Origin of the sequence: Caballeronia sp. GAWG2-1 (assembly GCF_023631405.1) — a bacterium.
Taxonomy (GTDB): Bacteria; Pseudomonadota; Gammaproteobacteria; order Burkholderiales; family Burkholderiaceae; genus Caballeronia.
Genome location: NZ_JALQDD010000043.1, coordinates 1 through 230,173 on the forward strand (window position 1 = coordinate 1; position 230,173 = coordinate 230,173).

The 230,173-nt window shown below is 61.8% G+C and carries 209 protein-coding genes and 1 pseudogene (1 of these 210 cut by a window edge); 122 read left to right on the top strand and 88 right to left on the bottom strand.

The annotated features are described in order from the left end of the window. Positions 1 to 132: 132 nt before the first annotated feature. Complete coding sequence (locus NCR98_RS29885) at positions 133 to 1,476, bottom strand: aminotransferase-like domain-containing protein (RefSeq protein ID WP_250528120.1); 1,344 nt, start codon at positions 1,474 to 1,476, stop codon at positions 133 to 135. Positions 1,477 to 1,550: 74 nt separating this feature from the next. Here NCR98_RS29885 and NCR98_RS29890 point away from each other — a divergent pair, with 74 nt between their 5' ends. The 9 genes from NCR98_RS29890 to NCR98_RS29930 all read left to right on the top strand — a co-directional run bounded on the left by NCR98_RS29890 (position 1,551) and on the right by NCR98_RS29930 (position 10,618). Continuing rightward, complete coding sequence (locus NCR98_RS29890; protein WP_250528121.1) at positions 1,551 to 2,039, top strand: PaaI family thioesterase; 489 nt, start codon at positions 1,551 to 1,553, stop codon at positions 2,037 to 2,039. Between the two features lie 109 nt (positions 2,040 to 2,148). Next, a complete protein-coding gene (locus NCR98_RS29895; protein ID WP_250528122.1) occupies positions 2,149 to 2,958 on the top strand; it encodes a DeoR/GlpR family DNA-binding transcription regulator in 810 nt (269 codons plus the stop codon). Between the two features lie 63 nt (positions 2,959 to 3,021). Then, a complete protein-coding gene (locus NCR98_RS29900) occupies positions 3,022 to 4,020 on the top strand; it encodes a tagatose kinase (RefSeq protein ID WP_250469685.1) in 999 nt (332 codons plus the stop codon). Continuing rightward, positions 4,013 to 5,311, top strand: coding sequence for a D-tagatose-bisphosphate aldolase, class II, non-catalytic subunit (locus NCR98_RS29905; RefSeq protein ID WP_250528123.1), 1,299 nt, complete (start codon positions 4,013 to 4,015; stop codon positions 5,309 to 5,311). The genes NCR98_RS29900 and NCR98_RS29905 overlap by 8 nt, the downstream gene beginning before the upstream one ends. Before the next feature lie 182 nt (positions 5,312 to 5,493). Then, positions 5,494 to 6,498 (top strand): ABC transporter permease, encoded by a 1,005-nt coding sequence (locus NCR98_RS29910; protein ID WP_244831758.1) that lies wholly within the window; start codon positions 5,494 to 5,496, stop codon positions 6,496 to 6,498. A gap of 31 nt (positions 6,499 to 6,529) precedes the next feature. Continuing rightward, the gene (locus NCR98_RS29915) at positions 6,530 to 7,477 is read left to right on the top strand and encodes a sugar-binding protein (protein ID WP_244831757.1); all 948 of its coding nucleotides are present in this window, start codon (positions 6,530 to 6,532) and stop codon (positions 7,475 to 7,477) included. Between the two features lie 60 nt (positions 7,478 to 7,537). Further along, on the top strand, positions 7,538 to 9,079 hold the full coding sequence (locus NCR98_RS29920) for a sugar ABC transporter ATP-binding protein (RefSeq protein ID WP_250528124.1): 1,542 nt from the start codon (positions 7,538 to 7,540) through the stop codon (positions 9,077 to 9,079). A 31-nt stretch (positions 9,080 to 9,110) separates the two neighbouring features. Then, positions 9,111 to 9,983 (top strand): D-psicose 3-epimerase, encoded by an 873-nt coding sequence (locus tag NCR98_RS29925; RefSeq protein WP_250528125.1) that lies wholly within the window; start codon positions 9,111 to 9,113, stop codon positions 9,981 to 9,983. Between the two features lie 26 nt (positions 9,984 to 10,009). Continuing rightward, positions 10,010 to 10,618 (top strand): NUDIX hydrolase, encoded by a 609-nt coding sequence (locus NCR98_RS29930; RefSeq protein WP_250528126.1) that lies wholly within the window; start codon positions 10,010 to 10,012, stop codon positions 10,616 to 10,618. A 33-nt stretch (positions 10,619 to 10,651) separates the two neighbouring features. On the opposite strand, the gene NCR98_RS29935 is transcribed toward NCR98_RS29930, so the two are convergent. Then, positions 10,652 to 11,494, bottom strand: a complete 843-nt coding sequence (locus tag NCR98_RS29935) for an EamA family transporter (protein ID WP_250528127.1) — start codon at positions 11,492 to 11,494, stop codon at positions 10,652 to 10,654. A gap of 109 nt (positions 11,495 to 11,603) precedes the next feature. Here NCR98_RS29935 and gcvA point away from each other — a divergent pair, with 109 nt between their 5' ends. Together gcvA and NCR98_RS29945 are read left to right on the top strand one after the other, a co-directional pair. Then, positions 11,604 to 12,491: a transcriptional regulator GcvA gene (gene gcvA / locus NCR98_RS29940; protein ID WP_250469679.1), complete on the top strand. Its 888-nt coding sequence runs from the start codon at positions 11,604 to 11,606 to the stop codon at positions 12,489 to 12,491. Positions 12,492 to 12,618: 127 nt separating this feature from the next. Beyond that, a complete protein-coding gene (locus NCR98_RS29945) occupies positions 12,619 to 14,001 on the top strand; it encodes an MFS transporter (protein WP_250528128.1) in 1,383 nt (460 codons plus the stop codon). A gap of 9 nt (positions 14,002 to 14,010) precedes the next feature. Here NCR98_RS29945 and NCR98_RS29950 read toward each other — a convergent pair whose 3' ends face one another. From NCR98_RS29950 to NCR98_RS29960, 3 genes are all read right to left on the bottom strand, one after another. Continuing rightward, positions 14,011 to 14,838: a phosphodiesterase gene (locus NCR98_RS29950; RefSeq protein WP_250528129.1), complete on the bottom strand. Its 828-nt coding sequence runs from the start codon at positions 14,836 to 14,838 to the stop codon at positions 14,011 to 14,013. A gap of 134 nt (positions 14,839 to 14,972) precedes the next feature. Then, positions 14,973 to 16,283, bottom strand: a complete 1,311-nt coding sequence (locus tag NCR98_RS29955) for an SGNH/GDSL hydrolase family protein (protein WP_244831749.1) — start codon at positions 16,281 to 16,283, stop codon at positions 14,973 to 14,975. A 105-nt stretch (positions 16,284 to 16,388) separates the two neighbouring features. Next, complete coding sequence (locus NCR98_RS29960) at positions 16,389 to 17,420, bottom strand: LacI family DNA-binding transcriptional regulator (RefSeq protein WP_250528130.1); 1,032 nt, start codon at positions 17,418 to 17,420, stop codon at positions 16,389 to 16,391. A 199-nt stretch (positions 17,421 to 17,619) separates the two neighbouring features. Here NCR98_RS29960 and NCR98_RS29965 point away from each other — a divergent pair, with 199 nt between their 5' ends. From NCR98_RS29965 to NCR98_RS29975, 3 genes are read left to right on the top strand one after another with little or no spacing between them, the layout of a single operon-like run. Then, positions 17,620 to 18,780, top strand: coding sequence for an L-talarate/galactarate dehydratase (locus tag NCR98_RS29965; RefSeq protein WP_250528131.1), 1,161 nt, complete (start codon positions 17,620 to 17,622; stop codon positions 18,778 to 18,780). A gap of 43 nt (positions 18,781 to 18,823) precedes the next feature. Beyond that, a complete protein-coding gene (gene tcuC, locus NCR98_RS29970) occupies positions 18,824 to 20,158 on the top strand; it encodes a tricarballylate/proton symporter TcuC (protein WP_250528132.1) in 1,335 nt (444 codons plus the stop codon). 31 nt (positions 20,159 to 20,189) lie between these two features. Further along, positions 20,190 to 21,341 (top strand): epoxide hydrolase family protein, encoded by a 1,152-nt coding sequence (locus tag NCR98_RS29975; protein ID WP_250528133.1) that lies wholly within the window; start codon positions 20,190 to 20,192, stop codon positions 21,339 to 21,341. Between the two features lie 269 nt (positions 21,342 to 21,610). On the opposite strand, the gene NCR98_RS29980 is transcribed toward NCR98_RS29975, so the two are convergent. Then, on the bottom strand, positions 21,611 to 22,720 hold the full coding sequence (locus NCR98_RS29980) for an alkene reductase (RefSeq protein ID WP_250528134.1): 1,110 nt from the start codon (positions 22,718 to 22,720) through the stop codon (positions 21,611 to 21,613). 179 nt (positions 22,721 to 22,899) lie between these two features. Here NCR98_RS29980 and NCR98_RS29985 point away from each other — a divergent pair, with 179 nt between their 5' ends. From NCR98_RS29985 to NCR98_RS30050, 14 genes are all read left to right on the top strand, one after another. Continuing rightward, a complete protein-coding gene (locus tag NCR98_RS29985; RefSeq protein WP_250528135.1) occupies positions 22,900 to 23,787 on the top strand; it encodes a LysR family transcriptional regulator in 888 nt (295 codons plus the stop codon). A gap of 116 nt (positions 23,788 to 23,903) precedes the next feature. After that, positions 23,904 to 24,794, top strand: a complete 891-nt coding sequence (locus NCR98_RS29990; RefSeq protein WP_250528136.1) for an alpha/beta fold hydrolase — start codon at positions 23,904 to 23,906, stop codon at positions 24,792 to 24,794. Positions 24,795 to 25,026: 232 nt separating this feature from the next. Then, entirely contained in the window at positions 25,027 to 25,908 is an 882-nt protein-coding gene (locus NCR98_RS29995) for a polysaccharide deacetylase family protein (protein WP_250528137.1), read from the top strand. A 23-nt stretch (positions 25,909 to 25,931) separates the two neighbouring features. Beyond that, entirely contained in the window at positions 25,932 to 27,302 is a 1,371-nt protein-coding gene (locus tag NCR98_RS30000) for an MFS transporter (RefSeq protein WP_250469671.1), read from the top strand. An 18-nt stretch (positions 27,303 to 27,320) separates the two neighbouring features. Beyond that, positions 27,321 to 28,076, top strand: a complete 756-nt coding sequence (locus tag NCR98_RS30005) for an SDR family NAD(P)-dependent oxidoreductase (protein ID WP_250469670.1) — start codon at positions 27,321 to 27,323, stop codon at positions 28,074 to 28,076. 25 nt (positions 28,077 to 28,101) lie between these two features. Then, complete coding sequence (locus NCR98_RS30010; protein ID WP_250494956.1) at positions 28,102 to 28,857, top strand: SDR family NAD(P)-dependent oxidoreductase; 756 nt, start codon at positions 28,102 to 28,104, stop codon at positions 28,855 to 28,857. Between the two features lie 12 nt (positions 28,858 to 28,869). After that, positions 28,870 to 29,169: a hypothetical protein gene (locus NCR98_RS30015; RefSeq protein WP_244831737.1), complete on the top strand. Its 300-nt coding sequence runs from the start codon at positions 28,870 to 28,872 to the stop codon at positions 29,167 to 29,169. Continuing rightward, positions 29,166 to 30,215: a CobW family GTP-binding protein gene (locus NCR98_RS30020; protein ID WP_250528138.1), complete on the top strand. Its 1,050-nt coding sequence runs from the start codon at positions 29,166 to 29,168 to the stop codon at positions 30,213 to 30,215. The genes NCR98_RS30015 and NCR98_RS30020 overlap by 4 nt, the downstream gene beginning before the upstream one ends. A 41-nt stretch (positions 30,216 to 30,256) precedes the next feature. Continuing rightward, on the top strand, positions 30,257 to 31,435 hold the full coding sequence (locus NCR98_RS30025; protein WP_404989379.1) for an ABC transporter substrate-binding protein: 1,179 nt from the start codon (positions 30,257 to 30,259) through the stop codon (positions 31,433 to 31,435). A gap of 91 nt (positions 31,436 to 31,526) precedes the next feature. Next, positions 31,527 to 32,534, top strand: a complete 1,008-nt coding sequence (locus tag NCR98_RS30030; protein ID WP_250469667.1) for a GntR family transcriptional regulator — start codon at positions 31,527 to 31,529, stop codon at positions 32,532 to 32,534. A gap of 71 nt (positions 32,535 to 32,605) precedes the next feature. Next, positions 32,606 to 33,553, top strand: coding sequence for a Solitary outer membrane autotransporter beta-barrel domain (locus NCR98_RS30035; protein ID WP_502799823.1), 948 nt, complete (start codon positions 32,606 to 32,608; stop codon positions 33,551 to 33,553). 422 nt (positions 33,554 to 33,975) lie between these two features. Next, positions 33,976 to 35,256, top strand: coding sequence for an efflux RND transporter periplasmic adaptor subunit (locus tag NCR98_RS30040; protein WP_250528139.1), 1,281 nt, complete (start codon positions 33,976 to 33,978; stop codon positions 35,254 to 35,256). A 15-nt stretch (positions 35,257 to 35,271) separates the two neighbouring features. Next, entirely contained in the window at positions 35,272 to 38,406 is a 3,135-nt protein-coding gene (locus tag NCR98_RS30045) for an efflux RND transporter permease subunit (protein WP_250528140.1), read from the top strand. Then, positions 38,403 to 39,899 carry an efflux transporter outer membrane subunit gene (locus tag NCR98_RS30050; RefSeq protein WP_250528141.1) on the top strand — a complete coding sequence of 499 codons (1,497 nt, stop codon included), beginning with the start codon at positions 38,403 to 38,405 and terminating at the stop codon, positions 39,897 to 39,899. The genes NCR98_RS30045 and NCR98_RS30050 overlap by 4 nt, the downstream gene beginning before the upstream one ends. On the opposite strand, the gene NCR98_RS30055 is transcribed toward NCR98_RS30050, so the two are convergent. Next, complete coding sequence (locus NCR98_RS30055) at positions 39,852 to 40,409, bottom strand: TetR/AcrR family transcriptional regulator (RefSeq protein WP_244831730.1); 558 nt, start codon at positions 40,407 to 40,409, stop codon at positions 39,852 to 39,854. The two genes, NCR98_RS30050 and NCR98_RS30055, sit on opposite strands and share 48 nt — an antisense overlap. Positions 40,410 to 40,477: 68 nt before the next feature. Then, entirely contained in the window at positions 40,478 to 41,389 is a 912-nt protein-coding gene (locus NCR98_RS30060; RefSeq protein WP_250528142.1) for a LysR family transcriptional regulator, read from the bottom strand. Between the two features lie 135 nt (positions 41,390 to 41,524). On the opposite strand from NCR98_RS30060, the gene NCR98_RS30065 reads away from it, so the two are divergent. Next, the gene (locus NCR98_RS30065; RefSeq protein ID WP_250528143.1) at positions 41,525 to 42,940 is read left to right on the top strand and encodes an amidase; all 1,416 of its coding nucleotides are present in this window, start codon (positions 41,525 to 41,527) and stop codon (positions 42,938 to 42,940) included. Between the two features lie 123 nt (positions 42,941 to 43,063). Continuing rightward, positions 43,064 to 44,077 carry a hypothetical protein gene (locus NCR98_RS30070; protein ID WP_250528144.1) on the top strand — a complete coding sequence of 338 codons (1,014 nt, stop codon included), beginning with the start codon at positions 43,064 to 43,066 and terminating at the stop codon, positions 44,075 to 44,077. A 12-nt stretch (positions 44,078 to 44,089) separates the two neighbouring features. Here the strand turns inward: NCR98_RS30070 and hfq are convergent, their stop codons facing one another. The 4 genes from hfq to NCR98_RS30090 form a co-directional block, all read right to left on the bottom strand. Next, a complete protein-coding gene (hfq, locus tag NCR98_RS30075) occupies positions 44,090 to 44,362 on the bottom strand; it encodes an RNA chaperone Hfq (protein WP_250469659.1) in 273 nt (90 codons plus the stop codon). Positions 44,363 to 44,576: 214 nt separating this feature from the next. Continuing rightward, positions 44,577 to 46,355 carry a hypothetical protein gene (locus tag NCR98_RS30080; protein WP_250528145.1) on the bottom strand — a complete coding sequence of 593 codons (1,779 nt, stop codon included), beginning with the start codon at positions 46,353 to 46,355 and terminating at the stop codon, positions 44,577 to 44,579. 289 nt (positions 46,356 to 46,644) lie between these two features. Then, positions 46,645 to 47,805 carry a helix-turn-helix transcriptional regulator gene (locus tag NCR98_RS30085; protein ID WP_250494966.1) on the bottom strand — a complete coding sequence of 387 codons (1,161 nt, stop codon included), beginning with the start codon at positions 47,803 to 47,805 and terminating at the stop codon, positions 46,645 to 46,647. 175 nt (positions 47,806 to 47,980) lie between these two features. Beyond that, positions 47,981 to 49,006 carry an AraC family transcriptional regulator ligand-binding domain-containing protein gene (locus tag NCR98_RS30090; protein ID WP_250528146.1) on the bottom strand — a complete coding sequence of 342 codons (1,026 nt, stop codon included), beginning with the start codon at positions 49,004 to 49,006 and terminating at the stop codon, positions 47,981 to 47,983. Between the two features lie 157 nt (positions 49,007 to 49,163). On the opposite strand from NCR98_RS30090, the gene kce reads away from it, so the two are divergent. Both kce and NCR98_RS30100 read left to right on the top strand, forming a co-directional pair. Further along, a complete protein-coding gene (gene kce / locus NCR98_RS30095) occupies positions 49,164 to 50,102 on the top strand; it encodes a 3,5-dioxohexanoate:acetyl-CoA acetone transferase (RefSeq protein WP_250528147.1) in 939 nt (312 codons plus the stop codon). A gap of 57 nt (positions 50,103 to 50,159) precedes the next feature. After that, complete coding sequence (locus NCR98_RS30100) at positions 50,160 to 51,512, top strand: MFS transporter (RefSeq protein WP_250494968.1); 1,353 nt, start codon at positions 50,160 to 50,162, stop codon at positions 51,510 to 51,512. A gap of 142 nt (positions 51,513 to 51,654) precedes the next feature. Here the strand turns inward: NCR98_RS30100 and NCR98_RS30105 are convergent, their stop codons facing one another. The 4 genes from NCR98_RS30105 to NCR98_RS30120 all read right to left on the bottom strand — a co-directional run bounded on the left by NCR98_RS30105 (position 51,655) and on the right by NCR98_RS30120 (position 56,725). Then, on the bottom strand, positions 51,655 to 52,725 hold the full coding sequence (locus NCR98_RS30105; protein ID WP_250528148.1) for an SDR family oxidoreductase: 1,071 nt from the start codon (positions 52,723 to 52,725) through the stop codon (positions 51,655 to 51,657). Between the two features lie 177 nt (positions 52,726 to 52,902). Continuing rightward, a complete protein-coding gene (locus tag NCR98_RS30110; protein WP_250528149.1) occupies positions 52,903 to 54,045 on the bottom strand; it encodes a substrate-binding domain-containing protein in 1,143 nt (380 codons plus the stop codon). Positions 54,046 to 54,143: 98 nt separating this feature from the next. After that, on the bottom strand, positions 54,144 to 55,142 hold the full coding sequence (locus NCR98_RS30115; protein ID WP_250528150.1) for an ABC transporter permease: 999 nt from the start codon (positions 55,140 to 55,142) through the stop codon (positions 54,144 to 54,146). Beyond that, positions 55,139 to 56,725: a sugar ABC transporter ATP-binding protein gene (locus NCR98_RS30120; RefSeq protein WP_250528151.1), complete on the bottom strand. Its 1,587-nt coding sequence runs from the start codon at positions 56,723 to 56,725 to the stop codon at positions 55,139 to 55,141. Before NCR98_RS30120 ends, NCR98_RS30115 begins: the two co-directional genes overlap by 4 nt. 326 nt (positions 56,726 to 57,051) lie before the next feature. On the opposite strand from NCR98_RS30120, the gene NCR98_RS30125 reads away from it, so the two are divergent. Further along, positions 57,052 to 57,456: a DUF6632 domain-containing protein gene (locus NCR98_RS30125; protein WP_310390846.1), complete on the top strand. Its 405-nt coding sequence runs from the start codon at positions 57,052 to 57,054 to the stop codon at positions 57,454 to 57,456. Between the two features lie 70 nt (positions 57,457 to 57,526). On the opposite strand, the gene NCR98_RS30130 is transcribed toward NCR98_RS30125, so the two are convergent. Continuing rightward, positions 57,527 to 57,748 carry a YjzC family protein gene (locus tag NCR98_RS30130; protein WP_244831714.1) on the bottom strand — a complete coding sequence of 74 codons (222 nt, stop codon included), beginning with the start codon at positions 57,746 to 57,748 and terminating at the stop codon, positions 57,527 to 57,529. A 428-nt stretch (positions 57,749 to 58,176) separates the two neighbouring features. Here NCR98_RS30130 and NCR98_RS30135 point away from each other — a divergent pair, with 428 nt between their 5' ends. Continuing rightward, positions 58,177 to 59,301: a sensor histidine kinase gene (locus NCR98_RS30135; RefSeq protein ID WP_250509151.1), complete on the top strand. Its 1,125-nt coding sequence runs from the start codon at positions 58,177 to 58,179 to the stop codon at positions 59,299 to 59,301. Positions 59,302 to 59,319: 18 nt separating this feature from the next. On the opposite strand, the gene NCR98_RS30140 is transcribed toward NCR98_RS30135, so the two are convergent. From NCR98_RS30140 to NCR98_RS30175, 8 genes are all read right to left on the bottom strand, one after another. Further along, entirely contained in the window at positions 59,320 to 59,913 is a 594-nt protein-coding gene (locus NCR98_RS30140) for a pyridoxamine 5'-phosphate oxidase family protein (RefSeq protein WP_250528152.1), read from the bottom strand. A gap of 43 nt (positions 59,914 to 59,956) precedes the next feature. Continuing rightward, the gene (locus NCR98_RS30145; protein WP_244831711.1) at positions 59,957 to 60,295 is read right to left on the bottom strand and encodes a hypothetical protein; all 339 of its coding nucleotides are present in this window, start codon (positions 60,293 to 60,295) and stop codon (positions 59,957 to 59,959) included. A gap of 79 nt (positions 60,296 to 60,374) precedes the next feature. Continuing rightward, complete coding sequence (locus NCR98_RS30150; RefSeq protein WP_244831710.1) at positions 60,375 to 60,746, bottom strand: response regulator; 372 nt, start codon at positions 60,744 to 60,746, stop codon at positions 60,375 to 60,377. Positions 60,747 to 61,063: 317 nt separating this feature from the next. Continuing rightward, positions 61,064 to 63,262 carry a TonB-dependent siderophore receptor gene (locus NCR98_RS30155; RefSeq protein ID WP_250469647.1) on the bottom strand — a complete coding sequence of 733 codons (2,199 nt, stop codon included), beginning with the start codon at positions 63,260 to 63,262 and terminating at the stop codon, positions 61,064 to 61,066. Between the two features lie 129 nt (positions 63,263 to 63,391). Continuing rightward, positions 63,392 to 65,422, bottom strand: a complete 2,031-nt coding sequence (gene fhuB / locus NCR98_RS30160) for a Fe(3+)-hydroxamate ABC transporter permease FhuB (RefSeq protein WP_250528153.1) — start codon at positions 65,420 to 65,422, stop codon at positions 63,392 to 63,394. Next, complete coding sequence (locus NCR98_RS30165; protein WP_250528154.1) at positions 65,415 to 66,323, bottom strand: ABC transporter substrate-binding protein; 909 nt, start codon at positions 66,321 to 66,323, stop codon at positions 65,415 to 65,417. Before NCR98_RS30165 ends, fhuB begins: the two co-directional genes overlap by 8 nt. Then, complete coding sequence (locus NCR98_RS30170; protein WP_250528155.1) at positions 66,320 to 67,135, bottom strand: ABC transporter ATP-binding protein; 816 nt, start codon at positions 67,133 to 67,135, stop codon at positions 66,320 to 66,322. Before NCR98_RS30170 ends, NCR98_RS30165 begins: the two co-directional genes overlap by 4 nt. After that, positions 67,132 to 68,748, bottom strand: coding sequence for a cyclic peptide export ABC transporter (locus NCR98_RS30175; RefSeq protein WP_250528156.1), 1,617 nt, complete (start codon positions 68,746 to 68,748; stop codon positions 67,132 to 67,134). Before NCR98_RS30175 ends, NCR98_RS30170 begins: the two co-directional genes overlap by 4 nt. A gap of 237 nt (positions 68,749 to 68,985) precedes the next feature. Here NCR98_RS30175 and NCR98_RS30180 point away from each other — a divergent pair, with 237 nt between their 5' ends. The 3 genes from NCR98_RS30180 to NCR98_RS30190 all read left to right on the top strand — a co-directional run bounded on the left by NCR98_RS30180 (position 68,986) and on the right by NCR98_RS30190 (position 72,517). Further along, complete coding sequence (locus NCR98_RS30180) at positions 68,986 to 69,783, top strand: AraC family transcriptional regulator (protein WP_244831704.1); 798 nt, start codon at positions 68,986 to 68,988, stop codon at positions 69,781 to 69,783. Positions 69,784 to 70,401: 618 nt separating this feature from the next. Continuing rightward, the gene (locus NCR98_RS30185) at positions 70,402 to 71,223 is read left to right on the top strand and encodes an inositol monophosphatase family protein (protein WP_250528157.1); all 822 of its coding nucleotides are present in this window, start codon (positions 70,402 to 70,404) and stop codon (positions 71,221 to 71,223) included. Between the two features lie 229 nt (positions 71,224 to 71,452). Further along, the gene (locus NCR98_RS30190; protein ID WP_250528158.1) at positions 71,453 to 72,517 is read left to right on the top strand and encodes a polysaccharide deacetylase family protein; all 1,065 of its coding nucleotides are present in this window, start codon (positions 71,453 to 71,455) and stop codon (positions 72,515 to 72,517) included. 14 nt (positions 72,518 to 72,531) lie between these two features. On the opposite strand, the gene NCR98_RS30195 is transcribed toward NCR98_RS30190, so the two are convergent. Then, entirely contained in the window at positions 72,532 to 72,852 is a 321-nt protein-coding gene (locus tag NCR98_RS30195; protein WP_250528159.1) for a hypothetical protein, read from the bottom strand. Positions 72,853 to 73,095: 243 nt separating this feature from the next. On the opposite strand from NCR98_RS30195, the gene NCR98_RS30200 reads away from it, so the two are divergent. The 10 genes from NCR98_RS30200 (at position 73,096) to NCR98_RS30245 (ending at position 81,294) form a co-directional block, all read left to right on the top strand. Next, a complete protein-coding gene (locus tag NCR98_RS30200; protein WP_250528160.1) occupies positions 73,096 to 74,829 on the top strand; it encodes a methyl-accepting chemotaxis protein in 1,734 nt (577 codons plus the stop codon). A gap of 250 nt (positions 74,830 to 75,079) precedes the next feature. Then, positions 75,080 to 75,601 carry a hypothetical protein gene (locus tag NCR98_RS30205; RefSeq protein WP_250528161.1) on the top strand — a complete coding sequence of 174 codons (522 nt, stop codon included), beginning with the start codon at positions 75,080 to 75,082 and terminating at the stop codon, positions 75,599 to 75,601. Between the two features lie 290 nt (positions 75,602 to 75,891). Continuing rightward, positions 75,892 to 76,860, top strand: a complete 969-nt coding sequence (locus NCR98_RS30210) for a CobW family GTP-binding protein (protein WP_250528162.1) — start codon at positions 75,892 to 75,894, stop codon at positions 76,858 to 76,860. 34 nt (positions 76,861 to 76,894) lie between these two features. Beyond that, positions 76,895 to 77,398 carry a DUF1097 domain-containing protein gene (locus NCR98_RS30215; protein ID WP_244831698.1) on the top strand — a complete coding sequence of 168 codons (504 nt, stop codon included), beginning with the start codon at positions 76,895 to 76,897 and terminating at the stop codon, positions 77,396 to 77,398. A 28-nt stretch (positions 77,399 to 77,426) separates the two neighbouring features. After that, positions 77,427 to 78,170 carry a nitrile hydratase subunit beta gene (nthB, locus tag NCR98_RS30220; RefSeq protein WP_250528163.1) on the top strand — a complete coding sequence of 248 codons (744 nt, stop codon included), beginning with the start codon at positions 77,427 to 77,429 and terminating at the stop codon, positions 78,168 to 78,170. A 17-nt stretch (positions 78,171 to 78,187) separates the two neighbouring features. Continuing rightward, positions 78,188 to 78,811, top strand: coding sequence for a nitrile hydratase subunit alpha (gene nthA / locus NCR98_RS30225; RefSeq protein ID WP_250528164.1), 624 nt, complete (start codon positions 78,188 to 78,190; stop codon positions 78,809 to 78,811). 8 nt (positions 78,812 to 78,819) lie between these two features. Further along, positions 78,820 to 79,167 carry a nitrile hydratase accessory protein gene (locus NCR98_RS30230; RefSeq protein ID WP_250528165.1) on the top strand — a complete coding sequence of 116 codons (348 nt, stop codon included), beginning with the start codon at positions 78,820 to 78,822 and terminating at the stop codon, positions 79,165 to 79,167. A gap of 49 nt (positions 79,168 to 79,216) precedes the next feature. Next, on the top strand, positions 79,217 to 79,426 hold the full coding sequence (locus tag NCR98_RS30235; RefSeq protein ID WP_244831694.1) for a CbtB domain-containing protein: 210 nt from the start codon (positions 79,217 to 79,219) through the stop codon (positions 79,424 to 79,426). Positions 79,427 to 79,439: 13 nt separating this feature from the next. Beyond that, positions 79,440 to 80,201 (top strand): CbtA family protein, encoded by a 762-nt coding sequence (locus NCR98_RS30240; protein ID WP_250528166.1) that lies wholly within the window; start codon positions 79,440 to 79,442, stop codon positions 80,199 to 80,201. 94 nt (positions 80,202 to 80,295) lie between these two features. Continuing rightward, positions 80,296 to 81,294: a GlxA family transcriptional regulator gene (locus tag NCR98_RS30245; protein ID WP_244831692.1), complete on the top strand. Its 999-nt coding sequence runs from the start codon at positions 80,296 to 80,298 to the stop codon at positions 81,292 to 81,294. 3 nt (positions 81,295 to 81,297) lie between these two features. On the opposite strand, the gene zwf is transcribed toward NCR98_RS30245, so the two are convergent. Further along, positions 81,298 to 82,761, bottom strand: coding sequence for a glucose-6-phosphate dehydrogenase (zwf, locus tag NCR98_RS30250; RefSeq protein WP_244831691.1), 1,464 nt, complete (start codon positions 82,759 to 82,761; stop codon positions 81,298 to 81,300). A gap of 234 nt (positions 82,762 to 82,995) precedes the next feature. Here zwf and NCR98_RS30255 point away from each other — a divergent pair, with 234 nt between their 5' ends. From NCR98_RS30255 to NCR98_RS30285, 7 genes are all read left to right on the top strand, one after another. Then, positions 82,996 to 83,229, top strand: coding sequence for a hypothetical protein (locus NCR98_RS30255; RefSeq protein WP_250528167.1), 234 nt, complete (start codon positions 82,996 to 82,998; stop codon positions 83,227 to 83,229). A 127-nt stretch (positions 83,230 to 83,356) separates the two neighbouring features. Next, the gene (locus NCR98_RS30260; protein ID WP_250469634.1) at positions 83,357 to 84,475 is read left to right on the top strand and encodes an ABC transporter substrate-binding protein; all 1,119 of its coding nucleotides are present in this window, start codon (positions 83,357 to 83,359) and stop codon (positions 84,473 to 84,475) included. Between the two features lie 22 nt (positions 84,476 to 84,497). After that, entirely contained in the window at positions 84,498 to 85,433 is a 936-nt protein-coding gene (locus NCR98_RS30265; protein WP_244831688.1) for an ABC transporter permease, read from the top strand. Then, on the top strand, positions 85,430 to 86,221 hold the full coding sequence (locus tag NCR98_RS30270) for an ABC transporter permease (RefSeq protein ID WP_250528168.1): 792 nt from the start codon (positions 85,430 to 85,432) through the stop codon (positions 86,219 to 86,221). Before NCR98_RS30265 ends, NCR98_RS30270 begins: the two co-directional genes overlap by 4 nt. Before the next feature lie 18 nt (positions 86,222 to 86,239). Continuing rightward, a complete protein-coding gene (locus NCR98_RS30275; RefSeq protein ID WP_250494874.1) occupies positions 86,240 to 87,310 on the top strand; it encodes an ABC transporter ATP-binding protein in 1,071 nt (356 codons plus the stop codon). Positions 87,311 to 87,588: 278 nt separating this feature from the next. Next, positions 87,589 to 88,896 (top strand): dicarboxylate/amino acid:cation symporter, encoded by a 1,308-nt coding sequence (locus NCR98_RS30280; protein ID WP_250528169.1) that lies wholly within the window; start codon positions 87,589 to 87,591, stop codon positions 88,894 to 88,896. A 13-nt stretch (positions 88,897 to 88,909) separates the two neighbouring features. After that, positions 88,910 to 89,857 (top strand): amino acid ABC transporter substrate-binding protein, encoded by a 948-nt coding sequence (locus tag NCR98_RS30285; RefSeq protein ID WP_244831684.1) that lies wholly within the window; start codon positions 88,910 to 88,912, stop codon positions 89,855 to 89,857. A gap of 9 nt (positions 89,858 to 89,866) precedes the next feature. Here NCR98_RS30285 and NCR98_RS30290 read toward each other — a convergent pair whose 3' ends face one another. Together NCR98_RS30290 and NCR98_RS30295 are read right to left on the bottom strand one after the other, a co-directional pair. After that, positions 89,867 to 91,390, bottom strand: coding sequence for a glycosyltransferase family 39 protein (locus NCR98_RS30290; RefSeq protein WP_250528170.1), 1,524 nt, complete (start codon positions 91,388 to 91,390; stop codon positions 89,867 to 89,869). Between the two features lie 113 nt (positions 91,391 to 91,503). Next, positions 91,504 to 92,460, bottom strand: coding sequence for a LysR family transcriptional regulator (locus NCR98_RS30295; RefSeq protein WP_350029535.1), 957 nt, complete (start codon positions 92,458 to 92,460; stop codon positions 91,504 to 91,506). 97 nt (positions 92,461 to 92,557) lie between these two features. Between NCR98_RS30295 and NCR98_RS30300 the strand changes: the two genes are divergently transcribed. Further along, positions 92,558 to 93,724: a mandelate racemase/muconate lactonizing enzyme family protein gene (locus NCR98_RS30300; protein WP_250528171.1), complete on the top strand. Its 1,167-nt coding sequence runs from the start codon at positions 92,558 to 92,560 to the stop codon at positions 93,722 to 93,724. Between the two features lie 4 nt (positions 93,725 to 93,728). Here the strand turns inward: NCR98_RS30300 and NCR98_RS30305 are convergent, their stop codons facing one another. Continuing rightward, a complete protein-coding gene (locus NCR98_RS30305; protein ID WP_250528172.1) occupies positions 93,729 to 94,499 on the bottom strand; it encodes an SDR family NAD(P)-dependent oxidoreductase in 771 nt (256 codons plus the stop codon). A 123-nt stretch (positions 94,500 to 94,622) separates the two neighbouring features. Between NCR98_RS30305 and NCR98_RS30310 the strand changes: the two genes are divergently transcribed. Continuing rightward, complete coding sequence (locus NCR98_RS30310; RefSeq protein ID WP_250528173.1) at positions 94,623 to 96,185, top strand: FGGY-family carbohydrate kinase; 1,563 nt, start codon at positions 94,623 to 94,625, stop codon at positions 96,183 to 96,185. A gap of 29 nt (positions 96,186 to 96,214) precedes the next feature. On the opposite strand, the gene NCR98_RS30315 is transcribed toward NCR98_RS30310, so the two are convergent. From NCR98_RS30315 to NCR98_RS30360, 10 genes are all read right to left on the bottom strand, one after another. Then, on the bottom strand, positions 96,215 to 97,039 hold the full coding sequence (locus NCR98_RS30315) for an amidohydrolase family protein (RefSeq protein ID WP_250528174.1): 825 nt from the start codon (positions 97,037 to 97,039) through the stop codon (positions 96,215 to 96,217). 29 nt (positions 97,040 to 97,068) lie between these two features. Then, positions 97,069 to 98,370 (bottom strand): aspartate aminotransferase family protein, encoded by a 1,302-nt coding sequence (locus tag NCR98_RS30320; RefSeq protein WP_250469626.1) that lies wholly within the window; start codon positions 98,368 to 98,370, stop codon positions 97,069 to 97,071. A 71-nt stretch (positions 98,371 to 98,441) separates the two neighbouring features. Continuing rightward, positions 98,442 to 99,926: an amidase gene (locus NCR98_RS30325; protein ID WP_250528175.1), complete on the bottom strand. Its 1,485-nt coding sequence runs from the start codon at positions 99,924 to 99,926 to the stop codon at positions 98,442 to 98,444. A 6-nt stretch (positions 99,927 to 99,932) separates the two neighbouring features. Continuing rightward, positions 99,933 to 100,595 (bottom strand): GntR family transcriptional regulator, encoded by a 663-nt coding sequence (locus NCR98_RS30330; RefSeq protein WP_250469624.1) that lies wholly within the window; start codon positions 100,593 to 100,595, stop codon positions 99,933 to 99,935. 23 nt (positions 100,596 to 100,618) lie between these two features. Beyond that, positions 100,619 to 101,929, bottom strand: coding sequence for an amidase (locus tag NCR98_RS30335; protein WP_250528176.1), 1,311 nt, complete (start codon positions 101,927 to 101,929; stop codon positions 100,619 to 100,621). A gap of 3 nt (positions 101,930 to 101,932) precedes the next feature. Beyond that, positions 101,933 to 102,913, bottom strand: coding sequence for an ABC transporter substrate-binding protein (locus NCR98_RS30340; RefSeq protein ID WP_244831667.1), 981 nt, complete (start codon positions 102,911 to 102,913; stop codon positions 101,933 to 101,935). Continuing rightward, a complete protein-coding gene (locus NCR98_RS30345; protein ID WP_244831665.1) occupies positions 102,910 to 103,722 on the bottom strand; it encodes an ABC transporter permease in 813 nt (270 codons plus the stop codon). The genes NCR98_RS30340 and NCR98_RS30345 overlap by 4 nt, the downstream gene beginning before the upstream one ends. Continuing rightward, positions 103,715 to 104,569: an ABC transporter ATP-binding protein gene (locus NCR98_RS30350; RefSeq protein WP_250528177.1), complete on the bottom strand. Its 855-nt coding sequence runs from the start codon at positions 104,567 to 104,569 to the stop codon at positions 103,715 to 103,717. The genes NCR98_RS30345 and NCR98_RS30350 overlap by 8 nt, the downstream gene beginning before the upstream one ends. A 133-nt stretch (positions 104,570 to 104,702) precedes the next feature. Beyond that, the gene (locus NCR98_RS30355; protein ID WP_244831662.1) at positions 104,703 to 105,233 is read right to left on the bottom strand and encodes a DUF1003 domain-containing protein; all 531 of its coding nucleotides are present in this window, start codon (positions 105,231 to 105,233) and stop codon (positions 104,703 to 104,705) included. Between the two features lie 38 nt (positions 105,234 to 105,271). Beyond that, complete coding sequence (locus NCR98_RS30360; RefSeq protein WP_250528178.1) at positions 105,272 to 105,592, bottom strand: hypothetical protein; 321 nt, start codon at positions 105,590 to 105,592, stop codon at positions 105,272 to 105,274. Between the two features lie 234 nt (positions 105,593 to 105,826). Here NCR98_RS30360 and NCR98_RS30365 point away from each other — a divergent pair, with 234 nt between their 5' ends. From NCR98_RS30365 to NCR98_RS30375, 3 genes are all read left to right on the top strand, one after another. Beyond that, positions 105,827 to 106,576: an SDR family NAD(P)-dependent oxidoreductase gene (locus NCR98_RS30365; protein ID WP_250528179.1), complete on the top strand. Its 750-nt coding sequence runs from the start codon at positions 105,827 to 105,829 to the stop codon at positions 106,574 to 106,576. A gap of 97 nt (positions 106,577 to 106,673) precedes the next feature. Further along, entirely contained in the window at positions 106,674 to 107,561 is an 888-nt protein-coding gene (locus tag NCR98_RS30370) for a LysR family transcriptional regulator (RefSeq protein WP_250528180.1), read from the top strand. A gap of 261 nt (positions 107,562 to 107,822) precedes the next feature. Further along, complete coding sequence (locus NCR98_RS30375) at positions 107,823 to 108,152, top strand: YciI family protein (protein WP_244831655.1); 330 nt, start codon at positions 107,823 to 107,825, stop codon at positions 108,150 to 108,152. 231 nt (positions 108,153 to 108,383) lie between these two features. Here the strand turns inward: NCR98_RS30375 and NCR98_RS30380 are convergent, their stop codons facing one another. From NCR98_RS30380 to NCR98_RS30390, 3 genes are all read right to left on the bottom strand, one after another. After that, positions 108,384 to 109,865, bottom strand: coding sequence for an FAD-dependent monooxygenase (locus NCR98_RS30380; protein WP_250528181.1), 1,482 nt, complete (start codon positions 109,863 to 109,865; stop codon positions 108,384 to 108,386). A gap of 317 nt (positions 109,866 to 110,182) precedes the next feature. Continuing rightward, positions 110,183 to 110,554, bottom strand: a complete 372-nt coding sequence (locus NCR98_RS30385; protein WP_250528182.1) for a YciI family protein — start codon at positions 110,552 to 110,554, stop codon at positions 110,183 to 110,185. Positions 110,555 to 110,816: 262 nt separating this feature from the next. Continuing rightward, positions 110,817 to 111,707 (bottom strand): LysR family transcriptional regulator, encoded by an 891-nt coding sequence (locus NCR98_RS30390; RefSeq protein ID WP_244831649.1) that lies wholly within the window; start codon positions 111,705 to 111,707, stop codon positions 110,817 to 110,819. A 116-nt stretch (positions 111,708 to 111,823) separates the two neighbouring features. Between NCR98_RS30390 and NCR98_RS30395 the strand changes: the two genes are divergently transcribed. The 7 genes from NCR98_RS30395 (at position 111,824) to NCR98_RS30425 (ending at position 118,485) form a co-directional block, all read left to right on the top strand. After that, entirely contained in the window at positions 111,824 to 112,702 is an 879-nt protein-coding gene (locus tag NCR98_RS30395) for an alpha/beta fold hydrolase (protein ID WP_250494857.1), read from the top strand. A 4-nt stretch (positions 112,703 to 112,706) separates the two neighbouring features. Then, positions 112,707 to 114,125 (top strand): 3-isopropylmalate dehydratase large subunit, encoded by a 1,419-nt coding sequence (gene leuC / locus NCR98_RS30400; RefSeq protein WP_250528183.1) that lies wholly within the window; start codon positions 112,707 to 112,709, stop codon positions 114,123 to 114,125. Beyond that, positions 114,122 to 114,736 carry a 3-isopropylmalate dehydratase small subunit gene (gene leuD, locus NCR98_RS30405; RefSeq protein WP_250528184.1) on the top strand — a complete coding sequence of 205 codons (615 nt, stop codon included), beginning with the start codon at positions 114,122 to 114,124 and terminating at the stop codon, positions 114,734 to 114,736. The genes leuC and leuD overlap by 4 nt, the downstream gene beginning before the upstream one ends. A 136-nt stretch (positions 114,737 to 114,872) precedes the next feature. Next, positions 114,873 to 115,892, top strand: coding sequence for an alcohol dehydrogenase (locus tag NCR98_RS30410; RefSeq protein WP_250528185.1), 1,020 nt, complete (start codon positions 114,873 to 114,875; stop codon positions 115,890 to 115,892). 153 nt (positions 115,893 to 116,045) lie between these two features. Then, positions 116,046 to 117,101 carry a Rieske 2Fe-2S domain-containing protein gene (locus NCR98_RS30415; RefSeq protein WP_250528186.1) on the top strand — a complete coding sequence of 352 codons (1,056 nt, stop codon included), beginning with the start codon at positions 116,046 to 116,048 and terminating at the stop codon, positions 117,099 to 117,101. A gap of 26 nt (positions 117,102 to 117,127) precedes the next feature. After that, on the top strand, positions 117,128 to 117,298 hold the full coding sequence (locus NCR98_RS30420; protein ID WP_244831637.1) for a rubredoxin: 171 nt from the start codon (positions 117,128 to 117,130) through the stop codon (positions 117,296 to 117,298). Next, positions 117,295 to 118,485, top strand: coding sequence for an NAD(P)/FAD-dependent oxidoreductase (locus tag NCR98_RS30425; protein WP_244831635.1), 1,191 nt, complete (start codon positions 117,295 to 117,297; stop codon positions 118,483 to 118,485). The genes NCR98_RS30420 and NCR98_RS30425 overlap by 4 nt, the downstream gene beginning before the upstream one ends. A 129-nt stretch (positions 118,486 to 118,614) precedes the next feature. Here the strand turns inward: NCR98_RS30425 and NCR98_RS30430 are convergent, their stop codons facing one another. The 3 genes from NCR98_RS30430 to NCR98_RS30440 form a co-directional block, all read right to left on the bottom strand. After that, the gene (locus NCR98_RS30430; protein WP_250528187.1) at positions 118,615 to 119,550 is read right to left on the bottom strand and encodes a LysR family transcriptional regulator; all 936 of its coding nucleotides are present in this window, start codon (positions 119,548 to 119,550) and stop codon (positions 118,615 to 118,617) included. Positions 119,551 to 119,787: 237 nt separating this feature from the next. Beyond that, the gene (cynS, locus tag NCR98_RS30435) at positions 119,788 to 120,255 is read right to left on the bottom strand and encodes a cyanase (protein WP_244831632.1); all 468 of its coding nucleotides are present in this window, start codon (positions 120,253 to 120,255) and stop codon (positions 119,788 to 119,790) included. Between the two features lie 65 nt (positions 120,256 to 120,320). Beyond that, positions 120,321 to 120,707: a MerR family transcriptional regulator gene (locus tag NCR98_RS30440; protein WP_250528188.1), complete on the bottom strand. Its 387-nt coding sequence runs from the start codon at positions 120,705 to 120,707 to the stop codon at positions 120,321 to 120,323. 87 nt (positions 120,708 to 120,794) lie between these two features. Between NCR98_RS30440 and NCR98_RS30445 the strand changes: the two genes are divergently transcribed. Both NCR98_RS30445 and NCR98_RS30450 read left to right on the top strand, forming a co-directional pair. Next, positions 120,795 to 121,703 carry an alpha/beta fold hydrolase gene (locus NCR98_RS30445; RefSeq protein ID WP_502799822.1) on the top strand — a complete coding sequence of 303 codons (909 nt, stop codon included), beginning with the start codon at positions 120,795 to 120,797 and terminating at the stop codon, positions 121,701 to 121,703. A gap of 103 nt (positions 121,704 to 121,806) precedes the next feature. Further along, a complete protein-coding gene (locus NCR98_RS30450) occupies positions 121,807 to 122,586 on the top strand; it encodes an IclR family transcriptional regulator (protein ID WP_250511321.1) in 780 nt (259 codons plus the stop codon). Between the two features lie 2 nt (positions 122,587 to 122,588). On the opposite strand, the gene NCR98_RS30455 is transcribed toward NCR98_RS30450, so the two are convergent. Genes NCR98_RS30455 through NCR98_RS30470 form a run of 4 tightly spaced genes read right to left on the bottom strand, consistent with a single transcriptional unit; the run spans position 122,589 to position 125,968 of the window. Further along, a complete protein-coding gene (locus NCR98_RS30455) occupies positions 122,589 to 123,395 on the bottom strand; it encodes a sugar phosphate isomerase/epimerase family protein (protein ID WP_250528189.1) in 807 nt (268 codons plus the stop codon). Positions 123,396 to 123,413: 18 nt separating this feature from the next. Beyond that, complete coding sequence (locus NCR98_RS30460) at positions 123,414 to 124,280, bottom strand: intradiol ring-cleavage dioxygenase (RefSeq protein ID WP_250528190.1); 867 nt, start codon at positions 124,278 to 124,280, stop codon at positions 123,414 to 123,416. Positions 124,281 to 124,289: 9 nt separating this feature from the next. Next, complete coding sequence (locus tag NCR98_RS30465; RefSeq protein ID WP_250528191.1) at positions 124,290 to 125,369, bottom strand: maleylacetate reductase; 1,080 nt, start codon at positions 125,367 to 125,369, stop codon at positions 124,290 to 124,292. Next, positions 125,369 to 125,968 (bottom strand): nuclear transport factor 2 family protein, encoded by a 600-nt coding sequence (locus tag NCR98_RS30470; RefSeq protein ID WP_250494843.1) that lies wholly within the window; start codon positions 125,966 to 125,968, stop codon positions 125,369 to 125,371. Before NCR98_RS30470 ends, NCR98_RS30465 begins: the two co-directional genes overlap by 1 nt. A 215-nt stretch (positions 125,969 to 126,183) precedes the next feature. On the opposite strand from NCR98_RS30470, the gene NCR98_RS30475 reads away from it, so the two are divergent. The 10 genes from NCR98_RS30475 to NCR98_RS30520 all read left to right on the top strand — a co-directional run bounded on the left by NCR98_RS30475 (position 126,184) and on the right by NCR98_RS30520 (position 134,992). Continuing rightward, positions 126,184 to 127,614 (top strand): MFS transporter, encoded by a 1,431-nt coding sequence (locus tag NCR98_RS30475; protein WP_250528192.1) that lies wholly within the window; start codon positions 126,184 to 126,186, stop codon positions 127,612 to 127,614. Then, the gene (locus tag NCR98_RS30480) at positions 127,611 to 128,513 is read left to right on the top strand and encodes a shikimate dehydrogenase family protein (RefSeq protein ID WP_250528193.1); all 903 of its coding nucleotides are present in this window, start codon (positions 127,611 to 127,613) and stop codon (positions 128,511 to 128,513) included. Before NCR98_RS30475 ends, NCR98_RS30480 begins: the two co-directional genes overlap by 4 nt. Before the next feature lie 3 nt (positions 128,514 to 128,516). Next, on the top strand, positions 128,517 to 129,419 hold the full coding sequence (locus NCR98_RS30485; RefSeq protein ID WP_250469599.1) for an alpha/beta fold hydrolase: 903 nt from the start codon (positions 128,517 to 128,519) through the stop codon (positions 129,417 to 129,419). A 20-nt stretch (positions 129,420 to 129,439) separates the two neighbouring features. Then, entirely contained in the window at positions 129,440 to 130,483 is a 1,044-nt protein-coding gene (locus NCR98_RS30490) for a Gfo/Idh/MocA family protein (protein ID WP_250528194.1), read from the top strand. Between the two features lie 57 nt (positions 130,484 to 130,540). Next, complete coding sequence (locus NCR98_RS30495; RefSeq protein ID WP_244831600.1) at positions 130,541 to 130,801, top strand: DUF3072 domain-containing protein; 261 nt, start codon at positions 130,541 to 130,543, stop codon at positions 130,799 to 130,801. A 134-nt stretch (positions 130,802 to 130,935) separates the two neighbouring features. Further along, positions 130,936 to 132,018, top strand: coding sequence for an ABC transporter substrate-binding protein (locus NCR98_RS30500; RefSeq protein WP_250528195.1), 1,083 nt, complete (start codon positions 130,936 to 130,938; stop codon positions 132,016 to 132,018). Further along, the gene (locus NCR98_RS30505; protein WP_250469595.1) at positions 132,015 to 132,845 is read left to right on the top strand and encodes an ABC transporter ATP-binding protein; all 831 of its coding nucleotides are present in this window, start codon (positions 132,015 to 132,017) and stop codon (positions 132,843 to 132,845) included. Before NCR98_RS30500 ends, NCR98_RS30505 begins: the two co-directional genes overlap by 4 nt. A gap of 109 nt (positions 132,846 to 132,954) precedes the next feature. Then, entirely contained in the window at positions 132,955 to 133,710 is a 756-nt protein-coding gene (locus NCR98_RS30510; RefSeq protein WP_244831955.1) for an ABC transporter permease, read from the top strand. Further along, entirely contained in the window at positions 133,703 to 134,581 is an 879-nt protein-coding gene (locus tag NCR98_RS30515) for a type 2 periplasmic-binding domain-containing protein (RefSeq protein WP_250469594.1), read from the top strand. Before NCR98_RS30510 ends, NCR98_RS30515 begins: the two co-directional genes overlap by 8 nt. 69 nt (positions 134,582 to 134,650) lie before the next feature. Beyond that, a complete protein-coding gene (locus tag NCR98_RS30520; protein ID WP_244831589.1) occupies positions 134,651 to 134,992 on the top strand; it encodes a hypothetical protein in 342 nt (113 codons plus the stop codon). A gap of 243 nt (positions 134,993 to 135,235) precedes the next feature. Here the strand turns inward: NCR98_RS30520 and NCR98_RS30525 are convergent, their stop codons facing one another. Continuing rightward, positions 135,236 to 135,514, bottom strand: a complete 279-nt coding sequence (locus NCR98_RS30525; protein ID WP_250469593.1) for a hypothetical protein — start codon at positions 135,512 to 135,514, stop codon at positions 135,236 to 135,238. A gap of 390 nt (positions 135,515 to 135,904) precedes the next feature. Between NCR98_RS30525 and NCR98_RS30530 the strand changes: the two genes are divergently transcribed. The 4 genes from NCR98_RS30530 to NCR98_RS30545 all read left to right on the top strand — a co-directional run bounded on the left by NCR98_RS30530 (position 135,905) and on the right by NCR98_RS30545 (position 141,485). Further along, positions 135,905 to 136,915, top strand: a complete 1,011-nt coding sequence (locus NCR98_RS30530) for a hypothetical protein (protein ID WP_244831576.1) — start codon at positions 135,905 to 135,907, stop codon at positions 136,913 to 136,915. 10 nt (positions 136,916 to 136,925) lie between these two features. Continuing rightward, positions 136,926 to 137,363: a type 2 periplasmic-binding domain-containing protein gene (locus NCR98_RS30535; protein ID WP_244831575.1), complete on the top strand. Its 438-nt coding sequence runs from the start codon at positions 136,926 to 136,928 to the stop codon at positions 137,361 to 137,363. Positions 137,364 to 137,376: 13 nt separating this feature from the next. Beyond that, positions 137,377 to 140,643, top strand: coding sequence for a bifunctional diguanylate cyclase/phosphodiesterase (locus NCR98_RS30540; protein WP_250469592.1), 3,267 nt, complete (start codon positions 137,377 to 137,379; stop codon positions 140,641 to 140,643). A 113-nt stretch (positions 140,644 to 140,756) separates the two neighbouring features. Beyond that, on the top strand, positions 140,757 to 141,485 hold the full coding sequence (locus NCR98_RS30545) for an SDR family oxidoreductase (protein WP_250528196.1): 729 nt from the start codon (positions 140,757 to 140,759) through the stop codon (positions 141,483 to 141,485). Between the two features lie 21 nt (positions 141,486 to 141,506). Here NCR98_RS30545 and NCR98_RS30550 read toward each other — a convergent pair whose 3' ends face one another. The 4 genes from NCR98_RS30550 to NCR98_RS30565 all read right to left on the bottom strand — a co-directional run bounded on the left by NCR98_RS30550 (position 141,507) and on the right by NCR98_RS30565 (position 145,067). Continuing rightward, positions 141,507 to 142,682 (bottom strand): tyrosine-type recombinase/integrase, encoded by a 1,176-nt coding sequence (locus NCR98_RS30550; RefSeq protein ID WP_250528245.1) that lies wholly within the window; start codon positions 142,680 to 142,682, stop codon positions 141,507 to 141,509. Positions 142,683 to 142,794: 112 nt separating this feature from the next. Next, positions 142,795 to 143,133, bottom strand: a complete 339-nt coding sequence (uraH, locus tag NCR98_RS30555; RefSeq protein WP_244831569.1) for a hydroxyisourate hydrolase — start codon at positions 143,131 to 143,133, stop codon at positions 142,795 to 142,797. 28 nt (positions 143,134 to 143,161) lie between these two features. Further along, positions 143,162 to 143,686: a hydroxyisourate hydrolase gene (locus NCR98_RS30560; protein WP_250528197.1), complete on the bottom strand. Its 525-nt coding sequence runs from the start codon at positions 143,684 to 143,686 to the stop codon at positions 143,162 to 143,164. 1 nt (position 143,687) lies between these two features. Further along, positions 143,688 to 145,067, bottom strand: a complete 1,380-nt coding sequence (locus NCR98_RS30565) for an MFS transporter (RefSeq protein WP_250528198.1) — start codon at positions 145,065 to 145,067, stop codon at positions 143,688 to 143,690. A gap of 360 nt (positions 145,068 to 145,427) precedes the next feature. On the opposite strand from NCR98_RS30565, the pseudogene NCR98_RS30570 reads away from it, so the two are divergent. Both NCR98_RS30570 and uraD read left to right on the top strand, forming a co-directional pair. Further along, positions 145,428 to 146,372 (top strand): annotated as a pseudogene (locus NCR98_RS30570) (LysR family transcriptional regulator). A gap of 142 nt (positions 146,373 to 146,514) precedes the next feature. After that, complete coding sequence (gene uraD / locus NCR98_RS30575; RefSeq protein WP_250528199.1) at positions 146,515 to 147,042, top strand: 2-oxo-4-hydroxy-4-carboxy-5-ureidoimidazoline decarboxylase; 528 nt, start codon at positions 146,515 to 146,517, stop codon at positions 147,040 to 147,042. Here the strand turns inward: uraD and NCR98_RS30580 are convergent. Next, the gene (locus NCR98_RS30580; RefSeq protein WP_244831561.1) at positions 147,022 to 147,486 is read right to left on the bottom strand and encodes a cupin domain-containing protein; all 465 of its coding nucleotides are present in this window, start codon (positions 147,484 to 147,486) and stop codon (positions 147,022 to 147,024) included. The two genes, uraD and NCR98_RS30580, sit on opposite strands and share 21 nt — an antisense overlap. 548 nt (positions 147,487 to 148,034) lie before the next feature. On the opposite strand from NCR98_RS30580, the gene NCR98_RS30585 reads away from it, so the two are divergent. After that, the gene (locus NCR98_RS30585; protein ID WP_244831559.1) at positions 148,035 to 148,862 is read left to right on the top strand and encodes a class I SAM-dependent methyltransferase; all 828 of its coding nucleotides are present in this window, start codon (positions 148,035 to 148,037) and stop codon (positions 148,860 to 148,862) included. Between the two features lie 88 nt (positions 148,863 to 148,950). Here the strand turns inward: NCR98_RS30585 and NCR98_RS30590 are convergent, their stop codons facing one another. Both NCR98_RS30590 and NCR98_RS30595 read right to left on the bottom strand, forming a co-directional pair. Next, positions 148,951 to 149,397: a response regulator gene (locus NCR98_RS30590; RefSeq protein ID WP_250528200.1), complete on the bottom strand. Its 447-nt coding sequence runs from the start codon at positions 149,395 to 149,397 to the stop codon at positions 148,951 to 148,953. Positions 149,398 to 150,088: 691 nt separating this feature from the next. Continuing rightward, positions 150,089 to 151,000, bottom strand: a complete 912-nt coding sequence (locus tag NCR98_RS30595; protein ID WP_250528201.1) for an AraC family transcriptional regulator — start codon at positions 150,998 to 151,000, stop codon at positions 150,089 to 150,091. A gap of 101 nt (positions 151,001 to 151,101) precedes the next feature. Between NCR98_RS30595 and NCR98_RS30600 the strand changes: the two genes are divergently transcribed. The 4 genes from NCR98_RS30600 (at position 151,102) to NCR98_RS30615 (ending at position 157,130) form a co-directional block, all read left to right on the top strand. Continuing rightward, entirely contained in the window at positions 151,102 to 151,857 is a 756-nt protein-coding gene (locus NCR98_RS30600) for an SDR family oxidoreductase (protein ID WP_250528202.1), read from the top strand. Between the two features lie 451 nt (positions 151,858 to 152,308). Beyond that, on the top strand, positions 152,309 to 154,702 hold the full coding sequence (locus NCR98_RS30605) for a two-partner secretion domain-containing protein (RefSeq protein ID WP_250528203.1): 2,394 nt from the start codon (positions 152,309 to 152,311) through the stop codon (positions 154,700 to 154,702). 180 nt (positions 154,703 to 154,882) lie between these two features. After that, positions 154,883 to 155,611, top strand: coding sequence for a TonB family protein (locus NCR98_RS30610; RefSeq protein WP_250528204.1), 729 nt, complete (start codon positions 154,883 to 154,885; stop codon positions 155,609 to 155,611). A gap of 319 nt (positions 155,612 to 155,930) precedes the next feature. Continuing rightward, complete coding sequence (locus NCR98_RS30615) at positions 155,931 to 157,130, top strand: mechanosensitive ion channel family protein (RefSeq protein WP_250469583.1); 1,200 nt, start codon at positions 155,931 to 155,933, stop codon at positions 157,128 to 157,130. A 35-nt stretch (positions 157,131 to 157,165) separates the two neighbouring features. On the opposite strand, the gene NCR98_RS30620 is transcribed toward NCR98_RS30615, so the two are convergent. From NCR98_RS30620 to NCR98_RS30655, 8 genes are all read right to left on the bottom strand, one after another. Next, a complete protein-coding gene (locus NCR98_RS30620; RefSeq protein ID WP_250528205.1) occupies positions 157,166 to 158,101 on the bottom strand; it encodes a vWA domain-containing protein in 936 nt (311 codons plus the stop codon). Next, positions 158,098 to 158,643: an MxaL protein gene (locus NCR98_RS30625; protein ID WP_250494824.1), complete on the bottom strand. Its 546-nt coding sequence runs from the start codon at positions 158,641 to 158,643 to the stop codon at positions 158,098 to 158,100. Before NCR98_RS30625 ends, NCR98_RS30620 begins: the two co-directional genes overlap by 4 nt. After that, positions 158,640 to 159,620 (bottom strand): vWA domain-containing protein, encoded by a 981-nt coding sequence (locus NCR98_RS30630; protein ID WP_250528206.1) that lies wholly within the window; start codon positions 159,618 to 159,620, stop codon positions 158,640 to 158,642. The genes NCR98_RS30625 and NCR98_RS30630 overlap by 4 nt, the downstream gene beginning before the upstream one ends. A gap of 4 nt (positions 159,621 to 159,624) precedes the next feature. Beyond that, positions 159,625 to 160,494 (bottom strand): hypothetical protein, encoded by an 870-nt coding sequence (locus NCR98_RS30635; protein ID WP_250528207.1) that lies wholly within the window; start codon positions 160,492 to 160,494, stop codon positions 159,625 to 159,627. After that, complete coding sequence (locus NCR98_RS30640; protein WP_250528208.1) at positions 160,491 to 161,354, bottom strand: DUF58 domain-containing protein; 864 nt, start codon at positions 161,352 to 161,354, stop codon at positions 160,491 to 160,493. Before NCR98_RS30640 ends, NCR98_RS30635 begins: the two co-directional genes overlap by 4 nt. A 4-nt stretch (positions 161,355 to 161,358) precedes the next feature. Beyond that, positions 161,359 to 162,378: an AAA family ATPase gene (locus NCR98_RS30645; RefSeq protein ID WP_250528209.1), complete on the bottom strand. Its 1,020-nt coding sequence runs from the start codon at positions 162,376 to 162,378 to the stop codon at positions 161,359 to 161,361. Between the two features lie 183 nt (positions 162,379 to 162,561). Continuing rightward, a complete protein-coding gene (locus NCR98_RS30650; RefSeq protein ID WP_244831535.1) occupies positions 162,562 to 162,822 on the bottom strand; it encodes a hypothetical protein in 261 nt (86 codons plus the stop codon). Between the two features lie 218 nt (positions 162,823 to 163,040). After that, a complete protein-coding gene (locus NCR98_RS30655; protein ID WP_244831533.1) occupies positions 163,041 to 163,364 on the bottom strand; it encodes a hypothetical protein in 324 nt (107 codons plus the stop codon). A 27-nt stretch (positions 163,365 to 163,391) separates the two neighbouring features. Here NCR98_RS30655 and NCR98_RS30660 point away from each other — a divergent pair, with 27 nt between their 5' ends. Next, entirely contained in the window at positions 163,392 to 163,613 is a 222-nt protein-coding gene (locus tag NCR98_RS30660; RefSeq protein ID WP_250528210.1) for a hypothetical protein, read from the top strand. A gap of 15 nt (positions 163,614 to 163,628) precedes the next feature. On the opposite strand, the gene NCR98_RS30665 is transcribed toward NCR98_RS30660, so the two are convergent. Genes NCR98_RS30665 through NCR98_RS30675 form a run of 3 tightly spaced genes read right to left on the bottom strand, consistent with a single transcriptional unit; the run spans position 163,629 to position 167,061 of the window. Continuing rightward, positions 163,629 to 165,227: a GMC family oxidoreductase gene (locus tag NCR98_RS30665; RefSeq protein ID WP_250528211.1), complete on the bottom strand. Its 1,599-nt coding sequence runs from the start codon at positions 165,225 to 165,227 to the stop codon at positions 163,629 to 163,631. 6 nt (positions 165,228 to 165,233) lie between these two features. Beyond that, complete coding sequence (locus NCR98_RS30670; RefSeq protein ID WP_250528212.1) at positions 165,234 to 166,091, bottom strand: sugar phosphate isomerase/epimerase family protein; 858 nt, start codon at positions 166,089 to 166,091, stop codon at positions 165,234 to 165,236. Between the two features lie 4 nt (positions 166,092 to 166,095). Further along, positions 166,096 to 167,061, bottom strand: a complete 966-nt coding sequence (locus NCR98_RS30675) for an NAD-dependent epimerase/dehydratase family protein (RefSeq protein ID WP_250528213.1) — start codon at positions 167,059 to 167,061, stop codon at positions 166,096 to 166,098. Between the two features lie 143 nt (positions 167,062 to 167,204). Here NCR98_RS30675 and NCR98_RS30680 point away from each other — a divergent pair, with 143 nt between their 5' ends. From NCR98_RS30680 to NCR98_RS30690, 3 genes are all read left to right on the top strand, one after another. Continuing rightward, positions 167,205 to 167,891 carry a TetR/AcrR family transcriptional regulator gene (locus tag NCR98_RS30680; RefSeq protein WP_250528214.1) on the top strand — a complete coding sequence of 229 codons (687 nt, stop codon included), beginning with the start codon at positions 167,205 to 167,207 and terminating at the stop codon, positions 167,889 to 167,891. Between the two features lie 127 nt (positions 167,892 to 168,018). Continuing rightward, on the top strand, positions 168,019 to 169,176 hold the full coding sequence (locus NCR98_RS30685; RefSeq protein WP_250528215.1) for a Gfo/Idh/MocA family protein: 1,158 nt from the start codon (positions 168,019 to 168,021) through the stop codon (positions 169,174 to 169,176). Beyond that, entirely contained in the window at positions 169,173 to 170,984 is a 1,812-nt protein-coding gene (locus NCR98_RS30690; RefSeq protein ID WP_250528216.1) for a glycoside hydrolase family 15 protein, read from the top strand. Before NCR98_RS30685 ends, NCR98_RS30690 begins: the two co-directional genes overlap by 4 nt. 227 nt (positions 170,985 to 171,211) lie before the next feature. Here the strand turns inward: NCR98_RS30690 and NCR98_RS30695 are convergent, their stop codons facing one another. Beyond that, the gene (locus NCR98_RS30695; RefSeq protein WP_250528217.1) at positions 171,212 to 172,633 is read right to left on the bottom strand and encodes a DHA2 family efflux MFS transporter permease subunit; all 1,422 of its coding nucleotides are present in this window, start codon (positions 172,631 to 172,633) and stop codon (positions 171,212 to 171,214) included. A gap of 284 nt (positions 172,634 to 172,917) precedes the next feature. Here NCR98_RS30695 and NCR98_RS30700 point away from each other — a divergent pair, with 284 nt between their 5' ends. Next, positions 172,918 to 173,907: a molybdopterin-dependent oxidoreductase gene (locus NCR98_RS30700; protein WP_250528218.1), complete on the top strand. Its 990-nt coding sequence runs from the start codon at positions 172,918 to 172,920 to the stop codon at positions 173,905 to 173,907. A gap of 19 nt (positions 173,908 to 173,926) precedes the next feature. Here the strand turns inward: NCR98_RS30700 and NCR98_RS30705 are convergent, their stop codons facing one another. Beyond that, positions 173,927 to 174,862: a GlxA family transcriptional regulator gene (locus tag NCR98_RS30705; RefSeq protein ID WP_250528219.1), complete on the bottom strand. Its 936-nt coding sequence runs from the start codon at positions 174,860 to 174,862 to the stop codon at positions 173,927 to 173,929. Between the two features lie 133 nt (positions 174,863 to 174,995). On the opposite strand from NCR98_RS30705, the gene NCR98_RS30710 reads away from it, so the two are divergent. Both NCR98_RS30710 and NCR98_RS30715 read left to right on the top strand, forming a co-directional pair. After that, on the top strand, positions 174,996 to 175,790 hold the full coding sequence (locus tag NCR98_RS30710) for an SDR family NAD(P)-dependent oxidoreductase (protein WP_250528220.1): 795 nt from the start codon (positions 174,996 to 174,998) through the stop codon (positions 175,788 to 175,790). A 33-nt stretch (positions 175,791 to 175,823) separates the two neighbouring features. Further along, positions 175,824 to 176,585: an SDR family oxidoreductase gene (locus NCR98_RS30715; RefSeq protein WP_244831502.1), complete on the top strand. Its 762-nt coding sequence runs from the start codon at positions 175,824 to 175,826 to the stop codon at positions 176,583 to 176,585. 48 nt (positions 176,586 to 176,633) lie between these two features. Here the strand turns inward: NCR98_RS30715 and NCR98_RS30720 are convergent, their stop codons facing one another. The 3 genes from NCR98_RS30720 to NCR98_RS30730 form a co-directional block, all read right to left on the bottom strand. After that, a complete protein-coding gene (locus NCR98_RS30720; RefSeq protein WP_244831500.1) occupies positions 176,634 to 178,808 on the bottom strand; it encodes a TonB-dependent siderophore receptor in 2,175 nt (724 codons plus the stop codon). Between the two features lie 247 nt (positions 178,809 to 179,055). Next, positions 179,056 to 179,952 (bottom strand): NAD(P)-dependent oxidoreductase, encoded by an 897-nt coding sequence (locus NCR98_RS30725; protein WP_250528221.1) that lies wholly within the window; start codon positions 179,950 to 179,952, stop codon positions 179,056 to 179,058. A 46-nt stretch (positions 179,953 to 179,998) separates the two neighbouring features. Next, a complete protein-coding gene (locus NCR98_RS30730) occupies positions 179,999 to 181,324 on the bottom strand; it encodes an MFS transporter (protein WP_370652283.1) in 1,326 nt (441 codons plus the stop codon). Between the two features lie 277 nt (positions 181,325 to 181,601). Between NCR98_RS30730 and NCR98_RS30735 the strand changes: the two genes are divergently transcribed. The 4 genes from NCR98_RS30735 to NCR98_RS30750 all read left to right on the top strand — a co-directional run bounded on the left by NCR98_RS30735 (position 181,602) and on the right by NCR98_RS30750 (position 186,162). Further along, the gene (locus NCR98_RS30735; protein ID WP_244831497.1) at positions 181,602 to 182,522 is read left to right on the top strand and encodes a LysR family transcriptional regulator; all 921 of its coding nucleotides are present in this window, start codon (positions 181,602 to 181,604) and stop codon (positions 182,520 to 182,522) included. Positions 182,523 to 182,752: 230 nt separating this feature from the next. Beyond that, positions 182,753 to 183,856 (top strand): tartrate dehydrogenase, encoded by a 1,104-nt coding sequence (locus NCR98_RS30740; RefSeq protein WP_250511285.1) that lies wholly within the window; start codon positions 182,753 to 182,755, stop codon positions 183,854 to 183,856. 3 nt (positions 183,857 to 183,859) lie between these two features. Further along, positions 183,860 to 185,308 (top strand): aldehyde dehydrogenase family protein, encoded by a 1,449-nt coding sequence (locus NCR98_RS30745; RefSeq protein WP_250528222.1) that lies wholly within the window; start codon positions 183,860 to 183,862, stop codon positions 185,306 to 185,308. A gap of 20 nt (positions 185,309 to 185,328) precedes the next feature. Further along, a complete protein-coding gene (locus tag NCR98_RS30750) occupies positions 185,329 to 186,162 on the top strand; it encodes a Rossmann-like and DUF2520 domain-containing protein (protein ID WP_250528223.1) in 834 nt (277 codons plus the stop codon). Between the two features lie 17 nt (positions 186,163 to 186,179). Here NCR98_RS30750 and NCR98_RS30755 read toward each other — a convergent pair whose 3' ends face one another. After that, entirely contained in the window at positions 186,180 to 186,572 is a 393-nt protein-coding gene (locus NCR98_RS30755; protein ID WP_244831489.1) for a RidA family protein, read from the bottom strand. A 447-nt stretch (positions 186,573 to 187,019) separates the two neighbouring features. Between NCR98_RS30755 and NCR98_RS30760 the strand changes: the two genes are divergently transcribed. After that, entirely contained in the window at positions 187,020 to 188,507 is a 1,488-nt protein-coding gene (locus tag NCR98_RS30760) for a SulP family inorganic anion transporter (protein WP_250528224.1), read from the top strand. A gap of 78 nt (positions 188,508 to 188,585) precedes the next feature. Here the strand turns inward: NCR98_RS30760 and NCR98_RS30765 are convergent, their stop codons facing one another. Then, entirely contained in the window at positions 188,586 to 189,938 is a 1,353-nt protein-coding gene (locus NCR98_RS30765) for a glycosyl hydrolase (RefSeq protein WP_250494804.1), read from the bottom strand. 913 nt (positions 189,939 to 190,851) lie between these two features. Between NCR98_RS30765 and NCR98_RS30770 the strand changes: the two genes are divergently transcribed. The 4 genes from NCR98_RS30770 to NCR98_RS30785 all read left to right on the top strand — a co-directional run bounded on the left by NCR98_RS30770 (position 190,852) and on the right by NCR98_RS30785 (position 197,457). Further along, entirely contained in the window at positions 190,852 to 192,213 is a 1,362-nt protein-coding gene (locus NCR98_RS30770; RefSeq protein ID WP_244831472.1) for a hypothetical protein, read from the top strand. After that, complete coding sequence (locus NCR98_RS30775) at positions 192,210 to 193,544, top strand: glycosyl hydrolase family 5 (RefSeq protein ID WP_250469559.1); 1,335 nt, start codon at positions 192,210 to 192,212, stop codon at positions 193,542 to 193,544. The genes NCR98_RS30770 and NCR98_RS30775 overlap by 4 nt, the downstream gene beginning before the upstream one ends. Before the next feature lie 128 nt (positions 193,545 to 193,672). Beyond that, positions 193,673 to 196,066, top strand: a complete 2,394-nt coding sequence (locus NCR98_RS30780) for a polysaccharide biosynthesis tyrosine autokinase (RefSeq protein WP_244831469.1) — start codon at positions 193,673 to 193,675, stop codon at positions 196,064 to 196,066. A 212-nt stretch (positions 196,067 to 196,278) separates the two neighbouring features. Beyond that, positions 196,279 to 197,457: a YbfB/YjiJ family MFS transporter gene (locus NCR98_RS30785; RefSeq protein ID WP_250528246.1), complete on the top strand. Its 1,179-nt coding sequence runs from the start codon at positions 196,279 to 196,281 to the stop codon at positions 197,455 to 197,457. 2 nt (positions 197,458 to 197,459) lie between these two features. Here NCR98_RS30785 and NCR98_RS30790 read toward each other — a convergent pair whose 3' ends face one another. After that, positions 197,460 to 198,404 (bottom strand): oxidoreductase, encoded by a 945-nt coding sequence (locus NCR98_RS30790; protein WP_250528225.1) that lies wholly within the window; start codon positions 198,402 to 198,404, stop codon positions 197,460 to 197,462. A 242-nt stretch (positions 198,405 to 198,646) separates the two neighbouring features. On the opposite strand from NCR98_RS30790, the gene argG reads away from it, so the two are divergent. Next, positions 198,647 to 199,996 (top strand): argininosuccinate synthase, encoded by a 1,350-nt coding sequence (gene argG / locus NCR98_RS30795; protein WP_250511280.1) that lies wholly within the window; start codon positions 198,647 to 198,649, stop codon positions 199,994 to 199,996. Positions 199,997 to 200,424: 428 nt separating this feature from the next. After that, positions 200,425 to 200,859: a response regulator gene (locus NCR98_RS30800; protein ID WP_250528226.1), complete on the top strand. Its 435-nt coding sequence runs from the start codon at positions 200,425 to 200,427 to the stop codon at positions 200,857 to 200,859. A 12-nt stretch (positions 200,860 to 200,871) separates the two neighbouring features. Here the strand turns inward: NCR98_RS30800 and NCR98_RS30805 are convergent, their stop codons facing one another. Further along, a complete protein-coding gene (locus tag NCR98_RS30805; RefSeq protein WP_250528227.1) occupies positions 200,872 to 201,405 on the bottom strand; it encodes an ureidoglycolate lyase in 534 nt (177 codons plus the stop codon). Positions 201,406 to 201,419: 14 nt separating this feature from the next. After that, on the bottom strand, positions 201,420 to 202,382 hold the full coding sequence (locus NCR98_RS30810) for a LysR family transcriptional regulator (RefSeq protein WP_244831457.1): 963 nt from the start codon (positions 202,380 to 202,382) through the stop codon (positions 201,420 to 201,422). Between the two features lie 162 nt (positions 202,383 to 202,544). Between NCR98_RS30810 and NCR98_RS30815 the strand changes: the two genes are divergently transcribed. From NCR98_RS30815 to NCR98_RS30825, 3 genes are all read left to right on the top strand, one after another. Continuing rightward, positions 202,545 to 203,228, top strand: a complete 684-nt coding sequence (locus tag NCR98_RS30815; RefSeq protein ID WP_250469554.1) for a DUF2848 domain-containing protein — start codon at positions 202,545 to 202,547, stop codon at positions 203,226 to 203,228. 5 nt (positions 203,229 to 203,233) lie between these two features. Then, positions 203,234 to 204,583: an amidase gene (locus NCR98_RS30820; protein WP_250528228.1), complete on the top strand. Its 1,350-nt coding sequence runs from the start codon at positions 203,234 to 203,236 to the stop codon at positions 204,581 to 204,583. 141 nt (positions 204,584 to 204,724) lie between these two features. Continuing rightward, positions 204,725 to 205,855, top strand: coding sequence for a branched-chain amino acid ABC transporter substrate-binding protein (locus NCR98_RS30825; protein ID WP_250528247.1), 1,131 nt, complete (start codon positions 204,725 to 204,727; stop codon positions 205,853 to 205,855). 28 nt (positions 205,856 to 205,883) lie between these two features. On the opposite strand, the gene NCR98_RS30830 is transcribed toward NCR98_RS30825, so the two are convergent. The 3 genes from NCR98_RS30830 to NCR98_RS30840 all read right to left on the bottom strand — a co-directional run bounded on the left by NCR98_RS30830 (position 205,884) and on the right by NCR98_RS30840 (position 208,611). After that, entirely contained in the window at positions 205,884 to 206,021 is a 138-nt protein-coding gene (locus tag NCR98_RS30830) for a hypothetical protein (RefSeq protein ID WP_250469552.1), read from the bottom strand. 121 nt (positions 206,022 to 206,142) lie between these two features. Continuing rightward, complete coding sequence (locus tag NCR98_RS30835; protein WP_244831453.1) at positions 206,143 to 207,600, bottom strand: amino acid permease; 1,458 nt, start codon at positions 207,598 to 207,600, stop codon at positions 206,143 to 206,145. Positions 207,601 to 207,816: 216 nt separating this feature from the next. After that, on the bottom strand, positions 207,817 to 208,611 hold the full coding sequence (locus NCR98_RS30840) for an ABC transporter substrate-binding protein (protein ID WP_244831452.1): 795 nt from the start codon (positions 208,609 to 208,611) through the stop codon (positions 207,817 to 207,819). A 324-nt stretch (positions 208,612 to 208,935) separates the two neighbouring features. Here NCR98_RS30840 and NCR98_RS30845 point away from each other — a divergent pair, with 324 nt between their 5' ends. Then, positions 208,936 to 209,559 carry an FMN-dependent NADH-azoreductase gene (locus NCR98_RS30845; protein WP_250528229.1) on the top strand — a complete coding sequence of 208 codons (624 nt, stop codon included), beginning with the start codon at positions 208,936 to 208,938 and terminating at the stop codon, positions 209,557 to 209,559. A 162-nt stretch (positions 209,560 to 209,721) separates the two neighbouring features. On the opposite strand, the gene NCR98_RS30850 is transcribed toward NCR98_RS30845, so the two are convergent. Continuing rightward, positions 209,722 to 211,227 carry an esterase-like activity of phytase family protein gene (locus NCR98_RS30850; RefSeq protein ID WP_250528230.1) on the bottom strand — a complete coding sequence of 502 codons (1,506 nt, stop codon included), beginning with the start codon at positions 211,225 to 211,227 and terminating at the stop codon, positions 209,722 to 209,724. Positions 211,228 to 211,501: 274 nt separating this feature from the next. Between NCR98_RS30850 and NCR98_RS30855 the strand changes: the two genes are divergently transcribed. After that, complete coding sequence (locus NCR98_RS30855) at positions 211,502 to 212,794, top strand: sugar efflux transporter (protein WP_244831449.1); 1,293 nt, start codon at positions 211,502 to 211,504, stop codon at positions 212,792 to 212,794. 11 nt (positions 212,795 to 212,805) lie between these two features. Here NCR98_RS30855 and NCR98_RS30860 read toward each other — a convergent pair whose 3' ends face one another. After that, positions 212,806 to 213,432: a dihydrofolate reductase family protein gene (locus NCR98_RS30860; protein ID WP_250528231.1), complete on the bottom strand. Its 627-nt coding sequence runs from the start codon at positions 213,430 to 213,432 to the stop codon at positions 212,806 to 212,808. Positions 213,433 to 213,604: 172 nt separating this feature from the next. Here NCR98_RS30860 and NCR98_RS30865 point away from each other — a divergent pair, with 172 nt between their 5' ends. Beyond that, a complete protein-coding gene (locus tag NCR98_RS30865) occupies positions 213,605 to 214,051 on the top strand; it encodes an SRPBCC family protein (protein ID WP_244831447.1) in 447 nt (148 codons plus the stop codon). A 62-nt stretch (positions 214,052 to 214,113) separates the two neighbouring features. Continuing rightward, positions 214,114 to 215,943, top strand: a complete 1,830-nt coding sequence (locus tag NCR98_RS30870; RefSeq protein ID WP_250528232.1) for an ABC transporter transmembrane domain-containing protein — start codon at positions 214,114 to 214,116, stop codon at positions 215,941 to 215,943. A 234-nt stretch (positions 215,944 to 216,177) separates the two neighbouring features. On the opposite strand, the gene dld is transcribed toward NCR98_RS30870, so the two are convergent. Next, entirely contained in the window at positions 216,178 to 217,917 is a 1,740-nt protein-coding gene (gene dld / locus NCR98_RS30875) for a D-lactate dehydrogenase (protein ID WP_250528233.1), read from the bottom strand. Positions 217,918 to 218,797: 880 nt separating this feature from the next. On the opposite strand from dld, the gene NCR98_RS30880 reads away from it, so the two are divergent. Beyond that, a complete protein-coding gene (locus NCR98_RS30880) occupies positions 218,798 to 220,474 on the top strand; it encodes an ABC-F family ATP-binding cassette domain-containing protein (protein ID WP_250494793.1) in 1,677 nt (558 codons plus the stop codon). Between the two features lie 2 nt (positions 220,475 to 220,476). On the opposite strand, the gene argC is transcribed toward NCR98_RS30880, so the two are convergent. Continuing rightward, entirely contained in the window at positions 220,477 to 221,415 is a 939-nt protein-coding gene (gene argC / locus NCR98_RS30885) for an N-acetyl-gamma-glutamyl-phosphate reductase (RefSeq protein ID WP_250528234.1), read from the bottom strand. 122 nt (positions 221,416 to 221,537) lie between these two features. Here argC and NCR98_RS30890 point away from each other — a divergent pair, with 122 nt between their 5' ends. Then, positions 221,538 to 222,422, top strand: a complete 885-nt coding sequence (locus tag NCR98_RS30890) for a LysR family transcriptional regulator (RefSeq protein ID WP_250528235.1) — start codon at positions 221,538 to 221,540, stop codon at positions 222,420 to 222,422. A gap of 50 nt (positions 222,423 to 222,472) precedes the next feature. On the opposite strand, the gene NCR98_RS30895 is transcribed toward NCR98_RS30890, so the two are convergent. Then, positions 222,473 to 222,709: a Flp family type IVb pilin gene (locus tag NCR98_RS30895; protein WP_350029536.1), complete on the bottom strand. Its 237-nt coding sequence runs from the start codon at positions 222,707 to 222,709 to the stop codon at positions 222,473 to 222,475. A 600-nt stretch (positions 222,710 to 223,309) separates the two neighbouring features. Here NCR98_RS30895 and NCR98_RS30900 point away from each other — a divergent pair. Then, positions 223,310 to 224,095: an SDR family oxidoreductase gene (locus NCR98_RS30900; RefSeq protein WP_250528236.1), complete on the top strand. Its 786-nt coding sequence runs from the start codon at positions 223,310 to 223,312 to the stop codon at positions 224,093 to 224,095. A gap of 85 nt (positions 224,096 to 224,180) precedes the next feature. After that, on the top strand, positions 224,181 to 225,515 hold the full coding sequence (locus NCR98_RS30905; RefSeq protein WP_250511269.1) for an MFS transporter: 1,335 nt from the start codon (positions 224,181 to 224,183) through the stop codon (positions 225,513 to 225,515). Positions 225,516 to 225,732: 217 nt separating this feature from the next. Here the strand turns inward: NCR98_RS30905 and NCR98_RS33550 are convergent, their stop codons facing one another. Next, complete coding sequence (locus tag NCR98_RS33550; protein ID WP_350029537.1) at positions 225,733 to 225,990, bottom strand: helix-turn-helix domain-containing protein; 258 nt, start codon at positions 225,988 to 225,990, stop codon at positions 225,733 to 225,735. A gap of 338 nt (positions 225,991 to 226,328) precedes the next feature. Between NCR98_RS33550 and NCR98_RS30915 the strand changes: the two genes are divergently transcribed. The 4 genes in view from NCR98_RS30915 to NCR98_RS30930 are tightly spaced (at most 54 nt apart) and all read left to right on the top strand, a layout consistent with a single transcriptional unit that may run on beyond the window. Beyond that, positions 226,329 to 227,090, top strand: a complete 762-nt coding sequence (locus NCR98_RS30915; RefSeq protein ID WP_250469541.1) for an enoyl-CoA hydratase/isomerase family protein — start codon at positions 226,329 to 226,331, stop codon at positions 227,088 to 227,090. A gap of 54 nt (positions 227,091 to 227,144) precedes the next feature. After that, on the top strand, positions 227,145 to 228,206 hold the full coding sequence (locus tag NCR98_RS30920) for an ABC transporter substrate-binding protein (protein ID WP_250528237.1): 1,062 nt from the start codon (positions 227,145 to 227,147) through the stop codon (positions 228,204 to 228,206). A gap of 10 nt (positions 228,207 to 228,216) precedes the next feature. Further along, entirely contained in the window at positions 228,217 to 229,278 is a 1,062-nt protein-coding gene (locus NCR98_RS30925; RefSeq protein WP_250528238.1) for an ABC transporter ATP-binding protein, read from the top strand. Positions 229,279 to 229,288: 10 nt separating this feature from the next. Then, positions 229,289 to 230,173 carry the 5' end (the start) of an ABC transporter permease subunit gene (locus NCR98_RS30930; RefSeq protein ID WP_250469538.1) on the top strand. The gene runs 897 nt beyond the window's last position, so 885 of the gene's 1,782 nt are visible here — the first part of the coding sequence; it begins with the start codon at positions 229,289 to 229,291; the stop codon falls past the right edge of the window.

The following is a 230,173-nucleotide window of genomic DNA, read 5'->3' on the forward strand; positions in this document are numbered from 1 at the left end:
TGTATCAAGGTGCTCGACCGCGCCGGTCTGGAAGAGCGTGCGTGCGAATGCTACGGCATCGTCAAGCGTGAGTTCGAACGCATGCTGCCGCGCACGCGTCAAGCCGAGGCGCTTGTCTAAAGGCCAAAGCGCTCAGATTGGAAAGCGCTCGATGGTGTCGCGTACCTGCTTCAGTACGTGTTCGAGCGTTTCCATGGACACTGAACTCAAGCCTATACGTAAGGCTCGCGGTGCATGCCGCGTCGTCGCATAAGACTCTGCTTTCGATACGGCGATGCCCTGCGAAGCCAGCGCCGTCGCTACGCGATCCGCGCGTAAGTCTTCGGGCAAGCGTAGCCAGAGGAACAGCGAGGACGGGTGCGCGAGCATCTCCATGCTCGCGAACACGTCTCGCGCGATCGCTTGTCTGCGGCGCGCTTCGCGGCGCAGCATGACTTCGTGCCGCGCGACGGTGCCGTCGGCCATCCAGCGCGTGGCTATCGCAGTGACTATGCTCGGCATGCTCCAGTAACTTGCGCGGATCGTGGCCTTGATGCGGCTCGTGCAGTCTTCTGGCGCGACAATAAAGCCAAAGCGCAGGCCGCTTGCGAGACTCTTGGCCAAACTCGATACATACACCGTTCGCTCAGGCGCCAGCGCCACGAGCGGCGGCGGTGTGTCGTTCACGAGATACGCGTAGGCGGCGTCTTCGATCAACATACAGTCGTGACGCCGTGCGCTCTCGACCAGACGATGACGCTGTTTAGCCGACAGCACCCAGCCGAGCGGATTGTGCACGGTCGGCATGGTGTAGATCGCGCGTATGCGGTGACGGCGGCATAGCTTGTCGAGCGCGTCGAGATCGGGACCGTCATCCAGGGTGGGGATCGCGTGCACATCGCGGCCTTGCGTATGCGCGAGCATCTTGAATCCCGGATAAGTCAGCGCGTCAGCCGCAACGGAATCGTGCGGCTCGAGCAGTGCGCGCGTCGTGATGTCGAGACCTTGCTGCGCGCCAAGCACTAAGAAGATTTGCTCGGCTTCCACGCGAATTCCACGCGCCTTGGCCAGAAACTTGGCGACAATGGCGCGCTCATGAAGCCGGCCACCAGGCGGTTGCTGATGCATGAGCGCGGCAAGGTCGCCTGAAGATGCGAGTACGCGCAACATCGAGCGCAATAGGTCGGCCTGACCCGGCCACGTTGGATGATTGAACGACAGATCGGCGGTGCTGCCTGAAAGCCGCGCTTCATCGCCGATATCCCACTCGCGTTTTTGCGGCCGGTCGCGCACGAAAGTGCCACGACCGGTTTCTCCGACAACTAGACCCAACGACTTCAGCTCCGCATAGACCTTGGTCGCCGACGCGATGGCAATGCCGTAACGCGTGGCAAGCTGCCGATGCGTGGGCAATAGCGCTCCCGGGTGCAGTTTGCCATTGCGTATATCGGCTTCGAGCGTGGCTGCAACTTTCCTGACCTGTGTCGTTGCGCTCATGTGTATGTAGGACAATTATTTGATTGTCCTAGTTTAAGCGATTATTGTCGGCAAAACACCGAGTTGGAGCCGACATGACCGATAGCGCACACCGCCACGTTCCCGTCCTCGAGTTCCTGAAGCGTCAACTAGACGGCAGCCTCACTGCCGATACCGTCACGCACATGCGTTATCCCACCGCGATATCGGCGCTGCTCAAGTTTCGCATCGTCGAAATAGGCGAAGCGCTGGCCGTTATCGAGCTCGATGCCGATTGCGCCATTCACGGCAATCAACAAGGCACCGTGCACGGCGGTCTTTTGTGCGAACTCGCCGATGCGGCTATCGGCACGGCGCATTCCTCTGTGATGGACATCGAGGAGAGCTTCACGAGCATCGACCTGAGGGCGACCTTTCTGCGCCCCGTGTGGAAGTCGAGGCTTTCGGCGCGCGCATGGGCCGAGCATCGCGGCAGGACCATCAGTCATTACCGATGCGACATTCAGCGCGAAGACGGCAAAATCGTGGCGAGCGTCGCGAGCACGGTAATGACATTGCACGGCGCATTAGCAAAAAACCGCTAAGTACCAAGCGGGAAAACACCTACGGATCACGAAGGGAAATGCCTTTGACCTTCTTTCGAATCGAAACTAGACTCTTACGGAACAAAAGACATTTCGACTCAACAATTCGATGCTCACCAACAAGAGTTCGCTTAAGCGGCGGCTACAGATCGTCGAGCTTGTGCGCAAGCGCGGCGAAGTGTCTGTCGAGGAACTCAGTCAGGCGTTCGACGTTTCGAGCGTCACCATTCGAAGTGATCTGACGTATCTCGAGCAGCAGCGTTATTTGCTGCGCTCGTTTGGCAAGGCGCGCTATCTCGTGCAGAAAACGGGCGACGACATTCTCGTGCCGGCGTCGGATGGCGCCACGCGCAAGGCGTCCGAGACCATGATCGCTCGCATTGCCGCTGAAGCCGTGGGCGATCACGAAGCACTCTTGCTGGGAGCGGGAGAGATCATTCACAAGATCATTCCGTTTTTGTCGGACCGCGCCAACCTGTCGCTTCTCGTGCAGGACGTCGCGGTCGCCGGCATGGCGCAGCGCTTTCTGCATTGCGAGTTACTTCTGACCGGCGGCCAACTGGAGCATGGCGCAACTGCCATGACTGGACCCGACGCCGAGGCATCGGTGGCGCGTCATTCGCTCGATCTGTGCATTCTTCAGGCGTCGGGATTCGATCGCGATGGCAATTTGCTGGCTGCCGACCCTGCGCAGGCACGCGTTGCGCAAGCGGCAAGACGTACGGCCAAGCGGACGGTCGTCGTCGCTTATCAGCCGCTGCTCGACGAGCGCAACGGCGAAGTCTTCGCAAGCGTGGCAGAGATCGACACGTTGATAATGGATGACGGTATCGATTCGCCGACGCTCGACACCGTGTCGCGCAACGGTCTGCAATTGCAGCGAAGGGATAGCGGCATTCTGGAGTTTAGGCAGAATTAAGTTGAAAGCGCGGTACGCCCTGAACGTCAATCTGCCTTGTTGGCATCCTGACCAAAGAACGCCATGGACGAAGCTCAAGCTCAAGCTCAAGCGCAAGAGGCCGGCCGCACCGGCTACATCGTGACGATGGGCGAGATCCTCGTCGAAATTTTGGCGACTCAAATCGGACAGTCGTTTCGCCGGCCAGGCACGTTGATGGGACCGTATGCGAGCGGCGCGCCTGCCATCTTCATCGATCAGGTGGCGAAGTCGGGCAGTCGTTGCGCGATCATCGGCTGCGTCGGCGACGACGACTTCGGCGTGCTCAACGTCGAACGGTTGCGTGACGACGGCGTCGATGTGTCGGGCATCTCCGTGATCAAATCCGCGACGACAGGTAGTGCCTTCGTGACGTATCGCGAAGACGGCGACCGCGACTTCATCTACAACATTGCGAATAGCGCGTCGGGGCATTTGTCAGTCGGCGAGATCCGCGAGCACTTGCTGAAAGAATGTGGTCACTTTCATGTGATGGGCTCATCGCTGTTCTCGTTTCGCATCATCGAGGCGATGAAGAAGGTGATCGAGACCGTGAAGGCAAACGGCGGTACGGTTAGCTTCGATCCAAACATTCGCAAGGAAATGCTGCGCATTCCGGAGATGCGCGAGGCGCTCGACTTCATTCTCGATTATACCGATGTGTTTCTTCCGAGCGGCCACGAAGTAATGCTGCTTGCGAATGCGCGAACGGAGCAAGGCGCAATCGACGAACTGCTTGCGCGCGGCGTGCGCGAGGTCGTCATCAAGCGCGGCAAGGACGGCTGCAGTCATTACGACGGCAATCACGCGAGCCACTTCGCGGCATTGTCGGTTACGGAGGTCGATCCTACCGGCGCGGGCGATTGCTTCGGCGGGACATACATTGCGTGCCGCGCGCAGGGCTTTTCCGTGGAGCGCGCGCTCGAGTATGCAAGCGCGGCGGGCGCGCGGGCCGTGACGTTCCGTGGACCGATGGAAGGCACGGCGACCCTTGCCGAACTCGATGCGTTCATCGCCGCGACATCGGAGGCAAAGCATGACTGACATCGTCACGCGCTTGACCGGCGACGAGCGCGCCGCCGAGCGCCTGAAAGGCATCTATTCGATTTGTTCGGCGCATCACTGGGTGATCGAAGCCGCGATGAAGCAGGCGCTCGATGACGACACGCCCTTGCTCGTGGAATCGACATCGAATCAGGTGGATCAGTATGGTGGTTACACCGGCATGAAGCCTGCGGATTTCGTTCGCTTCGTGCATGGCCTTGCCGATCGCATGGGCTTTGATCGCCATAGATTGCTTCTCGGTGGCGATCATTTAGGCCCTAACGCATGGCGTAATCTGCCTGCCGAAGATGCCATGCAACGCGCCGATGCCTTGATCGATGCTTACGCCGCTGCAGGTTTCAGAAAGCTCCATCTCGATGCAAGCATGCCCTGCGCCGATGACCCCGCGCGTCTATCCGACGAGGTCGTGGCCGAACGTGCCGCGCGTATGTGCGCCGTCGCCGAAGCGGCTGCCGCGCGCGTGGGGTTCACCGAAGGTCCGGTGTATATCATCGGCACTGAAGTGCCCGTTCCGGGCGGTGCATCGGAAGAACTCGCCACCGTGGAGGTTACGCACGCGAGCGCTGCGCTCGAAACCGTCGCCGTGCATCGCAAGGCTTGGGATGCACGCGGACTCGGCGCGGCGTGGGAGCGTGTGGTGGGACTCGTCGTTCAACCCGGCGTGGAGTTCGATCATACGAGGGTCGTCGACTACGCCCCCACGCTTGCAAGCGGACTTTCCAAGGTGCTCGAAAGGCTACCGGGTATCGTGTTCGAAGCGCATTCCACCGATTATCAAAAGCCCGAAGCGCTATCGGCGCTGGTCGATGATGGCTTCGCCATTCTCAAGGTGGGACCGGGCGTAACCTTCGCTTTGCGTGAAGCGCTTTATGCATTGGCGGACATCGAGTGCGAACTCCTCGCGCCGAATGTCCGGTCGAATCTGCGTGAGATAGTCGAACGCGTGATGCGCGCGAAACCCAACAACTGGGAGAAGTACTATCACGGCAGCGACGCGGAGAAGCGGTTGCTGCGAACCTATAGCTATAGCGACCGCGTGCGCTACTACTGGTCCGACCATGATATCGATGAGGCGACGCGCAAGCTGGTGGCGAACCTCGCGAACATCGGCATACGGGAAAACCTGATCAGCCGCTATCTGCCGGAGCAATACTGGCAGGTGAGGCGGGGGTCGATCGATGCATCGCCCAAGAGCCTTATTTACAGCAAGGTCCGCGACGTAATCCGTGTTTATGCGGAGGCCTGCCGCATGCATACGCAGGCAAGGTGATCGAATGAAAACTAAGGAATCCAATATTTGAAAGCAGGTTCATAGGTGAACCGGATCGCGCCTCAAGCCCGGCAGGGAAAACCCGCTTTGACTGGGTTTCGACCCGAAACTAAACTCTTTCAGCACAAAAACAGCTTGTCCATGACACGCGACGGGCGCACAGAGGCACTGGAGGCGACACCATGAGCAAGCCAACGCTGGCAGCCAGCGAGCGGGCGAGACCCCGTCGCGGGTTCGCCGCTCAATTGCTGCACTCGCGCGAAACCGGTATCGTCGGCGCCCTGCTGATCATGGTCGTGCTTCTGTCGATCTTCGCGCCCGACTTCGCGAGCAAGGGTAACCTCCTCAACGACGCGCGCAACCTGTCCTTCATCGGCATCGTGGTGCTGGGGCAGGCAGCGGTGATGATCACGGGCGGCATCGATCTCTCGGTCGGTAGCGTATGGGGACTGGCCGCCGTCGCGTCAGCCGCGATGATGCAGGCCGGCATGCCTGTGTTTCCCGCTTGCGTGCTGACGCTGCTCATAGCCGCGTGCGTCGGCCTCTTCAACGGCTTCTGCGTCACCAAACTGCGCATGCTGCCCTTCGTGCCTACGCTTGCCACCATGAGCATTGCGCGGGCGTTGGCGCTCGTCATTACGCGCGGCAAGGCTATCGACGGCTTTCGTCCCGACGGCGATTCGTTTTTTGCCCTCGGCGGCGGCGACTTTCTCGATCTGCCCGTACCGTTTCTGATTTTCGTGGCGCTCGCCATCGTGTCCGCCATCGTTCTGAAGCGTACCGTCTATGGCCGCCAGTTATACGCGGTAGGCGGCAACGAACGCGCGGCCATGCTCACCGGCCTCAACGTCGACCGCCTCAAGATGAGCGTCTACGTGATGTCGTCGGTGCTCGCGGGTCTCGCGGGCATCATCGAAGTGAGCTATCTCTCGTCGGCAATCTCCAATCAAGGATTGGGCAAGGAACTGAGCGTGATCGCGGCGGCTGTTATCGGCGGAACGGCGTTGTCCGGCGGCGAAGGCACCGTGATCGGCGTATTCGTCGGCACCGTCATTCTCGAAGTGCTGCGCAACGGTCTCGTTCTGCTCGGCACGGACGCTTACTGGCAAGGGGTGTTCGTCGGTTCGGTGATCGTTCTTGCCGTGTTTATCGATCAACTTAGAAAAGGCGTCTGGCGACGTCGATGAAAGCTGTATTACAACGACTCTGGAGAAGACCATGACACGCACCATGCTCAGTGCCGTAGCCGCTACGCTCCTGCTCGGGATAGGCATTGCCCAGTCGCAGGCGGCGGACAAGAAGGTGTTCGCCGTCGTACCGAAAGCGCTCGGCGTCGCGTTCTATGCCGACGCGGAAAAAGGCTGCAAGGAAGAAGCCGCGAAGATCGGCGCCGAATGTCTGTTCACCGGCCCGGCCCAGCTCGACGACGCAGAACAAGGCCGTATCGTGCGCGATCTGATCACCAAAAAGGTCGCGGGTATCGCCATTGCGCCGAACAATGCGGATTCGATCAGCGGCGTCATCAGCGCGGCATTGGCGAAGAACATCCCGGTCGTGACCTTCGACTCGGACGCACCGAAGTCCAAGCGCATCGCTTTCATCGGCACGAACAACGAAGCAGGCGGCGAAGCGGCGGGCGAAGCATTTGCTAAGGCGCTGCCCAAGGGCGGCACGTATGCGGTTCTGACAGGCGGCTTGTCGGCGGCGAATCTCAACGAGCGCATCAAGGGCTTCAAGTCGAAGCTCAATGGCGACTTCAAGGAAGTGTCGGGCTCGCCTTTCGCCTGCAACGACGATTCGAGCACGGGCGTGCAGCTCATTCAGGACATGCTCGCGAAGAACCCGAAACTCGACGGCATCTTCTTCGCTGGCGGCTGGCCCATGTTCGCGCCCGAGGCCTATATTCGCGCGGTTCGCAACAAGGCTGCCGATATCAAGGCGGGCAAGTTCGTGATCGTTTCGTTCGATACCTTGCCATCGCAGATCAAGCTGCTGAAGGAAGGTTATGCGACGACGCTGATCGGTCAGCGGCCGCTCACGATGGGCACCGAATCCGTCAAGCAGCTCGATGCGCTGACCAAGGGTGGCAAGGTGCCGCCGGTCACGGATACGGGCGTGGATATCGTCAACTCGTCGAACGTCGATAAATTCGTCGGCGGTAAATGAACCGCGCGCGGGGCCGGCCACGCGCTGTGCCCCGCGTCATTCGTGAGAAAGAGTGCTGCCATGACCGTGCTGTTGAGCGTTGAGCAGATAACGAAGACCTATCCCGGCGTGAAAGCGCTGCAGGAAGTGTCCTTCAATGTCGAGGCCGGCACCGTGCATGCGGTCATGGGCGAGAACGGCGCGGGCAAGTCGACCTTGATGCAAGTGATCGCAGGGGCACATGCGCCGACCTCGGGACGCATGATGTTCGACGGTCAGGAAGTCGAGTTTTCGAGTACGCGCGATGCCGCCGCCAAGGGCATCTCCATCGTCTTTCAGGAGTTGATGCTCGCGCCGAACATGACGATTGCCGAGAACATATTTCTCGGCGCGGAGCCGCGCATGGCGCGCGTGCTGGTGGATCGCGGCGTGCTGTTGACGAGAGCGAAGGCCGCGATGAAACGGCTTGGCATCGCACTCGATCCCGATACGCGTCTCGGCGATCTCACCATCGCGCAGCAGCAGTTGATCGAGATATGCAAGGCGTTGATTCACGAGCCGCGCCTTTTGATTCTCGATGAACCGACTTCGAGTCTTTCCGAAGCCGACTCCCTGACGCTCTTCAAAGTGGTTCACGAACTGCGCGCGAGCGGCGTGACCATTCTCTATATCTCGCATCGCATGCGCGAAGTGTTCGACAACTGCGATGCGGTGACCGTTCTTCGCGACGGCAAGCACGTGCGTACCGCGCGTCTTGTCGATACCTCGCCCGATGAAGTCGTGCGCCTGATGGTGGGCCGCGATCTCGCCGAAGTACGGCGCATCAAGCCTGATAACGCGCATCAGCCAATCGTGCTGCAAGTGGATGGTCTTGGCGACGACGAGCGTTATCGCGACGTATCGTTTTCGTTGCGACGCGGCGAGATCGTGGGACTTGCCGGACTGATCGGCGCGGGACGTTCAGAAGTGGCGATGGGTATCTTCGGTGCGCCGCCGCCGAAGCATGGCAACGTCACCATCGAAGGCAAGCCGGTCAGGATCGCGAAGCCTCGCGATGCAATGAAGCTCGGGATCGGGCTCGTGCCCGAGGACCGCAAGGATCAGGGGCTCGTGCTCGGCATGTCGGTGGGCAGCAACCTGTCGCTCGCTGCGCTGGGGCTTGGGCGTCTTTCGAAGGGCACGGTCATTCGCCCGTTGCAGGAAGCGCGCATGATCGACAGTTACGTCGGGCGATTCAACATCAAGACGCCGACCGTCGAACAACTCGTGGGTCTCTTGAGCGGCGGCAATCAGCAGAAGGTGGTGCTGGCGAAATGGCTCGCGTCGAAACCGCGTGTCCTGATCGTCGATGAACCCACGCGCGGCGTGGACGTCGGCACTAAAGCCGAGATTTACGCGCTCATGCGCGAACTTGCCCGAGAAGGTCTCGCCATTCTCGTCATCTCCAGCGACCTCCCGGAGATACTGACCATCTCCGACCGCATCCTTGTCATGCGCGGCGGTCAGCTTGCGGGTGAAGTCGGCTTCGACGACGCCTCCGAGGAACGCATCATGTCGCTGGCCGCGCTCGAACATGCTGACCCGGCACATCCCGAGGTCAAGCCAAAAGGCTTCGTGGCCTAGCAAGTCAGGCAAACATCAAAGGAGTCGTGCCTTGAATAAAGTCGGCATGTTCTACACGTATTGGTCGACCGAATGGCTGGTCGATTTTCCGGCCGTGGCGAAGCGCATATCCGGCTTGGGCTTCGACATGATGGAAATTTCGCTCGGCGAATTCAACAATCTTCCCGATGCGAAGAAGCGCGAACTGAAGACCGTCGCCGACGATCTCGGCCTCACCGTGATGTGCTGTATCGGTCTCAAGCCCGAGTACGATTTCGCCTCTCCCGAGCAAAGCGTGAGAGATGCAGGCACGGAGTACGTCAAGCGCTTGCTCGACGATTGCCATATGCTCGGTGCGCCCGTTTTTGCGGGACTCACTTTCTGCGCGTGGCCGCAATCGCCGCCACCCGGCATGACGGACAAGCGTCCCTACGTGGAGCGTGCCGTGGACAGCGTGCGTCGCGTCATCAAGGTAGCGGAAGGCTATGGGATCATCTACGCGCTGGAAGTGGTCAACCGCTTCGAGCAATGGCTTGCCAACGATGCACGCGAAGCGCTCGCGTTTTGCGATGCGGTCGACAATCCTTACTGCAAGGTACAGCTCGACACGTTCCACATGAATATTGAAGAGCACTCTTTTCGCGATGCGATCCTCGCCTGCAAGGGAAAGCTCGGACACTTCCATCTGGGCGAAGCGAACCGCTTGCCGCCAGGCGAAGGGCGTCTGCCGTGGGACGAGATTTTTGGCGCGTTGAAAGAGATCGAATATGACGGGACAATCGTCATGGAGCCTTTCATGCGCAAGGGCGGAAACGTGAGCCGCGCAGTGGGAGTCTGGCGCGACATGTCGAACGGTGCGACAGACGAACAAATGGACGAGCGCGCACGCCGCTCCTTGCAATTCGTGAGAGGCCATTTGACGTGAACTGAGGCCGCATTGGAACCGACTACATGGCATCTTTGGAACGCGCTCGCCGCCTGCTTGCACTGGCGCAAACCGGATTGCACTACGCAACGAGCGTTTTCGATACCGAACGTTACGATGAGATCGCGCAGATCGCGCACGCTGAACTCGCCGCGCTCTCATCGACTGATTCGACCAAGATAGCCGAACTTTTCGCGTTGGAAACAGGCTATGCCAATCCAAAGCTCGATGTGCGTACCGCGGTATTCAATGAAACGGGGCAGATTCTGCTCGTGCGCGAAATGGCGGACGGCATGTGGTCGCTTCCAGGCGGCTGGGCCGACATAGGCGTTTCGCCCGCCGAGAACGCGGCGAAGGAAGTGCGGGAAGAAAGTGGCTATACGGTTAAGATTCAGCGCTTGCTCGCGGTATGGGATGCAGACAGACATCCGCATCCACCATCGATCTTTCACATCTGGAAGCTGGTTTTTCTCGGCGAGATCGTGGAGGCGGGCGAGGTCATCGGTGCGGAAACGAGTGCCGTCGGATTCTTCAGCCTCGACGATCTTCCCGCGCTATCGCTTGGGCGCGTGCTGCCGCAGCAAATTTTCAGGCTGGATGAGCTGAGACGAAGCGGTCATATCGACTTCGACTGAAGCGACGAAAGAAGCGACACTGGAAGCGAGCGGTCAAAGCCCGAGACATATCGCGCCCGCCGCGACGACCATGCATGCGAGCCAGCGCTTCACGCTGACCGATTCGCGCAGAAACACTCTGCCGATCAGCACCGCGAACACCACGCTCGTCTCGCGCAATGCCGATACCGCGCCCATCGCACCCGACTGCATCGCCCAAATGACGATGCCATATGCGCCGATCGATACCAACCCGCCCGCAAGCGATGAACCGATCGACATCGGGGCGGTGCGTATCGGCGTCCATAGTGCAGAGAGCCCGCGCGTCGCCATGAAGAGCAGCGGCATCAGCCAGTAGAACATGAACATCCACGCGGTATAGGCAAGCGCGTTGCCCTCCGACAAGCGCACGCCGATACCGTCGATCACGGTATAGACCGCGATGGTCACGCCAGTCAGAAATGCCGCCAACGCACCTGCGCGCGATACGTGGCTACCTTGCAGCGCCAGCGAGATGATGCCGCCCGAGATCATCACGATGCCGAACGCATGCAGCGGCCCGATGGCCTCGTGCGCGAAGAGCGCTGCGCCGAGCGTGACGAGCAGCGGCGACGAACCACGCGCAATCGGGTAAGCCTGCGCGAGATCGCCTCGCCGATACGACCGCACGAGGCTCACGTTATAGACGATATGCACGAGCCCCGATGCAACGATGCATGGCCACGCGGCGGAAGCGGGCATCGGCAAAAAAACGATCACGATGGTCGAGACCACCGCGATGGCAATGCTCATCCACGTCATGGAGAGGAAGCGGTCGCGATTGCCATGCAACATCGCGTTCCAACTGGCGTGAAGCACGGCGGCGATAAGGACGAGACCGCCGGTATAACTGAGCATGCGGATTCCAGGCTAAGGACGCGAAAGAGGGATGTAAGCAGGTTATCTATCTTGTGAGCGTGCGGCAAACCAGTTAAATTGGCCGCTCGCGTTAGATAAACTCTTTCGAATGAAACGAGTCCTGCCTCCGCTCAATGCACTGCGCGCGTTCGAAGCCGCAGGGCGTCTTGCCAGCTTCAAGGAAGCCGCAGCCGAATTGCATGTGACGCATGGCGCAATCAGTCAGCAAGTGCGCCTGCTCGAAGAGTGGCTCGGCGAACCGCTGTTCGAGCGGCATAACCGGCGCGTGGTGTTGACTCCCAAGGCAAAGGCCTACCTGGATGAAATCGGTCCGCTCTTCGAGCAGTTGTCGCAGGCCACTGCGCGATACGGTTACCCTGGAACGGTTTCGCGCACGCTGTCCGTGAATGCGCCCGCCACTTTCACGTTGCGTTGGCTGGTTCCAAGGCTCGCGAAGTTCCACGCCGAGCATCTCGATGTAGACGTCAAGGTGGAGACATCGAACGCATCGGTCGAGAGCCTTAAAGATATTCACGACATCGTGATTCGCGGTGGTCCCGACACGTTCTATGGCTACTCTATGCGGCCGTTCCTCGTCGAGGAAAGAGTGCCTGTATGCAGCCCCGCGTTAATGCAACGCGTCGCGCTGCGCACGCCGGAAGATTTGCGGCAGCATACGTTGTTGCATACGTCGAGCCTCCCGCGTTTATGGCCGGACTGGCTCGCGCGTGCGGAGATTCCCGCGTTACGGCCTGCCGCGATCCTGACCTTCGATCACTTTTATCTCACCTTGCAGGCGGCCATCGACGGACTCGGCATTGCGATGGGACCGACCGCGCTCGTCGCCGACGATCTGGCCGCTGGCCGTCTCGTCACGCCGTTTGCCGAGCCGCGCCTGCCATCGCGGAGCTACTGTACCTACGTGCCGGATGCGAAGTCCGACGACGAACTCGTCGTCCTGTTCCGCTCATGGCTCGAAGGTGAGGGAATACGCTGATTCACGCGCGGTACACGATATCGACATCATCGGCCTGTCACAGACCTCCGTCACACTCGCGCCACACGAATTTTCGTCCGTCTCAAGTCGTCACGCTGACGAATCGCTTACGTATGGGAGTCACGCAATGAGCTTCGATCATCTGGACTCACAGCAGGTCCGGCGCTTTCAACGCAAGGTCACGCTGCTGTCCGCCGGAGGCACTTTCCTCGATGGCTTCGACTTGACGATCGTCGCCGTCGCGCTGCCTTCGGTGATCAAGCAGTGGCATCTCGGCGCGGGCGTGCAGAGTCTCGTGGTGTCGTCGGCCATCATCGGGGCCTTCATCGGCGCGGCCTGGCTGGGGCGGCTGACGGATCGCTTCGGCCGCAAGGCCATGTATGTCGTCGATCTGCTGGCGTTCGTGCTGTTCGCGCTCTTGACGGCCGTCTCACAGAGCGCGTGGCAACTCATCCTGTTTCGCTTCTTGCTGGGCGTGGGCATCGGCGCGGACTATCCTATCTCCGCCACGCTCGTCGCCGAATTCAGTTCGCGGCACAAGCGCGGACAGCACGGCACCTTTCTCGCGGCGATGTGGTTTGTCGGCGCGGTGGCCGCGTATGTCGTGGGGCTTGCGTGCCTGCCGCTCGGCGATAACGCATGGCGTTACATGCTGGGCGTGGGCGCCATCTTCGCGTTGGTCGTGTTCTTCTTTCGCATGACGCTGCCGGAATCGCCGCGCTGGCTGCAATCCAAAGGCCGTCACGAGGAAGCCGAAGCCGTCATGCTCGCGGTAACGGGCGAGCGTGTCGTGCTTGCGCGCGAGGTCGAGTCGAAGGGCAGTCTCGCCTCGCTCTTTTCCAGGCCCATGCTACGCCGTACGATATTCGTGCTTGGTTTCTGGTTTTGTTATGCAACTGCCTATTACGGCATCTCCATGTACGCGCCGACCATCATCTCGCCGTTCTCGCATGGCTCGCGCGTGCTGACGATCATCGGGTCGGGTCTCATCGCCATTCTCGGGATGATCGGCGCGATCATCGGCATGAATCTGGTGGATCGCTGGGGACGCAGGCCGCTGCTGATCACGTCGTTTGCCGGGCTTTCCGCCGCGCTTCTCGTGCTCGCGCTCAACTCGAAGCCGACCTTCGGCTTTCTGGTCGTGCTGTTCAGTTGCGCGGTTCTGTTCGCCAATTCGGGCGGCGGCATTCTCAACTTCGTCTATCCGACCGAGCTCTTTCCGACGAACGTGCGCGCGGGCGCATCGGGTCTCGCGACTTCCGTAAGCCGCATCGGCTCGATTCTCGGCGTACTCGTGTTCCCCAATTTCGTAGCGTGGTGGGGCGCGAGTGCGGCGCTGTGGTTCTTCTTCGGCATCGCGCTCGCGGGCTTGCTGATCTCCGTGTGGCTCGCGCCGGAAACGCGCAATCTGAGCCTCGAACAACTGAACGCGCTCGAAGAAGGGAACAAAGGCAAGCGCGCGGCGAGTGCGTCGGACGCAGCCGATGATCTCGGCATGGCGCGACGCTAAAAGCACCGCTTAGTCGATGAGCGCGTCGTTCTCGTCATAGAACGGATAAGCACCGCCGTAATCGCCGATGAATGCCGTATGCGTGACGAGCCCTTCGCCCGCGACATAGCGATGCAACTGGAATGCAGGCGGTTCCATCACGAAGCGGGACGGGCCGCGTTTGCGCAAGTCGAGCGCGACTTGATGCGCGGTCGACGGACACACGCTCGCGATCGTGCCGGCAAAGCGCATTTGAATGGCGCGATGCACGTGCCCGCACAGTAGACGCTCGATCTGCGGATGACGCGCGACGATAGCCGCGAGCTTCGCTGCATCGGCGGCATCGAGCTTTTGCTCGTCCATATGCTCGATACCGCAATCGAACGGCGGATGATGCATGGCAAGCAAGGTCGGCTGCGCAGCGCTTCTTGCCAGCGTCTCTGCAATCCAGTCGAGCCGTTCATCGCACAGCCGGCCGCCTCCGTGTGGCGGGTCTTGCGAGTCCGCGACGACAATGCGTACGCCGCCTAGCTCGAACTCATACTGAACAAAACGCGCTTGGTCTCGCAGATACGCGTGATCGCCGAATACTTCGCGCAGCGCTTCTCGTCCATCGTGATTACCGATGCAAAGGTAATACGGAATGGCAAGCGGATTCAGCAGCGTGCGTAGATAGGCGTATTCCTCGGCATCGCCGAAATCCACGAGATCGCCCGTGATCAGCACGGCGTCGGGTCGCGGATCGAGTGCGTTGAGGTGCTCGATGCATCGGCTGAGATAGGCGGCGGTATCGACACGTCCATAGGCGAGCTTGCCGGGCCGCTTGATATGGAGATCGCTGATTTGCGCTAATAGCATGAGAGTCGACAGGCCGTGCGGGTGCAGGGTCCATGCGAAGAATGGGCTAATCAGCAGGATAGCGCGGACAGGTGGGTAGTGCGCGGGAAGACGCGAATGCGAACGCGCGCGATGCGCGTCCGCATGTTCCTCAATCAATGATGGTCGTGATCGTGATCGCGGTCGTCGTCGGCCCTGTAGAGCAGCGAGAGATCGACAGCATTGGCCATGGCCGCATAGCCCGCATCGTTGGGATGCAGATGATCGCCGCTGTCATACACTGCGCGAATGTCGATCGGATGCGCCGGATCGCGCAGCACCGCATCGAAATCCACGACCGCATCGAACGCGCGGCTCGTACGTATCCAGGCATTGACGGTCTGACGGATCGCTTCCTTTTGCTGTGTCCAGTAGCCTTGGTTCGGCGTGCCTTGCAGCGCGTTGTGGAACGGTGTCAGTGTGCCGCCCACGATCTTGATGCCGCGCAGATGAGTCCGCGCGATGATCTGCTTGTATCCGTCGATGATGTCCTGCGCCGGAACGAGTCCCGCCGTCGGGTCGAGCACGGTCTGAGGCCAGCCGATATCGTTGATGCCTTCGAGGAAGATCACTAGCTTGACGTTCGACTGGCTGAGGACATCGCGGTCATAGCGCGCGAGCGCACTGATGCCCGAGCCATCCTTGATCACGCGATTGCCGCTGATCCCCTGATTCAGCACGGCATAGCTGCGCCGCGCCGAGCCGCCATTCAGCCGTTGCGAGAGATCGTCGGGCCAGCGGCGGTTCGCATCGACGGTGGAGGCGTAGCCATCCGTGATCGAATCGCCGAAGGTCACGACGGCGGGTGTGTCGCGGTCGGTATCGATCAGCACGCCGGACAGGAAAAAGCGGTTCGTGTATTTTTGCGGAGAAGGTTGATCGGCCGTGGCGGTGTTGTCGCCACTCGATACATACGCGTTCTGCACGGCCAGTTGATGCACGGTTTGTGCTTGCGTGGCGTCGGGCAGGAAGAAGCTCACGGCAATGTCCGCGAACGGCGGCAGCTTGATATCTACCGGATCGCTGAGAATCGGCGCACCTGCATAAAGCGTGACCGTGGTCTTTCCGCCGAAGGTAAGCGTGCGGTCGGAGTTCGGCGCGATCTTCGCGCCGCCGACGGATAACGCAATATGTACCGGTCCCACCGTTACTGGCGTCGTGCCGAACTCGTTGGTGAGACGCACGCGAACGCGGTCGCCGCCAACGCTCAAGTGCACGACCTGGCGAATCGTCGTCGACGCATTGAAGCTCTGCGGCGTGGTCAGGTTGTTATTGCGATCGGCACTTGCTGTCCATGTGGAGATCCATCCATCGTCGCGGCCGTCTCCTCGCGATGCCGAGACGTTCGGCGCGGCGAGAACGAAATACGCTGCGCATAGCAGCGCCATCGCGCGGCCAGCCGCGCGGAAGAACAGACGTTCGCTCATGGATGTCTCCGTTATTTATTTGACCATCCTGTAAGGATAGCCAAGTAAATATGGACGACGAATTGGACGATGTCACTATCGTATACCCCGCTGCTTGCGGGCGTGTCATGTGCTTTCGCGGTCGATGATCGTAAAGCCCGTGTCGATCTTCACGCGCGAGGAAACGGCGCCCGTGCGGCCCTGCAAAAAACGCGCGAGCAAGGTATCGGCCGCTTTCATGCCGATGGTCGCGCCATCCACACGTACCGTCGAGAGTGCAGGGTACACGTGCGCGGCGGTGCTCAAGTCGCCGAAGCCCATCACGGCGATATCGTCCGGTACGTTCAACTTGCGGCTGGCGGCTTCCGCGAGCACGCCCTGCGCGAGCGTGTCCGAACTGCATACGACGATGCGCGGCGGCCGGGCCTGCAACAGCTTTGCCGTGCCTTCTCGTCCTGCCTGCAACGTTGCCGGCGCGGGCATGATCTCGAACACGGTGTTCTCGATTCCCTGTGCCGCGAGTTGCGCGATCAAACTCTTGCAGCGCCGCAAACCGCGCGGATCGTCCACGGACAACACGCCGAAGTCACGATAGCCCTTCGCGACGAGATGTTGCGCGACCTCTTTACCCACCTGTTCGTGCGAGAAACCGATGACCGTATCGATAGGTTTGCTCGTGAGATCCCATATCTCGACAACGGGTATGTTGGCCTTCACCAGCCGCGCGACGGTGGCCTTGCTGTGACTGGTGCCAGCGAGCACGATGCCATCCGGGCGGCGTCCGAGAATGGCTTCGACAAGCGCTTCCTCGCGCGAGGTTGAATAAGCGGTCACGCCCAGCAACGTTTGATATCCCGATGCCGTCAGACGGTCCACCAGCGCCTGCACGGTGTCGGCGAAGATGGAGTTGGCAATGGTCGGCAACAGAATGGCCACGAGACGGCTCTTGCTGCTCGCCAATCCGCCAGCGAGCAGGTTGGGCACGTAACCCGTCGCGCGAACGGCGTCGAGCACCTTCTTCTGCGTGTCGCTGCGCACGAGTTCCGGCCGGTTCAGTGCGCGCGACACGGTCATCGGCGCGACGCCCGCCACACGCGCGACATCGATAAGCGTCACGCTTTCCGCCGTCGCCTGAATGCCTTCGTCTTTCTTCGCCATATTTCCCCGACTTCGTTTTTTTCAAAGCGCCACGCATTGGATTAGACCATGAAGGCCCACCGATCAAAGACGTTCGCACTCGTGCATTAAGCGTAAACCATGATGATTGCGCAATTAATTAAGCTTGAATGATTGCGCAATCATTGTATGATCGACTCATCGCTAAAGGCTTCGAACTCGTCATTGAAGGAATCGGCACATGAACGCAACGTCTTCGCTTCTCGCAGGAACATCGAACGATTCAATCAGGTGGATTCGCGTCGCCTCCACGTTCTTGCCGCTCGCCAATCCCATCAGCGACGCCAAGGTGCTGACCGGCCGGCAGAAGCCGATGACCGAGATCGCCATTCTTTTCGTGGAGATCGAAACGGCCGATGGTCAACGCGGACTCGGCTTCAGCTATTCAAAACGCGCGGGCGGTCCGGGCCAGTTCGCGCATGCGAAGGAGATCGCGCCCGTGCTGATCGGCGAGGATCCGAGCGACATCGCGCGGCTGTGGGACAAGCTCGCGTGGGCGGGGGCGTCGGTGGGGCGCAGCGGCATGGCGGCGCAAGCCATCGGCGCGTTCGATGTCGCGCTGTGGGACCTGAAGGCAAAGCGCGCGAACCTCTCGCTTGCCAAGCTGCTGGGCGCACAACGCGAGTCGGTGCGCTGCTACAACACGTCGGGCGGTTTCCTGCATACGCCGCTCGATCAGTTGATGACCAACACCGACATATCGCGCGAAAAAGGCATCGGTGGCATCAAGCTCAAGGTGGGCCAGCCGGACTCGGCGCTCGACATTCATCGCGTGCAAACCGTGCGCAAGCATCTGGGCGATGCCTTCCCGCTCATGGTCGACGCCAACCAGCAATGGGACCGTCCGACCGCACAACGCATGTGCCGAACGTTCGAACAGTTCAATCTCGTCTGGATCGAGGAGCCGCTCGATTGCTACGACGCCGAAGGCCATGCAGCGCTCGCCACGCAATTCGATACACCGATCGCCACAGGCGAGATGCTGACGAGCGTGTCGGAACACTGGGAGTTCATCCGGTTGCGCGGGGCGGATTATCTGATGCCGGATGCACCGCGCGTCGGCGGCATCACGCCGTTTCTTAAAGTCGCGACGCTCGCGGATCACGCGGGTCTCATGCTCGCGCCGCATTTCGCCATGGAACTGCATGTGCATCTCGCGGCAAGCTATGCACGCGAGCCGTGGGTCGAACATTTCGAATGGCTCGAACCGCTCTTCAACGAACGGCTCGAAACGCGCGATGGCCGCATGCTCGTGCCGACGCGTCCCGGTCTCGGTCTCACGCTCAGCGACCGCGTTGCGGGCTGGACTGCGCAGGAAGTGGAGATCGGCGCACGCGCCTGACGTTTCCATCGGCCAGAAAGAACGCTTTTCGACAGGAGTAGCGATGAAGGATTCCGCGGTTGCAAGCCCAGGCCTCGCGTCAGTGAGTGCGCCGGACGTCGACAGATCGAGAGTCGCGATCAAGCCGATCATTCAGGTCGTCGCCGGCAATGCGCTGGAAATCTACGACTTCATGATTTACGGCTATTACGCGAGATACATCGCGCAGACGTACTTTCCGAGCGACAACGAATACATCTCGCTGATGATGTCGCTCATGACCTTCGCGTTCGGCTTTCTCGCGCGGCCCGTGGGCGCTATCGTGCTCGGCGCTTATACGGACCGTCATGGGCGCCGCAAGGGTCTGATTCTCGCGTTGTCGTTGATGTCGCTCGGCATCATCTCCGTGGCATGCACGCCTTCCTACGCGAGTATCGGCATCGCGGCGCCGATCATCGTCTTGCTTGGACGGCTGATGCAAGGGTTCTCCGCAGGCGCCGAACTCGGCGGCGTAGTGGTCTATCTCGCGGAGATCGCGCCGGCCAGACGCCGCGCGTTTTATACGTGCTGGCAAGCCGGCAGCCAGCAAATCTCCGTGATGGTGGCGTCGCTCGTCGGACTCGTTCTGCTTTACTGGCTTACGCAAGACGAACTGCACGCATGGGGATGGCGCGTGCCGCTTCTGCTCGGCTGCATGGTCATTCCCGTCATGTTCTGGCTGCGGTCGAGTCTTCAGGAAACGTCGGTGTTCGCGGCCAGAAAGCGCGCGCCGAAGATGTCCGAGATCTGCACGAGCCTGGTCTCGGACTGGCGCACCATCGTGCTGTGCATGGGCATGGTGTCGATGGCGACTGTGACTTCGCAGACCATCACCACTTACGCGCCGACCTTCATCAAGAGCCTGAATCTGGGCGCATCCGCGGGCTTCATCATTCTCTTCTTCGGCGGTTTGTCGGTGCTCGTCTGGCTGCCGATCATGGCGCTCGTGGCCGATCGCTTCAACCGTCGCACGGTGCTGATCGTCGTCACGTTGCTGGCCGCCGTCACCGCGTATCCGCTGATGTCATGGCTCGCCGCGCATGCAACCGTGCTGAGGTTCGCGGTGGTCGAACTGTGGTTCTCGTTCATCTATGCAGCCTACAGCGCCGTTCAGGTCGCGGCCATGGTCGAACTCGTGCCGCCCAATGCGCGCACATCCGGCTATGCGTTCGCGCAGGCTATCGCAGCGGCCGTGCTGGGCGGCTTCACGCCCGCCATCCTCACATGGCTCACGCACACGTTTCATAGCAGCGCGATGGTCGGCGTGTGGCTCGCGATCAACGCGGCGATCAGCCTCGCGGCGGCGCTTTGCCTGAATCACGAGAAGACGGGAGCGCGGCAAAAGGTCGAGTTACACTGAACCTCCGACCTTGCTGGAGTAGCGACCCGCCATGCACATCGAGCCATTCAAGATTGCCGTTCCCGACGAAGCGATCGACGACCTGCGCCGCCGGCTACGCGATACCCGCTGGCCACCCATGACGCCATCCGAGTCTTGGAAACAAGGTATCGATATCGCGTGGCTGCGCGAACTCGTGCAGTACTGGACCGATACGTTCGACTGGCGCGCTGCCGAACGCGAGCTCAACCGGCAACCGCAATTCATTGCGGATGTGAACGGTCAGCGCGTGCACTTCGTGCATCGGCGGGGCGTGGGTCCAAAGCCGTATCCGGTCATCATCACGCACGGCTGGCCGGGATCGTTCTTCGAGTTTCATGCGCTGACGGAGATGCTGTGCGATCCCGCATCGTTCGGAGCGGACCCGGCCGATTCCTTCGATGTCATCGTGCCGTCGCTGCCGGGCTTCGCGTTTTCCGCCGCGCCCGCGCAGCCCGGCACGTCCGCGTTTCAAGTCGCCGATATCTGGGCCGCGCTGATGCAAGGTCTAGGCTACGAGCGCTTCGGTGCGCAAGGCGGCGACCTGGGTTCGGCGGTGTCGGTTGCGCTGGCGTTACGGCATCGACGGCATGTCGATGGTATTCATCTCAACTTTCTGCCGGGCTCTTACGAACCATCCGTGGATTCCGCAAACGCGCCGACGAATGCTGCCGAACAAGACTTCGTGCGCGCGCGAAGCGAGTGGGTCGCACTAGAAGGCGCCTACGCGCACATGCACAGCACGAAGCCGCAGACGCTTGCTGCATCGCTCAACGATTCCCCCGTGGGACTCGCCGCATGGATCTGCGAGAAATTCCGCGCATGGAGCGATTGCGACGGCGATGTGGAGCGCAGTTTCTCGAAGGACGAGTTGCTGACGAATCTCTCGCTCTACTGGCACACGCAGAGCATTGGCACGGCGGTGCAGATGTACTACGAAAACCGCCTGCAACCCATGCGTTTCGCTGCGGGTCAGCGCGTGTTGCCGCCAGTGGGTTACGCGCGCTTTCCCAAAGAATTGAGCCGGCCGCCGCGCGAATGGCTCGAACGTGTCTTCGATGTCACGCAATGGACCGAGATGCCGCGCGGCGGCCACTTCGCCGCGATGGAAGAGCCCGAACTTCTTGCGGCCGAAATGCGCACGTTCTTCAGGCGTTTTCGTTAGTCATGCCGCGGCGGGCGCCGCTTCACACAAGGTCAGCGTGAACGCCGCGATCTTGCAGACCGACGCGGTCAAGCCAAGATCGGTCACGGCGCAACATTCAGCGTGATCGACCCGAGCGCGGCGCCGAGTGAGAAGCCGAGACACATGAACCATGCATTGAGCGATAACGCGACAGGCGCACCGCGCAACCCCGCAACATGCCGAGCGCGAGCCAGCAGAGTGGCGTCAGAGACACCGGCGGGGAAGTAGCGTTCATGGCGGCGTCCGGCTTACGCGGCCCGTGCTTCGGCGCGATGGAACGGATAGTCGGTATAGCCAGCTTCGGTTCCGCCAAAGAACGTGGGACGGTCATACGCATTGAGCGGCCACCGATTACGAAGGCGTTCGGGCAAATCCGGATTGGCGATGAAGTCGCGTCCGAACGCCACTAGATCGGCATCGCCTGCTTGCAGGATGGCTTCGGCCGTCGGCCCCTTGAAGCCGCCCGCCGCGATGATGACGCCGTCGTAATGCTTGCGGATCAGTTGCGCGGCCACGGGTGCGGGGTCTTTGCTGTCGTCATCGACATTGCCGAGCACGCGCGGTTCGATCAAGTGCAGATACGCCAGATCGAGCTTCGACAATTCACGCGCCACGGAGGAGAAGAGCGCTTCGGGATTGCTGTCCGACATATCGCCCCACGTGCCGCTCGGCCCGAGGCGCACCGCGACGCGCTGGCTGCCCCACACGGAGATGACGGCGCGCGTGACCTCCAGCAGAAAGCGCGCGCGGTTTTCGAACGAGCCGCCGTAGATGTCGGTGCGCATGTTGCTGCCGTCTTGAAGGAACTGATCGAAGAGATAGCCGTTCGCGGCGTGCAGTTCGACACCATCGAAACCGGCTTTCTTGCCACGCTCCGCTGCTGTGCGGAAGCGCTCGACGAGTTGCGCGATTTCCGGACTGGTGAGCGCGCGGGCCGGGGTGTTGGGAATCCAGCCAGCTTCCGTATAAGCGACGCCGCCATGCAATACCGCCGACGGTGCCACCGGCGCGCCGCCATCCGGCTGCAACTGGCTATTGGACTGGCGGCCCGCGTGATAAAGCTGAAGGAAGATGCGGCCGCCTCTTTCATGCACGGCTTCCGTGACTTGCTTCCAGCCTTCGATCTGGCTGTCGTCGTAAAGGCCGGGCGCGCCGAGGTAGCCGTTGCCGTTCGGCGCGGCAATGGTCGCTTCGCTGATCAGGAAGCCGCCTTTCGACGTGCGTTGCGCATAGTACTCGGCCATCAACGGGCCGGGGATGGCGCCTTCCTCGGCACGCATGCGCGTGAGCGGCGCCAGCACGACGCGATGCGAAAACTCGTAGGGACCGACTCTGACGGCTGAATGAAGTTTGGACATGTTCTCTCTCCGGAATGCGGATGACCGTCGAATTCCTCGACGGCAGGTGTTAAGGCTTGAAGAGAGTGTATGAACCGGACGACATAAGAAAAATGGGCTAAGGTTCCGAATATATCGGACAAGAACTTCCTTAATCGGCGGATCGCGTCGCGCGAGTCGGCCAGTTCTTCGGGATACTCATGGACAGCCTAGGCGGCATTTCGATGTTCGTGCAAGTCGCTGAAACGCGCAGCTTCACGGAGACGGGACGGCAATTGGGCGTGTCGTCGTCGGCGGTGGGCAAGGGCATTGCCCGCATGGAAGAGCGTCTCGGCGTGCGGCTTTTTCATCGCAGCACGCGCAGCATTACGCTGACCGCCGAGGGCGCGCTCTTTCTCGAACGTTGCAGGCGCATCCTCGGCGAAGTCGAAGCCGCCGAAGCCGAACTGTCCAATGCAGCGGGCAGCCCGCGCGGGCGTTTGCGAATCAGCACGCCGCAATTGTCCGCGCTCATCATGCCCGCGCTGGACGGGTTCATGGCGAAGTATCCGGATATCGAAATCGATGTCGATTTGTCAGACCGTATGGTCGATATCATCGAGGAAGGCTTCGACACCGTGATTCGCACGGGCGCGCAGCACGATTCGCGGCTCGTTTCGCGGCGTCTTGGTTCATGCGGGCAAGTGGTCGTCGCGTCACCCGGATATCTGAAGCAGCATGGCGTGCCGCGTCATCCGGCGGAACTCGTGAATCACGCATGCCTGCTGCATAAGTTTCCCGCCACCGGCAAGCTCGAACGCTGGCCGTTTCAGCTCGGCACGGCGGAAGCGGAGCCCGAGTTGCCGCAGACGTTCCTGAGCAACACCATTGAAGTGCTGGCGTTCCTGGCGCTGCAAGATAAAGGACTTATCTTCGTGCCGACCTTTCTCGTGCGCGATGCGCTTGCGAGCGGCGCGCTGCAGATCGTGCTGGACGATTACATCGATCAGACGGTGACATTCTGGATTCTCTGGCCGGCGACGCGTTATGCATCGCCGAAGCTGCGCGTGTTCATCGACTACATCAGCGAGCATTTGCGGATTGCTTAGTCTCTATTGCCAATGACCTCCGCTTTCGAGCGTGTTCGATATCTAGTAAGCGCCACGCGAATCATACAGATCGTATACCCTAGCTGTCATCGAACGTCTACGTCGAGGATAAGCGCATGATCAACCGCATCGAGACCGACTTGCTTGATATCGCTTATGAAGAGTCCGGGCCGACAGACGGCTGGCCCGTTGTGTTGCTGCATGGCTTTCCCTACGACATTCATTCATTCGATGAAGTCGCGCCGCTCCTCGTGGCACAAGGCGCACGCGTCATCGTTCCTTATCTGCGTGGTTACGGTCCAACGCGCTTCCTTTCCGCCGATACCCCGCGTTCCGGTCAGCAAGCGGCGTTGGGCGCTGACCTGCTCGCATTGCTCGATGCGCTCGACATCGAGCGCGCAATGCTCGGCGGCTACGACTGGGGCGGACGCGCCGCGTGCATCGTTGCGGCGTTGTATCCCGCACGCGTCAGGGCGCTCGTCACGCTCAACGGCTACAACATTCAGGACATCGCGGCATCGGGCAAGCCGTCGTCGCCGGAAAACGAGCTTCGCTACTGGTATCAGTATTACTTTCATGGCAAGCGCGGCCGTGCCGGCCTGACCGCGAACCGCCGAGAACTCTGCCGCTTGCTGTGGACGTTATGGTCACCGAGCTGGCGCTTCGACGACGACACTTACGCCGCGACGGCCGCATCGTTCGACAACGAAGACTTCATCGATGTCGTGATCCATTCGTATCGGCATCGCTATGGGCTCGTGAATGGCGATCCGCGTTACGACGCGCTCGAACAGCAACTCGCGAAGGCGCCGCCCATCTCCGTTCCCACGATCTCGTTCGACGGCGCGGACGACGGTGTCATGTCCACCGACGGCACCGCGCATCACTCTGTGCATTTCAGCGGACCTTTTGAATATCGCGTCGTCGAAGGCGCGGGACACAACCTGCCGCAAGAAAAACCCGAGGCATTCGCCGATGCCTTACTAACGCTGCACGCGCAAACCTAAACCCCTCGCCGTCGCCTCCGTTCAATCCGGTCCGCGCTCAATGCACGGGCCGCGCCTCCGCACGCCCGCCCCTTTCATCTTCGAGATCGTTACTAAGGGTAATCCCTCATTTGCCGATTATTTTTGTACCCGGCATCGTAAACGTATGTTGTCAACGATGTACATTTAAGTGCCCGGTGAAAGCGAAGCAATGCTTCGAACCGAAAACGCAGCGCTCAAAGGAGAAAAGCAGATGGCCAAGGAAATACTCGTAGCATTCGGCATCGACGTCGATGCGGTCGCCGGCTGGCTCGGCTCATACGGCGGCGAAGACTCGCCCGACGACATCTCGCGCGGCCTCTTTGCGGGCGAAGTCGGCTCCATGCGCCTTCTCAAGCTCTTCGAGCGCGAGAAGATCAAGACCACATGGTTCATTCCCGGCCATTCGATCGAGACCTTTCCCACGCAGATGCAGGCGGTTGCGGACGCGGGCCACGAGATCGGCATCCACGGCTATAGCCACGAAAACCCCATCGCGATGACGCCGGAGCAGGAAGAAACCGTGCTGGATCGCAGCATCGACCTGGTGACGAAACTCGCGGGCAAGCGGCCGACGGGCTACGTCGCGCCGTGGTGGGAGTTCAGTAACGTGACGAACGAGTTACTGGTGAAGAAGGGCATCAAGTACGACCACAGCCTGATGCACAACGACTACCACCCGTACTACGTGCGCGTCGGCGACAGCTGGACGAAGATCGACTACAGCAAGCATCCGGATACGTGGATGAAGCCGCTTTCGCGCGGACAGGAAACGGATCTCGTGGAGATTCCCGCGAACTGGTATCTCGACGATCTCCCGCCGATGATGTTCATCAAGAAGGCGCCCAACAGTCACGGCTTCGTCAATCCGCGCGATATCGAGGAGATGTGGCGCGATCAATTCGACTGGGTGTACCGCGAGCACGACTATGCGGTGTTTCCCATCACCATCCATCCCGATGTATCCGGCCGCGCGCAAGTATTGCTCATGCTCGAACGTCTGATCGCGCATTTCCGCAAGCACGAAGGCGTGCGCTTTTGCACCTGCGATGAAATCGCCGACGACTTCCTGCGCCGCCAGCCACGCAAGTCCTGACCCTACCGATACGAGCCCATCCCATGACTCCTTCCGAGCTCAGCAAGAGCGCGCCGGCGAAAGCGAACCCGCTGTCGGCATCAAGCTTCAAACTCGAACATATAACGCCCGGCGACGTAAAACGCGCAACCGTGGTCGCTTTTTTCGCGTGGGTCTTTGCCGTGTACGACTTCATCCTGTTCGGCACGCTCTTGCCCGAGATCGGCAAGCACTACAACTGGGACGCCGCCTCGCAAGCCGAAATCGCCACGCTGGTGGCAATCGGCACGGCGGTGATCGCCTTCGCCATCGGGCCATTACTGGATCGTCTCGGCCGCAAGGCAGGGCTCTTGTGGACGGTGGCTGGCGCGGCGTTGTGCTCGGGACTGACGGTCGTGGGCGGCGCAATGGGTCAGTGGCCGCTCGTGTTCATCCGCGCACTCTCGGGTCTCGGTTATGCCGAGGAAACCGTCAACGCGACTTACCTCAACGAACTGTATTCGGCGGCCAACGATCCGAAGCTCAATCGCAACAAGGGCTTCATTTATAGCCTCGTGCAAGGCGGCTGGCCTATTGGCGCGCTGATCGCATCCGGTCTCACGGCGCTCTTGTTGCCGCGTATCGGTTGGCAAGGGTGCTTCATCTTCGCGACGTTCCCGGCCATCGTCATCTTCTTCATGACGCGGCGTCTGAAGGAAAGCCCGCAATTCCTGCTGCACAAGCGCATCAAACAGTTGCGCGAAGCCGGTCACGACGGCGAAGCGCGCAGTCTCGCGGGCACGCATTCGGTGGACTACGAGGAGCACAGCCGCGCAGGTCTTTCCGAAGCGTTTCGCGGCAGCGCATTGCGTGCGACGCTCGTGCTCGGCGGCGGCATTTTGCTGAACTGGTCCGCGATTCAGGTGTTCAGCGTGCTCGGCACGACGGTGCTCACTCGCGTGCATAACGTGTCGTTCGAAAGCTCGCTGCTGATTCTTGTGTTGTCGAACGTGATCGGCTATTGCGGTTATCTGAGTCACGGATGGATCGGCGACAAGATCGGCCGGCGCAACACGCTCGCCATCGGCTGGATGCTCGGCGGTCTGTCGTTCGCGGGCATGCTTTATGGTCCGAGCAGCCAGGGCGTGGTCGTCGCGCTCTATAGCCTCGGTCTCTTCTTCCTGATCGGACCGTATTCGGCGGCGCTGTTCTTCATCGGCGAAAGTTATCCGACGGCCATTCGCGGCACGGGCAGCTCGATCGTCCATGCAATGGGTCCCATCGGCGCGATCCTCGCGGGCGTCGGCGTCACCTCGATGCTCAATCACGGTAGCGACTGGCTGCACGCGGCGCTCTGGTTCGGCGCATTGCCGTGTTTCCTTTCCGGCGTGCTAATTATGTTCGCGCGTCATGTCGATCCCACCGAAATCAAGTAACTCCACTGGAGGTCTTTCGTGAAAGCAGCATTGGTAACGGGCGCGGCGAGCGGCATTGGGCAAGCGCTGGCCGTGGCATACGCGCAGATCGGCGTGGCCGTGGTCGGCGGATACTTTCCGGGCGACCCGCATGACCCGCAAGTCACGGCAGCCGAAGTCGAGAAGGCGGGCGGTCAGTGCGTGATGTACGCGGTGGACGTGACTTCCGCCGAGGAAGTCGAAGCCTTCGCGAACGAAGCGATCACGCGCTTCGGACGCATCGACTATGCGGTGGCGAATGCGGGCTTGCTGCGCGCATCGCCGCTCACCGAGATGAGCGACGAACAATGGCATCAGATGCTCGATGTCGATCTGTCCGGTGTCATGCGCACCTTCCGTGCGGCAGCGCGGCATATGACCGATGGCGGCGCGATGGTCGCGATATCGTCCATAGCGGGTGGTGTCTATGGATGGGAGAACCACACGCATTATTCCGCCGCGAAGTCGGGCGTGCCGGGACTGTGCCGCGCAGTGGCGATGGAACTCGCGCCGCGCAACATCCGTTGCAACGCGGTCATTCCGGGCCTGATCGAAACGCCGCAATCGCTCGATGCCGTCAATTCGCTCGGCCCCGATGGCTTGCGCGAAGCCGCGAAGGGCATTCCGCTCGGACGCGTCGGCAGGCCGCAAGAAATCGCCGTGCTGATTCGCTATCTGACGAGCGACGACGCCTCCTACATCACCGGCCAGTCGATCATCGCGGATGGCGGACTCACCGTGCGCTGGCCCGGCTGATTCTCACGCACAGGAACAACAGCACATGGCATCCTTTTCACTCGAAGGCCGTCGCGCGGTCGTGACCGGTGCGGCAAGCGGTATCGGCGCGGCAATTGCGCTCGCTTATGCGGAAGCGGGCGCGCGTCTCGTGCTCGCGGATCTCAACGAAGCGCGTCTGGCCACACAAGCGGACGCATGCCGCGCGCTCGGCGTCACAGTGCAAACCGTGATCGCCGATGTCGGCGAAGAGGCGGGCGCGCACGGTATCGTGGATCGTTGTATCGAGGCTTATGGCGGCATCGACATTCTCGTGAACAATGCGGGCATGCTCACGCAGGCACGCTGCACGGACCTCACCACGTCAATGTGGGACGACATGATGCGCGTGGACTTACGCAGCGTGTTTCTCTGCTCGCGTCGCGCATTGCCTTCGATGACCGCGCAGCGCTGGGGACGCATCATCAACGTGGCGTCGCAGCTCGGCATCAAGGGCGGCGCGGAACTCACACATTACGCGGCGGCCAAGGCGGGCGTGATCGGCTTCACCAAATCGCTCGCGCTGGAAGCCGCGCCCGACAACGTGCTCGTCAACGCCATTGCGCCGGGGCCGATAGAGACACCGCTCGTCGATGGAATCAGCGCATCATGGAAGGAGATGAAGGCGAAAGAACTGCCGCTGCGCCGCTTCGGCCGCGCGGAAGAAGTTGCGCCCACAGCGGTCTTGCTCGCCTCCGACCCGGGCGGCAACCTGTTCGTCGGGCAGACGCTCGGACCGAATTCCGGCGACGTCATGCCTTAAGAGGGAGGTTTCATGTGCGGCATGTGCGGATTACTGGGCGGCGGACGGCACTGGTCGAACACGGTTTCGGCGGGCGCGGGCGTGAATGCGCGCGCGCAGCGCTATGCGCAGGTCGCGCATGCGAACCGCGTGCTCGAAACGTTTCGTCTGCGTCTTGCCGACTTTCACGGCCAATCGTTCGTACTCTCTTCGCCGACCGGCGCGCAATTGATGATCGAAGACTTCATGCAGATATGGAAGGCCGCGGAAAGCATGCTCGGGCGTCCGCTCGATCCGCTGACACTTTTCGCCGACGACGAGACCGCGCCATGAGCCTTGCCTACGATGTGATTCCGGTGATCGTCGTGACGGGCTTTCTCGGCAGCGGTAAATCGACCTTCCTTGCAGATGTCCTCAAGGGCGATGCCGCGCGCGATACGGCCGTGCTCGTCAACGAATTCGGCGAAGTCGGGCTGGACCATTTGTTGATCGGCAAGGTGGAAACCGAGACCGTGCTGCTCGACAACGGTTGCGTGTGCTGCGCCATTCGCGGCGAGTTGAAGGACGCGCTTGCGCACCTGTTCTCACGACGCGCACGCGGTGAAGTGCCGCCGTTCTCGCGTGTGGTGCTGGAAACGACGGGGCTTGCCACGCCCGCGCCGATCATGGCGACCTTGCTCGGCGATCGCGTGGTATCGAGTCATTATTCGATCGCGTCGGTCGTCACCGTGGTCGATGCCGTCAACGCGCGTCAGCAACGCGAGCGGCATTCCGAATGGCTCGCGCAAGTGGCGGCTGCGGACCGTCTACTCATCAGCAAGACGGACCTCGTGGATGAAGCTCACGTCGCGGCACTCGAAGCCGAACTCGAACGCGTGAATCCGGCCGCGAGCATGGCGCGCCGTACCGTTCACGACGATGCATCCGCGGTGCTCGGCCTTGCAGCGCATGTGCCGGATTTCGCGGACTTCGTGCGTCGCACGGGCATGACATCGAACGCACGACGTGACGATGGCGAGCGTCCATTGGCGCGTCTTTCGCAACACCGGGAGAACCTCTCGACGCTGACTTCCTTCTCTATCGATTTCGACCAGGCACCCGACTGGCCCGTGTTCACGTTATGGTTCACCATGCTGCTCAACCGTCACGGTGATAACATCCTGCGCGTCAAGGGACTGCTCGCCATTCGCGGCGAGTCCCAACCGGTCGTGCTGCATGCCGTGCATCATCTCGTGCATCCCGTATTGCATCTCGACGCTTGGCCCGGCGGCGCGCCGCTTTCGCGACTCGTGTTCATTACGGAAGGACTGGATCGCGACGCAGTGGCTGATTCCTACCGGCGCTTTTGCCGGCACCTCGAGACAGAAGCCATAGATTGAATCCCGTCCGCTCGAATCTCTCCGGTCCACAAGCACCTGCCGTGCATCCGTCGAAAGTCGAGTTGCGCGTGCTCGGCACATCCGTCACGCTACAGGAACATCTGCGCAAGCGCGCGGAGCAGGACCTGGGTATCAAACTGCGCTTCATCGTCGATGACGGTTCGAGTGTGCAGCGCGAAGGCGTGATGCATCCGGACCGCTACGAACTCTACGATCAATGGTTTCATAGCATCGAATGCCTGTGGCCCGCGCATGCGTTGCAGCCTATCGATGTCGCGCGCATTCGTCGTTGGGACGAGGTCAACACACTTGCGCGCACCGGACATACCGGACGCAATTTGAGCAATGGCGTGGGCTGCGTGCCCGCCGACCGCCTCTTCGTGCAGACGGACGGATCGCTTGCGCGCAAGCCGAGTAAGCGCATCAGCATGCTGCCGCTCACGCACAATGCAGACAGCTTCGTCTACCTCGAAGATGCCATGCCGCCTTCGCTTCTTGCAGGCGAGGAAAGCTGGGCATGGCTGCTTGCGCCCGAACTTGCGGGACGCGTGGCGCTGCAGGCGGATGCGGCCATCGGCGCGATCGATGCCGCGCTGGCGGTGCAAGCCTGCGGGCTGATGCGCTTCGAGGATATCGGCAACCTGAGTATCGAAGAGATCGATGCGTTGATCGCCACGCTCATCGACTTCAAACGGCGCGGTCATTTCGCGGGCTTCTGGTCGAGCTTCGCCGAAGCCGCGCAATTGATGATCGCGGGCAAGGTCGTGATTCAAAGCATCTGGTCGCCGGCGACGGTCGAACTGGAACGCGCCGGTTTGCGCTTTCGGCTCGCGCGGCCGCGTGAGGGGTATCGCGCTTGGTTCGGCGGTATCGGTATATCGCGGCTCGCGCATGGACGCATGCTCGATGCCTCCTACGAATATCTCAACTGGTGGCTCGAAGGATGGGCAGGCGCGACCATGGCGCGTCAGGGCTTTTATATCTCGAACCCGGAGCGTTCGCGCGAGCACATGAGCGACGCCGAATGGGCGTACTGGTACGATGGCAGGGAAGCGCCCAAGGACCTTCCCGGCCCGACGCGCAAGCATCTCGTGCCTGCCGGACAGATGCGCGACGGCGGCAATTACGTCTCGCGCATGAGCCGGGTCGCCGTGTGGGACTCGGTGATGGACGAGCATAACTATCTCGTACGCCGCTGGACCGAATTCATGCGGTCCTGACAGCGAAGTTCGTTCAACGATGACAAGACGCGCAAGCGCTTCCCGAACCACCGCTCCTCTCGCAGACGCAGAGGACACGGCAGACGCATCGATGGCATCGGTCGACTCTATCGAACCGGACAGCCGTCTGCGTTACCGGCTGATTCACGATCATCTCAAGACCGCGATTGCACTCGGCAATATCGCGCCGGGTCTCGTGCTGCTCGAAGGTCCCGTCGCGCGTATCTTCGGCACGAGCCGCGTGCCGGTGAGAAAGGCCTTTGAGATGCTGCATGCGGGCGGCCTATTGCATACCTTCGACGGACGCGGTTATCTCGTGGCGCATCCCGACGGCGGCGTGCCGGAGCCGCTACGTGCGCCGCTTTCCGAAGATGCGCTCGGCTTCGACCGCCCGCCCGAGCCGCTCGACATTCCCTCGAATAGCGAGCGCATTTACGACGCGCTCGAAGGCGTGATTTCGCTTGGCATCGTGTTCGGACATTTTCGGATCGACGAAAGCGACGCGGCCGAAGCGTTCGGCGTGAGTCGCGGCACGGTGCGTGAGGCGCTCAACCGTTTGCGCGATCGCGGGTTGGTGGAGAAGTCGGCGTATTCGCATTGGCTATGTGGACCGCTTACCGCGCGTGCCGTGGCGGAAGACTACGAGTTGCGCGTGTTGCTCGAACCTGCTGCGCTGTTGGCAAGCGCGCCTTCGTTGTCACGCGCGCAACTGGAAGCGGCGCTGGTTGAGATCGAGCGTGCGATTGCGCTGCCCGATTCCGTCGATGCCGCAGCGCTCTATCGCATCGAAACCACGCTGCACGACAGCTTGCTGAGTTTTTCGCGCAACCGCAAATTACGCGCGGCCATCGGTCATGCGCACATGCCGCTCATCGTGAATCATGCCTTCTACGATGCCTTCAATCTGCATCCGGAAGCGGGTATGTTGAGCGAGCATCGCGAGGTCGTTCGTCTTCTTCTGAAGGGCAATGCGCAGGCTGCCGCCGATGCGCTCACGCAACATCTTCGCGCCGGACAGAAGCGCACGCTGCAGCGCTTGAAAGTGCTGGCGGTCTTGCCCGATCCCGACTTGCCGGCGTATATGCAACGCATCGCCTGATAGTCACGTGACAACCGCGCCGCTGTGCGATGATGCGACGTATAGCCCGAAGGAGCCCGAGCGTGCGTCGAATGCCTCTTGGCGGTTGCATCGTTGCTGGCGTTCTTGCGAGCGTGGCCATGCCACGGGTCGCGTTTGCGCAGTCGGTCGCGGATCAGGTCGCGGGCGTCCGGCTCGGCTCGGGCTATGCGCAACTGCTGAACCTCGCCGCCACGCCGGATATCAATTCCGCTCACTTCGACCTCTCCAATGCGGGCATCAAGCCCACCATCGACATCTTTCGCGTGCCGTATGAGTCGAAGCTCGCGACGATCACACCCGGAAGCGATATCTTCTGGCGTGTTTCCGCGGGCTATCTTTCCAATCGCGCGACCTTGCCAGTGGATTCGCCATCGCCCGGAGCGGGCAGTATCGGAAGCAAATGGTCCGCTTTCAGTCTGGGCGGCGGCGTAGTGTTGCGTCAGAAGCTCGGCTATGGTTTCACACTCACGCCCGCCATCGATGCCGGACTCGCGCGCCTCATCAACGGCGCCAGCTACGAAGGCTCCGCGAAGCCGCTGAGTTCACTCACCGATGGCGTGCTCTTCAACTGGCATACGAATGCATGGCTCGTCACGCCGAACGCCGGCATCGAATGGATGCGTGAGCAGGCCGAGCAAAGCCTCAGCGTCAAGGCACATATTGCATGGTCGTGGATCTCGACCTTCGATGAATCGCCGGGACTCGAGGGCTTTCGGGAAACCGCCGGCGTGTACTCGCTGCGTGTGGAATATGCACGGCCGACATCGCTCAGCGTGTTCGAGCGCAAGCTCGACTGGTTCGTGCGCAGCGGCTACGGCGGCTTCTTCGGCGCGAACCGAAGTGCGCTCGGCTTTTCCACTGTTGCCGAAGTCGGCCTCGGCTTGCTGACTCCGTTGAGCGCCAAAACTCAGGGTGGAACCAGCGTGAAACTAGGCGTGAGCTATTTGTTCGGACCAAACATCCGGGGTTGGTCGGCAAGCCTGGGCCTGCAGTACTGAACAAAAAAAAGCGCACGGCGCAATGCCGTGCGCTCCGGCAGCAAAGGGCGGGGGTTGGAGGAGTCCACCCATCGATGCCTGCAAGGCGGACGAGAAACAACCTCTATCCGCAACCGTTGACGGCTCCATGACGAGAGCCATCACTCGCCACACTACAGCACGGCATTCGCCGCATAAATCGCTCTGTCTGAACACACATGACACGGCGCGCGAACAATCGCGCAGAGCCTTGTCCGGCCGAAGCTTGCGCACGTTCCGTTTTTCATATTCCGGTTGCGACTATTGAAAACGCTTGACCAATAAGATTGTATACGTAATCTAAACGCCTTTAGACGATGGTTGACATCCAAACGAGCCGGACGGGACACGTCTTCCCGAGCGGCGCTCGGCGGACGATCCCAATTCTCTTGAGGTGAACGCAGGTGGATACGAAAGCAAAACTCGATGACGAGGCAGAGGCGCGGCAAGGCCATCGTCCGCCAGCCCGGCGCCGCACCGCCACGTGGATCGCCATTGCGGCCATGCTGGCCATAGGCGGCGGATGGTTCTACAACAACCATCGCAATGCCGGAAGCACCGCAAGTGTGCAAGCCGCACCGCCTCGTCATGACGTGACCGTGAGCAAGCCAGTGGTGCGCGACCTCGATACGCGTTTAGGGTTTCTCGGTCAGTTCTCGGCTGTGGATCAGGTCGAGCTTCGCGCGCAAGTGGGCGGAACGCTCACGGGCATCCACTTCAAGGATGGCGATGTCGTCCGCAAAGGCGATCTGCTCTTCACTATCGATTCCGTGCCGTACGAGATTCGGCTCTCTCAGGCAAAGGCGCAGCAGCAGACCGCGCAAGCGCGTCTCGTGCTTGCGAAGCAGGAACTGGAGCGCGCGCAGGAGTTGCAGCGAGGCGATGCCGGCACGCGGCAAAGCGTCGAACAACGCACTTCCGAACTGCATGGCGCAGAGGCCGCGTTGGACGATGCCGCCGCGCAGATTCGCGACGCGCGCTTCGATCTCGATCACTGCAAGATCTTCGCGCCGTTCACCGGACGCATTGGCAGGCATCTGGTGTCGGCGGGCAATCTGATCGCGGGCAGCCGCGCGGCGACGAGCCCCACCACGCTGCTCGCCACGCTCGTTTCGCTCGACCCCATCTATCTCGACTTCGACATGAGCGAGTCTGACTTTCAGTCGTTCTCGCGCTATCGCGCGGATACGAAAGGGCCGCTTGCGAACAGGGTCGAGCTGGCCTCCGGCGAGGGCACGGACGCGGACTATTCGCGTCAGGGCACGCTCGACTTCCTCGATAACGTGATCGACCGCGCGAGCGGCACCATTCATGCACGCGCCACCGTGCCGAACGCCGACTTGCGGCTCACGCCCGGCGAGTTCTCGCGCGTGCGGCTTGCCGTGGCGCATCCCGCGGCGACCTTGCTGGTGCCGGATGCATCCGTGTTGCCGGATCAATCCGAGCATGTCGTGATGACCGTTGCAAACGACGGCACCGTCACGCCCAAGCGTGTGGAGATCGGCGAGATGCGCGGCGGCTTGCGCGTGATCCGTGCGGGACTGACACGCGATGATCGCGTGATCGTGGATGGTCTGCCATTCGCCGCGCCCGGCTCGAAGGTGACTACGCGCGACGGTACCGTCCGCTATGAGGCGAACGACGCGCAGACGACGCGGACCACGCAGACAGCGCAATCGAAATAGCGGAACGACACACTCATGCGTATTGCTCACTTCTTTATCGACCGTCCACGATTCGCGACGGTCGTCAGTGCCTTCCTGACGTTGATCGGACTCGGCGCCATGTACGTGCTGCCGGTTGCGCAGTATCCCGAGATCGTGCCGCCGACCGTGCAGGTGACGACATCGTATCCGGGTGCGTCGGCGGAGACGATCGCGCGTACGGTAGCGACGCCGCTCGAACAGCAGATCAACGGCGTCGAAAACATGCTCTACATGGGCAGCCAGTCGACCGGCGACGGCAGGCTCACCGTAACGGTCACGTTTCGCATCGGCACCGATCTGAACGTTGCGCAGATGCTCACGCAGAACCGCGTGCAGGATGCCTTGCCGCGCTTGCCTGAAGACGTGCAAAGACTCGGCGTGCAAGTGCGCAAGTCCACGCCGAGCATTCTGCTCGCGGTGCATCTCTATTCGCCCGACAAGCTGCGCGACACGTTGTATCTCTCGAATTACGCGACGCTGCATGTGAAGGACGCGCTCGCACGTATTCAGGGCGTGGGCGATGTGCAGTTCCAGGGCGCACGCGAATACGCGATGCGCATCTGGATCGACCCCGATCGTGTCGCGGCGAGCAACCTCACCGCAAGCGAAGTGCTGACGGCACTGCGTGCGCAGAACCTGCAGGTCTCCGCGGGCGTGCTGAACCAGCCGCCATCGGGCAACAGCGAGGCGTATCAAATCAACGTCGAGGCACTGGGGCGTCTCGCCACGCCGGAGCAGTTCGGCGATATCGTCGTGAAGTCGGACGGACAGGGGCGCATCACGCGTATTCGCGATATCGGCCGCGTGGAAGTGGGCGCGGCGGACTACGGTTCGACCGCCTTCATGGATCGCAGCGATGCGTCGACCTTGCTCATCTATGCCGAACCCGGCGCGAACTCGCTCGCGGTCGAGAAGGCCGTGCTCGGCGAGATGCGTGAACTCAAGCGTGACTTTCCGGCGGGTCTCGACTACAAGATCATCTATGACCCGACGATCTTCATCGGCAAGTCCGTCGATGAAGTCGTGACGACCATCTTCGTTGCGATCCTGCTCGTGGTGGCCGTGGTCTTCGTGTTCCTGCAGAACTGGCGCGCGACGATCATTCCCGTGGTGGCGATTCCGGTGTCGTTGCTCGGCTCTTTCATCGTGCTCGCTGCGTTCGGGATATCGCTCAATAACCTCTCGCTGTTCGGGCTCGTGCTTGCGGTGGGGATCGTGGTGGACGATGCCATCGTTGTCGTCGAGAACGTCGAGCGGAACATGCGCGCGGGCATGTTGCCTGTGGAAGCCGCGCATCGCACGATGGACGAAGTGGGCGGCGCGCTGCTTTCGATTGCGCTCACGTTGTGCGCGGTGTTCGTGCCATCGGCTTTTCTGAGCGGCATCTCGGGACTTTTCTTCCGGCAGTTCGCAGTGACCATCGCGGCGTCGACGGTGATCTCGTGTTTCGTTTCACTCACGCTGAGTCCGGCACTGTGCGCCGTGCTTTTCAAGCCGCATAGCGAACACGATGCCGAGCGTTCGAACTGGGCTTCACGCATCATGCACGGCGGCTTTGCGCGCTTCAATCGCGGCTTCGAGAGGCTTTCGTTCGGGTACGGTAACGTCACGCGAAGGCTCGTGCGCGGGTTGACCGTGGTGCTTGCAGTGTATGTCGCGCTCATCGGATTGACCGCGCTGCAATTCGCGCGCACGCCGACGGGCTTCATCCCCGAGCAGGATCAAGGTTACCTGATTACCGTCGTGCAGTTGCCGCCAGGTTCGTCGCTGCAACGCACGGAGAAGGTCGTGCGTGAGGCCATCGATATCATCTTGTCGACACATGGTATCGAGCACGTAGCGCCCTTCGTCGGGCTCGATGCAACCACGCTCACGGTGGCATCGAATTCTGGCACGGTGTTTTCAGGCTTGCCTTCGCTCTATAGCCACTCGCTGCCGGGCGTGACGGCCAACACCGTACTCGCCGATATGCGCAAGCGCCTCTCGGTCATCAAGGACGCATACGTGTTGACCATTCCGCCGCCGCCGGTGCAAGGCATCGGCAATGCAGGCGGCTTCAAGATGATGCTCGAAGATCGTGCGGGCCTTGGACCGGAAGCGCTCGTGAAGGCCGCGAACGCACTCGTCGCGGCGGCCAATCGAGATCCGAATCTCGCGGGCGTGTTCACGCTCTTCAATGCGGGCTCGCCATCGGTGTTCGCGAACATCGACCGGGTCAAGGCGCAAAAGGTCGGCTTGACGCCCACGGATGTGTTCTCCACCTTGCAGGTCTATCTCGGCTCGCAATACGTGAACGACTTCAACTATCTGGGCCGCACGTATGAAGTGATCGTGCAGGCGGACGGGCGTTTCCGGCGGACAGGTGAGGACATTACGCGGTTGAAGGCGCGCAATCAGGCCGGCGATATGGTGCCGATAGGAACCGTTGCGCATCTGGAAGACCGCACGATTCCGTATCGCGTGCCGCGCTATAACCTCTATCCGGCAGCGGAAATTCAGGGCGTTGCAGCGCCGGGCGTGGCGACGGGCACCGCGCTGCATCGCATGGAAGAGCTTGCGCATCAGGTGCTGCCGCAGGGCATCGGATTCGAATGGACCGAGCTTGCATATCAACAGCAACAACGCGGCACGCCCACGCTCGTCGTGTTCGGCGCGGCGGCGCTCTTCGTGTTCCTCGTGCTCGTGGCGCAATACGAGAGCTGGAAGTTGCCGCTTGCCATCGTGCTGATCGTGCCGATGTGTATTCTCGCGTCAGTCACCGGGCTTTCGTTGCGTGGCATGCCGATAGATATCCTCGCGCAGATCGGCTTCGTCGTGCTCGTCGGGTTGGCGGCGAAAAACGCGATTCTGATCGTCGAGTTCGCGAAGCAGAAGGAAGACGAGGGCGTGTCCGCCGTCACCGCTGCGGTGCATGCGGCGCGTACCCGTTTGCGGCCCATTCTCATGACCTCTTTCGCGTTCATTCTCGGCGTCGCGCCGTTGGCCGTGGCAACCGGCGCGGGCGCGGAGATGCGGCAGTCGCTCGGCACCGCCGTGTTGTTCGGCATGCTGGGCGTGACAGGCTTCGGTCTGCTCTTTACGCCAGCCTTCTATGTATTCATTCGCCGGTTCGGCAAGGGGCGTGCATGATGAAGCCATCGCTCACATGGATTGCGTCATCGACGTTATTCGCGGCGCTTGCCGGTTGCGCAGTCGGCCCCGACTACGTCACGCCTGAAACGGCCCTGCAACCGCTGCAGCACGTGCCCGCACAAACCGGCAAGACCGCTCCACCGCTCGATACCTGGTGGACCGGCTTCGACGATCCCATGCTCGTCACCGTGGTCGAGCGCGCGTTGTCGCAGAATCTCGATCTCGCGGCGTCGTTCGCGCGAGTACAGCAGGCGCGGGCGGCAGCGGCATCGGCGGGCGCGCAGTTGTTGCCGACGGTGGACCTCGATGCATCGGCGAGCGCGCAGCATCAAAGCCTCGTCAGCCCGCTCGGCTCGCTTGCGCGCACTTTCCCCGGCTATAGCCGCGATCAGCGTGAATACACGGTAGGCGCGGCGGCAAGCTGGGAAATCGATCTGGCAGGCGGTCTGCGTCGCGATGCGGCCGCCGCCACGCGCGAGGAAGAAGCCGCGCAGGCCGAGCAGGCCGGCACACGCGTGACAGTCGCCGCCGATGCCGCCGATGCCTATCTGCAAGTGCGCGGCTTTCAGGCACGTCTTGCGGTGGCGCAGGACCAGATATCGACGGATGCGAGACTGCTCGACATCGTGCGTCTGCGTGTGGCCGCGGGCGCTGCCGACGAACGCGAAGTCGCGCAAGCCGATGCACTGCTCAAACAAGCGCGCACCGTGGTTCCGACGCTCCGTGTGCAACTCAACGCGCAGTTGAATCGACTGGACGTGCTGATGGGCGTGCAGCCCGGCACGTATGCGAGCGAATTGGCGACAGCGGCGGATATCCCCGGCATTCCATCCATCGCTGCGTCGCCCGATACCACCGCGCTTTTGCGTCAACGTCCCGATGTGATCGCGGCGGAGCGGCGCCTCGCGGCATCGAATGAACGTATTGGCGCTGCGATTGCCGACTATTATCCGAAGCTCTCGCTAACTGGTCTGCTCGGCTTCGATAGCGGCGGCTCGCATGAGCTGTTCACGGCGCGCGCGTTTCAACCGGCGATTACGGCGGGACTGCGCTGGCGTCTCTTCGACTTCGGCAAGGTGGATGCGGAAGTCGCGGCGGCGCGTGGCGCGAATGCGGAGGCGCTGGCGGTTTATCGGCAGAGCGTGTTGCGTGCGGCGGAAGATGTCGAGAACGCGTTCGTCGCGTTGAGCGAAACGCAGAACCGGGGTATTGAACTCGATGCCGAGGTGGCCGCGCTCACGCGCGCACGCGACTTGTCGCAGCGCGCTTATAAGGCCGGTGCGATCACGCTCACGGACGTGCTGGATGCAGACCGTCAGTTGCTCGTGGCACGCGACGATCTCGATGCCACGCGCGCCGATGCAGCGCGTGCGGCGGTCGGCGCATTCCGCGCGCTTGGCGGCGGCTGGCGTACGCAACCCGCCGCTACCGCAGACGATGCCTCACTGAGCGAGCGCCTTTCTGGCCTCGCGAAGGATGGTGTCAGATAGCGCTGGCTCGTTGACCATGCGCGCCAGCGTCAGCGCCCCGATCATGGTGGAGAGCATGACGAGCGCCTGCTTCCTCGCGGCGGCGGGCGGCTCGTCGAGACTACCGGCGAACAGTTCGACCAGGCGCTCGATGCCCGCGGTCGCGGCGGTGCGCACTTCGTCGCTGGAACGCGCGAGTTCGCTCGACAGCGCGACGAACGGACAACCCGCGCCCGCGTTGTCGCGATGCTCCGGCGAAAGGTAATCCGCAACGGCGGCGTTGATGCCGCTCTTGCGCGTAAGCGCCGACGACATGGTCTCGCGCAACGTGTCGCTCGCCAGTTCGAGCGACTCCAGCACCACTTGTTCTTTCGATCCGAAATGCTTATAGAAGCCGCCGTGCGAGAGGCCGGCTTGCGCCATGAGATCGGCGAGCGCGGTGCCATCTATACCGTTCTCACGAAAGCGCGTGGACGCCGACTCCACTATGCGTTCGCGCGTTTCGGCTGCTTCCTGTCGGGACTTGCGCATGACGTGTCTATCTCTCTTCCAAATGGATGTAATTTAACATCCAAAAGCGTGCGTGACCAATCGCATCTTCAACGCTTCTTCAAAGGCGCGCCCACGCTGCCGATGTCGTTCAACGCTTCGAGAAAGGCCGCGACCTTCGGCAATTTTTCGCGGCCATGCGCGTAAGCTGCGAAGACTTCGAGCGGCACGAAGGAAAGTTCGGGCGCGGCATCGACGACACTGCCATCGGCCAACGCAGACCCTATCGCATACATGGGCAGGACCGCGACGCCCAGACCCGCGCGGCAAAAGTCCGCAAGCGCGAACAAATCGCTCACGACCATCTTCGGCGTGAAGCTGATCTCGGTTCGTGTGCCTTGCCAGATGACATTCCAGCTCGTGCGCGGCGCGTAGGTCTGCAGCGCGAGGCATTCGTGCGCGACGATCTGCGCAGGCTCGGTGATCGGCCCATGCATGGCCACGTACGCCGACGACGCGCACAAGCAAAGATCCGCCGAGGCAATGTGCCGCTCGCTGATTCCCGATTGCGATGTCGATGCAAGGCGCACGGCGACATCGAAATTGCCTTCGAGCAGGTCGGCATAGCGATCCGAGAGATCGACCTCGAAACGCAGCCGCGTATGACGGTTTGCAAGCCGCGTAAGACATGGAATGACGCAGGCGCGGCCGAATGCGGTCGGCATCGTGATGCGCAACAGGCCTTCGGGTTCGGCCGCGCCGCGTTGCGCTTGCGCTTCGGCGTGTCGAAGACGCAAAAGGATGTCGCGTAATTCGCTCGCGTAGGACTTGCCGGCATCGGTCAACGCGACATGTCGCGTCGTGCGTTCGATGAGGCGCACGCCAACTCTGCTCTCCAGAAGCGAAATGCGCCGGCTGATGGTGGATTGCGTGACACCCAGTTCGCGCGCCGCAGCGCCGAACCCGCCGTATTCGGCGACGAAGAGAAACGTTTCGGCTTCCAGCAAGCCTGTGCCATTCATGCGTTTCCTCGATTTCTCATATCCACGCTGGTGATGTTAATCGAGTTGGCGGATGGATGTACTCTGGTTTCGTTCGCTGCATCGTCGTCGCAACGCTCAAGCGCACGCACCGAAAAACCATCAAAGGAGCATCAGATGAATTCCAACGATCGAACCCGCATTCACTACGCAAGCGCAACCGAACTCGCGCGCCTCATTCGCACTCGCGAATTGTCGAGTGTCGAAGTGATCGAGGCTCATTTGCATCGCATCGAGGCCGTGAATCCCAAAGTGAATGCCGTGGTGACGCTAATGGGCGAACAGGCCCTCGAAGCCGCCAGGCAGGCGCAACGAGCCGTGATGAGCGGCGCCACGCTCGGGCCGCTGCATGGCGTGCCTTTCTCCATCAAGGATGCACTCGATACCGCCGGCGTGCTCACGCAGCGCGGCTCGCGGCTCTTTGCCGGCAACGTACCCGCGCAGGACGCTACGTCGGTTGCGCGCTTCAAGGCCGCAGGCGGCATCCCGCTCATGAAAACCAACTTGCCCGAGTTCTCGGCGTGGACCGAGACCGATAACCTCGTTACCGGCCGAACCAATAATCCGTGGAATCTCGAACGCACGCCGGGTGGTTCGTCGGGCGGCGAGTCGGCCGCGATCGCGGCTGGCATGTCGCCAATCGGTATCGGCAGCGATGTTGCCATTTCGGTGCGCGGGCCGGCGGCGTTCACTGGCATCGCCGCACTCAAGGCCACGCATGGCCGCGTGCCTTATACGGGCCACTATCCGGGCGTGATCGCGCGCTGGTGGCATGTCGGGCCGATGGCTCGCACGGTCGGCGATGTCGCGCTCGGTTACTCGATTCTGAAAGGCCCCGATGGCGTCGACGGTTACGCCGTGCATGCCCGCAACGCCGACGCGGACCGTGCCGGGATCGCAGGTCAGCCCGTGCGGGTAGGATGGGTATCGGATGCCGCGTTCGGCCCGGTCGATCCCGAGATCACCGCCGCGGTCAAGGCTGCCGCCGCGCGTCTTGCCGATCTCGGCTGCGATGTCGAAGAGGTACGCCTGCCGTTTCTCGGCGAGCCGCTCAGTGCGCTGATGACGCTTGTCTTCGGCGAGCTCGTGCCGTCCGTCAAGGCCATAGTGAAAGGCCGCGAGAACGACTTGCACGCGATAGGCAAGGGCATCGTCGAGACGCCGGACCCTGCGTTCGCCGACTTCATCGGCGCCGAAGCGAAAGCGGAAGCGCTCAGGTCTGCGTTCGCCGGATTCTTCGAGCAATACGATGTGCTGCTTTGCCCCGTGAATCCGATGACCGCAACGCCGCACGGCGCGCAGGAACTCGTGGTCAATGGCGTGACGGTGCCGTGGACGCATGTGATGAGCGCAACGTCACCGTTTAATCTGACCGGCTTGCCGGCGCTTTCGGTGCCCTTCGGCTTCAGCTCGGAGAACTTGCCGATCGGCGTTCAGTTGGTCGCGAAGTGGCTCGATGAAGCCACGATCTTGCGGCTCGGCGCGCTCATCGAGCGCAAGGGCGGCCTCGGCGAGCGGCGGCCTGCTATCTGAGCGGTGCGCGGCATCGGCGAATGTGTGCGCTTGCGTACGCAGACGAATGCAAATCGCGAGGCTTCGTCGCCTATCGCCTAAGCTTTCAGAGCGCCGGGTTCGTCCCGGCTGCCTTGAGCTTCCATGACGAAAAGGGCGGGGGAGACGATGCCGGACAAACTGACAGTAATTCAGTCGCAGCAGATGAACGCGCACGGCGAGCCGGACGTGGGCACGTTCAACTGTCAGTTCCTGGCGCAAGGGGACTCGTGGTTCACGACCAATACGGTCGAGCATTGGAGTTCGTCGAATCTGCTCAAAAACCTGGAGTTCGCGCAGGCGGCGGTCGCCGTGAATTGCGCCGACCCCGGCGATACGCTCACTCACATGGTCGACCTTCGTCGAGACCCTTTGTTTTATTCGCTGCTGGCCGGTCCCAAGGAACAGCCGTGGAGCGCGATTTTGCTTTCGGGCGGCGGCAACGACCTCATCGATGCCGTGCAGGTCGCGGCGATCGGCGACAACGGTGTGCCTGTCGCGCCGCACGAAAGACTGCTTCTCACGAGCGACGAATGGGGTGGGCCGCTCGCCGCCGCCGATAATCGCTACATCTCGGCGCAAGGTTGGGAGACCTTCAGGCTGCATCTGGAGCAGCAATTCAAGGCGCTGGACTTCATGCGATCGAAGAGCAAACACAACACGAATACGCCGATCTTCACGCACACCTATGACTACGCGACGCCTCGCGCGAGCGGCGCGGGTTTGGGAATTGGACCGTGGCTCTTGCCTGCGCTGACAGACTATAAAATCCCTGCGAACGACTGGAACGCCATTGCGGACGCGTTCATCGACAAACTTGCTTCGATCAGCATGAGCCTCACGTTGCAAAATTTTCATGTGATCGATACGCGAGGCATCCTCACGCGCGCCGATGCGCAAGCGTCGGGCATCAGCAATGATTGGGAAAACGAAATTCACGCGACCGAAGCCGGATACGGCAAGCTCGCGGTGCCTTTCGTCAGTCGCGTGAGCACGGTGCTGGGGTTGGCTGCGCCAGCGTCGCCGCTCGGTGTGATCGAGACGGCGCCAGCGCCCGTGGTGACACCGGCCGTTGCAGCGAAGCGTCGCGGGCGAGGCACCGGCGTCAGACCGGCGTAAAGGTACTGCGGTCTATTTTCGATGCGCGCGCTCGACGCGCGTCATCGAAGCGCGTTCGTCCGTCCGTTTGGGCGGGAGCGTGTGCGGTTCGCAAACGGTCGATATCGCGTTCTTATAGATGGTCTGTATGCCGTTCGGCGATTGCACCGCGAGCACGTATTTATCGAACGATTCGATCAGTCCTGTCAGCTTGATCCCGCTCACGAGAAAGACCCATACGGTTTTTCGCTCGGCGATCAAGGTCTCGAGGAAAGTCGACTGAATGTCAGTATCGGCTTGAGTCATGGCGGCCGTCCCTTTCCGTGAGTACATCGCTCCCAGAATACGCGCCGCGCAAGCCCCGACGTGTGGGGTGGGCCACAGGCAAAACCGGTCTCTCTCGGAATCTCCGTGAAAATACGGTGTTTCGTGTTGATTGTTTCCTAGTATGTTTAGGTGGACTGGGTTTTAAGTATTGATATAAAAACGGATGAACGCCGAAGCGCGTCTCCCTCGTCTGCTACTCCTTCTTGTCATCCACCTGCATGATCCAGTGGCCGCCCGCATTGAGAAACCGCGCCTCGGAAGTCTCACCGCCACCGCTGCCAAGCGTCGTGAACATGCCACGCATGGCATCGGCGGGTCCGCCCGATATGTTCATCGAATAGTCGCAGACATAACCCGGCTTGCCCGATGCCGGCGCGCAACCGAGCTTCTGAAACGAGTCGATCCGCATGGGTTCGTTACCGCGCACCGACTTGCTGCCCATGAACATGGTGGTCAGGCAGAGCATGGCATCGCCGCTCGTGAGCCTTGAACGGTCGGCCTGCTGGCAACGCTCGTTTTGCGACGAGATACCTCGCGCGATGGCCTGCGCCCGATTGTTGACCGCATCGTACATTTCCGCCGCCGTGGGTTCGCCGCCCGAATGCGATGCCCGCTCGGATGACTTCGATGTGGCGCGCGGCTGTGCATCGGCGACGGCGACCGGACGCGCCGAGTCGTTGCCGGACGATGCCTCGTACGCATCGCCGAGCGCGCTGCGTTTGCGCAAGTCTTCTTGCTGCGCGACCATCGCTGTGGCAATCGCCACGCCGGCCGGCGCGTTGGCATCGCTATCCATCAGATAACGCGACTTGATCTGCGCGATCTCCTCGCCCGAACGAGCGTGCCTGATCTGCTGCTCGATTTCTCCTCGCGAGCTTTCGAGCGCCTGGGCGCGTCGGCTCAGAAAATATTGGTAGGTTTCCTGAACGCTCGGCACACGCTCCATGCCGTCGTAGCGCCGGCGGAAGTCCGCGCTCCACGTACGCCCCTGCTGCAGGCCGGCCAAACCAGTGCCGAGCGCATCGATGCTCTGCCGCTCGACGGCTTCCTGCGCCGTGCCCAACTGATTGAGCGCGACGCCGATCTTCGCCATCTCGGCGTTGCGCGATGTCGTGAGCGCCGTGGAGAACGCTGGCCGGTTTTGCATGCGATACAACTTCGCCAGTTCCACCATGCCGGGATAACCGCGCGCGTTGTCGATGGCCTGCGCCGTCTGCGCGTCCTCGACAGGTATCGCCACGCGTTGTTCGACAACCGTCATGCGTTTCGCGAACTCATCGCGCTCGGCGCGGGGTGCTTGCGGCAGAATCTTTTGCGCCGATGCTTCGATCTCGATCAAACGCGCGTGGCCCGTTTCATCGGCTTTGAGCGACTCCGCTTCCGTCGCGAGTTCCGTGAGTCCGCCAGTCGCGGCGCGCGACTGCGCGAGCAGGCGCAGATTGCTGTTATAGCGGAAAGAAGTCATCGCGCGAGTGGCGGCGGCCTTCTGATCGGGCGGAATCGATGCGAGCGGTCCGGTCGTGCTGAAACAGTGCGGCAAGATCTTGCTGGTGTACTCCGTCAGCATCTTCGGGTCTATCTGATCGTAGGTCTTGCCGAACACGGGAGCAAAGCGCGCATCCTGAATCAGCGCTGTCACGGCCGGGTCCGATTGCGGCGATTGCGCCGCACTCATGCCACCGCCGCCAGCGGGAAGCGGTCCGGATGTGAGCCACGTTTTTACGTCGTCACACTGCGCCTTTGCTTCGTATTTCTCGTATTGTCCCTTCGCTGCGTTGACGAGCGGTTGCACATGAAGGTTCGCTCCGCCGCCACGCAGACTGTTCATGATCTGGCCGAAATTGAGGCCGTCGGCGAAGGCATCGGGCGCGAGCGTCGCACAACAGAAACCGGCGAGCACGACGCCGGTGCGGCGCAACGACAACGAACTTGCTACGACGCCAGCGCGCGCCGCATTCCGGGCGGTAATCATGTTCGCTCTCCCAAATGACTGATGAATTGCCCTGGTATCCGGATCTTATTAAGGATGTACAGCACGAAGACCACGCGACGATCAACCGACGCGGGCCGCTCGTAATGCATGGTCTCCTCGCGATACGATTCGTCGCGCCAGCATGAAAACGCAGGGCGGCTCACCCAGAACAGGGCGGCCATGTCGTGATCGCGCTCGGTCGTGAATGACGCGCTCGGAACGCGAGACGCTATGAATCTACGGCGGACGGGGCGGGCAGTCGTCTCCCAAATAGGAGATGCGTGAGGGCTTACGGATGAGGCGAAATGCTCGCGACGCTACGGGCCACCAGTGCGGCAAGCGCGCCTTGTCTGCTGGTGCCGGTCTTGGAAAGCACTTTCTTCAGATGCGAGCGCACGGTGCCGAGCCCGACGCCGAGCGTGGCGGCAATCTGATCGAGCGATTGTCCTTCGCCGATAGCGACCGCTATCGCCGCTTCCGCGCGCGTCAGTCCGAACAGGTCCCGAAGCGTGCGCGTGGCGGAATCCCCGGAAACCTCAGGATCGCGAATGAAAATGCTTGCCGCTGGGCGTGACACATCCGCCGACGCCCAATTGGCACGCCACGGCGCCACGAGCAAGGTGAGCGGCAATCTGCCTTGCCGTGGCACGGCGAGCGCCGCGCCAGCCGCGTGAGCCGCGCCGTTCGAGGTTTGCACGGCGTCGCGTATCAGCTTTGCAAGCCGGCTGTTCAATGCGGGACTGTTCATGCACACGCGCCGTGCATGCGTGCGAATCTCGGATGACGAAGCCAGTAGATTCTCGGCAGCGCGGTTCGCATACAAGACCATGCACGATGCATCGACCACGAGCACGCTGGTCTCGATGCAATCGAGCGCATCCACTGCCGCGCGTTGTGCGAGCGCGGTGTCGCGCAACCGTTCGCGCAAGCCGAGCGCGCGGCGCACATGCGGAAACAGCACGCCCAGTTCCTGACGATCGTTCTCTACAAAACGCCCTGCGGAAAGCGGCCGATGCACGCCAAGCACACCTGTCTCACCATTGCCAACGGGAAACAGCACCCCAACCATATGATAAATATCGAGCCGCCGCGTCCAGTCCTGATAGAAGCCGGTGCGCTCGAATTGCGTATCGGGCATGAGGCTTTGGCTCGTGAATACTTCGCCCGGATGAAGCCGCGCGGAGTGTTCGACCCATAGATCGTTCCGATGCCAGTAATCCGCCCAGGCCTGTTCGTTCGGCGCGACACGCAGATTGTCGGTCACGCTTGCGAGCTTTGGACCGCGAGGACCGCCGCATGTCTTGAGCACGCCGCTCGTGGCGTCGAACGCTCGTGCAATGGCCGAAGCCACGCCGGCCCATTGAGCGTCGTCGAGCGCGGCATCGTAGAGAAGACTGATTACCGGACCGAGCCGGTCTTGATGTCCGACCGGTTTATTGTCTGCGTCCATGATCTTTGCCTCGCGGTTGCTCACGAGTTCAGGACCGAAGCGTGGTCCGTAGACGAAGGCCTTCGGGTTGCAAGGCCTCGAATGGAATTGCAGATTACACCTTAGGTAACCGAACTAAAAGGGAAAGCTTTGAGTGAGTAGTGCACCGGCAGAGTGCGAATGTGTCCGCAATTATTTATCGTCGCAGCTCGCCAGGCCCTTTGCCCGTCCACCGCTTGAGCGCGCGGCGGAAGTTCGCCGCATCGCTGAAGCCGAGAAGCATCGCGACGTCGTCGGTGCTCATCTTCGTCGTCTTCAGATATTCGAGTGCGAGCGAACGTTTTACATCGTCCACGAGAGCCACGAACGACGTCCCTTCCTCATCCAGACGACGCCGCAACGTGCGCGTGGTGAGATGCATCGATTCGGCGACCGCTTCCATGCCCGGAAAAACGCCGGGTGTGCTCATCAGGACCTGATACACCTCACCCGATACACCGCTCGATGTCTTCGCCTGACCGATCAACCGGTCGCACGTCTCCTGAAGCAGCGCTGCCGTGAGCTTGTGCGCGAGTTGCGGCTTGCGGTCGAGAATGGCGCTGTCGTAGACGAGCTCGCATTGCGGCTGATCGAAATAGCACGGGCAGCCGAGATATTTCGGATAGATATCCGCGTGCGCGGGCGCAGGATACGAAAAGCACGCCTTGACCGGCGGACAGACGCTGCCCGCAACATCCTGAAGATGCGTCACATGCTGCGTGTATTGCTGTTCGATGATGAACTTGCGCAGTTCACGCGATGGGCTCGAGATAAATGCATCCGGGAAAGTCCAGACCATTCTGTCGGGATATTCGGTCCATTCGATAGCGACTGTCGGTGTCGCGAGCCGGTGATACCGCACGCCCAGCTTGAAGTAGTCGCGCAACGAGAGACATGACATCAGCGCGTATCCATACATGCCGTAAGCCGACAGATGCAGCTTGCCGCCGACCTTGAACGGCGTGGCCGGTTCGCACGACAGCGCCACTGCATTCCGGCAAACGGTAGCGTATTGCCCGATGGAGGTCAGCACGGAAGCGTCTTGCAACTCCTCCGCGCTCACGCCTACGCCGCGCAGACTGTCCGCCGCAGCAATGCCTTGCTCCGCCAGCACCTCGACCAGCGCGGCGATCTTGTAGGGCGCGTAGATGCGCTCGTTGAGCGGCGGGCGGGTCGTCGCCATGACTCTCCTCGCAATGTCCTCGCGGGACTTCCGTGTGTCCGAAAATGACCTTTTCGACGAGATGCTATCTCACTACTATCAGTGTCACAAGAGTTCGTCCGTCGATACGGGCGGCATCGAGACCCGATGAAAACTCAATGGAGACAAGGATAGTCAGATGAGCAATCCGGCCCGCAAGGTCATCATTTCGTGCGCCGTCACGGGCGCGACCCACGTTCCGTCGATGTCGGAATATCTTCCGCTCACGCCCGCGGACATTTGCGATCAGGCAATCGAAGCAGCCGAGGCGGGTGCCGCGATCATCCATCTGCATGCGCGCGATCCCGTAGACGGAAGGCCCACGCCAAGCCTCGATATCTTCAGGCAGTTCGCGCCGGCCATCGCGGAGGCGACCGACGCTGTCATCAACATTACGACAGGCGGCAGCACGCGCATGACGCTCGAAGAACGGCTTGCTTATCCGCTGCATGCCGCGCCGGAGATGTGCTCGCTCAACATGGGCTCGATGAACTTCTCGATTCATCCACTCGCCGCGAAGATGTCGACGTGGCGTTACGACTGGGAGAAGGACTACGTCGAAGGCATGGAGGACATGATCTTTCGCAATACCTTCAGGGATATCAAGCGAATCCTCCAGCAACTCGGCGACAAGGGCACGCGCTTCGAGTTCGAATGCTACGACCTTGGGCATCTCTACAATCTCGCGCATTTCGTCGATCAGGGGCTCGTCAAGCCGCCGTTCTTCATTCAATCCGTGTTCGGCATTCTCGGCGGCATGGGCGCGGACCCGGAGAATATGACGGTCATGCGCACAACCGCGGATCGTCTCTTCGGACGCGACAACTATCACTTCTCGGTGCTCGGCGCCGGACGTCATCAGATGCCGCTCGTCACCATGAGCGCCATTCTTGGCGGCAATGTGCGCGTGGGTCTGGAGGACAGCGTGTATATCGCAAAGGGCGTGAAGGCCGAATCGAACGCGCAGCAGGTCAGAAAGATTCGCCGCATTCTGGAAGAGCTTTCGTTCGAGATCGCAACGCCTGCCGATGCACGGCGAATGCTCGGTCTCAAGGGACGCGACGAAGTCACGCTCTGAATCCCATGCTCAACGCTGCCACATAAAAGAACAGCAGCGGACTTATCAGGAGACAACATGAACCACGGCTTGGTCAAAGACAGTATCGATGCGCTGCATCGCGTGGCGACGAAGAAGGCGATGCTGAAGCTGATCCCGCTCATGTGCGCGATCTACTTCATGTCCTTTCTCGATCGCACGAACGTCGCGCTTGCAAAGGCGCAGCTTGCCGCCGATGTCGGCATCAGCGCGGCGGCATATGGGCTCGGCTCGGGCATCTTCTTTATCGGCTATGCGTTGCTGGAAGTGCCGAGCAATCTCGCGGCGCATCGCGTGGGTCCACGGCGATGGATCGCGCGTATCGCGGTGAGCTGGGGCATTCTTTCCACCGCGATGATGTTCGTGCAAGGCGAATGGTCGTTCTATGCGCTGCGCGTGCTCTTGGGCATCGCCGAGGCCGGGCTCTTTCCGGCGCTCATGTACATGGTGACGCTGTGGTTCGCGCCCGCCGACCGGCCCATCGCGGTCGGCTGGATTTACACGGCGCCCGCGCTTGCACTCGTTCTCGGCAATCCGCTCGGCGGCGCGCTGATGCAACTGGGCGGCATGGGCGGTCTGCACGGCTGGCAATGGATGTTCATGATCGAAGGCATCCCGAGCGTGCTGGCGGGCGTGCTGCTCTACTTCAAGCTGCCGGAGCGTCCGCGCGATGCCCGCTGGCTTTCGACCGATGAAGCGCAAGTGCTGGAAGCACGCGCCGTCATCGATACGCACGGTCATTCCGAACTCACTTCGGAAGACTGGCTCGCCGCGATCAAGCGGCCGACGACCGTGCTCATCGGCCTCATCTATTTCTTGAATCAGGTGGCGTTCGTCGGGCTTTACTTCTTCACGCCTGCAATGATTCAGCAGATGCATGTGAAGACGCCGTTTATCGTCGGCTTGTTGTCGAGCAGTGTGGGTATCGGCTTTCTGCTGGGCGTGTTGATCTTGCCGCGCATTCATCGGCGCTACGGCAACGACTGCGTGTATCTCGGCATTCTGACGGCGGGACTCGTCGCGGCCGGATGCGTGTTCGTCGCGACATCTGTTCCCGCGGCGCGCATGGTGTTGCTCGCGGTCACGGCGTTCTTCGCGGGCGGCGTGTTGCCTTCGTACTGGGCTATCGCAATGAAGCGACTGCAAGGCATTCAGGCGGCGGCGGGGCTTGCTTTCATCAACACCGTCGGGTTGATCGGCGGTTTCGTCGGGCCGTATTTGTTCGGTATGACCGAGACCATCACGGGCCGCAGCGATTCGGGTTTCATGGTGATTCTCGGGGCGTCCGTGCTTGGACTGGCGCTCATTCCGGTGTTCGCAAGAGCGATTCGACGCGAAGATGTGAGTGCATCGCGTGTGACTGAAGGCGGTGCGGCGAGCGCGCATTCGTAAGCGGTCGAGCAGTTGCGGCGTGATTCTTCGCGAACGCATGGGAGGCACGATTGCCGCGTCTGCGGGAAGCGCTAGCGTCGCAAGCGACGGCAACATCACAGGGCAGGCCATCGGTCTCGATGGCCTGCCCCATGTACGAAACTTAGCCAGGAATAACCTTCGCCGCCTTCAGCTTCTCGAACAACTCAAAGAATGAATCAGGCGTGCTTTGATAGTCGAGAAATCCGGCTTTGCGGCTCTTGGTCATATCGGTGAGCACTTCCATTGGCCGGCCAAGGTCGGCGTCGGTATGCCACCACGAAGCCAGCTTCTCCACGTTCGCTTCAATAAGACCGAAGCGCGCCGCGATCTCGGCCCACAAACGCGGCGCGTCCTGCATGCGCGATTCGAGCGGACGCGTTTCGCCATCGAACGGCGCGGCCTCGATGCCGAAGTATTCCGCGAGCTGCGACCACATCCAGTTCCAGCGGAAGACATCGCCATTGACCACGTTGAAGTCTTCGTTACGCGCATTGGGCGAAGTCGATGCCCATTCGAGATGACGCGCCAGAAGGCGTGCATCGGTCATGTCCGTGAGACTGTTCCATTGCGCGGGTGAACCGGGGAACACGAACGGTGCGCCGGTTTCCTTGCAAAGCGTCGCGTACACGGCAAGCGTGACGCCCATGTTCATGGCGTTGCCGAGCGCAAAGCCGATGATCGTATGCGGCCGATGCACGCTCCAGCCGAAGCCATATTTCTTCGCGGCTTCAAAGACCTTGTCTTCCTGCTCGTAATAGAAGTTGTCGACGTCCTGCCGCCCTTGTTCCTCGCGAAACGGCGTGAGCGGCACCTTGCCTTTACCATATGCTTCGAACGGGCCGAGATAGTGCTTGAGGCCGGTCACGAGCGCGGCATGTTCGAGCTTGCCGGTGGGTCCAAGCGCATCGAGTACATGTCGCACCATGGCGCCATTCACGCGGATGTTTTCTTTCTCGGTGGCTTGCCGCGCCCATGCCGTGAAAAACACGTGGCTGAAGTGCTGCCCGTTGAGTGCTTCGCTGACCGACTCCGCTGAAGTCAGGTCGGCGGTCACGGATTCAACGCCTTCGCGCAGGGCCGAGCGGCCGCGCGAAAGACCGGTTACGTGCCAGTCGTCGAGCGTTAGAAGATGTTCCGCGAGATTGCCGCCGACAATACCCGTCGCGCCGATGATAAGTGCTCGTTTTTGCATGGAGATGTGCCTGTGATGAGGATCGATGCGAATCTTGGTGTCGCTCGATTGTAGGCGGGATCGTGCAAACGCGTACTTTGCATACGGCGGTGCTTCATCGGACGAGCCTCACGCAAAAAGAGCGAAGCCCGCAAAGGCTTCGCTCTCGCAGTACCGCGCTGGCTGTCGGTCAGAAGATCAACCGCAAGCGGGCGCCGCCTTCTTGCAGGCATCGGCCAATTGCGGCGGCGGGTCTTTCTTGAACACGGTCTTGTAAGACTCGAGCACGTTCGACTGCACGACCGGCAGCGACTGCACGCCAATCCACGCGGGCGGTGTCTGGCCGATCAGCGCCTTCATCATCGCCATGGCTTCGGCTGCGCCCTGATCGTACGGACGTTGCGAGCCCGTCGCCTTGAGCGGACCGCCCTTGGCAATCTCGATTGCCGATTCGAGCCCCAGGTCCACCGTCGTCACAGGCGTGTTGATACCCTGCGCGCGCATCGACGTAAGCGTGTCCAGCGCGGGCTGATCCCACACGGCGAACACGCCCTTGACGTCCGGATTCGCCGTCAGAAAGTCGCCCGCAATCTGCCCGACTTTCGACGGATCGGTGAACGCGACCTGCTTGATCTTGATGTCCGCGCGATTCTTCTTCAGCCAGTCGTTGACGGCTTTGGTCCGCTCCGTCGTGCTGAAGTAATCGACGCCGAAGTTCACGAGACCGACCGTGCCGTCTTTCGGCACGCACGACGCAAGCACCTTCGCCGCGATCTGGCCGTTGCCTTCGCTATCGGCCGAGACCATGGCCGCGTACTGCTCGGGATGCTTGAGGCCGGTTGGCACGTTGTCCATGAACACGAGCTTGATGCCCGCTTGCGAGACCTTCTTGTAGGTCGCGGCCGTTGCCGTGCCATCCACGGGAATGGAGATGATGCCGTCCGGATGGCGCTGGATCGTGTTCTCGATATCGGCGATCTGCTTGTCGACCTGATACTCGGCCGATGCCGTGCCGATCACTTCCACGCCGTACTTCTTGAGCGTATCCGTAATGCCTTGCACTTGAAGTTGCGACCAGTCGAGGTTCATCGTCTGCATCGAAATGCCGACCTTGAACTTGCCGGCCTTGACCTTGGCGGCTTCGGCATCGGTCAGCTTGACGGCATCGACGGCTGCCGCCTTCTCGCCATTCGGTCCCTGGCCGACGATGCCCGTTGGCCCGATCGACGCCACATTCAGCTTTTCGCACGATTGCGCGAACGCCTGCGCACAGCACAGAGCCATGGCAGTCGCCGCCGCGACACTCGCCAGCTTTACACCTGATCCACGACGATAGTTCATGTCTTGCCTCCATTGGTCGCGTTGTACTTCGTCTCCTGCTTTTTTGACTTGCCTTTCGTGGTCTCTCACGCAATGTCGATCTGCGCGGGAAACCAAAACTACTTGCGCGTGAACGCGACTGCCGCGACGATGATCACGCCCTTGATGACGAGTTGCAGCGACGAACTCACGCCGAGCAGCACAAGCCCGTTATTCAGCGTGCCGATGATGAGACTGCCAAGCAGCGTGCCTAGAATGAAGCCGCGTCCGCCGAAAAGACTGCACCCGCCGAGCGTGACGGAGGCAATCACGTCGAGTTCCATGCCCTGCACGACGTCCGGGCGCGCCGCATGCGAACGCGCGGACAAGACGAGCGCGGCGAGGCCGGCAAGCGCGCCCGTCAGCACGAATGCGAGCGTCGTCACGCGGCGAATGTTGATGCCCGAGTAGAGCGCGGCCGTGGGATTGCCGCCGGCTGCATAGATTTGCCGGCCGAACACGCTGTAATGCAGAAGCAGAATGCCGCCGATCACGGCAAGCAAGGTCCAGATGATCGGCACCGGCACGCCTGCAATGTCGCCTTCGCCGAAGATCGCAATGAAATGATCGTTCGTGATGATCTCGGGCCGCGTCGTCGTAACCATCAATGCAAGTCCGCGCGCCGCGCTCAAGCTGCCGAGCGTCACGAGAAACGAGGGAATGTTCAAACGCGTCGTGACGAGACCGTTGATCGCGCCGACGATCGCGCCCGTGCCAATGCCCGCGATCGCGCCGATGACCCAGCTATCGCCGATATGCGACATCGCGAGCGCGGCGGCCATGCCGGACAGCGCGAGCGACGATCCCACCGACAAGTCGATCTGCCGCGCGATGATCACGAATGTCATGCCGATAGCGATAATCGACACGAGCGCCGTCTGGCGGCCGATGTTGAGGAAGTTGTCGATGGAGAGAAACCACGGCGACGCGAAGCTGAACACCACCAGCAGAATCGCGAACGCAAAGTACAGCATGTAGGGGCGGTCGCCCTGTAGCAGAAGCTGCGCAATGCGCCGTGCGCGCGAATGACGCTGGGCGCCTTGTTGTTCGGCGGGCATCGGCGAAACAGACTCGTTCATGTTGCGGGCTCTTCGGTAGGGCGGGCCAGTTGTATGAGATGGTGCAGTTCTTCCGCGTGACGAATCTCGGCGCGCTCGACAGTGCGTGTAATCGCGCCATTGGCGACGATGGAAATGCGGTCGCAGAGCCGCAGCAGTTCGTCCAGATCCGACGACACCACCACGACGCCCGTGCCTGCGCGCGCCGCGTCCTGTACCACGCCGTAGATTTCCTCGCGCGCGCCGACATCGACGCCGACCGTGGGTTCATCGAGCAACAACAAGTTCGGGCGCGGATGATTCCACTTCGCGAATACGACCTTCTGCTGGTTGCCGCCGGAGAGAAACTTCACGTGTGTCGATGCATCGGGCGCTTTCACGGAAAGCTGCTTCATCGCGACGCGTGCTTGTTGCGCGGCGGCTTTCGCGCGCAGCCATCCGCCGCTCGAAAACCGCGGCAGGCGCGGCAAGGTCAGATTGCGTTCGATCGAATGATCGAGCACGAGCCCTTGCACATGACGGTCTTCAGGCACGAGCGCGACGCCGCGCCGGATTGCATCGGAGGGACTGCGCGCGCCGAGCGGTTCGCCGTCGAGATCGATGCTGCCCGACTCCACGGGCAGCAGACCGAAGATGGTTTGCAGAATCTCCGTGCGGCCGCTGCCGATCAATCCGGCAATGCCATGCACTTCGCCCTTGCTCACGGACAAGTCGACGGCGCAAAGATGCGCGTTGCTTACCTTCGACAGCTTCAGCACGGGTGCATCTGCAGCGCGATCGGCCATCGCGACTTTGGTTTGCGCCGCCGCACCCGCCGAGGTTTCCTGACGCGCCTGCATGGCCGCATGACGCGGGCCGACGATAGCCGCGACGAGCTGCTTCATGTCGGTTTCGGCGGTGGCGAAACTTCCGGCGTTTGCACCATCGCGGAACACGGTCACGCGCTGCGAGATGCGAAAGACCTCGTTCAGCCGATGCGTCACGTAGATCACGCCGACGCCGCGCGCCGTCACGGTGCGAATAGCGTCGAAGAGAATCCGTTCTTCGCCGCCTGTCAACGCGGACGTGGGTTCGTCGAGAATCAGCACGCGCACGTCGCCCATCAGCGCCTTGCAAATCTCCGTCATCTGGCGATAGGCGAACGGCAAGGAATCCACGGGCACGCGCGGATCGAGCGGAATATTGTGTTCGCGCAAAAAGGTGCTGACCTGCGCCATGAGTTCACGTTGCCGGACGAAGCCGAGACGCGTGCGCGGTTCGCGCCCGAGCATGAGGTTGGCGCCGACGGACAACGATTCGACCAGACTCAAGTCCTGATACACGACGGCAACGCCTGCCTCGCGCGACTTTGCGGGCGATTCGAATGCGACCCGGTTGCCCGCGATTTCGATCGATCCTTCGTCGTAGGCGTGGACGCCGCTCAATATCTTGATGAGCGTGGACTTGCCCGCGCCGTTTTCGCCGAGCAGCGCGTGCACCTCGCCCGGCAGAACTTCGAGATCGACGCCGCGCAGCGCCTGCACGCCACCGAACCTTTTGGTGACGCCGGTTACACGGATCAACGGAACTGGCGGCGATGAAGCGGCCGCGACCGGCTGACTCATCCTGATGTCTCCTTCGTCGAATAGACGAATTCTTATGTTTTCGCGGTCGGGCCGCGTGTTGTGTTGTGATCTTCGCATCATGTAAATGGTGCGTCAATAACAGATAGCCCTAGTTTTCGTGTTCTGAACGGGAGAATCGCAACAATATCGACCGGTTTTGTGATGATCCTATCGTTCCGGGGACGGCGTTCTGTGACGGAGAGCTCCGAGTAATTGTCCGTCAGGCGCGCAGACGCTCGACTACATTGCCGATGCGAAGGAGCCGCCGAGTAGGGAGCGGTGCGCGGGAGTATCGTGTGCGACAAGCACGCCTTCTTTGGGAGCGCATGATGAACGACGCCCGACGACTCGCCGCCTTGCGCATCGCGCTGATTGCCGTGGGTTTAATCGCCATCTTCGCGTTATGGCCGCTCATGATCCTGTGGCCTTCCGGATGGAGTTGGCAAAGCAGCCATTCGGACTACCCGCTGATGATCGTCGGCATCTACGCGACGCTCGGCGTGTTTCTACTGATGGCATCGCGCAACCCGATGAAGCATCTGAGCCTGATCTGGTTCACGGTATGGTCGAGCGTCGTGCACGGCGCAATCATGGCTGTGCAGTCGTTCGGCGCCGAGATGGACGGCACGCGCCACGTCGGTCATTTGCTCGGCGATGTGCCTGCGTTATTTATCGTCGCGGCCGTGCTGGCTTTCCTTATGCCGCGCGAAAACAAGGCACGAGCGCTTTAATCCGCCGATGCAGTGTTCGCGGTGCGTCCCGAGTCTGTAGGACGTACCGCGACCAATACCTTATATGCGCTCAGGCTTGCGCTTGAGTTTCCTTCAACGCTTCATGCTTGTGCGAATGCGTCGCTCCGTATTTCAGCTCGAAGTGCGCGCCTTTTCCGTTTCGCGTGGGCGGAAAATGTTCGCCTTCGACGCAGGTGACTTCAAAGGTATCTTTCCCGTCCTCATAGACCACTGAGTAAATGCCCGATACTTTGACGATTTCACCGGGCTTGTACGAACTGTCGCCTGCCATTTAGCTTCTCCTTTTTGAACCACATACGGACCGACGAAAGAGCAATCGGCGTTCCGAGCGGCGTCATGCCGGTCGGTAAACGGCGCAGGGAGCCGAGTTGGTGTGAACGCGAGCGGGCGTTATTCGCTCGCTTCTCGTCGTGCGTCAGCCGAAATCGCCGATTATCAGTCGTTGCCTGCGGGAGGTCGCCAAACTGTTATTTATGGGCACGGGAGCACGGCACGGGAATAGCGATTGCGCTAGTCCAGCGGTGAAACCGTCGCCCACAACAAGAGAAAGACGATACGGTTCGAACGACAACGCGACATTAGTTTGACCAACGAAGTTTCAAGGCGGGCGGTCAAGGTCTGATCGATCCTTGTCGATGCAGGCGAGATCGTCTCCCTGAAGGACGCTTCCTGGCTTTGGACTTCATCAGGAGCAGGGCCATGATGCACGAGTTTCTCAAGAATAATCGAAGCATCTTGCTTGAACGTTGCCGCATCATGACTTTCAAGCGGAACGCTGAATCTCCGGCGATGGCGGATATAAAGATCGTCCTTCCCGAACTGCTTACGCAAATTACCGAACTTCTGCGCCAGCACCGCACCGCCGAAACTCAGAATTCGACAACGGGGCTTCCCGAACGGGGTAGATCGAACGATACCCCGATAGGCAGAACCGCACGCGAGGCAGGCAGGGTGCTATTCGGAACGGGACTCAAGATCGAAGACATCGTAGTAGGTTACGGCGATCTATGCCAGGCGATTACCGAACTGGCCGTAGAACGGGATGCGCCTTTCACGGTACAGGAGTTTCGAATACTCAATCTGTGCATCGATACGGCGGTTGCCAATGCCGTGATGGCTTATTCAGCCGCGCGAGACAACGCGCGCACGAATAGCGGCGCTCAGACGCAGACCGATGAGAACAGAATGCTCGCGCACGAGATGCGCAATCTGATCCACACTACGCTGCTTGCATTCACCGCTTTACAAAGAGGAAATCTCAGCGCGAAAGGAGCCACCGGACTACTTGCTGAGCGTAGTCTTTTGCGACTCGGCAAGCTGACTGATCGAATGCTTCGCGACTCCGCAGACCCGGCGACCGTACGTTATGACGACGTTATCTTCAGTCTTGCTCCATTAATCCTCGAAATCGAGGGAGCGGCGCGAGTGGACGCGACAGCCCGTGGAAAAAGCTTTTCCGTTACTCCGGTCGACGCGCTCATCAAGGTTCGTGGAGATCGCGACCTGTTGTATGAGGCGATAATCAACCTCTTACAGAATGCGTTCAAGTTCACCAAGGAGAAAAGCGCGGTCGCGTTGAGAATCTATGTGAATCACGACGTCTTTATTGAAATCCACGATCAGTGCGGAGGACTTCCTTGTAAGAACGGCGAGTCGATGTTCGATCCTTTCGTGCAATTCAATGCGGATCGCAGCGGACTGGGCTTAGGACTGACTATTGTGAGGCGCAACGTAGAAACTTTGAGGGGAACCGTGGAAGTGAAGGACATTCCTGGCCACGGTTGCGTCTTCATTATTCGCTTGCCGCTCGTTTCACACGCATGAAGTCGAGGTTGGTCGCATTCATGGCGCGATCCAATGACCGTGCCACTCGTTGCGTTCGAGCCAGAAGTTTGCGCGCCGGTGCATTTCGCCCGAGACGTCGAGGAAATCGATCTTACTGACGATGACGTCGATGAGGCAGAAGTGTTCGAAGCCATCCGTCTGAGTGTGCGCTGTTGTGTCGTCGGGCTTCGGGCGCGCATCGGGCGGACTGTCCACTAGTGTTCCCGGAGGCAACGGCGCACGATAAAGCGCGAGCGATCCGGGGCGGCTCGCATTCCACACGGCGAGTCTTTCGTCGTCGTCGATGACTTGTTGCGCGCGCCCTTCGAGTCGAATCTGGATGCCGGCACGCCAGTCGCCGACAAGCGCGGAGACGTTCGGCTCCTGTTCGATCTCAGCGACCTTTTCCGATCTCACGTCCGTGTGAAAGCTCACGAGCGCGCGGTCCTGGATGGCACGCCGCATTACGACCGTGCGCAGCTTCGGCGCGCCATCGAGCCCGATGGTCGCGAACTGCGTCAACGTGTAGGCGGAACGCTCGCGGCCGGGATTGGCGCCTGAAAGCAGATGGCTCCACGTCTGCGCCAGAATCGCATCCAAAGCGTTGCTCAACTGACGCCTCCGTTGCTTGATGCAGTTGAAGTGGCAGCGGCGATTAGTCAGCCTTGAAGACGATGGCGGCTGTGTCGTCGATCTGCGTGAAGCTGCGCACGAAGCGATACGACTGCTCGTCGATCTCGATTCGATTTGCACCTGACGAGGTCAGTTCCAGCATTTCATCGGCGAGCGATTTTGGAATCGAGCCTACTTGTTTCAACTCTTCCTTGGGCCCGGATGGGTCGCCGAGATAAACCGTGCAAACGTCGGCGGTATGCCGAATAAGGACGACGCTTGTCGCCTTGTCGAGCGCGCGTTCCAGATAATCGGCGAGTGGGCGTAACGATTCGAGTTTGTGATCGGAACGGTCGTCAGCGAATCCATTGATGTCTGGCACTGCGGCCTCCCTGATTTGATCGTCTGCACCGTGGTTCGATACGTCGAAGCGCACGATGGTGCAAGCGACGGAGTTTCGATTAGCGAACCGGCTCTTCGGCTTTTTTTCCCGATAGCAACGATTCGATGGCGGCGACGGATAGCGGTTTGGACAAGTGGCCATCGAAGCACGACATATCGAAATGTTCGTGAATGTCGTCGTGTGCGGTTAGCGAGAAGATGCGCCGGGAGGCATATTTCTCGGATGCGCGGAGTCGCATGCACAGAGCGTGGCCATTGATATCGGGAAGCCCGATATCCAGAAGAATGAGTTCGAACGCGCCTTCGCCTGCGGCCGCTTTCAGCGCCTCGGTGCCGGTGTAGGCGCGAGTGACCGCATGACCCATGGACCCCGCGATTTCGGCGAGCATGTCGGTGGTATCGGTGTAATCGTCCACTACGAGAACTTTCATTTGAAGTGCTCCCAACAGTGAGGACCGAGGTGCGGGGTTTTGATGTTGAGGTTGCAGTCTACTCTAGGTTGCTGGGTTGGATGACGGCGGCTGCTGAGCACCAACTTGCGTTGCTTGGTGTCACTGAGAAATCTTTGACCGAGACTTACCAACTTCCGTCATATGTCGTTAGCGGCGACTTCGTCTTACGAAATTCTTGCGGATTCTATGTTACTCAGAAGCAGACAGCCGATGGCGATCATCGCCTGTCTGCGGACAACCCGACGGTGGAAGGTCAGTGCTTCCGTCCCGACAGTCGCCCAAGCGTCATCGTAAAGTTAGAAGTCGGTCCGCACACTCAACATGACGTTACGCCTGTCGCCGAATACACTGTAGAACTGGCCGGGTGGGCGAATGTAATAGCCGCGATCGAAGATATTGTTCAACTGCAGTGTCGCTTCGAGATGCTTGTTGAAGCGATATCCGACCTGCGCATCGAAGATGGCATACGCGCCCTGTTCGACGCCGCGCGATATGCGTGTCTGCGCGAGCATGCCGCCGCCGACCGATACCCCGCGCATGACGCCCTGCGTAAACTGATACCGCGTCCACAGTTTGAAGAGATGCTTGGGGTCCGTGCCATCGGTGAGGCCGGGCGCATCGTTCTCGAAGTGCTCGTTCAAATACGTGTAGCCCGCATAGACGTTCCAGTCCGGCATCGGCTGTCCGGTGACTTCGAGTTCGACGCCCTGACTGCGTGCCTTGCCGGCGGCAAGGTAATAGAACTGATGATCGGGATCGTCGACCGCGCGGTTGTTGTCGTTGATACGGAACAGCGCCATGTTCGTATTCAGGCGTCCGCCGAGCACGCTGCTCTTCACGCCGACTTCGTATTGCTCGCCGGAACGCGGTGGAATGCCCGCGCCGGAGAATGTCGTCTGCGTCTGGGCGTCGAGGAAGCGCGCGTAATTCGCGTACGCGGTGACCGCCGGCACGATATCCCAGACGAGTCCCGCCGACGGCAGAAAACGATGGTTGATCTGCGAGTTCGTCGCCCAGTCCGAGAGGTCGGGCAGTGTCGATTGCGTGCGATCCTGTACGAACGCCTCGCGCGCGCCGAGCACGAGCGTCAGCGGATTCGCGAGCTTGATGCGCGCCTGCGCGTAGATGCCGTACTGGACGGTGCGCTCGTTCGTGCCGAAGCTGAAGGGCGTATCGACCTGCGGCACGGCGTTGGGATCGAACAGGCTGAAGGTGCCGCCGTCGAACGGGCCATCGACGGACTGGAAGCCCGAGAGCGCCGTCGACGACATCACCGAATAATTTGCGCCGACCGTCAACGTGTGCGTCTGCCCGAAGAGCCGGATGGGACCGGACACGTTGCTGTCCGCGCCGAACCAGTCGTACGTGTTGCGCTGATTCTGATCGCCGTAGAAGCTGAGGCCATCGGTGGTCGCGCCCGGTCCCGAGTACGCGTAGTACGCCCGCGTCAGCATGTGCCGGTAGAACAACGTCGTGGAGGACTTCCAGCCGCTTTCGAAGCGATGCACGAGGTTCGCGTTGGCTTCCTGAATCGACGTGTACGACGTGTTCCAGCTCGGGCTGAAGTTCTGTGCATACGAACTCGGCACGCGGCCGACGAGTGCGGTCTGATCCGCATTGAGCACGCCGCTCGCGCCGTAGTCGAGGCCGTACATCGGCAGGACTTCGTAGCCGCCCGAGAGCGAGAGCGTCGTACGCGGCGTGAAGTCGTAGTCGATCGCGCCATAGGCCATGAACTCCTTGCTGCGCGCCCGGTCGATGGATTGATGCCCGGCCTCGCCGACGATCACCGCACGCCCGCGCAGGCTGCCGTCCTTGTTAAGCGGTCCGGTGACGTCGATCATCTGCCGCACGCTGCCGAAGGAATCGACTTGTGTGTCGGTCGTCAGATGGAATTGATTTTGCGGCCGTTTGCGCACGAGATTGACGACGCCGCCGGGCTCGCCTGCGCCGTCGATCACGCCGGCCGGTCCGCGCAACACTTCCACGCGGTCGTACATCGCGAGGTCGAATTGCGTGAGATATTGCAGGCCGCTGACGATGGGCGTGCCATCGAATTCGATGCCAAGTTGTGAGCCCCGCGCGCGGAAATAAGCCGTGCCGTCGCCGTAGCTGACCGAACTGACGCCCGTCACGTAGCGCAAGGCTTCTTCGATGGTCGTGTCGTTGCGGTCGTCCATTTGCTGGCGCGTGACGACGGAAACCGAATACGGGGTCTCCTTGATCGATTGCGCACTCTTGCCCGCGATGGTCGCGCGTTTCGCGGCGTACGAGCCGCTGTCTTCGGTCGTCGCATCGGCGCCGGTGCTGTCGGTCACCACGACGGCGGGCAACGTCACATCGCTGCCCGCCGGGTTTTGCGCGCGTGTGGGCGGCGACGTCGCGCCGAGCATCGTCAAAAGCGCGAGCGCAAGCGGCGTCATGCGCGGCGCGCGCACGTGCCATCCCGTCGTCGGCGCGGGCATCGCGCCGCGCGGGTCATTCCCTCTTCTCATGTTTTCTCATCCCATCGTTGAATAGACAAACGGCGTCGTCCCGCTGCATGCGGGCTTGAATCGGATGGGGACATTGGTTGTGTGGTGCGAGGCACGCGCGGCCCCGTTCTATCGACTTCGATGCAACCGTCATGTTTGCCGCGCACCGCGCAGCAGGATCAGCATGACGAGCCACGGACCGCCGAGCAGTGTCGCGACGAGACCGGCCGGAAGTTGCTCCGGATAAGGAATCTGCCGTCCCAGCCAGTCCGCGACGACCATCAGCAGCGCGCCGAGCATCGCTGCGAGGTAGACCTGCGGCAGCGGACGCCGCCCGCCCGAGAGCCGCGCGATATGCGGCGCGATCAGCCCGACGAAGGACAGCGGTCCGACCACGACCGTCGCCGCCGCCGTCGATACCGCCGCGAGCAGCAACAGGCCGAAGCGCGCGCGCCCGACCGGCACGCCGATGCTCGCCGCCACCTGCGGACCGGCGCCGAGCGCCGCCAGCCAGCGCGCGAACAGCGGCGCCACGGCGAGTACCGACATCGCCAGCACGGCCATGAGCAATGCCATCGCCGGCTCGATGTAGTAGGTCGACCCGACCAGCAAATCGAGCAGCACGCCCGCGCGTGGATCGCCGCTCGCCATGACCGCGCCGACGACCGCCTGGAACAGCGCGCTGATCGACAATCCGACGAGCAGCAACCGCTCTGGCGCGAACCGCGCGCGCCGCCCGAGCCAGAGCAGCAAGCCAAGCGTGGTGCACGCGCCGGCCACGCTTCCCGCGAACAGCGCGGCCGGTTCGAAGCTGCCCGCGATCAGCAGCACCGCGACGACGCCGAACATGCCGCCCGAGCCGACGCCGAGCAGGTCTGGGCTTGCCATCGGATTCGCGGTCATGCGCTGCAACAGCGCGCCCGCCGCGCCCAGCAGACTGCCCGCTGCGAGTGCGGCCAGCAGGTGCGGCACGCGCCAGAAGAGGAGCGCGTCGATGTCGGCCGGATGCGCGAACCGCCAACCGTCCGGTCCGCGCGTGACGACGAACGACAACGCGCACGTGATCGCGAAGAGCGCTGCCCATACGAGCGGCATCGTGCGCACGGCGTGCGGCGCGGTGCCGCGGTCAAGCGTTTCGCGGATGTCCGGCGTAGTGCGAAGGCGCGGCAGCAGGACGACCAGGAGCGGCACGCCGATCATCGACGTGACCGTGCCGGTGGGAATCAGATGCGCTGAGAACAGCTCGCCCTGCGAGACGATGCGCACGAGTTCGTCGGTGAGAAAGAGCAGGGCGGCGCCCAAAAGCGGCGCCCACACGAGCCGGTCGCGCAGGCGGCGCGCGCCCGTGAGCCGCGCGAGGAGCGGCGCCGCCAATCCGACGAACCCGATCACGCCGACCTGCGCCACCACGCTCGCCGTGAGCACGACCGCGACCAGCAGCGCCGCGCCGCGCATCCAGCCGACGGCGGCGCCGAGATTGCGAGCGGTGGCATCGCCGGCATCGAAGAGTTGCAGCGGTCGATGCAGCAGCGCCGACGCCAGCGCGCAACCGCCCACGCTCGCCGCAACGCGCGCGGCGCTTCGCCAGCCGGTCTGATCGAGTGCGCCGCCGCCCCAGATTTGCAAGCCTTGCAGCAGATCGAAATGCATGACGCCGATCGCGAGGCTGATCGCGCCGCAGTACAAATTCACCACCATGCCCGCGAGAATCACGGCAAGCGACGACATGCGTTGCAACCATGCCAGGCCGAGCACGAGGATCATTGCCAGCGCGCCACCCGCGAGCGCGATGGTTTCGCGACCCGCTGCGAGCCAGCCCGGCAGCCACACGCTCACGACGGCGAGCCCGAGATACGCGCCGGGGAAGATGCCGAGCGTCATCGGTTCGGCAAGCGGATTGCGCAACACCTGCTGCACCAGCACGCCCGCAAGCCCGAGCGCCGTGCCGCACAGCAGCGTCATGGCGATGCGCGGAAGCACGCTCTCGTGCACCAGCACGTCGCGCATGTCGGTGAGATCGGGCGAAACGAGCGCCTTCCAGAACGATGCGCCGTCGAGCGCGCCATGCAAATGCAACGCGGCGAGGCACACGGCGGGCAGCATCAGGCCGGCGAAAAGTGCAAGCCGCCAGTCGCGTGGCGGCGCCGAAGGGCGAGTGAGTGCGACGCGGCTGCTACGCAAGCCCACCTCCGCCGTTATCGATGATGGCGCGTGCATTCGCCATCGCGGTCGCGAAGCGTTGCATCGAAATCAGGCCGCCGTACGGGGCGATCACCGGCAACACGGCCACGCGCTTCTCGCGGACCGCTGGCAGCGCGCGCCAGAGCGGGCTCGCCGTCAGCGCCGCGCGGATGTCGGGCGCGAGCGGCCGAGTCAACGCGATATCGGCGTCGGCGGCTTCGAGGAGACGGGGCAACGGCACGACGGTGGAACCCATCGCGTTCGTCGTCCAGCGCACGCGCGCAGTCGCGGCGTTCGACAGCCCGATCTTCGCGAGCACGTCGTTGAAGAGACTGCCCGCGCCGTACACGCGCAGATGCCGCTCGTCGATCACGTCCGCGACGATCACCGGCCGGCCGCGCGGCACGCGCGCCGCGATGTCGCTCATGACGCGCTCGGTCGACGCGAAGAGCGCGTCGGCCCGGGCGCGGGCGTCGAAGGCATCGGCCATCACGCGGGTTTCGGCGCACAGGCTCGCGTAGGGATTCGCGTCGGTCATATACGCGCCGAGCGTAAGCGTCGGGGCGATACGCCGCAGCGGCGCGAGCAGTCCCGCATGCGCGGGCGTGACGATCAGCAGGTCCGGCGCGAGCGCAAGCAGCGCATCGAAATTGGGTTGATAGAGAAGGCCGATATCCGCGACATCGGACGGCAGCGGCGGCACCGCGATCGTGTTCCCATACCACACGGGCAGCGGAATGCCGACCGGCGCCCGCCCGAGCGCGAGCAGCGTCTCGGTCAGCTCCCAGTTCAATACGACGATACGTCGCGGCGCCGGTCCGGCCACGACGCGCGCAGCACGCGAGAACGCGAGCAGCGCGGCGGCGCCTCGCAGCAGCGCGCGTCTCGGTGGCGACTTCATGACGGAAAACACATGCGACGGCCGGTGGACGCATCGGTCGTAACCGACATCGGCACGCCGTAGATGGCTTCGAGCCGCGCCGGATCGACGATGACCGCCGCGTCCTCGCGCATCAGCAGACGCCCCTCGCGCAACGCGACGATCCGATCGCAGAAGCGCGTCGCCATGTTGATGTCGTGCATGACGATGACAGCGGTCATCGCGCGCTCGGCGCACAGCGTCCTGACGAGTTCGAGCACGGTCAGCTGATGGCCGACATCGAGCGCCGACGTCGGTTCGTCGAGCAGCATGCAGCGCCCGTTCTGCGCGACCAGCATAGCGATCCACGCGCGCTGGCGCTCGCCGCCCGACAGGCTGTCCACGGTGCGGTCGGCATAACAATGAACATCGGCGGCTTGCATCGCCCGGTCGACGTGCGCGGCGTCGCCGGCCGTGAAGCGCCCGAGCGCGCCGTGCCACGGATAGCGGCCGAGCTCGACGAGCTCGCGCACCGTCATGCCATCGGTCGATGGCGTCTGCTGCGGAAGCCAGGCGACTTCACGCGCGAACTCGCGCGTGCTCCAGTCGGCGAGCGGCCGGCCCGCGCATCGGACGACGCCCGTATCCGGAGCAATCTGTCCTGCGAGCAGCTTGACGAGCGTGGATTTGCCGGAGCCGTTGTGCCCGACAAGCCCCGTCACGCGGCCCGGTTCGATATGCAGATCCAGCGGATGCAAGAGCGTGCGCCCGCCCGCCGAGCGCGACACGCCTTCGAGCGAGAAGGCGGGCGGCGTCGCGGTCGCGTACGCCGTCTGGTAGACGTGGCCGTTCATGCGAGCGCCGCCTTTTTCGTGGAACTCACCTGACCGCTGTCGAGCTTGACGATACGATCGGCGAGATCGAAATAACGGTCGTCGTGGGTGATGACGAGCACCGTCTTGGCGCGCGCCTTCAGTTGCGGCAGCAGCACGCGATAGAAGACGTCCTTGAACGCGGGGTCCTGGTCGGCGGCCCATTCGTCGAAGAGATAGAACGGGCGGTCTTCCAGAAACGCCACCAGCAAGGCAAGACGCTTCCTCTGGCCTTGCGACAGATCGAGCGTCGAAAAACGGCCGTTGTCGATGCGCACCTTGTGCTCCAGTTGCAACGCCACGAGCAGCGCGCGCGCCGTGGCCTCGCTGTGCGCGGGCAGGCCGAGCAGCGAATCGAACAAATGGAAATCGCTGAAGACGACGGAGAAAAGCTGGCGGTAAGCGGCGCGATTGCCGTCGTCTACCACCGTTTCGTCGATGACGATGCGTCCCGACTCCGGCGCATACAGCCCGACCAGCACCTTCGCGAGCGTGGTTTTGCCGCTACCGTTGCCGCCCACGAGATAGACGAGTTCGCCCGCCCGGAACGTCAGATCGATAGGTCCGAGCGTGAAAAAACCGTCCTCGGCTTCGCGCACGTAGCGATGTTCGACGCCTTCGAGCGTAATGCTCGCGAACGCGTCGGCGTCGAGCGAGGCGCTTGCGGGCTCGGGCGGCAGGGCTTGTTCGAGCTGATCGATGCGCTCGAACGCGATCCGCGCGCTGCCAATGGCGGGCAGGGCCGCCAGCAATCCTTCGACCGGCATGATGAGGTAAAGGAAGACGAGCGCGTAACCGAACATCACGTGCGCGTCGGCATCGAAGAGACGCGCGAGCACGAAGAGGGTCAGGCCGACGAAGCCGAACAGCAGCAGATTGCCCCAGCTCGCGGCCAACGCGTGCAGCATGTAGCCGCGCGTGCGCTGCGCGCGCACCGCTTCCACATGCGGGGCGAGATCACGCGCGACGAACGCTTCGGCACGCGCGCGATGCAGCTTCAGTTCCTTTGCGCCGTCGAAGAGCGAGCGAAAGCGTTGCAACAGGCCGTCTTCACGCTGCCGCGAAGCGCGCAGATGGAGAAGCGCCCGCGAGCCGATCAGATGCGTGCCGAGCGATCCCGCGCCGATCGCGACGAGCGCGAACAGCAGAATCGGCAGGGACAGCATGCCGAGATAGACGAGACAACCCGCGATCACCGCGCCCTGCATGACGATCGACGGCAGACTGATGAAGAACACGACGATGGTGTCGAGGTCCTGCGTGAGCGCGTTGATGGCGCGCGACGCGCCGCATCGTTCGAGATCGCGGTACGACGCGCCCGCGATGCGGCCGATCGTCTGCAAGCGCAACCTCGCCTTGGCGTGCTGTCCGAGATACATGAACAGCATCTGCGAAACGACCCGCGTGAGAATGACCACGACGCCCAGCGCCGCGAAGCGCACGCCGAGCGTGAGTAGTTCGTCGCCGGTTGCGCGCAGCGCCTGATTGATCAGCGCGACGAGCGCCGCGTTCGCCGCGCCGCTGACGAGACTGACGACCAGCGCGACAGGCAACAACCCGCGCGCGCTGCGGATCGACGAGGCTATCAGAGACACGTGCGCACACCCTCGTTGAAAGCAGCCAAGGCAGGCGGCTGCCCGCAAAGCGCATTGGGCGGCAACAAAAATGCGAGAATGCGAACCATTAACATTTCAACCGATGGGTCGGCGCAAAGTGTTGAGTGACGACGAGTTTAGCGTTTCGTCGAAAAATCAGGCCGACACCGAATATCGAATTTCTGACAACTATTGGTGTTTTATCGATAGTTTTTTGCGTACCACTTTTTCGCGACCATGAAAGAGTTCCTGCTCAAACGCTATCCGATCGAACGCGTCCCGCTGTCGCGAGACGTGATGGCGACCCTCGTCGACTATCGTCATGGGGAGCGTATAACCTGGCATCAACACAAGCACGGACAACTGGTGTTCGCCGTGCGCGGCGTCGTGCGTGTGCTCACGCCCTCGCGCACCTGGACGCTGCCGCAGTCGCGCGCAGTTTGGCTGCCATCCGATGTCGATCACGAACTGCACGCGGTCGGCGACACGCAACTATGCAGTGTGTATTTCGAGCCGCGTGTGTTTCCGTGGTCGTGGCATCAACCGGCCGTGATTGCAGTGTCGCCGTTGATGAGAGAGCTGGCCATCGTGCTGGGCGCCGCGGGCGAGCGATACGCCGAGGGAAGCCATGCCTCGCTCAGCGCGCCGCTGTTGCTGAAGGTGTTGAGAGAGACGCCCGCGCTCGCCGAGCCCGGCGTGCCATTGCCGCGCGATGCACGGCTGCTGCAGATCTGCGAGCACATGATGAACGACCCGGCGAGCGAACTGACGCTCGATTTCTGGGGCGAGCAGTTTCACACCAGTGGGCGAACATTGGCGCGCTATCTAAATGCCGAGACTGGATTGACCTTTGGCGCATGGCGTCAGCAGATACGAGTCGCGGAGGCAATCACGCTCCTTACGCTGGGACAGCCTGTGACGCAAGTTTCGAAGAAGCTTGGCTATCGCAGTGCCAGTGCTTTCATCGTCATGTTTCGTCAGGTCACGGGAGAGGCGCCACAACGTTACCTGGCTTCGCGCTCGTCGAGCAGATAAACGGAGAGCGGGGCGTCTTATGCAGACTTCGAGTTGGAAACTTAGATGTAGATCGCACTATTGCTCGAATGACGTTCGTATAGCTGCGGTCTTCGTTCGGGCCTCGATAGCTGCATGTCGAATGACCGTTATAGCGTTGAAAGCCGTCGTCGTCGGTACGTGGGGGAGAAGGGCCGTTGAGGGTCGTGAAGACTCATGCGCGCCTGCGGACGTTCGATTCAGCGGTGCAAGCCGGCGAATAACCGCAGACGGACGGACTGCAGCCACACGGTTCGTAACCGGGGAAGTCGGCTATGGCCGAAAAGACGCCGTCACCGCAGCATGCGAACGCAAGCCGCAAGCCGCAAGCCGCAAGCCGCAAGCCGCAATCCCCAAACCTCGACCTTCTTAAAACCGGGCGAACGCCATTAATCGAACGTCATGGAGCGTGCATAGCTGGTTTGAAGTCGACCAATTCGACGCAAACTAGCGCTCGCTCTGGAGGCGCTAAAAGGTTGAGCAAAATGCAGCACGGCTGAGAACCGTGAGGTCGCGGCGCAGGTCCTTCACCGTGCACCTCCCAACCATCAATGGCATCATTCCCGGCAACCGACAAACAACGCCCCGGAGGCGCCACCAATGACCCCGAAAATCGACGTACCCCAAGTAGAAGCCCTTCTGCGAGACGTCGGCCAATCCCTGCTTCAAACCTTCAACACCCAAAACCCCATCTACGAAAACGCCGAGATGATGCGCGTTTTCAAGTCCCTCGACGATCAAGCCGCCAACACCATCCGCGAAGCGCTCGCCGCTCGTTATCCTGAGATCGCGTGGCTCGAAGGAGAACTCGCGGAAGCCGACGCCCAGACAAGCGACAAGAAAGCCTTCTGGATCTGCGACGCGATCGATGGCGCCGTCCAGTTCTTGCGTTCCATCGCCTCATGGTGCATCACCATCGCGCTCGTGGAAGAAGGCGTCACGGTCTTCGCGATGACCTACGATGCCATTCGCAACGAATGTTTCCACGCCGTGCGCGATGAAGGCGCGTTTCTAAACGGCGACCGCATAGCCGTGAACGGCCGCAAACACCACGCAGGCGCAATGCTCGCCACCAGTCAGCCGCCGTTCATCGGGAATAAACCAGCAGTCATCGAAGCCGCAGGCGAGTCGTTAAGCGCGATGCTTGCCAAAGCGGGCGCTGTCCGCAATCTCGGACCCACATCGCTGCAACTCGCCTATGTCGCGTGTGGGCGGCTCGATGGCTTCTGGGAATTCGGAGAAGATACATTCAACTGTGTTGCAGGCGCTTTGCTTGTCGAAATGGCGGGCGGTCGCGCGACCAACGCTATCGGCGAGCCTTATGGGTTGAAGTCGGCGAGCATCGTCGCTGCATCGAGTGGCGTATCGGAAAGCATCATCGAAACTTTTGCTGCGCATCCCGGATTGACGCGCGCTGCGTAGTTTCGGCCTGGTTTGGAACGCAACAGTCGCCTGCCGAAGCTGGCGGCGACATAGCGTCTTCAGCAAGACGATTGTTCACCATCCTTTGAAACTGATTACCAACCCAGCCCAATTATCAAAGCGCATCATCGCGACCAAACTGCTTCCATGCATCGACGTTGAACAAAGCGCATCGGCAAGTCTCAACAGCACGATCGCTCAGTCCTTCATCACTCAATGGAAGCAAGCCATGAACAACAACACGTCCGATCACGACGCACGTCACACCTCTGCGACTCAAACGAGCCGTCGCACGTTCCTGGCGCAAGCGGGTCTCACCGTCGCGGGCCTGGTCGCGGCCGGTGGAATCGGCGCAACCGAGCAGAGCTTCGCAGGCGTCAATGCCGCGTCGAATAACCCGCTTTCCAACGCCACGGGAAAAGGGTTTTGGCCCAACGGAGCGCGCCTCGCCGTCAGCGTATCGATGATGTTCGAAGGCGGTGGCCAGCCCATATCCGGTGCAGGCGGCCCGATTCCCGAACCGATCGCGAAGGGCGTGCCCGATCTGCCGACCAACGCGTTCTTCGCGTATGGCTACTACGAAGGCATACCCCGTGCGCTGGATCTGTTCGATAAGCACGACATCAAGGTATCGTCGTTCATGATCGGCAAGGCGATCGAGCAAGTGCCCGATCTCGCACAAGAAATCGTGCGGCGTGGTCATGAAGCAGCCGCGCACGGTCAGGTTTGGTCCAACTCGTACAACATGCCGCGCGATGCGGAAAAGCGCTTCATCGCCGAATCTGCCGATACCATCGAGCGAATCACGGGTCATCGTCCAGTAGGCTGGAACGCATACTGGCTGCGCAATTCCGTACACATTCTCGAAACCTTGCAGGACCTCGGCTTCGTCTATCACATCGATGAACCGAGCCACGACGAACCGTTCATCGTCCCCGTGCGTGGCCGCGATTTCGTCACGGTGCCGTACACGTTTCATATGAACGATATCTCGTCGTTCCCGTTCGAAGGCTATAACCCGATGGCCTATGAACAGGCCTTGAAAGACGAGTTCGATCAGTTATACGAGGAAGGCGCGAACCGTCGTCGCATGATGCTCGTTGGTTTCCACGACCGCATCAACGGTCACGCAAACCGCATCCGCATGCTGGACCGCTTCTTTACTTATGCACGCTCCAAACCCGACGTATGGTTCGCGCGAAAGGACGAGATAGCGCAATGGGTGCTCGCGCATCGCGCGGATACGCCGGTGCTAAAACGTGGCCGAGCGTCGGTGACGGGGTTGCCAGCTTGAGCGTTTGAGCCTGGTCACTTCACGATCTCAGGCGCAGCAGGCTGATTGGTTCCGTTAGGTCCAGGTGCCGTGGCGTGCGGGGTTTGCATCGCTCCATCCGTTTGCGCACCCGTTTTCATTTCCGCACTCACGGCCTTTATCGATCCAACGCCCGGTTTCTCCACGACCTCGTTACCAGGCGGCGCAAAGACATTGACCTCTTCTTGCGAATAGGCGTTTGCAAGCGCGCTATAGAAGACGGCCGCAGCCGCTGTCGGCAACACGATAACGAGTCGCATACGACCTCCACTTTGGACGATGGCCAAAGCCTCGGTGATTGCATCGAGGAACTTCAACAGAAGAAACGAACCGGGCAGTGCATGCTGCCTCAAGTAAGTTATAGGCCCTGCCGATAGCGATTGACAGGCCGCTTCGAAAAATTGTCAGCATATGCATGGATTACTTCAATGCCATCGCGAGCAAAACATGGCATCGAAAGCGATCAGTATGTGTTTAGTCAGATTTGAAACAAAGCTCCAGTCGAGCGGGGGCAGTGACGATATGCAGTGATCTTTTACAACGTCCCCTCTCGATCTCCAATGGCATTCCTTTCCAACATTAAAATCGGCCGGCGCCTGGGCGCTGGTTTTGCAGTCGTTTTGTTGCTGCTGTGCGCGGTCGGTGGCATCGGTCTCGTTCAGGCATCACGCATCTATGACGGTACGCGGGAGATGGGTCAGAACTGGCTGCCGAGCGTCGAGGCGCTCGGTAAGGTGCGCGGTTTCGCGGACGATGTGCGACGCACGTCCTTACGTGCGCTCGTCACGAGCGACGCGTCCGACCGCAAGACCGTGATTAACCAGCATACGCAGCTAATTTCCAAATTTGCCGCGGCATTCGACGGCTATGCGCAACTCGTCTCGTCGCCCGAAGAGCAGCGGGTTGCAAGCGGCATCAAGTCGGCATGGGCGCAGTATCTGGAACTCGATGCGAAGATTCAATCGCTCACCGAATCCGGCGACACAGGCATGGCCGAGGCTCGCAACTTGGCCGGCGGCCCTTCCGCGAAGGCATTTGCAGACGTGCAGGAGTTGATCGACGTCGACATCAAGCTGAATCACGAGGGCTCGACCGCCGAGATGGAAAAGGCGCATGCGTCCTATCAAAGCACGATGGCATGGACGGTCGGTCTCATCGCGGTGGCAATCGTGCTGGGCGCGGGAATCGCGTCTGCAATCACGGTGTCGATCACGCGGCCCATCCGCCGTTCGGTGGAAATAGCGGAAACGGTCGCGCGTGGCGATCTCACCGCAGTGATCGAAGTGCAAGGCAGCGATGAGACGAGTCAGTTGCTCGGCGCGCTGCGCCACATGAACGAGCGCCTCGTCGATCTCGTGAGCCGCGTGCTGACGAGTAGCGCAGGCATCGCGACGGCGTCGGCGGAAATCGCATCGGGCAACACCGATCTGAGTCAGCGCACCGAAGAGCAGGCCGCTTCCCTCGAAGAAACGGCCGCGAGCATGGAAGAGCTCACCACGACGGTCAAGCAAAACGCCGACAACGCGAGTCAGGGCAACGCGCTGGCCGCGCAGGCGTCGGAAACAGCAGCGCGCGGCGGCGAACTGGTCAGCCGCGTAGTCGATACGATGCACGGCATCTCCGGCAGCTCGGAGCAAGTCGCGCAGATCATCTCGGTCATCGAAGGCATCGCGTTCCAGACCAACATCCTCGCATTGAATGCGGCAGTGGAAGCCGCGCGCGCAGGCGAACAAGGTCGCGGTTTCGCGGTGGTGGCGGGCGAAGTGCGCACGCTTGCACAGCGCAGCGCGACGGCCGCAAAGGAGATCAAGGATCTGATCACCGAGTCCGTGGAACGCGTGAACAATGGTTCGGCGCTCGTGGACAACGCGGGCCGCACGATGACGGAGATCGTGCAGGCCGTGAAGCGCGTGGCCGATCTGATGGGCGAGATCAGCTCGGCATCGGGCGAGCAGCATCATGGCATCGAACAGGTCAACACCGCAGTCATGCAGATGGATGAAATGACGCAGCAGAACGCGGCGCTCGTCGAGGAAGCATCGGCGGCCGCGCAGTCCATGGCGTCGCAGTCGGCTTCGTTGCGTGATCTCGTCGCGGTATTCAAGGTGGATGCAGCGGCTGCGCGCGCGGTTCCGGTATCCACGGCGGCGAAGCCAACGAGCGCGTCTCGCGTCGCTCTCAAACCTCGCGCTCCAGCGCCGACCAAGCCTCGCGCCTCAGCGAAGACAGCGCCGAAACCTGCGCCGACGCATGCAGCGACCGCGAGCGCGGAAGGGGACTGGCAGACGTTCTGAGAGCGCGAGCGCGTACAGAGGTTGTCCGTCATATAAAAGGCGGCACAACCTCAAGTTCGCATCGTTCAAGCCGTAAACATCGCCAACGCCTGCACGGTAAACATCTAAAACTACAACTGGAACTTCCATGATGAGAAGAGCCGGACTCGCCACGCTGCTTTGCGCCGCATCGATACTGTCGGGCTGCGCAAGCGGCCCCGAAGTGCTTTCGACCGTGAATGCGCGACAGCAGCCCACAAAGGTACGCAGCTTGCTGATCGTGGTGGACAGTTCGCTGTTCGGCGATTCATGGAACGCAGGGGCCGGTAGACATTTTGCGCACACGCTCGGCGACACGTTAAGAGAAACGGCCGGTTCGATTCCTGTGACGCTGCTGCGCCTGGACTCCGAAGCCGATTCACGCGCTCTGCCGAAGATCATTATGTCGTCGCATGCGACGCAGTTGATGCAGGTCAAAGCCGTACGCGTCACGTCGCGCTCGCGCGGCGACACCGAGGCCGTATGGCAAGTCACGCTTTCTGACGTGAAAGCGTCGCTGGTTCCCACCGAGCAGGACCCTTCGCGCTTCAATACGCGTGTCGAGATGAACACGTTCTATCAGCAAAAGATCAGCGCCAGTGTCTCGGAGCACATGGACTTTCTTCTTGGTGGCATCGACAAAAGTGCAGCGGAAACGGGAAACGCTATTGGCGCTCGCTTGCGCGCAGCACATGTGATGACACCTGACCCTGCGGTCGGCGCTGCGCCGTTGGTGTCGTCGAATCCCTCTTAGTCAAAGCGTTTGGCCGCTTCAAGTGCACACCCAAGCAGCACGTCCCGCACCATTCCCGCTCCACCATGCGCCGCCATCGCGCAACGCGGCGCTAACTCGAGCACGCCACCAAACGGCCACGTGTGTCCGTCCCAGCTGCTAGCGACCGAAACGGCCACAAACCCTTCCCAACCCCGCCAACAATCGACAGCACACAGCCACCTCGCCAAACACGGCGTGGAAGTCGCTAAAGAGTCATCCGTTCACAAACCGCGCATCGCTGCGAAGCACGCGCCAAGGATGACTCCGCCATGCAAATCCGCAGAATTCCCACTACCGTCGTCACCGGCTTTCTTGGCGCGGGCAAGACCACGCTCGTCAATCACATTCTCGATGCAACGCGGCCGATGCAGATCGGCATCGTGGTCAACGAGTTCGGCGAAGTCGGCATAGACGGTCAGTTGATCGTCGCCGACGAAGAAGCCGTCATCGAGATCAATAACGGTTGCGTGTGCTGCACGGTCCGCACGGATCTCGTCGCAAGCGTGCGCGATCTGCTCACGCGCTTCGGCGACCGGCTCGAACGGCTGATCATCGAAACGTCCGGGCTCGCCGATCCCGCGCCCGTGCTACAGACCTTTCTCGCAGACCCCGACGTGCGCGAACGTCTCGAACTCGAAGCCGTCGTAGCCGTTGTCGATGCAATGCACGCATCCGCCCAGCTTCACGATAACATCGCGCGCGAACAAATCGTGTTTGCGGACCGCATCATCATCAACAAGACGGATGTGGCCGTGCCCGCGAAAGTGGCCGCGCTCGTCGAAGAACTCCGGCAAATCAATCCCACCGCGCAGATCGACTTCGCGAACCATTCAGCCGTCGACGTCGATGCATTGCTCGGCGTGCGGAGTTTCTCGCTCGATAACCTGCTCGCCGTCGAACCCGGTTTGCTCGATGAAGAAGGCCACGATCACGAACACGACGACAGTATCGCTTCTTGCGCGATCGTCGTTCCAGGCGCCATTGACGCAAGCCGCTTCAATCAGTGGATCAACCAGCTTGTGCAGACGCAGGGGCAACAACTGCTGCGCATGAAAGGCGTGCTCAACGTGCACGAGGAAGCAAGGCGTCTGCATTTTCATAGCGTCCACATGCTGCTCGATGCGAGCTTCGGCCGCGCATGGAAGCGCGACGAAGCGCGTGAGAACCGCTTCGTGATGATCGGCAGAAACATCGACTCACGGCACATGCGCGATGGACTTCTTTCCTGCATGCATTGACCCATTCATTCATTTCTTATCGAGGAGCACGCGCATGAAAAAGCCCGAAGCATACACATTGAGCATTGGCGTACTGGCCGTCGCGGATACATGGCTCACCGGGACCGTATTTCCCGTACCCGTCTGGGTGACGTTCATTGCATGGGCGTCGTTCTTCGTGCTTGGCGGCGGTCGCGCGGGCTTCGTGAAGAGCGTCGCGTCGAATCTCACGGGGCTGGTCATCGCATCGCTCACGTTGCTCTGCATTGCGACGACGAGCGGCGGCGCGTTTGCGGCGGCGGTGTTCGTCGGCATCGGCAGCGCGGCGATGGTGCAGGCAGCAAAAATCAGATTACTCGATGTCTTGCCGGCCATCGTGTGGGGCTTTGCATCGACGGTCGGCACGACGGTGGCAACAGGCAAGGCGATCACGACCGCTGGCATCGGCAATCCCGCACTCGTGGCCGCAGCAGCGCTCGTGACGGGCGCGGTCTTCGGCTTCGTGTCGGAAGTGGTCGGCGAAGCGCTGTTGTTCAAACGCGAGCATCGGCTGAGCTGAACTCGTTTCTTTACGCACGGAGCACATCGTGAAACTACAGCATCATCTTGGCGGCATCGAAAATCTCGGCCCTGTCAGCACCGAACGGCGCGTGTTCGTGGAACCGTGGGAGACGCGCATCTTCGGTATTCATACCGTGATGATGGCGGAAAGCGCGCATCTCTCCAATGCGCTGCATCGCTATCCTGTCGACACGCTGCCGACGACATTCAAGAACGACTGGACGTGGGCCTCGCTGCGCACGGGCGCGGAAGACATGCAGCCGTTCGAGTATTTCAAGTATCGGTACTACGAGAAGTGGCTCGGCGGCATCTCGCAGTTCTTCGTCGATCAAGGCTACATCTCGGCCGACGAACTCGCGCAAAAGACCGCGCACTACCGCGCGAACCCCGATGCCGCGCTGCCTGGGAAACCCGACGCCGCGCTCACCGCGCAGATCGACGCGTATCTGACGAACGGCGACTCCGGTTATCACGCGCTCGAAAGCACCGCGCGTTTTGCGAAGGGCGACGCGGTACGCATAGCCGACCCCGAAGCGGTCGATCACACGCGTCTGCCCGGCTATCTGCGCAACAAGACCGGCGTCGTCGATCTCGTGTATCCGGGCGCGTTCTCGTATTTCGTATCGACGGGACCGGACGGTATAGGCGCGCCCATGCCCGTGTATCGCATTGCGTTCGATACCGCCGACATCTGGGGCGCCGACAAGAGCGAAGCGAACACCACCCTTTATGCCGACTTGTACGAAGCCTACGTACAAGCGGCCAACTGATCCGGAGCCACCGCAGCATGAGCCAACTCTTTGAATTTCCCGACGACCGCGAAGCGTCGAGCGCGGCAAAGGTGCGCGCGCTGGAAGCATTGTTGATCGAGAAGGGCGTGATCGCGAGCGATTCCGTCGATGCCGTGCTCAAGCACTTCGAAACCATGGCCGGGCCGTTCAATGGCGCGAAGATCGTGGCGCGCGCATGGACCGATCCGGAGTACAAGAAGCGCCTCGTCGACGACACACCGAAGGCCATCGCGGAGCTTGCACTGCCGCTCGGCATGACGGGTGCGGAAGGCGAGCACATGGCCGCCGTCGCAAACGACGAGAACGTGCATAACCTCATCATCTGCACGTTGTGTTCGTGCTATCCGTGGCCGGTTCTCGGCTTGCCGCCGTACTGGTACAAGGATCCCGTGTTTCGTGCACGCGGCGTGCGCGAGCCCCGTGCCGTGCTGGCGGAATTCGGCGTGAACGTGCTTGCGGACAAGGAAGTGAAAGTGTGGGACAGCAGCGCGCAAATCCGCTGGTTCGTCGTGCCCGAGCGTCCCTCCAACACGGAGCACATGAGCGAAGCGGAACTCGCCGCGCTCGTGACGCCGGAATCGATGATGGGTGTCGCCCTCATCGAAGCGCCCACGACCTGAGGCTCGTCATGTTCACTCGATTCGAGGAATACGCGGCGACGTCGATGCTCGGCGCGCCCGATTCGCCGCCGCGTCTCGACGGCAAGCTGTTCTTCACCAACCGCTGGGAGCGCGATGTGTTCGGGCTTGCGCTGTCGTTATCGAAAGCGGGCTGCTTCGAGTGGGAGGACTTCCGGCAGAGCTTGATTGCATCGATTGCACAGTGGGAAGCTATCGGTTGCGTCGACCAGCCGCGCTGGGACTACTACGAACGCTTTCTCGAAGCGCTTCTGAACGTGGTCGAAACGAGCGGCGTGTTGTCGCGCGATGAACTCCTGAAGGTCGTGACGGCGCGGCGCGTCAACGTTGACGCCTGAGTCTTGCGCATCCATCCAATCATCATCATCGATTCAAACGAGGTCTTCAATGAACGACGCTATTGCTTTCCCTACCGAACCGGTCACGCCAATCCCGTTGCGCGAGCTACTACCCTGGATCGTGTTCGGCGGTCTCTTGATGTTGCTCGCGCTGTATTTCGTCGGCGCGGAAGAGGGCGCGACCTCGATCGTGTCCGGCATGTACGTTCACGAGTTCGTGCACGATGGACGCCATCTGCTCGGCTTTCCCTGTCATTGACGCGGAGACGATCATGGTCGGCAAACTGTTGATGCGCGGCATGCTCGCGGGCGTGGTCGCGGGACTGCTTGCGTTCGGTTTCGCGAGAGTGGTGGGCGAACCGCAAGTCGAACGCGCGATTGCAATCGAAGAGCACGCGCACGCCGCTCACGGCGATGCGCCCGAGCCCGAACTCGTCAGTCGCGAGACGCAGGCGGGCATGGGCTTGCTGACGGGTGTCGTGGCCTATGGCGCGGCTTTCGGCGGGCTCTTCGCGCTTGCCTTCGCATATGCGTGGGGCAGGGTGGGCAAGCTCGGCGCACGGCCGCTTGCCGCGTGGATGGCGCTTGCGGCGTTCGTATCGCTCGTCGTGGTGCCGAGCCTCGTCTATCCGGCGAATCCGCCATCGGTCGGGGACCCGGAAACCATCGGTTATCGCACGGCGCTGTTCTTTCTGACCATCGCCATCTCGCTTGCGATCATGCTGATGTCGCTCAACGTGCGCGGTGTCGCAGCGAGGAAGTTCGGGCAGTGGAACGGAACGCTCGTCGGCATTCTCGCGTTCGCCGTCATGCTTGCCGTGATGATCGTCGTGCTGCCCGGGATCGACGAAGTGCCGGCCGGCTTTCCCGCCACGCTGCTGTGGAAGTTCAGGATGGCGTCCATCGGCATGCAGGCGATCGTCTGGACGACCATTGGCGCGCTGTTCGGTGTGCTCGCCGAGCGTAGCGAACTCGCCGGCGCTCGCCAGCCTCGCAAGGCACCGGCTTTCGCGCCAGCGGTGCGCAATCGATGACATGCGCGACCGCGTGTTTTTGGGCGGTTAGACTAATCGTTCAGGGCGACGGTGTTCCGCCGCCGCCCGCTTTCAGACGGACACCAAAACTCCGATGAAACGCATCAAGGTCGGCATGCTCGTCTTTCCCGGGTTTCAGTTGCTCGATATCGCCGGGCCGAAGGACGCCTTTGCCGAAGTCCGCGTGTTGAGCAAGGGCGAATGCGAGTACGAAATGATGACGGTCGGCACCACGCGCGGCAGCGTGCAGTCGTCGAGCGGCCTCACGACCGTACCGGACCGCACCATCTTCGACCGCTGCCCGGAGTTCGACACCATCATCGTTCCGGGCGGGCTCGGTATCTTCGACGCCTTCGACGATCCCGCGCTCAGCGAATGGCTGCGCGCGCAGCACAAGCAGTGCCGCCGCGTATCGGCGATCTGCAATGGTCTCTTCGCGCTCGGTTCGGCGGGACTGCTCGACAACAAAGTCGTGACTACGCACTGGATGGACGTGCCGCGGCTCGCCGCGACGTTTCCGCGCGCGCGGATCGAGCCGGACCACATCTTCGTTCGTGACGGCAACATCTTCACGACGGCGGGCGTCACGGCGGGTATCGACTTGTCGCTCGCAATGATCGAAGACGACTTCGGCCGTCAGATGGCGCTGGATGTCGCCAAGTATCTGGTCGTTTATCTGCGGCGCGCGGGCGGTCAGTCGCAGTTCAGCCCGCTCCTTGAAACGCAGGCCGCGCCCGGCTCGCAGACCATGGCGCTGCAGGAGTTCATGCTCGACAACCTGCATGTCGCGCATACAGTGGCATCGCTTGCGGACCGCGCGCATATGAGCGCGCGCAATCTCTCGCGCATCTTCGCCAAGGACTGCGGCACGACGCCGATGACCTTCCTTGCCAATGCGCGCATCGACGCGGCGCGGCACTATCTCGAAGCCACGGAATTGCCGATGCGGGAAATCGCGCGCCGCTGCGGCTTCGAGGATACCGACGGCTTTCGCAGAACCTTCTTTCGGCGGCTCAGTATCAATCCGGTGGATTATCGCGACCGGTTCAGATCGAAAGCCGACACGGTTCAGGCCGCCAACGGACGCGCCTGAGGATCAGCTTCCGAGCGCGTTCGGATCGCGCCACGCACGCTCGAACGGCAGCCGCCAGGCACGCGGCGCGACGAGCTGATGAATCGCATTCGGCCCCCACGAACCCGGCGCGTAAAACCGCACGGGCGGCGGCGATTCGAGCAGCGCCGTGGATACTTCCCACAGCCGCTCGATGCCTTCCGCAGTCGTGAACAGCGTGCGATCCCCGCGCATGGCGTCGAGAATCAGGCGCTCGTAGGCTTCCAGCACTTCGCCGATCAAGCCCGTGTCGCGCATGGCGAACTGCAGGCTCAGTTTGTCGAGACGCATGCCGGGGCCGGGCCGCTTGCCGTAGAACGAGAGCGACATCTTCGAGGCATCGGCGAGATCGAAGGTCAAATGGTCCGGTCCCTGCGAACCCACGCCCGAACCTGCCGGAAACATGCTCTTCGGCGGCTCGCGAAACGCAATGGAAATGATTCGTTGGCCTTCCGCGAGCCGCTTGCCGGTGCGCAGATAGAAGGGCACACCCGCCCAGCGCCAGTTGTCGATCGAGCATTTCAGCGCAATGAAGGTCTCTGTTTCCGACTCGGCGCTCACGCCTTCCTCGGTCCGATAACCCGTGTACTGACCGCGCACGACATCGTTAGGTTGAATCGGCAACATGCTGCGAAAGACCTTGTTCTTTTCCTCGCTGATAGGCGAAGGTTCCAGCGATGTGGGCGGCTCCATCGCCATGAACGCGAGAATCTGGAACAGGTGCGTGACGACCATGTCGCGAAACGCGCCCGTCTGCTCGTAGAAGCCCGCGCGCTTGCCGAGGCCGAGCGTTTCCGGCACGTCGATCTGCACGTGATCGATGAAATTGCGATTCCATATCGGTTCGAACAAGCCGTTGGCGAAGCGAAATGCGAGGATGTTCTGCGCCGGTTCCTTGCCGAGAAAGTGATCGATGCGAAAAATCTGCGCCTCTTCGAAGACCTCGTGCAAGTGAGCGTTGAGCGACACGGAACTTGCCAGATCGGTGCCGAAAGGCTTTTCCATGATGATGCGCGAGCGTTCCACGAGTCCCGCTTCATGAAGCATGCCGACCGCCGAAAGCGCGGCGTTGGGCGGAACGCTCAGATAATGCAGGCGCCGGCATTCGCCGCCGAAGCTTTTCTCGGCGTTCAGGACCGCCGCCTTCAGCGTTGCGGCGCCGGCTGTCAGGGGCACGTAATCGAGATTGGCGGCGAACGTGTCCCACTCTTGCGGCGTCACCTTACGACTCGAAAACTCGTCGAGCGCGCCTTTCGCCGTGACGCGGAAGTCGTCCACGTGAATGTCGTCGAGCGCGACGGCAATGATCTTGCAGCCGGGGATGAACCCCGCATTCGACAGATGGAAGAGGCCAGGCAACAGCTTGCGTCGTGCGAGATCGCCCGTGGCGCCGAACAGCACGACCACTTGCGGAAATTTCGGACCTACGCCTGCGGAGATCTTGGCCATCGTGCGAATCCTCGGTGGGTTGTCACGGCTCTTCAGCAACAGCGTCGCGTCTCATGCGTTCCGACAGTGTCAGTATCGCTCAGGCGTGCGCGATTCAATAAAGCGCATTCGAAGCGCGTTCGCGGGTGGTCCACATTGCGGGATCGTGCTTCAACGCAGCTCGCGTTCCCTCGGCGGTTTGGGCTGCCATGCATCGACGAGTCGGCCGATAAAGAGCCGCACCTTCGGACTCGGATGCCGTCGCGTGGGAGACACCGCGCTAATGGGCACGCCCTCGGCGCCAAGCCGGAACGCAGCGGCGCGAGCGCGATTGCGCTCGGTTCGCTTGGTGGCGGCGCGGTCGTCGAACATCTCGGCATTGCTTCGACGATGCGCTTCAGCGCGATCCTCGCGGCGCTGAGTCCAATCGTGGTCGCGACGACGTTCGGCACGGGCCGCGCGCCGCCCAGCGAGCCTTCGAGGAACTGAAGGGTGCCGCCGATGCCGCGCATGGAGCCGGCTTTTTTGGCGGCTTGCCAAACGCGCTGATTGACTTTAGCCTGCATCGGCAATCGGCGGAACTCATCAACGCAATACCTTCCGGTATAGGACAAGAATGACGATGAAGCGTATCGGGACAGGCCGTGTTTTGTGCATCTGCGCCACGGCTGGATTGGCCGCGGGCAGCATCGGTCAGGCTGTGGCGGCGCCAACGGATGCGCTCATCGCAGCCGCGAAGCAGGAAGGGCAGTTGACCACCATCGCACTGCCGCATGACTGGTGCGGTTACGGCGCGGTCATCGCCGGGTTCCAGAAGAAGTACGGCATTCACGTCAACGAACTCAACCCCGACGCAGGCTCGGGCGACGAGATCGAAGCGATCAAGGCCAACAAAGGCAACAAGGGACCGCAGGCACCGGACGTGATCGACGTCGGTCTTTCGTTCGGCCCGACGGCGAAGAAAGAAGGCCTGTTGCAGCCGTACAAGGTGTCGACGTGGAGCGCGATTCCCGCCGAATCCAAGGACGCCGAAGGCTACTGGTACGGCGATTATTACGGCGTGCTTTCATTCGAAGTCAACACCGACATGATCGACAAGCCGCCGGCCGACTGGAGCGACTTGCAGAAGGCCGACTATCGCAACGCGGTTTCGCTCGCGGGCGATCCACGCTCGGCGAATCAGGCCATTCAGGGCGTCTATGCGGCGGGCTTGTCGCAGACCAAGGGCGACGCAAGCAAGGCGGATCAGGCAGGACTCAAATTTTTCGCCGATTTGAACAAGAGCGGCAACTTCGTGCCGGTGATCGGCAAGGCGGCGTCGCTGGCGCAAGGCACGACGCCGATCATCGTGCGCTGGGACTACAACGCGCTCGCCGACCGCGACACGCTCAAGGGCAACCCGAAGGTGCAGGTGATCGTGCCGAAGACGGGTGTCGTGGCGGGCGTTTATGTTCAGGCGATCAGCGCGTTTGCGCCGCATCCGAACGCCGCGAAGCTGTGGATGGAATACCTCTATTCCGACGAAGGCCAACTCGGCTGGCTTGCGGGCTATTGCCATCCAATGCGCTACAACGAACTCGTGGCGCAGAAGAAGGTGCCGCAGGCGCTGCTCGACAAGCTGCCGCCCGCATCGGCGTATAAAGGCGTCGTGTTCCCGACGCTGCCGCAACAGGACGCCACCAAGGACGTCGTCACCAAGGGCTGGGATCAGATCGTCGGCGCGAACGTGAAGTAAGCGTGACGCACGAGATCCCGCAATGAGCGTCTCTCCTCCGCAAGGCGCCGGGCCGGATCTGCTGGCGCCGGCCGCGCCCGTGCCGCCGGCCGGTGCCGCGCGCGCAAGCGGCGGCGCGAGTTGGCTCACGTATATCGGCGTGCTGCCGTTCTTCGTGTTCGCGCTGCTATTCCTACTGCTGCCTACGGGCTTCTTGATGGTGGGCGCGTTTCAGGACCCGCAGGGACACTTCACGCTCGTCAATTTCCGCGAGTTGTTCCAGCCGGGCGTGCTCGATGCCTACTGGATCAGCATGAAAGTCAGCGCGGCGTCGGCCGCGGGCGGCGCGATACTCGGCTCGCTGCTCGCGTGGGCGGCGGTGAAAGGCCAGTTACCCGCATGGATTCGCCCGACGCTCATGACCTTCTCCGGCGTGGCGTCGAACTTCGCGGGCGTGCCGCTCGCGTTCGCTTTCATTTGCACGTTGGGGCGCGTGGGTCTCGTCACCGTGCTGGCGCGCAAGTATCTCGGCTTCAATCTCTATTCCACCGGCTTCAGCATTCTGAGCTTCGCCGGACTGACCATCACATACCTGTATTTCCAGATTCCGTTGATGGTGCTCATCATCACGCCCGCGCTCGACGGTCTGAAGCGCGAATGGCGCGAAGCCTGCGATTGCCTCGGCGGGACATCGGCGCAGTACTGGCGTTATGTCGGCTTGCCGGTGCTGTGGCCGAGCTTGCTGGGCGCGGCGCTGCTCTTGTTCGCCAACGCGTTCGGCGCGGTCGCCACGGCTTATGCGTTGACCGGCAGCTCGCTCAATATCGTGACCATTCTGCTGTACGCGCAGATTCGCGGCGACGTGCTGCATAACCAGAACCTGGGTTACGCGCTCGCGCTCGGCATGATCGTGGTGACGGGGCTTTCGAACGGCGGCTATATCTGGTTGCGTGCGCGCGCCGAAAGGGGACGCCGATGAAATCGCAGTCGCGCGCGGGCGCCGCCATCGCGATGATCGTCGGCTCGCTATATTTTTTGATTCCGCTGATCGCCACATTCGAGTTCAGTCTGCGCATGCGTCGTGGCGAATACAGCTTCGACGCGTATCGCGTCGTACTCGGCGATCCGCATTTTCAGGCGTCGTTCGGCTATTCGGTGCTGATGGGCTTTCTCACCATCGTGATCGGCGTGCTGCTCGTGGTGCCGACCGCTTACTGGGTGCAGCTGCGCTTGCCGAAGCTGCGGCCCGTGGTCGAGTTCATCACGTTGCTGCCGCTCGTGATTCCGGCCATCGTCATCGTGTTCGGCTATCTGCGCATCTACAACAGCAGTTCGATCCTGCCGCTCACCGGCAACGAACGCGCGACCGACCTTTTGCTCGTGTTCGGCTATGTCACGCTGTCGCTGCCGTATATGTATCGCGCGGTCGACGCCGGCATGCGCGCCGTCGATATCCGCTCGCTCACCGAAGCCGCCGAATGTCTGGGCGCGGGCCGCGCGACCATACTTCTCAAAGTGATCTTCCCGAATGTGCGCTCGGGCATTCTGTCGGGCGCGTTCCTTACTTTTGCGGTCGTCATCGGCGAGTTCACGTTCGCGAGCCTGCTGGATCGTCCGGCGTTCGGTCCGTATCTGCAGTTGATCGGTGCGAACCGTGCCTACGAGCCGTCGGCGCTCGCGATCATCGCGTTCGTCGTCACCTGGGCCTCGATGGGGCTGATCCAGGTATTCGGTTCGGCGCGCGCGCTGGCCGGCCAGAAAACTTGAGCCTGAGGCACGCGACGCATGGCATTTCTTGAAATCGACAATCTTCACAAGGCGTTCGGGCCGAACATCGCGCTGCATCAGTTCGACATGAAAATCGAGCGCGGCGAGTTCATCACGTTCCTCGGTCCTTCTGGATGCGGCAAGACGACCGTGCTGCGCATGATCGCGGGCTTCGAGACGCCCACGCGCGGCACCATTCGTCTCGATGGCCGCGACGTCACGCATCTGCGTACGCGCGAACGAGCCGTCGGCATGGTGTTTCAATCGTATGCGCTCTTTCCGAACATGACGGTGGCGCAGAACATAGGCTTCGCGCTGCGAGTGGCGAAGCGTCCGCAGAAGGAGATGGACGAGCGCGTGGCGCAAATGCTCGAACTGATCAAGCTGCCGCATCTTGCCGAGCGTTATCCGTGGCAACTGTCGGGTGGCCAGCAACAGCGCGTGGCGCTGGCGCGCGCGCTTGCGAGCAAGCCGCAAGTGTTGCTGCTCGACGAACCGCTCTCCGCGCTCGATGCGAAGATCCGCGTCTCGTTGCGCGAAGACATTCGCGCGTTACAGCGCGAACTTGGAATCACGTCGATCTTCGTCACGCACGATCAGGAAGAGGCGCTATCCATTTCGGATCGCATCGTCGTGATGAACGAGGGGCGCGTCGAACAGGTCGGGCCGCCGCTCAACATCTATAACTTTCCGCGCACGCGCTTTGTCGCCTCCTTCGTCGGCACGCTCAACATTCTTGCGGGCCGCGTGATCGATCCCGCGACCGGACGCATGGCCGTGGACGGTCAGGAACTCGTGACGTCGCGCCAGTTGCCATCGGACGATGCCGGCCGGGAGCGGCTTCTCGCCTTGCGTCCCGAAGCGATCGTGCTGGAACCGCCCGCGAGCGGCCGCAATTCGCTGGCGGCAACCGTCGAGGAAATCAGCTTCCTCGGCGCGGTGGTGCGTATCCGCGCGCGGGTGAAAGACGCGGTAGTGTCGCTCGATGTCTTCAACGACCCGAACCGGTTGCTGCCCGAACGCGGCCAGCCGGTCGCGCTCGGCTTTTCGCACGAGAATCTCCTCGTGCTTGACGAGGACGCGCGTTAGGCAACGCGCCAAACGTGCCGTTGCGCAGCGCACCAGCGTCGCGGCGCCGTTCGGCGGGCGCGAGACTCGATCCTGTCGCTGCATTGCGGCACGCGTAGCGGATATATATGCGATGCATCGATGCCATCGCCGCGCATTTCGATTCCGGCAATTCAAACACCTTGCATGGCGGATTACGCCAATGCAATTCCCTTTTTGTTAAGGCACACTAAGCGGCAGCATCCGGTTTCGAGCTTTGCATCCCGCAAACCATCAAAGCAGTGAATGGAGGCTTCGAGATGAACCGAAAAAATAATGCGGCCATCTGGATCCTGGTCGCCATGCTGTTGGGCATCGGGATCGGCTACATGATCTACTCGAGCTTTCCGGACAAGAAGACTGCTACTGAAATCGCGGGCTACATCTCGCTCATATCGGACGTGTTTCTGCGACTGATCAAAATGGTGATCGGTCCGCTCGTGTTCTCCACGCTCGTCGTGGGTATTGCGCATATGGGCGATGCAGCCTCGGTCGGGCGCGTGTTTGCCAAGGCGCTCGGCTGGTTCGTCACCGCGTCGCTCGTGTCGTTGCTGCTCGGTCTCATGATGTCGAACCTGCTCAGGCCGGGCGAAAATCTCGGGCTGCCGTTGCCGGATATCGGCGCGTCGGCGAATCTGGCGACTTCCAAGTTCACGCTCAAGGACTTCGTGAGTCATATGGTGCCGAGGTCGTTCGCGGAAGCGATGACCAATAACGAAGTGCTGCAGATCGTCGTGTTCTCCATGTTCTTCGGTGTGGCGCTCGCCGCGCTGGGCGACAAGGGCAAGATTCTCGTCGCCGCCATCGACCAGCTCTCGCACGTCATGCTGAAGATCACCGGCTACGTGATGAAGCTCGCACCGCTCGCCGTGCTGGCCGCAATGGCGTCCACTGTCGCCGTCAATGGCCTGACCATTCTGCTCAAGTTCGCGGTCTTCATGGGCGACTTCTACTTGAGCCTGTTCATGTTGTGGGCGTTGCTGGCGCTCGCGGGTTTCCTGTTTCTCGGACCACGCGTGCTCAAGCTGCTGGGACTGATAAGAGAAGCGTTCATGCTCTCGTTCGCGACCGCGAGTTCGGAAGCTGCGTATCCGAAGATTCTCGATGCGCTCGACCGCTTCGGCGTGAAGCGCAAGATCTCCGCGTTCGTGATGCCGATGGGCTATTCGTTCAACCTCGACGGCTCGATGATGTACTGCACCTTCGCGACGTTGTTTATCGCGCAGGCCTACAACATTCCGCTTTCCATCGGCACGCAACTGACCATGTTGCTGGTGCTCATGCTGACATCCAAGGGAATGGCCGGCGTGCCGCGCGCGTCGCTCGTCGTGATCGCGGCGACGCTCAACCAGTTCGGCATTCCCGAAGCGGGTTTGTTGTTGATTCTCGGCGTGGACACGTTCCTCGACATGGGCCGTTCGGCCACGAACGCGGTGGGCAATTCGATTGCGAGCGCGGTGGTCGCCAAGTGGGAGGGCGAACTGATGACGGAAGCGGAAGCCGACGCCAACGCGGCGCGCATCGAAACCGAGCTCGAAGCGACCATCGCCCATCCGGCAGAAGGTTAAGCGGAGCCGCGCCATGAAGATGCAGCGATTCTGCTCGATGCTCGCGCTTGCGGGGACGTTGATCGCCTGTGCCGGAGCGCGAGCGCAGGACGATCCGCAAACGTCACGCGCTATTCCCGATAGCTTCGCGCCCGTCGCGCTCACGGGAACGCTCGCGAAGGTGCGAAAGAGCGGTGTCGTCGCGATTGGTTATCGCGAGGCATCGGTGCCGTTTTCGTATCTGAACGCGCGCCATGAACCTATCGGTTATTCCATCGAGTTATGCAAGTCGCTGGTGACGGCCATCGGCGATGCGATCAACCTGACGCCGACCATCCTGTGGGTGCCGGTTACGCCTGATAATCGTATCGACGCCGTGACGAGCGGCCGTGTCGATCTCGAATGCGGCTCGACGACCAGCAATATCGAACGCCAGAAACGCGTGGCGTTTTCGCCGATCATCTTCGTCGCGGGCACGAAGGTGATGGTCAAGAGCGGCTCGCCTATCGGCTCGTTTCGCGATCTCGCGGGCAAGAAGGTCACGTTGACCGCCGGCACCACGAACGAGAAGGCGCTGCGCGATCTGGACAGCAAGTTCCGGCTCGGCATTCAGTTGCAGATCGTGCCAGACCACGCGCAAGGCTTCGCGCAAGTGGCCGACGGCCATGCCGACGCATTCGCCACCGACGACGTCTTGCTCTACGGGCTGATTGCCGAGCACGCGGGCGCGGGCGGGTCGTACCGCGTGGTCGGCGATTACCTTTCGTATGAGCCGTACGGCATCATGTTTCGCAAGGACGATCCGCAGTTGGCGCAAGTGGTGAAGGACACATTCCAGGAACTCGCGGCGGATGGCGAAATGGACCGGCAATACAAGCGCTGGTTTTTGCGCCGCCTGCCATCGGGCACGAGCATCAATCTGCCGATGAGCGCGCAACTCGAGACCATCATTCAGACGACCGCGGGCACGGACGCGCAATGAAGATGCGCGCTATCCATAGACCTGTATGCCGCGCCAGAATTGCGGCCACGGTTGGCGCGGTGCTTCGCATACGAAGATATCGCGGCCACTTACCGTGCTGTTTGCAATGCCGAAGCGGTTCGTGAGACGCGCGGCCATACGGCACGACGCCAACTCACGCTGCACGATATCGCTCGGAAAACCCACGACGATCAGCGGCTTTGGCGGCGGGTCGCCGTATCCGCGAAACCAGTGTGAGTTGGTGCCGGAGATCGGGCTCGGCAGCTTCAAGCGCGCGCCGAATAGATCGATGGCGCCGGCCTGGCCCGTATCGGCGACGAGAATGCCGACGCTCGCACGTTGCCCCTCCGGAAGTGTGTCGCGAATGCGCGCGACGCTTTCCGCCATGTCGGGCCACCCGAGCTCTTCGTTGAAGTTGCCGCCATTGACGCGATCCGCAAAGCGCCACCATGTCGATCCGACCGGAGCAATCGGCAGTACGGGTGCCGCGCCCAGCACCGCGCCGATTGCGAGCACGACGCACACGGACCAGCGAATCGCCGCTGCGTGGCGCATGTTGAGCGATGCCATCCGTTGCTCCGCCCACACCGCGCCCGCCGCGAGCAACATCGGATAAGCAGGCGCCATATAGTAGTCGCGGCCCTTCGCCACGACGAACAACACGAGCGGCACGACGAACATCCAGCCAAGCACGCGAAACCGCTTTCCTTCCCCGACGGCGAAAAGATAGTAGAGTCCCGCGAGCCACAAGGGAACCGTGAACGGGCTTGTCGTGATCCAGAACTGACCGAGCAGGAATCCGTTGCCGCGTCCCATGCGGACGTCGCGAGCGTGAATGCTCTGCAGGAAATCCAGTGTGATGAAGTCGTGCTGAAACTGCCAGATCAAGTGAGGCAGCGCGATCACGCCGACGAGCGCGACGCCGAGCCATAGCCACGCGCTGCGGAAGTATCGACGGGCGGGTGTAAAGAGCAAGCCCGCGGCGATACCCGCTGCCAGAAACGCGATGGTGTACTTCGTCAACAAGCCGATGCCGATGGCAGCGCCAACGCCGAGACACCATCGTGCATCGTCCGTGGACAGCAGGCGCACCGCGCAGTATGCGGCCGCGACCCACCATAGATAGTCGAAACTGACGTACTGATAAAGCGCGCCCGCGCTCAACGCGACACTGCTAATAGCGGCGGCCAATGCGGCGACGATCTGCGCCCGTCTGCTTCCTCCGAGCTCGCGCGCAATCAGGCCCGTGAGCACGAAGGCGATGCCCATTGCCAGCGACGAGAAAAAGCGCAAGCCGGTCAGCGACGGCCCGAACAGCGCGAACGCGCCTCGCGCAAGAAACGGAATGAACGGCGGGACGCCGACGTAACCCCACGCGAGCGAGCGCGCGTCTTCCAACGTGGACAGTTCATCGCGATGAAAGCCGTATTCGCCATTGGTCGCGATATGCAAAATCACCAGCGCCGCAGCCCATGGAAGCAGTGGCGCGGTGTCGGCGAGTGAATGCGTTTTCAGGCTATCGGCTGGCCGCATGTCTCCTCCGCTTTTGCGGGCGACTTCAGCGTGCCGAGTCTCGCATCGTCCGACGCACAAGGCAAGTCGCGTGGCGCGCGTGATGCGAACGTTCGTGCCTGTACACAAGCGGATCAACGGCGGGCGCCGCGTTTTTTGCGCTCGCGCACGAGCTTGCCGGCATCGACGGGAATGAACGGCGCCTGAAAGCGCTCAACCAGGAAGTCGATGAACGCACGGGCGCGTGCGGTCTGGTTGCGTTGCCGCGGGTAATAGACGAAGAGATCGGCCGATGGCAGCACGGCGTTCGGCAGCACGATTTCGAGCCGTCCGCTCTGTACATACTTCGCCAGGTCCCATTCCGAGCGGATAAGAATGCCGTGTCCGTCGAGCGCCCAGCGCAGGACGATATCGCCATCGTTGCTGGATAACGCGCCGCGCACTTTCAGCGCTTCCGTGTGGTCTTCGTCGATGAATCGCCATACGCCATGGGCATCGTCGTTCTGCCGATGAATGATGCAGCGGTGCTGCAGCAGGTCTTCGATCTTTTCGGGCGTGCCGAAGCGTTCGAGATATTTCGGCGATGCGCAAAGAAAGCGCCGGTTGCTCATGATGCGTCGCGCGCTCAAGCGGCTGTCGGGCAGTTCGCCGAAGCGTATCGCCATATCGAACGCACCTTCGATCAGATCGACGGGCCGATCCGTCACTTCGAACTGAACCTCGACCTGAGGAAAGCGCTTTGCAAACTCGGACACGAGCGGCGCAATGGTCGTGCGGCCGAAGCCGAGCGTCGCGTTGATGCGCAGCAGCCCTTGCGGATCGGTGCGCGCGCCCGTGATCGCTTCTTCCATTTCGCGCACTTTCTCCACGATCTGCGTTGCATAGCGCAGATAGGTTTCGCCTTCCGGCGTGAGGCTGATGCTGCGCGTGGTGCGGTTGACGAGCTGCGCGCCCAGCCGCTTTTCCATGATGCCGAGCCGCTTGGTCGCTGCGGGCGGCGTGAGATCGAGTGCGCGCGCCGCGCCGGACATGCTCTTCAGTTTCGCGAGCAAGATGAAGAACTCGAAGTCCGTTGCCGAATCAGTATTCACTTTAAGTAAAAAATGAAATGAATGTGGGTGAATCTTAACCCGGCACTTCGCGGCTAACCTAACGTCTTCAATGAGCGAGTGCCGTCAGGAGACATTTATGAAGATCGTCGAAATCCGCGAAAAGACCGTTCCGATCAGTTCGCCCATCCGTAATGCATATATCGACTTCAGCAAGATGACGCTGAGTCTCGTCGCGGTCGTGACCGACGTGATCCGCGACGGCAAGCCTGTCGTCGGTTACGGTTTCAACTCGAACGGCCGCTACGGTCAGGGCAAACTCATGCGCGAGCGCTTCATTCCGCGCATCCTCGAAGCAGACCCGGGCACGCTCCTCGACGATACCGGCAACAACATCGATCCCCACAAGGTGTGGGCGACCATGTTCATGAACGAGAAGCCGGGCGGTCACGGCGAGCGTTCGGTGGCTATCGGGACCATCGACATGGCGATCTGGGACGCGGTCGCGAAGATAGAAGGCAAGCCGCTTTTTCAGTTGCTCGCGGACCGTCATGGCAATGGCCAGCCGGACCGCAAGGTGTTCGTGTATGCGGCAGGCGGCTACTACTATCCCGGCCAGGACCACGGCAAGCTCAAGGACGAGATGCGCAGCTACATCGACCGGGGCTATACGGTCGTCAAAAAGAAGATTGGCGGCGCTTCGCTTGATGAAGACCTGCGCCGTATCGATTCGATCCTGAGCATTCTGCAGGACGGCCAGAAGCTCGCGGTGGACGCCAACGGCCGCTTCGATCTCGACACGGCCATTCAGTACGCCAAGGCGCTCTCGCAATACGATCTCTTCTGGTACGAAGAGCCGGGCGATCCGCTCGACTTCGAGTTGCAAGCCACGCTGCGCAACTATTACGACAAGCCGATGGCCACCGGCGAAAACCTCTTTTCGATGCAGGACGCGCGCAACCTGATTCGCTACGGCGGCATGCGTGCCGACCGCGACTGGCTGCAGTTCGATTGCGCGCTGAGTTACGGTCTCGTCGAATATCTGCGCACGCTCGACATGCTGCATCAGCACGGCTGGTCGCCGAGCCGCTGCGTTCCGCACGGCGGGCACCAGATGTCGTTGAATATCGCGGCAGGGCTGGGGCTTGGCGGCAACGAGTCGTATCCTGATCTGTTCCAGCCCTACGGCGGTTTCCCGGATGGCGTGCAGGTCGAAAACGGCTATATCACCATGCCCGACTTGCCCGGCATCGGTTTCGAGGGCAAGGCCGACCTTTACGCCGAGATGACGAAGCTGTCGGCGTGACGCGTCACCAGATGGTGTAGCCCGCATCGGTGAGCAGGATGGTGCCGGTGATTGCGCTCGCCGCGTCCGACGCCAAAAACGCAATCGCCAATGCCACTTCCTCCGGTTCCACCATGCGGCGCATCGGCGTGTTGTCCATCCACGGTTTGAAGAAGCGCTCGTCCTTTGCCGTCACGTTCGACATGACCGTGTTGACATAGGTCGGCGCGACGCAATTGACGCGCACGTTGCGCTCCGCCCATTCGCCCGCGAGCGACTTCGTCAGATGATGCACCGCCGCTTTCGACGCGTTGTATTGCACCTGCCGTTGCGGTTTGTTGGAGATGACGCCGGACATGGAACCCACGGTCACGATCGAGCCTTTGCCCTTGGCGAGCATATGACGCCCGAACGCGCGGCACGTCCAGAACGTGCCGTTGAGATTGGTGTCGATCACCTTGAGCCACGCTTCGTTGCTCATCTCCTCGGCGGGCGTGTCGGGCCACGCAATGCCTGCGTTGGCGACGAGTACATCGACCGCTGCGCCGCCATTCAGTTCGAGCGCGACGCGGTCGCATTGATCCGGGTCGGTGACGTCGAGCACCACGCCGCTGGCATCGACGCCGGCCGCGCGCAGCTTGTCGACGGCTTCGCTCACCGCATGATCCGTCAGGTCCGATACGGTCACCGCCGCGCCCGCTTCGCCTAACGCGATGGCGGTCTGAAAGCCAATGCCCCGGCTGCCGCCGGTGATGAACGCGTGCCGCCCTGCGAAGCTTTGCTTGTCCACTTTCATGCGAATCTTTCCACGGGTTGTGTTGAGATAGGGAAACGGGTTCGGCCTCATGCGCGTCGTTTCGATGACGCGCGAACCCTCGCTGCACTATATTTCAATTTCTTCAACTCATGGATCGCGACGATGAGCGGTGGCTACCTGATCGGCCTGGACTACGGAACGGATTCGGCAAGAGGCGTGCTGGTGAATATCGAAAGCGGCGAGGTGTGCGCGACGCATGCGCATCGGTATCGGCATGGCACGCTCATAGACGCGCTTCCGGGCGGGTTGCCGCTGAAGGCGGGCTGGGCTTTGCAAAACGCGCCGGATTATCTCGAATGCGCCGAGGTCATTCTCCCGGCGCTCGGGCGTGGGAAGCGTATCGAGGCTATCGGCATCGGGTTCACGGCGAGTTCGCCATTGCCCGCGTCGGCGGACGGAACGCCGCTTTCCACGCGATTCCCCGACGATCCGCACGCTTACGTCAAGCTCTGGAAGCATCACTCGGCGCAGCCCTGGGCCGACGAGATCAGCCGTGAACGCGGCGTGCATCTGACTAAGTCGGGAGGCAAGACTTCCGGCGAATGGTTGCCCGCGAAGGCGGCGCAGCTTGCCGCGGAAGCGTCCACACTTTGGGCGCAGACGGAGCGATTCATCGAGGCGGGCGACTGGCTCGTGTGGCAGCTCACCGGAACGGAGGCGCGAAGCTCCGATATGGCGCGCTACAAGGCCCACTATTCGGATGCGGGTTATCCACCCCTTGGCGTCGATGGACTCGCCACGCGATCGAGCGCGCCGAAGCGTATTGGATCGTCGGCGGGAACGGTGCGGCGCGAGTGGATCGAGCGCACAGGCATGCTCGGCGAACCGGCCGTGGCGGTCGCGGCTATCGATTCGCACGTGATTCTTCCCGCGCTCGGCGCGACGCAAGCGGGCACGCTCGTCGGCGCGCTGGGGACATCGGCGGTGTACATGTTGCTCGATGACACCGAGCGTCCCTTGCCCGACGGTATCGAAGGCGTGGCGAAGGATGCGGCGCTTCCCGGTCTATGGTGCTACGAAGCAGGGCAGGCCGGTTTCGGCGATGCGCTCGCGTGGTTCGTCAAAACCGCGCCGCTGGCGGAGGACTTGCCAGCGAACTTCTCGGCGTACAACGCGAGCGCGGCGCGTTTGCGGCCGGGTGGGTCGGGGCTCCTCGCGCTCGACTGGTGGAACGGCTGCCGCGTGCCGCTTTCCGACCCGCAGGTGAGCGGCATGCTGCTTGGCTTGCGCACGACCACGACACGCGCGGAGATTTATCGGGCGATGATGGAATCGCTGTGCTTCGGCGCACGCACGATCATCGAGCTGATGCAGAGCGAGGGCGCGCCGGTCACGCGGACCATCCTCGCGAGCGGCTTGAGCGAGAACAATCGCTTCCTGCTCCAGTTGATGGCGGACGTGCTCGGCAAGCCGGTCTCGGTGCCCGACATGCACAACGCAACGGCGGTCGGCGCCGCGATTCATGGCGCCGTCGCGGCGGGCGTGGTGCGGGATTTCACGGACGGTGCGGCTCGCTTCGGCGCGCGGGCGTTCCAGCATTTCGAACCGGACGCCGCGTCGGCGGATGTTTATGAAGCGTTGTTCGAGCAGTATCGGATGCTTGCCTCGCGTGCGGAATTGCGTAAGGCCATGCACGTGGTTTCGCGGCTTGCGTTGCCTCGGTGATTCGATTCAATGCGTTCGGGCGCACGCTTTCAAAAGCCAAATAGCCGACGCGGCGTCTCCCACTGAATCTGCCGCCGGACCTGCGCGTCCGGGACGATCTTCTCGAAGAGCGCAAGCAGCGGCCCATAATCCATCCGCTCTGGCGCACGCAAGAACGGCCAATCGGAGCCCCAGATGCAATGCTCCGGTCCGTATGCGCGCAGCAGCGCGTGAGCGTAGGGCCACACGTCCTCATACGGATACGCTTCGTGCGCATACTTTTGCCAGCCCGACAATTTGACCGTCGCGCGCCCGGTCTCTGCGAGCCGAAGCACCGCCTGAAAGCCTTTCTGATCGATGCCATCCGCGCTATCGGGCCGGCCGGCATGATCGATCAAGACATTCACCGGTTGCCGCGCGAGCCAGGGCTCGAGCGTCGCCATCTGATCGCCAACCACCTGAATCTGCGCGAACATCTCGAGGTCCGCGAGCGACGCGAAAAGCTCGCCTGCATTCAGCACGAGTTCGACGCCTTCCATCGCCGGGTTGAACGCGACGCCGACCACACCCGCATTGCGCAGCGCAGTCAGTTCGCTTCGGCCGATGTCGTTATCCACCACCGCAATGCCGCGAAACCGCGCCGGGTAAGTCTGCAACGCGTCGACGAGACAACGGTTGTCGGTCCGGTAGCCGCTCGTCGGGCCAACCAGCAGCGCATGACGCACGCCGTAGGCATCCATTACGCGAATCAGTTGCGCGGCGGTGCCGAGTTCCTGACCTTCAGGGCGATACGGCGTGTCGTCGCGATACGGAAAGCGCGCAGGATCGAAGATATGGCAATGACAGTCGATCCTGTCTTCATCGAAAAGGCTCATGGGTTGATCCGGTTGGAAGATTGACCCGCTCAGAGCGAGCGCTGAATGGCTTGTCCGAGCAAATCGAGACCGAGGTCGATCTCTTCCTCGCGCACGGTCAGCGGCGGCGCAATGCGGAACACGCCGCCCATGCCCGGCAACTGCACGATATTCATGCTGAGGCCGAGATTCATGCACTCGCGCGTGATCTTCGCGCCGAGGCCGTCATCGGGCTGCTTGGTTCGGCGATCCTTGACGATCTCCACGCCGAGCAGAAGACCGCGTCCGCGAACATCGCCGATACAGTCGAAGCGCTCCATCAGATTTTGCAAGCCGCGCCTGAGTCTTTCGCCCATGATGTTCGCACGCGCGACGAGTCCTTCGCGCTCGACGACGTCCAGCACGCGCAGACCGACGGCGGCGGGGAGCGGGTCGGACACGTGCGTCGTATAGAAGAGATAGCCGAGTTCGTGCGCGCGCTCCTCGATGGCCGCCGACGTGACGATGGCCGCGAGCGGCAGCCCCGCGCCGAGTGTCTTCGACAAGGTGAGAATGTCGGGCGTGACGCCGTCGCGCTGGCACGCGAACATGTTGCCCGTGCGGCCGATGCCCGTTTGCGCTTCGTCGAGAATCAGCAGCATGCCGCGCTCCTCGCACTTGCGCTTGAGCGCTGCCATGTAACCTTCGGGCAATTCGATGATGCCGCCCGAACTCAGGATCGGCTCCGCGATGAACGCGGCGAGATTGCCGCTCGACTGGCGGTCGATGAGCGCGAACGCGTAGTCCAGTTCCGCGAGGTAATCGTAGGCGCCGTTGCGCTCGAACTGCGGCCGGTAAGTGAACGGAGCCGGAATCGCGAACGAGCCGACCGCAGCCGGGCCCACGCCCTTGCGGCCCGCGCTGTAGGTCGCGGCGGCCGCGTGCCCGGTCATGCCGTGCCACGACTGCGCGAAGCCGACGACCTCATAACCGCCGGTGACGAGCTTCGCCATGCGGATGGCTGCTTCGTTCGACTCGGCGCCCGTGCTGAGCAACAGCGCGCGGTCGAGGCCTTCGGGCGTGATGTCGGCGAGGCGCGTCGCCAGATCGACGACAGGCCGCGAAAGCATCCCGCTGAAGAGATGGTCGAGCTTGCCGGCGTATTCGCTGATGACCGCGACGATCTCGGGATGGCTGTGGCCGAGCACCGCGCTCATCTGTCCCGAGGTGAAGTCGAGAATGGGACGATCATCCGCGTCGTAGACGAAGCTGCCCTTCGCACGTTCGATGATCATGGGTTCGAACGTGCCGCCGTAGCGGATCAGATGCTGCTTCGCGTTGCGCCAAAACGTTGCGTCGTTATTCCGGGACACCGTGCATCTCCTCGCGAATGGGAAGAACCTGCAGTCTAGACGACGCTTCGCGAATCGCCCACACCTTCCCTTCAGACGATGACAGGCGGATGCGTCACGATCGACTTCAGTTGCGGCACCGGCGCGCGCAAGGCGCTCAAGTCGGGCGTCGGGCGCTCGAGCGATTCGTCCCCGGCGAACGCGGTTTCGAGTGCTTCGGCGATATCGAGCACGCGCGCGTCGCCACGCAGCGCGCCGACCAGTTGCAGACCGAAGGGCATGCCCGATTGATCCATTCCGCAAGGCAACGAGAGCGCGGGATTGGTCATCATCGAGATGACGTATGTGAGTCCGAGCCAGCGATAGTACGTGTCGAGCGGCCGACCGTTGATCGCTTCCAGATGCCATTGCGACCATGGAAATGGCGTAATGGAAGTGGTCGGCGACACGATCACGTCATACCGTTGCACATGTTCCTGAAAGCGCCGGTACAAACGGGTCTGCGTGACGTGCGCGCCCACGACATCGGCGAGCGTCATCTTCACGCCCATTTCGTAGTTCGCGCGCGTGTTCGGGCCGAGCAGCGACCGATCGCGCTCATAGGCTTCGCGAAACTGCGCGACGAAGTTCTGCGCGCGGATCACGTCGAAGCAGCGGTCGCTGTCACGCATGTCGATATCGACCGGCTCGCACACCGCGACATGCCGCGCGACGGCTGCCATTTTCTTGCGAAAGGTGGCGCGCGTGGCGTCGTCGAGCGCGCAGGTGCCGAAGTCCTCCGTGAAGCCGATGCGCAACGTAGCGGCATCGATTGGACAATGCTTCGTGAAGGTATCGGCATCGACTTCGTAGGAAAGCGGATCGCGCGCATCGAAGCCCGCTTGCGCGGCGAGCAACAGACGCGTGTCGGCGACGGTACGCGCCATTGGTCCACTGACGGTGATGGGCGCCCAGCCCAGGTCCTTGCGATCGCCAGGCACGAGCCCCGGCGATGGCCGAAAGCCCACGACGCCGCAATACGCGGCCGGAATGCGCAACGAGCCGCCGGTGTCCGAGCCCGTGCACAGCGGCAACATGCCGGTGGCAAGCGCAACTGCCGACCCGCCCGACGATCCTCCCGCGTTGAGCAACGGCGCGAAGGGGTTGCCGGTTGCGCCCCACACGACGTTGCGCGTGTTCGCGCCCGCGCCCATTTCCGGCGTATTGGTCTTGGCCGTGACGATGGCGCCTGCCGCGCGAATGCGCGCGACCATGGCGTTGTCGGCCTCGGGCACGTGGTCGCGATACATCGCCGAGCCATATGTCGTGAGCACGCCCGCGGTCTCTTCGAGGTCTTTCACGCCGATGGGCAGACCATGCAGCAAGCCCGGCGCTTCGCCGCGCATGAGCGCGTGTTCCGCGTGCCGTGCCTCGATGCGTGCGCGCTCGAAGCAGATCGCGGCCATCGCATTGACCGAAGGGTTGAGGGCCTCGATACGCGCAATGCTCGCATCGAGTAATTCCACCGGCGAGATTTCGCGAGTGGCGATGAGCCTGCGTGCATCGACAGCGGAAAGAGAAGCGAGCGTGTCATCCATGATCGATCAGGCCGCCGCTTGGGCGAAAGATTGTTCGACGCACGCGGCTATGGCATTGCGCGTGTTTTCGAGGTGCGCGCGTGTCTGCTCGTGCACGGCGCGGCCATCGCGCGCGCGGTAGGCATGCAGCAAGCCCGCATGCTCGTGATTATTGCTGTCCATGATATCGCCCTTGACGTACATCGACAGCGACACATAAGGCCGTGCGACGAGCGACAACCCTTCGACCAGATCGAAGAGGCGCGTGCCTGTTTCGCTCGCCATCAGATGCTGATGGAACTCTTCGTTGAGAATGGCCCAGGTCTCGGAAGAGGTCGTCGCGCACATTGTCTGATGCACGGCTTCGGCGGCGGCAAGACTCGTTTCGCTTGCGTTGGCGCAGGCACGTTCGGCGAGCATCGGTTCGAGCACCATGCGCAGTTCGTAGATCTCGGTGACATCGGCGGCGGTGAGTTCACGCGTGACGACACCCTTGTTCGGATCGATAGCGACGAGCCCTTCGGCGCGCAAGTCGCGAAACGCCTCGCGCACAGGCGTCGTGCTGACGTTGAGCCGCTTGGCCACTTCCTCCTGGCGAAGCCGCGTGTTCGGCGGATAAATACCCTGCAAGATTTCCGCGCGCAGCGTGCCGAGAACATATTGCGCGATGGTGCGAAATGGCTGGCTCAACGTCGTCTCCTTGATTTGTGTGTTCAGTCGGGCAGCGCGCGTCGCTCGAACCCGAGCATGCCTTCGACCGATGCAGCGATGCGGAGCAGCTTCAGATCGTCGCCATATCCGCCGACGAGTTGCAAGCCGAGCGGCAAGCCCGCATCGGTCCAACCGGACGGCACCGTGACGGCGGGCGCACCCATCAAACTCCACGGCGCGCAGAAGCGTGCGTCGCCCGTATCGCCGAGACCTTCGGGCGCCGCGCCGCTCGATGGCAAGGTCACGAGCGCGTCGTAACCTTCGAGCAATTGCTGCGAACGCACGCGCAGTTCGGCTTGCAACAGCAACGCGTCCTGATAGCGTGTGAGCGGCATGGCGGCACCCTCGGCAAGCAATGCGCGCATGTGCTCGCTGATCAGTTCGGGCTTGCGCGCGGCCGCGTCGCCAATAGCGCGATGCGCTTCGATCGCGAGTATCGTCAGCGTGGCTTCGCGCATCTGTTGCAGGTCCGCGCCGTAGTCCAGTTCGACGATACGCGCGCCGCCTTCGCGCAGACGTTGCAGCGATGCCTCGAAGCTCGCGCGTTGATGCGGCGCGATCAGTTGGTCCCAGAAGGGCGTGCGTACGACGCCAAGCCGGGGCGCTCCGTTGCCGCCATCGAAATAGGCGCGCCAGGAGGCTTTATCGGCGAGGGTCTCGGGCGCGGCATCGACGAAAAGCGCATGGGCTACCGCGACATCTTCCGCCGAGCGCGCGAAGAAGCCGATGTGATCGAGCGAAGCCGCAAGCGGATGCACGCCTTCGGTCGCGATCTTGCGATACGTGGGCTTGTAGCCGACCACGCCGCAATAAGCAGCCGGACGAATGACCGAGCCGACCGTCTGCGTGCCGATGGCAAGCGGCACGATGCCCGCTGCCACCGCCGCCGCCGAGCCGCTCGACGAACCGCCCGGCGTATGCGCGCGGTTCCACGGATTGACCGTCGCGGCGGGACCGCGCCAGGCGAACTCCGTCGTCGCGGTCTTGCCGAAGACGATGCCGCCGAGCGCGCGAATGGAAGCGACGATGCGCGCGTCATGAACCGGCCGATGGCCGCTGTAAATCGCCGAACCATAGGACGTGGGCATGTCGTGCGTATCGGCGAGATCCTTCACGCCGATTGGCACGCCCGCAAGCGGGGCCGTTACGGCGTCGCGCACGCTGTAGACATCCGGACGATGCACGAAGGCGCGCAGCCACGGATCGAGCAAGTCGGCGCGCGCCTGCGCCTCTTGCAAGGTGGCGCGCACCGCCGCTTCGTCGTGGCGATTGGCGAAGAGAGTCGCGAGCAATGAGCGAGGCTGATCGGTCATCGCTTACTTGGCCTTTACCGAAGCAGCCGCGAACGAGTTGTCGACGCCGCTCGCATAGGTAATCGCGCCGGGCTTGATGTTGCCGATGGATTCCTGCAACGCAAGCGCGTTCTTGAACGCCTGTTCCGATATTTCAGGCGTGGGTGCGTAGATGTTCTGATCGATCAGACGCTGCACCGCCGAATCCACGATCTTCGGGTCGAGCGACGGGAACTCCGTGCGCGCCACGGCCTTGGCCGTATCGTGCGATTGCTGAATCAGCGCTTCGGCTTCGCCTATCGACTTCACGAAGGCCTCCACCATCTTCGGCTTGTTCTTGATCGTGGACGTAAGCGTGTCGATGGTCGAGAACGCATAGCCGCCCGGATAAGCCTTCGGGAACGCATACACGATGCGATAGCCTTGCGAGATGCCGGTTTCCGCTTGCGGCATGTACAGCGCGGCCGCTTCCGAACGTCCCGCCGTGACAGGCGCGAGTTCGGTGCCGATCTGCACGGTATTCATCTTCACGTCGGCAAGCTTTTCGTCGTTGATGAGCCGTTGCAGCAGGTACGTGCTCGTAGAAGGCGGCAAGGCCGTGGCGACGCTCTTGCCGTTCAAGTCCTTCAGATTCCTGACCGGCGAATCCTGCGGCGCGATCACCCACACCGGCACGCCGGCCACGACGTTGGCCACGTTGATGAGCGACGCGCCCTTTAGGTTTGCAAGCATCGCGGTCATCGGGTCTTGCAACGAGAAGTCCGCGTGACCGCCGATCACCGCCGCCACGCCCGCTGCACCGCTACCCGCCGTGATTTTCTGCACGGTGAGGCCGTTCTTCGTGAAGATGCCCTTGTCGATGGCGACATAGAGCGGCAAGTATTGAATCGACTGGAATGCCTGATAGACGACGACCGGTTCGGACGATTGCGCCTGTGCGCCTTGCAATCCAAAGACGGCCATGCAGGCAGCCGCGACACCCGTGAGCAGAACGTTTTTCTTCATTTTCTCTTCCATGAAATGATCTTTGCTTCAGCAAATTGAACGATCCAGCTAAGAACCGATGCCATCAAGGTCAGCACGATGATGCCGAGCCAGACGGTGTTCAGATCGAAGAGCGAGCCCGCGACGAACACGGCGTGCCCGAGCCCCGCCTGCGACGCGATGTACTCGCCGACCACGGCGCCGATCAGCGCGAAGCCGATGTTCACGCGCAGTGTCGAGAAGATCCACGGCAACGCGCTCGGCACGATGAGCTTCATGAAGATCATCGAGCGCCGCGCCTTGAACGAGCGGAAGAGGTTGAGCAAATCGCGATCGACTTCGCGCGCGGCGGCGCATGAAGAGATCATCGCGACGGCGAAAGTGGAGATCGCCGCGAGCCAGATTTTCGACGACGCGTCCGAGCCGAACCAGATGACGATAAGCGGCCCGAGCGCGATCTTCGGAATGCTGTTGAGGATGACCGAGAGGCCTTCGGCGACGCCGGAGATCGCGGGCAGGAACCACAGCAGCAAACCGAGCCCGATGCCAAGCGCACTGCCTATGGCAAGACCCGCGAGCGTCTCGTAGAGCGTGACCCAGGTATCGGATGCGAGCGTGCCTTGCGACAGCCCGAACACGGCGGCGTCGTAGATGCCGGCGGGTGAGCCGAGCAGCTTGCCGTTGATCCAGCCCGAGGCGACGGCGAATTGCCACAACGCCACCAGCAACACGACGATGCCGATCACGGCGCCAGTCGTGCCGAGCTTGCGCGGCGCGCGGCGCGTGGTCTTTCCGGGCGTGACGGTGGTGGACAGCACGGCTTCACTCATGTGCGGCTCCTTGTGGTGTACGTGAGTCGGATTGCACGGTGGCGCCGCTGCGCAAGCCGTTCCAGACGCGCGCGTGATAGGCGCGGAACTCGGGCGCTTCGCGCGCGGAGACGGCGGTGCGCGGGCCGTGCGTGCTCAGCGTGATGTCGATTTCGTCCTGCACGCGTGCGGGGCGCCCGCCGAGCAGGATCACGCGGTCGCTCATGGCAATGGCTTCCTCGATGTCGTGCGTGACGAGCACCACGCTCGTGCCGGTTTGCTCGCGCAGCGCGATGATGTCGTCTTCGAGCGCGAGGCGCGTCTCGTAGTCGAGCGCGGAGAAGGGCTCGTCGAGCAATACGAGCGTCGGCTCGACGAGCAGCGTGCGAGTGAGCGCCACGCGTTGACGCATGCCGCCCGACAGCGAATGCGGATATGCGTCGGCGACGCTTGCAAGACCGTAGCGCGCGAGCATGTCGCGAGCGCGAGTCACGTCGTCGGGCCGCACCTTGCGATACAGTTCGACGCCGAGCAGCGCGTTTTGCAGCACGGTGCGCCACGGCATCATCAGGTCTTTTTGCAGCATATAAGCGATGCGTCCGGGCGAGCCGTCGGCGCGCGCGCCTATCGTTACGTGGCCGGATTGCGGCGTCAGCAGGCCGGAAACCAGGTTGAAGAGCGTGCTCTTGCCCGCGCCGCTGCGCCCGACGATAGACACGATCTCGCCTTCGCGCACGGCGAAGTCCAGGCGGTCGAAGATGGTGGTGCTCACGCCGTCGGCGGTCTGGAATGCGTGACTCAACTGGCGCACGTGCAGCCGGTTCGCGTCGGGCGACGCCGCACGCGCGGGTGCTTCGGTGGGGTTCATCTTCAATCCTCGCGAGTCGTCGGTTATTGCGATGCACAACACATAATGCACAATCAAAAATGACGGTAGGGGTTTGTCAAAATTGACGAGCGTGTGAAAAGCGGGCAGACGAACGCGCGGGAATCGGGTTGCTTCAGAAGTGCCGGGTTGGTGTCAGATGCTCGTGAAGCTCGCGCGTCAAGGTTTCGATGCGCTCGGCCAACTGGCGCGTAAGCTCGGTGAGTTCGGTGTTGCGTCGAAGGAGTTCGGCCATCTGCGACGTCTCGCGCGCAAGCTCGGTTTCACGTTGCTGGCACGCGAGCGCGATATCTTCGCGATGATGCGCGTCGGCTTCAGCGAGCGCCTTGTCGCGATCGGCCTGACGCGTTTGTGCAAGCAAGATGAGCGGCGCGGCATAAGCGGCCTGCAAGCTGAACGCGAGGTTCAGGAGAATGAACGGATACGGATCGAAGCGCGATATGCCGAGCATGTTCGCCACGATCCAGCCACCCACGATCAGCGTCTGCGCGATGAGAAACGTGGGCGTGCCGAAGAAGCGCGCGAAGGCTTCGGCCTTCAATGCGAACCAGTCGTTGCCGAACACGCTCGACAGATGCGCGTGGGGTGCGTGAAAGCGCAGAGGATGCCTTGCTTCCTCGGGCGCGGGTTCGGTTGCGTGAGCCATGTTTCCTTGCAAATGGGTTGGTGCAGGCGCTTGCCGTATCAACTGCCGTTATCCGACCAGCCGATGCTGACGATGGGGAAAATATCCGTCGGCGTACGGACGATCGCGACCGAGCCGAGAATGACAAGCAGCACGGCGAGCACGATGTAAGTGTGCGGCCTTTTCAAGGCGAGTCGGACGATCCGCATGACGGTTTCCAATGGTTTCGAGTGACGCACTGGCGCGCCGGCGTGCGGTTGGGTTGAACGAAGCTTAGGGCTTTCGAAGGCGGCGGTTTCCGTAAGGCGCACGGTCGTTGCCGATTCGCACGGTGGTCGCGCGTTGGAGGTTTTTGTGAGCGGCGGTCGGCTGTTTTCCACGCGCTCGTGTTCGATCGGCCCCGATGCGCGGGCGGAAACCGTCGAGATTCGTCCAACTCAAAACATAGGCCCTTGCCGTCCTTCGAGTCTTCCTGAACCTCATGCATGCGCGGCATACATGCTATGCCGCCGCGCCCTCTGTTCATCCATGCCCGCCAACTCCATTCTCTTGCCTCGGCTTGTCGCGAAGCTAGCTTTGCGTCGAGCACCATCCACGTCATTCGGAGAATCATCATGGGTAAGCTTCAAGGCAAGATTGCGGTCATCACGGGCGGAAGTAGCGGGATTGGACTCGCAACCGCAAAGCGGTTCGTCGCGGAAGGCGCGTATGTCTTCATTACGGGGCGTCGTCAAACTGAACTCGACAAGGCGAAGGCTGTCATCGGCTCGAACGTAACGGCTGTTCAGGGCGACATCTCGAGTCTTGAAGATCTCGACCGCCTCTACGAGACGGTGCGACGCGCGAAAGGTGGCTTGGACATCGTCGTCGCGAGTGCGGGGTTTGTCGAGGTATTGCCAACAGAGTCCGTGACACCCGAACACTTCGACAAGACCTTCGGCATCAACGCACGGGGCACGTTCTTCACGGTGCAAAAGGCGCTGCCGCTGCTGCGCGATAACGGCTCCATCGTCATCGTTTCTTCCGGGATGCACATCAAGGGATTCCCGGACTTCGGCGTATATGCCGCAACGAAGGCGGCGATCCGCTCGTTCACGCGGACTTGGGCATCGGAATTCAAAGGCCGCGGCATTCGCGTCAACACGCTGAGTCCGGGAATGATCGAAACGCCGATCGTAGACGGCCTGTTCAGTTCGAAGGAAGAGGCGGACGGCGCACGAGCAATGTTCAAGCAGATCACGCCACTGGGCCGAATCGGCCGCGCTGACGAGATCGCCGCGGCGGCGCTGTTCCTCGCCTCGGACGAAAGCAGCTACAGCACGGGCATCGATCTGATCGCGGACGGAGGAATCACCCAGCTATAAACTGCATGCCATAAGCCGTGCTGATGCCTTGCGTTTCTCGTTCGTCCCGCCGCGTTTATATCGTAGGAGGAAAGTTCCAGTGGATCGAATCGATGTCATGCGGCTCTTCATCCGTGTTGCCGACACGGGCAACTTCTCGAAGGCGGCGCGTGCGGCCGGGATCAGTCAGCCAACGGCAAGCAAGACGATTGCGGGTCTCGAAGCACGGCTCGGCGCGCAACTGTTGCGCCGAAGCTCGCGAGGCCTGGGCCTGACAGAGGCTGGCCAAAGCTTCTACGAAGGTGCGGTTGCGATCGTCGAGAGCGTGGACGATGTCGAGGCTCGCGTCGGCAGTGGCGAAGCGTCGCCGTCCGGCATGGTGCGGGTTGCCCTGTCTCCAGCCTTTGGGCGTATGTGCATTGTTCCGCACCTGCCGCGCTTTTGCGCTCAGTTCCCGGACGTCCGCGTCGAGTTCACGGTTGCGCAGCGCTATATCAATCTGATTGAAGAAGGCATCGACGTCGCAATACGAATTGGTCCGCTGAGCGACTCGACTCAAATTGCGCGTCGAATTGGCAGCACCGAGTACCTTACTGTCGCTTCGCCGGTTTATACCGATCGCATGGGCGTGCCAAAGACGGTAGATGATCTCGTCAATCACGAATGCATTGCTCTGATGTCTCGCGACTCTCCGCGAGTCTGGCCGTTTGCCGGCCCCGACGGCACGAAGGAACACGTGCCGCAAGGTCCAGTAAGAAGCAACGACGCCGAATATGTCCGAGCGGCGGTAATTGCGGGCTTGGGCATTGGGCATAACGCGGGCTGGCTTTATTCGCGGGACGTCGAGGAGGGCGGGCTCGTACCGCTTCTCAAGGCATTTCGGCCCGCGCCTTTTCCGATCAACGCAGTGTGGCCCGGAAGCAGGCAGTTGCCTGGCAGGACCCGCGTTTTCATCGAATTTTTAGCGGACCTGTTCGCCGCCGATCCCCGGTTGAAGGTTCGATAACTCTCGTGTGGATAGCGCAAGCGACGCTATTCGGAGACTGAATACGTCCTATGCCAACACGCCCTCTACCGAAAGCGTCCGCGCGAGACTATCTTTGATTTCAAGCCGCCGCGAAAGAATATACGGCGACAGGCAGATGTCGGAGTCGAGGCGTCATTCGCCGAACTCCTCCCCTTCAGGCACTTTCCGATGACTTGCTCCGGCAACGCATCACGTCTTAGTGACAAGTGCTCTTTCGAATAGCCTTCCCAGGAGTAGAAAATGGTCGATGAAAATGGTCCTCATTATTTCGTGGCGTTTCAAACGCCGGGTCCGAAGTGGATTCAAAGCGTGAAGTACAACGAGCAACCGGACTTCATGAAACACGTGGCTTATATGGCCGAGATGCAGGACAAAGGGCTGACCGTGATGAGCGGTCCGTTCATGGAGAAAGCCGGCGGTCTCTCCGGTGTTCTGGCGGACGGCGGCATGACGATTTTCAAGGCTGCTGATCTTGCGGATGCCCGAAAAATAGCAACCGATGATCCGACAGTACAGTCGGGCATGCTCAACGTCGATGTAAAAATGCTCTGGGTTCCGTTCCACGATTAGTCAACGCATTTAGCGATGCTGCCGGGCGAGCGTTGATTCGGCGTGCTTGGTGAGCAGTAACACGGTATGAGGCGGTGAATGACTGATTCGCAGCCTTTGCGAGAAGCCGGCGTTTTCGTGCAGTGTTCAGCGAACGGCTGTCAAGCAACATGCAGCCAGCTTGCCGCCACCACTCGCGGCAAGCCGTTCAATGCTGGAGAATGCTTCTCCCCCGATCAAGCGACGAATGGATCAGGCAGGAACGCCATGCCGTGCCGTCAAACGATCGAGATACGCGGCTATCGTATCTGCTTCACTAGCCGAGCAGGCGAGATATCCATCGGGCCGCACGAGCGAGATCGTGTCGGCTTGCAATGGTGGTCGGACGTTGTTGTCGAGCAGGCCCGGATAGGCGTTGATCAACTGCTTCACTGCCGCAGTCGGCGCCGCGAACAGCGCGAACACCGGCCGCACGCCTGATCCTGCTGGTGCGTGGTCGGACGTCGGCGCAACGCGTTCGCCAGGCTTCATCCCATGCACGGATGGGCCGTTGAGCGGGCTATGCGGATAGTGGACCGTCACTTCCGACATGGTTTGAGCAACGCCACGGGTGAAATGCGAGAAGCCCAAGGCAAAGTGCCCGGCAAGGTTACGCAAACGCTGTGCAATCGGGTTGCGAAGCGTGGCGACCGATGTCAGTCGTTCCGCGGCTTTCAGTACCTCGTCGCCAACCGCGCTGCGCTCCGGGCTGTAGGTGTCGAGGAGCGACTCGTCCGCTTCGTTGCGCAGCACGAGTGCAAGTTTCCAGGCAAGGTTGATCGCATCCTGCATGCCAGTGTTCATGCCTTGGCCGCCAGCGGGACTGTGAATATGCGCCGCGTCGCCCGCAAGGAACGTGTGACCGTGTCGATAGCCCGTGACCTTGCGACCGTTGATGCGAAAGCCGGACAACCATACGGGATCGTGGAGTTTGGTACCGGCCGGGCCGCGCCGGTCTACGAGCTGCTGCACTTGTGCGAGCGTTGGCGTCGGTGGAACCTTATCCGCCGTCGCCGGCAAGTCGCCGATGACGCGGTAACGGCCAGCCTGGATGGGAAAAATCAGCAAGACGCCATCCTTATGCCAGTGGACAGAAGCGTCCGTGTCAGGGCGCGGATACCCCGTCATGTGAACGTCAGCAAGGAACCAATCGCTCAGCAGCGTTTCGCCCTCGAAAGGCACGTTCAAGGCGTGTCTTACGATGCTGTGCGCGCCATCGCAACCAAGCAGCCAGTCGGCACGCACGGCCTCTTCGCGGCCGTCCGGATGGCGCAACACCGCATCCGCGCCGCAGGCATCGGGCGTGATCATCGTTACTTCGACGCCGCGCTCGATAAATACGCCTTGGCTCGCCAGACGCTCCTCCAGCAAACGCTCGGTCTCGGATTGCGGCAGTGCCAGCGCATAGTTGTGCGTGCTGGGGATCATGTCCATTGCAACCCGACCGACCACCTCGTCCCGCGCCATGAAGACGACGCCGTCGATCTTGAATCCTGCGTTCACGAACGGCGCGGCGCCGCCGTCGCCCCGGTCGAGCAGTTCGAGCGTCCTGCTCCAAAGCACCATGGCTTTGGATTTATCGGTACGGTGCGGCGCCTTGTCTACGATGCGCGCGTGGACACCGTAGCGGGCGAGTTCGGAGGCGAGCGTCATGCCGACTGGACCGGCGCCAACGATCAGAACGGAAGCAGTCATATACGTCCTCTCAAAGCAAAGAATTGAGCGATTCAGTCGGAGTCTTCAGGATAGGCGCCGCGGCGCGAGTCACGAGCATGACGTCCATGTTCGCGCTTTGTCGGTCGTCCGCTATCGGTCGGGGAGCAACGGCAGGCTCCGCGCGCTAAGACCAAGAGTGCGGTGACGAAAGAGCAGTCATTGCAACGCTTACGGCAGCCTCGAGAAAAACTGAAGATGAACGAAAGTTTGACTTATATGGAAAACGTTTTTTCCAGTCTTTGTCTGCGATAAGGGTCACGGCATTGCGGAGCAATAGCGCCGCGCAGCAGTTCAACTCATGGCGCCAGATAAAAATCCAGGGGAATAAGCTCCACGGCCCATCCGCCTTCTTCGCCCAATGTCGCGGCCGGATGCATGGACGCGATGCGCACCGCCTCGTCAGGGCTAGCTGCCTCGATGATGAACATGCCGCCCACCACTTCCTTCGCTTCGGTGTAAGGCCCGTCGGTAACGCGCGTCGTTCCACCAAGTGGGCGGAGCGTTTTCCAGTTTTCCAGATCGCCGAGCGAGGCGGAAACCACGACCTTGCCGGTGGCACGCATCTTCTCGTCCAATGCCGGGCATTGACTCACTAGCGCCTTGATTTCGTCCGGTGTCATCGCGGCGAACTTTTCGGGGGTGAAGTAGGCGAGGCCGAGGTATTTCATGGCAAATCCTTTTGATGAGGTTCACTGACGACGAATTTGTTGAGCGGAAATCGACAACGGCGGTGTGCCAATTGCGCTCAATCAAACCCGCTTCACCGATGAGCAAGTCCAGATGCGGTCAACAAAGCCAAGCTTCGCATCGATCGAATAACGGGGCAACCGGCCCTGGCCAGCGGGCCGATACGAATTCGGGACCCAAATTCCAAGCCGCTCTAAATCATTTGGCCGGAAGATGTGCCGCTACGGTAAGCTCAAACGACTATCACGCCCCACGCAAATACTCCCCCAAAAATTCCACGAACGTCCTGAGCTTGACCGAAAGCTGATTGCGTTCGAGGTAAATGGCGTGAATGTTCGCGTCCGGCAAAGCCCATTCATCGAGCAAGGAAACGAGCTCACCGCGCGCGAGATGTTCGTCTATCTCCCATTGCGAGCGCGTCGCGATGCCGCGACCGTCCAGCGCCCACTGCAACACCGCGCTGCCGTCGTTGCTCGATAACGAGCCATCGACCTTGACCGTCTCCGTGCGCTTGCCGCGCGAGAAATGCCACGTGCCGTAAGCCGACTCGTTTTCGCGCAACACGATGCACGCGTGACGCGCGAGATCATGCGGCGCCGATGGTCGGCCATGCCGCGCGACGTAAGCCGGCGATGCACACAAGATGCGCCGATTCGCCAGCAGCAGACGCGCGTTGATGCGCGCGTCCGGCACTTCGCCGAAGCGGATGCCGACATCGAAACCTTCTTCCTGAAGACTCACCGGACGGTCCGTCAGATGCAGGACGATCTTCATCGCCGGATAGCGCGCAATGAACTCCGACACCGCAGGCGCTATACGCGCCCGCCCGAATCCAAACGACGCGTTCACACGCAGAAGACCAGTCGGTTCGCCGCGACTTTGCGTGACGAGCTGTTCGAGTTCCGAGAGCTCATCGAGAATGCGCGAGCCGTTCGACAGGTACAACTCGCCCTCGGGCGTGAGGCTCAGACGCCGCGTCGTGCGATTCATCAGGCGCACGCCCAGACGCCGCTCCAGTTGCGCGAGCCGCTTGCTCACGGCTGGCGGCGTCACACCCAACTCGCGCGCCGCCGCAGCCAGATTGCGATGCCGCGCCACAAGCGCAAACAGGTTGAGGTCAGAAAAGCCATCCATCTCGCGTCGCTCCAAATCTGCCTGATTCGTTCCTGCCGGTTACGACCGAAATGCTTTCGCGGAAACCCAATCTCTTAAGGCATCAATTAGACTCGAATCAACGTTGGGAGACAACCATGTTCGAAGGCTTCGATGAGCTATCGATTTCCGTCGATGGCATCAGGATTCACGCGATCAAGGGCGGCCAAGGCCCCGCGTTGCTGCTACTGCACGGGCATCCGCAGACGCACGCGATTTGGCACGAAGTGGCGCCGGCACTCGCCGAGCATTTCACGGTGATCGCCGCCGACTTGCGCGGCTATGGCGACAGCGACAAACCCGCAGGCGCGCCCGATCACTCGAATTATTCGAAGCGCCGCATGGCGCTCGATCAGGTCGGGCTGATGCGCGCATTGGGCCATGCGTCGTTCGCGGTCATCGGACATGACCGTGGCGGGCGTGTCGCGGCTCGCATGGCGCTGGATCATCCGGCTGTCGTGACGCGTCTGGTCACGCTCGACGTGGCGCCGACGCTCGCCATGTACGAGCAGACCTCGTTCGATTTCGCGCGTGCCTACTGGCACTGGTTCATGCTCGTGCGGCCCGCGCCATTTCCGGAAACGCTCATTCGCGCGGACCCGGACCTGTATCTCAGGCAGACCATCGGCGCGCGCAGCGCGGGTCTCGCGCCGTTCACGGCAGAGGCTTACGCCGAGTATCTGCGCTGCTTGTCCGATCCCGCCACGGCGCATGGCATTTGCGAGGACTATCGCGCGAGCGTGAGCATCGACCTCGAACATGACCGCGCGACGCTGGCTTCGAACGAGCGAATTGAATGCCCATTCATGGCGCTATGGGGTGAGGAGGGCGTCATCGAACAATGCTTCGATCCGCTGCGCGAATGGCGTGCTTATGCGCCGCAAGTCGAGGGCGAGGCGCTGCCTTGCGGCCACTACATTCCCGAGGAAGCGCCGGCGATCTTGCTCGAGCACGTCCTGCCCTTTCTGACCAACTAACGCCATGTCGAACCGAACCCTGTACCAGAAGCTCGTCGATTCTCACCTCGTCTCGCGTATCGACGAACAGAATGTGCTGCTCTATGTCGATCTGCATTTGATGAACGAGTACACCAGTCCGCAAGCGTTCAGCGCGCTCGATGCGCGTGGCCGCGCGGTGCGACGCCCGCATCAGCAGCTTGCGGTCGTGAGCCACATCATTCCGACGCACGCCGAGTCGCCGCGCGTGATTCGCGATGAAGCGTCGTATTTGCAGGCGCAAAATCTCGCGCGCAATTGCGAGCGCGCGGGCATCCGGCTTCTCGCGGCCAATGATCCCTTGCAGGGTATCGAACACATCGTGGCGCCGGAACTCGGGCTCATTCGTCCGGGCATGGTCGTGTTGTGCGGTGACAGTCACACCACGACATACGGCGCGCTTGGCGCGTTGGGCTTTGGAATTGGCACATCGGAAGTGGAGCATGTGCTCGCCACGCAGACGCTCGTCTATCGGCTGGCGAAAACCATGCGCATCGATATCGATGGCGCGCTGCCTTACGGCACGTCGTCCAAGGACGTGGTGATCTGGATCATCAGCCAGATCGGCGCACAAGGCGCGCGTGGCTATGCTGTCGAGTTCGGTGGTTCGACCATTGCGTCGCTGTCGGCCGAGGCGCGCATGACCTTGTGCAACATGACCGTCGAGGCGGGCGCGCGCGCCGCGCTCATCCCGCCGGATCGGACCACGTTCGACTATGTGCGCACCCATGCAAAATCACTCGATGAGGCCGCCTGGCAAGCCGCACTCGCGGACTGGCGCGAACTCTACTCCGACGCAGATGCGACCTTCGATGCCGAATATCGCTTCGACGCGCATGCCATCGCACCTTTTGTCACATGGGGCACGAGTCCGGATCAGGCCGTCGCGATAGACGAGCCCATTCCCGACGAAGCCGCGCAGGCCACTCCCGAAGCGGCGGCATCGTTGCGACGTGCGCTCGATTACATGGGGCTCACGGCGAACCGTGCGTTGGCGGGAACGCCGATCGACCGTGTGTTTATCGGCTCGTGCACGAATGGGCGTATCGAAGACCTGCGCGTGGTGGCGAACATCGTGCGCGGCAAGCGCGTGGCGCCCGGCGTGCGCGCGATGATCGTGCCGGGTTCGGGCAGCGTGCGACGCGCGGCGGAGCGTGAAGGTCTGGCGAAGACGCTGATCGATGCGGGTTTCGAATGGCGCGAGCCTGGCTGCTCGATGTGCCTTGCCATGAACGACGATGTGCTGGACGCGGGCGAGCGTTGCGCATCGACCACCAACCGCAACTTCGAAGGTCGACAGGGACGTGGCGGACGCACGCATCTGATGAGCCCGGCAATGGCGGCCGCGGCCGCGATGACCGGCTGTATCACCGACGTTCGAACGCTCATGGGAGAGGCATCATGACGCGACTGACGAAGATTGCAGGCAGCGCGGCGCCGTTGTCCATCGACAACCTGGATACCGACCAGATCATGCCGAAGCAGTTTCTGCGCATTATCGACAAGGCGGGTCTAGCGGATGGTTTGCTGTACGACTTGCGTTTCGATGAAAACGGCGCGCCGCGTGGGGATTGCGTGCTCAATCGGGCGGAGTTTGCAAAGGCGCGCATTCTGATTGGCGGCGCGAATTTCGGATGTGGTTCCAGCCGGGAGCATGCGGTGTGGGGTTTGCAGCAATATGGTTTTGCTGCGGTGATTGCGCCGAGTTTCGCGGAGATTTTCTATTCGAACGCGATGAATAACCGCTTGCTGCTCGTGCAACTGGAACGCGATGTCGTCGATATGCTTGCGCGTGAAGTGACCGAGACGCCGGGTGCTGTTATTTCCATCGATCTGGAAGGGCAGACGGTGGTGTCGGTATCGGGTAAGCCATATGCGTATTCCATCGGCGCGCGTCATAAACGCATGGTGATGGAAGAAATGGATACGGTCGATTTGACGCTTCAGTCGCTGGCGCAGATCGAAGCGTTCGAGACGGTGCATTTTAAACGACGGGGATGGGCGCGGGTGATGTGAATTCATGAAGCGCGCTTTAGCAACCTCTTTCCTGAACTTTCCCCCAACTACGTATAGCATCCCCATTGCAGTGCCGAACAGCATGCACGCGGCTCGCCCAACGCCGCGAAGTTCCTCCCACACCAAGGAGCAAACGATGCCAACGATGCACGCAGTGCAAGTAGCGAAAGCCGGCGGTCCGCTCGAACTCGTGGAGCGCGACATACCCGATCCGCCCGAAGGACACGTGCTCATCAAAGTGCAAGCCTGTGGCATCTGCCACAGCGATTCCCTCACGAAAGAAGGCCAATGGCCGGGTCTCGAGTTTCCGCGCGTACCCGGTCACGAAATTGCAGGCGTCATCGAGAAACTCGGTGCGAACGTCGAGGGATGGCAGGCCGGGCAGCGGGTCGGCGTCGGTTGGCATGGCGGGCATTGCGGGCATTGCGAAAATTGCCGTCACGGCGACTTCGTGCTTTGCAAGAACGCGCTCGTTCCCGGTATCAGCTACGACGGCGGTTACGCGGAATACATGGTGGCGCCGCAGGAAGCACTCGCGCGCATGCCCGACGATCTCTCCGATATCGACGCCGCGCCGCTTCTCTGCGCCGGCATCACGACGTTCAACGCGCTGCGCAATAGCGGCACCCGCGCGGGCGATGTCGCGGCGATCCTCGGCATCGGCGGACTCGGGCATCTCGGCGTGCAGTTCGCGCGCAAGATGGGCTTCGTCACGGTCGCCATCGCGCGCGGCAAGGACAAGGAACCGCTCGCGAAGCAACTCGGCGCGCATCACTATATCGACAGCGAATCGCAAAACGTCGGCGAAGCGCTGCAAGCACTCGGCGGCGCACGCGTAATTCTCGCCACCGCCACGAGCGGCAAGGCGATGAGCGCGGCTATCGGCGGGCTCGGCATCAACGGCAAGCTGATCATGGTCGGCATCTCGCAAGAGCCCGTGGAAGTGCCCGTCGCGCAGTTCATCATGGGTCGCAACTCGGTGCAAGGCTGGCCGTCCGGCACGGCGGCGGACTCGCAGGAAACGCTCGCGTTCAGCGCCTTGTCGGGCTTGAAGCCGATGACCGAAGAGTACCCGCTCTCGCGCGCGGCCGAAGCCTACGACCGCATGATGAGCGGCAAGGCGCGCTTCAGAGTAGTGCTCATTCCTGGCAAGTGACCTCCGCCGAAGCATCGTTTCATTGACCAACGAACATAGAGTCAATGTCGCCCGAACCATTGGGCGACATGTAGCACGTCGCTATCGTAGTGTTCCTGCGGTCGAATCCATCCCGGCCGCTTCAACACGATCCAGTTCCTTGGAGACACGAAAATGGCGACCCCCACCGTCGCGCCGCTGACGTTTCAGCGCGCGCCCAATCTTCCACGCAATTGCACTTTCGATCCGCACGACTGGCAAATCCTCAGCCAATACTGGCATCCGGTCGCGTTTGCCTCGCAGGTCGCGGACAAACCGTTGAGCGTCACGCTGCTCGATGAGCCGCTCGTCGTGTTTCGTGCGAACGATGCACTCGTCGCCGCGCGCGATGTGTGTCCGCATCGCGGCGCGCCGCTGAGTCAAGGCTGGGTCGAGAACGGCCATCTCGTGTGTCCTTATCACGGCCTCGAATACGGTGCGGACGGCAAGTGCAAGCATATTCCGTCGCAGGAAGGCGGCACCATTCCCGACCGTCTGCGCCTGACCACTTACGCGGTGCAGGAAGCCTATGGCCTGATCTGGGTGTCGCTCGGCGGTGGAGAGCAAGCGCTGCCCGATTTCCCTGCATGGAACAGCGAAGGATTCCAGCAGATCTTGCCGCCTTCGATCGATATCAAGGCATCCGCGGGACGTCAGACGGAAGGCTTCATCGATGTCGCGCATTTCGCGTGGATTCATCATCGCAGCTTCGCGGACCGGCGCAATCCCGTGGTGCCGAGCTACACGGTCGAGCGGCGCGGCAACGGCATGCGCGCGGAGTATGTCAGCACCGTCAGCAACTTTCCGAAGTCGATGCAGCATCGCGCGCCCGAAGGCTTCTTGTGGCGCCGTATCTTCGAAGTGGATGTGCCGTTCTTTGCACGTCTCACTGTGCTCTTTCCCGAAGGCGGCCGGCTCTCGATTCTCAACGCCGCGAGCCCGGTATCCGCGCGTCTGACGCGTCTGTTCGTGCCGATTGCGCGCAACTTCGACAAGGATCTGCCGCTCGATGACGTCTACGAGTTCAATCGCCAGGTGTTCGAGGAAGATCGCGCGATCGTCGAATTGCAATGTCCCGAAGATCTGCCGATAGACCGCGCCGCCGAAGCGCCGATTCTCGCGGATCGTTCCTCGGGGGCATATCGCCGCGCGCTAGCCGAGATCGGTCTCGGTCAGGCTTACGTCCGCTGATCGCCATGGCGGAAACGGAGAGCATCATGAGAATCTGGGAATGCGTTATCTGCGGCTTTCGCTATGACGAAACGCTGGGCTTGCCGGAAGCGGGTCTTGCCGCGGGCACGCGCTGGGAAGACGTGCCGGACGACTGGCTCTGTCCCGATTGCGGCACGGGCAAGCAGGACTTCGAGATGCAGGAGGTGTCGGCATGAGTCACGATATGGGTCTACCGGTCGTTATCGTGGGAACGGGGCTCGCCGGTTATACGGTGGCGCGGGAGTTGCGCAAGCTCGACGCGCAAGTGCCCATCACGCTCATCAGCGAGGACGACGGCAGCTTCTATTCGAAGCCGACGCTTTCCAACGCGCTTGCCATGAACAAGGCGCCGCACGCGCTCGTCACTTTCGATGCGCGCGCCATGGGCACGCAGCTGAACGCGAGCATTTTGTCGCACAGCAAGGTGGAGCGCGTTCTCGCGGATACGCACGAACTCATCGTCGATGGACAATCTTTTCGTTACGGCAAGCTCGTGCTCGCATTGGGCGCGGATGCGCGGCGCATTCCGCTCGCGGGCGATAGCGCAGGCGACGTGCTGTCGGTGAACTCGCTCGACGACTACGTGCGCTTCAGAAAGCGGCTCGAAGGCGCGCAGTCGGTCGCGCTGCTCGGCGCGGGCCTGATCGGCTGCGAGTTCGCCAACGATCTCGCGCTCGCGAATTACAAGGTCACGCTGATCGATCCCGCGGCCACGCCGCTGTCACGGCTGCTGCCCGAACGCGCGGGTCATGCGTTTGCACAAGCTCTCGAACGACATGGCGTGCGGCTGCGTCTCGGGCGTTCGGTGGCAACGGTGAATCGCGCGGAACGCGGCTACGCGCTCACGCTTTCCGATGGCGAGGCAATCGATGCCGACGTCGTGTTATCGGCGATAGGTCTCGCGCCGCGCACGCAGCTCGCGGAACAAGCGGGCATCGCGATAGAAGGCGGCATACGTACGGACGCCTATTGCCGCACGAGTGCGGCCGATATTTACGCACTCGGCGATTGCGCGGCTATCGAAGGAAAAGTGCAGCCGTATGTGTTGCCGATCATGCACGCAGCACGCGCGCTTGCCCGCACGCTCGCGGGCGAGGCAACGCGCGTCGCGTTTCCGATCATGCCGGTGACGGTTAAAGCGCCCGCATCTCCAACGGTAGTCGTGCTGCCCGACGAAACCGGAACATGGCGCTATGCAAGCAACGTATCCGACGAATCGCTCGACGGTCTGCACGCGCTTTGCGAACATGCCGCCGATGGCCGGCCACTCGGATTCGCCTTGCTGGGTTCGGCCACGCAAGCCAAGGCCGCGCTTCTCAAGGCGATGACATCGGGCAGTTTCGAGTCCGCTCTACAACGATAACGACGCAGCTTGCCTCTGACCGACCAGCGTCGCGCTTGCCGGTGGCTTGAAGAACCTGTCGCTTCGATGCCGCACGGTAGACGTTTCGACGCCGCAGCCAAAAGCTTGCGGCGTCGTTTTTCATGGTGCTTATGCGCCGGGTGTGACCGCGAGCTTGCGCGCAACGTTCGTGACGAGGCGGCGAAGCCATCGCGTGGTCGCGCTGCGATGCGTTCTCTCATGCCATAACTGGTAATACGTGAGTGCGGGCGTTGCGCCGGGAATCGGCTCCATCTTCAAAGGCAAGAGGCGCGCGTAGTGGGAAGCGAGCGCGCGTGTCGTCGTGAAGATGAGGTCCGAGCGCACGAGCACATAGGGCGCCATGCCGAAGTAAGGCAGCGTGGTCGTGACCGTGCGCGTAAGACCGTTGCGCGCGAGTTCCGTATCGATGGTGCCCCACGCGGTCGTGTTGTAGGTCGTGACAGCGAGATGCTCGGCTTTCTCGAAGGCGTCCTTCGTGAGTTCGCCCGGCTTGACCGGATGATTCGCGCGCATCAGGCAAACCAGTTCGTCCTGACACAGCGGTTGCAGATGCAGATGCGCGGGCGGCGTGCGCCAGCTGCCGATCACGAGATCGAGCAAGCCCGTTTCGAGGCCGTTTTCGTAGCCGCCATCGACCATCATGAGATGTTTGAATTCGAGCTTCGCGGATGGCGCGGCTTGATGGAACGCGTCGATCACGGCGGGCACGAAGAACACATCGAGATAATCCGGCGAGCCGATTCGAAACGTGCAGTTGCTCGACGCCGGATCGAATTCGGTGTTGGGATGAAGGATCGCGTCGATATGACTGAGCGCCTGCGCGGCAGGCTCGATCAGCGTGAGCGCATGACTCGTCGGCACCATGCGGCTGCCGCTGCGCACTAGAAGCGGATCACCCGTCATTTCACGCAGCCTGCGCAGCGCAATGCTCACAGTCGGCTGCGATTGCCCGAGCAGCTTGGCGGCGCCCGAGACGCTCGACTCCGTGAGGAGCGTATGCAGAACGCGGATCATATGGGAGTCGATGCTTTCCCTGGACATCATGCGGCGTCACCTTTGACATGGGGGATGCGCGGGCGATCTTGTGATTCGTTATGGCGCCCGGCTGCGCAAAATATACGGACGGATATAGCGCAGGTCAACGCTGGGGCAAACGCGTATGTCGCCGCCAAAGCCTTGTGCCGTCTGACTCATGGCACCGCGTTTATGGTGAGAATGGTCGCAGGGTTATGCAAGGCGCGCCGCTGTGTGCACAACGCGCCAGCGCCATGACGTGAAGGATCAGAACGGCTTGTACGGCAGGAACTTGCCGTCGAGCGTGATCACGGCGCGTGATCCGCCTTCGGAATCTTCCACCTTCTTGATGTCGATACGAAAGTTGATCGCACTGATAATTCCGTCGCCGAATTGCTCGTGCACGAGCGCCTTCAACGTCGTGCCATACACCTGCACCATTTCATAAAAGCGGTAGATGGTCGGGTCCGTCGGCACGTTGCCCGGAATGCTGCCGCGCAGGGGAATGGTCTGAAGCAGCGCGGCGGCGTCGTCGCCGAGTTCGAGTTTGTCCGCCACGCTCTTTGCCGCTTGCTCCGGCAACGGGTGCTGGCCGAGAAGCGCGGCTGTCACGTAGGGCACGCTGAGGCTCGTTCCTTCCGCGAGTTCGGCGTAGGTGAGTCCCTTGCGCGCCTTGGCATCGACGATATGTTCGGTCAGCGTGGAACGCGACAACTGCGAAATCTGCGATTGCATGACGACTCCTTTGCCCGGATGGCCGGTCGGTTGAACAAGCCGACAGTTGACCACGGCAAAAAAGCTCAATCCAGCGGCGGCACGACGCCTTCGTTCAAGGTTTTGAGCAGACGCGCGCGGCGCCGTTCCAGATCGGCGATCTGACGCTCTATCGACACCAGGCGTTCGCGTTGTAATGCGGTGGTCTCCGGACACGCCACCGCGCCTTCGATCAGGCGCATGCAGTCGGGAAAAGCGAGGATATCGGCGAGGCTGAAGCCGGTCGCGATCATGCGCTGTATCTGCCTCACCTGAGAGATGGCCGCGTGCGGGAACACGCGATAGCCGTTGCTCGCGCGAACCGAAGTAAGCAAGCCATGCTCGTCGTAGTGGCGAATCGAACGAACGCTCGCGCCGGTTTCGCGAGATAGCTCGCCTATAGTCAGTAGCGTGTGTTCAGCGGATCGTGTCATGCAAAAAGACTAGCACTTTTTCGCTTGACCCTGACACTAGTGTGAGGCGCGAGACTCAGGACTTTCGAATGAATGAGGAGTGTCATCGTGTCTTTTCGCATGGTTCGTTACCTTATTTCCACGTTGATCGCGACGGGCGCGTTGAGCGCCGTATCGCCCGCTGCGTTCGCGGAAGAAAAAAGTTATACCGTCAATGCACCGGATGGCGTCGCGCTCGCCGTGCAGGAATCCGGCAACCCGGACGGCCCCGCCGTCGTGCTCATTCATGGACTGCTGGGCAGCCGCCTGAACTGGGATGCGCAGGTGAAAAGCGCGCGACTGAAGGGCTACCGTCTCATCACTTACGACATGCGCGGCCACGGTCGCTCAGGCAAGCCCACGAATGCCGATGCCTATACCGACGGCCGCCGCTGGGCCGACGATCTTGCAACAGTCATCGAAACGTCGCATGCAAGGAAGCCGGTGCTCGTTGGCTGGTCGCTCGGCGGCGCGGTCATCTCGAACTATCTGGCGGCCTATGGTGACGGCAAGATCGCGGGCGCCGTGTATGTGGATGGTGTGATCGAGCTTACGCCCGAGCAGATCGTGGCGCATCCCGATGTCTATCGCGACATGACATCGGCCGATCTCAAGACGCATCTCGACGGCGAGCGCACCTTCCTGAGCCTTTGCTTCGACACGCAGCCGGACAAGGTCACGTTCGAGCGCCTGCTCGCCAACGCCGCGATGGCTTCGTGGGACATGCAGGCTGCTGTTCAGTCGATGAGCGTAGCGGCCGCCGATGGTCTCGGTCAGGCGCAGGTTCCGGTGCTGCTGATCTACGGCGCGCGCGATCCGCTCGTCAAGGCGCAACCGGCTATCGCGCGGGCGCGTCAGATCAACCCGAACCTGCGGAGCGTGCTGTATGCGAAGTCGGGCCATGCGCCTTTCATCGAGGAGCCGAAGCGATTCGATAACGATCTTGGTGCGTTCGTCGATTCCGTATCGAACAAATGAAAAGTTCCCACTCGTGAATAAAAATCTGCACTTTACGGTGTGAATTCTTGACACGAAGCACGGCGCAGTTAAACTGTTCCTCTATATGAACGAGGAGCAGCGCATGCGTCGTGAGGAAATCGAAGCCAGCAGCACGGTCAAATCGGCGGACCGCACACTCGATCTCTTCGAGTTGCTCGCGCGCTGGGGCCGCGAGATGTCGCATGCGGAGATCGCCGAGGCGCTCGACATTCCCAAGAGCAGTCTCACCAAGCTCATCCGCAATCTGACGGATCGCGGCTATCTGCGTTTCGTGCCTGAAACGAAGGGGTATCGGCTGGGCGATGCCATTTTGAAACTCGCGCAGCAGTCGAATCAGTTGCGCAGTTTGATTGCATGCGCCGAGCCGGTCCTCGGCGATATCACGCAGCAAACGGCGGAATCGTGCGCGCTCAATCAGCTCAAGGGCGAGCAGGTCGAAGTCGTTGCAACGGTCGTGAGTCAGCAGCGCCTGCAATCGCATATGCGGCTCGGCGATCTCGCCCCCTTGTATGCGGTATCGGGCGGCAAGGCAATACTCGCCTTCCTGCCCGATGTCATGCGCGCCGAATACATGCGCTCGGTGTCGTTCGAGCGCTTCACGAAGAACACCATCGGCACCAAGAAAGCCTTGCTGAACGAGTTGGAATCCGTGCGTGCAAACGGCTTCGCTCATTCGCTCGAAGAATTCACGCCGGGCATCGTGGGTCTTGGCGTGCCCATTTTGTCGTCCACCGGGTTCCCGCTCGGTTCGCTCAATCTCGCGATACCAGCCGTGCGTTACTCGCCGGAAATAGGCGAGCGGTCGATTGCGATACTCAAGGCATCCGCGGTGCGCATCCAGCGTCAATATCTCGCGGAATAGAGTTACTGCGCTTTTGCAAGGAAGCGCTTCATGCTCGACATGATCGTGCGTGCTTGCTCATCGAATGGTTGTCCGCGCAATGCGAGCGTGGGCGCTTCGACGGCGAGCGTCAGGTCGGCGGGCAGCTTGACCAGCACATCGTGCAACGGAAGTTCGCCATCGCCGGGAAGCAAACGCGCGGTGCGTGCTTCGTTTCGCCGGTCGGCCACTGCAACCGGCGAGGCACGCGGTCCATCGCAAATCTGCATGTATTCGATAAGCGCGGGGTCGATACTATCGATGTCCTCAACCTTCGCGCCCGAGCGGAAGTACTGCAAGGCATCGATCAAAAGCCGCGCGTTCGGCTGACCGCTTGCCTGGATGGTGGCGAGCGCATCGTCCAGCGTGCCGATGGCGCAATACGTGATCAGCTCCAGGCCAACCGTCATTTCGAAGCGTGCTGCCGCTTCGCACAGCGCCCGAAAGTTGCGCATGAGACGCTCGCGGTCCTGATCGAAGCCAACGGTAAGCACATGCTTCGCGCCAAGCCGATGCCCCGCTTCGAGCGCGGGCAAGAGAAGGTCTATGTTCGTGCTCTCTTGCAGCCAGATGGCTTCGATATCGAGCAGGCGAACGCCCGTCGCCTCCATGCGCGCGGCGAGCTCGCGGATGAGCGCCGGATTGCCCGCGACATCGACGATGCTATCTGCCGCCGTGGGCGCCACGACGCGCAAGCCGTAATAGTCGAAGCCACCGGCGTGCGCGGCATCGACGAGTTGCAGCGGATGCGCATCCAGCATGGTGAGGTGATGCAAGGACAGTTTATGCATTGTCGTATTCGTGAGTCTTTAGCGCTTTGCGGGCAGAACAAAGGGGTAAGCAAGGAGGGCCGTGCCAGGCGTGACTTCATGTCCGGCCGGGCTCTTGCTGCCTTCTATCGTGTCGAGTCGCGCGATCAGGCCATCCTTCACGCCGAACACGACATCCGAATCCAGATAGCGGTCGCCTTCAAGAAACACGTGCGTGACGATGGTTTCGAAGCCCGGCGCGCTGACCTTGAAATGCACATGTGCCGGCCGGTAAGGATGCCGTCCTTGCGCATCGAGCATCTTGCCTACAGGGCCATCGTTCGGAATCGGATAGAAGGCGGGCACGATCGAACGGAACCAGAAACGTCCATTTTCATCGGCGTGGAAACGGGCGCGCATGTCGAGCGCGGTCAGGCCCGCCTCGCGTTGTACGTCGTAGAAGCCGTGCTCGTCCGCGTGCCATGTCTCGATCAACGCGCCCGCAATCGGCTCGCCATGTTGATCCGACACACTGCCTTCCACGATCATTGCCGGCCCGTCCGATGCATGCGAAATGCTCGCGCCCAGCGGAAGATCGCGCGCCTCTTCGACATAGAACGGCCCGAGGACGGTGGTCTCGGTGGCGTTGCCCGTGAAGCGATGATTGAGCGCATCGACGAGCATGGACACGCCAAGCGTATCGGAGAGGAGGATGAATTCCTGGCGCGTCTCCGAACACATCTGACCCGTGCGCGTGAGAAAGTCGATAGCGCCAGCCCATTCCGCTTCGGTGGGTTCGATCTCTTTCACGAACGCATGCAGATGCCGGACGAGTGCCTCGCTGATTTGCCGCGTCCGTTCGTTCTCGCAACCGCTCAAGCGTTCGAGCACGGCTTGCGTGATGTTGTCTTCGTTGAAATTTCGCATCGAGTGTCCTTATTCGACCAGCGCGGGCGGCAGGCCTTTCCATGCGCGTTCGAGCATGGCGCGAAGCGGTCGGCTTTCGGGCGCGCGCGGATTTGCATAGGCGTTGCGCGTGACGAGGTCGATTGCGTGATCGATGCCCGCTTCAGGCATGCCGATCGCTTCGAGCGAACGCGGCACGCCAAGCGATGCCGCGAGATCGTGGAGACCGGTCCACGCATGCTCCGCGTTCAATGCGCGGGCAATGCGCTTCATTGCGGGCGCGGCGGCATCGGCGTTGAAAGCGGCGACATGCGCGATCATGATGGCATGGGTCTGCGCGTGCGGCAGATCGAATGCGCCGCCAAGCACATGGCAGATCTTGTGATGCAGACCCATGCCGACCGAAGCCAGACACGTGCCGCACAACCACGCGCCATATTGCGCGGTGCGTCTTGCGTCGATCGATTCGGGCGCGCGCGCCACGTCGGGTAACGCCGCCGCCAGCGACGCGATACCTTCCTCCGCCATCAGCGATGTGATCGGATTGCCGTCCATGGCATAGAGCGCCTCGACCGCATGCGCGACGGCGTTGAGCCCGCTTGCCGCGCTCATCGCAACGGGAAGACTCAAGGTCAGCTCGACATCGTAGATGACGATTTCGGGCAGCACCTTGAGCGTGCGCTGTGTGCGTTTCTCGCCGTCACGCGTCTCGCCGATGATCGGCGTGACTTCGGAGCCCGCATACGTGGTAGGCAGCACGATCTGCGGCAGGTCCGTCTGCAATGCAATGGCCTTGGACAGACCGACCGCCGAGCCGCCGCCAATTGCGATCACACAGTCGGCGTGCGCGCGGTCTACGGCTTGCAAGGCGCGCGCCGTGACGTCCCAGGGCGTGTGCATGGTGGCATCGGCGAAACGGTGTGTCGATTCCGGATCGAACTGCTGCGCGATGGCATCGCCCAATGCGGCCTGTTCGCGCGTCGTCACGATGAGTGGACGTGTACAGTCGAGCCGTGCGGCTTCGGCGGCCGTCTCCGAGCGCCGGCCCGCACCGAAGATCACGCGGGCGGGCAACGCGTTATAAACGAACTCTGTTGCCACGGCGTTCATCACAGCGTGCCTGTATCGAGCCACGCACGGCCACGCGCATAAAGCGCTTCGACCACGGGACCGGTTAGTCCCGGCATGTCGCGCTTTACCTTGTAGCCGATCTTCGTCTGAATATACGCGAGATGCCGGTAACCCTCGGGAAAGAGCCCGAGTATCTCGGGATCGAGTTCGAGCCGCACACCCGTTTCGACGGGGTCCAGACGGTCTTTCTCGTAGATAGGCTGACGCAGGCGCAAGAGCCACTTGCCGTCCACTTTCTCGTAGAAGTCATAGAAGCGCCCGGTGCAGACGACATCGCAACGATGACCTTCGACCTCGCCGCGCTGCGAGATGGTCATCTTCGTCTGCGCAATGGCACGTGTGCCTTCGAGATCGATAGCCGTGCCGCCGAGGAAGTGAAGAATACTGACGCCGCGCGCCCAGCCTTCTTGTGTCACGCGGATGAATTCCGGCCCCGTGCCTTGAAACCACGTGGCCATCATCACGCCCTCGGGATGCCAGAGCGTGGCGAAGCGTTCCCAGTCGCCCGCGTCGCGCCACACGGCCCAATTCTCGATTGCCTCGCGTATCGCCAGCCGTTCCAGCAGTGTCTCGTTCATTGTGTGACCTCGTGTTCTCATATGGAAAGTGGTTTCCATGGTGAGTGAGCGCAGGCCGTGCCGTCAAGCGTTATCTGGGCTTTGTAGGGACTATCCCTAGTTTGTTCTCATACGGGAATTGTGCGTGAAAACGCGTTGACAGGCTTCGATGTGAGTTTCTAAGATGGAACGAAAATACGGATGAGAACGCACCTACATCACCAATGGAGACATCGATGTCCAACGCAGCAGACCATGAGCCGCACGGACGGCATCAGTCGAAACTGGCGGCCGCGAGCGGCTGGATCGGTTCGGCGCTCGAGTACTACGACTTCTTCATTTACGCGCAGGCCGCGGCGCTGATCTTTCCGCAGATCTTCTTTCCGAAGGGCGATCCCAAGGTGGCGATTGCCGCGTCGCTCGCGACTTACGGCATCGGCTACGTTGCGCGTCCTATCGGCGCGGTCGTGCTCGGGCATTGGGGCGATACGCACGGTCGTAAGTCGGTCCTGCTCGTCTGCATGTTTCTGATGGGCTTCTCGACGATGGCCGTCGCGTTCCTGCCCACTTACGATCAGGTCGGCTTGTGGGCGCCCGCGTTGCTCGTCGTGCTGCGGCTCGTTCAAGGCTTTGCGGTGGCGGGCGAAATCTCGGGCGCGAGTTCCATGATTCTCGAACACGCACCGTTCGGGCGGCGCGGTTATTACGGCAGCTTCGGCATGCAAGGCGTCACCGCCGGGCAATTGCTCGCGGCCGCCGTGTTCCTGCCGCTGAGTCACTTCATGCGCGAGGACGCCTTCAATTCATGGGGCTGGCGCGTGCCGTTCCTGATGAGCGCGCTCGTGTTGGTCGCCGGTTACTTCATTCGACGCAAGGTGCGCGAGACGCCCGCGTTCGCGCAGGAAGGCGAGCGTGGCGCGGTGCCGCATGCGCCCGTCAAGCTCGCGTTCAGGCATTGCTGGGACGACATGCTGCGCGTGATGTGCATGTCGATCATGAACGTCATTCCCGTGGTCACGACCATCTTCGGCGGCGCGTATGCGGTGCAGCAGGCCTATGGCATCGGCTTCAGCAAGAGCCTTTATCTGTGGATTCCGGTGCTCGGCAATGTCGCTGCCATGATCGTCATTCCTTACTGGGGACGTCTGTCGGACAGAGTGGGCAGAAGGCTGCCGATCATCGTCGGGTCGGTCGGTTCCGGGCTGCTTTCGTTTGCGTATCTCTATGCCATCAGCATTCATAGCGTGACGCTCGCCATCGTTTTGTCGATACTGATGTGGGGCCTCGTGTATCAGGGGCAAAACGCGGTGTATCCGAGCTTCTATCCCGAGCTCTTTCCAACGCGCATGCGCGTGACGTCGATGGCCATTTCGCAGAACGTGGGCGTCGCCATTTCGGCGCTGCTGCCGGCGCTGTTCACGACGGTCGCGCCGCCCGGCTCGCAAAACATCTGGCTGATCGTTGGCGGTATCACGTTCGGCATCACGGTGTTGTCCGCGTTCGCGACATACTCGGCGCGCGAGACGTATCGCATCCATATGAACGATCTTGGCCGGCGCGATGCGGTGCCGGTCCCCAAACACGAATACGAACGCCTGCGCGAAGAAGCGACGCAAGAGCGCGCCAATACGGCGAAGCCGCTAAGCGGACAGGAGCGCGGCGCATGACGGCGTTCGACACACAAGAGAAGGCCATGACGACGACATCATCCGGTTTGACCGAGGAAAGGCTGAGGCTCGATGCACCCGCCGACGCGCTCACGCGCCTCTTCCATATCTTCGGCTCGCCGATTGCGCATGTGCGCGCCCCTGTCGTGTGGAGCACGTTGATGAAGCGCTACGGCATCAACGCGCTGATGCTGCCCGCCGATGTCGATAGCGCGCACTTCGATGCCGCGCTCGCCGGCACCAAGGCCATTGCGAACGTGGACGGCGTCATCTTCACCATGCCGCATAAAGTGGCCGCCATGCGTCATGCCGATACGCTCACGGAGCGCGCCGAGCGCATCGGCTCGATCAATCTGCTGCGGCGCTGCGCGGATGGCGGATGGGAAGGCGACAACGTGGATGGCGCGGGCTTCGTCGCGGGCCTGCAGGCGGATGGCGTGCGTCTGGAAGGCGCGCACGTCTATATGCATGGCTGCGGTGGAGTGGGGCGCAGTATCGGCTGGTCGGTCGGGCTGGAGAAAATCGCGAGCCTGACTATCTTCGATATCGACACCGAGCGTGCGCGCGAATTGGCCGATGCCATCGCCTCGGTCAGCGATGCGCGCATCGAAGCCGGCACGCCGGATATGCGCGGTATCGGTCTCGCCATTAATGCAACGCCCGTTGGCTTGCATGCGCATGACCCATTGCCCTTCGCGCTGGATGAACTTGCACCGCACGCAGTCGTCGCCGATGTAATCATGGAACCGCGAATGACGGCTCTGTTGAAGGCGGCTCAGGCACACGGTCTGAAGGTTCATCACGGACGCAACATGATGAACTACGCGATGCCCATTTCCGCGTCCTTCCTTGGCTTGCCTGCATCGTTCGACTGGAACGGCAAGTCATTGCAAGGATGAGCCATGAATCAAGCTGCGAATGAATGGTTCGAAGGATTTTCGAAGCTGGATGTCACGGCGGGCGATGTGCACTTCAACGGCATGATTGGCGGCTCTGGCCCACCTGTGTTGTTGTTGCACGGCTATCCGCAGACGCATTTCGTCTGGCGTTATATCGCGCCTGTGCTTGCGCGCTTCTACACGGTGATTGCGCCCGACCTGCCCGGCTATGGCGCAAGTGTCACGCTCGCGCACGAACAACGCTGGACCAAGCGGCGCGTGGCGCACGCTCTCGTTGAACTCATGAGCGCACTCGGTCATGAGCGCTTCGCTGTCGTCGGACACGATCGCGGCGCGCGCGCGGGTTATCGGCTGGCGCTGGATCATCCCGAGCGTGTGGCGGCGTATGCCTCGTTGACGGTGGTGCCGACCATCGACGCGTTCGCATCCGTGAATAAAGCCTTCGCCGTCAACGCTTGGCACTGGTTCTTTCTCGCGCAGCCGGCTGACTTGCCTGAACGCATGCTCGCCGCCGATCCCGACGCCTTCATTGAACGCGCGCTCGGCAAGATGGCAGGCGGCCTCGAACGCATGGATAGCGACGCACTCGATGCCTATCGCCGCGCCTTTCGCAACCCGGACGTGCGCCATGCAATGTGCGAGGACTATCGCGCGGCAGCCGATGAAGACTCGGCGCACGACAGCGCGGATCGTGCGGCGGGCCGCAAGCTCGTGTGTCCCGTCATGGTTCTCTGGAGCCTGGAAGAGCGTAAAGGGCAGGCTCATACGCCAATCGAAATCTGGCGCGCATGGGCCGATGAAGTCAGCGGACGCGGCATCGGCGGCGGCCATTTGCAACCGGAAGAATCGCACGAGGAAGTCTTGCATGACCTCGTGCCATTCCTGCGGCAACACACCTCATCGTGATAGATCATAAGGTTGGATACATGGAGAAGATCGGAATAGCCGTTATCGGCGCGGGCGTGATTGGCCGGCGTCACGTTCAGGAGATCGCGCGTAACGAGTCGTGCAGGCTCGTGGCTATCGCCGATCCATCGCTCGGGTCGGCGAGTTATGCGGCGTCGTTGTCCGTGCCGCTTTATGCCGATTACCGCGAGTTGCTGAAGCACGAACGTATCGACGCGGCTATCGTGTGCACGCCCAATCACACCCATCTCGAAGTGGGACTCGCGTTTATCGAACGAAAAATTCCCGTGCTGATGGAGAAGCCCATTGCAGACGATCTCGAATCTGCAAACGCGCTCGCGGATGCATCCAAGGAAGCGGGCGTTGCCATGCTCGTCGGGCATCATCGGCGGCACAATCCGGTAGTGCGTGCAGCGAAGGAAGCCGTGGCAAGCGGAAAGATCGGCACGCTCGTCATGGCGAACATCATGTGCCTGTTGTACAAGCCCGATGACTACTTCAACGTGCCGTGGCGCAGACAGCCAGGCGGCGGTCCTATTCTCATCAACCTGATTCACGAGATCGACTTGCTGCGGTTCATCTGCGGCGAGATCGTGTCGGTGCAGGCGGTATCGTCGAACAAGGTGCGCGGTTTCGACGTGGAAGACTCGGCGGCCTGCACGCTGCGACTCGCGAATGGCGCGCTTGCCAACATCAGTCTCTCCGACACGACCGCGACGCCTTGGGGCTGGGACACGGCAGCGGGCGAGGACCGTGAACTCTTCGCTTATCGTCCCGTGCCCACGCATTTTTTCGCGGGCACAGACGGCGCGGTCACCATGCCGGACCTGACGCTGTGGTCGTATCAAGGCGCGAAGGGACGCGACCAGCCTATTCACGATGCGCGACTTGCCGTGCCCGAGGAGAACACGTATGCAAACCAGCTCGAACATTTCGTCGATGTCGTGAGAGGTTCGGTGCGTCCCGTCATAGACGGACACGACGCCGCACGCACGCTTGCGGCAACGCTCGCCGTGGAGGAATCGGCGCGGCTGGGGCGCCTGATCGAACTGAACGTGACCTGATGCGGCACGCTCCTTGCGCCAGACCTCTATATGTCACCACGCCAAGAGGATTGCGCCATGAACGATAAAACCATCGACGATACCAATGCACAAGCCGGCCCTTCCGACGACCCGAAGTCGCACCCGACATCGAATGCCGAAAAAGACCCGAGCGATTGGGTCACGGGGGACGAAAAGATGACGGGCGCGCAGGCTTCTTATCTGAAGACGCTTTCAGAGGAAGCGAAAGAAGAGTTCGACCCGTCGCTGACGAAAGCGGATGCCTCGCTCAAGATCGAAGAATTGCAAGCGAAGACGGGGCGCGGCCAAAAGTCTTGAAGTATTCGAACGCTGCCATCTAAACAAAGCATGTTTTGTTGGTTTGCGCGTCGTGACTGCTGAGTGAGAATCGCGGAGTACGGTGCTGGTTTGAATCCAGCACCGCCTCTAACCGTGCTCTCCCAGCGGAAATCATGATGGCGTCCCTTTTGCACCGCCGGCCCCGTCGCGCCGGAAAGATTCTCGTCGCGGCTTGCGCGGCTGCCGTACTCGCTCTGCAAAGCGGCTGCAAGCCGGACACCGAGAAAGTACAGAGCTCGTCGGCATTGGTAGACAAGTCGGCGAAGCAGGAAATCACCTACTTCAAATATCCCGACAACCCCGCGTTCGACCTCGTCTATCTCGCCGACAAGCTCGGCTACTTCGAGAACACGAGCACGCGGCCCAAGTACGTCGGCAAAATCTCCGCACCGCAGATCATTCCGCTCGTCGGCACGGGCGAGATCGACTTCGGCACGCGCATGGTGCCGCTCGTCATCTCGGCCATTGCAAGCGGCGCGGACATCAAGGTGGTCTCGGCTGGCGGCGAGACGCTGCCCGATGCACCGCACATGAAGTATTTCTCCCGCGCCGATTCGGGTATTCGCGGACCAAAGGACTTCGAAGGCAAGACGGTGGCGTTCAACAGCTTCGGCGCATGCGCGGAGTTCGTGACGAAGAAGTACTTGTCGCAGCATGGCGTGGATGTCTCGAAGGTGAATTGGCTCGTCATGCCCGACAATCAGTCACAGCAAGCGCTCGTAACGAAGAACGTGGATATCGCCATCATTCACCCGCCGTTTTCCGGCGCGGCGGAAGCCGATCCGCAATTGCACAAGTTATGGAGCGATTGGGACGAAGACGGTGGCCTCGGCGGAATGGCGCCGTATAGCGTGAATGGCGCGTTTGCGCGGGCGCATCCGCAAGCGGTGAAGGACTTCGTCACGGCTATCGCGAAGGCGGGGAACTGGGTCAACACGCACCCTGACGAAGCGCGTCAGCTTACGGCGGAGCGGTTGGGTATCGACGTGAAGCTGGTCGAGCGTTATGCCTATGTGAAGGACCTCGTCGTAACCGAGCCGCCGATCCAGTACTACATCGACATTCTCGAACAGGCCGGCAAGATCCCGAAGGGCAAGGTTGCAGTCAAGGATGTCTACACGAACGACTACAACCCGTACGCTGGCAAGTCGTCGCAAGCGAGCGCCAGCACGCATGCGCAGGGCAATCCGTCATGAGCGGGAAGATCGTCGCGCGTGGCCTCGGCCTCACTTATGAAAACGAGGCGACAGGTTCGAGCCTCACGGTGCTCGATAACTTCGATCTGAGCGTGCGCGAGGGAGAGTTTCTCGCCGTGCTCGGACCGAGCGGTTGCGGCAAGTCGACGTTCCTGAGCATTCTTGCCGGCCTCGTGCCGCAGACAGCGGGCGAGATTACCGTGGATGGCGAACCTGTCAGCGCCGCGCGGCAAAAGCTTGGCGTCGTGTTTCAGGGCTACGCGCTCTTTCCGTGGCGCACGGTGCGCAAGAACGTTGAGACAGGGCTCGAGATTCGCGGCGTGAAAGCCGTGCAACGACGCAGCGAAGCCGAACGTTTTTTGCGTCTCGTCGGGCTGCTCGACTTCGCCGATCACTATCCGCATCAGCTATCGGGCGGCATGCGCCAGCGTGTGGCCATTGCGCGCGTGTTGGCTTATGGTCCCGAGATACTGTTGATGGACGAACCCTTCGGCGCGCTCGATGCGCAAACCCGCGAGTCGTTGCAGCAGGAGTTGCTCGCCATCTGGGAGCAAAGTGCAAAGACGGTCGTGTTCGTCACGCACAGCATCGACGAGGCGATTTTTCTCGCGGATCGCGTGGCCATCATGGGACGCGGGCCGGGCCGCGTGAAGGAAATTATCGATATCGACTTGCCGCGTCCGCGCGATGCCTCTTTGCGCCATTCCGCCGCTTTCATGGCGTTGCGGCAGCGTGCATGGGCAAGCCTGAGTCTGGAACTCGGCGAAGCGCTTGTTCCGTCGCGCGAGCAGCACGATGAACTGAACACGGGGGCATTCCGTGCCTGAGCAAAACACCATCCGCAAGCTGCCGGGCCTGATCGCGCCGCAAACGCCGCAAACGGCACAATCGCCCAGGGTTCGCACGGCCGCGCCGCGGCGGAGCATTCGGCTTTCCATGGCCTTCGAACGATCCATCGCGCTTATCGTCTTCGTGCTGCTGTGGGAGTTGTTGCCGCGGCTCGGTGTCGTGAGCACGGCGTATCTGAGTCCGCCTTCGCAAGTGGCGGTTGCCATCGCGCATCTCGTCGATAGCGGCGAAGTGTGGAAGCACCTCGGCGCAAGCGCGCTGCGCTCGCTTAGCGGGCTCTTGCTGGCCGTTGTCGGCGGCGTGGTGTGTGGATTCGCGCTCGGGTGGTTCCGGCGCGCAGAGCGCATTGTCGATCCGCTTTATCAACTGCTGCGGCAAGTGTCCGCGTTCGCGCTCTTTCCGGTGTTCATGCTCTTTCTCGGGATCGGTGAATCGTCGAAGATCGCGATCATCGTATGGGCGGCGTTCTGGCCCGTGCTGCTCAACACCATCTCTGGTGTGAAGCAAGTCGAACGCGTGTTCATCGATTGCGCGCGTTCCATGGGTGCGGGGCAAGGCTTCATCTTCACCAAGGTCGTGTTGCCCGCCGCGTTGCCCGAGATACTGACCGGTATCCGGCTCGCGGGCGCCTACAGCATCACGGCGCTCGTCGCGGCAGAGATGATCGGCGCGCGCTCGGGTCTCGGTTTCTACACGCTCAACTCTCAGGAGACGTTCCAGATTCCCGACATGTATGCGGGCATCGTGCTGCTCGCGCTGTTCGGCCTTCTGATCAACAAGAGCCTCTCACTGCTCGAACGGCGTTTGCTGCGCTGGCGTGTGGGCCTCGCACAGAATGGCTAGAGCCGGACAAGCGGCGTCGCATGAAGGCGGCTGGCGGCTGTGGATGCCGCTTGCGGCAGTCGCGTTATTCGCCGCGTTCCTGTTGTCGCCCTTGAGCGCAAGCTGGCGCAATTCACTCGCCGATGACCGGCCGTTCGCCGCCGCCTTTGCACGCGGCAAGCTGATCGTCGCCGTGCCGTCCCAACCCGCGCCTATCCTGACCGTCGGCCACGTCGACCGTTCCGTGCGCGCACCCGAGGCATACTCCGCCGCGCTCGCCGAGGCACTCGGGCGCCGCGCCGGACTGCCCGTCGAACTCGTGTTAGCCGAACAAGCCGATGCGCGCCACGCCGTGCAAGACGGTCGCGCGGATGTCGCCATCGCCGGGCTGGCGTTTTCGCCGGATGCGTCCGTTGCCTTTGCGCCCGGCAACTACGCTTCGGGGCGAGGCGTTGCGCTCGTTCTTCGGCACGGCAACATTCAGGACTGGCGCGATCTCGAAGGCCGCTCGATCTGCGCGTCGCGCGAAAGTCCGTTTGCGGCGCGCGCCGCGCATCGGTATCGGGCGGCATTGCAGAGCTTCGACAGGCCGCTTGACGCATTGCTCGCGTTTCAGGCGGGAGAGTGCGCCGCGCTCGTGGACGACGAACTCGTCGTGCGCGCGCTCCTCAAGCAAGCCGACTGGTCGTACTACCGGACGCTGCCGGGCGCGGTTGCGCCCGCGCCGGCGTTCATCGCATCGCGCGGCGGCGATATCGCGAGCGCGGCGTTCATCGAACGGACGGTGAACGGGTGGCGGCGCGAGCGCTGGTTCACCACCGTGCGGCAGGATCAGGCCACTCGCCTTGCGTTCGAAATGTTCAACGCACAGAACGATTTGTATTGCCATTGAAGAGTCGACAAAGGGGCGGCGGTCGCCTCGTCGCGCCCGCCCAGCCTTGTAAGGAGCGGTTTTTGCTGAATGCTCGATGCCTGGATCTACCTGTCATCGATTATGAAAGCCACGATTGTTTCGCACGAGGAGCCGCATGGCTCCGCCGCCGAGATCCACCGCTTCCGCTTTCTGCTGGAAGACGGCAACGAAAAGCCACTTGAGGAAGCCATTTCACTGCGTACGGCACGTGTCATCGTCGAAAATCTCGCCGATGGCAACGCGTTCATCAAGATGCTCCATGCCATTGTTTCCTCGGACCCCGCCGACTACGACGCGCTAATCGGCAAGGCGTTTCCGGATCATTTCCGCGATCAGCCCGCAGCCAACCGCCCGATGCCGGGAAAGGAGAGCGAAGGCCCGTGCCCCTGACCAGGCAAAAAATGCCGCTGCCGTGCCGATTCCGGGAATTACGGGGAAATTCGTCCGTTTATCGGGACTTCGAATTTCCCGGACGTAGCTAGAATTCATTCTGTTGCCACGCTCTTCCACCCCCGGGACGAGCGATTTCCGCGCCGTGCGCTTCTCCTCGCGCACGGCGCTTTTTGTTTTTTTAGCGCCGTCAGGCCGGGTACGAAGTTGCGCGCTCGGCAGGCCCGATGCGTCTGCGTTGCCCTAATTCGACATCAACGAGCGCGCCTGCTCCAGAAGCGCGGCGGCCGCGAGAAATTCCTTGCGGCCTGCCATCGTCAGCGCGGCCATCGCGGAGTCTTTGAAAAGCTCGTCGTTCGAGATCAGCGGTGTAGTCGTTTCTATCAGTCGATGCTGCCGCAAACGAAAGAACGCGAGCGACTGGAACGCGCTCATCTTCTGGTCTTCAGGCATTCCAGAGACGACGAGTTCGGCGGCGCCAACCAGTTGGGCGAGGGCTTGTTCGTACTCGGTGCGGTTCATCGTCATTCCCTTCGCGGATGAGTTGCATGGGGCAAGGTTAGCATCGTGCGGATGCACTCATGCCAAACGAACGCAGTGGTGCAGGCAAACCGTTGAACCGCTTGTCCAGCAAGCCTTACCGACTGGCCTGCGGGAGATGCTGAACGAAAATTCGACATCCGCCGAATCCCTGAAAATCCCCTATTCCCAAGCGAAATCGTCGCTCGAAAACGATAAAGCCGCACCCATCCGTGCCGTTAAAGGAGGCTTAACTGAGTCCATCCATCAGAAGCCTTCGTCGCTCGTCACATGATCTTTTTCGAACACCGGCTGGCACGCATCGCACGCGTCGCGGTTCTTCTCGGAGGCGTTTTCGCCTCGATGACCGCGCGCGCCGACGATGCTCCCAAAATGTTCACGCTCAGCGGCTTCGGCACGCTCGGCATGACGCATTCGTCTCTCGATACCGCCGACTATGTGAGCAGTCCGCTCGAACCGAACGGCGCGGGTGCATCACGCAAGTACGACTTCGAGAACGATTCGAAGATCGGCTTGCAACTGAGCGCGCGCCTCACGGACAAGCTCTCGGCCGTCGTGCAGGTGATCTCGCAGCATGAATACGACAACACCTTCAAGCCGCGCCTCGAATGGGCGAACGTCAAGTACGCGTTCACGCCCGACTTCAGCGTGCGCGTGGGCCGTATCGAGTTGCCCACCTTTCTGAACTCGGAATATCGCAACGTCGGTTACGCGTTTCCGTGGGTGCGTTTGCCGGTCGAGATGTACAACACGCAACCGCTCACCAATAGCGACGGCGCCGACGTTGCTTATCGCATCGCGGCGCGCGGCATCTCCAACACGGTGCGCTTCGTCTACGGCTACTCGGTCTTTCACGTGAACCCCGGCGCATTCCGCACCGAGGGCAAAAACATTCTCGCCTTCGACGATACCGTGGAGATCGGCAACTTCACGGGTCACGTCGGTTATCAGCACGCGTCGGTCAAGCTCCCATTCCTCGCCGACCAACCCGTGAACGTCTACAGCATCGCCGCCGCCTACGATCCAGGCGCGTGGTTCGTGCAGGCCGAACTTGCACGCGTGACGGTCGAGCAGGTGACGCCTGGCTATATCAGCGGCTACGTCACGGGCGGCGTGCGCTACGCGAAGGCCACGTTTTTCGCGACCTACGCGCAGTCGCACGGGCTCAACCGGCCCACCGCCATTCCCAACTACAACAACGGCCAGCGCGATGTTTCCATCGGTGCGCGCTGGGATGTCGTCAAGAATATCGACCTCAAGGTGCAGTTCGATCATGTCTGGGTGCCGTCCAATTCGACGGGCACGTTCCTCAATCAGCAGCCGGGCTATCAGTTGGGAAGCGGAAGCAATGTCTTCAGCGCCGCGCTCGACTTCGTCTTCTGAGGAGCCCGACATGCCACTCCTCAAACTCATCGGAACAGCGTCGCTCTTCGCGGCCCTTTGTATGTGCACGTCATCGGCGATGGCGGATGTCGTGGTCGTCGTATCGGCAAAAAGTCCGCTCACGTCGCTCAACGAAAGTCAGATCGCGGATATCTTCCTCGGTCGCGTGGGCGCATTCCCCTCGGGCGACGAAGCCGTGCCGCTCGACTTGCCTGACGACTCGCCCTTGCGCGCCGATTTCTATCGCGATTGCACGGGCAAGTCGGCGTCGCAATTGCGCGCGTATTGGTCGAAGCTCATCTTCACTGGCCGCGCGCAACCGCCGCGCGAGATGGCCGACGCAGCCGCGGTCAAGCGTTATCTGCAAGCGCGTCCATCCGCCATCGCCTACATCGACCGCAAGGATGTGGACGCGAGCGTGAAGGTCGTCCTCAGCCTGCGTCCGTGAAGCGCGCCCGTTCATGATCTTCAACATCGACAAGATGCGCGCGATCAAGCGGCTGATCGAACCGGACGCGGCGCGCGGGCCTTCGCACGTGCAAGGCGACAGCCAGGAAGCGCGCTTGCCGCCTTCGCTGCGCCGGGCCATGCGCCGCGCGCTCGAAGCGCACGTGATGATTCCGGTATTCGCGGTCTTTCTGCTGGCGATCATCTGGGTGATCGTGCTGCAACTCGTTCACACGCAACGCATGGCCGCCGAAATCGCCGCGAGCGAACTCGGCCGTGAACTCGCGGATACCTACGAAGCGCAACTGGTGCGCAATCTCGCGACCATCGACCAGACGCTCAAGACCGTGCAGTTCGCGTACGAGACGAACGGCGCCGCAAGCTTCAAGCGCCTCAACGATCAGGGGCTTCTGCCGTCCGCGATCGTGTTTCGCGTCGCTATCGCCGATGCAAACGGTCAGCTCGCCGCGTCGAACCGCTCGGGCATGCCGCTCAGCGTGGCCGACGAGCCGTGGTTCATCGCGCAACGTCAGCGCCAGGACGACGCGCGCGCGCCGTACATGAGTCTCGTCGCGCCTTTTGAACACGCGGACATGCCGGAGATCATCTTCAGTCGCCGTCTGCGCGATGCATCGGGACACTTCGGCGGCGCGGTCATGCTCTCGCTCGACCCCGGTTATCTGACGAGCAACTACGACACGGCGCGCATGGGCAAGCATGGTCTGCTCGCGGTGTTGGGCGCGGACGGCGTCGTGCGTGCGCAGCAGATTGGCGATACGGTCTCGTGGGGCCAACGCTATCCCGACGCGGCATTGCGCGCGGTGCGCGATACGCCGGTCAGCAACGCGGTCGTGCATGAGTGGGACAACGACGCACACCGCTATACCAGCGTGCGCGAACTGAACGGCTACGCGCTGATTGCGCTCGTCGGTCTCGACCAGGACGAACAACTCGCCGATTTTCGCAGCCGCCGGCGCGCCGACTTCATCTGGACGAGCGTGCTGAGTCTCGGCGTCATCGTGATCGCGTTCATTCTCAGTCGTTCGAGCTGGCAACTCGCTGTCAGCCGCCGACGCGAACGGCGCGCGCAACAGACTTACTACGCGGCATCCGAATCGAGCATCGACGCGTTCCTCGTGTTTCGCGACGAGCGCGGTCCGGCAGGCGAGATCGAGAAGTTCATTCTGACCGGCACCAACCGGCGCGGCGTCGAGATTCTCGGCGTGGCGCGCGAACGGTTGATCGGCAGCACGCTCGACGAAGCGTTCGTCGACGCGCGCGACGGCGGCGTCTTCGACGAGTTCGTCGAGGTGGCCGAGACGCTGCAGGTGCGCGAGCACGAATGGCAGTATCGGCGCGCGGATGGCGAGACGCTGTGGCTGCATCGGCAAGTGGTGCCGGTGGAAGACGGCGTCGTTGCCATCGTGCGCGATCTGAGCGCGCGCAAGCGGTCGGAAGCGCGCAGGCAGGAGCAGAGCCGAATCCTCGAAATGATCGCGAAGAGCGTGCCGCTCGAAGAAGTGCTCGTGCGCGTGGTGAGCGTGCTCGAAACGCAGATTCCCGGGTCGCGCTGCGCGGTGCTGCTGCGCGACGGCACGAGCAACTGGCTGCGCGTCGGCGCGGCGCCGAGCATGTCGGAGCGATACCGCGAAGTGGTCGGCCAGTCGCGTATCGACGAAGATGCGTTGTTGAGCGGCAAGGCCATTCATACGCGTCAGACGGTATGCGTGATCGACGTGGCGCGCGACGAGGCCCTGAGCCGCGAACTCGCGCGCTGCGGCCTCGCCGACGTCATGTCGTGCTGGGCCTTTCCCGTGCTCTCGCACGACGGCTCCGCGCTCGGCGTCATCACGCTGTATATGCAGGAGAAGCACTATCCGAGCGAGCCGGAATCGCAGGCGGTTGCGCTGTCGACGCGCATTGCGGGTATCGCGATTCAGCGCAGCGAGGCCGAGGAGCGCATTCGCCATATGGCGAACCACGACGCGCTCACCGGTTTGCCCAACCGCACGCTTCTAAGCGACCGTCTCAAGCAGGTGCTGTTGCAGGCGGAGCGTTATGGGCGCGGCGTGACGGTGATTTTCATCGACCTCGATAACTTCAAGCTCATCAACGATAGCCTCGGCCACCGCGCGGGTGACGATCTCCTGCGCACGGTCGCTTCGCGCATGGTGCAATCGGTGCGCAGCACGGACACGGTCGTTCGTCTGGGCGGCGACGAATTCGTGATCGTGTTGCTCGAAGACGATCAGAGCGGCGCGGGCGTCACGGCCATGGTCGAGCGCTTGCGTCAGACCATTTTGCAGCCTGCGGAATTGCAGGGACAGCATTATCAGGTGAGCTGCAGCATGGGGCTTGCGAGCTATCCGAACGATGGCCGCGACGCCGACACGCTCCTCATGAACGCCGACGCCGCGATGTATCACGCGAAGGAAATGGGCCGCAACAATTACCAGGCCTACACGGCGGACATGAATCAGAAGGTGCATGAACGCCTGCGCTATCAGGAGCAGTTGCGCCACGCGCTTGCCAACGACGAGTTCCGGCTCGTGTATCAGCCGCAGGTGGATTTGGAGACGCATCGCGTATTCGGTGTGGAGACGCTGCTGCGCTGGGAGCATCCGACCGAAGGCCTGATCTCGCCCGCGACCTTCATCCCGATTGCGGAAGAAACGGGTTTGATTCTGCCGATTGGCGACTGGGTGTTACACGCGGCCTGCCGACAAAATCAGGCGTGGCAGGACGAAGGTCTGCCGCCGGTGACGGTGGCGGTGAACGTATCGGCGCGGCAGTTTCTGCAAAAGGAACTCGTGGAACGCGTGCGGCATGCGCTCGACGAAAGCGGGCTCGATCCGCAGTATCTCGAACTCGAGATTACCGAGAGCGTCATCATGCAGGATCTCGATGGCGCCATCGCGACCATGTGCCGGTTGCAGGAAATGGGCGTGAAGCTTTCCATCGACGACTTCGGCACCGGGTATTCGAGTCTCTCGGCGCTGAAGCATTTTCCGATAGCGCGTCTGAAGATCGATCAGTCGTTCGTGCGCGAGTTGCCGGGCGGCGACGACGATCGCGCCATCGTCATGGCCGTGATTTCGCTCGGACGCCAGCTCGATCTGAACGTGATCGCCGAAGGCGTGGAGAGCGAGCAACAGCTGAAGTTCCTGCAGGAAAACGCGTGTTCGGAGATTCAAGGGTATCGATACAGCCGTCCGCTCACGCCCGATGCCTTGAAGACGCTCTTGTTGCAGCCATTCGAGTGGCCCGCCGAAGCGGCTTGAGTGCGGCGCTAACGACTTTAGTCTTGACAGTGTTCCCGGCCTACACAATCATCGTTCGTTGATGCGCGGCGTTTCATCGGCGCGCGACGACGGTCAACGCAAGGACGACGAATATGGCAAGAGAACTGGAAGGCAAAGTAGCCGTGGTGACGGGCGCGGCCTCGGGCATTGGGCTTGCCAGCACCGATGCAATGCTGGCGGCAGGGGCGCGCGTCGTGCTGGTGGACCGCGACGAAGCGGCACTGACGAAGCTCTGCGCCGAACGCGGCGATGCGGCGCTCGCGCTCGTCATCGACCTTCTCGACCCCAAGGCCTGCGCGACGCTCGCGCCGCGTGTCATCGAGATGGCGGGGCAAATCGACATCCTGCATGCGAACGCGGGCACTTACGTGGGCGGCGATCTCGTCGATGCCGACACGAGCGCCATCGACCGCATGCTCAATCTCAATGTCAACGTCGTGATGAAGAACGTGCACGACGTGCTGCCGCATATGATCGGCAGGAACACCGGCGACATTGTCGTGACGAGTTCGCTCGCGGCTCATTTTCCGACACCGTGGGAGCCGGTTTATGCGTCGTCGAAATGGGCCATCAACTGCTTTGTGCAGACCGTGCGGCGTCAGGTGTTCAAGCATGGCATTCGCGTCGGCTCGGTTTCGCCAGGGCCGGTGATCAGCGCATTGCTGGCCGATTGGCCGGAAGAGAAGCTCAGGGAAGCGAAGGAGTCGGGCAGTTTGCTCGACGCGAGCGAAGTCGCAAACGCCATTCTCTTCATGCTGACACGACCGCGCGGCGTGACCATTCGCGACGTTATCCTGATGCCGACAAACTTCGACTTATGACGCGCGAGACGGACGCGTTCGCTACCAGTCGATGCGATGCTTCTCGTCCGTCTCGCGGTGCCGCCGGTCGTCGTCCATATGCAGATAAAGACTCGTCGTGGCAAGCGATGCGTGCCCAAGGTTGTCGCGCACGAGCCGCAGATCGACTTTTTGATCCGCCATATGCGAACCGGCGCTGTGACGCAGCCAGTGCGCCGACGCCTTCTCCAGCAAGTCCGCGTTCGCGGATGCGCCGTCGCGTTCGCGAAGCCGGGCCGCGGCGCTCGCAAAAATATCCTTCACGATGGAATGCAGCGCGGCGCGCGTGAGCGGCGCGCAAGTCTTCGTGCCGTCATTCGCGGCCGTTGCGCCGACGGGCAGCACGAGCGGCGTGTCTTCGCTGGGCGAGGGCATTGCGCTCAAGCCCAGATGCTGACGATAGCGCGAGAGCTCCGTCATCATCTCGCGCGTGGCGGGCACGAGGCGCTCCTTGCCGCCTTTGCCGAGGATGGTGAGCCACCAGCGCATCGTGCCGTCCGCATCGCGTCGCACGAAAAACTGCCCCATGTGATTGCCGCCAACTTCCGCTATACGCAAGCCCCCAAGGTAGAGCAGCGTGAAGAGCCAACGCGCGCGCGACGCATGGGCGCGAGCGCGGTCAGTTTCGCGCGGCATGGCCGCGATGGTGTCCTTCACTTCCTGCCAAAGTGCCGGTTCCAGATAACGCGTGATGTGCGGCGCGGCATGCTTTGCGCGTTGACGAGACAGCGCGAGCGGATTGCCCGCGAGATAGCCGGCTTGTACCAGCCACGAAAACAGCGCGTTCAGGATGACGACCGCCTGACGCTGACTCGCGGGCGATAGCGGCCCGTAAAACGGCCGCCAGCGCGCGTCGCTGCGCGCATGCTTGCGCCCGCCGCCCGCGACCCATGTCGCCGCCGGTTGCGGGTCGGCGAGAAAGTGCTGATAGCGCAGACAATCCTCGTGCGAGAGCGACGACAGCGGCTTGCCGAGCGTCACGATAGACCAGAGCAGAAGGCGTTCGGCTTCCTTGCGATAGTTCTCGAAGGTGGTCTTCGTTGCGTGGAAGCGCGACAGCCAAGCGCGGATGGCGTCGAGGTCGCTGTCCGCCTCGATTTGCGCGTGCTTGCGAAGCTCGCGGTTCGTGCCGTCGCGGCCATCTATTTCCGCTGGAATTACGAGCGCTTCAAGCGGCATCGGCTGAAGCGCAACGCGGGACGATGCTCGCAGAGTTTGGTTCAAGGTGGGGCGTCGTCGGTGGGTCGAACTGAACGACATTATAGGTGGATGTGCTTGCCCCGATCCATGTTCAGCTCCCGCGATAAGTCCCGAAGCTCCATGGCGAACAGAGCAGCGGCACATGGTAATGCTGTGTCGCGTCCGAGACGGTGAAGCGCACGGGAACGACATCGGCGAAGACATCCGGCGTGCGAAAGTAGTCGGCGACCCAGAAGCGCAACTCGAAGCTCCCGGCGCGCGCCTGAGCGGCGGGCAAAATCGGCGCGTCGGTGCGGCCATCGCGATTCGTCCGCGTCCGCGCGATGAGCGTCGGCGGCTGCGTGGTCGTATCGAATAGCTCGATCTGCATGCCGGCAGCGGGCTTGCCGGTGGATACATCGAGGACGTGTGTGGTGATGCCTGCGGCCATCGTGATGCTCCTGTTCGAAATTACGGAATTAGCTGCCGCGATAATAGTTGTAGCTCCACGGCCCGAAGAGCACGGGCAGATGGATGCGCTGCGAGGCATCGGTGATGCGAAAGCGCAGCGGAACCTTCGAGAGGAACAGCGGCGTCGTCAGCTCGGTCTTGCGCTCGGCGAAGTAGTCGTCGACGTGCAGCAGCAGTTCGTAAGTGCCGACGCGGTAGGTTTCGTCGATCAAAAGCGGCGGTTCGCTGCGGCCGCTTGCGGCGAGCGTGATCGTCTGCATGAGTTTCGGCTGGCCGTTTTCAATGCTGAACAGGTCCACGCGCATGCCCGCGGCCGGCGTGCCGTGCCAGGTATCCAGTCCATGCATGGTCAGGCGCGGACTCAGGCCGTCCTGCTGCACGGGGCCGGTGTTCTGATTCGGCGCGGGCGCGGCCTCCATGCCAGCGGCGTGCGCGGTTCCGGCGAAGAGCACGCTGCTGCCGAGCGCCATGGACTGCAGCGCGAAGCGCCGGCGGCGGGCATCGAAGGCGGGAAGGGTGGTGTCGTCGCTCATGTCATGCCTCTTGTTGTGTGCCGCCAAGCTTGCGGATACCCGCGATGACCAGCACCGCAGCGAGAATTTCGATGAAGGCCACGAGATACAGCCCGGTCGTGACCTTGCCGGTGGCGTTTTTGATGAGCCCCATTACATACGGCGCGCCGAAGCCCGCGAGATTCGAGACCGAGTTGATCAGCGCCACGCCGACAGCGGCCGCGCTGCCCGCCAGATAGCGGTTCGGCAACTGCCAGAACACGGGAATGGCGCTCATGGTGCCGGCAAGCGCCAGAGTCATCGCAATGAGCGAGACGATGGCGGGCAGTCCCGGCACGCCCATGAACAGCGCGAGCGCGGCCATCGACACGCCGCCTGCTATCGCCGGGCCGCTGAAGTGCCAGCGCACCTCGTTGCGCCGGTCGGAGCGCGCGCCGTTGAAGATCATGCCCGCCGCGCCGCACAGATAGGCCACCGCCGCAATCCAGCCCACGGCAATCGGCGAGATAAAGCCCACGTCCTTGATGATGGTCGGAATCCAGAACGTCAGCGTGGAGTTGGCGCACAGCAGGCAGAAGAAGATCGCGATGAGCAGCCACACCTTGCGGTTGGTCACGAGCGAGCGCCAGTCGTGTCCGCGCTCGCCCATCGAAGCGTTGTCGCGCTGCAGGGCATCGAGCACGACGCGCTTTTCATCTGCCGTGAGCCAGCGCGCTTCATCGGGCTTGTCGGTCATGTAGAAGTACGCGAAGAAGCCGGCCAGCACGGAAGGAATGCCTTCGATGATGAAGAGCCACTGCCAGCCGTGCATGCCGTGAAAGCCGCCCATCGACGTCATGATCCAGCCGGCGATGGGACCGCCGAGCACGCCCGCAATCGCGGATGCCGACATGAACGTGCCGAAGGCGCGCGCACGGCGCTGCGTGGGATACCAGTAGGTGAGATAGAGGATCACGCCCGGATAGAAGCCCGCCTCGAAGGCGCCTAGCAGAAAGCGCAGGAGATAGAACTGTGTCGGCGTGGAGACGGTCGTCTGTAGCATGCAGATGACGCCCCAGCAGATCGTGATGCGCATGATGGTCTTCTTCGCGCCGATCTTCTGCAAAAGCATGTTCGAGGGCACTTCGAAGAAGAAGTAGCCGAGAAAAAAGATACCGGCGCCGAGCCCGTACACCGCTTCGGAGAAATGCAGCGAGTCCAGCATCTGCAGTTTGGCGAAGCCGATATTCACGCGGTCGAGCCATGCCAGCACCCACAGCACGCCCAGAAACGGCAGCAGGCGCCACGAGACTTTGCGATAAGCGCTGGCCTCCGCATTCGCGATGACGTCAGCCGTTGCGCTGACCGTTGCGCCGTTCGGCCCATCGGCGTACGCCGGCATGACTTCTTTGATGATCGACATGATGAGTCCTCCAAGCGCGATGAAGTAAGCCGCCGCGGCGGTGCGTTCGATGGAGCCAGTATTGAAAATCAAAAAAAGCTTGGGAACGGCGGGCGTTTGAATAAGCCCGATAGCAACTTCGATATGCGCCGCAAAGCCTTGCGGCGCAAGGGTTTGCGGGGTTCGACAGAGGTGCGTTCGCCGTTATGGATTACCCTTGGAGCGCGCGTTCAGGCGTTGTTGCACCGCCTTCGTGCAGGAATCGGCCGAACGCATCGAATTAATTCGGCACGTTGCCCTCGATGCTTCTACACGTTACAACGTCAAACAGGCAAGCGCTGCCCTGGAGCTGCGCCGTTCACGGGCCACGGACCTCAAAACATGAATCGCGCAGACGATCCATTCGATACCTACCTGTTGCGCGTGCTTTGCACGTTGATCGCCGAGCGCAGCGTGTCTCGCACGGCCATTCGCATGAATCAGTCGCAGCCGGCCATCAGCAGCGCGCTCAAACGGCTTCGTACGATCTTCAACGACCCGCTTCTCACGCGCGAGAAGAACGTGATGGTCCCGACCGAGCGGGCGCTGCAACTCGCCGAGAACGCGCAAGCCGCGCTCGGCGCGCTGGATAACCTGCTGGTAGCGGACGACCGGTTCGATCCCGCCACCACCGAGCAGACCTTCACGGTCGGCATGCCCGACTATCTGGCGCCGCCGTTCTTCGCGCATGTGGTGCGCGAGTTCCGCCGCACGGCGCCAAGGGCGCGTCTCGTCGCGATGCCGCTGTCCGCGACCTTCAACTACGAGCAGGCGTTGTCGGAAGGCTCGCCGGATATCGTTATCGGCAATTGGCCGAATCCACCGGAGCATCTGCATTTGTCCGTGCTGCTTGAGGACGAGGTGGTGTGCGTCGTGGCCGAGGACAGCGTGCATGCGCGACCCGGCGAGTTCACCGCGCAGACTTATCTGGACGCGGCGCATATCGTGCCGACGCCATATTAGCGCGATCAACGTGGCGTCGTGGATACCGGACTCAGCACGATGCGCGTGCATCGGGACAATCGCGTGAGCTGTCCGTACTTCAATCTCGCGCCTAGCCTCATTCCAGGCACGGACCTGATCCTGACCACGGGCCGCCACTTCGCCAACTATCACGCGCAATCGCTGCCGGTTGCCGTGCTCGATCCGCCGATCGAGTTTCCGCTCATGCGGTTCTATCAGCTGTGGCATCCGTCGCGGCATCGCTCGGCATCGCATGTGTGGCTGCGCGGCACGTTGACGGCAGCGTCGCAAGCGCTGCGCGAACTGCGCGACATGAAGCGTTAGCGAAGCCGACGCTCGTTATCGGGTTCTGCTATGCGGTCTATAAGGCCGCGGTTCTCGCCCGCCGCGCTAGCGCTTCCTATACTCGGCCCGTAATCGTCATCCACGCCTGGCTTCGATCAAGCGGGCTTTACGGGAGCACTACGTGTCTCAGTCGATCGATCTCGCGCCGATCAATGCGCTCGATCATGCAACCTTCCTGCGCGCCTTCGGGAGCGTCTTCGAGCACTTTCCACAGGCAGCGAGCGGCGCGTGGGAACGGCGGCCGTTCGGCTCCGCGCCGGAACTGCATCGAGCGATGATGGACGTCATCCGCGCGCTGAACGAGCGAGGCCAATGCGACTTTCTGAACTTGCATCCGCTATTGTCGGGTTCGAACATTCGTGCAGGCACGATGACGCGCGATTCGAATGCCGAACAAAAGGGCGCCGGACTGGACGCGCTGACGCCCGCGCAAGAGGCCGCGCTCGACCGGATGAACGCGGACTATCTCGCGCGGCATGGCTTTCCATTCATTATCTGCGTGCGGCATTACACGCGGGAGGGGATTTTCGCGGCGTTCGAACGCCGTATCGGGCGTGACACGCCACAGGAGATGGACGAGGCGCTCGCGCAGATCGAGGCAATCACTCGGGCGCGGCTTTCTCAGCGCTTAAGCGCTCTCGTCTCCTGACGATCGGAACGACGAGCGGGGAAAGGAGCCGTTGAGTTTGCGGCTGAACTTGCGGCTCACCTTGAGCGCGAGCAGCGCAGGCTTGGTGATATGCGGACGCAAGATGGCATGCTTGCGCACGTATTTCGGAACGTACCATTCAGAATGGGTTCCGGCATAGAACAGCGCGGCATGGCCTTCGCGCAGCGTGCGCGGTTCCTGACCTTCGGCCGTGATGATGACTTCGCCTTCGATGACGTAGATGGTCTCATCGGCATTGAAGTACCAGTTGAAGCGCCCGGCGGTGCAATCCCAGACCCAGGAAGTCGTGGTCGTGTCGGGACTCTGCGACCACTGACCGCTGCGCGCGACGGGATTGCCCTCGAGTATCCACGCCGGGTCGATCGGGTCGGGCTTGAGCAGAACGTCATCCAGACGAACTGACTCGAAAACGGGAGTGGCCATGAGAGTTCCTTTGCCGGTACTGGCGATCGATTAAATAGGGCAGCAAAAAAAGCGCCTACCCGGCGAATTCATCGCCATGAATTGCGGGAACATGGGTTCGGTCGATGTCGGCGTGCTCGGTCAAGACCATCAACGGATATGCATTGGTCCGCGTGAGCGTTATCCGCAAAGGGTTTTAAGTCTTTGAGCATATCGTGATAGGTTGGTCGGCATGCGCTTCGTATGAACAAACCAAAGTCATGTTGCGACGCCCGGCAAAGCGTCGACAACTGGCTGGCCATTCGACAACCTACTGAAAATTCTTCCCGATGCCAAGGCTTTGCGTGATGACGTGCATCGCCTCAGGAACGGTCAGACGCTTATATGCCCGCTGAGTTCCGTTTTTGATCAGGGCTGACGCGCACGTTTATCATGCCGAGCGCTATTTTGAATAACCCGGCGGCAAAATTAAACGACTGCTACACTTCATTTGTCATTCAAGTGCGGTGGCGGCCGACTCTCAATGCCCCGCTCCGGTTTCTCTGGTTATCGCTCAGCGCGGGTGCCGTATGGGATTTTCCCAGCAACGCTTTACCGTGCAAGACCGCGTCAACCGGTCTGCATGGCGCACCCGTAGCGCGCTCCGATGGTACGACAAGCTGAGCGATTGGACCGATCCTGGCGAGGCCGCGGCTATCGCTTATGTGCGCGCGGAAGTACGCGATCAACCTTTGCTCGATGTCGGTGTAGGCGGCGGACGCACGGTGCCGCTGCTGTCGCGCGTGAGCCCGGATTACACGGGTGTCGATTACACGCCCGAGCTGGTCGCGATATGCCAGAGAAATTATCCGAGCGTCCAGGTGCGTGTCATGGATGCGCGCAACCTGGCCGAATTCGAGGACAACAGCTTCGCGCTCGTGATGTTCAGCTTCAATGGCATCGATTCCATCGACAGTGAAGGCAGACGCAAAGTGCTAAGCGAGTTTGCACGCGTGCTCAAGCCAGGCGGTCTCGCATTGTTTTCTACCCACAATCTCGCCGGGCCGGGCTACAGGGAAACGTTTGCGCAAGCTTCGCATGTTTCGCAAGCGGAGAATGTCGTCGAATTCGGCATCAACTGCGCGCGAGCTTTATATAACCTTCCAATGGCGGCGTTCAATTATCTGCGTTATTCGCCTCTCAACCGCGAATACGACGGCTATGCACTACGCGTCTGCGCCGCTCACAGGTTCGGCATTCTGATCCTTTACACGGATATCCAGACGCAGCGCCAACAATGTGCCGAGGCCGGCCTGCTTACCGAGGCCGTTTTCGGAAGTAATAGCGGCGCTCAAGTATCGGAACTGGCCGACGTTAGCGGCGAGAACTGGCTGCATTTCGTCGCGCGAAAGGTCTAGCGGTTCACTTCTGCGTTGCAATCGATTGATTTTTGGGTCCTCGAACGTCACGCCGTGCAGTCCCTAAGGAACGTGACTATCGTTCGCGCTAGCGGCGATTGCGCATCGGCACGATACCGAAATGACTTTCGATGAGATCGGTGAGTCGCCAGAGCGAACATGGGCGACGGACGTGACCGTCGAAGCCGGCTTCTTTCATCGATGGCAGCGAATCGAGTGGTTGAATGTTGCTCATTGCAATGATCAATAAACCCGCCGTGTGTTCCGTTCGACGCAACTGCCGGACAGTTTCAAAGTCGGGTGGCGTGTCCATTCTCGTGTCGAGCAGCAGCGCATGAGCTTTCCAGTGCTGCAGGAAACGCTGGGCGTCGCCCATTTCGCTTGCGTGTATTGCTTCGAATCCTCTCGTGGACAGAAGAAGCGCAAGTGACTTGCCTATTGGTCTGTCCTTATGCCCGATTACGATTCGCCTTTTGCTGGTCACGACAACCTTGCTGTCGGGCCGCCACAGCGCGAACTCCTGCTCGTCGTCCAACGGTAACCGCCCTGTCACGATGTGCTCCTCTGACCTGCGTTGATCGACTAATCATTGATTGCGGGTCTTTGCCGATGCGGGCGCCGCGTTGCAACAGACCTCGTCACACAGTGGCGCCATTCTGACCTGATCTAAATCGCGAACCGGTAATGACGTGCATCTCGCGCATTGCTGTTGTAAGTGCTTGCAGCACTCGGAACGAATCCCGGCGTGCTAGGTTACGCGCTCTGCGTGCGGGGCATAGAGCCAAAGCCGCACTGCGCTTCCTCATTAATATTCATAGATATCAGATGAGTTCGGAATTGCCTAGATCATTCCTGTTGTCGTTGTCCAACGTGTCGGAGCCCGCGAGCACTTCCACATTAGGTGACTCGCATTCTTCACAACGAAGTGCCTCTTCCGACAATTGCGACGAAAACAATTTCCCGCAAGACTGACAGTGGCACGTAAGCATTAGGCCTCCGAAGTGCGGCGCATACAACGTTCTGAGGAAAGGTTAGCACGTGGTTTCGCCAGTTTCAGATTCTTCTTCTCAATGAAGCAAAACGATTCATGCATTCCAACGAAGTGGGATGTGTGGAAATTCTTAAATAAATAACGTCAGTTGATTGAAGAGGTTGCGCGTGATCGTGAGCGTCGAACGAGCGTTATTGAGCCAGGCAATGAGCAATCGATCTGCATATCGAAGTAATTAGTCTTCTGCCGCTTGTCCGTCGCGCGCGTATTGCGACGGCGAGCGGCCGACATGCCGGGTGAACGCGACGCTGAACGTGCTGGCGGAGCTATAGCCGACACGCTGCGCGATCTCCGCGATACGCCCTTGACTTCGCCGCAACAGATCCTTGGCGAGCGCCATGCGCCACCGAAGCAGATATTCCATCGGCGCCACGCCCACCGCGCGACTGAAGCGCTCGAAAAAGGTCGAACGCGAAAGCGCGGCCTCTTTCGCCAACTCGGCCACCGTCCACGCGTGCGCGGAGCGTTCGTGCATTCCGCGTAAGGCAGCCGCTAAACGAAGGTCCGACAGCCCACGCACGAGACCCGGTGACGCGTCCGTTCCGGCCGTCGAGCGCAGCGCCTCGATCAGCAGCACTTCGAGCAATCGAGAAAGCACGACTTCGCGCGCGGGCCGCTGTTCGCGCGATTCCTCGCGAACCAGTTGCACGAGCGTGGCAAGCCGCCGTTCCCCGCGAACATGCACGAAGCGCGGCAACAGCGAAACGAGCAGAGCCGCGTCGGGTGAACCGAAGTTGCAGTGACCCGCCATCATGCGCGCGTCGATCGGGCTATTCGGCGGGCCGATCCTGAACTCGCCATTGCCGAGCGCAACGGGCGATTGCGTTTCGGAACCGGGCGGCGGCGCTTCGAGACTGGACACCGCAACGCCGTAAGCGGCGGGAATCAGCATGAAGTCGCCGGACAACAGTTCGATCGGCTCGTAGCCGTCGATTGAGATACGGCATCCGCCTTCCAGAATCACGCAATAAAACGGCTGGCCTGCGTCCGAGCGGCTGATGTGCCACGGACTTGCACCATGGACGAGCTTGGAGAAATTGGCAGCCGGTTGAAGCAGCGTCACGACTTCGGCCAACGGATCGATCATTGCCGGACTCCTGCAAATGAAATCTGGATCATCGATTGTAGCGAGTACGAGAGCGGCGATCTATTGTGGTGGCACACGCAAACCACTTCAAAGGAGTCGTCATGCAAACCGTGTTGATCACCGGTTGTTCGTCCGGATTTGGGCTCGAAATCGCCCGTCACTTTCTGAGTCGCGGCTGGCAAGTCATCGCGACGATGCGCACGCCGCGCACCGATGTGCTGCCGCCGTTCGACCGCCTGCGCATCTTGCCGCTCGATGTCACGAACGCCGAAAGCATTCGCGCGGCAATCGAAGCCGCGGGACCGATCGATGTCCTCGTCAACAACGCGGGCGTCGGCGCGGCGTCGCCCGCCGAACTCGTGCCCATTGCCACGGTGCGCGACATCTTCGAGACCAACACCATCGGCACCATTGCAATGACGCAAGCCGTGCTGCCGCAGTTTCGCGAGCGCGGGGCGGGCGTCATCGTCAACGTGACGTCGAGCGTGACCATCAAGCCCTTGCCGCTGATCGGCGCATATCGCGCGAGCAAGGCGGCGGTGAACGCCTTCACCGAGTCGATGGCGCTTGAACTCGAACCGTTCGGCGTGCGCGCGCGCCTCGTTTTGCCGGGCCGCGCGCCGGACACGCGCTTCGGCGACAACGCGCGCGCGCATATGCATGGCCTGGAGCACGCGGCCTATGCCGATCTCGTCAAGCGCGTCTTCGAGCAGTTCCAGGACACCGCGTCGCCGACCACGCGCGCGGAGGACGTTGCCGAAGCGGTGTGGCGCGCCGCCACCGACCCCTCGGCGCCGATGCGTATTCCCGCTGGCGTCGATGCCGAGGCATGGGCCGCCGAAGCGCGCCAAAGGTGAAGCGAAAAAGAATCCCAACGAATCGACAGGCTCGAAATGCGCGGGGAGGGTAGTGTTGCCTCGTTCGACGCGGGCGGTCTACGCGTTGGGAAAATCAAACGGTTTCACCAAGACGTGATCGTTCGCGATCGAAGCCGGACCTGACATCGTCCTTAAACACCGCACGATGTCGGGGCACGAATACATCCAGCGCGCGATCATGGTGCCGGCGTCCGCACTGAAGGACGTCATTACGCGTTGAAATTACCGATTATCCCCACTCCCCGTTGTTTGCATTTCACGCTTATCGCTAAAGAACTCGTAAGCATAATTACAGCCCGCTGAGCAAGCCCTGAAAACGATCATCTTTCGTCTTTCGATATGGACATTACGCTCTGTTACACTGCACTACCAACTAAAAAAAGCTGTCTACTTAGCGATTAAATCGGGGAAACACTCTGTTGGGGGCGGTATGCGTCTTTTTGTTTACCGTCTCGCGGGCGTCTCGACGCTCGGCGATGCGGCCTGCGTCTCTACGTTTCGCGCACCGGGCTTTACAGTTCGGGCTCTTCCACTTCTCATCGCACTTGCATCTGCTGGCAGTTTCCTTCACGCGCCGGGAGCCGAAGCTGTACCGCCTCTTCCTCAAGGCGGTAAATATGTCGCGGGCTCGGGAACCATCGCACAAAGCGGCGGAACCCTGAATATCAAGCAGTCGGGCACGAACGGCATTATCAATTGGACGAGTTTTTCCATCGGCGCGGGCAATACGGTTTCCATCAACAACGGAACCGGCGCAACTCTCAACCGCGTCACCGGCAACGACATGTCGGCTATCTACGGCACGCTCAAGAGCACCGGCAGCGTCTACCTCATCAATCCGCATGGCGTGCTCATCGGGCCGACGGGCGTGGTGGCGACCGGCGGACGTTTCGTTGCATCGACACTCGATACCGATAACGACTCGTTCATGAACAGCCCGGATTACTTCACGCTCGGCGGCAGTTCGAATGCCAGCGTGATCAATCTCGGGAAAATCAGTTCGTCGGGCGGCGACGTCTTCCTCATTTCGGCGAAGAGCGTCATGAATGCCGGATCGATCAGCGCGCCGAAGGGCACGGCCGAACTCGTCACGGCGCGCGAAGTCGTGCTTGCGGACAGCGCATACGGCCAGCAAGTTGGCGTGCAGACGACGGGCACGGGCGGCGACGTGACCAACTCGGGCACGATCCAGGCGGCGCTGATCAGCCTGCAAGCGGCCGACGGCAACATCTTCGCGCTTGCGGGCAAGTCGGGCGCGCTGCGCGCCACCGGCACCGAAACGCGCGATGGCCACGTGTGGCTCGTGGCGCAAGGCGGTACGGTGGACGCACGCGGCGCCACCATTTCCGCGCGCAACGCGGATGGCAGCGGCGGCACCGTCGACATGACCGGCAACGCCATCAAGCTGAGCGAGGCGAAAGTAGGCGCGGGACAGTGGAACATCACGGCCCCGACCTTTACCGCCGACGCAGCGCCCGCCCGCACGCTGGCCGCGAACCTGAGCAGCGGAACGTCGATCACGGTCCATGCGAATGGCGCGGATGCCACCAAGGGCGCGGGCGACATCAACGTGACATCGAATATTCGGTGGATCGGGTCGTCGTCGCTGACGCTCGACGCCGGGCATTCAGTGACCATCGCGCCGGGCGCGACCATCGCCAACACGGGCGCGGGCAGTCTCACCTTGCGTGCGGACGCCAGCGCGGTCAACAACGGCGGCAGCGTGACCAATCGCGGCACGCTCGACTGGTCGCACAGCACGGGTATCGTCTCGGCGCTGTACGACATGACCGGCAGCTACACGCCCGGAACCGTGCATGGCAACGCGAGTTGGAGCGCGGCGCCGTTCAGCGGTCTGCTCACGCAGGTCACGGCTTATCAGCTCGTCAATTCGATTGCCGATCTGCACGCCGTGAAGAACAACCTCGGCGGAACTTACGCACTCGGCTCGTCGCTGGAGCTGGATGGCGCAACGGGCCTCTCGGGCATCGGCAGCGCGGCGCAACCGTTCACCGGTCAGTTCGACGGCATGGGGCATCTGCTGAGCGATCTGAACATTCCGAGCGGAGCGAATACGGGCTTGTTCGGCGTGGTCGGCCCGACCGGCATCGTGCGCAACGTACTGGTGGATAGCGCCACGGCGTCGTCGTCGGGCGGTCCGGTCGGTGTGCTTGCGGGCACGAACTACGGCTACCTGGTGAATGTCGCGAGCACGGGCATCGTCAACAAACCCACGGGTACGGCCACGGCAGCGGGGGGGCTGGTCGGCATCAACCGCGGACGTATCGAGCGTTCGTGGAGCGGCGCGCAAGTCAATGGCGATGGCGAAATCGGCGGTCTAGTCGGCGAAAACGATGGTTACATCGGCCAGTCGTACACCATCAACTTCATGACGGCTGCCGCAACAGCGACGATCGGAGGGCTCGCGGGCGTGAACAGCGGCACCATCGAGCAGTCGTATTCGCAGAGCTTCGTGAATGGCGGCGCATATATCGGCGGCTTGGTGGGCAACAACACCGGCACCATTCGCCAGTCGTACAGCACGGCATCGCTTTCGCCGGGCACGGGGTCGCATAAGCCGGGCGCCATTGCGGGCACGAATAGCGGCACGATTGCCAAAGACGTCTTCTGGGACAAGGAAACGTCTGTCGCGACAGCGGGTGTCGGCAGCGGCAAGGCCATGTCCGCTTCGAGCGGTCTGACGAGCGCGCAAATGGCCACGCCGGCGAGCTTCGGTCCTACGTGGGACTTCAGCTCCAAGGGAACGTGGTCGCTTCCGGATGGCGCGGAAGAGCCGGTCCTGCGCTGGACGGCCGGGCTGTAACGTAGAACGGACGCGGGCGGACATCGTTCCGCCCGCGTCGATATCGAGATCGACGTGGGCGCGCATAAGCGTCGTGCCGTCGCGCTAAGTCGTCCTGGCGCGCGCGCCGCTTTCGCACACCGTCATCGCTAAGGTTTCCCCAGGCGCTTGCCGTTATCCAGACAGGCTCAGGAAAACGGCATGTCAGCGATGGCTTCGACGCACACGCATTACGACAATCTCAAAGTGACGCACAACGCGCCGCCCGAAGTCATTCGCGCGGCGTACAAGGCGTTGAGTCAGCGCTATCACCCCGACAGGAACACGAGTCCGGACGCGACAAGAATCATGAAGATGCTCAACGACGCCTACGCCGTCCTGAGCGATGCCGAATCGCGGCGCGGTTACGACGTGACGATTGCGCAACAGCTTCCGAAATCAGCTGCTTGGGGCGAGGTCGGTTCGCGTTCGTCGATCGGTGAATCGAATGCGACTATCAAGCGCGGGAAGCTGCGCGGCTGGGCGTGGCTTCTGGCCGTTGGCGTCGTCGTGTCGATACAGTGGTTGGTCAGTGAACCGGCGACGCACAAGCCGAGCGTCGCTGCGGCTTCTTCTGGCGAGCAGGTTGCCCGCGTTGCGGCAAAGGCGGATGAACCCGTCGCAACAGTTGGCTACGCCGAGCGCGTCGGACGGCGCGTGCGCACGAATATCGCGTGGACCAATGGCGTGGCCGGACTCGAAACGGTGATCGGCGCGCGCTGTGCGCCCAATGGCGCGTTGCTGTCCGCGTCCATCGTACATTCGAGCGGCAACGCGCAATGGGACGAAACGGCATTGCGCGCCGTTCAACGCCTCGACCCGATGCCTGACGATACGAACGGCGAGACACCCGCCGCATTCGCCGTCACCGTGCGCTCATCGGGCAATTGACGCGAATTTCTCAACCAGCAACCCTGGCGCGATGTTCCCGCATCGAGCGTCTCTGAGCGCTTGTGCGCTATTGCGGGACTATCGTCGTGCATGTCTGCTCCGCAGGTTTCCAAGGCATCGAAGAAAAGCGGATCTTGCGCAGATCGGGTTATCGTGCGGCAGGCGTCGGCGGTTTCTTAGCCTCTACATTCTTTCGACGATAGGGGCATGCGCTTCTCATGCGGCCTGGCGCGCTAAGTCCGTGCTGTTGCCGCCACTAAAATAGCCACCGTGCGAAAGGCCTCTTGCCCAACATCGGTTCGCCTGTTCCGGAGAGTGCATGTTCGAGAATATGCTGCGTGTCGAAAGGGGACCAGACTGGCAGTTCCACGTCTACACGGATAGCTGGCTGGTCGCGGTCATGCTCGTGGCCGCCTTGCTGCTCGCCATTTTGCTGGCAAGCGCGATCTGCTACTACCTCACGCGCTGGATCATGCTCATGATCGTCAGCCGGCTCACGCGCAATGAAGGGCGCAAGTGGTTGATCGCCGCCGAGCGTCATCGCGTGTTTCACCGGCTTGCGCCGCTCGTGCCCGCTGCGATCGTCTATGCATCGGCGCCGACGCTCTCGGGTCTCACGATACCGTTTATCGCGGTGCTTGGACGGCCATTGGGCATTCTCGCCGCTTGCTACATGGTCTACACGCTGCTGCGCGCCGCGCTGGCACTGCGCGACAGCATCGACGAACGCTATAGTCACTTTCCAACTGCGAGCGAGCGGCCAATCAAGAGCTTTCTGCAGATCGCCACCATCGTGGTGTATCTCGTCGCGCTCATCTCCGTGGTCTCGCTCTTGATCGAGCGTTCGCCGGTCTATCTGCTCACCGGCCTCAGCGCGGTGACGGCGTTGCTCATCATCATCTTTCGTGACTCGTTGCTCGGCTTCGTGGCCAGCATCCAGCTGGCAGCCTACGACATGCTGCGCGTGGGCGACTGGATCGAAGTGCCGGGATTCGTCGCGGATGGCACGGTCATCGATATCGCGTTGAATACCATCAAGATACGCAACTTCGACAACACCATCGTGATGCTGCCAAGTCAGCTCTTGCTCACGAACAGTGTGAAGAACTGGCGCGGCATGAGCGAGTCGGGCGGGCGGCGCTTGAAACACGCGATTCATTTCGATGTCGATACCGTGCGCTTCCCCGACGACGCAATGCTCGCGCAAATGCACGACGCCATCCGCTTGCCGGTGGGCGCTTTCGAAGGCGAGCGTCGCACGAACCTTGGGTTGTATCGTCGCTATCTGAGCGCTTATCTTCGCGATCATCCGGCGGTGCGGCGCGACATGCCGCTCGTGATTCGTCATGTCCAGACAGCGGCGCCGGTGGTCGCGCTGGAAATCTGTCTCTATCTCGACGAGATACGCTGGGAGCCGTACGAGGCGATGCTCTCGGATATGCTCGATCACGCGTATGGCGTCGTGCCGTTGTTCGGTTTGCGGTGCTGGCAAGAGGAGCGGAAGGGTTCCGCGGTTTGAAGATGGCGTTGCGATCATGCGGCGTGCGTCTACAGTCAGCGTCGTGCGCGCCGCATGCCTTTCACCCAACGCTCCGGCCAAAACCGCCACACGAGCAACAGCAAGCCAAGCGCTGCCGGAATCCAATTCAGCTTGGTCGGCACGTGTTCCGAATGCGCAAAGCGCGCATCCGTCATGGCCATCAGCAAGTCCTGCGGCAACCGCAAACGTCGATAATCGAAGCCGATTTCTTTCGCAATCGACGCCAGATATTGTCCGCGCAATTCCGACAACTCCTCGTGACTCTCGACTTGCACGCTCGCGCCAGGTTGTGTCGGCACTTGAATGACTTCATCGGCGCGCCAGTAGCCAATACGATTGCCGTCTTTATCCGTTCGCGGGATGAGCGCGGGCTGATCGCCGCCTATGCCGATAAGCCAACCCTTGAGTTGCGAGCGTGGAATGTCGCGCACGCGCTGATCGCCGGGAAGAATGGGCGGTGCTTCCTGGCCGTCCGTGATCATGAGAACACTGGCGTCTTGCCCGATACTGCGCGCCGTACGCACAGCCGCGAAGATACCGCCTTCGGCTACTCGACTCCAGTTGGTCCAGCGCATCGTGCCATCGATACCAGCAAGCGAGGCAAGCAACGCATCGAAGTTGCCGCACACCTCGACGGGCGGCACCAGAAGCAAGGTGCTCTGGCCTGTGAAGATGCTCCAGCCTATCTTCGAGCCGCACGGCAAATGCTCGATGCTTTCGCGCATCGCGGCCCGCGCGAAGTCCAGTCTGCTGATCGGCGCGCCGCCGACGACGCCCACGTCCTCGACGCTCATGCTCTGCGTGATATCGAAAGTGACGATATAGCTGAACACGTCGCGTTGGAACATCACGCCGGGCATCCAGACGGCGGCAAGCAGCAACGGCACGGCGGCTACCGTGGCCCAGTGTCGCCGCCGAAGGAACGCAAGTGTTGCCGCGACTGCCTTCATGGCAGATCCTCGCTTTGCGCGCCACGCGCCTTCACCGTGGCCTGATGCTTGTAGTCGCGCTCTTCGTCGCTCGTCTGGCCCTCGGGCGCGAGCCACAACGCGCGTTCGAGGTTATAACGCGCGTCCCAGTCGTCGGGCGTGAGCCGCAGCGCCGACCGATAGCGTTCCTTGGCTTGTTCGAGCAACGGAAGCGAGCGAACCGGACCGCCCGCATCGGGACCGGCCGTCTGACGCAACGACATGTTGGCAAGATCGAATAGCGCGGCCGTCTGCAACGCGGCATCGTTGTCCTGCACGAGCACGGAGTCGTAAAGCTTCTGCGCGCCCGCATAGTCGCCTGCCTTCGACGATACGACCGCACGCGCCAGCCGAACTTGGGCGGCATCGTCCAGTGACTGCGGCTGCGCGCCTTTGGCGCTTACCGCCGACACCGCGCGCGCGACAGCATGCGCATGCTGCAATGTCGCCAAGTCGAAGAGCGCGACTGCTGCAAACACGAGCGTTGCGCCGCCGAAGGCAAGATGAACGGCCAATCGCTTCATGACCAGCTCCGTACCTGAACCGCGCGCAGCGCAAGCAACGCCGCGCAACCGAGCAATGCGGCGGCATAGCACAACGCGCTTTCGTCTTGCCGCGGCAAGCGCTCGTCGAAAGATACGACCGCGTTGTGCTGCTTGTTGATCTCCGACATGGCGGCGGCCATTGCGCCCGCGTCCTCCGCCTGATACAGCCGATACGGCGAGCCCAGCGTCTGAAAATAGCGATGCAGTTCAGCTTCGGCCGAGGCGTCGTCGGCGGGCGCCATCTTCGTCAGATCGGGGCTGTAGACGCCGCTGCGCAGATACACGAAGTAAAGCGCGATCTGATTGCGCGCAAGGCCCTCGCTGATCGCCGCGCGTGCAGCGGCATCGAGATGCGCGCCGCCATCGGACACCAGCACGATGGCGCGACGGCCCGCGTATTGCCTGCCATCGAACTGTTTGATCGCCGCGATGAGCCCGCGATCGAGCTTCGTATCCGGCATACCGCGGCCTATTCCCGTGCCTGAGATCGCTTGCGTGATGATCTCGTGATTCGACGTGAACGGTACGGCAAGAACCGGGCTGATGCCGAACATGAGAAACGCAAAACGGTCGTCGGGTCGCTCGGCGACGAAGCGTTCGAGCGAGTGGCGAGCCACCGCGTTCTTGGACTGGCCGCTCGGTTCGGAGACAGGCGTCTTCGACATCACCGAGTCCATGCTCGCGCTACGGTCCATCAAAATGAGAATGTCCGCCGCCGTGCTCGTGCGCAAGACGTGCAGATGTGAGCGTCCCGGTCCCGCGAGACCGATGATGATGGCCAGCATCGCGAGCACCGCACACGCACGCCGCAGGTGTTCGACGGTCGCGCCGACAGTATCCGCTGGCAGCCAGTTCACCGACGAGAAAGCGAACGCCTCGCTCGGTCTCGGCAACAGCGGCAAGAGCGCGATTGGCAGTATGAGCAGCAGCCAGGGCCGGAGAAAGTCGATGGGCATGAGGTCATTGCCCTCGCTCGGCCCGATACAGCGCACGCGCGAAGTCACGCAAGTCGAACGGCGCGGGAGCGGCATCGCGGACAAAGAAGCGTTCCTGCGAGCGCGTGTAGAACTCTTCGAGTCGCGGCTTCATCGATTGCAGATACGGCGCGCGCACGAACAACGTCGGTAGCGATGCCGCATGCACGACTTGCCCGGCCGTTTCGTCGAGCGCGCGATGCACGTGAACCCAGGCATCGTCGTTCGCATCGGCGTCGGTGCGTATATGCCGCCATGCGCGAGCGAACGGACGTTGCCTTGCATAACGGCGGCTCGACCACCACCACCACGCGACCCAGCTTGCGAGCGTGACGAGCAGCAACGCAAGCATGACGATCATGCGCCGATGAACCGCCGGATCATCCACGGGAATGACGAGCCGATCGGGCCTGAGCGCTTGCAGGTCGCCCGCGCGAAACGAGGCGCGCGGCGTCAACGGCCCGACGCTGATCGGCCATGCAGGCACGCGCAGCACCGCGCCCGCAGCCGGCCTCAATTCGAGCGCGGGCAGTTCGATGTTCGTGAGAGCCTGAGCCGCGTTGGTTATCTGATATTCGAGCACCAGCCACGAGCGGCCCTGCGTGTCCTTGACGATTCGCGACGCACGGCGCTCGAACCACACGCCCACGCGCCCGGCCGATGGCAAGGCGACATCGTGGCCGTCGGTGCTCAAGAGGACGCGCTGCGTCAAGACATCGCCGAGAACGTGGCCGAAGGCGCGCGGCTGCTCGACCGTTGCGTTGACCGTCTGTTCGGCTCGCGCCGGTTTTATGCCGATCAGACCGAAGACGATCAGCATGAACGCGAGGATCATCGCCCGGTTGCCGCGCATCATGCGGACGTTTCCAGGAAGTGGCGCGAGAGGGCTTCGGCATTGAAGGCGCCTTCGACAAAGAAGGGATACGCGCCGCGTCTGCCGAAGGCCGTCTTCAAATCGTGGCGCCGCTTGGCGACGTTATCGCGCCATTGCCGAACCACGCGAGCACGCAGCCAAAGCGTGCGGTTTCTGCCGGTCTCCAGATCGCGGACCGAGAGAAATCGGCCTTGCGCGGGCGGCTCGATTTCGGCCGTATCCCAGATGACCATCGGCACGACTTGCGCGCTGACGAGACGATCCAGCGCCGTGTCGATACGGTCGAGCGGCCAATGAAAATCCGAGACCAGAAAGACGAGACCGCGACGCCCGGCAAGACGTTCGAGTGCGCGCTCCAGCCCGGCGTTTTCTGGCGTGGCGTGCGATGCCCCTTCGAAACCGCGCAGCAGCGCCGCCATGTCGTCGCCGATGCCGCGTCCGTGTCGCGCAGGCATGAAGAGGTCTTCGCGTTCCTGCTCGTCGAACGCGAGCATGCCGACCTGATCGCCCGCGCGAAACGCGCTATAGCCGAGTGCTTCGACGAAATCGGCGGCCAGATCGAGCTTCGAACGTTCTGCGCCGAAGAGCATCGATGCCGATACGTCCACCACGACTTGCACCGGCACCGCGACCCGCTGCAAATGCAGACGCACGAGCCACTGCGGCGGCACGGAGCGCTGGCTTGCGCGCAAGTCGAGGCGTCGCGGGTCGGGATGATCGAAGAGACGCGCGTGCATCGCGAATTCCTGCCCCGCGCCGAAACTCGTGCCGGGATGCGAGCCAGGCCGGAATCCGCTGGCGCGCCCCGGCAGCCGATAGTGGAATTCGACTGGGTTCTTCATGGCATCACGGCACCGCGATTTTCCGCATGATCGTCGCGGTCAATGCCTCGGCGAGTTCCTGCCGACGCATCTCATAGACGGGCGTAAAGAACACGCGATGACCGAGCGCGGGCAGCAGCACCGTATGAACGTCTTCGGGAATGGCGTGCAGACGGCCGTCGAGCCAGGCGTTCACGCGCACGGCGCGCACCAGCGCGCTCATGCCACGCGGACTTGCGCCCGCAAGGATCAGCCGCTCCATGTCGACGCCGTCCAGTTGAATGTCGAAGCGCTGAGGCGTTTCCGTCGCCTCCCAGATCTTCAGGATGTAGCTTTCCATGCTCGGACTGAGCGTCACGCTACGCTGGATCGCCGCGCCGATAACGTTAAGACGCGTCGAATCGATCACGGCGGACGGGACGCTTTCGATGAGCGCATCGGCGTCATGGAACGCAGGATCGAAAACGAGCGCGCGACGCACATCGGTGTCCGAAGGCGTCGGCATGTTCAGTTCGAACAGGAAGCGGTCGCGCGCGGCGGAAGCCAGTTCGAAGGTCTCGTCCTTCTCCACCTTGTTGCGGTCCGCGAACACCGTCATATGCGGAAAGCGATATTCGCGGCCGAAGGCGGAGACGGAACGCTCGGCCATCGCCCGAAGCAGGAGCGATTGAACCTGCGGGCGCGACCGGTTGATCTCGTTGAAAAAGAACGTGGTCAGACCTTCGCCGTGCCGCAAGAGCGGACCGGGATCGATGCGCGGTTTGCCGTCGGCATCGACGAAAGTGTGATAGATGAGATCGCCCGGCATCAGGTCGATGGTGCCTTCGATCCGTTCGAAGTCGCCGCCGGTCGCGCGAGCGAAGGCGCGCAGCAAGGTCGTCTTGCCAACGCCGACGCCGCCTTCGAGCAACACGTGCCCGCGAGCGAAGAGCGCAATCTTGATTAGATGGATGGTTTCACGCTGTCCCACCACGGCGCTCGCCACGGCCAGTTCCAGCTTTTGTGCGGCGCGGCGCCAGTCTTCCAGTTCGGTTTCCGATGCCATGGTCGTTGTTATGAGGCAGTGCGGTCTGTTCAGGATTACCGAAGCGAATGCATAAGATATGCCGATGTAGTCCGGGCTTGGCTTTCAAGCGGAAAAGGGGAGAGTAGAGCGGAGCATAGTGTCATCCATCGACAACACTGTGTGGCAGCGTTTCGGCGTGAAGCGTGTGAGGCGTGTGAGCGTTCAACTCGCCTTCGCAAGCGGCGTTTCAGTCTCGACAGCCGAATCGATCTGCGCGAGCAGGGCTGACGCAACGGCCAGTTGCGCGGGCACCAGATGCCTCGTTTCCAAAATCTGCATGACACGCCGCCGCCAGTATGCAAGCGGCAGCACGCGGTTTCGATCGCGCACTTCGTCCGGAATGACGATGCGCAAGTGCGCCAGGTCGGCGTCCGTCAAGCGCAGTTCGTATGATCCGGTGGGAAATGGGTCGTTGGGTTTCATGCCTGTATATCGGCAAGGAACATGAATTTCCTAAGTGCTTTGGAAGCCTGTCTCCAGCCCAATGACCGGCACTAAAATTTTTACACGGTTGCTGAAATGTTTTTCCGATTACTGGAAATCGCTTTTCGCGTGATCAAACGAAAAAGGCCGCATTCCCTGAGGAAAGCGGCCTTTTCACGCGGCGCACGATGCTGTCTCGCCGCTATCTTCACGCCAGGTTATTGACCCGCTGCCGGCGAAACCACGCTCGGGGTAGCCAGCGTGTTATTGGTCTTCGGTGCGCTCGTGGCCGACGTCGAAGTGCCGTTCGTGCCGCTAGGAAGCCCCGAATTCGGCGCACGAGCGCCCATGCCGCTGTCCGAGTTCGTCACGCCCGGCGTGCCGTAGCCGCCCGTTGCGCGGTTCACCTGATTCGCCGGGCTGGCCGTGCTCCCGGAAGAACCCGCGCCACCGTTCGAACCGCCTGCCGACTGCGCGAAAGCGCCGGCCGACAGGGTGAGTGCGGCGACGGCCGCGACTAAAGTGCTGATTGCTTTGCTCATGATCCGTCTCCTTTAAGGGATTGGAATATGGAAACAGACGAATGCCGCCTGCTTGCTTTTGAGGCAGCAAACAGCGTGCCGCAGGCTTTCAATTCGCATAGAGCAGGCCGGCATCAAGTGAGGAGCATTTTCGGCATGAAAAGCCGCAAAGCCAGTCCCCATGCGACGCCTATCTCATGCATCGATGTTCGATCGTTAGCCAGCTTCAGGCATCCCGTGGCCCATTTCGTCGATGACGTCACAGATTGACGATAGTCAGTGTCGTCATCTCGATTCGCTCACATCCTCCATCAACATCCGCGCGCCTTTCTCCGCCACCATGATCGTCGGCGCATTCGAATTGCCGGACGTGCAACCGGGCAGAACGGATGCATCGATCACGCGCAAGCCTTGCACGCCGCGCACGCGAAGCCGGGGATCGACCACGGAATCTTCGCCGCCGCCCATTCGACACGTGCCGACCAAGTGATACCCCGACACACCACGAGCCAACGCATAGTCGAGGAGCGCATCGTCGGCGATGACGTTATCGCCCGGCAGCGTCTCGTGCTCGATGTATCGCGCAAGCGCGGTCATCGAAAAAATCTTGCGGCCAAGTTTGAGGCCCGCGACGACGGCCGCTTGATCGCGCGCATCCGTGAGGTAGCGTGGAGAGATGACGGGCGCCGCGTGAGCATCGGTCGAAGCGGCGTGCACGCTCCCCTTGCTATGCGGGTACGACTGATAGATGGCGAGTGTCATGCCCGGCTCTCGTTCGAGCGCATACGTGCCCGGCTCGAAGCTCGCGGGCGCGAAGCTCAGTTGCAGATCGGGCGCGTTGGCTTCAGCGCTGCTGCGGGCAAACGCGGCGCACGTGCTTGCGCCGCACGTAAGCAGGCCCTTTCCCGCCACATAGCGCGACAGTTCCTTGAAGAGCGCGACGCCATGCGTGCGTTCGTTGAAGGTCGACTGGCCGCGCACGCGTTGAGTGACACGCACGGAATAGTGATCGCGCAGATTCTCGCCGACGTTGTCGTTCTCGTGCACGACGTTCACGCCGAGCTTCTGCATCAGCGAGCCCGGCCCGATGCCCGACAACTGCAATAGATGCGGCGAGCGGATCGCTCCGCACGCCACGATCACCTCGGCACGCGCGCGAACCTTGATCGTGCGTCCCGCTTGCGACACTTGCACGCCAACCGCACGCGTGCCATCGAAGAGAATGCGTTCTGCAAGCGTGTCGGTCATCGACCCGAAATTCGCCCGTTTGCCGATACCCCGAAGATACGTCTGCGCCGGCCCCGCGCGAAACCGTCCCGCGCGATTCTGCTGAAACGGCGCCGCGCCTTCGCGCTCGACGCCGTTATGACTTGCGCGGACCGTCATTCCGGTTTGGCCGCACGCATCGAGAAACGCCTGACTGAGCGGATGCGTCTCCATGAAATCATTCACCGGCAAGACGTTCGCCGGGCTCGCACCGCCCGCATTCTCCATCTGTTCGTAGATGGGCAGGATGTCGTCGAAGGACCAGCCCGCGCAACCTTCATCGACCCAACGCGCATGTTCCGCTCTGGCCGAACGCACATAGAGCATGCCGTTCATCGACCCGGTGCCGCCGAGCATGCGCCCCTGCGGATAAGCGATCACGCGCGAATCCATGTGCGGCTGCGGCGCCGACCGATAACGCCAGCTCAGAACCGGATGCTCGATCAGCGAAAGAAAGCCAGCAGGAATATGGATCATCGGATGACGGTCGCGCGGGCCGGCTTCGATGAGAAGTACGCGATGCGCGCCGCTCGCCGATAACCGGTTCGCCAAAACACAACCCGCGCTGCCGCCACCGACGATCACGAAGTCCGCTTCTCGATCCCATTGCGTCGACATGTGGCCTCAGTAACTCGTCACATTTGCGCGCCTGCCGGCAAGCGGACCCGCAGCGGCGGCTTCGGCGATGAGCGCTTCGCTTGCACGGCGCAACGCACGCGCACGCTCCACGGGCGGCGCGAGATTCGGCAAGCCGTGCATCGGAATCTCGACGGATATCACGGTGTCGGGCGGCAGCGCGCGGACCATCGAGCGCAGATCGATACCGCCGTCGCCCGGTGGCAAGCGCGCCTGCCGCGCCTGGAAGATGAGTTCGGCGTCGGTCGTCGGGCGTTCGCGCGACGCATCGCATAACTGAAAATACGCGAGCTGGTTCGCGGGCAATGCGGCGATTTCCTCCGCGCTGCCACCCGAACGATCGACATGCATGGAATCGACGATGATCGAGCCGGTGCCCGCAAGCGTCAGCACGCGACGCGCGGACGCCATGTTCTTGATGCCTGTCCACGGCATGAATTCGAGCCCCATTCCAATGCCATAATGCGCGCCGAGTTCGAAGAGTCGCGCATAGCGATCCGCGATGGCCGCTTCGTCCGGACTGTCGCCCGCAACCAGCATGTGACGCGCGCCGAGTTCGGCGGCCGCCGCAAGCAAGGGCTCGTGCGCGTCGATGTCGGTATCGGGCAGCAGGCGCACGATTTCGACATCGTGCACGGATACGTTCAGATCGCGCATGCGGGCGAGGGTCTCGCGCATCATCGGCGTGAGCGTGGCGCCGATCATCGGATGCTGATGCTCGCCGGGCGCCACGGGCGCAAGCCGCAGATTCACCGAACGAAAGCCCGCCGCGCTGGCGGCCTCGATCATTTCCGGCGGCGTGAGTTCGATCAGGGTCAGGTGCGCAAGGGAGAGCAAATGCGTCATGGCGTCAGGCGTTCAGGCTGATGGGTTGATTGTCCTGGGCGCTTTCAGCGCCGTCTTCGAGCGTGTCATGCTTGGCGAAGAACGCGAGCGAGCGCGCGACGCCATCTGCGAGCAAGGTCACGGGCAAGCCGGGAAGCACGCGGTTCAAGTCGTCGGGCGGAAGGTCCGCGACAATCGGCAACGGCGCGCCGCTGGCGGAAAGACGCGCGCCGGGCACTTGCCTGCCGATCTCTTCGATGAGCGCATCGGTGCTCTGCACGTCGCCGCATAGATTGAAGACATGCGCGCCTTCGACCACGCGCGTGAGCGCGGCCCAGAAGGCTTCGACGACATCGTCGACATGGATCATGCCGGTGCGGCCGGTGAAGGGAATCGTGTAGAGCTCGCCGCGCGCCGCCGCCTGGCACGCGAGACTCACGCCCGCGCTTGCGCCGTCTTCGCGCCCCGGACCGTAGACCACGAATGGACGAAAGCCCACGCTGGCCACCGCGCGTCCGTCCGGACCGGCGTTGTACCAATAGCTACGCGCGCAGCCTTCCGTGGCGAGCTTGAACGCGCCGTAGTGCGTGGTCGGTTCGGGATACACCGCGTGCTTCGGTCCGTAGACGCCCGCCGAACTCGTGTAGACCACGCGCGCGATGCCGTGCTTCTTCGCGGCCTCGAAGACGTTCAGTGTGCCGATCACGTTGATGGTCGCGCCGCGCACCGGATCGTTCTGGCAGAAGGGCGTGAGCACGCCGGCGAAATGCGCGACGGCATCGCAAGCCGCGAGCGCCTGATCGACAGCGCGGGTATCGCCGATATCGCCTTGCAACCATTCCACGCGTTCAAGCGATGCACCTAGCAGCACACGAATCAGCTTGCCCGGCGGATTCAGGTCGAACACACGCACCGTTTGTCCTTCGGCGAGCAGGCGTCTGACCAGCCACGCACCGATAAAGCCATTGCCGCCCGTCACGCAGACTCTCATTGCCGCCTCCGATGTCTCGTTCGTTCCTCGATTTCACTGACTAACTAGTAGGTTCGTTAAATCGGTGGTGGTAGATTAATCGATGGAGAAACATGGACACTTGGGGATAACCCCAGTCGCCAGCCATCCACTTGAACGATCCGATGCCATCCGATACCTACGAACCCGTTCCCGCGCCCGAGCCGAAGCGGACGAATCAGCGCGATCTGGCCGCTGTGCGCACGCGCGCCGAGATTCTGCAAATCGCCACGGAAGAGTTCGCGCTGCACGGCTACACGGGCGCGCGTGTGGACGCGATCGCCGAGCGCATGCGCGTATCGAAAGCGATGATCTACTACTACTTCACGAACAAGGATGGGCTCTATCTCGCGGTGCTGGAGCACGTTTATTCGTTGATCCGCGATGCCGAGGAAGCCACGCGCCTCGATCATGAAAGTCCGGCCGAGCAGTTGCTCTCGCGCTATATCGAGAACACGTTCGAGTTTCACGAGAATAATCAGGTGTTCAGCCGCATCATCAGCATCGAGAACATACACAACGCCGCGTTCCTGAAGAAGTCGCCGACCATCAAGGCGACGAATCGTCCGGTGCTCGAAACGCTGACGAGCATTCTCCATCGCGGCATTGCGGCGGGCACGTTCCGACGCGACATCGGCGCGGTGGATTTGCACTATCTGATCAGCGCGCTGTGCATCTATCGCGTGTCGAACCGGCATACGTTCGGCACACTGTTCGATGTCGACTTCGCCAAAAAGTCGACACGCAAGAAGCAGCGAATGCTCGCGGTCGAGTCGGTGTTGACGTTGCTAATGAAGCCGGCCGCGGATTGACTGGCCGTTCGTAACCGTCGCACGAAATTAACCCCTTGGAACAAAAGTTGCGCCTTCCCTGAGTCTCACGGCCGGCGTTTGGGCGCATGCCTGTCCGTCACCGTCACTCTCCAAAAGAGGCGCAACGATGAGTATTTTGTCCGCAGTAGGTTTGGGTTCGAGCAAGAAAGTCCGCTATGCGATCGTAGGTTTGGGCGACATCTCGCAGGAAGCGATGATGCCCGGCGTGAGTCACACGGATAACTCGGAGATCACCGCGCTCGTTACGAGCGATCCCGAGAAGGCGCGCAAATTGAGCGAGCAATACGATGTAGCGCACACCTATGGCTATGAGCAATTCGATGAGATGCTCGCCTCCGGCAACGTCGACGCCATCTACCTTGCCACGCCGAACTGGCGCCATGCGGAGTTCGTCATTCCGGCGCTGAAAGCGGGCGTGCATGTGCTCGTCGAAAAGCCGCTGGAAGTGTCCACGCAGCAATGTCAGGCGATAATCGAAGCCGCGAAGGCATCGACGGCGAAACTGATGGTCGCTTACCGTTTGCATTTCGAACCCGGCAGGTTGTCGACCATCGAACGCATTCGTTCGGGAGAACTCGGCGACATCATTCTTTTCACGTCCACGTTCGTGCAGAAGGTGGACCCGGCAAACCATCGCGCGACGAGCGGCATCACGGCGGGCCCGATCTTCGACATGGGACCGTATCCGCTCAACGCCGCGCGCTACGTGTTCGAGGACGAGCCGACCGAGGTTGTTTCGGCTGTCGGCGTGCGGCATCCGGAAGCCGGTCTCGGCGATTTCGACGACACCGTCGCCGTCACGCTGAAATTTCCCGGCGACCGGCTCGCGCAGTTCGTCGTGTCGTATGCGGCCAACGCACTGGAGTCGTTCTTTGCTGTCGGCACGAAGGGAAGCATCGCAATGCAGCCGTGCTATACGTACGGCAAGCCGCTCGAACAGGCCGTGACGATTGGCCAGGACGAAGAGAATCATTCGTTCAAGAACACGGACCACTTCGGCGGCGAGATGAAGTACTTCTCGGAGTGCATCTTGAAGGACACGCATCCGGAGCCCGACGCGGAAGAAGGTTTCGCCGATGTGCGCGTGATCGAAGGCATCGTCAAGGCGCTCGAAACCGGTGGACCGGTCAAGCTCGATCCGTTCGTGCGCACACGGCGTATCGACACGTCCGCGCAGTTGCAGACGCTGCGCGCCGTGAAGTCGCCGGAACTCGTGAACACGAGCAATCCGGCCGAAGGCATCGACAAGGTGCCGAAAAATTGAATTCGCGCAAAGAGAAGACTCGACGTGACGCCGATGGCTTTCTGCCGCTCGATGCCTACGGCGCGTTGGGCGATGGCCGCTCCGTTGCGTTGAGCGGAGCGGATGGATCGATCGACTGGTGGTGCGTACCGAGCATCGACTCGCCGCCGCTTTTCGACCGGTTGCTGAATCCGCAAACAGGCGGTTTTTTTGCCATTACGCCCGCCGAAGCCTTCGAAGTCGAGCGGCGTTATCGCGACGACAGCAACGTGCTCGAGACCGTCTTCACCACCGCGTCGGGCCGCGCGAGGCTGGTCGAGTCGCACAACAGCGGCGGCGCGGGCAGACTCCCCTGGGCCGAGCTAGCACGGCGCATTGAAGGCATCGAGGGCGAGATGCGATTCGACTTGCGCATCGTCTTCGGGCGTCAGGACGATACGATCAATCCGTATTGTTCGATGATCGGCAAACGCGCGGTGTTTCATGCGGGGCGCGTGTTGGGGCTCTTTCTGCATAGCGAAGGTGTGGTCGTCGACGAACGCGCGGATGCCGGTGTCGTCGCGCATGTGGTCGTGCGTGAGGGACAGCGCGAGACCGTGGCGATCGTCGCGGGCGAAGACGAGCCGCTCGTCGTGCCGCCAATCGAGGATATCGACAGGCGCATCGACAAGTCCGACAACGAATGGCGCGAGTGGACCACGAAGCTGCGCTATGACGGGCCGTATCGGCCGCTTCTGATTCGCAGCGCGCTTGCGCTCAAGCTCTTGCTTTTTTCGCCGAGCGGCGCGATTGCAGCGGCCGCGACTACATCGTTGCCCGAGCGGATTGGCGGCAAGAAGAACTTCGACTATCGCTACGCCTGGATACGCGACGCGGGCTACACCATCAAGGCGTTTTTGCGCATGAATGCGCAGGAAGAAGCAAAGGCGGCCTTTACGTGGCTACTGAAGCGAATCGAGACGCAAGGCGCGCGCGTGTTGTTTTCATTGTCAGGCGACGTCGTCGCGGATGTGCACGAGACCGGCCTTCCCGGTTACATGAATTCTGCGCCGGTCATCACAGGCAATGCCGCGACCAATCAGCATCAGCACGGCATTTACGGCGATATTTTCGGAACGGCCGCGGTTTTCGTGCGCGCGGGGAATATCCTCGATTCACAGAGCGCTCAGACGCTCTCGCGTCTCGCGGATCAATGCGCCGACCGCTGGCGTCTGAAGGACGCGGGCATTTGGGAACTCGAGGAAGCTCAGCATTACACGATGTCCAAACTCAGCGCGTGGGAAGCGCTCGCGCGTGCGGTCGAACTGGCCGATAGCGGGCAGTTGCCGACCACATGCCGCGATAGATGGGCGCGTGAGCGCGATCGCATCGAGCAATGGATCGACGAACATGGCTGGTCCGAAGAGAAGGGCGCATATGTGATGTATCCGGGCAGCGACAAGCTCGACGCGTCCATGGCGCTCGCCACACGCTTTCGCTATGACGGCAAGGAACGCGCCGAACGTACGCTCGACGCCATTCAACGCGAACTGGGCGAAGGCGCATATCACTATCGATACAGCCGTGCTTCCGAAGAAGAAGGGTGTTTTCTCGCATGCACGTTCTGGCAGATCGAAGCTCGCGCGTTGCTGGGACAGAAAGACCGCGCGACCAAGGCCTTCGATGCGGTCATCGAAGCGCTCGCGCATGGCGTCGGAATCTACCCTGAGATGGCGGACCCGCAAACCGGCGAGTACCTCGGGAACTTGCCCCAAGGGTTGACGCATCTCGCGATCATTCAGGCTCTTACGGCATTGCAATCATCGGGGCGAAAGGAGGACGACATCTAATTCGTGGTGAACGGTGCCGTATCGACCGTCAGCGCGGGCATTCACCTATGTCATTGCGTTTATTAGACCCATACTGTGGGACATCACCGAGGGTCGTGTCAGAGACACCCCGTTCCTGACGCGCGGTGTTTCTCCGGTAGGCAGAGAGTCGTCAATGACCCGCCATGGAACACGCCCGCGACAGGTCCGTCGCGGGCGTTTTTTTATCGCTGCTCATGCGGCGGGCTTCATCGTGATGCGCCGCTGAGTTTGTGCCCGGCATCCCGCGAGAGCTTCACGTAGCCGTAGATCGACACGAGCGTCACCACGCCCGCAGCGAGAAACGCAAGGCGGAAGTCGTCGAGTGTGAAGGTGTGCGCGCGCGCGCCGTCCTTGCCGTGATAAGCCGATGCCGTGCGCAACGCCAACGCGCCGAATGCAATGCCGAGCCCGATGCTCATTTGCATCGCCGCGTTCCACATCGTGTTGGCGGCGCTCATTTGCTGCGTCGGTACATCGGCGTAGGCGAGCGTGGCGAGCGAGGTGAACTGCATCGAGCGCGTCACGCCATAAACGAAGATCACGAGCAGCGTGAGTACGAGCGGCGACGCCGGCGTGAGCAGGCCGCATGCAATGGTGAACGCCCCGCATACCGCACAGTTGATGATCGCCACGTTCCTGAAGCCGTGGCGCTTGAGGATGCCGGTCGTGAGCGCCTTCATGCCGAGATTGCCCAGAGCGCTTGCAAGCAGTAACAAGCCCGACTTGAACGCGGACAGCCCGAAGCCGATCTGAAACAGAAGCGGCATGAGATAAGGCACGGCGCCGATGCCGATACGCGTAAACGTGCCTGTCACCACGGTCACCGAGAACGTGGGGATACGCAGCGTCGTCACGTCGATGAGCGGATGCCGCGCGACGAGTGCATGCCGATAAGCGATCACACCGATGACGAGACCAACCGCGATCACGGCCAGTCCGACCCACGGATTGGTATCCGGCTGACTTGCCATATCGGCGCCATACAGGATGGCGGTGAGCGACAGACCGCTCAGGATGAGCCCGGTGACATCGAACGGCCGGCGTTCGCCGCTGCGCAGATTTGGCACCCACTTCAGCACGGCCAGCAATACGACGAGGCACACCGGAAGATTCAGCAGAAAGATCCAGCGCCATGATGCATACGTGGTGATGAAGCCGCCGATGGGCGGCCCGACCACCGGCGCGACGATGCCCGGCCACGTGATGGTGGAGATGGCCTGCATCAACTGCTTCTTGTCGACGCTGCGCACCACGGTCAAGCGGCCGACCGGCACCATCAACGCGCCGCCGATGCCTTGCAGAACCCGGGCCGCCGTGAACTGCTCCACGTTCTGCGAGATGCCGCAGAGCAAGGACGCCAGCGTGAAGGTCACGATCGCGCTGAAAAACACGCTGCGCGAGCCGAAGCGGTCCGCCACCCAGCCGCTTGCGGGAATGAAGATGGCGAGCGCGATCATGTAGGCGCTCATGCCGAGACTCAGCGCATTGGGGCTCGTACTGAACGAATGCGCCATCTGCGGCAGCGCGGTCGCGATGATCGTGGTGTCGAGATACTCCATGAAGAACGTCGCGGCCACGACATAGGGAAGCGGGCCGAGCGAGACGGTGCGGTCGGTTGAGTCTGTCATTGTCTTGCCGGAAGGCGGGGTGCGGGCTGAGGGTGGATGCTACCAGTATTACTGCGTTCCCGAACCCGGCCGTGATTCAACGCGCCGTTGCGAACGCTCGCGCGGCCGGCTTTTTCGAATTCGGTCGGCGCCGCTCTGTATGACCAATACGCCCATCGTTGTTCCTAGTTGCTACTACCCATTGCCATTTCCCTTCGATTCTGTAAGCGTTATGCGTTGTATCGGCGTAGATATAGCGAGCCGATATATCGACGATAACGATCCCGGAATAAAGGACCTCACCGATGAGCTTTGCACACGACTTCAAGCGTCTTGCCTCGCTGCTGCTTTTGCTCGCGTTGCTCCCGTTCGCGGTCACGGCCTGCGGCGGCAACGACGACTCGCCACCCGCACCGAAAGCGACCTTGTCCGTGTCCGGTGAAGTCGCCACGCCGGGCAATCTCACGCTCGCGCAGATCCAGGCACTTCCAGCCACGACGCAAATCGTTTCCTTCGGCAGCGGCACGGGCCAGCAAAGCCACGTCTACACCGGCGCGACGGTGTGGTCCGTGTTGAACCAGGCTGGCATCGTCGTCAATTCGGCGGTTCACAACGACGTGCTGGGCAAGTATGTCGTGGCGACCGGCAGCGACAACTATCGCGCGCTGTTCGCAATGGGCGAACTGAGTCCGGACTTCGGCAATCGCGGCAATCTGGTGGCCTATGCCGAGACGCTCAACGGTGCGAGCGCGGCACTCAACAGCACGGACGGTCCACTGCGCATCACTGCTCCCGGCGACGTCAAAGGCGGCCGATACGTCTCGAACCTCGTCAAGCTCGAAGTCCATTCCGCGATGTCCACGGTCACGGCGGGCGGCGGCGGTCTCACGACGCAGTTCCAGCTTCTCGGTGCGCTGAATCCCCCGGCGACTTTCGACGCAGCAGCATTGCAGGCGCTGCCTGCCGTCACGCGCACGGCTGGCGGAAATAGCTACACGGGCGTGAGCCTGTGGGACCTGATCAACGCAGCGGGCATCCAGACCAACACTGCGACTAAAAACGACTTGCTCGGCTTCTACGTGATCGCAACCGGCAGCGATGGCTATCGCGTCGTGATTTCGCTTGCCGAACTGTCGCCGGACTTTGGCAATCAGCCCGACATCGTCGCTTATGCGATGAATGGCGCCCCGCTGACATCCACCGGTTTTGCGCGCCTCGTGATCCCCAACGACGGCAAGGCCGGGCGCTATGTTTCGAACCTCGTGGCGCTGGAAGTCGTATCCGCGCCGCGCTGATTAGCCTGCCTATGCAACGCTAAATCCGCCGCCTGACCTCTTGCGGCGGCAAGCCAAACCCGCGCATGAACGCCTCGCGCATATGCCGGCGATCCCGAAACCCCGTTTCCTTCGCGATGGTTTCCAGCGGATGCCGGCTTTTTTCGATCATCAGGCGCGCTGCTTCCAGCCGCAACGCTTCGATGGCCTTCGCAGGCGATTGCCCCGTCTCCTCCGTGAACACGCGGCTGAATTGACGCGGACTGAGATTCGCCTCGCCCGCGAGTTCCTCGACCGTCAGCGGCCGGCCCAGATTCTTGCGTGCATAGTTGAGCGCATTTTGAATGCGGTCTGATTTCGGCGCGAGATCGAGCATCTCCGAATGCTGCGACTGGCCGCCCGAACGCCTTTGCGGCATCACGAGCTTGTGCGCGACCGAGCGCGCAACGTCCGGGCCGAGATCCTTTTCGACCATCGCGAGTGCGAGATCCAGACCGGCAGTCATGCCCGCAGACGTCCAGATAGGACCATCGACGATATAAATGCGATCGTCCTCGATGCGCACATCGGGAAAGCGGCTTTGCATCTCGCGTGCGTAGAACCAGTGCGTGGTCGCGCGCCGGTTGGACAGCAGCCCGGCTTCCGCGAGCACGAAGCTGCCCGTGCAAATGCCCGCGATACGCCGCGCCCGCGTACCCGTGCGCCGCAGGAACGCCAGTATTTCGTGAGGCGGCGGCGTGTCGAGCGGCGTGTTCACGCCCGCCGCGATCCATGTGTCCACGGAGGCACGCGCACTGACCCGGCGCGTGCCGACGCTCATGCCTAACGACGAACACACCTCGCCGCCGTGCGCCGAATAGTTGGCCATCCGATAAAAGGGCTCGCCCGCTACGTGGTTGGCGTATTCGAACACCGACTGCGACGCGATTGCCATCACCTGAAAGCCGTCGCTCAACAAATAGCCGATGCTGTGCATGTTTCCTCGTCCTCGATGTCCGAAAAAAGTCGTTTGTCCGAAAACACGACCATATACGTCATTTCGGTCGCGGTCAATTTCGCGCAGAATCTACTCACGGATTCACCACCACCATTCGAACCGGAGTGACATCATGTCTCAGAACCATCGCGGCACGGCCCTCGTCACGGGCGCGTCGTCGGGCATCGGCGCGGTCTATGCCGAGCGTCTTGCGCGTTCGGGCTACGACCTTATCCTCGTGGCGCGCAACCGCGAGAAGCTTGCCGCGCTAGCCGAACGTATCAGTAATGAAACGCAGAAGGGCGTCGAGATCATCGATGCCGATCTCAACGACCGCACGGCGCTCGCGCGTGTCGAAGCGAAGCTGAAGGACGACGCGAGCATCACGCTGCTGGTGAATAACGCGGGCGTCGGTACGCATACGCCTTTGCTCGACAGCGACGTCGATGCAATGACCCGCATGATCGACCTCAACGTGACCGCGCTCACCCGCCTGACTTATGCGGCGGTGCCGGGCTTCGTCGCGCGCGGCAAGGGCGCGGTGATCAATATCGCGTCTATCGTGAGTATTGCGCCGGAGTTGCTCAACGGCGTCTATGGCGGCACCAAGGCGTTCGTGCTGGCCTTCAGCCAGTCGCTGCATCACGAACTCGCGGCGAAAGGCGTGCGCGTGCAGGCCGTGTTGCCAGGCGCGACGGCGACGGACTTCTGGGAAAGCGGCGGGCTCCCTATCGCCAATCTGGACCCGGCAATCGTGATGTCGGCGGCCGACATGGTCGATGCCTCGCTAATCGGCTTCGAGCGCGGCGAACTGGTGACGATTCCCTCGCTGCACGACGGCGCCAAGTACCAGGCGTACGAAGCCGCGCGTCAGGCGATGGCGCCTGAACTGTCGACCAACGCACCCGCCGCGCGCTACGCGGCCTGAACCATCGTTCTCTTTTCCACATTTGGACTGACCATGAAAACCACGGGCAATACCATCTTCATCACGGGCGGCACTTCGGGCATTGGCCGCGCGTTGGCGGAAGCGTTTCATCAGCGCGGCAATCAGGTGATCGTCGCGGGACGGCGCCGTGCGCTGCTCGATGAAGTCGCAAGCGCGAATCCGGGCATCGACACGGTTGAACTCGATATCGCCGACGCCGCGCAGATTCGCAGCGTCGCCGCGCAATTGATCGCAAAGTATCCGGCGTTGAATGTCGTCATCAACAACGCGGGCATCATGCCGTTCGACGATGCAGGCGGCGCGCTCGACGATGAAGCCGCGGTGCGCCTCATCGACACGAATCTGCTCGGCACGGTGCGCGTGAGCGCGGCGTTCGTCGAACATCTGAAGACGCAGCAACAGGCGTATATCGTCAACAACAGTTCGGTGCTCGCGTTCGTGCCGCTCGCCGCGACCGCGCTGTATTCGGCGACCAAGGCGGCAATCCATTCGTATTCGATGTCGCAACGCTTCGTGCTGCGCGATTCGAGCGTGCGCGTGCTGGAGATCGCGCCGCCGTGGGTGGATACGGACTTGGTCCACAAGAGCGGCGATCCGCGCGCGATGCAGCTGGAAGCGTTCATCGCCGAAATCATGCAGAAGCTGCCGGAAGCGACGACGGAAGTCGTGGTCGATGCCGCGAAGCCGCTGCGCGATAACGCCGGACCGAATGAACATGCGTTCGTCGAGCAGTTCAATCAGTTCGTGACGGACAATCCCATTCCGGTCGCTTGAGCGTGAAGGCGAGAAGGGGCGCCCAGGTTGCAACGCCCCCGATCCTCCTTAGAACTCCAGACGCGCATTGACTGAAACCGTACGCGGCTCGCCAGGCTGAATGTAGTCGGCATATTGGAATTCCCAGTAACGCCGATTCGTCAGATTGTCGATAGCCGCGCGCACGCCGACGTTATGTCCCGCGATGCGTGTCGTGTAAGTCGCGCCAAGGCTGTAGATCATGAAGCCCGGCACGTTCAGATCGCCGGACGGACGCAGGTTCGTGTTGCCCGTGAACTTCGCATTGGCGCCAAGCGTCAGGCCCGGAACCACGGGCACCGCATAATTCACGTGGGCCGCCGCGACGAAGCCTGGCGCACCCGCGACGCGATTGCCGTCGAATGTCGAGCCTTTCTTGTAGTGCGTCGCGATCCACATCAGATCGCCGCCGACCGTCCAGTCCCGGCCGATGCGAACATCCGCGCCCGCTTCCATGCCTTCGAAGATGGACTCGCCATCTTCCACGAAGACGTTATCGCCATTGGCGTATTGCGCGCCGCGCTCGATGCGGAACAGCGCAGCCGTCGCGCTCCAGCGCTCGTTCTGACTCTTCACGCCGACTTCGTATTGCTTGCTGCGCAGCGGATTGAGGATCGCTCCGGCATTGGCGTAGAAGTCGCCGACGACATTGCCCGCTTCCAGCGATTCGACGTAGCTCGCATAGAGCGTCGTGCCCGGCGTGAGCTTGAACATCAGCGCGACGCTCGGCGTGACCACGCCGTTTTGCGAGTAAGTCGAAGTCGTCGTGCCGTCGATACCGTAGCCGTGCTGCTCGTAATTCGTATAGCGCACGCCGCCGAGCACCGACCAGCGTTCGGTGAGCGCGATGGTATCGCTTGCAAACAGCGCTTTCTGCGTGATGTCCGCGTTGCGATAGGTGTAGAAGCCCGAACTGTCGTAGCGATTGACGTTCGGCTGATAGATGTTGCCCGTGCCGATCTGGTCGTAGAAACTGTTCGCGGTGTTGTCGTTGGTTTGCTTCTGATACGCGGCGCCGAACACGAGCTGATGTTGCAGCGGCCCGGTCTTTACGAGACCTTCGGCCATGACCTGCCACGCATTCAGCTGATGCCCTTCCTTGCCTTCGAAGCGAAAGTCGTCGTAGTTGCCCGCTGGATCGAGCAGATTGTACGTGCTCTCGTTCCGATACCGCGTGCTCTTGCTAAAGCTGTACGAGGCCGAAAGCGTCCAGTCCTGATTCAGGTTGTAGCGCAAGCCGGCAGTATAGAGTTGCAAGTTCGTGTTCAGATGCTGGTCCGGCGTGACGAGCGTGCTACTGCCGCCACTGAGCGTCGCGGGCAACGAGGCGCCCGTGTATTGCGCGGTCGAGATGGCCGTCGTGATGCCCGACGCATGGCGTTCCTGATACAGCGCGCCGAAGGTGGCGGTGAGGTCTTTCGTGAGGCGTGCATCGGCGGAAAGGGAGAACGAATCGCGGCGCACGTTGCCGTCGTTATAGGTCTTGCCTTCCTCGTGCGTCGCGTTGAAGCGGTAGCCGAACATGCTGTTCGGTCCGATACGCCCACCCAGGTCGACATGCTCGGACCATACGGCCGTCGACGCATAGCCGACATCGACGCTGGCGATCTGCTTATCCGTGACGGGTGGCTTCTTCGTCACATAGTTGACCACGCCGCCGGGCGCGCCGAAGCCGTACATGAAGCCCGACAAGCCCTTGAGCAGTTCGACGCTTTCGAGTTGCTCGTAGGGCATGGTGATGCCGTAGGCGTTGAACGGCTGGCCGTCGATCCTGTAACCGTTCTGCCAGTCGAGTTGCATGCCGCGCACGGTGATGTAGCTCGCCCACGCGTTGTACGGATTGCTGTTGTCCGACACGGATGCGTCCTGCGCGAAGACATCGCCGAGCTTTTTCGCCTGACGATCCGCGAGTTCTTCGCCGGTGACGATAGTGGTCGAGTAGGGCGTGTCGAGTTGCGTGCGGGTGCCGAGCGCGCCGGTGCTAACGTCGCGGCGCAGATGCTGGCCTTGATCGGTGTCGGATGAAGCGGTGACGGAGACTGCGGGGAGTGTGGCTTCGGTGGCGTTGCCGGATGTCGATGAGCCGGTGTCGCTTTGCTGCGCAAGGGCCGATTGACTGGTGGCGAAGAGCAGGAGCGTCGCCAGTGTGGACGGGCGCATCGCCCATTTGCCGATGGTTGTACTGCCCCGTGGTGCTGATTTCATCCCTATTCCCGTCGTCGAGTTATTGGCCGTAAATGCGAACTATTCGCATTAGAACGGGCGCAATTCTGCCGGGTGTTTGGGAATTTGTAAACTTCGATGTTTGATCTAGGGGCGCCGAGAAGGGCTGCTGGCGGCCTTTTGCGGGTAGGCGTCGCTGATTAATTCGTTCGAGGCGGCGCGAAATGTTCGATCAAACGAGCTTCACGCGCCGCCCGCTTCATGCCGCAATGTGCGGCCAGCAACGCCGTCAACGTCGCTCGGAATCCGCAGCCGCATCACCCAACAACCCCGGCAACTCCAGCAACGTCCTGTGCGCTCCCCCAAGCTCGACCGCCGCTGCGTAAGTCGACTGCACGGCGGTGGCAATGGCATCGACGGCACGGGTGTCGCCGGCCATCGTCACGTAGTAGCCGAGGTCTTTCAGCGCGTTCGACATATGAAACGGCATGCTCGAAGGATCGCCGTCGATAAGCGATGGCCGCAGCCGCTCCAGCGCCGCGCCGCCTCCGCCGCCCTTCGCGAGCACATCGACGAACGTTTGCGGGTCCACGCCCGCACGCTTCGCGCAGGCAGCCGCCTCGGAGATCAACGCAATCGTGCCGAGCGACACGAAGTTGTGCAGCAGCTTCATGCTGTGTCCCGCGCCAGTGCCGCCGACCAGCGTGATGTTCTCCGCGAACGTGCGCAGCAGCGGCTCCACTCGCGCGAACAATTCCGGGTCCGCGCCCACCAGCAAGTTCAAACGTCCTTCGTGCGCTTCCTTGGCGGTGCGCGTCATGGGCGCATCGATGAAGAGGCCGCCCGCCTGCGTCACGCGCTCGGCCACGCGCGTCGTGGATGCGGGCACGGCCGTGGAGCAATCGATCACGATGGTGCCTGGCTGCAAACCCGCGAGCACGCCATCGGGCGCACTCAGAACCGCTTCCACTTCGGGCGATCCGGTCACGCACAGAATGACGATCTCGGACTCGCGCGCGAGCGCCTCGCCCGTGGTGAAGGTCTTGACTCCCCCCGCCAGCAGTTCGTCGAGCGGCTGGTTGCCGGGATGCTCGACCACGCTCAACGGGTAGCCGTGCTTCATCACGTTGCGCGCAATACCGTGTCCCATGAGACCGATACCGATCATGCCGATGCGTTGCTTCATGCTCTATCTCTTCGAGTTGTCGTTTGGAAAGCCGGTTGCATCCGCATCAACGGTTGACGAGCCTCTTGGGCAACATCACCGCCAGTACGAAGCCGAGCAGAAGGCAACCGACCATCGAGAAAATCGGCAGCGTAAGGCCGCCGGAAAGCTGTTTCAGATACCCCACCACATAAGGACCGAAGAAGCCGCCGAGATTGCCGAAGGCGCTGATCCATGCAATGCCGATAGCCGCGCTCGTGCCCAGCACCGCCGTCGGCATGCTCCAGAAAAGCGGCGGCAACGACAGCAATCCCGCGTTGGCCATGCACAACGCAAGCATGCCGAGCCACAGGTTGTCATGCCAGAGCACCGAGAGCGACAATCCTGCCGCGCCCATCAACAGCAAGGCCGCGACATGCAGGCGCCGTTCGCCGCGCTTGTCAGCGCTGCGCCCGAACAGCACCATGACGACGACCGCAACCGCGTTTGGCAGCGCCGCGAGCAGGCCGATCACGAAGTCGCTCTTGATGCCCATCGACTTGATCATGGTCGGCGCCCAGAAGGTGTAGCCGTAGATGCCGAACACGTCGAGAAAGTAGATGAGGCAAAACGCCCACACGAGCCAGCTCGACAAAAGGCCCTTGTGATTGGCTTCGGCGGTGATCGCACGGTCAGCGGCGAGCACGCGCGACAACAAAGCGCGTTCGGGTTCGCTGCAGTGTTTGCTTTGCGTGACATCGTCTTCCAGACCTCGCCACGTGTAGACCGCCGCGAGAAACGCGGGCAGCGCCTCAATGATGAATATCCACTTCCAGCCCGGCAAGCCCATCAGGCCGTTGAAGTATTCCATGATGAAGCCGGTAAGCGGCGAGCCGATCAGTCCCGCCAGCGCGAGCGCCGCGTAGAACATGCTGAGAATGCGAGCGCGCCAGTGCCTCGGAAACGACTGGCTGATATAGAAGATGATCGCCGGAATGAAGCCCGCTTCGGCGACGCCCAGCAAACAGCGCATGGCATAGAACTGCATCGGCGTGGCGACGAACGCCGTAAGCCCGGATACGATGCCCCACGACAGAATGATCCGCGTGATCCAGCGGCGCGCGCCGACGCGCTGCAAAATCATGTTGCTCGGCACTTCGAAGACCACATAGCCGAGAAAGAAGATGCCCGCGCCGAAACCGAAGACGGCATCGGAGAAGCCGAGTTGCTGGGCCATCTGCAGCTTGGCGAAGCTCACGTTCACCCGGTCGATATACGAGGTGATGTACGCGAACATCAGAATGGGCAGGATCTGTAGCGCGAGGCGCCGGAAAATCCGGTCCTCGGCGGCCGCGTCGCGCGCGGGTGCGGACGGCAGAGCGCCGCCCGGCATGCTGGTCGCATCGATTTCCACGTCTGTCTCCGTCATATATGTACTGATTTTTTTAAAGCCCTGTCAGTGTCGCCGGATTCGTGGCAAACGGCGGACGCAGCAGGACATGAGAAATTTAGCCTGTGCCGCGCGCCGTCGATATGCGAATTCCTTGAAGCGGGCTTTCGAATTGTTCGAACGCCCGATGCGAGCGGCCACGCGCGTGCATCGCTCAGGGTAATCCTGTAGGGCGCGAAGACTGAGGGCCGCCGCGAGGGTGCCATACTGCGCGGCATGATCCATTCACGGAGCGTCTGGTTTGTTCGATCTCACCTCACTGGCTCTCTTTCTGCGCGCAGTCGAGACGGGGAGTCTGTCGAAGGCGGCGCAGCATTCGCATATGTCCTTGTCGACGGCCAGCCGGCGCATTGCGCTGCTCGAGCATCATTTCCGAGTGGCGCTGCTCAATCGAACTTCGGCGGGCGTCGAGCCCACGCCCGCCGGAGAAGCGCTCGCGCGCCACGGCACCGAGCTGCTGCTCAAGACCGACGCCATCTATAGCGAGCTGTCCGACTACACGAAAGGCTCGGTGGGCCGGGTGCGCGTCTTCGCCAACATCTCCGCGATCAGCCAGGAGTTGCCCGAGCATCTGCGAGCGTTCTCGCAGAAGTATCGCGACATCAAGCTGCATATCAGCGAATTGCGCAGCGCCGACATCTTGCAGGCGTTGCGCGATGGCCGGGCGGATATCGGCGTCGTGACGTCGCAAACGGGCATGGAGGGCATTCGCCTCGCGCCTTATTGCAGCGACCGGATCAGCGTGGTCGTGCCGGAGGATCATGTATTGCAGGGCGACGAGATCGAGTTCGCCGCGCTGCTCGAACACGATATCGTCGCGCTCGACGACAAAGCCGAGGTCACGCGCATGCTGGTCAAGGAAGCGGCGCTGGCGGGCAAGACCATCCGCTTTCGCGTGCAGGTGCAGAGCTTCGAGGCCATGTGCCGGTTGATCGCCGTGGGGCAGGGTATCGGCGTGTTGCCCGAGGGCGCCGTGAAGCTGTTTCTTCAGCCGATGCGCTTGCGCTTCATTCGCCTGACCAATTCCTGGGCCGAACGGATGATGTCGGTTGGCATGCGCGAAGGCGCGGCGGCCTTGCCTACGCGCAGGCTGTTCGACTTTCTGAGTGAGATCGGACCCGCGAGCACGGCGCAACTCGATACCGAGCGCCCCGCGCGCTGAGCCCTTCCGGATTTTCGAAGCCACCGTTCCTCGATTCGCACTTCCGTCGTTCGAATGCGTCCGCTAGATTGGCATTCGACATAGTCCGATGCCCGGGCGCGGCCGCGCTCGCGAGCAAAAGAGACGCAGGAGACAACGCAATTTCCATAGAGGCGCGCCTTGGGTGCGCCCGCCTCCTGTGCCGTCTCGCCGGGCATTCCCGCGTCGCACTTTCGGAGGCTTTGCAAATCATGGCAACAACTCATAACATCGCCGTCATTCCCGGCGACGGCATCGGCAAGGAAGTGATGGTCGAAGGCCTGCGCGTGCTGAAGGCCGTGGCCGCGCGTTACGACATTGCGCTCAATTTCGACGAATTCGGCTCGTGGTGCACGGAGCATTACCTGCAACATGGCACGATGATGCCCGCGAATTGGGACCAGCAGATCGGCAAGCACGACGCCATTTTCTTCGGCGCGGTCGGCACGCCCGACGTCGTGCCGGATCACACCGCCGTGTGGGAATCGATCATCAAGATTCGCCGCGAATTCGACCAGTACGTGAACCTGCGCCCCGTGCGATTGATGCCCGGCGTGCCGTCGCCGCTCGCGAACCGCAAGCCCGGCGAGATCGACTTTCTGGTGGTGCGCGAGAACACCGAAGGCGAGTATTCGTCGGTGGGCGGGCGCATGTTCGAAGGCACCGAGCGCGAATTCGCCACGCAGCAGGCCGTGTTCACGCGCACGGGCGTGGACCGCATTCTCAAGTTCGCGTTCGAACTGGCGCAAAGCCGGCCACGCAAGCAGCTCACGGCCGCGACCAAGTCCAACGGCATCTCCATCACCATGCCGTACTGGGACGAGCGTCTGGCCGAAGCCGCGAAGCGCTATCCGGACATTGAAACGCGCAAGTACCATATCGACATTCTGTGCGCGCACTTCGTGCAGAACCCGGACCGTTTCGATGTGGTCGTCGCATCCAACCTGTTCGGCGACATCCTGTCCGACCTCGGGCCGGCTTGCACGGGCACCATCGGCATCGCGCCTTCCGCGAACCTGAATCCGGAGCGGCGCTTTCCGTCGCTGTTCGAGCCGGTGCATGGTTCCGCACCTGACATCGCCGGGCGCGGCATCGCGAATCCGATCGGGCAGATCTGGTCGGCGGCGCTGATGCTTCAGCATCTCGGACGCGGCGAGGCGCGCTACGAAGCGGCCGCCAAAACCATCGTCGCGGCGATCGAAACCGTCCTCGACAAAGGTCCGCGCACGCCGGACATGGGTGGCGGCGCCAACACCGTCGAAGTTGGCACGGCGATCGCCGATGCCGTCACGGAACACGCACTGATCACGGAGTAAGACATGGAATATCGACACTTCATCGGCAACGCATGGAAGGCGCCGGATAGCGGCGCGACGCTCGATGTCATCGATCCGAGCACGGGCGAGCCGTTCGCTCACATCTCGCGCGGCAACGCCGCCGATATCGATGCTGCGGTCGCCGCCGCGCGCGGCGCGATGGGCGAAGCGCTCGATGGAGCGTGGGCCAAACTCTCGCCGGCCGAGCGCTCGAATCTGTTGTTCGCGTATGCCGCCGCCGTGCTCGAACACGGCGACGAACTCGCGCAACTCGAAGCGCGCGACACCGGCAAGGCGCTCAAGACCGCGCGCACCGACGCGGCCGTGCTCGCGCGTTATCTTCAGTACTACGCGGGCTGCGTCGACAAGCTGCACGGCGAGACCTTGCCCTATACGACGGGCTTCACCGTGCTGACCGTGCGCGAGCCGATTGGCGTGACCGGGCACATCATCCCGTGGAATTACCCGATGCAGATTTACGGGCGCAGCGTCGGCGCATCGCTCGCGGCGGGCAACGCGTGCGTGGTCAAGCCTGCCGAGGACGCGAGCCTGTCGATTCTGCGACTCGCCGAAATCGCCGCGGACATCGGCTTTCCGGCGGGCGCGATCAACGTCGTCACGGGTCTTGGCAGCGAAGCGGGCGCGGCGTTGTCGGCGAACGAGGGCATCGGCCACATCTCGTTCACGGGCTCGACGGTCACGGGCGCGCTGGTCGGACGCACGGCGGCGGAACGTCATTGCCCGAGCGTGCTCGAACTCGGCGGCAAGTCGCCGCAACTCGTTTTCGACGATGCCGATCTCGACGAAGCGCTGCCCGTCATTCTCAACGCGATCATCCAGAACGCGGGGCAGACCTGCTCGGCGGGCAGCCGTTTGCTGGTCCAGCGCGGCATTTACGAAAGCGTCGTCGAGCGGCTCGCCGCGCGCTTCGAGACGCTGCGTTCCGGTCCGCCGTCGATGGACCTCGACATGGGGCCGCTCGTCAACGCGAAGCAGCAGGCGCGGGTGCGCGGCATCGTCGAGCGCGCGGAAGGCGAAGGTATCCGTGTCGCGGCGCGCGGCAAGATCGCGGCGGAGGCATCGCGTAATGGCTTCTTCCAGGAAGCCGTGCTGTTTCGCGACGTGCCGCCGGACAGCCGCCTCGCGCAGGAAGAAGTCTTCGGGCCGGTGCTTGCCGTCATGCCTTTCGACGACGAAGCCGAAGCGGTGCGACTCGCCAACGGCACGCAATACGGCCTCGTCGCGGGCGTCTGGACGCGCGATGGCTCGCGTGGTCTGCGCCTCGCGCGCAAGCTGCAGGCGGGGCAGGTTTTCATCAACAACTATGGCGCGGGCGGCGGCGTCGAACTGCCCTTCGGCGGCGTGAAGGCGAGCGGCCACGGGCGCGAGAAAGGCTTCGAAGCGCTCTACGGCTTCACGAGCCTCAAGACCATCGCCATTCGGCACGGTTGAGGCGCACGCGCTTTCGCATCATGGCGAAACTCAACATCATCGGCGCGGGGCGCGTGGGCGCGACGCTTGGCAATCTGATCGTCGCGAACCGCGTGCTCGATATCGGCGATGTCTTCGATACCGACGCCAAACGCGCCGCCGAAGCGGTCGATTTCATCGGCGCGGGCCGCGTAGCCGAAGACTTGGCCACGATGCGCCCCGCCGATATCTGGCTCTTGTCGGTGCCCGACATGCGCATCGCCGAAGTGGCCGAGCAGCTCGCTCGCGCGCACGAAGGCCGGGGCGCATCGGTGGCGGTGCATTGCAGCGGCGCGCTCGATGCCGACACGCTCGCGCCTTTGCGCGGCATCGGCTGGAGCGTTGCGAGCGCGCATCCCGTGTTGAGCTTCGCCAACCCCGGCACCTCCGTCTTCCAGTTCGAAGGCACGCCATGCGGTCTGGAAGGCGACGCCGCCGCGCGTGGCGCATGGAGCGAGGTGCTGGGCGCGATCGGTGCGCGGTGTTTCGACATCGAGCCGGGCAGCAAGGCGCTGTATCACTCGGCGGCCGTCATGGCGTCGAACTTCTTGCCGGTGCTCGCGGCGATGTCCGTCGAGATGTGGCAAGCGGCGGGCATTCCGGACACGCTGATTCAGGACATGATGCATACGCTTGCGCGCAATTCCGTCGATAACGTGCTTGCCCTCGGCCCGCGCGATGCGCTGACAGGCCCCGCCGCGCGAGGCGACCGCGCGGTGGTGGAAGCGCAGTCGCGGGCTATCGCAGCGTGGGACGAGGTATCGCGCGAAGCCTACGATGCGTTGTCCGTGCTGGCCGCGCGGCTTGGGCGGACGGGAACGGTGCGGGGAAGTTGAGGGCACACGTCAGCACGCTATATCGCCGCGATGCAGTCGATCTCGATATCGAAATGTCCCGGCCACGCAGGCACATTGACGAAGATTCTCGCGGGCGGATTGGGGCCGAAGAATCGTCCGTAGATGTCGTTCACGACCGGGAAAGCGGCGACTGAGGTGCAATAGACGTTGCACTTGAGAACCTGATCCAGCGATGAACCCGCCGTCTCGACGCACAGCTTCAGTTGCTCCAACACGCGTTGGGTCTGCACTTCGATCGATGCTTGCATGATCTCGCCGGTCTGCGGATCGAACGGAGGAAAGCCTGACACGTACACCGTGTCGCGATGACGCGTGACGGCGGAGGTCGGCGCATTCCAGCGCTCGAGCCAGCTTGAAAGCGGTTCGACACGAATGATTTCCCGGCTCATGATGTGTACGCTCAAAGAGTTGTTCATCGAGTCCGCGAAGTTGCTAGCGGCGTGTGATTGCAGTATCGCCGATGCCTGAGTGGAAACGTTTTGAGTTGGAGTGAAGTGTGGAATGTCGACGATTGCATTCAAGCGCATGCTGCATGACATGGCCGGGGCAAGCGCATCACTCGAATTTACGGATTAGGGTAAACTACGAGCCTTCCCGGGCGATCTCCCGCCCACACCGAATTTCTCACGCACCCATGTAGCTTTCCGAGAACCTCCTACCGTTCAGACGGCTTTGCACCTTGGGGGTTCGCGTGTACGGGTGCGTTCGCCTGGCTTGCTTCAGGCGACGTGCTGCCATCTCGTCGATTCGACACCGGCGACTCCGTTCGACACCATCGGCGTTTCGCGCCGGCTTTCAAACGCAGTGCGCCATGTGCGGGCTGCGGAACTCATTCGATGCAGATTCAATCTCTCAAGCAGCAATGGCTCACGCATGTTCCCGCTAATGTGCTCGCGGGCCTCACGTCATCGTTTGCGCTCGTTCCCGAGTGCATTGCGTTCGCGCTCGTCGCGCAGGTGAATCCCTTGATGGGCCTTTACGGCGCTTTCATCATCTGCGCGCTGACCGCCATTTTCGGCGGCAGACCGGGCATGATTTCCGGCGCGGCGGGATCGATGGCGGTCGTCATCGTCGCTCTCGTGGTCGAGCACGGCGCTCAGTATCTTCTCGCTACCGTTATTCTCGGCGGCGTGCTGATGACCGTCTTCGGACTTTTGCGTCTCGGCAAGCTGATCCGCATGGTGCCGCATCCCGTGATGATCGGCTTCGTGAATGGCCTCGCGATCATCATTGCCATGGCGCAGCTCGAGCATTTCAAACGCGCCACACCGCAAGGCGAAGTCTGGTTGCAGGGAACGCCGTTGATGGTCATGTCGGGTCTCGTCGCGTTGACGATGCTGATCGTGTATCTGCTGCCGCGCATCACCAAGGCGGTGCCGCCGGCGCTCGTCGCCATTCTGAGTATCGGCCTGATAAGCCAGTTGCTCGACTTGCCGACGCGGACACTGGGCGACATGGCGCACATCGCGGGCGCGTTCCCGAGCTTTCATCTGCCGACGATACCGCTCGATCTCGATACGCTCAGGATCGTCTTCCCTTACGCGCTTCTCATGGCGATTGTCGGCTTGCTGGAAACGCTCCTGACCTTCAATCTGACCGATGAGATCACCGAAACGCGCGGACAGCCCAATCGCGAATGCGTGGCGCTTGGCGTGTCGAATATCGTATCCGGCTTGTTCGGCGGCATGGGCGGTTGCGCCATGATCGGTCAGACCATGATCAACCTGAGTTCGGGCGGACGCAGCCGCTTATCGGGTGCGACGAGCGGCATCATGATCTTGCTGTTCATCCTTTTCCTGTCGCCGTTTATCGAACGAATTCCTCTCGCCGCGCTTGTCGGCGTGATGTTCGTCGTGGCGCAGCAGACCTTCGCGTGGGGATCGCTCCGTGTGCTCGGTAAAGTGCCGCGTAATGACGCAATCGTGATCGTTGCGGTCACGGTCATTACCGTATTCACCGATCTGGCGATTGCGGTGCTATGCGGCATCGTGATCGCCGCGTTGAACTTCGCCTGGCAACATGCCCGCGAGATTCGCGCGGAGTCGAAATCCGATGAAAAGGGCACACGTACTTACGTATTGCACGGCACCCTGTTTTTCGCATCGACGGCGAATTTTCAGGACCTCTTCGATCCGCAGAACGATGCGGACGATGTCATCGTCGATTGCCAGCATCTGCATGTCGCGGATCACTCTGCAATCGTGGCGTTCGAAACGTTGCAAGACCGCTATCGAAAGGCAGGGAAGCGTTTGCAGTTCGCGAACTTGTCACCGCGTAATCAGCACATTCTTCAGCGCGCGGGCGTTTCGATCGCGAATGCGTGAGACCTTGAAATGCGAAACACCCGGCGGAAGGCATGTTGAACCTTGCGCCGGGTGTTTTGGTACTACAGCAAAACTCGATTACTTCGAAGCCGCCACTGCTGCCTTCATCGTCGAATAGATCGCCTTCTTCGCGCCGCTATTCGTGAGAATGCCGTAGTCGCCGGTAGGATCGTCGTAGAGCTCGTACCACTGGAAGCCGATCACGTTATACGTGCTGCGTGCCGCGTAAAGTTCCGGGACCGTCTTCGTGATATAGGCCTGTGCCTGAGCCGTCGAAAAGTCCATATTCACGCCAATTTCCGTGAACATGATCGGCAGGTTGTACGTGTCGTGCATGATCTTGAGCACGTTGTAGTTGGTGCCGTCCTTGCCCCACGTGTTCTCAGGATCGAGACCGTCCGAGTACCAGTGCAACTGGATGATGTCGGTCTTCACCTTCGGATGTCCCGTCGAGCCATCCGGCTGCACGCCTGTCAACATGCCCTTGTACCAGCCGAGGTACAGGAAGCCCGCCGAAGCCGTGGCAATGACCTTCGTCTGGCCGGCCGTATCCACCGAGCGCCAGCCGTCGTAATAGCCGCGCAGCGCGCCGCGCCAGATTGGCCACGTGGTGTTGTCGTAGTCGGAAACGTTCACGCCATCGTTTGCAATCTTGCGGTTATGCGTGTCGAGGTCGTACTCGTTACCGAACTCGACAACCGGCACGCCCTTGAGCTTGGTCGCGGCGTAAGCGGCCATGGAATACGCATATGCGTAGGCGCTGTCTTCGGTCGGCGTCTTGCCGTTCAGCGAAGGGTCGTCCCACGGATAGGCATCGATCAGCGGCATCACCGTGACACTGGAACCTAGGCCGGGAATGACCTTGTTCGCGAGCGTGTCGATCTGATCGTAACCGTGCACGTCTTGCCGAATGCCCGTCAGGCCGAGGTCGACCATGGTCGAAGCCTGCGTGCTGAGCGGCGTCGACGAATAGACGCCGCCGTAGGCATAGTGCTCGTTGACGCCGAAGAACGGCATGGCTGTCGTAGTCGAACCGGAAGCAGAGCCCGAAGTCGAACCCGCATTCGTCGATGCCGGCGTGCTGGCGGGCGTCGAAGCAGCAGGGCGCGGATCGGCCGAAACTGCCCACGTGTTGTTCTGCCAGACCCACCAGAGCTTGTTCACGTTCTGCTGATAGATCTTGCCTGCGTACCAAAGCAGCGCGATCACGTCCTGCGAGAAGCCGGCTTTCTGATTGGCGCGATACACCACGCCGCTCTTGACCGTCCACACCGCGCCCGACGAGTCGCTGATCGACGTGGCCGGGGGAATGACGGTGCCGCTCACCGAAGCAGGATGCTTGGCGATATCCACCACCGCAACGGGATCGGTTGCGCTGTTGACGACGCTCGACGGCGTTCCGTCACTGCCACCGCCACCGCATGCGGACAAGATTAGGGTGCCTAAATAGCACGAAATTACGACCAGACGATTATTCTTCATTTTGGATAATGGCTCAGTGTGCATTGATTCTGACCGCGCAAAGGGTCTCCCCCGAGTGCCTTGAAGGACCTCGGTAAGCAGTGCTTTGGGAGAGAGAGGCGAATCAGCCTATGCGCCTGGACAATTAAGGCGCGACCGTCATCCGTTTATTGCCGGAGGGGTCATGAGGAATGTTACACAGTTGAAACGTCGTTAAGTACGATAAAAGACGTAACAGCATGTAACCAGTTGGACCAAACGGAAAAACGTACTTTTATAGTACAAAACCGTGAATAAATAATCTGTTTTCCACCCTAAAGTTTGACGCGAAATGATGTTGGCTTTTGAATCGTTTTCAAACCTTTCAATAACGACGAATTCTGTAATCTTCATACGCGATAGCGTCGGCGCGCCATTGTGGCTAAGGCTGTGGCGGAATGCGACAGCGTGCCTTTTCGGTCCGGATATGCGCCGAATTTATTGCGTATTAATCGCCTGCGATCAACCGCGGTTGCAGTCGCGAAACGCACGAAGATAATCGCCCGCATAGACTGCGCACGAGTCTTGTGATTCCCCCTTCAAACCGCTCGCCTAAAAGCTTTAGCCGGGCTTCAACTGGCACCTTGCGATAAGTGGCTTACCGCACGCTCGATGTGCGTGAGAGGCGGTTTGGACCGTGGCGCAAACGTTTAGCTGTCGCCCGCAAATTCATGCGTGCGTACGCGCACAGAGTCACTTGTCGTACAAAGGTAATTTTCGGTCCTGAGACGAGTCCAGCCAGACTTGAATCGACTCTGCGCCAAGCGTGCAAAGAACACGAAGCGGCTGCCGATTTGATCGTGCAACCGACTTTTCCTTCCGACGGACATGCGACGGTCACTCGATGAACAAAGCATCACTAAAAGACAAGCTATGGGTTGCGACGTTCATCGTCGCAGTGGCGAGCGACGTGCTCTCCGGCGTGATCCGCTACTACACGTCGACGATGGGCATGGCGCCCGCCGCGTATCTTCCCAAGGTGCTGATGTTGGGTTGGGTGCTCTACGTCCTTCTCACGCGGCCCAAGGCGACGCACGCGCTCATCGCGCTATATCTGCTTACGCAGACCTTCCTTTCGCTGTCGCACGGCGTCGAGCCTGCCGCAGTCGGATTCTGGCTGTGGAGCGTGACGCCTCTGCTTTTCGCACTCACGGCGTCCCGCGAAACGCTCGCGCTCATGAACGGACGCTCGGCGTTCCTGGGACTGCTCACACTCGCCGCGCTTTGCGGCATCGGTATTCTCGCCAATAGCATGCTGAAGCTGCCTTGGGTGGGCGCAAGCGTATCGGTCGGTGGACACAACGTGACGATGGCCACGTCCTCGTACGTCGGCGTTGCATCGCGGCTGTCGGGATTCGGTCGCGACAGCGCATCGGTGGCGCTCATGGCCGGCCTTCTGACCACGTGGCTTTTGATGCACATCCGCTCGAAGGCGCTGCAGTTCGTGCTGCTCGCGCTCGCCGGCGCCACCATCTACGCCACGACCAACAAGACCGCGCCGGTGTCGCTCGCAATCGTCGTCATCGTGCACATGCTGTTTTCCACGCGCGGCATCAAGCGAGCGTGTCTGTGGGCGAGCGGCTTCCCGATCGTCTTGCCGATCGTCGCATTCTTCGCCGCCTCCGCCTTCAACTTGGCGAGCCGCGGATACGTCACGCTGTCGTCGTTCCAGGATCGAATGATCAACACGTGGCCGCTTCTGATCGAAGGTCTCATGAAGCACGAACGCATCTGGTTCGGTCTCGGGCCAGGCGCGTTCGGCTCGGCCGCGAGCTATTACGAAAGCCCGTTCGGCTTCAACGTTGCGTATGCCGATAACACCGTGCTCTATGCAATTGCGTGCTTCGGTTTCGTCGGCGCGCTGGTGCTCGTCGTGTATCTCGTGCGGCTCATGCTGAATTCGGCGTCGAACGATCGCGCTGCGTGGTCGGTGCTGCTGTATCTCGTCTTCAGCGCGGCGAGCACGGACATCTGCGAATCGATCGGCTGCCTGCTGTTCCTGGGTCTTGCCATCAGCTACCTGCGACAGCCGGCGCTCATGGCTCGACCGGTTGCCCCGTGGTATCCGCAAGCGCCTTCGCGTGGCTATGGCTTTAACGGGTTCGCGCCACAGTCGAACGAACATTGGCTGCAAGCGAGCCGCGCGAACCAGCAGGTCGCGGCACTCGAAGCAAGCCGTCATACGTTCGGAAGGCATTCGTCGTGATCCGGACCAACGTAAGCTTGGCGCGGCGCATCGTGCTTGCCGCGCTCATCTCCCTTTGCGGTTCGCTGCACGCGGCGTCCGCCGCACCGACGCTCGTGCTCGACGGCGCGTCGCAATCGACGGAGCATCCGTACATCGAGTTGCCGGGCTTTGCCGCGTCCCGCGCGAATACGGGCGTCGCCATTCATCAAATCGCCGATCTGCATCTGCTCGATGCCGTGAAGGACGTCGGCTTCTCCTTCGTTCGCACGGACCTCTTCTGGGAAGCGGTGCAGGCGCCGGATGGCTGGCATTTCGGCGGCTTCGACGGTCTCGTCTCCAATCTTTCGGCACGCGGCCTGGGCGCGTTGTTCATCCTCGGCTACAAGCATTACGCCTTCAGCCCGGACCAGCCACCGACCTCCGCCGTGCAATTGAGCGCGTTCAGTACCTACGTGCACATGGCGGCGTATCGCTACCGTAACGCGCCGGTGCGTTTCGAAGTATGGAACGAGGAGGACGACGAGAAGTACTGGCTCGCGCCGCCTTCGCCGCGTGCCTATCGCACGTTGCTTGAAACAGCGGTGACGACGGCGAAGTCGGCCAATCCGCGTGCGATCGTCGCGACGGGCGGCGTGCAACAGATCGATCGCGCATTCATCCGTGCCGTGGGCGACATGAGCGCGACCGCGCGACAAGCCGGCAAGCCGCTCGGTCCCGATGCGGTGAGCGTGCATCCGTATCGACAGCAGAACCCGGAAACCGTGCTCGACGACTATCGAGTGTTGCGCGAAGACCTCAACGGTTATACAAAACGCCCCCAAGTGTGGGCAACCGAATGGTCGTACCCAAGCGTTGGATACGAATATGTGTCTGAGATCAACGACGGCCACGCACCCGAAGCAAGAGCGCGGCAAGCTCGCTACGCGGTGCGGCTGCTGTTGATGAACTGGATCGCGCAAGTCGGACTGACGTCCTACTACGACATGCGCGACGATGGGACGGACCCGAAGGAAATGGAGCACAACTTCGGCTTGCTCGATGCCAACAATGCAAAGCTGCCCGCGTACGACGCAGTCAAGCATTTGTTCGGTTTCACCGCGGGCGAAGTGCACGCTCGCTATTTCATCGATGAGAAAGCGCGCTACGTCGTGCTGAAACTCGATGGCGCGCACGCAACGAAGTACGTCGTGTGGTGTTACGGGAATGGGAACGTGATGGACCTCGATGTATCGCATCTGCCGGCTGATGCGATCGTCACCGATGTATACGGCGTGCCGCACGGGGAACGTGGCACGCTGTCGTTGACCGAAGCGCGGGGACCGGTGTTCATCACCATCGCTTCGAAGTAAGGCAGCAAGGCGCGAATGGACCAGCGCGCCACTTGAAGTTCGATTTCGATCGAATCACATAACGTTAGGTTTGACGGCGGACCTTGCCACTGACGTCACGACTTTTGTTTTCTTGGTTGGGATATAAAATGCTTACATATAATATGCAGCCCGAAATGACGGCGGCTTCGCAACGGGGCGATGGCGTCGTGGACCTCTGGCGCAGTGTCGTGCGTCACAAGACTCTGCTGGGTACGGTAACTGGCGTATGTTGCGCCGCTGGCGTGCTCTACGTCCTGCTCGCCACGCCGCAATATCGCGCCGAAGCGCTCTTGCGCGTGCAGAGCACCAAGGCGGGCACGTCGATCAGCTCGCTGAACGACGTCTCCGGCTCGATGGCGGCAGACGCCTCCGCGAGCGATGAAAGCGATGTCCTGACCTCGCGCTCGGTCGTCACCAGCGCCATCACGCAGACCGGCGCGGATGTCGTCGTCGAAACCGAAAGTCACTTTCCGCTGATCGGCCGCTGGTACGCCTCGCGTCATGCAGGCGACCGCGAACTCGCGCCTGCACCGTTCGGTCTCGATTCCTACGCATGGGGCGGCGAGCGCATGAAGGCCGGCGTCTTCAACATTCCGAGCGCGGCTTATCGCAACAAATTCCACGTGGTCGCCGACAAGGATGGTCAGTGGACACTCTTCGACAAGGACGACAAGCAGCTCGCCAAGGGCCGCGTCGGCGAACTCGTGCCGTTCCAGGTCTCGACCGTCGACGGCCAGGCGCCTGCAGAAGTGCGTATCGACACCTTGCGTGCACGTCCCGGCGTGAGCTTCGAGATCACGCGTTACTCGCAGCAAATGACGCTCGAAAACGTGTTGCTGCGCATGCGTACGTCGATTCCGCCGCGCGATTCGTCGCTGCATGATCCGTCGCTGATCCATCTGAGCTATCAGGCCGAGTCGCCGTTCGACGCGCAAGCGATGGTCAACGCCATCGTCAAGACGTATCAGGAACGCGATGTCGAACGCCGCGCCGCGCAAGCCCAGACGAGCCTCGACTTCCTGAAGAAGCGCCTGCCTGGCCTCAAGCAGGATCTCGAAACCGCCGAAAGCCGCCTGAACGCATTTCGCACGCAGACGGGCACCGTGGACATGGCGCAGCAGAATACCGCGCTCATTACCCGCATGAGCCGTCTCGAAGAGCAGCAGACCACGTTGTCGCTCGCGCTGGATGCCGCGCAGCACAAGTTCCGTCCGGAAAACGAGAACTATCAGAGCGCGCTCACGCAATTGAATCAGGTGAAGCACGAGATTGCCGAGACGGCCAAGACGGCGGCGAACCTGCCGACCGTGCAACGTCAGTACGTCGAACTCGCACGCGATGTCGCCGTCACCACGCAGCTTTACACGAGCGTGCTGACCAACGCGCAGCAGCTCGAAGTCGCTGCCGCCAGCACGCCGCCGGGCGTGGCCGTGGTGGACTGGGCGCTCGCGCCCGAGAAGCAATCGTGGCCGCGCGCGTGGATCGTGTTGCTCGGTTCCATCTTCGGTGGCTTGTTCGTGAGCACGGTGGCGATCTATCTGATCGCGTTGAATCGCCGCGAATTGCGCAGCCCCGAAGAGATCGACAGCTTCTCGGAAATCCCGCGCCTCGCCGTGGTTGCCCGCTCCGCAGCGCAATTGCGCCAGGACGTTCGCGCACTGACGCACAACGCCGCACCGGCCAAGCTGCTTGCCATGACGAGCCCGACCGACCCGAGCATCGAAGCATTGCGCTCCTTGCGCAGCAGCGTTCGTGCAATGCTGAACGGCGTGCCGATGACGGCTCATCCCGCGCTCAATAGCTGGAACCCGATGAACCCGACCGCGCCGATGAACCCCATGTCCACGTTGAGCGCCATGCCTTCGATGAACATGAGCGTGATGAACTCGGGCTATGTGGTCGATGCAGACAACCACGAGGGCAAGATCATCCTCTTCACGGGACCGACGCAAGGTGTGGGCAAGAGCTTTGTGTCGTCGAACTTCGCTTATCTGCTCGCCGAGACGCAGGCTTCGGTGCTCTTGATCGATGCGGACATGCGTCAGGGCCGGCTGCGTCATCTCGTCGACGGACGCACGGGTCCGGGCCTTGCCGAAGTGCTCGAAGGTTCGGCACGCGTCGAAGATGCCATCGTGCGGATTGGCACGAGCGGCCTTTCGATGATGGACGCAGGCGCGCTTTATCCGGAGAACCCGGCAGAGCTGCTTGGACGCCCGGCCTTCCAGGAAATGCTGGCGATGGTGCGTGGTATCTACGACTACATCGTGATCGATTCGCCGCCGGTGCTGCCCGTTGGCGACGCGCAATCCATCGCGATGCAGAACTGCGATCTCGTGCTGCTCGTGTCGCGTGCCGATCTCACTGGCGCACGCCAACTGGAAGAGACGCTGCGCCGCCTGCGCAACGTCGGCGCGAAGATCGGCGGTCACGTGTTCAACGGCTTTGCGCCGGGACGTTACGGCGCGCGCGAAGAGTACGGCTTCACGACGGCCACGCGTTAAGGAAGGGCGGGGCGAACGCCCTGCTCATCACTGGTCTTGCGAAAGGCCCCCCATAGGGGGCGCCTTTCGCATTGGCGGGAACGCTGTGATAACGTCACGCAAAACGCGCCAAGGAAACGAGAGTGACGTCGCAGATAAAACGAGCGGTAGACCGGCAATCGAGGCACGAGTCTTCGTCCACGGAAGAACACTTCGAACACGGGCGCGCGCTCATGCTGGCCGTTGCGTTGTCCTTGGGAAGCGCGATCGCGCTGGGGCTGGCCCGCTTTTCCTACGCGCTGTTGTTGCCCGCGATGAAGCTCGACCTCGGCTGGAGCTTCGCGCAAGCAGGCGCGATGAACACCGCCAATGCATTCGGCTACTTGCTCGGCGCGCTGGCTTTTCCACGCATGTCCCGCCGATGGCCGCCCTCCGCACTGCTTCTCGCAGGCTGCGCTTCAACGACGTTGTTAATGGCCGCAAGCGGCCTCGCGTTCTCGACCTGGCTGCTGCTGTTCCTGCGCGTTGCCACCGGCTGCGGCAGCGCGCTCATCTTCATCAGCGGCGGCGTGCTGGCGGCGCGGCTTGCATCGCTTTCCACGCGCGGGGCCGGGCTCTTGCTCGGCTTGTATTACGGAGGCACGGGCTGGGGCATCCTTGCGTCGGCGGTGCTCGTGCCTTTCACGGTGGCGCCGCGTGTGCATGGATGGCAATACGCGTGGTTCGCGCTCGCCGCAGTCTGCGCGCTCTGTTCAGCCGGGGCGATCGTGGCGGCGCGCAAGATCGAATCGAATCATGCGAGAGTTGCGCGCGGTGCCGAAGCGAATGCGGCGCCTCCGAGCGCAACGGTGGCAGTGTCGCGCATGTGGCTCGTGCTTGCGGGATACACGCTCTTCGGCGTTGGATACATCGGCTACATGACGTTCATCGTCGCGCTGCTTCGCAACGCCTCGATGAGCGCGACTGTCATCACGAGCTTCTATGTCTTGCTCGGCGTCGCCACCGTGGTTTCGGCGCGTCTGTGGTCCGGGCTGCTCGACCGCATGCGCGGCGGCCAGGCGCTTGCGGTGCTCAACGCGCTATTGGGTATCGCCACGCTCGTGCCCGCGCTCTTCATGCATCCCGTGGCGGCTTTCGCTTCGGGTCTCTTATTCGGCGCAACTTTCTTGTCCGCGGTCGCGGCAACGACAGCGTTCGTGCGGCACAACTTGCCGGCCGATCAGTGGGCGAGGGGAATCAGCGCGTTCACCATCGTGTTCGCGCTCGGGCAGATCGTCGGGCCTATTGTGATCGGATGGGTATCGGACGGCGCGGGGCTCGAACGCGGCATGCTCTACTCGGCGATGCTGCTCGTCCTCGGTGCAATTCTCGCTGCATGTCAGAAGCCGTTGCAAAGCGCGATGGCGCGATAACCTCACTCGAACGCCTTCGCCGTCAACACCTCGCATACTTCCCACAGGCGTTTGGCCGCGTCTTTATCGAGTGCCTGCGATGCAACCTTCGCCGGTCCCACGGTGTCGCCGCGTGCTTCGAATAACCCGAGCGGTCCGTAGTAACCGCCATCGACGACATCGGGCGCGGTCGCTGCATACAGCGTTGGCAGCGCGCCGCTCAGATCGCTGTTCAATAACGCGCCGATAAACCCGCTCAACACGGTGCGCGCCGCCCGGCTCACAGCCGACCGATCGTCGCGAAACAGGTTCGTGTTGGCTACGCCCGGATGCGCGGCCACCGACATCACGCGCGATCCCGCCGCACGCAAATGACGGTCGAGTTCGAACGCGAACATGAGGTTGGCGAGCTTGGACTGGCGGTACGACGACATCGGCGAATAGTGACGCGTTGCCTGGAGATCGTCGAAATCGAGCCGTCCCGTCTTGTGCGCGATGGATGCAATCGTGACGATGCGCGGGCGCTCGGACGCGCTTTCCGCCGCCATTTCGATTGCGGGCAGGAGCAGGCCGGTCAGCGCGAAGTGCCCGAGCACGTTGGTGCCGAACTGAAGCTCGAAGCCATCGGCGGTTTCGGCGCGGCGCGGCGGCGCCATGACGCCCGCATTGTTGACGAGGATGTCGAGCGGCTTGCGTAAAGCGAGCTGACGGTCGGCGAAAGCGCGCACCGAGGAAAGATCCGCGAGTTCGAGTTGATCGAATTGCACGCGCGCGTCGGGCACTTCCCGTTGCAGCCGCGCGAGCGCTTGTGCGCCGCGCTGCGGATTGCGGCATGCGAGTACCACTTCGGCGCCGTGCCGGGCCAGCACGGCGGCGGTGTGATAGCCGATGCCGCTATTCGCGCCGGTGACGATGACCCGGCGGCCCGTCTGCGACGCGATGTCATCGATACTCCAGGGTTTGCTCATGTGCGTGCGGGTTTCAGTGCGAACAGCGGTCACTATGCCATGCGCGGTGCACGGCGCGCGGCAAAGAGGCCCGAGCGATCGCCGCATCGGACGCCAATTTTCGGCGATTCGACAACGGCGGGCGAATCGCCGACAATCGCTACTTCGCTTTTTCGCTGTCCAGATCGGGCCCCGCTGCGGGCGTGGGCCCCCGCGTCAGGTAATATGTCGGCGCTTGTCCAGGTAATCCAGGTAACCCTCAAATGACCACGATTCTCGAAAGCCTCCCCGTTCAGCAACGCGTCGGAATTGCATTTTCCGGCGGTTTGGATACCAGCGCCGCGTTGCACTGGATGCGTCTCAAAGGCGCAGTTCCGTTTGCATACACGGCCAATCTGGGCCAGCCCGACGAGGACGACTACGAGGAAATCCCGCGCCGCGCCATGCAATACGGCGCGGAAAACGCCCGCCTGATCGACTGCCGCGCGCAGCTCGTCGCCGAGGGCATCGCGGCGCTGCAATCCGGTGCGTTCCATATTTCCACCGCGGGCGTGACCTACTTCAATACGACGCCGCTCGGGCGCGCCGTGACGGGCACCATGCTCGTCGCCGCGATGAAGCAGGACGGCGTGAATATCTGGGGCGACGGCAGCACGTATAAAGGCAACGACATCGAGCGCTTTTATCGTTATGGGCTGCTGGTGAATCCGGATCTCAAGATCTACAAGCCGTGGCTCGACCAGACCTTCATCGACGAACTGGGCGGCCGCGCGGAGATGTCCGAATTCATGCGCAAGGCAGGGTTCGACTACAAGATGTCGGCGGAAAAGGCTTATTCGACCGATTCGAACCTGCTCGGTGCAACGCACGAAGCCAAGGATCTGGAAAGCCTCGAAAGCGGCATGCAGATCGTCAAGCCGATCATGGGCGTGGCGTTCTGGCGTGACGACGTGCAGATCGCGCGCGAGACCGTCACCGTGCGTTTCCACGAAGGCGTGCCCACCGCGCTTAACGGCGTCGAATTCGGCGATCAAGTCGCGCTGCTGCTGGAGGCAAACCGAATCGGCGGGCGTCACGGGCTCGGCATGAGCGATCAGATCGAAAACCGCATCATCGAGGCTAAGAGCCGTGGCATTTACGAGGCGCCCGGACTTGCGCTCTTGCAGATCGCGTATGAGCGGCTCGTGACGGGTATCCATAACGAAGACACGATCGAGCAGTATCGCGAAAGCGGCCGCCGGCTCGGACGCCTGCTTTATCAAGGCCGCTGGTTCGATTCGCAGGCCATCATGCTGCGTGAAGCCGCGCAGCGCTGGGTGGCGCGCGCCGTGACGGGCGAAGTGACCATCGAGCTTCGCCGTGGCAACGACTACTCGATCATGAGCACGAAGTCGCCGAATCTGACGTATCAACCGGAACGCCTGTCCATGGAAAAGGTGCAGTCGACGTTCTCGCCGCGCGACCGGATCGGCCAGTTGACCATGCGTAACCTGGATATCGACGACACGCGCGAGAAGCTTCGCGTGTATGCGCAAGTCGGCCTTCTGACGCCGGGCGATACCTCGGCTCTTCCGCAACTGGATGAGCCATCGAAGGCGGGTTCCAAGGAGTAACGCGTAAGAATGCGCGGGAGCCAGGTGAAAATCTGGCTCCCGCTTTTTTTTGATTTGGCGTTCCGCCGCCGCGCGTGTTTGCGATCAGCCGCGCGAATTAAAGCATCCGCATGCATTCGAGCGCCAGTAAAAACCTCCAGCCGTAAAATCCCGTTTCGAAAAAATCGATTTTACGGGTCAGCGTGTCATGCGGTTTTCTTATGAAGGCGCGCTTTCTCGCCAAGTCTTTAGCTAAATCAAAACATGCACTATTCGCGTGATTTTCGGTTGCGGCGCGCGCCATCGAGAAAGTGGCTTCAAATAACGGGAAGAGTTACACGCGAAATGAAACTTCCGAATCATTCCGCTTAAATCCATAATCGCAAACAAATAGACAATGAGCGAGGCGTTCGTCATTATCGGAGAGATTCTCACGCCGGAGCGCATGCATGATCCGATCGCAGGAAAACGCCATCGCCGGGCGGCTCTCGACCAGGAAGGTGCATACCAGTGCGCAAAAGGCGCGAGTATTGGTTGTCGATGACAATCAACACGGCGCGTGCGCCACGAGTGCGCTTCTCGACGCCGACGGTTTCCACGTAAGAACCGCTTTCAGCGGCGTGGAGGCAATCGAGATATTGCAAGATTGGATGCCGCACGTCATTTTGCTCGATATCAATATGCCCGAATTCGACGGATTCGCGGTCGCGTCCGTGATTCGGAGTATCGGCGCGACTAGCGATCTGGGCATCATCGCAATGACCGGTTACGACGAAGCGGAATTACGCCTGCGCGGATCGCTCGATGCATTCGACGGCTACTTCAGACGCGGAGACAGTGAGCTCAACCTTGTTGCGCTTCTTGAAGACATCGTCGAAGGGTGAGTGCAGCGACTGCTAATCTGCGCGATCAGACAGTTCGTACAGCGGTATTTGCGCAATGCTCGATTCAACCAGACTTTTGCCCTGAATCAGATGGGCCGTTAAATCGCGCGTGGTGGACGGGCGCGTCAACATGAGGCACGTCACTTCCGGCTGTTCCACTCTCGTCGCGTGCCACGTGCGCGGATGCATGCACAGTCCGGTGCCCGGCGCAATCTCGAACGCGCGCAGCGTTGCCGGATCGGGCAACCCTTCGGCATTCGATACAGCAACGATCTGAACAATCGGCCCGGTCAGCGGCACGATAGCCTGCTGCGTCAGAAGATGCGCTTCGAGTCGCGCCACCGTCGCAGGCTGCTTGCGATAGATCACCCAGAGAATCTCCGCAGGCTGATCGTCACCGGGCGCGAAGAGATGCGTGCGCCAGTAGTCGGACGCGGGGCTCAGGTAGGTGGCGGGATCGTCGGAGAGCGCGGGCGTGCCGAGCATCACGCCGTAGGGCGCGCAGGCGAGTGGATCGAGCGGTTCGATATCAAGGACGTTCGGCATAAGTCTCTAAGTGTTCAGGGCGAGGTACGGGCAAAGCCGGCGGCAATATCGTCAGCGGTTTCCGGCACGAGCGCGAAGCGCGGTCCGTGCTTCAGGCTGTAATCCAGCATGATCGCGCGTGCAAGCCGGGCGATAGACTCGGGCAACAGGCTGTCCGCGCTGCGCCGATACGACACGACGAGCGGCAGGCCAGGCACGTGGTGCGCGACACGCAGCGTCTGCAATTGCCCGCTTTCGATTTCGCGCATCACGAAGGCGGCAGGCACGGCTGCAATGCCAAAGCCATCGACGACGAGCCGGCTGATCGCCGCAGCGGACGAAAGACAATTGATCTGCACCTGGTTCTCGCCGGCCGCCGCGAACAGATCGACGAGAAAGGCGTGCGGCTGCGAGTGCCGCGCGAAACTCACGATCTGAAACGCGGCAAGCTCGCTCTCCGAGAGCGTCTCGTCGGACAAGCCCAGCGCCGGGCTCGCGACCCAGCACATGGGCAAGCTGCCAAGCAATGCGTTGCCGACATCGGCACCGTTAATCGGCGTGCTTAGCAACGCGGCATCCAAATGACCGTGCGCAACTTGAGCCGACAAATTCGCGGATGTGTCGCTCGTCAATTCGAGCGTGAGACGCGGGTACTCTTCGCGCACCCGCTTGAGCAATTCGGGCAGCCATGTATGCACGACCGATTCGATTGCGCCGAGCCGCAACATGCCCGCGATGTTGCGCCGGTCGCCCACGCTCTCGACCATCGCGCGGTTGATCTGCACGATCTGTTCGGCGAAGGCGAGCGCCTTGGTGCCGTCCTGAGTCAGCGTGACCTCACGCGGACCGCGCTCGAAGAGCTTCACGCCGAGTTCGAGTTCGAGCGCTGAAATGCGGCTCGAAATCGCGGCTTGCGTGGCGTGCATGCGCTCGGCGGTCAGCCGGAAGCTACGCAAGCGCGCGAGCCAGACGAAGGTCTCGAGAAAGCGGACGTTCATGGTGGATGCCAGGGCGAGTCGTATCGGACGGCCCAGTGTAGCGCCGCAATAAGCGTCGAACGACAAGAAATTCTCCGCACTTGCCTCAAGTTTTATTTGTTGGACACGGCACGCGCTCGACGCGAACACTGTGGGCGTCGTCATCCTTATCTCGAAGCTCACATGTCAGCCATTTCATTCGTCATCGAAGATGGACCGCGATTCGCGTTCAGTCCCGCACGGCTCATCATCGCCGGCTGGGCGGGGCGCGACAGCGCTGAAGTCGAGCACCATATCGCCGAACTTGCCGCGCTGGGCGTAAAGCGCCCGGCCACGACGCCATGCTTCTACGAAGTCGCGGCGTCGCTGCTGACCGTGGACGAACGGATCGATGTCGTCGGCGGCAATTCTTCGGGCGAGGTGGAGGCCGTGCTCGTGTCGGACGCGAGCCATGGTCTGCTGGTCGGCGTCGGCTCGGACCATACGGACCGCAAGGCAGAAAGCTACGACGTGGCCGTTTCCAAGCAGATGTGCGCGAAGCCGCTCGGCGCGACGCTCTGGCGCTACGACGATGTCGCTGCCCATTGGGACCAGCTGATTGCGCGAAGCTGGCGTATCGATCCGCATGGCGAGCGCGTGCTCTATCAGGAAGGCTCGCTTGCTCGATTGCTGCCGCCGGCCATTCTGTTGACCGGGCTCGGGCACACGCGTTCGTTACCTTCCGGCACGGTGCTTTATTGCGGCACGCAAGCACTGCTCGGCGCACTGCTGCCCGCGTGGAGCTTCGAGATCGAACTGCACGATCCGGTCTTGCGGCGCACGCTGGTTCATCGTTATGGCGTGAATGCGCTCGCGCACGTGGAGTGACGGCCATGCCGACCATCAGCACCATTCAGCACGCGCTCGCAACGGGACAAGCCACGGCGTCGAGTCTCGTCGACGCCTCGTTCGAAGCGATCCAGCGCGATACCCACGTAGACCCGAGCACCTATGTGAGCGTGGATCGCGAGTCGTCGCACGCGGCCGCCATGACGAGCGATGCCTTGCGTCTGCGCGACTACGTACCGTCGTCGCTCGCGGGCGTTCCCGTCTCCATCAAGGACCTGTTCGATGTGAAGGGCGAAGTCACCGCCGCCGGCTCGCGCGTGCTGCAAGGCGCTGAACCGGCCACGCGCGATAGCGTCGCGGTCTCGCGTCTGCGCGATGCGGGCGCGGTCTTCGTCGGCCGGACCAACATGAGCGAGTTCGCGTATTCGGGGCTCGGGCTGAATCCGCATCACGGCACGCCGCGCAATCCGCATGATGCGCGTCGGGTAGCGGGCGGATCGAGTTCGGGCGCGGCGGTCTCCGTTGCGCGCTCACACGTGGCGTGGGCGCTCGGCACGGATACGGGCGGCTCCTTGCGCATTCCGGCGGCATTCTGCGGCCTCACGGCGTTCAAGCCGACCGCGCGTCGAGTGCCGCTCGACGGCGTATTGCCGCTCGCAAGCGCATTCGATTCGGTCGGCGCGATTGCGAACAGCGTCGATTGCTGCGCGGCGGCCGACGCCATTCTGTCCGCCGAGACGCCCGATACCACGGCGCGCCCGCTCGATACGCTGCGCTTGTGCGTGACCTATGCCGATGTCGTCGATGACGCAGAGGATGCCGTGCGCGCGGCGTTCGAACGCGCCCTCGATGCATTGCGGACGGCGGGCGCGACTATCGAGTCAATCGACTTTCCGGAGCTGCGCGACGTGCTCGAACATGCGCCTCAACCGGGCATCACGGCATCGCAGGCGTGGGCGTGGCATCGGCATCTCGTGGCTCGGGAAGGGCATCGGTACGACCCGCGCGTGCTCGCGCGCCTGCGTCGGGGAGAGCGTTTTCTGGCGGCGGATTACATCGATCTAATGGCCGCGCGCGAGCGTTTCATTCGCGGCGCACGACGACGGCTCGCGCCCTTCGATGCATGGCTCATGCCGACCGTCGCCATCGTTGCACCGTTTCTGGAAGCGCTCGAACATGACGACGAACACTTCTTCGCGGTCAATGCGAAGACCCTGCGCAATCCAGGCATCGTCAATTTGCTCGATGGCTGCGCGCTCACATTGCCGTGTCATCGCGAGGGCGAATTGCCGGTGGGAATGTCGATTGTCGGTCCCGCATTCGCCGATGCCGCCGTTCTCGCAATCGGTCGCGGCGTCGAGGCGCGCTTCAGGCAAATGCGCTCGAACGCTTAACGAATTCTTATCGCGGGCGACAGGAATTACTCGTTGGACAACGTATATCGGCCACCGAATACTGCGTTCACCTTGTTGCTAACCCCTTGTTGCCAACCCGATATCCAAGATCAAAGAGGTCCAACCATGAAACCACGCGCTATGTATCCGTTGTCCGCGACGCTTGCTGTCTGTGCATCGTTCGCTCCGCTTGCCGCGCATGCCGCCGATGCGGTCGTGCTGATCGGTCATGCCGCGCCGTTGACCGGCCAGCTCGCCAACATCGGCAAGGACAGCGAGAATGCGGCGCGCTTGGCTGTCGATGAAATCAACGCGCGGCATCTCGTCATCGGCGGCAAGAACGTAACGCTGCAACTCGATTCGCAAGACGACGCGGCCGACCCGCGCACCGGAACGCAGATCGCGCAGAAGCTGGTCGATGATGGCGTGGTCGCGGTAGTCGGCGACATCAACTCGGGCGTGTCGATTCCGGCATCGCGCATCTATAGCGAAGCGGGCGTCGTGCAGGTCACGCCCGCGTCCACCAATCCAGCTTATACGCTGCAGGGCTACAAGACGGCGTTTCGTCTCGTGGCGACGGATGCCATGCAAGGTCCCGCGCTCGCACGCTTTGCCACCAACACGCTGAAAGCACGGCGCGTGGCCGTGATCGACGACTCGACCGCTTACGGGCAAGGGCTTGCCGAACAATTCTCGAAGGCGGTGTCATCGGGCGGCGGCGCTATCGTGACGCACGAAGCGACCAGCGACAAAGCCACCGATTTTCGTGCGATCCTGACCAAGGTTAAAGGTTTGAAGCCGGACGTCATCATGTACGGCGGATCGGATGCAACGGCTGGTCCGCTCGTCAAGCAGGCGGCCAATCTGGGCATCAACGCGCGCGTACTGGCAGGCGATGGCGCATGCACGGACAAGATGAGTTCGCTTGCGGGCGATGCCATCGTCAATCTGGTCTGCTCCGAAGCGGGCTTGCCGCTTGCACGCATGCCGCGTGGGGCGGAATTCGAAAAGCGCTATGTGGAACGCTTCAAGACGCCGATCAACGCGTATGCGCCGTTCGCGTATGACTCGGTCTATGTGATCGTCGATGCAATGAAACGCGCGAACTCCACCGACCGCGCGAAGATTCTGGCCGCGATGCCCGCAACTCGCTATGACGGCGTGACGGGCAATATCGCCTTCGATCCGCATGGCGATCTGACCACTGCGGCGATCACCGTGTATCAGTTCAAGGACAACAAGAAGATCGTCGCGGACGTCATTCACAACTGACCGTCTGCATCACGCGGCCTTGGAAAAACTAACGTTTCTCCGCGTCCGTCTTCCTGAAAACATCGACGCTATCCGTATGCGAAGCCGCGAACGCCCTGACCAGCATCAAGCCGACGACACCGAGTATGACCGCGACCGAGGACAACTCATATAAAGACACGCTCATGAGAAATGCTCCTGGGATGATTGACATCCCAGTCTAAGCCGGCCCGGTGTCGTCGCAAAACGAGCATATTTCACGTGCATGTGAGAAATATTGAGATACCGCGCGACGCGCCCTCAAGCGTTCATTGCCGTTCCGGGAAACGCAGTTTCGAATGTTTCCGGCCATACGACACATAGATCACCATGCCGATGACGAGCCAAACCACGAGCCGAACCCACGTGACGAGCGGCAAGCCGGACATTAGCAGGAGGCAAAAGAGGATGCCCAGAATCGGGACGATGGGCACGCCCGGAACCCTGAACGGGCGATTGGCGCCGGAATCGCTGCGCCGCAGATAGATCACCGCGCCGCACACGAGAATGAACGCGAACAAGGTGCCGATACTGACCATCTCGCCAAGCACGCTGATGGGCGTGAGCGCCGCGACGATCGCCACGATCGAACCAATGAGAATCTGGCTCAAATGCGGCGTCTTGAGCCGCGGATGCACCCGCGCAAAAAGCCCCGGAAGCAGGCCGTCGGTCGACATCGTGAAGAAGATGCGGCTTTGTCCGTAGAGCAGCACGAGAATCACCGTGGTCAAACCCGTCAGCGCGCCGATCTTGATGAGAATGGAGAACCAGTTCATGCCGATGGCATCCACGCCCTTCGCGATGGGATCGGGCACGTTGAGTTCGCCGTAAGGCACGAGCCCGGTGAGCACGCCCGCAACGAGGATGTAAAGCACCGTGCAGATGACGAGCGATCCGAGAATGCCGATAGGCATGTCGCGCTGCGGTTTCTTCGCTTCTTGCGCGGCAGTGGAGACGGCATCGAAACCGATGAACGCGAAGAACACCACGGCGGAGCCGCGCAAGATGCCGCTCATGCCGAAGTTGCCGAATTCGCCCGTGTTCGGCGGAATGAACGGATGCCAGTTCGCCGGCTTCACGAAGAAGATGCCGAGCGCGATGAAGGCCACCACGACGACCAGCTTGACCGCCACCATGATGTTGTTGAGCCGTGCGGATTCCTTCGTTCCGAGCACGAGCAGCGTGGTCAGCACGCCGATGATGAACACCGCCGGCAAATTGATGACGCCCGTTACGGTGCTTCCGTCGGCGAGCTTGATGACGGTGCCGGGTGCGGCCGCGAGCGCAGGCGGAATCGTGACGCCCACGTTATGCAAGAGGCTCACGATATAGCCCGACCAGCCGACCGCCACCGTCGCCGCACCCATCGCATATTCGAGGATCAGATCCCAGCCGATGATCCACGCGAAAATCTCGCCGAGCGTGGCATACGTGTAGGTATAACTACTGCCGCATACAGGCAGCATGGCCGCCAGTTCCGAATAGCACAGACCCACGAACGCGCATGCAATGCCGCCCAAAACGAACGACAGCATGATGCTCGGCCCCGCGAATTGCGCGGCGGCGGTGCCCGTCAGCACGAAGATGCCAGCGCCGATGATCGCGCCGATACCCATTGCCGTAATGCTCGTGGCGCCGAGGGTTTTCGATAGGTGACTGCCTTCCGCGTCCGCGCTTCCCACGATATCGGCGACGGATTTGCGCGCCATGTAACTCGTATCGGCCATGATGAGTCGTCCCGTTCAAATGATGTTGGGCACGGACCGACTCGGCATGCTTCGGCTCGCGGAGGACTACAAACGCGCCTGCTGAGGAGTTGATGGGTTAATCGGTGGATAGGCGATGAATTCAGTGTAGACCGAAAATAATAAAGTCGACCAATGGATTTCCCGCGCCCGCCGCACGCAAGGCCCGGCGTTCGCGGATTGCCACAAGCGATGGATTTACTTCGGAGAGACGTCGATATCGCCGAGATATTTCCTTGCCAGCGTCTTGACCGTGCCGTTCGCCTGCAGTTTGGCGATAGCCTTGTTCAGGCGCTCCTTCAACGCGCCGTCGTCCTTGCGCACACCGAACGCAATGCCGCTGCCGAGGATCGCGTCGTCGTTCACCGGGCCGCCCGCGAAGGCGTAGCCCGCGCCATCCGGTTTCGACAGGAAGCCGGATTGCCCGGCGGCGGAAAGCACCAGCGTGCCGTCGATACGGCCGGACTTGAGGTCCGTATAGATCTGGTTCTGGTCCTGATAGGTCGTGACGGTCACGCCGTTATTGGCCCACTTCGCCTTTGCGTAAGTCTCTTGAGTGGATCCCTGCAACACGCCGATGTTCTTGCCTTTGAGCGATTCAGGTGTCGGCATGAGGCCGATGCCCGCTTTCGCCACGAGTTGCGTCGGCACCTTGTAGATGATGTTGGTGAAGTCGATGATCTGTCGACGCTTCTCCGTGACGTTCATCGCCGAATTGATGACGTCGAATTTGCGCGCCTGCAACGCGGGGATGATTCCGTCGAACGAACTCTCGGTCCATTCGCATTTCATCTTGAGTTCGGCGCAGACCGCATTGCCGATATCGACGTCGAGACCCTGCAGTTCGCCCGATGCCGACTTGAACTCGAACGGCGCATACTGCGCTTCCAGCCCGTAGTGAACCGTTCCGGCCGCCGATGCGGCGCCGGCACCGAGCGTCGCGGCGAGCAGGACAGCAGCCTTGAAAGAGGCGATCGACGTTACATTCCTCATTGCTTGATCTCTTAAAGGGGTTGAGGTTCGCTTCGCCGGATTTAAGCATAGGAAACGCATGGACAAACCGGCGCGGCAGCACTCGATTTAAGCAGGAAAACAATCTGGAAAAGTATTAATGCGGGTCGGGTTGCGGCTTGCCGGTAGGACGGCCTTCACGCTTACGTTCTGCATTTGCGCTACCCGATCCGGTCGATCGGACGGAAAACGCCCGTCTGAAACGGCATCGTTTTTGCTGCGCCGTTGGCTTTTAATCGTTGCCCGTGCGTCCCGACGCACAAGCCCAGGCGCGCGGCTCGTTCCAACTTACCTTCGCGAGGACTTATGCATCTTCTTCATGTGATTGGTTCGCCCCGTGCCGGGCGTTCCGCTTCGCAGCAAGTGGCCCGGGCGTTCACCGATGCATGGAAGGAGCGCCATCCAGATGGAAGCGTCGATGAACTGAACGTATGGGAAACCGATCTGCCCACGTTCGATGGCCCGATACTCGAAGCAAAATACGCGGGCATCCAGGGCCGTGAGCTCGATGCCGCTCAGGCATCCGCATGGCGGACCGTGCACGCGCTCGCCGAACGGTTCACGAAGGCCGACGTGATCGTCTTCAGCGTGCCGATGTGGAATTTCGGCATTCCGTATCGCCTGAAGCATCTGATCGATGTCATCTCGCAGAAGGACGTGCTCTTTACTTTCGACGAAAACGGCTTGAACGGCCTGCTCGGCGGAAAGACGGTCGTGACCATCGCCGCGCGCGGTGTTCAGCTTGGAGGGGACTTTCCGCCGGAGGAATACGATTTCCAGTCGGACTATTTGAAGATGTGGTCGCGCATGGTCGGCATTACCGATGTGCGCGTCGTCACCGTCGAGAAGACCCTGGCGGGTCCCGAGCAGGACCATGCATCGCGCAATGAAGCGAGCGAGAAGGCACGGGAGCTTGCCCTGAGCCTGTGAGCGCTAAGACGCGGCGCTTGAATACGCGGCAGAAATGAGCCGAACGGCACGTTTGCGCGACACGAGCGAAAAAGCGTTTCACTTCAACGCGATACGTCTTTCGCGAGCGAGTTATCCACGATCTTGTCCACTGAAACTGTGGACAAGATCGTGCGACTTCGATCAGTCGCCGTGACCGTGGCCATGACCGTCGTCATCGTGCTCGTCGTGCTCGTGATCGTGACCGTCGTGATCGTCCCGGCATGCGCGATCGTCGCGGCCACCCGCTGCGGGCAAGCGCTGCGCCACATATCCCGGCAGATCCGCCGAATCCATGGCAAATACGAAGAACCGGTTCGGATTGTCGATCCCGTTCGGATGATTGGTATCCGTGACCGTACCCACGAAGTCGTTGTCGTTAGCGATGAAGAGCGTGTGCCTGACCGCGCCCTTCACGCGGATATCCGGCCCGAACGCGAGGCTTTCGAGCTTGGCGGGAATGTCCGTCGGCGCGAAGCCATAGGCCGTCAAGGCCGCGACGACATCGAGGAAGAGCGTCTTGTTCAACGCGTAGGGCGCGAGGCCGCTCGCGCCGCTTGCCTGGCTCACGTCCTGCGCGCCATTCAAATCGACGTGGTACACGCGTTTGAACGCGGCCTTCGAATCGTCGCCGAGACCTTTGCCGTCGCGTTCGTCGAGCAGCAATTCATGCTCGTTCACGGCGACGATGTCGCTGATGGTGGGATAGTTCGGCTTCGCGTCCGTGCCGATGTTGGTCAACGGATATGCAAACTGCGTGGTCTTGCCGGTACGCACGTCGATGCGCAGGATTCGCGTGTACGGGCCGTTCGTGCCGCCGTCCTGAATCAGCGGGCTTTGCATCACGCCGAAGAGCGTATCGCCATCGGGTGAAATGGCGAGACCTTCCATGCCCTTGTTCGCCACGCGGCCCGAGGTGTTCTCGCTGATCTCATCGTTGCCGATGGACGATAGCGTCGTCACGGCGAACGAGGCCGGCACACGATACACGGCGATCCGCTCGCCCGTGCGACGATCGAAACGATAGATATACGGACCGTACTCATCGGAGATGAAGACGCTCGCGCCATCGCGCGCCACGCGAATGCTTTCCGGGTCCAGACGCGCATCGCGCGGATACGTGGACGGCTGCGTCGGCGTGAAGTTGTCCGAGCGCCCGGTGAAATAGTGCGTGTGATTGGTGGCGTTCAGCGCAGGCGCGCCATTGCCGACGCCGGCTGCCGCGCCATCGCCATAGACGAGCGGCTCATGGCTGTGCAGCAAGGTCGTGTCGAGCAGCTTCGGGCTCAGCGAATACGGCAGCTTGCTGCCCTTGCCGCCGGCTTCGAGACGCAACGAGAAGGTCTGGAAGCGATTGATGTAGGACGCCGTATCGTCGATAGCCTTGTTATAGGAGATCGCGTTCGGGCCGCGGTCGGGCACGGCGAGGAAGGTATCGCATCCCGCATACGCGAGTCCCGAGCCGACGCCGCCGAGAAGGTTGCCCGGCGCGCCGTTTTCGAGCGGCGCGGCCGTCGCTTTCGAACGGTCGCCGATGTTGCCGCTCAACTGGCCGATCGCGACGAGATCGACGCTCGCCCACGCGGACGTGCAGGCGATGGACATCGCGGATACGGCAAGCGACAAGGCAAAGACACGGGCTCGAACCATGAACGTCTCCTTCGATGGAATGATCTGAATGGCGCGCGTCGTAAATGGAAACTCCTAACGCGCGCGAAAGAGTGCGGATAGCTGGCGACCGGCGCGCAGCTTGCAACGACATAAAAACCCGCCGCGCATTATTACGATCGAAAGATGACGTTCGTGTGACTGTCGAGCAGGCGAGGCGAATGTTCGCGAAGGGTTCGGGATACGCTTGTCGCGCGAGCGGCGCATAATTCGCGGTGGCCTTTGTGTGTCGCGACACCGTTCGATCAGAGACGAAATGAATACTCGCTTTATCAGTCTTGCACGTATCCCGTTTTTCTTGCCGCTAGCCGGCGCCATTTTGATGCTCGGCGTTGCGCTCTCTTTCACCGCGCCGTACTTGTCGCTGTTCAGCGTCGAGCAGGCCGACATGACGCCGCTGCAACTCGGCGTCTTCATGACGGTCATCGCGGCAAGCGGCGTGGTCGCCAGCGCGTTGGCAGGCAAGTGGTCGGACAAGCATGGGCATCATCGAGAGTTGCTGCTTGGTGCGCTGATCGCATCGGCAATCGGCTTCTTGCTGATGTGCTTCCTGCGCAACTTCGTCTCGCTCGTCGTGGTCGGCATCGCGTTTCTCGGGGCCGGTGGCTCGGCCATGTCGCTGGTGTTCTCGTTCGCGCGCTCGGCATTGCCCGTCGATGACGCAGCGGAGCGCTCGTTCGCGCTCGCCACGCTGCGCACCGTGCTTTCCATGGCCTGGGTATTCGGGCCGTCCGTCGGCGCGCTCGTATTGGCAGGCGCGGGCTTCTACGGACTCTTTTTGTTTGCGGCGGCGTGCTTCGCGGCGTGCGGGGCCATAGTCTGGCGGATGCATGACTCCCCCAAGGGCGACCCGCACAGCGCCCCCGCGCATTACGCGGGCGATCCATCGTCATTGCTCGAAGTCACGACGCCTGAGACCGAGGAAGTGATCGCGCCGCATGAAGGCGCGCCGCACACGCGCGCCGAGATCTGGCGCGCGACCATTGCGCTCACGCTTATCGGACTCGCCGCGAGTGCCACGATGATTGTTCTGCCGCTCTACGTCGTGCATGGCATGCATGGCTCGCGTATCGACGTGTCCGTCATGCTCGGCCTCGGCGCGTTGCTCGAAATCCCGATGATGCTCGTACTCGGCGCGCGTGGCTCGCGCCTTAACAAGCAGCGCTGGCTCGCCTCGTGCGCGGCCGTGCATGTGGTGTACTTCATCGCGGTCGCCGCTTCGCAAAGCGTTCAGTTCCTGATTCCGATGCAGGCGTTCAATGCGTTCGTGGTCTCGGTGACGTCGTGTCTCGGCATGACCTATATTCAGGACCTGATGCCGCGCACGCCAGGCGCCGCGACGGCGCTCTTCTTCAATGCGTCGCGCGTGGGTTCCATTCTCTCGGGCGTGCTGTCCGGCGTGCTCGTGGCCGCGCTTGGTTATCGCGGCACGTTCCTTATTTGCGGATGCCTGACACTCGGCGCGCTCGTGCTGTTCTCCAATCCACCGTTCAAGTTGATCGCATTGCGGATGATTGCGTGGGTGAGAGCGCGGCGGCAAGCGGCCTAGCGTCTGTCGTGTCATTCCGCTTTGTCGAACGATCCCGTGCGGACCTCGCCATCGCGCACATAGCGTGTCACCAGCACGCCGCCTGGCGTGCTCACCGATTGCGCCAGCGTGAACGCGGACGGCAGCGCGTCGTTGGCGAACAAACGCTTGCCGCGTCCCAGCAAGACGGGATAAGTCAGTAGACGAAGCTCGTCCACGAGGCCCGCCGCGAGCAACTGGCGCACCATGTCGCCGCTACCGAATGTCAACAAATCGGCGCCCTCCTGATGCAAGAGCGCGCGGGTTGCATCGGCTAGATCGCCTTCGAGCGCTTGGCTGTTGTGCCAGCCGAGCGATTCCGCGCGATGCGTCGTTACGTGCTTGGGCACTTTGTCGAACAGGTTGGCCATCGCGCGATTGGGCGAATCGGCCGGAACGTGTGGCCAGTACGACGCGAAGATGTCGTAAGTGCAGCGGCCTAGCAGCAAGTCGAACGGCCGTGAGAGCAGATCCTGCAAGTTGTCGCCGATGGCTTTTTCGGCAAAAGGCACGATCCAGCCGCCGAAGCGAAACCCGCCGCTGCGATCTTCTTCTGGGCCGCCAGGCGCCTGAATGACGCCATCCATGCTGATGAACGTGGAAACGATGAGCTTGCGCATGATGTCCTCTTGGTAGGCAGACGCGATCGGTCCGTATATAGACGACGAACGATTCGCGGATGAATCGACACGGCGCTCGTTCAGGGGTTATCCCTGATCCCGAAGCTGTCGAATTCAGCGACGATGCATCGTCGTAGCAGTGTGTCCAACTTCTCAAAGCGAGGCGAATGTCATGGCTACCGGAACCGTCAATCTTCACCGCGTCTTGCGCGCGCCGCCCGAACGCATCTACCGCGCATTCCTGGAACCCCATGCCATCGCAAGGTGGCTTCCGCCGTACGGGTTAATTTGTCAGGTCCATCACATGGATGCGCGGGAGGGCGGCACTCACAAGATGTCGTTTCACAACTTCCGCACAGGCCAAAGCCAGTCCTTCGGCGGCGAGTACCTCGAACTGAAACCGTTCGAAAAGATCCGCTACTCGGACCGTTTCGACGATGCCAACCTTCCCGGCGAAATGCGCGTCACCGTTTCGTTGCGGCAGGTGTCGTGCGGGACCGAAGTTACCATCGTGCAAGAAGGCATACCCGAGGTCATTCCGGCGGAGTTGTGCTATCTCGGCTGGCAAGAGTCGCTGCTGCAACTGGCGCACTTGGTCGAGCCCGAGATCTCCGGCTGAACTCGCGGAACTGGCGGGGCTGGCACAATCGAGTGGATCTCAGCTCCCGCTCGGGAATTTACATGTCCGACCCTGTCAGGTCTTCGTCGTCTTCATCGTCTGCGCGTTCTTCCTCCGGTGTCGCACAGCTCTTCGCTTTGTCTCCGTTCCTGCGTCCGTATGCCGGACGCTGGGCGCTCGCTTTCCTTGCGCTGGTGACATCGGCGGGCGCGACGCTGGTGTTGCCGGTCGCGTTCAAATACCTCATCGATCGTGGCTTCGCCGAGGGCGACCGGACGCATATCGATCGATATTTTCTGGCGCTCCTGGTCGTCTCGCTGGTGCTGGCGGCCGCGACGGCGCTGCGCTTCTATCTCGTCTCCTCGCTGGGGGAGCGCGTAACGGCCGATTTGCGTCGAGCCGTGTACGACCACATGCTGCGGATGAGCCCGCAGTTCTTCGAAACCACACAGACTGGCGAAGTGCTGTCGCGACTCACCGCCGACACCACGCTGATTCAAACGGTGGTGGGTACGAGCCTGTCGCTCGGGCTGCGCAATTTCTTCCTTCTGACCGGCGGCGTGGCGATGCTCGCGGTCACGAGCCCGATGCTATCCGCGTACATCATCGCGACGCTCGTCATCGTGGTCGCGCCTGTCGTGATCTTCGGGCGGCGCGTGCGGAAACTCTCGCGCGCGAGCCAGGACAAGATCGCGAACACGAGCGCGCTGGCAGGCGAGGTGCTCAACGCGATGCCGACCGTGCAGTCGTACACGCAAGAGCCTTTCGAGACGAAACGATATGCCGGCGCGGTGGAAGCCGCTTTCGAGACCGCGCTCACGCGCATTCGCGCTCGCGCCTGGTTGACGGCCGTGGTGATCGTGCTGGTGTTCAGCGCAATCGTCTTCGTGCTGTGGCTAGGCGCGCAGGCAGTGCTCGCCGGTCGCATGACGGCGGGCCAGTTGTCCCAGTTCATTCTCTACGCAGTGTTTACGGCGGGCGCCGTGGGCGCGGTCGCCGAGGTATGGGGCGATCTGCAACGCGCCGCGGGCGCCACCGAACGCTTGCTGCAATTGCTCGCCGCACGCTCGCCGGTCGTGGAGGCCGAGAGCACGGTCACGCTGCCCGCGCGAGGCGAGGGCATCCGCTTCGAGAATATCGGGTTCTCGTATCCGTCGCGGCCGGGTATTGCCGCGCTTTCGGGGCTTTCGCTGCAAGTTCGTCCGGGCGAGCATGTCGCGTTGGTCGGGCCATCCGGCGCGGGAAAATCCACGCTGTTTCAACTGCTGCTGCGTTTCTACGATCCTCAGTCAGGCCGCATTCTGATCAACGGCGTGCCGACGCGCGATGTGCCGCTCGTCGAATTGCGCAAGGAGATTGGCGTGGTGCTGCAGGAATCGGTGATCTTTTCTGGCAGCGTGATCGACAACATCCGCTACGGCTCGCCGGACGCCGCGCTCGCGCAAGTGCAGCGCGCCGCCGACATGGCCGCCGCGGCCGGGTTTATCGAGGAGCTGCCTGAAGGCTACGACACGTTTCTCGGCGAACGCGGCGTGCGATTGTCAGGCGGTCAGCGTCAGCGTATTGCGATTGCCCGCGCGATTTTGAAGAACCCGCCCATCCTGCTGCTCGATGAAGCCACCAGTGCCCTCGATGCCGCCAGCGAACGGCTCGTGCAAAAGGCGCTGGACAACGCGGCGCACAACCGCACGACGCTCGTCATTGCGCATCGGCTTGCGACGGTTCAGCAGGCCGATCGCATCGTCGTGCTGGAACAGGGGCGTATTGTCGCGCAGGGTCGTCATGCGGAGCTGCTCTTGAGTTCGCCGCTTTATGCGCAGTTGGCTGCGTTGCAGTTCGGGGATCAGATGGGGGTTGCCGGAATTGCTCGTGGGCATGAGGCTTCGGCTTGAGCTTCGCATGACAGCCGTCGCTTGCTACGCGCACACGCAGTGAAACGGCTCCCGCTACAGCGCTGCAACTTGGCGCATGACGGCATCGGCCGGTCGATGTGGCAACCCGGTCGCTCCATCGGCCAAAGCATCGTGGCCAACGAAGCGTCCCAACGGCCGACGAACAAGCAGTCGTCGTTTGGCCGAGCGACGACATCGAAAAGATCATGCCGAACACGCCGGGTGCAATGACGCTTACTGCTCTCTTTGTAGCACCTCGTGATCCGACTCGCATGCGCACTCGTAGGCCGATGATCGTCCCCAGTTGAAGAGCCGCGAGGTCTTGCCGATGCCTGGATTGAAGGCATTGGTCGGGTCCAGTTCTTCGTAGAACCGTGCAAGAGACGCTTTCGCTTCGTACAGGTGACCGACGTTGTGTTCGGCGGGATACTCGGCACCCCGCGCGGCGAGCAGAGCGAGGATGTCGTCCTTGATCCGGTCGCAATCGACACCTTTCTTCACCAGGTATTCCTGATGCAGAACGTGGCAGAAGAAGTGGCCGCAATACATCGTGAACTCGATGTCTTTCAAAATATGCGCTGGCAACCGTTCGAACCAGTCGGTCGTGTTCCGTGGAAGCGCAACGTCGAGCGCGACGATGTCCTCCACGGTTCGCGAATGGACTGCCCGATAGCGCACCATGGCGCCTCCAATCGCGAAGCGGTTGAGGAAAGCCGCCTTGCCTTCCTCGGGCGTGCATTCGAAATAGCCACCCTGTTGCGACGGAAAACGCGACTCGAGGTAGGTTCGCGCTTCGTGCACCCCGTCGTTGCCCATCTTCAGCAACAGATGATGCTCGAACCGGTCGCGATACTCGATGAGCCGGCGCGGCAGATGCTCGGGCAAAAGCCGGCTCGCCGCCTGCAACAGCCGATCGCTGATGCCGTTACCAAGACGCGCTTTCTCGGTGAACCCGTCGAACCTGCTCTTCGCCGCGAATGCATGCGGCACCTTATCCGTGCCGAACGCACGAATGTACATGTACATGTCCTTGCCGTAGCGACGGGCGATATCGAACGCTCCGCGGTGCATGTACTCACCGGCGATCGGTAGACTACGGAAGCCACTTAGTATGTCGCGGCGTATGGTTTCCAGCTCGGCGGCGTCGTTGCTGCCGATATAGAACACCTGAGTTTGTTCGTCCGCCGCAAAGGTGTCGAGCCGCAGAGCGAAAACCGCAAGGTGTCCGGCAGAGCCCGATGCTTCATAGAGCCGGCGCGGGTCGGCATTGAAGCGCGCGGGCGTCGACGCATCGATGTCGCGCACATGGGTGCTGTACTCGTTATCCGAAGCGAGCAGCCCTGCGGCTGCCGGAATATCGTCCGGCAATTCGCCCGCGTCCAGACGGCCGAGTATGACTTCGGCGGAGTCGCCCAGATCGATTCCCAGATGATTGACGAGCTTCAGCTCGCCGTCCGCCGTGACGCGCGCGTGGATCGACAATTGGGTGAATGCGGGTCCTCGGCGAATCAGCGAGCCGCCCGAATTGTTGCAGATACCGCCCGTCACCGAAGCGCCGATGCAGCTTGAGCCGATCACCGAATGCGGTTCGCGGCCGAGCGGCTGCAGTCGCTTTTCAAGCTGATCGAGCGTCACGCCCGGCTGGCAGATGACCTGCTCGCCGTTTCGAATCACGTCCAGCCGCCGCAATCGCATGGTGTTGAGCACGACGACCGGGCGGTCGTAGCCGCCGTCCGCAGGCGTCGATCCGCCCGTCAACCCGGTGTTCGCCGCCTGACAGATGACGATAGTCCGTGCACGATGACAGGCCTGAAGCGCCCGCCACATTTCGACCAGCGTGCCGGGCTGAATGGCCGCCAACACCTGGCCGCTGCCATAGCGATAACCCTGCCGGAAGCGGCGCGTTTCAGTGGCGCCCGTGAAGACGAACTGGCTGCCGACGATGTCGCCAAGCGACTGAATGAGTTCATGCATGGTTGAGGACTTTGGACCCTGGGGCGGTCATGACGAGTTTGAGAATCGAACGGTGAAACTTTACGCGATTCATCCGGAAATGACATCGCCGGACACGTCGAGATCGAAACCGGACGGCTCGCTTTATGTCGTTCCAGGGTTTTAACGAGTAGGTCGGACTATGCGATGTACTTGGGCATCGACGGTGGGCAGTTTTCGCATCTGGAAAATGCAGGCCGCTTGTCGCCGGTACACGACGAATCGAGGCAGCCGCGCGGCGCACCAATTAAATTGCGCCTCTCAAAACTTGAAGGCGAAAAAAAACCCGCGAAAATCGCGGGTAATAGCACTGATGGGCCGTCTCGGCTCTCTACCAGTGAACCGCACCGAACGACGAGCCAGCATTTCCTGCTCTTCTCGATCAGTCGTTATCGGCCCTCGGGTTCAAACGAAGATTATCCAGATCAACTTGCGAGAAGGTCGCATTTACACCACACGGTTTGGATATTTTAACTATATAGGTAGTATGTTCCGACTAAGCCACTTTTCTTGGAGCGATTAGCCAGAGATCGCGAGTGATTTGCTTGAGCGTCAGTGTAGAAGTGGGTAATTCATGGCGCTCAACCGTAAAAAAAGCCCATACGTGTTATTAATGAGCGCCCGCAATGCGAATTTCTTTTAAGGCATGATGCGAACGGACGTGTTGAATTACCCGTACATCAGGCCATATTTTCAATGGCTTGCACCTTTGGCGTGAATGACGAGCGCTAACGGGGACATTTCGCGAAAATCGTGACATCGATTGAATATCGCGCGCGATCCGAGACTCGCATGTTCATAAAAAAGCAGGCTTGGCGCGCTCGGTCGGCTATCATGCCTATCCTCTTCGAAGTAGCTATCTATGATTTCCGTCCGTAATGTCACGCTACGCCGTGGCGTCAATGTCGTACTCGACTCCGCGTCCGTCACCTTCACCCCCGGCGAAAAGATCGGCCTCGTAGGGCGCAATGGCGCCGGCAAGTCGTCCTTCTTCGGCCTTCTCAATGGCACGCTGCACGAGGACAGTGGCGAGTTTTCGATTCCCGCTGCCTGGAAGATGGGCCAGGTCGCGCAGGAGATGCCGGAGACCGAGCAGAGCGCGACCGACTTCGTAATTGAAGGCGACACCGTGTTGCTGGCCGCGCAGATCGAAGTCGCCGCCGCGGAGACCGACGACGATGGCATGCGCATGGCGCACGCCTACATGGCCCTTCACGACGCCGGTGCGCACGATGCCCCCGCGCGTGCCCAAGCGCTGATCCTAGGGCTCGGTTTCAGCGCTGCGCAACTTAGCCAGCCGGTCAATAGTTTCTCCGGCGGCTGGCGCATGCGGCTGCAACTGGCGCGCGCGCTCATGTGTCCGTCCGACTTGCTATTGCTCGACGAACCGACCAATCACCTGGATCTCGACGCGCTGGTCTGGCTGGAGGCGTGGCTCAAGCGTTATCAGGGAACCTTGGTCGTGATCAGCCACGATCGCGAATTCCTCGATGCGGTCACGCAGGTAACGGTCCACGTCGATAACGCCAAGCTCGTGCGTTACGGCGGCAACTACAGCAAGTTCGAAGACATGCGCGCCGAGCAGATGGCGTTGCAGCAGGCCTCGATGGCCAAGCAGGCGGACAAGATCGCCCACCTGCAGAAGTTCATCGACCGATTCAAGGCAACGGCTTCGAAAGCGAAGCAGGCGCAGAGCCGGGTCAAGGCGCTCGAACGCATGGAGAAGATCGCGCCCGTGCTCGCCGACGCAGAGTTCAACTTCGAGTTCAAGGAGCCACTCAACGTCCCGAACCCGTTGTTGTCGATGCTGGACGCGACCTTCGGCTACCCGGCGCCGAGCGATGCCGAGCCCGGCACGCCGCCGACGGTCATCGTGCGAGGCATCAACCGGTCGGTGCTGGCCGGACAGCGCATTGGTATTCTCGGTGCCAACGGCCAGGGTAAGTCCACGCTGGTGAAGACGGTGGCGCACGAACTTGCGCCGATTGCGGGCGAAATCAGCGAAGGCAAGGGCCTGAACATCGGCTACTTTGCGCAGCAAGAACTCGATGTGCTGCGTCCGCTCGACACGCCGCTAGAACACATGATCCGCCTTGCCAAGGACACGCCCGCGAACATGCGTGCGCCCGGCCAAAGTGGCACCGAACAATCGCTTCGCACGTTCCTCGGTACTTTCAACTTCAGTGGCGACATGGTTCATCAGGCAGTCGGCACGATGAGCGGCGGCGAAAAGGCGCGGCTCGTGCTGTGCATGATCGTATGGCAGCGTCCTAACCTGCTGCTGCTCGACGAGCCTACGAACCACCTCGACCTGGCCACACGCGAAGCGCTAGGCATGGCACTCAACGAATTCGAAGGCACGGTGATGTTGGTCAGTCACGACCGGTCCCTGCTGCGCGCGGTGTGCGACGAGTTCTGGCTCGTGACCAAAGGCGGCGTCGAACCCTTCGACGGCGATCTGGACGATTACCAGCAGTTCCTGCGCGACGAAGCACGTCGCATGCGCGAGGCCGCTGGAGAGCAAAAGGCCATCGCCTGAGTTCACCCTTGGCATTGCCGCGTAAGCATCAGGTTCAGGTTCTGGACGGCAGCGCCGGATGCCCCTTTGCCAAGGTTGTCGAACACCGCGGACAGCAGAACCTGCCCGTGTTCCACGTTGGAAAATACGCTCAGGTGCATGTCGTTCGTACCGTTCAGCGCCTGAGGATCGAGATGCCGCAAAACGCTCGATTCATGCGGCGGCAAGACATGCACGTGGGCCGCGTCCGCATAGTGGCGCGCGAGGCAAGCGTGTAACGTGGCGCCATCCACGTCGGATGCGAGCAGCCGCAACTCCAACGGCACCGTCAGCACAATGCCCTGGCGAAACGCACCATACGCAGGCACGAAAATCGGGCGCTGCGCGAGTCCGGCGTGCGCCTGGATTTCCGGCGTGTGCTTGTGCGCGAGCTCCAGACCATATACCTGGAATAAAGGCGCGTTGACGGCATCTTTACCTTCGTGTTCCTCCACGCCGGCACGACCGCGTCCCGAGTAGCCGGATACCGCATGAATGCTGACAGGATAGCCGCCGGGTATGAGTCCGGCCTGCAACAGCGGACGCAGCAAGCCAATTGCCCCTGTCGGATAGCAGCCGGGATTGGTGACGCGACGGGCGCTTGCAATGCGATCGGCTTGTCCTGCCGTCATCTCCGGAAAGCCGTATGTCCAGCCCGGCTGTATGCGGTGGGCCGAACTCGCGTCGATGACTCTGACGGCAGGATTGACGATAGCGTCCACTGCCTCGCGTGCGGCGGCATCGGGCAAACAAAGAATTGCAATGTCGCAGGCGTTGATGGCTTCCGCGCGACGGCGTGAGTCTTTACGTTCTTCGGCGGCAAGCGTGAACAGCGTGATGTCGGTCCGATCACGCAGCCGTTCGTGGATTTGCAATCCGGTGGTGCCTTGGTCGCCATCGATGAAAACAATGGGGGCGCTCATACGCGGGATACTCCGAGTGGTGGTAGCGAGCAGAACGAGCGCCTATGTTCATCTAATCGTTAGAATAAGAAAATTCGAATTTCATGACTTGAACATTCAACTTTTCTGAATTTGGACGCAACATGCGAGAGATCAGCCTTGACCGTTTGCGCACTCTCATCGCGGTTGCCGAGCGGGGCTCATTTGCCGATGCAGCGCGCGCTCTGCATCTGGCGCCTCCGACGGTCAGTTTGCATGTCGCTGAACTCGAAGACCGCATTGGGGCGCCGCTCTTGTCACGCAAGCGCGGGCAGGTCAGGCCATCGGCAATAGGAGAGCTGCTGGTGGAACGCGCGCGTCGGCTGCTGGCCGATGCGGAGCAGGCGTTGGACGATATCGAACGCCAGGTGCAGGGACTCGAAGGGCGGGTGCGGCTCGGTGCATCGACTGGCGTGATCGCGCACTTGTTGCCGCAAGCGCTCGACGTCTTGCGCCAGCACAATCCCGCAATCGATATTCAGCTTGCGGTGCTCACGTCGCATGAAACGCTGTCCCAATTGGCGGATGGGAGACTGGATGTCGGGCTGGTCGCGCTGCCTCAACTCCCCGTGGCCGGACTCGTGATAAAGCCTTGGCGCCGCGACCCGGTGATGGCGTTCGTGCCCGCGCATTGGCGTTGTCCCGCCCGTGTCACGCCTGATTGGCTGGCCGCTCGGCCTCTCATATTGAATGATGCGACTACGCGTCTCTCGCGTCTGACAGCGGAGTGGTTTGCGACGGCGGGTCATCATCCGACGCCGCGCATTCAGCTGAACTACAACGACGCGATCAAGAGTCTCGTGGCGGCAGGTTACGGCGCGGCGCTTCTGCCGCATGAGGCGACGACGCCATCGCCCGACGGACGCGTCGTCATGCGTCCGCTGCGCCCGGCGTTGTGGCGTCGGCTAGGCATTGCACACCGTGTGGGGCACGTTGAGCGCACCACTCGACAGGTACTCGATGTCTTGTGGGATCTACGACTAGCCTAGCGTTGCCGGGTCGAGGCTCACGAAACTCCCGAAGAGAACGCCGACCACGCTTAGTGGATCGTAGAGAGCTTGGTCGTGATGGCGGAAAAGGTGGTCGACAGTTGAGTGGCGACGCCGCTGACGGACGTCATGATGCCGAGCGCAAGTACGCCGGCGATCAGGCCATATTCAATCGCGGTAATGCCGCGCGTATCCTTGAGATAGCGCTTGAAGAAGTGCGTCATGATTTGATCCTCGGGTTCAACGTTGTGGAGTCTTTGCCCGGTGTACCGATTGGTCGTCTGCATCGGTAGTCGTCTCTCTCAGTTGACGAATCCGAAGGTTTTGAATGCGCAGAAGCTTCATCGTGTACCCGGGCCTACGGTTCAGGCTCTGGGTATGAAGCGTCGCTTGAGCGCACAGTGCCTGATGCGATGCTCCATGTATCCAATAACGGCTCCCGGCGATAGAACATGAATGAGTGAGAGGGGATTTGTTCCGCCGTGGCGTCGGGGGCGCACCTTTTTACCGAAACCGCGGTTGCGCAAGCTGGCTCGTAATCGATATGCGAGCCGCCGAACCATTCTTTTCGAACCGATACGGTCGTACTACGCACATTCCCTTATGCGCAAGGGCGATTGTGACGAAGCAGGGAAGTTCTCGATTCGGAATACTGGGTGGTTGCCGCCTCGGGAACGCAGACGGGGACTGGCTCTCGCGCCGAATGGGCCGTCATCTGCAGTGTGAATCGACAGCGTCCGGTATAACGCAAAGTCATACCGCTATCAAAAAGTCTCAGTACCCGGCCTGTAAAGTTTTCGCTAGATTCACTGCAAAGTCATAAGTGCCTATCCATGCCGGATCAACCGCTCCGGGCCAACCGCAGACGAGAACAAACAGAAGCCGTCATGACTCGACACGACACAGAGAAGACATTGCGCGTAGCCATCGTCACAGGAGCAGGCAGCGGTATTGGTCGGGCAACGGTGCACGCGCTCGCGAACGATGGCTGGTGTGTCGCGCTCGCCGGACGTCGGCAAGAGGCGCTCGACGCGGTCATTCAAGACTACGAGCAACACGTTCCCGAATCCGCCAGCAAGTTGATGGCCATTGCCACCGATGTCACCAACGCGGCATCGGTACAACGTCTCTTCGACACGGTGCAGGAGCGCTACGGTCGCCTCGATCTGCTTTTCAACAACGCGGGAGTGGGCGTGGAAGGCGTGTCGGTCGAGGATCTTTCGATAGAGCGCTTTCGCACGATGCTCGATATCAATGTGATCGGCACGCTTTTGTGCACGCAAGCCGCCTTTCGCCGGATGCGTGCAAATAACCCGCCGGGCGGCCGGGTCATCAACAACGGCTCCTTGTCGGCACATACGCCGCGTCTTCATTCCGCGGATTACACGGCAAGCAAGCACGCAGTCAGTGGCTTGACGAAGGCCTGCGCGCTGGACGGGCGCAAGTACGACATCGCGGTCTGTCAGATCGATTTCGGCAACGTTCTGACAGAGATGGCCGCGGGAATGGCCGGTGGCGTTCTTCAGGCAAACGGCGAGCGAGCGCCGGAGCCGACGATGGACTTGGCGCATGCGGCGCAATCCGTCGCTTACATGGCAAGCATGCCGCCCGGCGCGAACGTGCAGTTCATGACGGTGATGGCAACCAAGATGCCGTTCATAGGACGCGGCTAGACAATCGGGCGAGCGCAGCGTGTACTGGTTGATTGGAAACCGGTGCCCCGCAATTAGAAGACAAAACAAATCGATGGAGACAGGTATGCTCGAAACGCTGACCGAAATACCGGAGATGGATACCGCTGCCGAGGCGCACCTCTTCAATAAAGTAACCCGACGTATCGTTCCCTTGATCCTCGCCTGCTTCGTGGTTGCTTACCTCGATCGCGTGAACATCAGTTTCGCCAAGCTGCAAATGCAGGCTCAACTCGGCTTCAGCGACGCCGCGTACGGCTTTGGCGCAAGCGTATTCTTCGTCGGTTATTTGCTGTTCGAGATTCCAAGTAACGCGATCATGGTGCGCACCGGTGCGCGACGCTGGATCGCGCGCATCATGATTTCGTGGGGCATCGCGTCGGCGGCAATGATGTTCGTGCGCGACGAAACCTGGTTCTATATCCTGCGGTTTCTCCTCGGCGCACTCGAAGCCGGGTTCGTGCCAGGCGTGCTCTACTTCTACACGCAGTGGTTTCCCGCCGAACGGCGCGGTCGCGTGAACTCGTATTTTTTCGGGGCGATTGCACTGTGCGGAATCATCGGTGGCCCGATTTCCGGCGGCATCCTGAAGTTCTTCGATGGCTTGAATGGCATGCCCGGCTGGCAGTGGCTGTTTTTGCTCGAAGGTTTGCCGTCGGTTCTGCTCGGCATCGTGGTGCTGATCGTGCTCGATGACCGGATGGAAGACGCCAAGTGGCTGACGCCTTCGGAGAAGACGCTTCTTGCCTCGATCCTCTCGCGCGACCGCAAGGTCGACAGCACGCATTCGTTCCTCGTTGCGCTGCGCTGGCCTGTGATCTATCTGTTCTCACTGATCTATTTCGGGCTGTGCATGGGGATCTACGGCTTCCTCTTCTGGATGCCGCAACTGGTGAAGAGCGCGGGCACAAGCGACCCGCTCATCATCGGTCTGATCACGATGATTCCCTATCTCGCGGCAATGGCTGGCACGGTGCTCATCAGTCATAGTTCGGACCGTACCGGTGAGCGGCGCTGGCATCTGGCCGGCTGCGCGATCGCGGCGGCACTCGGCTATCTGATCAGCGCCACATGGCCCGGCCATACGGTGTTGCTCGTGCTCGGCCTCAGCATCTCCGCTACGGGTGTCATCGCTTCGTTCGGCATTTTCTGGATGTTCCCGGCCAGAATGCTGACGGGTGCCGCGGCAGCAGCCGGGCTTGCGTTGATCAACTCGCTTGGACAGTTCGGCGGCATCGTTGCGCCTTATATGGTCGGCAAGGTCAAGGACCTGCTGGGGAGCCCGTCGATGGGACTCTATGCAATCGCCGTGGTGTGCGCGATTACGGCCGTGCTCATCGCGTGGGGATTGCCCCGGAAGATTCGGTTCCGCGATGTCGTGGTAGCGCGAGGACAAAACTAAAAAATACGGCGCGAGGCGTGGGAACCTGGAAAGTGGTCCACGCCTCGTTCCCACGCGAGCCGCTCACTGCGTCAAGCGATCCATCCATCATCTAGCCGCCAGCATCCCGAGTCGTATTGGCGACTGCTCCGGTGCGTTCCGCATGCGCAACGCAACATTGACGCCTTCTTCGAGCAAATCAGCGGAGCGATCGTCGAGAACGATGTTGACGCTGAGGTCAAGGCGTCGATCGAGGAACGACTTGAGCGCCGGCAAGACACGCAGCCGCGCCCATGCGGTCCTCCGAAAAAACCGTCTGACGAATCGCGCACCGCCTGCTCGGCTTGCTCCGCTTCTGCGATGGTCCGGCGCGCGTGCAAATAAAGCGCTGACCGGCTTCCGCCGGCGCGAGCCCTCGTGTCGAACGCAGCGGCAGACGCGCGCCTAGACGTTCCGCCATTTGCGCAACCGTCTTCGCTACGGCCGGCTGCTCCAACTTCTTCTGGCGCGCGGCGCCGGAGAGGGAGCCCGCGTTGACAACCCCTAAGAACGTCTGAGTCGCTGCGGGCCATGTCGGTCGCGGATATCGCCCGCTACAACGTGCGCGGTCAGTACGCGGCGGGCGCGGTTCATCGCCGCCATGCGGGCCATGCGCATTCTTCGTGCAGAGCGGTTAACGAGAACGCCGTGTTGCGATGCGTTGACCGACGGCTCAACGCCTAAGTGCAAGCGTCTCTCGGCAACCGGCCGCAGTCCATCTCGTAAACCCGCTTGCATCGTAATTTTGATCGGCCTATATTGCCATTCACCATCAACTATTGCGATGCGATAATTATGAGTGAAGACGTCCTGTTTTCCAGTCATGGCCGCGTGGCGGTCATTACGCTGAATCGTCCCGAGCGCCTCAACGCGTGGACCACGCCGATGCGTAACAAGATCATCGACGCGCTCGATCGCTACAACGACGACGATCAGGTCGCCGCGATCATCATGACCGGCGCCGGCAACCGCGCATTTTCGGCGGGGCAGGATCTGTCGGAAGCGCACGACTTCGACGGCGAGCGCGCCGTGGAATGGGTCAAGGAATGGCAGCGCTACTACGCCGCGCTGCGCGGCCTTCAGAAGCCGCTCGTCATGGCGCTCAACGGCACGGCCGCCGGCTCGGCATTTCAGGTCGCGCTGCTCGGCGACATTCGCGTCGGTCATCCGGGCGTGCGCATGGGTCAGCCGGAAATCAACGCGGGTATCGCCAGCACCACAGGTCCGTGGATCATGAACTCGATGCTCGGCATGTCGCGAACCATCGAACTCACGCTCACCGGTCGCCTGATGGACGCGGAAGAGTGTCACCGCATCGGTCTCATGCATCACCTCGTGCCGGAAGAAAAGGTGTTCGAGAAGGCGCTCGAAATCGCCACCGAACTCGCGGACAAGCCACCGGTTGCCATGCGTCTGGACAAGCAGCGTTTTCGCGAGATGACGGAGCCGGGTTTCGTCGATTGCATCGAAGCGGGCATGCGCATTCAGCGCGAAGCGTACGACTCCGGGGAGCCGGCTCGCATGATGGAAGCGTTCTTCAAAAAGCGCGCCAAATAAATCGGGCTGAAGCCGAGCCGTTCCTTTTCAATCCCTGTGCGGGAGACCTGAAACATGACGCAAGACTTCAATCCGACGCGACGCCGCGCCCTGCAAGGCGCGCTTGCGCTAGCCGTAACTGGCGCAATGCCGCTTGCAGCACGCGCGCAGAGTAAGCAGATCGTGGTGTCGGACCCGGGCGGCCCGTACACGACGGCGTATCGCGAGGCCTTCTACGATCCGTTCGAGAAAGCCACCGGCATCAAGGTGGTGAGCGTCGCGCGCGAATCGCAACCGGTGGCGCAGTTCGCCGCGATGGTGCAAACCAAGAACTACGTGTGGGACGTAACCACGCTCACGTTGTCCGCCGACATTCCATATCTCGAGTCGAAAGGTCTGCTCGAACCGATCGGGCTGAAGGCGAGCGACTTCCCGGACATCATGCCCGAGGCGATCACGCCGAACTGGCTTGGTGTGGACGTGTATTCGACGGTGCTTGCCTATCGCGCCGACAAGTTCAAGGACAACGGCCCGAAGTCGTGGGCGGATTTCTGGGACGTGAAGAAATTTCCCGGCCGCCGCTGCCTGCGGCGCAGTCCGCTCGACACGCTGGAGCAGGCGCTGCTGGCCGACGGCGTGCCGCTCGACAAGCTCTATCCGCTTGACGTTGATCGCGCCTTCAAGAGTCTCGACAAGATCAAGCCGCATATCGCCATCTGGTGGACCTCGGGCGCGCAGGCCATGCAGGGGATCCAGAGCGGCGACGTCGACATGATCTCGACCTGGAATGGCCGCGCGCAAGCCGCGAAGGATTCGGGCGCGCCGGTCAACATCGTGTGGAATCAGGGCCTGTATTCCATCGAGGGCTGGGGCATTCCGAAGGGCACGCCGCGCGCCGATGCAGCCAGGCAGTTCGTGCGCTTTTGCGCCGATGCGAAGCGCCAGGCCGCGCTCACCCGCACGCTGGCTTACGGACCGACCAACAAGAAGTCGTTCGAGACCATCGACAAGGAGCGTGCCGCGCTGTTGCCGACGGCGCCGGAAAACATCAAGGACATGAAGCTGCCGAGTCCGCAATGGTGGGAAGAGAATCGCCAGAAGGTCACCGAGCGGTTCAATTCGTGGATCATTTCGTAAGGAGCGGAAGATGAGCTCGAAACTCGAGGCAATCGGCATCGCGAAGCGTTATGGCGACGTCATCGCGCTGGAAGCGACGGACCTCGCCGTGCAGGCGGGCGAGTTCCTGACGCTGCTCGGTCCCTCGGGTTCGGGCAAGACCACGTTGTTGCAGATGATCTCCGGGCTCGTTGCGCCGAGCGCGGGGCGTATCGAGATAGATGGCCGCGACGTGACGTATGTCGAGCCGGGCAAGCGCGGCATCGGCATGGTGTTTCAGAGCTATGCGCTCTTTCCGCACATGAGCGTGTGGGACAACGTCGCATACGGTCTGCGCATGCGGCGCAAGTCGCGCGAGGACGTGCGCGCCGCCGTGGACGACGCGCTCGCCATGGTGCGCATGACCGAATACGCCAAGCGCTTTCCGAAGGAACTGTCGGGCGGCCAGCAGCAGCGTATCGCGCTGGCGCGATGCTTTGCGTATCGTCCGTCGGTGATCTTGCTGGACGAGCCGCTCGGCGCGCTGGACAAGAAGCTGCGCGAGCATATGCAGTCGGAAATCCGCCGTCTGCACAAAGAGCTTGGCGCGACCTTCGTCTACGTCACGCACGATCAGGACGAAGCGCTCACGCTTTCGGACCGCATCTGCCTCATGAATCAGGCGCGCATCGAACAGGTGGGCACGCCCGCCGATCTCTACGACCGCCCGGCGACGCGATTCGCGGCGGGCTTCATCGGTCACTCGAATCTGCTGGAAGGCGCGCTCGACGACATGCGCGGCAAGGGCGGCGAGCCCATTCTGCTTGCCGCCGGCGGACGCATTCCCTTGCCGATGAACGCGCAAGTCGCACCGTCGACGCGCCACACGCTGTTGCTGCGTCCCGAGGCGCCGCGCCTCGTGGAACCGAAGAGCGGCTTCATCGACGGCACCATCGCCGATGTCGTTTTCTTCGGCAGCGATACGCGCGTGCAACTCGCCATGAACGACGGCAGCGAGATCACGGTGCGCTGCGAGCGCAGCCTGTCGCCACGCATCGGTGAAAGGGTGGGCCTCGTGTGGGACCCGTATCGCACCACGTTGCTGCACGCCTGAGGACGCGCATATGACCATCGCACTTCACGCGCAACGCGAGAACGAAGGCTCGCGGCGCGGCCGGTCCGTGTGGACCGCGCGCACGTTGCGCATCCTGCCCATCGTGCCGACCTTGTTGTTCCTGCTGGTGTTCTTCATCGTGCCGGTCGGCGAGATTCTGCAAGGCGGACTCGTCGGCGCGGACGGGCAATACGGTTTCTCGCAGTTCGAACGCATCGCGCGCACGCCGGTTTATGCCAAGGTTTTGTGGATTACGTTCGGCATCTCGTTCATGACGGCGGCGTTGTCCATTCTGCTCGGCTATCCGGTTGCGTACATGTTGAGCCGTCTGTCGGAGCGCGTGCGCGAACGCTGGCTGTTGTGGATCATGCTGCCGTTCTGGACCAGCTACCTTGTCAAAACCTATGCGTGGATGCTGCTGCTCTCCAAGACCGGCGTGCTGTCGACCATCGCGCTGTCGCTCGGTCTCGTGCGGGAAACGAGCGGTACGATTCCATCGCTGACCGGCGTCCTGATCGGCATGGTGCATTCCATGATGCCGCTCGCCGTGATGACCATGCTGCCTGTGATGCGCGGTATCGACGACCGTCTGACACAAGCCGCCGAAACGCTCGGCGCGCAACGCAGCATGAGCTTTTTCACGGTGTTTCTGCCCTTGTCGTCGCCGGGTGTCGCGGCGGCGGGACTGCTCGTGTTCATCTCGAGTCTCGGCTTCTTCATCGTGCCGGCGCTGCTTGGCTCGCCGAAGGAAACGATGATCGCGCAACTCGTGATCTCGTCCGTGCTCGAACTCTTCGACATGCGGTTCGCCGGCGCGCTCTCGACCGTGCTGCTCGTCTGCTCGATCGTGATCTTCTTCGTCTATGACCGCATGGTCGGCCTGACTTCGCTCACG

Bases quoted from the DNA above. Each gene is read 5' to 3' on its own strand.
- NCR98_RS30520 (WP_244831589.1), top strand. From the start codon at position 134,651: ATGCTCGATGCCTGGATCTACCTGTCATCGATTATGAAAGCCACGATT.
- NCR98_RS30485 (WP_250469599.1), top strand. From the start codon at position 128,517: ATGAATCAAGCTGCGAATGAATGGTTCGAAGGATTTTCGAAGCTGGAT.
- NCR98_RS30490 (WP_250528194.1), top strand. From the start codon at position 129,440: ATGGAGAAGATCGGAATAGCCGTTATCGGCGCGGGCGTGATTGGCCGG.
- NCR98_RS30815 (WP_250469554.1), top strand. From the start codon at position 202,545: ATGTCAGCCATTTCATTCGTCATCGAAGATGGACCGCGATTCGCGTTC.
- NCR98_RS30545 (WP_250528196.1), top strand. From the start codon at position 140,757: ATGGCAAGAGAACTGGAAGGCAAAGTAGCCGTGGTGACGGGCGCGGCC.
- NCR98_RS30305 (WP_250528172.1), bottom strand. From the start codon at position 94,499: ATGAAAGTGGACAAGCAAAGCTTCGCAGGGCGGCACGCGTTCATCACC.
- NCR98_RS29945 (WP_250528128.1), top strand. From the start codon at position 12,619: ATGAGCTTCGATCATCTGGACTCACAGCAGGTCCGGCGCTTTCAACGC.
- NCR98_RS30115 (WP_250528150.1), bottom strand. From the start codon at position 55,142: ATGAACGAGTCTGTTTCGCCGATGCCCGCCGAACAACAAGGCGCCCAG.
- NCR98_RS30695 (WP_250528217.1), bottom strand. From the start codon at position 172,633: ATGACAGACTCAACCGACCGCACCGTCTCGCTCGGCCCGCTTCCCTAT.
- cynS (WP_244831632.1), bottom strand. From the start codon at position 120,255: ATGCAATCGCAGATTTCGCAGTTGTCGCGTTCCACGCTGACCGAACAT.
- NCR98_RS30900 (WP_250528236.1), top strand. From the start codon at position 223,310: ATGACTCGACACGACACAGAGAAGACATTGCGCGTAGCCATCGTCACA.
- NCR98_RS30805 (WP_250528227.1), bottom strand. From the start codon at position 201,405: ATGCCGAACGTCCTTGATATCGAACCGCTCGATCCACTCGCCTGCGCG.
- NCR98_RS30035 (WP_502799823.1), top strand. From the start codon at position 32,606: ATGCCTCTTGGCGGTTGCATCGTTGCTGGCGTTCTTGCGAGCGTGGCC.
- NCR98_RS30610 (WP_250528204.1), top strand. From the start codon at position 154,883: ATGTCAGCGATGGCTTCGACGCACACGCATTACGACAATCTCAAAGTG.
- NCR98_RS30535 (WP_244831575.1), top strand. From the start codon at position 136,926: ATGCCACTCCTCAAACTCATCGGAACAGCGTCGCTCTTCGCGGCCCTT.
- NCR98_RS30770 (WP_244831472.1), top strand. From the start codon at position 190,852: ATGAACAAAGCATCACTAAAAGACAAGCTATGGGTTGCGACGTTCATC.
- NCR98_RS29900 (WP_250469685.1), top strand. From the start codon at position 3,022: ATGGACGAAGCTCAAGCTCAAGCTCAAGCGCAAGAGGCCGGCCGCACC.
- NCR98_RS30510 (WP_244831955.1), top strand. From the start codon at position 132,955: ATGGCCTTCGAACGATCCATCGCGCTTATCGTCTTCGTGCTGCTGTGG.
- NCR98_RS30180 (WP_244831704.1), top strand. From the start codon at position 68,986: ATGAAAGAGTTCCTGCTCAAACGCTATCCGATCGAACGCGTCCCGCTG.
- NCR98_RS29910 (WP_244831758.1), top strand. From the start codon at position 5,494: ATGAGCAAGCCAACGCTGGCAGCCAGCGAGCGGGCGAGACCCCGTCGC.
- NCR98_RS30240 (WP_250528166.1), top strand. From the start codon at position 79,440: ATGGTCGGCAAACTGTTGATGCGCGGCATGCTCGCGGGCGTGGTCGCG.
- NCR98_RS29905 (WP_250528123.1), top strand. From the start codon at position 4,013: ATGACTGACATCGTCACGCGCTTGACCGGCGACGAGCGCGCCGCCGAG.
- NCR98_RS30420 (WP_244831637.1), top strand. From the start codon at position 117,128: ATGAGAATCTGGGAATGCGTTATCTGCGGCTTTCGCTATGACGAAACG.
- NCR98_RS30750 (WP_250528223.1), top strand. From the start codon at position 185,329: ATGGCGAAACTCAACATCATCGGCGCGGGGCGCGTGGGCGCGACGCTT.
- NCR98_RS30170 (WP_250528155.1), bottom strand. From the start codon at position 67,135: ATGAACGGCCACGTCTACCAGACGGCGTACGCGACCGCGACGCCGCCC.
- tcuC (WP_250528132.1), top strand. From the start codon at position 18,824: ATGAAGGATTCCGCGGTTGCAAGCCCAGGCCTCGCGTCAGTGAGTGCG.
- NCR98_RS30210 (WP_250528162.1), top strand. From the start codon at position 75,892: ATGCAAATCCGCAGAATTCCCACTACCGTCGTCACCGGCTTTCTTGGC.
- NCR98_RS30045 (WP_250528140.1), top strand. From the start codon at position 35,272: ATGCGTATTGCTCACTTCTTTATCGACCGTCCACGATTCGCGACGGTC.
- NCR98_RS30430 (WP_250528187.1), bottom strand. From the start codon at position 119,550: ATGATGTCCAGGGAAAGCATCGACTCCCATATGATCCGCGTTCTGCAT.
- NCR98_RS30090 (WP_250528146.1), bottom strand. From the start codon at position 49,006: ATGGCGACGACCCGCCCGCCGCTCAACGAGCGCATCTACGCGCCCTAC.
- NCR98_RS30705 (WP_250528219.1), bottom strand. From the start codon at position 174,862: ATGCACAGCATCGGCTATTTGTTGAGCGACGGCTTTCAGGTGATGGCA.
- NCR98_RS30085 (WP_250494966.1), bottom strand. From the start codon at position 47,805: ATGGACGCAGACAATAAACCGGTCGGACATCAAGACCGGCTCGGTCCG.
- NCR98_RS30010 (WP_250494956.1), top strand. From the start codon at position 28,102: ATGGCATCCTTTTCACTCGAAGGCCGTCGCGCGGTCGTGACCGGTGCG.
- NCR98_RS30280 (WP_250528169.1), top strand. From the start codon at position 87,589: ATGAACCGAAAAAATAATGCGGCCATCTGGATCCTGGTCGCCATGCTG.
- uraH (WP_244831569.1), bottom strand. From the start codon at position 143,133: ATGGCCGCAGGCATCACCACACACGTCCTCGATGTATCCACCGGCAAG.
- leuC (WP_250528183.1), top strand. From the start codon at position 112,707: ATGTCGAACCGAACCCTGTACCAGAAGCTCGTCGATTCTCACCTCGTC.
- NCR98_RS29995 (WP_250528137.1), top strand. From the start codon at position 25,027: ATGGCCAAGGAAATACTCGTAGCATTCGGCATCGACGTCGATGCGGTC.
- NCR98_RS29965 (WP_250528131.1), top strand. From the start codon at position 17,620: ATGAACGCAACGTCTTCGCTTCTCGCAGGAACATCGAACGATTCAATC.
- NCR98_RS30585 (WP_244831559.1), top strand. From the start codon at position 148,035: ATGGGATTTTCCCAGCAACGCTTTACCGTGCAAGACCGCGTCAACCGG.
- NCR98_RS30635 (WP_250528207.1), bottom strand. From the start codon at position 160,494: ATGATGCGCGGCAACCGGGCGATGATCCTCGCGTTCATGCTGATCGTC.
- NCR98_RS30665 (WP_250528211.1), bottom strand. From the start codon at position 165,227: ATGTCGACGCAATGGGATCGAGAAGCGGACTTCGTGATCGTCGGTGGC.
- NCR98_RS30680 (WP_250528214.1), top strand. From the start codon at position 167,205: ATGCCATCCGATACCTACGAACCCGTTCCCGCGCCCGAGCCGAAGCGG.
- NCR98_RS30920 (WP_250528237.1), top strand. From the start codon at position 227,145: ATGACGCAAGACTTCAATCCGACGCGACGCCGCGCCCTGCAAGGCGCG.
- NCR98_RS30740 (WP_250511285.1), top strand. From the start codon at position 182,753: ATGGCAACAACTCATAACATCGCCGTCATTCCCGGCGACGGCATCGGC.
- NCR98_RS30270 (WP_250528168.1), top strand. From the start codon at position 85,430: ATGAAATCGCAGTCGCGCGCGGGCGCCGCCATCGCGATGATCGTCGGC.
- NCR98_RS30100 (WP_250494968.1), top strand. From the start codon at position 50,160: ATGAACCACGGCTTGGTCAAAGACAGTATCGATGCGCTGCATCGCGTG.
- NCR98_RS30825 (WP_250528247.1), top strand. From the start codon at position 204,725: ATGTATCCGTTGTCCGCGACGCTTGCTGTCTGTGCATCGTTCGCTCCG.
- NCR98_RS30530 (WP_244831576.1), top strand. From the start codon at position 135,905: ATGTTCACGCTCAGCGGCTTCGGCACGCTCGGCATGACGCATTCGTCT.
- NCR98_RS30480 (WP_250528193.1), top strand. From the start codon at position 127,611: ATGACGGCGTTCGACACACAAGAGAAGGCCATGACGACGACATCATCC.
- NCR98_RS30190 (WP_250528158.1), top strand. From the start codon at position 71,453: ATGAACAACAACACGTCCGATCACGACGCACGTCACACCTCTGCGACT.
- NCR98_RS30710 (WP_250528220.1), top strand. From the start codon at position 174,996: ATGTCTCAGAACCATCGCGGCACGGCCCTCGTCACGGGCGCGTCGTCG.
- NCR98_RS30385 (WP_250528182.1), bottom strand. From the start codon at position 110,554: ATGAAATACCTCGGCCTCGCCTACTTCACCCCCGAAAAGTTCGCCGCG.
- NCR98_RS30715 (WP_244831502.1), top strand. From the start codon at position 175,824: ATGAAAACCACGGGCAATACCATCTTCATCACGGGCGGCACTTCGGGC.
- NCR98_RS30595 (WP_250528201.1), bottom strand. From the start codon at position 151,000: ATGATCGATCCGTTGGCCGAAGTCGTGACGCTGCTTCAACCGGCTGCC.
- NCR98_RS30185 (WP_250528157.1), top strand. From the start codon at position 70,402: ATGACCCCGAAAATCGACGTACCCCAAGTAGAAGCCCTTCTGCGAGAC.
- NCR98_RS30455 (WP_250528189.1), bottom strand. From the start codon at position 123,395: ATGCATAAACTGTCCTTGCATCACCTCACCATGCTGGATGCGCATCCG.
- kce (WP_250528147.1), top strand. From the start codon at position 49,164: ATGAGCAATCCGGCCCGCAAGGTCATCATTTCGTGCGCCGTCACGGGC.
- NCR98_RS30650 (WP_244831535.1), bottom strand. From the start codon at position 162,822: ATGAAACCCAACGACCCATTTCCCACCGGATCATACGAACTGCGCTTG.
- NCR98_RS29955 (WP_244831749.1), bottom strand. From the start codon at position 16,283: ATGAGCGAACGTCTGTTCTTCCGCGCGGCTGGCCGCGCGATGGCGCTG.
- NCR98_RS29980 (WP_250528134.1), bottom strand. From the start codon at position 22,720: ATGTCCAAACTTCATTCAGCCGTCAGAGTCGGTCCCTACGAGTTTTCG.
- NCR98_RS29920 (WP_250528124.1), top strand. From the start codon at position 7,538: ATGACCGTGCTGTTGAGCGTTGAGCAGATAACGAAGACCTATCCCGGC.
- NCR98_RS30540 (WP_250469592.1), top strand. From the start codon at position 137,377: ATGATCTTCAACATCGACAAGATGCGCGCGATCAAGCGGCTGATCGAA.
- NCR98_RS30820 (WP_250528228.1), top strand. From the start codon at position 203,234: ATGCCGACCATCAGCACCATTCAGCACGCGCTCGCAACGGGACAAGCC.
- NCR98_RS30700 (WP_250528218.1), top strand. From the start codon at position 172,918: ATGAGCTTTGCACACGACTTCAAGCGTCTTGCCTCGCTGCTGCTTTTG.
- NCR98_RS30215 (WP_244831698.1), top strand. From the start codon at position 76,895: ATGAAAAAGCCCGAAGCATACACATTGAGCATTGGCGTACTGGCCGTC.
- NCR98_RS29915 (WP_244831757.1), top strand. From the start codon at position 6,530: ATGACACGCACCATGCTCAGTGCCGTAGCCGCTACGCTCCTGCTCGGG.
- nthA (WP_250528164.1), top strand. From the start codon at position 78,188: ATGAGCCAACTCTTTGAATTTCCCGACGACCGCGAAGCGTCGAGCGCG.
- NCR98_RS30790 (WP_250528225.1), bottom strand. From the start codon at position 198,404: ATGAGCAAACCCTGGAGTATCGATGACATCGCGTCGCAGACGGGCCGC.
- NCR98_RS30515 (WP_250469594.1), top strand. From the start codon at position 133,703: ATGGCTAGAGCCGGACAAGCGGCGTCGCATGAAGGCGGCTGGCGGCTG.
- NCR98_RS30450 (WP_250511321.1), top strand. From the start codon at position 121,807: ATGCGTCGTGAGGAAATCGAAGCCAGCAGCACGGTCAAATCGGCGGAC.
- NCR98_RS30810 (WP_244831457.1), bottom strand. From the start codon at position 202,382: ATGAACGTCCGCTTTCTCGAGACCTTCGTCTGGCTCGCGCGCTTGCGT.
- NCR98_RS30845 (WP_250528229.1), top strand. From the start codon at position 208,936: ATGCATCTTCTTCATGTGATTGGTTCGCCCCGTGCCGGGCGTTCCGCT.
- NCR98_RS30230 (WP_250528165.1), top strand. From the start codon at position 78,820: ATGTTCACTCGATTCGAGGAATACGCGGCGACGTCGATGCTCGGCGCG.
- NCR98_RS30135 (WP_250509151.1), top strand. From the start codon at position 58,177: ATGATGCACGAGTTTCTCAAGAATAATCGAAGCATCTTGCTTGAACGT.
- NCR98_RS30425 (WP_244831635.1), top strand. From the start codon at position 117,295: ATGAGTCACGATATGGGTCTACCGGTCGTTATCGTGGGAACGGGGCTC.
- NCR98_RS30340 (WP_244831667.1), bottom strand. From the start codon at position 102,913: ATGAAGAAAAACGTTCTGCTCACGGGTGTCGCGGCTGCCTGCATGGCC.
- NCR98_RS30560 (WP_250528197.1), bottom strand. From the start codon at position 143,686: ATGAGCGACGACACCACCCTTCCCGCCTTCGATGCCCGCCGCCGGCGC.
- NCR98_RS30720 (WP_244831500.1), bottom strand. From the start codon at position 178,808: ATGAAATCAGCACCACGGGGCAGTACAACCATCGGCAAATGGGCGATG.
- NCR98_RS30150 (WP_244831710.1), bottom strand. From the start codon at position 60,746: ATGAAAGTTCTCGTAGTGGACGATTACACCGATACCACCGACATGCTC.
- NCR98_RS30565 (WP_250528198.1), bottom strand. From the start codon at position 145,067: ATGTCGATCATCAAAGAAGTCATGCCGGCGTACGCCGATGGGCCGAAC.
- NCR98_RS29930 (WP_250528126.1), top strand. From the start codon at position 10,010: ATGGCATCTTTGGAACGCGCTCGCCGCCTGCTTGCACTGGCGCAAACC.
- NCR98_RS30235 (WP_244831694.1), top strand. From the start codon at position 79,217: ATGAACGACGCTATTGCTTTCCCTACCGAACCGGTCACGCCAATCCCG.
- argG (WP_250511280.1), top strand. From the start codon at position 198,647: ATGACCACGATTCTCGAAAGCCTCCCCGTTCAGCAACGCGTCGGAATT.
- NCR98_RS30050 (WP_250528141.1), top strand. From the start codon at position 38,403: ATGATGAAGCCATCGCTCACATGGATTGCGTCATCGACGTTATTCGCG.
- NCR98_RS30880 (WP_250494793.1), top strand. From the start codon at position 218,798: ATGATTTCCGTCCGTAATGTCACGCTACGCCGTGGCGTCAATGTCGTA.
- NCR98_RS30410 (WP_250528185.1), top strand. From the start codon at position 114,873: ATGCCAACGATGCACGCAGTGCAAGTAGCGAAAGCCGGCGGTCCGCTC.
- NCR98_RS30350 (WP_250528177.1), bottom strand. From the start codon at position 104,569: ATGAACCCCACCGAAGCACCCGCGCGTGCGGCGTCGCCCGACGCGAAC.
- NCR98_RS30285 (WP_244831684.1), top strand. From the start codon at position 88,910: ATGAAGATGCAGCGATTCTGCTCGATGCTCGCGCTTGCGGGGACGTTG.
- NCR98_RS30760 (WP_250528224.1), top strand. From the start codon at position 187,020: ATGCAGATTCAATCTCTCAAGCAGCAATGGCTCACGCATGTTCCCGCT.
- NCR98_RS30660 (WP_250528210.1), top strand. From the start codon at position 163,392: ATGGAAACAGACGAATGCCGCCTGCTTGCTTTTGAGGCAGCAAACAGC.
- NCR98_RS30500 (WP_250528195.1), top strand. From the start codon at position 130,936: ATGATGGCGTCCCTTTTGCACCGCCGGCCCCGTCGCGCCGGAAAGATT.
- NCR98_RS30605 (WP_250528203.1), top strand. From the start codon at position 152,309: ATGCGTCTTTTTGTTTACCGTCTCGCGGGCGTCTCGACGCTCGGCGAT.
- NCR98_RS29960 (WP_250528130.1), bottom strand. From the start codon at position 17,420: ATGGCGAAGAAAGACGAAGGCATTCAGGCGACGGCGGAAAGCGTGACG.
- NCR98_RS30380 (WP_250528181.1), bottom strand. From the start codon at position 109,865: ATGACTGCTTCCGTTCTGATCGTTGGCGCCGGTCCAGTCGGCATGACG.
- NCR98_RS30200 (WP_250528160.1), top strand. From the start codon at position 73,096: ATGGCATTCCTTTCCAACATTAAAATCGGCCGGCGCCTGGGCGCTGGT.
- NCR98_RS30105 (WP_250528148.1), bottom strand. From the start codon at position 52,725: ATGCAAAAACGAGCACTTATCATCGGCGCGACGGGTATTGTCGGCGGC.
- NCR98_RS30655 (WP_244831533.1), bottom strand. From the start codon at position 163,364: ATGAGCAAAGCAATCAGCACTTTAGTCGCGGCCGTCGCCGCACTCACC.
- NCR98_RS30370 (WP_250528180.1), top strand. From the start codon at position 106,674: ATGCGGCTCTTCATCCGTGTTGCCGACACGGGCAACTTCTCGAAGGCG.
- dld (WP_250528233.1), bottom strand. From the start codon at position 217,917: ATGCATGAACTCATTCAGTCGCTTGGCGACATCGTCGGCAGCCAGTTC.
- NCR98_RS29895 (WP_250528122.1), top strand. From the start codon at position 2,149: ATGCTCACCAACAAGAGTTCGCTTAAGCGGCGGCTACAGATCGTCGAG.
- NCR98_RS30310 (WP_250528173.1), top strand. From the start codon at position 94,623: ATGAGCGGTGGCTACCTGATCGGCCTGGACTACGGAACGGATTCGGCA.
- NCR98_RS30260 (WP_250469634.1), top strand. From the start codon at position 83,357: ATGACGATGAAGCGTATCGGGACAGGCCGTGTTTTGTGCATCTGCGCC.
- NCR98_RS30830 (WP_250469552.1), bottom strand. From the start codon at position 206,021: ATGAGCGTGTCTTTATATGAGTTGTCCTCGGTCGCGGTCATACTCGGT.
- NCR98_RS30030 (WP_250469667.1), top strand. From the start codon at position 31,527: ATGGCATCGGTCGACTCTATCGAACCGGACAGCCGTCTGCGTTACCGG.
- NCR98_RS30620 (WP_250528205.1), bottom strand. From the start codon at position 158,101: ATGAAGGCAGTCGCGGCAACACTTGCGTTCCTTCGGCGGCGACACTGG.
- NCR98_RS30505 (WP_250469595.1), top strand. From the start codon at position 132,015: ATGAGCGGGAAGATCGTCGCGCGTGGCCTCGGCCTCACTTATGAAAAC.
- NCR98_RS30840 (WP_244831452.1), bottom strand. From the start codon at position 208,611: ATGAGGAATGTAACGTCGATCGCCTCTTTCAAGGCTGCTGTCCTGCTC.
- NCR98_RS30630 (WP_250528206.1), bottom strand. From the start codon at position 159,620: ATGCCCATCGACTTTCTCCGGCCCTGGCTGCTGCTCATACTGCCAATC.
- NCR98_RS30165 (WP_250528154.1), bottom strand. From the start codon at position 66,323: ATGAAGTCGCCACCGAGACGCGCGCTGCTGCGAGGCGCCGCCGCGCTG.
- NCR98_RS30675 (WP_250528213.1), bottom strand. From the start codon at position 167,061: ATGAGAGTCTGCGTGACGGGCGGCAATGGCTTTATCGGTGCGTGGCTG.
- NCR98_RS30120 (WP_250528151.1), bottom strand. From the start codon at position 56,725: ATGAGTCAGCCGGTCGCGGCCGCTTCATCGCCGCCAGTTCCGTTGATC.
- NCR98_RS30745 (WP_250528222.1), top strand. From the start codon at position 183,860: ATGGAATATCGACACTTCATCGGCAACGCATGGAAGGCGCCGGATAGC.
- argC (WP_250528234.1), bottom strand. From the start codon at position 221,415: ATGAGCGCCCCCATTGTTTTCATCGATGGCGACCAAGGCACCACCGGA.
- leuD (WP_250528184.1), top strand. From the start codon at position 114,122: ATGACGCGACTGACGAAGATTGCAGGCAGCGCGGCGCCGTTGTCCATC.
- NCR98_RS30550 (WP_250528245.1), bottom strand. From the start codon at position 142,682: ATGCCGCTTGAAGCGCTCGTAATTCCAGCGGAAATAGATGGCCGCGAC.
- NCR98_RS30855 (WP_244831449.1), top strand. From the start codon at position 211,502: ATGAATACTCGCTTTATCAGTCTTGCACGTATCCCGTTTTTCTTGCCG.
- NCR98_RS29890 (WP_250528121.1), top strand. From the start codon at position 1,551: ATGACCGATAGCGCACACCGCCACGTTCCCGTCCTCGAGTTCCTGAAG.
- NCR98_RS30315 (WP_250528174.1), bottom strand. From the start codon at position 97,039: ATGAGCCTTTTCGATGAAGACAGGATCGACTGTCATTGCCATATCTTC.
- NCR98_RS29950 (WP_250528129.1), bottom strand. From the start codon at position 14,838: ATGCTATTAGCGCAAATCAGCGATCTCCATATCAAGCGGCCCGGCAAG.
- NCR98_RS30725 (WP_250528221.1), bottom strand. From the start codon at position 179,952: ATGAAGCAACGCATCGGCATGATCGGTATCGGTCTCATGGGACACGGT.
- NCR98_RS30015 (WP_244831737.1), top strand. From the start codon at position 28,870: ATGTGCGGCATGTGCGGATTACTGGGCGGCGGACGGCACTGGTCGAAC.
- NCR98_RS30755 (WP_244831489.1), bottom strand. From the start codon at position 186,572: ATGAGCCGGGAAATCATTCGTGTCGAACCGCTTTCAAGCTGGCTCGAG.
- NCR98_RS30020 (WP_250528138.1), top strand. From the start codon at position 29,166: ATGAGCCTTGCCTACGATGTGATTCCGGTGATCGTCGTGACGGGCTTT.
- NCR98_RS30065 (WP_250528143.1), top strand. From the start codon at position 41,525: ATGAATTCCAACGATCGAACCCGCATTCACTACGCAAGCGCAACCGAA.
- NCR98_RS30865 (WP_244831447.1), top strand. From the start codon at position 213,605: ATGGCTACCGGAACCGTCAATCTTCACCGCGTCTTGCGCGCGCCGCCC.
- NCR98_RS30890 (WP_250528235.1), top strand. From the start codon at position 221,538: ATGCGAGAGATCAGCCTTGACCGTTTGCGCACTCTCATCGCGGTTGCC.
- NCR98_RS30440 (WP_250528188.1), bottom strand. From the start codon at position 120,707: ATGACACGATCCGCTGAACACACGCTACTGACTATAGGCGAGCTATCT.
- NCR98_RS30800 (WP_250528226.1), top strand. From the start codon at position 200,425: ATGATCCGATCGCAGGAAAACGCCATCGCCGGGCGGCTCTCGACCAGG.
- NCR98_RS30255 (WP_250528167.1), top strand. From the start codon at position 82,996: ATGCCGTCGCGTGGGAGACACCGCGCTAATGGGCACGCCCTCGGCGCC.
- NCR98_RS30265 (WP_244831688.1), top strand. From the start codon at position 84,498: ATGAGCGTCTCTCCTCCGCAAGGCGCCGGGCCGGATCTGCTGGCGCCG.
- NCR98_RS30055 (WP_244831730.1), bottom strand. From the start codon at position 40,409: ATGCGCAAGTCCCGACAGGAAGCAGCCGAAACGCGCGAACGCATAGTG.
- NCR98_RS30245 (WP_244831692.1), top strand. From the start codon at position 80,296: ATGAAACGCATCAAGGTCGGCATGCTCGTCTTTCCCGGGTTTCAGTTG.
- NCR98_RS30345 (WP_244831665.1), bottom strand. From the start codon at position 103,722: ATGAGTGAAGCCGTGCTGTCCACCACCGTCACGCCCGGAAAGACCACG.
- NCR98_RS30070 (WP_250528144.1), top strand. From the start codon at position 43,064: ATGACGAAAAGGGCGGGGGAGACGATGCCGGACAAACTGACAGTAATT.
- NCR98_RS30670 (WP_250528212.1), bottom strand. From the start codon at position 166,091: ATGACGCATTTGCTCTCCCTTGCGCACCTGACCCTGATCGAACTCACG.
- NCR98_RS30460 (WP_250528190.1), bottom strand. From the start codon at position 124,280: ATGCGAAATTTCAACGAAGACAACATCACGCAAGCCGTGCTCGAACGC.
- NCR98_RS30785 (WP_250528246.1), top strand. From the start codon at position 196,279: ATGCTGGCCGTTGCGTTGTCCTTGGGAAGCGCGATCGCGCTGGGGCTG.
- NCR98_RS30415 (WP_250528186.1), top strand. From the start codon at position 116,046: ATGGCGACCCCCACCGTCGCGCCGCTGACGTTTCAGCGCGCGCCCAAT.
- NCR98_RS30080 (WP_250528145.1), bottom strand. From the start codon at position 46,355: ATGATTACCGCCCGGAATGCGGCGCGCGCTGGCGTCGTAGCAAGTTCG.
- NCR98_RS29975 (WP_250528133.1), top strand. From the start codon at position 20,190: ATGCACATCGAGCCATTCAAGATTGCCGTTCCCGACGAAGCGATCGAC.
- NCR98_RS29885 (WP_250528120.1), bottom strand. From the start codon at position 1,476: ATGAGCGCAACGACACAGGTCAGGAAAGTTGCAGCCACGCTCGAAGCC.
- NCR98_RS30375 (WP_244831655.1), top strand. From the start codon at position 107,823: ATGGTCGATGAAAATGGTCCTCATTATTTCGTGGCGTTTCAAACGCCG.
- hfq (WP_250469659.1), bottom strand. From the start codon at position 44,362: ATGACTCAAGCCGATACTGACATTCAGTCGACTTTCCTCGAGACCTTG.
- NCR98_RS30390 (WP_244831649.1), bottom strand. From the start codon at position 111,707: ATGGATGGCTTTTCTGACCTCAACCTGTTTGCGCTTGTGGCGCGGCAT.
- NCR98_RS30155 (WP_250469647.1), bottom strand. From the start codon at position 63,262: ATGAGAAGAGGGAATGACCCGCGCGGCGCGATGCCCGCGCCGACGACG.
- NCR98_RS30365 (WP_250528179.1), top strand. From the start codon at position 105,827: ATGGGTAAGCTTCAAGGCAAGATTGCGGTCATCACGGGCGGAAGTAGC.
- gcvA (WP_250469679.1), top strand. From the start codon at position 11,604: ATGAAACGAGTCCTGCCTCCGCTCAATGCACTGCGCGCGTTCGAAGCC.
- NCR98_RS30060 (WP_250528142.1), bottom strand. From the start codon at position 41,389: ATGAATGGCACAGGCTTGCTGGAAGCCGAAACGTTTCTCTTCGTCGCC.
- NCR98_RS30335 (WP_250528176.1), bottom strand. From the start codon at position 101,929: ATGACCGATCAGCCTCGCTCATTGCTCGCGACTCTCTTCGCCAATCGC.
- NCR98_RS29935 (WP_250528127.1), bottom strand. From the start codon at position 11,494: ATGCTCAGTTATACCGGCGGTCTCGTCCTTATCGCCGCCGTGCTTCAC.
- NCR98_RS30870 (WP_250528232.1), top strand. From the start codon at position 214,114: ATGTCCGACCCTGTCAGGTCTTCGTCGTCTTCATCGTCTGCGCGTTCT.
- NCR98_RS29990 (WP_250528136.1), top strand. From the start codon at position 23,904: ATGATCAACCGCATCGAGACCGACTTGCTTGATATCGCTTATGAAGAG.
- NCR98_RS30525 (WP_250469593.1), bottom strand. From the start codon at position 135,514: ATGAACCGCACCGAGTACGAACAAGCCCTCGCCCAACTGGTTGGCGCC.
- NCR98_RS30300 (WP_250528171.1), top strand. From the start codon at position 92,558: ATGAAGATCGTCGAAATCCGCGAAAAGACCGTTCCGATCAGTTCGCCC.
- NCR98_RS29985 (WP_250528135.1), top strand. From the start codon at position 22,900: ATGGACAGCCTAGGCGGCATTTCGATGTTCGTGCAAGTCGCTGAAACG.
- NCR98_RS30925 (WP_250528238.1), top strand. From the start codon at position 228,217: ATGAGCTCGAAACTCGAGGCAATCGGCATCGCGAAGCGTTATGGCGAC.
- NCR98_RS30470 (WP_250494843.1), bottom strand. From the start codon at position 125,968: ATGAACGAGACACTGCTGGAACGGCTGGCGATACGCGAGGCAATCGAG.
- NCR98_RS30395 (WP_250494857.1), top strand. From the start codon at position 111,824: ATGTTCGAAGGCTTCGATGAGCTATCGATTTCCGTCGATGGCATCAGG.
- NCR98_RS30895 (WP_350029536.1), bottom strand. From the start codon at position 222,709: ATGCAGACGACCAATCGGTACACCGGGCAAAGACTCCACAACGTTGAA.
- NCR98_RS30325 (WP_250528175.1), bottom strand. From the start codon at position 99,926: ATGGATGACACGCTCGCTTCTCTTTCCGCTGTCGATGCACGCAGGCTC.
- NCR98_RS30495 (WP_244831600.1), top strand. From the start codon at position 130,541: ATGAACGATAAAACCATCGACGATACCAATGCACAAGCCGGCCCTTCC.
- NCR98_RS30275 (WP_250494874.1), top strand. From the start codon at position 86,240: ATGGCATTTCTTGAAATCGACAATCTTCACAAGGCGTTCGGGCCGAAC.
- NCR98_RS30685 (WP_250528215.1), top strand. From the start codon at position 168,019: ATGAGTATTTTGTCCGCAGTAGGTTTGGGTTCGAGCAAGAAAGTCCGC.
- NCR98_RS30110 (WP_250528149.1), bottom strand. From the start codon at position 54,045: ATGAACTATCGTCGTGGATCAGGTGTAAAGCTGGCGAGTGTCGCGGCG.
- NCR98_RS30130 (WP_244831714.1), bottom strand. From the start codon at position 57,748: ATGGCAGGCGACAGTTCGTACAAGCCCGGTGAAATCGTCAAAGTATCG.
- NCR98_RS30835 (WP_244831453.1), bottom strand. From the start codon at position 207,600: ATGGCCGATACGAGTTACATGGCGCGCAAATCCGTCGCCGATATCGTG.
- NCR98_RS30915 (WP_250469541.1), top strand. From the start codon at position 226,329: ATGAGTGAAGACGTCCTGTTTTCCAGTCATGGCCGCGTGGCGGTCATT.
- NCR98_RS30615 (WP_250469583.1), top strand. From the start codon at position 155,931: ATGTTCGAGAATATGCTGCGTGTCGAAAGGGGACCAGACTGGCAGTTC.
- NCR98_RS30600 (WP_250528202.1), top strand. From the start codon at position 151,102: ATGCAAACCGTGTTGATCACCGGTTGTTCGTCCGGATTTGGGCTCGAA.
- NCR98_RS30000 (WP_250469671.1), top strand. From the start codon at position 25,932: ATGACTCCTTCCGAGCTCAGCAAGAGCGCGCCGGCGAAAGCGAACCCG.
- NCR98_RS30580 (WP_244831561.1), bottom strand. From the start codon at position 147,486: ATGGCCACTCCCGTTTTCGAGTCAGTTCGTCTGGATGACGTTCTGCTC.
- NCR98_RS30290 (WP_250528170.1), bottom strand. From the start codon at position 91,390: ATGCGGCCAGCCGATAGCCTGAAAACGCATTCACTCGCCGACACCGCG.
- NCR98_RS30850 (WP_250528230.1), bottom strand. From the start codon at position 211,227: ATGGTTCGAGCCCGTGTCTTTGCCTTGTCGCTTGCCGTATCCGCGATG.
- zwf (WP_244831691.1), bottom strand. From the start codon at position 82,761: ATGGCCAAGATCTCCGCAGGCGTAGGTCCGAAATTTCCGCAAGTGGTC.
- NCR98_RS30905 (WP_250511269.1), top strand. From the start codon at position 224,181: ATGCTCGAAACGCTGACCGAAATACCGGAGATGGATACCGCTGCCGAG.
- NCR98_RS30625 (WP_250494824.1), bottom strand. From the start codon at position 158,643: ATGAAGCGATTGGCCGTTCATCTTGCCTTCGGCGGCGCAACGCTCGTG.
- NCR98_RS30355 (WP_244831662.1), bottom strand. From the start codon at position 105,233: ATGGCTCACGCAACCGAACCCGCGCCCGAGGAAGCAAGGCATCCTCTG.
- NCR98_RS30475 (WP_250528192.1), top strand. From the start codon at position 126,184: ATGTCCAACGCAGCAGACCATGAGCCGCACGGACGGCATCAGTCGAAA.
- NCR98_RS30125 (WP_310390846.1), top strand. From the start codon at position 57,052: ATGATGAACGACGCCCGACGACTCGCCGCCTTGCGCATCGCGCTGATT.
- NCR98_RS30780 (WP_244831469.1), top strand. From the start codon at position 193,673: ATGCTTACATATAATATGCAGCCCGAAATGACGGCGGCTTCGCAACGG.
- NCR98_RS30645 (WP_250528209.1), bottom strand. From the start codon at position 162,378: ATGGCATCGGAAACCGAACTGGAAGACTGGCGCCGCGCCGCACAAAAG.
- NCR98_RS30860 (WP_250528231.1), bottom strand. From the start codon at position 213,432: ATGCGCAAGCTCATCGTTTCCACGTTCATCAGCATGGATGGCGTCATT.
- NCR98_RS30465 (WP_250528191.1), bottom strand. From the start codon at position 125,369: ATGAACGCCGTGGCAACAGAGTTCGTTTATAACGCGTTGCCCGCCCGC.
- NCR98_RS30640 (WP_250528208.1), bottom strand. From the start codon at position 161,354: ATGAAGAACCCAGTCGAATTCCACTATCGGCTGCCGGGGCGCGCCAGC.